Origin of the sequence: Psychrobacter fozii (genome assembly GCF_003217155.1) — a bacterium.
GTDB lineage: Bacteria > Pseudomonadota > Gammaproteobacteria > Pseudomonadales > Moraxellaceae > Psychrobacter > Psychrobacter fozii.
In genome coordinates this window covers 288,358-519,043 of sequence record NZ_QJSU01000001.1, presented here as the reverse complement: position 1 = coordinate 519,043, position 230,686 = coordinate 288,358, and the positions used below count along the sequence as shown (strand labels likewise).

192 protein-coding genes, 4 tRNA genes, 1 pseudogene and 1 riboswitch (2 of these 198 running past the window's edge) are annotated in these 230,686 nt (G+C 42.0%); of the genes and pseudogenes, 117 read left to right on the top strand and 80 right to left on the bottom strand.

Annotation, left to right across the window (positions count from 1 at the left end; translation table 11 throughout):
* The 8 genes from infB to pnp all read left to right on the top strand — a co-directional run.
* On the top strand, positions 1–2,293 hold the 3' portion of the coding sequence (gene infB, locus DFP82_RS02145) for a translation initiation factor IF-2 (protein ID WP_110922070.1). It extends 431 nt beyond the left edge of the window; 2,293 of the gene's 2,724 nt are visible here — the last part of the coding sequence; its start codon lies beyond the left edge, outside the window; its stop codon occupies positions 2,291–2,293.
* A 203-nt stretch (positions 2,294–2,496) separates the two neighbouring features.
* Positions 2,497–2,886, top strand: coding sequence for a ribosome-binding factor A (locus DFP82_RS02140; RefSeq protein WP_110922069.1), 390 nt, complete (start codon positions 2,497–2,499; stop codon positions 2,884–2,886).
* 9 nt (positions 2,887–2,895) lie between these two features.
* Positions 2,896–3,969 (top strand): tRNA pseudouridine(55) synthase TruB, encoded by a 1,074-nt coding sequence (truB, locus tag DFP82_RS02135; protein WP_110922068.1) that lies wholly within the window; start codon positions 2,896–2,898, stop codon positions 3,967–3,969.
* A gap of 406 nt (positions 3,970–4,375) precedes the next feature.
* Positions 4,376–4,900, top strand: coding sequence for a type 1 glutamine amidotransferase domain-containing protein (locus DFP82_RS02130; protein ID WP_110922067.1), 525 nt, complete (start codon positions 4,376–4,378; stop codon positions 4,898–4,900).
* A gap of 74 nt (positions 4,901–4,974) precedes the next feature.
* Complete coding sequence (locus DFP82_RS14660) at positions 4,975–5,136, top strand: hypothetical protein (RefSeq protein ID WP_181416216.1); 162 nt, start codon at positions 4,975–4,977, stop codon at positions 5,134–5,136.
* Positions 5,137–5,252: 116 nt separating this feature from the next.
* A complete protein-coding gene (locus tag DFP82_RS14655; protein ID WP_181416215.1) occupies positions 5,253–5,429 on the top strand; it encodes a hypothetical protein in 177 nt (58 codons plus the stop codon).
* Positions 5,430–5,829: 400 nt separating this feature from the next.
* Positions 5,830–6,096 (top strand): 30S ribosomal protein S15, encoded by a 267-nt coding sequence (gene rpsO / locus DFP82_RS02125; RefSeq protein ID WP_110922066.1) that lies wholly within the window; start codon positions 5,830–5,832, stop codon positions 6,094–6,096.
* A 723-nt stretch (positions 6,097–6,819) separates the two neighbouring features.
* Complete coding sequence (gene pnp / locus DFP82_RS02120) at positions 6,820–8,922, top strand: polyribonucleotide nucleotidyltransferase (RefSeq protein ID WP_110922065.1); 2,103 nt, start codon at positions 6,820–6,822, stop codon at positions 8,920–8,922.
* 232 nt (positions 8,923–9,154) lie between these two features.
* On the opposite strand, the gene DFP82_RS02115 is transcribed toward pnp, so the two are convergent.
* From DFP82_RS02115 to DFP82_RS02100, 4 genes are all read right to left on the bottom strand, one after another.
* On the bottom strand, positions 9,155–9,718 hold the full coding sequence (locus DFP82_RS02115) for a macro domain-containing protein (RefSeq protein ID WP_110922064.1): 564 nt from the start codon (positions 9,716–9,718) through the stop codon (positions 9,155–9,157).
* A gap of 28 nt (positions 9,719–9,746) precedes the next feature.
* A complete protein-coding gene (locus tag DFP82_RS02110; protein WP_110922063.1) occupies positions 9,747–10,247 on the bottom strand; it encodes a hypothetical protein in 501 nt (166 codons plus the stop codon).
* A gap of 120 nt (positions 10,248–10,367) precedes the next feature.
* Positions 10,368–10,625, bottom strand: coding sequence for a YheV family putative metal-binding protein (locus DFP82_RS02105; RefSeq protein ID WP_110922062.1), 258 nt, complete (start codon positions 10,623–10,625; stop codon positions 10,368–10,370).
* Positions 10,626–12,785 carry a M3 family metallopeptidase gene (locus tag DFP82_RS02100; protein WP_110922061.1) on the bottom strand — a complete coding sequence of 720 codons (2,160 nt, stop codon included), beginning with the start codon at positions 12,783–12,785 and terminating at the stop codon, positions 10,626–10,628.
* Positions 12,786–13,581: 796 nt separating this feature from the next.
* Between DFP82_RS02100 and DFP82_RS14650 the strand changes: the two genes are divergently transcribed.
* The 3 genes from DFP82_RS14650 to DFP82_RS02085 all read left to right on the top strand — a co-directional run bounded on the left by DFP82_RS14650 (position 13,582) and on the right by DFP82_RS02085 (position 16,779).
* Positions 13,582–14,694 (top strand): AOC03_06830 family ribosome hibernation factor, encoded by a 1,113-nt coding sequence (locus tag DFP82_RS14650; protein WP_181416214.1) that lies wholly within the window; start codon positions 13,582–13,584, stop codon positions 14,692–14,694.
* Positions 14,695–14,901: 207 nt separating this feature from the next.
* Complete coding sequence (locus DFP82_RS02090) at positions 14,902–15,660, top strand: endonuclease/exonuclease/phosphatase family protein (RefSeq protein ID WP_110922059.1); 759 nt, start codon at positions 14,902–14,904, stop codon at positions 15,658–15,660.
* A gap of 123 nt (positions 15,661–15,783) precedes the next feature.
* The gene (locus DFP82_RS02085; protein WP_110922058.1) at positions 15,784–16,779 is read left to right on the top strand and encodes an NADP-dependent oxidoreductase; all 996 of its coding nucleotides are present in this window, start codon (positions 15,784–15,786) and stop codon (positions 16,777–16,779) included.
* 24 nt (positions 16,780–16,803) lie between these two features.
* Here the strand turns inward: DFP82_RS02085 and DFP82_RS02080 are convergent, their stop codons facing one another.
* The 3 genes from DFP82_RS02080 to DFP82_RS02070 form a co-directional block, all read right to left on the bottom strand.
* Positions 16,804–17,421 carry an alpha-ketoglutarate-dependent dioxygenase AlkB family protein gene (locus DFP82_RS02080; protein ID WP_110922057.1) on the bottom strand — a complete coding sequence of 206 codons (618 nt, stop codon included), beginning with the start codon at positions 17,419–17,421 and terminating at the stop codon, positions 16,804–16,806.
* Positions 17,422–17,429: 8 nt separating this feature from the next.
* Positions 17,430–18,320 (bottom strand): alpha/beta fold hydrolase, encoded by an 891-nt coding sequence (locus DFP82_RS02075; protein WP_110922056.1) that lies wholly within the window; start codon positions 18,318–18,320, stop codon positions 17,430–17,432.
* 90 nt (positions 18,321–18,410) lie between these two features.
* The gene (locus DFP82_RS02070; protein ID WP_110922055.1) at positions 18,411–20,318 is read right to left on the bottom strand and encodes an ABC transporter ATP-binding protein; all 1,908 of its coding nucleotides are present in this window, start codon (positions 20,316–20,318) and stop codon (positions 18,411–18,413) included.
* Between the two features lie 349 nt (positions 20,319–20,667).
* On the opposite strand from DFP82_RS02070, the gene DFP82_RS02065 reads away from it, so the two are divergent.
* From DFP82_RS02065 to DFP82_RS02055, 3 genes are all read left to right on the top strand, one after another.
* Positions 20,668–21,516 carry an EamA/RhaT family transporter gene (locus DFP82_RS02065; protein WP_110922054.1) on the top strand — a complete coding sequence of 283 codons (849 nt, stop codon included), beginning with the start codon at positions 20,668–20,670 and terminating at the stop codon, positions 21,514–21,516.
* A gap of 182 nt (positions 21,517–21,698) precedes the next feature.
* Positions 21,699–22,589, top strand: a complete 891-nt coding sequence (locus DFP82_RS02060) for a fructose bisphosphate aldolase (RefSeq protein WP_110922053.1) — start codon at positions 21,699–21,701, stop codon at positions 22,587–22,589.
* Between the two features lie 186 nt (positions 22,590–22,775).
* Complete coding sequence (locus DFP82_RS02055; RefSeq protein WP_146221318.1) at positions 22,776–23,780, top strand: hypothetical protein; 1,005 nt, start codon at positions 22,776–22,778, stop codon at positions 23,778–23,780.
* A gap of 71 nt (positions 23,781–23,851) precedes the next feature.
* Here the strand turns inward: DFP82_RS02055 and thiC are convergent, their stop codons facing one another.
* Complete coding sequence (gene thiC / locus DFP82_RS02050; protein WP_245905598.1) at positions 23,852–25,948, bottom strand: phosphomethylpyrimidine synthase ThiC; 2,097 nt, start codon at positions 25,946–25,948, stop codon at positions 23,852–23,854.
* A 252-nt stretch (positions 25,949–26,200) separates the two neighbouring features.
* A riboswitch (TPP riboswitch) is annotated at positions 26,201–26,331 on the bottom strand.
* Positions 26,332–26,662: 331 nt separating this feature from the next.
* Here thiC and pstS point away from each other — a divergent pair.
* From pstS to phoU, 5 genes are all read left to right on the top strand, one after another.
* Complete coding sequence (pstS, locus tag DFP82_RS02045; RefSeq protein WP_110922051.1) at positions 26,663–27,820, top strand: phosphate ABC transporter substrate-binding protein PstS; 1,158 nt, start codon at positions 26,663–26,665, stop codon at positions 27,818–27,820.
* Between the two features lie 174 nt (positions 27,821–27,994).
* Complete coding sequence (gene pstC, locus DFP82_RS02040) at positions 27,995–28,948, top strand: phosphate ABC transporter permease subunit PstC (RefSeq protein WP_110922050.1); 954 nt, start codon at positions 27,995–27,997, stop codon at positions 28,946–28,948.
* A 99-nt stretch (positions 28,949–29,047) separates the two neighbouring features.
* Positions 29,048–29,962, top strand: coding sequence for a phosphate ABC transporter permease PstA (gene pstA, locus DFP82_RS02035; RefSeq protein ID WP_110922049.1), 915 nt, complete (start codon positions 29,048–29,050; stop codon positions 29,960–29,962).
* A 264-nt stretch (positions 29,963–30,226) separates the two neighbouring features.
* On the top strand, positions 30,227–30,985 hold the full coding sequence (gene pstB, locus DFP82_RS02030) for a phosphate ABC transporter ATP-binding protein PstB (protein ID WP_220034709.1): 759 nt from the start codon (positions 30,227–30,229) through the stop codon (positions 30,983–30,985).
* 118 nt (positions 30,986–31,103) lie between these two features.
* On the top strand, positions 31,104–31,895 hold the full coding sequence (gene phoU, locus DFP82_RS02025; RefSeq protein WP_110922047.1) for a phosphate signaling complex protein PhoU: 792 nt from the start codon (positions 31,104–31,106) through the stop codon (positions 31,893–31,895).
* Between the two features lie 98 nt (positions 31,896–31,993).
* Here phoU and DFP82_RS02020 read toward each other — a convergent pair whose 3' ends face one another.
* Together DFP82_RS02020 and argH are read right to left on the bottom strand one after the other, a co-directional pair.
* Positions 31,994–32,284 (bottom strand): oxidative damage protection protein, encoded by a 291-nt coding sequence (locus DFP82_RS02020; RefSeq protein ID WP_110922046.1) that lies wholly within the window; start codon positions 32,282–32,284, stop codon positions 31,994–31,996.
* A 140-nt stretch (positions 32,285–32,424) separates the two neighbouring features.
* The gene (gene argH, locus DFP82_RS02015) at positions 32,425–33,798 is read right to left on the bottom strand and encodes an argininosuccinate lyase (RefSeq protein ID WP_110922221.1); all 1,374 of its coding nucleotides are present in this window, start codon (positions 33,796–33,798) and stop codon (positions 32,425–32,427) included.
* Between the two features lie 206 nt (positions 33,799–34,004).
* On the opposite strand from argH, the gene DFP82_RS02010 reads away from it, so the two are divergent.
* The 6 genes from DFP82_RS02010 (at position 34,005) to DFP82_RS01985 (ending at position 40,020) form a co-directional block, all read left to right on the top strand.
* Positions 34,005–35,051, top strand: a complete 1,047-nt coding sequence (locus tag DFP82_RS02010; protein WP_245905596.1) for a histidine kinase — start codon at positions 34,005–34,007, stop codon at positions 35,049–35,051.
* Positions 35,052–35,379: 328 nt separating this feature from the next.
* On the top strand, positions 35,380–36,117 hold the full coding sequence (locus DFP82_RS02005) for a LytR/AlgR family response regulator transcription factor (RefSeq protein ID WP_110922044.1): 738 nt from the start codon (positions 35,380–35,382) through the stop codon (positions 36,115–36,117).
* Positions 36,118–36,383: 266 nt separating this feature from the next.
* Positions 36,384–37,418: a hydroxymethylbilane synthase gene (hemC, locus tag DFP82_RS02000; protein ID WP_110922043.1), complete on the top strand. Its 1,035-nt coding sequence runs from the start codon at positions 36,384–36,386 to the stop codon at positions 37,416–37,418.
* A 97-nt stretch (positions 37,419–37,515) separates the two neighbouring features.
* Positions 37,516–38,469 (top strand): uroporphyrinogen-III synthase, encoded by a 954-nt coding sequence (locus tag DFP82_RS01995; protein WP_110922042.1) that lies wholly within the window; start codon positions 37,516–37,518, stop codon positions 38,467–38,469.
* A 56-nt stretch (positions 38,470–38,525) separates the two neighbouring features.
* Positions 38,526–39,467: a hypothetical protein gene (locus tag DFP82_RS01990; protein WP_110922041.1), complete on the top strand. Its 942-nt coding sequence runs from the start codon at positions 38,526–38,528 to the stop codon at positions 39,465–39,467.
* Positions 39,468–39,528: 61 nt separating this feature from the next.
* Positions 39,529–40,020 (top strand): acyl-CoA thioesterase, encoded by a 492-nt coding sequence (locus tag DFP82_RS01985; RefSeq protein ID WP_110922040.1) that lies wholly within the window; start codon positions 39,529–39,531, stop codon positions 40,018–40,020.
* A 137-nt stretch (positions 40,021–40,157) separates the two neighbouring features.
* Here the strand turns inward: DFP82_RS01985 and ribBA are convergent, their stop codons facing one another.
* Together ribBA and DFP82_RS01975 are read right to left on the bottom strand one after the other, a co-directional pair.
* A complete protein-coding gene (ribBA, locus tag DFP82_RS01980; RefSeq protein WP_110922039.1) occupies positions 40,158–41,270 on the bottom strand; it encodes a bifunctional 3,4-dihydroxy-2-butanone-4-phosphate synthase/GTP cyclohydrolase II in 1,113 nt (370 codons plus the stop codon).
* 328 nt (positions 41,271–41,598) lie between these two features.
* Positions 41,599–42,888: a replication-associated recombination protein A gene (locus tag DFP82_RS01975; protein WP_110922038.1), complete on the bottom strand. Its 1,290-nt coding sequence runs from the start codon at positions 42,886–42,888 to the stop codon at positions 41,599–41,601.
* Between the two features lie 430 nt (positions 42,889–43,318).
* Here DFP82_RS01975 and DFP82_RS01970 point away from each other — a divergent pair, with 430 nt between their 5' ends.
* Both DFP82_RS01970 and DFP82_RS01965 read left to right on the top strand, forming a co-directional pair.
* Complete coding sequence (locus DFP82_RS01970) at positions 43,319–43,852, top strand: type IV secretion protein Rhs (RefSeq protein WP_110922037.1); 534 nt, start codon at positions 43,319–43,321, stop codon at positions 43,850–43,852.
* 265 nt (positions 43,853–44,117) lie between these two features.
* The gene (locus DFP82_RS01965) at positions 44,118–45,095 is read left to right on the top strand and encodes a hypothetical protein (protein ID WP_245905594.1); all 978 of its coding nucleotides are present in this window, start codon (positions 44,118–44,120) and stop codon (positions 45,093–45,095) included.
* An 86-nt stretch (positions 45,096–45,181) separates the two neighbouring features.
* Here the strand turns inward: DFP82_RS01965 and gltA are convergent, their stop codons facing one another.
* A complete protein-coding gene (gene gltA / locus DFP82_RS01960; protein WP_110922036.1) occupies positions 45,182–46,462 on the bottom strand; it encodes a citrate synthase in 1,281 nt (426 codons plus the stop codon).
* A gap of 1,069 nt (positions 46,463–47,531) precedes the next feature.
* Here gltA and sdhC point away from each other — a divergent pair.
* The 15 genes from sdhC (at position 47,532) to DFP82_RS01885 (ending at position 68,822) form a co-directional block, all read left to right on the top strand.
* Positions 47,532–47,918: a succinate dehydrogenase, cytochrome b556 subunit gene (gene sdhC / locus DFP82_RS01955; protein WP_110922035.1), complete on the top strand. Its 387-nt coding sequence runs from the start codon at positions 47,532–47,534 to the stop codon at positions 47,916–47,918.
* A 20-nt stretch (positions 47,919–47,938) separates the two neighbouring features.
* Positions 47,939–48,325 carry a succinate dehydrogenase, hydrophobic membrane anchor protein gene (sdhD, locus tag DFP82_RS01950; protein ID WP_227686587.1) on the top strand — a complete coding sequence of 129 codons (387 nt, stop codon included), beginning with the start codon at positions 47,939–47,941 and terminating at the stop codon, positions 48,323–48,325.
* Between the two features lie 352 nt (positions 48,326–48,677).
* Positions 48,678–50,528, top strand: coding sequence for a succinate dehydrogenase flavoprotein subunit (gene sdhA, locus DFP82_RS01945; RefSeq protein ID WP_110922034.1), 1,851 nt, complete (start codon positions 48,678–48,680; stop codon positions 50,526–50,528).
* 212 nt (positions 50,529–50,740) lie between these two features.
* Positions 50,741–51,451: a succinate dehydrogenase iron-sulfur subunit gene (locus DFP82_RS01940; protein ID WP_055123743.1), complete on the top strand. Its 711-nt coding sequence runs from the start codon at positions 50,741–50,743 to the stop codon at positions 51,449–51,451.
* A 786-nt stretch (positions 51,452–52,237) separates the two neighbouring features.
* Positions 52,238–55,123 (top strand): 2-oxoglutarate dehydrogenase E1 component, encoded by a 2,886-nt coding sequence (locus tag DFP82_RS01935; protein ID WP_110922033.1) that lies wholly within the window; start codon positions 52,238–52,240, stop codon positions 55,121–55,123.
* A gap of 153 nt (positions 55,124–55,276) precedes the next feature.
* Entirely contained in the window at positions 55,277–56,503 is a 1,227-nt protein-coding gene (gene odhB / locus DFP82_RS01930; RefSeq protein ID WP_110922032.1) for a 2-oxoglutarate dehydrogenase complex dihydrolipoyllysine-residue succinyltransferase, read from the top strand.
* 222 nt (positions 56,504–56,725) lie between these two features.
* Positions 56,726–58,180 carry a dihydrolipoyl dehydrogenase gene (gene lpdA / locus DFP82_RS01925; RefSeq protein WP_110922031.1) on the top strand — a complete coding sequence of 485 codons (1,455 nt, stop codon included), beginning with the start codon at positions 56,726–56,728 and terminating at the stop codon, positions 58,178–58,180.
* Between the two features lie 152 nt (positions 58,181–58,332).
* Positions 58,333–59,499: an ADP-forming succinate--CoA ligase subunit beta gene (gene sucC / locus DFP82_RS01920; protein ID WP_110922030.1), complete on the top strand. Its 1,167-nt coding sequence runs from the start codon at positions 58,333–58,335 to the stop codon at positions 59,497–59,499.
* Positions 59,500–59,648: 149 nt separating this feature from the next.
* A complete protein-coding gene (gene sucD, locus DFP82_RS01915) occupies positions 59,649–60,524 on the top strand; it encodes a succinate--CoA ligase subunit alpha (RefSeq protein WP_110922029.1) in 876 nt (291 codons plus the stop codon).
* A 266-nt stretch (positions 60,525–60,790) separates the two neighbouring features.
* On the top strand, positions 60,791–62,008 hold the full coding sequence (locus DFP82_RS01910; RefSeq protein WP_110922028.1) for a glycosyltransferase: 1,218 nt from the start codon (positions 60,791–60,793) through the stop codon (positions 62,006–62,008).
* Between the two features lie 8 nt (positions 62,009–62,016).
* Entirely contained in the window at positions 62,017–64,809 is a 2,793-nt protein-coding gene (locus DFP82_RS01905) for a glycosyltransferase (protein WP_110922027.1), read from the top strand.
* Positions 64,810–64,857: 48 nt separating this feature from the next.
* Positions 64,858–65,772, top strand: a complete 915-nt coding sequence (locus DFP82_RS01900; protein WP_110922026.1) for a Gfo/Idh/MocA family oxidoreductase — start codon at positions 64,858–64,860, stop codon at positions 65,770–65,772.
* 19 nt (positions 65,773–65,791) lie between these two features.
* A complete protein-coding gene (locus DFP82_RS01895; protein ID WP_110922025.1) occupies positions 65,792–66,355 on the top strand; it encodes a DapH/DapD/GlmU-related protein in 564 nt (187 codons plus the stop codon).
* Positions 66,345–67,469, top strand: a complete 1,125-nt coding sequence (locus DFP82_RS01890; protein ID WP_220034707.1) for a DegT/DnrJ/EryC1/StrS family aminotransferase — start codon at positions 66,345–66,347, stop codon at positions 67,467–67,469. Before DFP82_RS01895 ends, DFP82_RS01890 begins: the two co-directional genes overlap by 11 nt.
* 123 nt (positions 67,470–67,592) lie before the next feature.
* Positions 67,593–68,822, top strand: coding sequence for a glycosyltransferase family protein (locus DFP82_RS01885; RefSeq protein ID WP_110922024.1), 1,230 nt, complete (start codon positions 67,593–67,595; stop codon positions 68,820–68,822).
* 136 nt (positions 68,823–68,958) lie between these two features.
* On the opposite strand, the gene DFP82_RS01880 is transcribed toward DFP82_RS01885, so the two are convergent.
* Both DFP82_RS01880 and DFP82_RS01875 read right to left on the bottom strand, forming a co-directional pair.
* Entirely contained in the window at positions 68,959–70,218 is a 1,260-nt protein-coding gene (locus tag DFP82_RS01880; protein WP_110922023.1) for a nucleotide sugar dehydrogenase, read from the bottom strand.
* A 51-nt stretch (positions 70,219–70,269) separates the two neighbouring features.
* On the bottom strand, positions 70,270–71,256 hold the full coding sequence (locus tag DFP82_RS01875) for a capsular polysaccharide export protein, LipB/KpsS family (protein WP_110922022.1): 987 nt from the start codon (positions 71,254–71,256) through the stop codon (positions 70,270–70,272).
* A gap of 145 nt (positions 71,257–71,401) precedes the next feature.
* Here DFP82_RS01875 and galE point away from each other — a divergent pair, with 145 nt between their 5' ends.
* From galE to DFP82_RS01855, 4 genes are all read left to right on the top strand, one after another.
* The gene (gene galE / locus DFP82_RS01870) at positions 71,402–72,490 is read left to right on the top strand and encodes a UDP-glucose 4-epimerase GalE (protein ID WP_110922021.1); all 1,089 of its coding nucleotides are present in this window, start codon (positions 71,402–71,404) and stop codon (positions 72,488–72,490) included.
* Positions 72,491–72,570: 80 nt separating this feature from the next.
* Complete coding sequence (locus DFP82_RS01865) at positions 72,571–73,443, top strand: UTP--glucose-1-phosphate uridylyltransferase (RefSeq protein ID WP_110922020.1); 873 nt, start codon at positions 72,571–72,573, stop codon at positions 73,441–73,443.
* Positions 73,444–73,446: 3 nt separating this feature from the next.
* Complete coding sequence (gene pgi / locus DFP82_RS01860; protein WP_110922019.1) at positions 73,447–75,153, top strand: glucose-6-phosphate isomerase; 1,707 nt, start codon at positions 73,447–73,449, stop codon at positions 75,151–75,153.
* 79 nt (positions 75,154–75,232) lie between these two features.
* Entirely contained in the window at positions 75,233–76,579 is a 1,347-nt protein-coding gene (locus tag DFP82_RS01855) for a UDP-glucose/GDP-mannose dehydrogenase family protein (RefSeq protein ID WP_425450586.1), read from the top strand.
* A gap of 99 nt (positions 76,580–76,678) precedes the next feature.
* Here the strand turns inward: DFP82_RS01855 and DFP82_RS01850 are convergent, their stop codons facing one another.
* Entirely contained in the window at positions 76,679–78,166 is a 1,488-nt protein-coding gene (locus DFP82_RS01850; protein ID WP_110922017.1) for a phosphohexomutase domain-containing protein, read from the bottom strand.
* Positions 78,167–78,354: 188 nt separating this feature from the next.
* On the opposite strand from DFP82_RS01850, the gene mazG reads away from it, so the two are divergent.
* From mazG to yjgA, 8 genes are all read left to right on the top strand, one after another.
* The gene (mazG, locus tag DFP82_RS01845) at positions 78,355–79,236 is read left to right on the top strand and encodes a nucleoside triphosphate pyrophosphohydrolase (protein WP_110922016.1); all 882 of its coding nucleotides are present in this window, start codon (positions 78,355–78,357) and stop codon (positions 79,234–79,236) included.
* On the top strand, positions 79,220–79,594 hold the full coding sequence (locus DFP82_RS01840; protein WP_110922015.1) for a ComEA family DNA-binding protein: 375 nt from the start codon (positions 79,220–79,222) through the stop codon (positions 79,592–79,594). Before mazG ends, DFP82_RS01840 begins: the two co-directional genes overlap by 17 nt.
* 166 nt (positions 79,595–79,760) lie before the next feature.
* Positions 79,761–81,983, top strand: a complete 2,223-nt coding sequence (gene pcnB / locus DFP82_RS01835; protein ID WP_110922014.1) for a polynucleotide adenylyltransferase PcnB — start codon at positions 79,761–79,763, stop codon at positions 81,981–81,983.
* A 1-nt stretch (position 81,984) separates the two neighbouring features.
* On the top strand, positions 81,985–82,509 hold the full coding sequence (gene folK / locus DFP82_RS01830) for a 2-amino-4-hydroxy-6-hydroxymethyldihydropteridine diphosphokinase (protein WP_425450582.1): 525 nt from the start codon (positions 81,985–81,987) through the stop codon (positions 82,507–82,509).
* A gap of 92 nt (positions 82,510–82,601) precedes the next feature.
* On the top strand, positions 82,602–83,402 hold the full coding sequence (gene panB / locus DFP82_RS01825; protein ID WP_110922012.1) for a 3-methyl-2-oxobutanoate hydroxymethyltransferase: 801 nt from the start codon (positions 82,602–82,604) through the stop codon (positions 83,400–83,402).
* A 39-nt stretch (positions 83,403–83,441) separates the two neighbouring features.
* The gene (gene panC / locus DFP82_RS01820; protein ID WP_110922011.1) at positions 83,442–84,341 is read left to right on the top strand and encodes a pantoate--beta-alanine ligase; all 900 of its coding nucleotides are present in this window, start codon (positions 83,442–83,444) and stop codon (positions 84,339–84,341) included.
* A gap of 160 nt (positions 84,342–84,501) precedes the next feature.
* On the top strand, positions 84,502–85,467 hold the full coding sequence (gene rapZ, locus DFP82_RS01815; protein WP_110922010.1) for an RNase adapter RapZ: 966 nt from the start codon (positions 84,502–84,504) through the stop codon (positions 85,465–85,467).
* Between the two features lie 49 nt (positions 85,468–85,516).
* Entirely contained in the window at positions 85,517–86,029 is a 513-nt protein-coding gene (gene yjgA / locus DFP82_RS01810) for a ribosome biogenesis factor YjgA (protein ID WP_110922009.1), read from the top strand.
* A 195-nt stretch (positions 86,030–86,224) separates the two neighbouring features.
* Here yjgA and DFP82_RS01805 read toward each other — a convergent pair whose 3' ends face one another.
* Positions 86,225–86,848 carry a thiol:disulfide interchange protein DsbA/DsbL gene (locus DFP82_RS01805; protein WP_110922008.1) on the bottom strand — a complete coding sequence of 208 codons (624 nt, stop codon included), beginning with the start codon at positions 86,846–86,848 and terminating at the stop codon, positions 86,225–86,227.
* Between the two features lie 461 nt (positions 86,849–87,309).
* Between DFP82_RS01805 and ubiG the strand changes: the two genes are divergently transcribed.
* From ubiG to DFP82_RS01785, 4 genes are all read left to right on the top strand, one after another.
* The gene (gene ubiG / locus DFP82_RS01800; protein WP_110922007.1) at positions 87,310–88,137 is read left to right on the top strand and encodes a bifunctional 2-polyprenyl-6-hydroxyphenol methylase/3-demethylubiquinol 3-O-methyltransferase UbiG; all 828 of its coding nucleotides are present in this window, start codon (positions 87,310–87,312) and stop codon (positions 88,135–88,137) included.
* A gap of 77 nt (positions 88,138–88,214) precedes the next feature.
* The gene (locus DFP82_RS01795) at positions 88,215–88,925 is read left to right on the top strand and encodes an HAD family hydrolase (protein ID WP_110922006.1); all 711 of its coding nucleotides are present in this window, start codon (positions 88,215–88,217) and stop codon (positions 88,923–88,925) included.
* 146 nt (positions 88,926–89,071) lie between these two features.
* The gene (locus DFP82_RS01790) at positions 89,072–89,857 is read left to right on the top strand and encodes a YciK family oxidoreductase (RefSeq protein WP_110922217.1); all 786 of its coding nucleotides are present in this window, start codon (positions 89,072–89,074) and stop codon (positions 89,855–89,857) included.
* A gap of 173 nt (positions 89,858–90,030) precedes the next feature.
* A complete protein-coding gene (locus DFP82_RS01785; RefSeq protein WP_110922005.1) occupies positions 90,031–90,297 on the top strand; it encodes a DksA/TraR family C4-type zinc finger protein in 267 nt (88 codons plus the stop codon).
* A 61-nt stretch (positions 90,298–90,358) separates the two neighbouring features.
* Here DFP82_RS01785 and DFP82_RS01780 read toward each other — a convergent pair whose 3' ends face one another.
* A complete protein-coding gene (locus DFP82_RS01780) occupies positions 90,359–91,597 on the bottom strand; it encodes a CobW family GTP-binding protein (RefSeq protein ID WP_181416227.1) in 1,239 nt (412 codons plus the stop codon).
* A gap of 67 nt (positions 91,598–91,664) precedes the next feature.
* On the bottom strand, positions 91,665–92,423 hold the full coding sequence (gene ompR / locus DFP82_RS01775; RefSeq protein WP_110922003.1) for an osmolarity response regulator transcription factor OmpR: 759 nt from the start codon (positions 92,421–92,423) through the stop codon (positions 91,665–91,667).
* A 391-nt stretch (positions 92,424–92,814) separates the two neighbouring features.
* Here ompR and DFP82_RS01770 point away from each other — a divergent pair, with 391 nt between their 5' ends.
* Positions 92,815–95,352, top strand: a complete 2,538-nt coding sequence (locus tag DFP82_RS01770) for a Tex family protein (RefSeq protein ID WP_110922002.1) — start codon at positions 92,815–92,817, stop codon at positions 95,350–95,352.
* Between the two features lie 198 nt (positions 95,353–95,550).
* On the opposite strand, the gene DFP82_RS14980 is transcribed toward DFP82_RS01770, so the two are convergent.
* Positions 95,551–96,045, bottom strand: a complete 495-nt coding sequence (locus tag DFP82_RS14980) for a hypothetical protein (RefSeq protein ID WP_245905588.1) — start codon at positions 96,043–96,045, stop codon at positions 95,551–95,553.
* 613 nt (positions 96,046–96,658) lie between these two features.
* Positions 96,659–97,945, bottom strand: coding sequence for a saccharopine dehydrogenase family protein (locus DFP82_RS01760; RefSeq protein WP_110922000.1), 1,287 nt, complete (start codon positions 97,943–97,945; stop codon positions 96,659–96,661).
* 578 nt (positions 97,946–98,523) lie between these two features.
* On the opposite strand from DFP82_RS01760, the gene DFP82_RS01750 reads away from it, so the two are divergent.
* Positions 98,524–98,679: a DUF1328 domain-containing protein gene (locus tag DFP82_RS01750; RefSeq protein ID WP_082624527.1), complete on the top strand. Its 156-nt coding sequence runs from the start codon at positions 98,524–98,526 to the stop codon at positions 98,677–98,679.
* A 145-nt stretch (positions 98,680–98,824) separates the two neighbouring features.
* Here the strand turns inward: DFP82_RS01750 and DFP82_RS01745 are convergent, their stop codons facing one another.
* From DFP82_RS01745 to DFP82_RS01730, 4 genes are all read right to left on the bottom strand, one after another.
* Positions 98,825–99,118 (bottom strand): 4a-hydroxytetrahydrobiopterin dehydratase, encoded by a 294-nt coding sequence (locus DFP82_RS01745; protein ID WP_110921998.1) that lies wholly within the window; start codon positions 99,116–99,118, stop codon positions 98,825–98,827.
* Between the two features lie 248 nt (positions 99,119–99,366).
* The gene (locus DFP82_RS01740; protein WP_110921997.1) at positions 99,367–99,660 is read right to left on the bottom strand and encodes a GNAT family N-acetyltransferase; all 294 of its coding nucleotides are present in this window, start codon (positions 99,658–99,660) and stop codon (positions 99,367–99,369) included.
* A gap of 168 nt (positions 99,661–99,828) precedes the next feature.
* Positions 99,829–101,157 carry a fatty acid desaturase family protein gene (locus DFP82_RS01735; protein ID WP_110921996.1) on the bottom strand — a complete coding sequence of 443 codons (1,329 nt, stop codon included), beginning with the start codon at positions 101,155–101,157 and terminating at the stop codon, positions 99,829–99,831.
* A 102-nt stretch (positions 101,158–101,259) separates the two neighbouring features.
* Positions 101,260–102,525 carry a flavin reductase family protein gene (locus DFP82_RS01730; RefSeq protein ID WP_110921995.1) on the bottom strand — a complete coding sequence of 422 codons (1,266 nt, stop codon included), beginning with the start codon at positions 102,523–102,525 and terminating at the stop codon, positions 101,260–101,262.
* 479 nt (positions 102,526–103,004) lie between these two features.
* On the opposite strand from DFP82_RS01730, the gene ettA reads away from it, so the two are divergent.
* Together ettA and DFP82_RS01720 are read left to right on the top strand one after the other, a co-directional pair.
* Complete coding sequence (ettA, locus tag DFP82_RS01725; RefSeq protein ID WP_110921994.1) at positions 103,005–104,666, top strand: energy-dependent translational throttle protein EttA; 1,662 nt, start codon at positions 103,005–103,007, stop codon at positions 104,664–104,666.
* A 96-nt stretch (positions 104,667–104,762) separates the two neighbouring features.
* Positions 104,763–105,176 (top strand): hypothetical protein, encoded by a 414-nt coding sequence (locus DFP82_RS01720; RefSeq protein ID WP_110921993.1) that lies wholly within the window; start codon positions 104,763–104,765, stop codon positions 105,174–105,176.
* 152 nt (positions 105,177–105,328) lie between these two features.
* Here the strand turns inward: DFP82_RS01720 and plsB are convergent, their stop codons facing one another.
* Positions 105,329–108,112, bottom strand: coding sequence for a glycerol-3-phosphate 1-O-acyltransferase PlsB (gene plsB, locus DFP82_RS01715; RefSeq protein ID WP_110921992.1), 2,784 nt, complete (start codon positions 108,110–108,112; stop codon positions 105,329–105,331).
* 247 nt (positions 108,113–108,359) lie between these two features.
* Here plsB and ybaK point away from each other — a divergent pair, with 247 nt between their 5' ends.
* Together ybaK and DFP82_RS01705 are read left to right on the top strand one after the other, a co-directional pair.
* Entirely contained in the window at positions 108,360–108,848 is a 489-nt protein-coding gene (ybaK, locus tag DFP82_RS01710; RefSeq protein WP_110921991.1) for a Cys-tRNA(Pro) deacylase, read from the top strand.
* 102 nt (positions 108,849–108,950) lie between these two features.
* The gene (locus DFP82_RS01705) at positions 108,951–109,325 is read left to right on the top strand and encodes a 5-carboxymethyl-2-hydroxymuconate Delta-isomerase (RefSeq protein ID WP_110921990.1); all 375 of its coding nucleotides are present in this window, start codon (positions 108,951–108,953) and stop codon (positions 109,323–109,325) included.
* Between the two features lie 125 nt (positions 109,326–109,450).
* Here DFP82_RS01705 and DFP82_RS01700 read toward each other — a convergent pair whose 3' ends face one another.
* On the bottom strand, positions 109,451–111,271 hold the full coding sequence (locus DFP82_RS01700; RefSeq protein ID WP_110921989.1) for an acyl-CoA dehydrogenase C-terminal domain-containing protein: 1,821 nt from the start codon (positions 111,269–111,271) through the stop codon (positions 109,451–109,453).
* A gap of 410 nt (positions 111,272–111,681) precedes the next feature.
* On the opposite strand from DFP82_RS01700, the gene DFP82_RS01695 reads away from it, so the two are divergent.
* Positions 111,682–112,800: an FUSC family protein gene (locus DFP82_RS01695; RefSeq protein ID WP_110921988.1), complete on the top strand. Its 1,119-nt coding sequence runs from the start codon at positions 111,682–111,684 to the stop codon at positions 112,798–112,800.
* Positions 112,801–112,885: 85 nt separating this feature from the next.
* Here DFP82_RS01695 and aroE read toward each other — a convergent pair whose 3' ends face one another.
* On the bottom strand, positions 112,886–113,746 hold the full coding sequence (aroE, locus tag DFP82_RS01690) for a shikimate dehydrogenase (protein ID WP_110921987.1): 861 nt from the start codon (positions 113,744–113,746) through the stop codon (positions 112,886–112,888).
* Positions 113,747–114,226: 480 nt separating this feature from the next.
* Here aroE and DFP82_RS01685 point away from each other — a divergent pair, with 480 nt between their 5' ends.
* Together DFP82_RS01685 and DFP82_RS01680 are read left to right on the top strand one after the other, a co-directional pair.
* On the top strand, positions 114,227–114,895 hold the full coding sequence (locus DFP82_RS01685; protein WP_110921986.1) for a hypothetical protein: 669 nt from the start codon (positions 114,227–114,229) through the stop codon (positions 114,893–114,895).
* Positions 114,896–114,910: 15 nt separating this feature from the next.
* Complete coding sequence (locus tag DFP82_RS01680) at positions 114,911–115,894, top strand: aminotransferase class IV (RefSeq protein ID WP_110921985.1); 984 nt, start codon at positions 114,911–114,913, stop codon at positions 115,892–115,894.
* A gap of 28 nt (positions 115,895–115,922) precedes the next feature.
* On the opposite strand, the gene DFP82_RS01675 is transcribed toward DFP82_RS01680, so the two are convergent.
* Positions 115,923–116,117, bottom strand: coding sequence for a DpnD/PcfM family protein (locus DFP82_RS01675; RefSeq protein ID WP_110921984.1), 195 nt, complete (start codon positions 116,115–116,117; stop codon positions 115,923–115,925).
* Positions 116,118–116,271: 154 nt separating this feature from the next.
* Between DFP82_RS01675 and DFP82_RS01670 the strand changes: the two genes are divergently transcribed.
* On the top strand, positions 116,272–116,838 hold the full coding sequence (locus tag DFP82_RS01670; protein ID WP_110921983.1) for a hypothetical protein: 567 nt from the start codon (positions 116,272–116,274) through the stop codon (positions 116,836–116,838).
* Here the strand turns inward: DFP82_RS01670 and DFP82_RS01665 are convergent.
* Positions 116,830–117,594, bottom strand: a complete 765-nt coding sequence (locus tag DFP82_RS01665) for a DpnI domain-containing protein (protein ID WP_110921982.1) — start codon at positions 117,592–117,594, stop codon at positions 116,830–116,832. The two genes, DFP82_RS01670 and DFP82_RS01665, sit on opposite strands and share 9 nt — an antisense overlap.
* A gap of 170 nt (positions 117,595–117,764) precedes the next feature.
* Here DFP82_RS01665 and mltG point away from each other — a divergent pair, with 170 nt between their 5' ends.
* Entirely contained in the window at positions 117,765–119,045 is a 1,281-nt protein-coding gene (mltG, locus tag DFP82_RS01660) for an endolytic transglycosylase MltG (RefSeq protein WP_110921981.1), read from the top strand.
* Positions 119,046–119,133: 88 nt separating this feature from the next.
* On the top strand, positions 119,134–119,835 hold the full coding sequence (tmk, locus tag DFP82_RS01655) for a dTMP kinase (protein WP_110921980.1): 702 nt from the start codon (positions 119,134–119,136) through the stop codon (positions 119,833–119,835).
* Positions 119,836–120,036: 201 nt separating this feature from the next.
* Here tmk and DFP82_RS01650 read toward each other — a convergent pair whose 3' ends face one another.
* On the bottom strand, positions 120,037–122,358 hold the full coding sequence (locus DFP82_RS01650; RefSeq protein WP_245905585.1) for a cation:proton antiporter: 2,322 nt from the start codon (positions 122,356–122,358) through the stop codon (positions 120,037–120,039).
* A 998-nt stretch (positions 122,359–123,356) separates the two neighbouring features.
* Here DFP82_RS01650 and DFP82_RS01645 point away from each other — a divergent pair.
* From DFP82_RS01645 to DFP82_RS01610, 8 genes are all read left to right on the top strand, one after another.
* A complete protein-coding gene (locus DFP82_RS01645; RefSeq protein WP_425450585.1) occupies positions 123,357–124,772 on the top strand; it encodes a Do family serine endopeptidase in 1,416 nt (471 codons plus the stop codon).
* Positions 124,773–125,240: 468 nt separating this feature from the next.
* Entirely contained in the window at positions 125,241–126,428 is a 1,188-nt protein-coding gene (locus DFP82_RS01640) for a metallophosphoesterase family protein (protein WP_110921978.1), read from the top strand.
* Between the two features lie 520 nt (positions 126,429–126,948).
* On the top strand, positions 126,949–127,854 hold the full coding sequence (gene dapA / locus DFP82_RS01635; protein ID WP_110921977.1) for a 4-hydroxy-tetrahydrodipicolinate synthase: 906 nt from the start codon (positions 126,949–126,951) through the stop codon (positions 127,852–127,854).
* A 135-nt stretch (positions 127,855–127,989) separates the two neighbouring features.
* Positions 127,990–128,304 carry a hypothetical protein gene (locus tag DFP82_RS01630; protein WP_406947802.1) on the top strand — a complete coding sequence of 105 codons (315 nt, stop codon included), beginning with the start codon at positions 127,990–127,992 and terminating at the stop codon, positions 128,302–128,304.
* Between the two features lie 127 nt (positions 128,305–128,431).
* Positions 128,432–129,145: a phosphoribosylaminoimidazolesuccinocarboxamide synthase gene (gene purC, locus DFP82_RS01625; RefSeq protein WP_110921975.1), complete on the top strand. Its 714-nt coding sequence runs from the start codon at positions 128,432–128,434 to the stop codon at positions 129,143–129,145.
* A gap of 464 nt (positions 129,146–129,609) precedes the next feature.
* Complete coding sequence (locus DFP82_RS01620; protein ID WP_110921974.1) at positions 129,610–130,095, top strand: hypothetical protein; 486 nt, start codon at positions 129,610–129,612, stop codon at positions 130,093–130,095.
* Positions 130,096–130,679: 584 nt separating this feature from the next.
* Complete coding sequence (locus tag DFP82_RS01615; protein WP_110921973.1) at positions 130,680–131,312, top strand: DNA-3-methyladenine glycosylase; 633 nt, start codon at positions 130,680–130,682, stop codon at positions 131,310–131,312.
* Between the two features lie 69 nt (positions 131,313–131,381).
* Positions 131,382–131,693 carry a YqfO family protein gene (locus DFP82_RS01610; protein ID WP_110921972.1) on the top strand — a complete coding sequence of 104 codons (312 nt, stop codon included), beginning with the start codon at positions 131,382–131,384 and terminating at the stop codon, positions 131,691–131,693.
* 173 nt (positions 131,694–131,866) lie between these two features.
* On the opposite strand, the gene DFP82_RS01605 is transcribed toward DFP82_RS01610, so the two are convergent.
* Entirely contained in the window at positions 131,867–132,526 is a 660-nt protein-coding gene (locus DFP82_RS01605; RefSeq protein WP_110921971.1) for a hypothetical protein, read from the bottom strand.
* 355 nt (positions 132,527–132,881) lie between these two features.
* On the opposite strand from DFP82_RS01605, the gene DFP82_RS01600 reads away from it, so the two are divergent.
* Entirely contained in the window at positions 132,882–133,589 is a 708-nt protein-coding gene (locus DFP82_RS01600; protein ID WP_110921970.1) for a ZIP family metal transporter, read from the top strand.
* A 546-nt stretch (positions 133,590–134,135) separates the two neighbouring features.
* Here DFP82_RS01600 and DFP82_RS01595 read toward each other — a convergent pair.
* Positions 134,136–134,339, bottom strand: coding sequence for a CsbD family protein (locus DFP82_RS01595; RefSeq protein WP_110921969.1), 204 nt, complete (start codon positions 134,337–134,339; stop codon positions 134,136–134,138).
* Positions 134,340–134,759: 420 nt separating this feature from the next.
* The gene (locus DFP82_RS01590; RefSeq protein WP_110921968.1) at positions 134,760–136,007 is read right to left on the bottom strand and encodes an NADH:flavin oxidoreductase/NADH oxidase family protein; all 1,248 of its coding nucleotides are present in this window, start codon (positions 136,005–136,007) and stop codon (positions 134,760–134,762) included.
* Between the two features lie 221 nt (positions 136,008–136,228).
* Between DFP82_RS01590 and DFP82_RS01585 the strand changes: the two genes are divergently transcribed.
* Together DFP82_RS01585 and DFP82_RS01580 are read left to right on the top strand one after the other, a co-directional pair.
* Positions 136,229–136,927: a TetR/AcrR family transcriptional regulator gene (locus tag DFP82_RS01585; protein ID WP_110921967.1), complete on the top strand. Its 699-nt coding sequence runs from the start codon at positions 136,229–136,231 to the stop codon at positions 136,925–136,927.
* Positions 136,928–136,992: 65 nt separating this feature from the next.
* A complete protein-coding gene (locus tag DFP82_RS01580; protein ID WP_245905584.1) occupies positions 136,993–139,167 on the top strand; it encodes a molybdopterin oxidoreductase family protein in 2,175 nt (724 codons plus the stop codon).
* A 112-nt stretch (positions 139,168–139,279) separates the two neighbouring features.
* Here DFP82_RS01580 and DFP82_RS01575 read toward each other — a convergent pair whose 3' ends face one another.
* Complete coding sequence (locus tag DFP82_RS01575; RefSeq protein WP_110921966.1) at positions 139,280–140,605, bottom strand: D-amino acid dehydrogenase; 1,326 nt, start codon at positions 140,603–140,605, stop codon at positions 139,280–139,282.
* 76 nt (positions 140,606–140,681) lie between these two features.
* A complete protein-coding gene (ygfZ, locus tag DFP82_RS01570) occupies positions 140,682–141,434 on the bottom strand; it encodes a CAF17-like 4Fe-4S cluster assembly/insertion protein YgfZ (protein ID WP_110921965.1) in 753 nt (250 codons plus the stop codon).
* Positions 141,435–141,696: 262 nt separating this feature from the next.
* Between ygfZ and DFP82_RS01565 the strand changes: the two genes are divergently transcribed.
* A complete protein-coding gene (locus DFP82_RS01565; protein WP_110921964.1) occupies positions 141,697–142,050 on the top strand; it encodes a zinc ribbon domain-containing protein YjdM in 354 nt (117 codons plus the stop codon).
* Positions 142,051–142,157: 107 nt separating this feature from the next.
* On the top strand, positions 142,158–143,459 hold the full coding sequence (hemL, locus tag DFP82_RS01560) for a glutamate-1-semialdehyde 2,1-aminomutase (RefSeq protein WP_110921963.1): 1,302 nt from the start codon (positions 142,158–142,160) through the stop codon (positions 143,457–143,459).
* A 129-nt stretch (positions 143,460–143,588) separates the two neighbouring features.
* On the opposite strand, the gene DFP82_RS01555 is transcribed toward hemL, so the two are convergent.
* Positions 143,589–143,978: a lysozyme inhibitor LprI family protein gene (locus tag DFP82_RS01555; protein ID WP_181416210.1), complete on the bottom strand. Its 390-nt coding sequence runs from the start codon at positions 143,976–143,978 to the stop codon at positions 143,589–143,591.
* 291 nt (positions 143,979–144,269) lie between these two features.
* Between DFP82_RS01555 and DFP82_RS01550 the strand changes: the two genes are divergently transcribed.
* Entirely contained in the window at positions 144,270–146,048 is a 1,779-nt protein-coding gene (locus DFP82_RS01550) for an AMP-binding protein (protein ID WP_110921961.1), read from the top strand.
* A gap of 98 nt (positions 146,049–146,146) precedes the next feature.
* Here DFP82_RS01550 and DFP82_RS01545 read toward each other — a convergent pair whose 3' ends face one another.
* Positions 146,147–146,467: an Mpo1-like protein gene (locus tag DFP82_RS01545; RefSeq protein ID WP_245905614.1), complete on the bottom strand. Its 321-nt coding sequence runs from the start codon at positions 146,465–146,467 to the stop codon at positions 146,147–146,149.
* A gap of 522 nt (positions 146,468–146,989) precedes the next feature.
* Here DFP82_RS01545 and ppx point away from each other — a divergent pair.
* The 5 genes from ppx (at position 146,990) to DFP82_RS01520 (ending at position 153,008) form a co-directional block, all read left to right on the top strand.
* Positions 146,990–148,516 carry an exopolyphosphatase gene (ppx, locus tag DFP82_RS01540; protein ID WP_110921959.1) on the top strand — a complete coding sequence of 509 codons (1,527 nt, stop codon included), beginning with the start codon at positions 146,990–146,992 and terminating at the stop codon, positions 148,514–148,516.
* A 201-nt stretch (positions 148,517–148,717) separates the two neighbouring features.
* Positions 148,718–149,521: an acetyl-CoA carboxylase carboxyltransferase subunit alpha gene (locus DFP82_RS01535; RefSeq protein ID WP_110921958.1), complete on the top strand. Its 804-nt coding sequence runs from the start codon at positions 148,718–148,720 to the stop codon at positions 149,519–149,521.
* A 163-nt stretch (positions 149,522–149,684) separates the two neighbouring features.
* On the top strand, positions 149,685–151,289 hold the full coding sequence (gene tilS / locus DFP82_RS01530) for a tRNA lysidine(34) synthetase TilS (RefSeq protein ID WP_110921957.1): 1,605 nt from the start codon (positions 149,685–149,687) through the stop codon (positions 151,287–151,289).
* A 151-nt stretch (positions 151,290–151,440) separates the two neighbouring features.
* Entirely contained in the window at positions 151,441–152,274 is an 834-nt protein-coding gene (gene proC / locus DFP82_RS01525; RefSeq protein WP_110921956.1) for a pyrroline-5-carboxylate reductase, read from the top strand.
* A gap of 164 nt (positions 152,275–152,438) precedes the next feature.
* A complete protein-coding gene (locus DFP82_RS01520) occupies positions 152,439–153,008 on the top strand; it encodes a YggT family protein (RefSeq protein ID WP_110921955.1) in 570 nt (189 codons plus the stop codon).
* Between the two features lie 154 nt (positions 153,009–153,162).
* Here DFP82_RS01520 and DFP82_RS01515 read toward each other — a convergent pair whose 3' ends face one another.
* Complete coding sequence (locus DFP82_RS01515; protein WP_110921954.1) at positions 153,163–153,951, bottom strand: hydroxymethylpyrimidine/phosphomethylpyrimidine kinase; 789 nt, start codon at positions 153,949–153,951, stop codon at positions 153,163–153,165.
* 466 nt (positions 153,952–154,417) lie between these two features.
* On the opposite strand from DFP82_RS01515, the gene DFP82_RS01510 reads away from it, so the two are divergent.
* The 3 genes from DFP82_RS01510 to DFP82_RS01500 all read left to right on the top strand — a co-directional run bounded on the left by DFP82_RS01510 (position 154,418) and on the right by DFP82_RS01500 (position 155,648).
* A tRNA-Ser gene (locus DFP82_RS01510) sits at positions 154,418–154,507 on the top strand.
* Positions 154,508–154,683: 176 nt separating this feature from the next.
* Positions 154,684–154,760, top strand: a tRNA-Arg gene (locus tag DFP82_RS01505).
* Between the two features lie 216 nt (positions 154,761–154,976).
* Positions 154,977–155,648, top strand: a complete 672-nt coding sequence (locus DFP82_RS01500; RefSeq protein ID WP_110921953.1) for an RDD family protein — start codon at positions 154,977–154,979, stop codon at positions 155,646–155,648.
* Between the two features lie 60 nt (positions 155,649–155,708).
* On the opposite strand, the gene DFP82_RS01495 is transcribed toward DFP82_RS01500, so the two are convergent.
* From DFP82_RS01495 to DFP82_RS01460, 7 genes are all read right to left on the bottom strand, one after another.
* Positions 155,709–156,692 (bottom strand): calcium/sodium antiporter, encoded by a 984-nt coding sequence (locus DFP82_RS01495; protein ID WP_110921952.1) that lies wholly within the window; start codon positions 156,690–156,692, stop codon positions 155,709–155,711.
* Positions 156,693–156,901: 209 nt separating this feature from the next.
* On the bottom strand, positions 156,902–157,282 hold the full coding sequence (gene panD / locus DFP82_RS01490) for an aspartate 1-decarboxylase (RefSeq protein WP_025651868.1): 381 nt from the start codon (positions 157,280–157,282) through the stop codon (positions 156,902–156,904).
* 173 nt (positions 157,283–157,455) lie between these two features.
* The gene (gene pth / locus DFP82_RS01485; protein ID WP_110921951.1) at positions 157,456–158,037 is read right to left on the bottom strand and encodes an aminoacyl-tRNA hydrolase; all 582 of its coding nucleotides are present in this window, start codon (positions 158,035–158,037) and stop codon (positions 157,456–157,458) included.
* 208 nt (positions 158,038–158,245) lie between these two features.
* Positions 158,246–158,920, bottom strand: a complete 675-nt coding sequence (locus tag DFP82_RS01480; RefSeq protein ID WP_110921950.1) for a 50S ribosomal protein L25/general stress protein Ctc — start codon at positions 158,918–158,920, stop codon at positions 158,246–158,248.
* 380 nt (positions 158,921–159,300) lie between these two features.
* The gene (locus DFP82_RS01470) at positions 159,301–160,248 is read right to left on the bottom strand and encodes a ribose-phosphate pyrophosphokinase (RefSeq protein WP_110921948.1); all 948 of its coding nucleotides are present in this window, start codon (positions 160,246–160,248) and stop codon (positions 159,301–159,303) included.
* Positions 160,249–160,358: 110 nt separating this feature from the next.
* Positions 160,359–160,434, bottom strand: a tRNA-Gln gene (locus DFP82_RS01465).
* A 245-nt stretch (positions 160,435–160,679) separates the two neighbouring features.
* A tRNA-Gln gene (locus DFP82_RS01460) sits at positions 160,680–160,755 on the bottom strand.
* Positions 160,756–161,003: 248 nt separating this feature from the next.
* Between DFP82_RS01460 and DFP82_RS01455 the strand changes: the two genes are divergently transcribed.
* Complete coding sequence (locus DFP82_RS01455) at positions 161,004–161,849, top strand: tetratricopeptide repeat protein (protein WP_220034706.1); 846 nt, start codon at positions 161,004–161,006, stop codon at positions 161,847–161,849.
* A gap of 82 nt (positions 161,850–161,931) precedes the next feature.
* Here the strand turns inward: DFP82_RS01455 and ispE are convergent, their stop codons facing one another.
* From ispE to DFP82_RS01440, 3 genes are all read right to left on the bottom strand, one after another.
* A complete protein-coding gene (gene ispE, locus DFP82_RS01450; protein WP_110921947.1) occupies positions 161,932–162,894 on the bottom strand; it encodes a 4-(cytidine 5'-diphospho)-2-C-methyl-D-erythritol kinase in 963 nt (320 codons plus the stop codon).
* Positions 162,895–162,986: 92 nt separating this feature from the next.
* Entirely contained in the window at positions 162,987–163,607 is a 621-nt protein-coding gene (gene lolB / locus DFP82_RS01445; protein WP_110921946.1) for a lipoprotein insertase outer membrane protein LolB, read from the bottom strand.
* A 164-nt stretch (positions 163,608–163,771) separates the two neighbouring features.
* Entirely contained in the window at positions 163,772–165,724 is a 1,953-nt protein-coding gene (locus tag DFP82_RS01440; protein ID WP_110921945.1) for a tetratricopeptide repeat protein, read from the bottom strand.
* A gap of 776 nt (positions 165,725–166,500) precedes the next feature.
* On the opposite strand from DFP82_RS01440, the gene hemA reads away from it, so the two are divergent.
* The 4 genes from hemA (at position 166,501) to DFP82_RS01420 (ending at position 170,861) form a co-directional block, all read left to right on the top strand.
* Positions 166,501–167,922: a glutamyl-tRNA reductase gene (gene hemA / locus DFP82_RS01435; RefSeq protein WP_110922214.1), complete on the top strand. Its 1,422-nt coding sequence runs from the start codon at positions 166,501–166,503 to the stop codon at positions 167,920–167,922.
* A gap of 724 nt (positions 167,923–168,646) precedes the next feature.
* A complete protein-coding gene (locus DFP82_RS01430; protein WP_110921944.1) occupies positions 168,647–169,780 on the top strand; it encodes an aminotransferase class V-fold PLP-dependent enzyme in 1,134 nt (377 codons plus the stop codon).
* Between the two features lie 151 nt (positions 169,781–169,931).
* Positions 169,932–170,369, top strand: coding sequence for a YeeE/YedE family protein (locus tag DFP82_RS01425; protein WP_110921943.1), 438 nt, complete (start codon positions 169,932–169,934; stop codon positions 170,367–170,369).
* A gap of 72 nt (positions 170,370–170,441) precedes the next feature.
* Entirely contained in the window at positions 170,442–170,861 is a 420-nt protein-coding gene (locus tag DFP82_RS01420) for a DUF6691 family protein (RefSeq protein ID WP_110921942.1), read from the top strand.
* 93 nt (positions 170,862–170,954) lie between these two features.
* On the opposite strand, the gene DFP82_RS01415 is transcribed toward DFP82_RS01420, so the two are convergent.
* A complete protein-coding gene (locus tag DFP82_RS01415) occupies positions 170,955–172,619 on the bottom strand; it encodes an AMP-binding protein (protein ID WP_110921941.1) in 1,665 nt (554 codons plus the stop codon).
* A 363-nt stretch (positions 172,620–172,982) separates the two neighbouring features.
* Here DFP82_RS01415 and DFP82_RS01410 point away from each other — a divergent pair, with 363 nt between their 5' ends.
* Positions 172,983–175,118: an NADPH-dependent 2,4-dienoyl-CoA reductase gene (locus tag DFP82_RS01410; protein WP_110921940.1), complete on the top strand. Its 2,136-nt coding sequence runs from the start codon at positions 172,983–172,985 to the stop codon at positions 175,116–175,118.
* A gap of 90 nt (positions 175,119–175,208) precedes the next feature.
* On the opposite strand, the gene DFP82_RS01405 is transcribed toward DFP82_RS01410, so the two are convergent.
* Positions 175,209–176,171, bottom strand: coding sequence for a hypothetical protein (locus tag DFP82_RS01405; protein ID WP_110921939.1), 963 nt, complete (start codon positions 176,169–176,171; stop codon positions 175,209–175,211).
* A 254-nt stretch (positions 176,172–176,425) separates the two neighbouring features.
* The gene (locus tag DFP82_RS01400; protein WP_110921938.1) at positions 176,426–177,199 is read right to left on the bottom strand and encodes a lysozyme inhibitor LprI family protein; all 774 of its coding nucleotides are present in this window, start codon (positions 177,197–177,199) and stop codon (positions 176,426–176,428) included.
* Between the two features lie 129 nt (positions 177,200–177,328).
* Between DFP82_RS01400 and DFP82_RS01395 the strand changes: the two genes are divergently transcribed.
* Complete coding sequence (locus tag DFP82_RS01395) at positions 177,329–178,285, top strand: hypothetical protein (RefSeq protein WP_110921937.1); 957 nt, start codon at positions 177,329–177,331, stop codon at positions 178,283–178,285.
* Positions 178,286–178,317: 32 nt separating this feature from the next.
* Here DFP82_RS01395 and DFP82_RS01390 read toward each other — a convergent pair whose 3' ends face one another.
* From DFP82_RS01390 to DFP82_RS01355, 8 genes are all read right to left on the bottom strand, one after another.
* Positions 178,318–179,223: a tetratricopeptide repeat protein gene (locus tag DFP82_RS01390; protein WP_110921936.1), complete on the bottom strand. Its 906-nt coding sequence runs from the start codon at positions 179,221–179,223 to the stop codon at positions 178,318–178,320.
* 20 nt (positions 179,224–179,243) lie between these two features.
* The gene (locus DFP82_RS01385) at positions 179,244–179,789 is read right to left on the bottom strand and encodes a peptidase associated/transthyretin-like domain-containing protein (RefSeq protein WP_110921935.1); all 546 of its coding nucleotides are present in this window, start codon (positions 179,787–179,789) and stop codon (positions 179,244–179,246) included.
* Between the two features lie 48 nt (positions 179,790–179,837).
* Positions 179,838–180,407 (bottom strand): hypothetical protein, encoded by a 570-nt coding sequence (locus DFP82_RS01380; RefSeq protein ID WP_110921934.1) that lies wholly within the window; start codon positions 180,405–180,407, stop codon positions 179,838–179,840.
* Positions 180,394–180,945, bottom strand: a complete 552-nt coding sequence (locus tag DFP82_RS01375; RefSeq protein ID WP_110921933.1) for a peptidase associated/transthyretin-like domain-containing protein — start codon at positions 180,943–180,945, stop codon at positions 180,394–180,396. The genes DFP82_RS01380 and DFP82_RS01375 overlap by 14 nt, the downstream gene beginning before the upstream one ends.
* A 57-nt stretch (positions 180,946–181,002) precedes the next feature.
* A complete protein-coding gene (locus tag DFP82_RS01370; protein WP_110921932.1) occupies positions 181,003–181,683 on the bottom strand; it encodes a hypothetical protein in 681 nt (226 codons plus the stop codon).
* 70 nt (positions 181,684–181,753) lie between these two features.
* A complete protein-coding gene (locus tag DFP82_RS01365) occupies positions 181,754–182,266 on the bottom strand; it encodes a hypothetical protein (protein WP_110921931.1) in 513 nt (170 codons plus the stop codon).
* A 44-nt stretch (positions 182,267–182,310) separates the two neighbouring features.
* A complete protein-coding gene (locus tag DFP82_RS01360) occupies positions 182,311–182,919 on the bottom strand; it encodes a hypothetical protein (protein WP_110921930.1) in 609 nt (202 codons plus the stop codon).
* A gap of 1 nt (position 182,920) precedes the next feature.
* Entirely contained in the window at positions 182,921–183,448 is a 528-nt protein-coding gene (locus tag DFP82_RS01355; protein WP_110921929.1) for a PAAR domain-containing protein, read from the bottom strand.
* Positions 183,449–183,754: 306 nt separating this feature from the next.
* Between DFP82_RS01355 and DFP82_RS01350 the strand changes: the two genes are divergently transcribed.
* Complete coding sequence (locus tag DFP82_RS01350; protein ID WP_146221317.1) at positions 183,755–184,453, top strand: hypothetical protein; 699 nt, start codon at positions 183,755–183,757, stop codon at positions 184,451–184,453.
* A 37-nt stretch (positions 184,454–184,490) separates the two neighbouring features.
* Here DFP82_RS01350 and lplA read toward each other — a convergent pair whose 3' ends face one another.
* Positions 184,491–185,510, bottom strand: a complete 1,020-nt coding sequence (lplA, locus tag DFP82_RS01345; RefSeq protein WP_110921927.1) for a lipoate--protein ligase — start codon at positions 185,508–185,510, stop codon at positions 184,491–184,493.
* 490 nt (positions 185,511–186,000) lie between these two features.
* Here lplA and DFP82_RS01340 point away from each other — a divergent pair, with 490 nt between their 5' ends.
* The 3 genes from DFP82_RS01340 (at position 186,001) to DFP82_RS01330 (ending at position 190,573) form a co-directional block, all read left to right on the top strand.
* The gene (locus tag DFP82_RS01340) at positions 186,001–187,926 is read left to right on the top strand and encodes a DUF262 domain-containing protein (protein ID WP_110921926.1); all 1,926 of its coding nucleotides are present in this window, start codon (positions 186,001–186,003) and stop codon (positions 187,924–187,926) included.
* A 342-nt stretch (positions 187,927–188,268) separates the two neighbouring features.
* A complete protein-coding gene (gene trpB / locus DFP82_RS01335; protein WP_110921925.1) occupies positions 188,269–189,495 on the top strand; it encodes a tryptophan synthase subunit beta in 1,227 nt (408 codons plus the stop codon).
* A 181-nt stretch (positions 189,496–189,676) separates the two neighbouring features.
* Entirely contained in the window at positions 189,677–190,573 is an 897-nt protein-coding gene (locus DFP82_RS01330; protein ID WP_110921924.1) for a DMT family transporter, read from the top strand.
* A 32-nt stretch (positions 190,574–190,605) separates the two neighbouring features.
* Here DFP82_RS01330 and DFP82_RS01325 read toward each other — a convergent pair whose 3' ends face one another.
* Entirely contained in the window at positions 190,606–191,757 is a 1,152-nt protein-coding gene (locus tag DFP82_RS01325; protein WP_110921923.1) for a hypothetical protein, read from the bottom strand.
* Between the two features lie 87 nt (positions 191,758–191,844).
* Positions 191,845–193,257, bottom strand: a complete 1,413-nt coding sequence (locus DFP82_RS01320; protein ID WP_110921922.1) for a hypothetical protein — start codon at positions 193,255–193,257, stop codon at positions 191,845–191,847.
* 445 nt (positions 193,258–193,702) lie between these two features.
* Here DFP82_RS01320 and nemA point away from each other — a divergent pair, with 445 nt between their 5' ends.
* Positions 193,703–194,806 carry an alkene reductase gene (nemA, locus tag DFP82_RS01315; RefSeq protein WP_110921921.1) on the top strand — a complete coding sequence of 368 codons (1,104 nt, stop codon included), beginning with the start codon at positions 193,703–193,705 and terminating at the stop codon, positions 194,804–194,806.
* A 206-nt stretch (positions 194,807–195,012) separates the two neighbouring features.
* Here nemA and DFP82_RS01310 read toward each other — a convergent pair whose 3' ends face one another.
* Complete coding sequence (locus DFP82_RS01310; protein ID WP_110921920.1) at positions 195,013–195,996, bottom strand: pirin family protein; 984 nt, start codon at positions 195,994–195,996, stop codon at positions 195,013–195,015.
* Between the two features lie 375 nt (positions 195,997–196,371).
* The gene (locus DFP82_RS01305; protein WP_110921919.1) at positions 196,372–197,673 is read right to left on the bottom strand and encodes a BaiN/RdsA family NAD(P)/FAD-dependent oxidoreductase; all 1,302 of its coding nucleotides are present in this window, start codon (positions 197,671–197,673) and stop codon (positions 196,372–196,374) included.
* Positions 197,674–198,148: 475 nt separating this feature from the next.
* Here DFP82_RS01305 and acs point away from each other — a divergent pair, with 475 nt between their 5' ends.
* The 5 genes from acs (at position 198,149) to DFP82_RS01280 (ending at position 204,380) form a co-directional block, all read left to right on the top strand.
* Positions 198,149–200,110, top strand: coding sequence for an acetate--CoA ligase (gene acs, locus DFP82_RS01300; protein ID WP_110921918.1), 1,962 nt, complete (start codon positions 198,149–198,151; stop codon positions 200,108–200,110).
* Positions 200,111–200,322: 212 nt separating this feature from the next.
* On the top strand, positions 200,323–201,504 hold the full coding sequence (locus tag DFP82_RS01295) for an NAD(P)/FAD-dependent oxidoreductase (protein WP_110921917.1): 1,182 nt from the start codon (positions 200,323–200,325) through the stop codon (positions 201,502–201,504).
* Between the two features lie 270 nt (positions 201,505–201,774).
* Entirely contained in the window at positions 201,775–202,020 is a 246-nt protein-coding gene (locus tag DFP82_RS01290; protein ID WP_227687345.1) for a hypothetical protein, read from the top strand.
* A gap of 691 nt (positions 202,021–202,711) precedes the next feature.
* Positions 202,712–203,392: a CDP-diacylglycerol--glycerol-3-phosphate 3-phosphatidyltransferase gene (gene pgsA / locus DFP82_RS01285; protein WP_110922213.1), complete on the top strand. Its 681-nt coding sequence runs from the start codon at positions 202,712–202,714 to the stop codon at positions 203,390–203,392.
* 214 nt (positions 203,393–203,606) lie between these two features.
* A complete protein-coding gene (locus DFP82_RS01280) occupies positions 203,607–204,380 on the top strand; it encodes a hypothetical protein (RefSeq protein ID WP_110921915.1) in 774 nt (257 codons plus the stop codon).
* An 85-nt stretch (positions 204,381–204,465) separates the two neighbouring features.
* Here the strand turns inward: DFP82_RS01280 and DFP82_RS01275 are convergent, their stop codons facing one another.
* On the bottom strand, positions 204,466–204,960 hold the full coding sequence (locus DFP82_RS01275) for a pyridoxamine 5'-phosphate oxidase family protein (protein ID WP_110921914.1): 495 nt from the start codon (positions 204,958–204,960) through the stop codon (positions 204,466–204,468).
* A gap of 561 nt (positions 204,961–205,521) precedes the next feature.
* On the opposite strand from DFP82_RS01275, the gene purL reads away from it, so the two are divergent.
* A complete protein-coding gene (gene purL, locus DFP82_RS01270) occupies positions 205,522–209,520 on the top strand; it encodes a phosphoribosylformylglycinamidine synthase (protein WP_110921913.1) in 3,999 nt (1,332 codons plus the stop codon).
* Positions 209,521–209,735: 215 nt separating this feature from the next.
* Here purL and DFP82_RS01265 read toward each other — a convergent pair whose 3' ends face one another.
* On the bottom strand, positions 209,736–210,356 hold the full coding sequence (locus DFP82_RS01265; protein WP_110921912.1) for a glutathione S-transferase family protein: 621 nt from the start codon (positions 210,354–210,356) through the stop codon (positions 209,736–209,738).
* Positions 210,357–210,495: 139 nt separating this feature from the next.
* Between DFP82_RS01265 and DFP82_RS01260 the strand changes: the two are divergent.
* Positions 210,496–210,633: pseudogene (locus tag DFP82_RS01260) on the top strand (phosphoribosylformylglycinamidine synthase subunit PurQ); the annotation flags it as partial.
* Positions 210,634–210,724: 91 nt separating this feature from the next.
* Here the strand turns inward: DFP82_RS01260 and DFP82_RS01255 are convergent.
* Both DFP82_RS01255 and DFP82_RS01250 read right to left on the bottom strand, forming a co-directional pair.
* Positions 210,725–211,633: a hypothetical protein gene (locus DFP82_RS01255; RefSeq protein ID WP_110921910.1), complete on the bottom strand. Its 909-nt coding sequence runs from the start codon at positions 211,631–211,633 to the stop codon at positions 210,725–210,727.
* Positions 211,626–212,195, bottom strand: a complete 570-nt coding sequence (locus tag DFP82_RS01250) for a DUF6932 family protein (protein WP_110921909.1) — start codon at positions 212,193–212,195, stop codon at positions 211,626–211,628. Before DFP82_RS01250 ends, DFP82_RS01255 begins: the two co-directional genes overlap by 8 nt.
* A 277-nt stretch (positions 212,196–212,472) precedes the next feature.
* Between DFP82_RS01250 and DFP82_RS01245 the strand changes: the two genes are divergently transcribed.
* On the top strand, positions 212,473–212,871 hold the full coding sequence (locus DFP82_RS01245) for an ACT domain-containing protein (RefSeq protein ID WP_110921908.1): 399 nt from the start codon (positions 212,473–212,475) through the stop codon (positions 212,869–212,871).
* A gap of 275 nt (positions 212,872–213,146) precedes the next feature.
* Here DFP82_RS01245 and tdh read toward each other — a convergent pair whose 3' ends face one another.
* From tdh to DFP82_RS01195, 10 genes are all read right to left on the bottom strand, one after another.
* Entirely contained in the window at positions 213,147–214,172 is a 1,026-nt protein-coding gene (gene tdh, locus DFP82_RS01240) for an L-threonine 3-dehydrogenase (RefSeq protein WP_110921907.1), read from the bottom strand.
* Between the two features lie 63 nt (positions 214,173–214,235).
* A complete protein-coding gene (gene kbl, locus DFP82_RS01235) occupies positions 214,236–215,426 on the bottom strand; it encodes a glycine C-acetyltransferase (protein WP_110921906.1) in 1,191 nt (396 codons plus the stop codon).
* 292 nt (positions 215,427–215,718) lie between these two features.
* Entirely contained in the window at positions 215,719–216,465 is a 747-nt protein-coding gene (locus DFP82_RS01230) for a pyridoxine 5'-phosphate synthase (RefSeq protein ID WP_110921905.1), read from the bottom strand.
* Between the two features lie 50 nt (positions 216,466–216,515).
* Complete coding sequence (locus tag DFP82_RS01225) at positions 216,516–217,397, bottom strand: N-acetylmuramoyl-L-alanine amidase (RefSeq protein WP_110921904.1); 882 nt, start codon at positions 217,395–217,397, stop codon at positions 216,516–216,518.
* Positions 217,398–217,595: 198 nt separating this feature from the next.
* Positions 217,596–218,039 (bottom strand): hypothetical protein, encoded by a 444-nt coding sequence (locus DFP82_RS01220; RefSeq protein WP_110921903.1) that lies wholly within the window; start codon positions 218,037–218,039, stop codon positions 217,596–217,598.
* Positions 218,040–218,165: 126 nt separating this feature from the next.
* Positions 218,166–218,939: an MOSC domain-containing protein gene (locus tag DFP82_RS01215; RefSeq protein WP_110921902.1), complete on the bottom strand. Its 774-nt coding sequence runs from the start codon at positions 218,937–218,939 to the stop codon at positions 218,166–218,168.
* Positions 218,940–219,166: 227 nt separating this feature from the next.
* On the bottom strand, positions 219,167–219,580 hold the full coding sequence (rsfS, locus tag DFP82_RS01210; protein WP_110921901.1) for a ribosome silencing factor: 414 nt from the start codon (positions 219,578–219,580) through the stop codon (positions 219,167–219,169).
* Positions 219,581–219,721: 141 nt separating this feature from the next.
* Positions 219,722–220,645, bottom strand: a complete 924-nt coding sequence (locus DFP82_RS01205; protein ID WP_245905581.1) for a nicotinate-nicotinamide nucleotide adenylyltransferase — start codon at positions 220,643–220,645, stop codon at positions 219,722–219,724.
* A gap of 249 nt (positions 220,646–220,894) precedes the next feature.
* Complete coding sequence (gene pta / locus DFP82_RS01200; protein WP_110921899.1) at positions 220,895–223,042, bottom strand: phosphate acetyltransferase; 2,148 nt, start codon at positions 223,040–223,042, stop codon at positions 220,895–220,897.
* A gap of 187 nt (positions 223,043–223,229) precedes the next feature.
* Complete coding sequence (locus tag DFP82_RS01195) at positions 223,230–224,459, bottom strand: acetate/propionate family kinase (RefSeq protein WP_110921898.1); 1,230 nt, start codon at positions 224,457–224,459, stop codon at positions 223,230–223,232.
* A gap of 644 nt (positions 224,460–225,103) precedes the next feature.
* Here DFP82_RS01195 and lptM point away from each other — a divergent pair.
* The 4 genes from lptM to DFP82_RS01175 all read left to right on the top strand — a co-directional run bounded on the left by lptM (position 225,104) and on the right by DFP82_RS01175 (position 229,105).
* The gene (lptM, locus tag DFP82_RS01190) at positions 225,104–225,403 is read left to right on the top strand and encodes an LPS translocon maturation chaperone LptM (RefSeq protein ID WP_110921897.1); all 300 of its coding nucleotides are present in this window, start codon (positions 225,104–225,106) and stop codon (positions 225,401–225,403) included.
* A gap of 62 nt (positions 225,404–225,465) precedes the next feature.
* Positions 225,466–226,797, top strand: a complete 1,332-nt coding sequence (gene lysA, locus DFP82_RS01185; RefSeq protein ID WP_110921896.1) for a diaminopimelate decarboxylase — start codon at positions 225,466–225,468, stop codon at positions 226,795–226,797.
* Positions 226,798–227,126: 329 nt separating this feature from the next.
* A complete protein-coding gene (dapF, locus tag DFP82_RS01180; RefSeq protein WP_110921895.1) occupies positions 227,127–228,014 on the top strand; it encodes a diaminopimelate epimerase in 888 nt (295 codons plus the stop codon).
* A gap of 47 nt (positions 228,015–228,061) precedes the next feature.
* Entirely contained in the window at positions 228,062–229,105 is a 1,044-nt protein-coding gene (locus DFP82_RS01175) for a tyrosine recombinase XerC (RefSeq protein ID WP_110922212.1), read from the top strand.
* Between the two features lie 35 nt (positions 229,106–229,140).
* On the opposite strand, the gene DFP82_RS01170 is transcribed toward DFP82_RS01175, so the two are convergent.
* The gene (locus DFP82_RS01170; protein ID WP_110921894.1) at positions 229,141–230,037 is read right to left on the bottom strand and encodes a nitrilase-related carbon-nitrogen hydrolase; all 897 of its coding nucleotides are present in this window, start codon (positions 230,035–230,037) and stop codon (positions 229,141–229,143) included.
* Between the two features lie 314 nt (positions 230,038–230,351).
* Between DFP82_RS01170 and rpoN the strand changes: the two genes are divergently transcribed.
* On the top strand, positions 230,352–230,686 hold the 5' end (the start) of the coding sequence (gene rpoN, locus DFP82_RS01165; RefSeq protein ID WP_110921893.1) for an RNA polymerase factor sigma-54. Its footprint extends 1,330 nt past the window's final position; the window shows 335 of its 1,665 coding nt (coding positions 1–335); the start codon lies at positions 230,352–230,354; its stop codon lies off the right edge, out of view.

The following is a 230,686-nucleotide window of genomic DNA, read 5'->3' as shown; positions in this document are numbered from 1 at the left end:
GATGCGTGCAAGCTTAGGTTCTAGCAAAAAATCTGATGACAAGAACGACGATATTTCAACGTCAGTTGTTGTGAAAAAAGGTGGAAAAACGACTGTTGAAGTCAAGCCTAAAGAACAACCGAAGAAAAAAGTCGCTGCTACGAAACCAAAAGTTGAAACAGCAGTAGAGCGTAAAGCTCGTGAAGCACGTGAAAAAGAAGAAGCACGTTTACGTGAAATCGAAACAGAAACACGTCGTGTTCAAGCTGAAGAAGCGCAAAAGCGCACACTTGAGCAAATGCGTAAAATGGCTGGTAAATATACGGATCAGCCTGCTGCTGAAGTTCGTAAAGATGAGCCATTGGCTGAAGGTCTAGTCGGTGACGCATTAGAAGAGTCATTTGAAAAAGAACGTCGCGAAATCAAGCGCGGTGCAAGCAGCACTGGTGCTCGTGGTCGTCGTCGTAAAAATCAAGATGAGCGTGAGATCAAAAACCGTAAAAACGGTTTGCGCTCAACGCAAGCATCACAGCATAAATTTGAAAAACCTGTTGAAAAAATCGTTTATGACGTTGAGATCAGTGAGCAAATTACAGTAGCTGATCTTGCTCAACGTATGGCGGTTAAAGCTCGCGAAGTGACCAAACTGCTTATGAAAATGGGTGAGATGGCTCGTGAGTCAGACACTATTGATCAAGCGACAGCAAGTTTACTTGTTGAAGAAATGGGTCACAACCCAGTTCCAGTCAGTGATACTAAAGTTGAAGATGACTTACAGTATGCGGTTGATGAGCGTAGTAGCAACGTGCAAACGCGTCCACCAGTTGTAACCATCATGGGTCACGTCGACCATGGTAAGACGTCACTACTAGATAAAATTCGTGAAACGAAAGTTGCGAATGGTGAAGCTGGCGGTATTACACAGCATATCGGTGCTTACCATGTAAAAACCGAGCGCGGTGTTATTACTTTCCTTGACACACCAGGTCACGCAGCCTTTAGTGCAATGCGTTCACGTGGTGCTCAAGCGACTGATATTGTTGTACTTGTCGTTGCAGCTGACGATGGTATGATGCCACAAACGGCAGAAGCCATTGATCATGCACGTGCTGCTGGTACGCCGATTATTGTTGCTATCAACAAAATGGATAAGCCAGGCGCTGATCCTGACCGCGTTCTTAATGAATTGACGACGAAAGAAGTCGTATCAGAAGAATGGGGTGGTGATACACCAATGGCACGTATCTCAGCCAAAACAGGCGAAGGTATCGACAACTTGCTAGAGTTTATTAGCTTACAAGCTGAGCTAATGGAACTAGAAGCCCCTGTAGATGGCGCTGCACAGGGTGTCGTTATTGAATCAAGACTTGAAAAAGGTCGTGGTCCTGTTGTTAGTGTCCTAGTTAAAAAAGGTACATTGAAGCAAGGCGACTTGGTTCTAGCTGGTGAGCATTATGGTAAAGTCCGTGCGCTAACAGATGAGCATGGTCAACGTATCCAATCAGCTGGTCCTTCTATCCCTGTAGAGATTTTAGGTCTGCCTGAAACGCCAGCCGCTGGTAGTGAATTCTTAGTCGTCACTGATGAGAAAAAAGCTCGTGAAGTTGCTGACTTTAGAACCAACCGTGAGCGTGAACGTCAACTTGAACGTCAAAACGCCATGCGTCTTGAAAGTATGTTCGATCAGATGGAACAAGGCGATGTGTCATTCTTGAATATCGTATTGAAAACGGATGTTCGTGGTTCACTTGAAGCATTGCTTTCTGCACTAAATGAGTTGTCAACTGACGAAGTTAAAGTCAGAGTGATTAGCTCAGGCGTTGGTCCTATCTCTGAGTCTGACGTAACACTTGCAGAGTCTAGCGAAGCAGTATTACTAGGTTTCAACGTTCGTGCGGATGCTACTGCACGTCGTAAATCAGATTCTGCCAACATGGATATTCGCTACTATAGTGTCATCTATGGCTTGATCGACGATGTAAAATCAGCAATGAGTGGTATGTTGGCTCCTGAACATCGTGAGAAAATCCTTGGTGTTGCAGATGTTCGCGAAGTATTCCGCTCTAGTAAGTTCGGTGCAGCTGCTGGTTGTATGGTCGTTGAAGGTACAATCTATCGCAACAAGCCTATCCGCGTATTGCGCGCTGACCAAGTTATCTTTACTGGTCAATTGCAATCATTGCGTCGTTACAAAGAAGACGTCAATGAAGTACGTACTGGTATGGAATGTGGCCTAGCGGTACGTGGTTACGATGTCGAAGCTGGTGATAAGATCGAAGTCTTCGAAATCCAAGAGTTCGCACGTACTATCTAAAGTCGCTGTTCGATATAAAGGTCTCTAATAATGCAATACGCTTAATCCGCTGAGCATATTAGTATACCTTTCATATCTAGCTGTACTTAGGCCTAACAGGTACATCCTGCTAGGCCTTTTTTAACAAATATCAGCCCTTAAATGTATTAATAAGCAAATGGGCTAATCAATGAAAATAAGCCCTACCAAATTAAGGTAATAAAATGAACCAACGTTTACAACGCTTATCCGATCAAATTCAGCGTGAGCTTGCTGTTCTTATTCGTGATGAAGTTAATGACCCACGCTTGACTGGTTTTGTCACTATTTCTAGTGTCAAGGTTAGCCCGGATTTAGGGTATGCTGATGTCTATGTCACTATCATGGAGCCTGGGCTCAATGATGCGATGACCAAGACCAATCACGAAGAGAGCGTTACCGTACTGAACAAAGCAGCAGGTTTCTTACGTACTGAACTAAGCCACAGTCTAAAGACACGTACTACACCGCGCTTGCGTTTTCATTATGATGAAGTGACCGCTCGTGGTAATTACATGATGGATCTGATTAGCCAGGCTGTCACTAAGACAGAACAAAATGAGAATGACGAGTAAATCTATATTATGTCTACATCGCCCAAGCAAGCTGATAAAACAAAAGTCTCAGGAGTTATCTTAGTAGATAAACCCCAAGGTATGACCTCACAGCAAGTGGTGTCAAAGGTGAAATATCTGTTCAAATCACCGAGTCATGACAGCAAAAAAGCGGGACATACGGGTACGCTTGATCCAATGGCAACGGGTCTATTGCCGATTTGCATGGGTGAAGCAACGAAGTTCAGTCACTATCAGCTTGATGCTGACAAATCCTATGAAGCAGTTATTTTGCTTGGTGGTCAGACCGATACTGGCGATGCAGATGGCAAAATCGTTGAGCAAGCAGCTATTCCAACTTTCGGTACTGCACTATTAGAGCAAGTTGCTCAGCAATTTTCAGGCGCTCAGCAGCAGATACCTCCAATGTATTCTGCACTAAAAAAAGACGGTAAAAAACTCTATGAATATGCCCGTGCTGGTATAGAAGTAGAGCGAGCCTCTAGAGATATTGTGATTAAGGCGATTGATTTAAAAGCAATTGATCACGAGCAAATCCAATTGACAGTGACTTGTACTAAAGGTACGTATGTACGTGTTCTTGGTGAAGATATTGCTAAAGCACTAGGTACATTAGGTCATCTGACAGCATTACGACGTACGCAAGTGGGTGATTTCAACATTGATAATGCGATTGCCTTGCCGGATTTAGAAGCGCTAGCGTTGGATAGCCGACAAGAGCAACTGATGCCAGTGGATGCTTGTATCAATATTGACGCTGAAATGATATTGACGACTGAACAGTGTACTCGTATACATATGGGTCAACGTCTAAATGTGTTTGAGCAACTGACAGATGATATCAAAGCGTACATAGCAGGCAATATTGACAGCGAATCATTGGAAAATAACGAAGTAGCTGTTAATGTTAATCAGCAATTTATTTCTGAAACAGATGATAGCGAGCAGCTTACTGATACGAAGCCATTGAAGCATGAAATACCGGTGGATATTCGCTTGATAAACGAAGATGGTCAGTTTTTAGGTTTAGGTGCAGTCAGTCTGAATGGTCGATTACAGCCAAAAAAATTAATTCAGCGTTAGTTTTATTCTTGTTAAATAAGTCGCGATAAAGCCTTTTTGGCTTACTAACAGTTTACACTAATCACATATCCTCACATTTTATTGCAGGTTTCACCTATGGTGGAACCTGTTTTTTTTGTACATTAGATATGTCAGCTAGGGAAAGCCAGACGAAATAATTAATATAATAAAACGATAAAAACAAAAAGTAAGAAAAACAAAAATCAGGCTAATAAGAAAAACTCACAATAATAAAAAACTAGTATGGAATAGTTCTAACAAGGAAGGTTGTACGGCCCAAGGCTCGACACTTAATAAAAATAACTCGACGCTCAATAAAAATAAAAGGCACTAATAACAAGAAAAATAGGCAAATCAATAATAAATTTTCTTATATAAAATCACAAATATAAAGACAGGAAGTATTATGAAAACTATCGCTTTTTTACTACACAATAACTTCGAACAAGCAGAGTACGAAGAGGTTAATAACCAACTTAAAGACAAAGGTTATAAGACAGTTCTTATTACTACTAACGAAGATAAAGAAGTCCAAGCGATGAATCAAGAGGTCGATAAAGGTGATATTTTCACCGCTGACATCTTTGCAAGTGAGGCCAATGTTGCCGATTACGATGCGTTGGTGCTACCAGGTGGTACTGTAAATGCAGATACCATCCGAGGCAATAAAGAAGCTCATGGAATAATTAACGCTATCAATAATGCGAATAAGCCATTGGCTGTTATCTGTCATGCACCTTGGGCACTCATTAACACAGGTATTGCTAAGGGTAAAACATTGACTGCTTATCCTACGCTTCAGACAGATTTAGAGAATGCTGGCGCAAATTATGTAGATAAAACAGTACAAGTTGATGGCAATCTTATCACCTCGCGTAATCCAGACGATATAACCAATTTTGTTGATGCTATCGATAAAGCACTATCTTAGAATCTTTGCTATCTAATCGCCAAACAAGCATCAAAATACTTTAATCATTCATAACCATAACTAAGGAAAATATTATGTCAAATTCTAACCCAAACGATACTAAGCTTGAGCAACAACGTTCTGATGCAGCCACTGAAGCGCTCAAAGATCAGACTGAAAACAATCACTCAGCAGATACTGAAGCAGCTGCAGACCGTATTGCCGATAATGTAGAAAGTACGAAAGAAGGCAAATAATTTGTCCAATGTGTTTTCTAGAGTAGAGCTATACTAATATATTTATAGTTTACACGTTTCAGTATTAATGAGTGCAATCGCATTTAGTCCAAAAAAATAATAATTCAGGAGCTAATATGAGTAATTCACCGAACAATATGGACGAGCAAGAAAAAGAAATTGAGAAGCTTGCAGAAGAGATTAATCCTAGCGAACATAGTGCCCCAGATAGCTTAGCGGAAGTCACTACGGCGGCACCGCTCGGAGATGACGAACTTGGTGGTAATGCTACTGAGAGCGATATCAGAAAATAAATAGCGCTATCAGTTGACTCAGTTTGTAAATTACTAGAGTTTGTAAATGACTAGGCTTAATGTTTTCGATAGAAGCTGATTTAGCCGTAAAACTAATGTGAAAAACTGCTGCGAGTTCAGCAGTTTTTTGTTATAATCAGCGTCACATTTAAATTTAGTTTAGATGGGATATTGTATCGAGTAGACTATTCAAAACGGATGGCTATATTAGATACTGTCTCATAGCAGCTTAATATAAATGATCGTTATAACTAATTGAGCTTGTCGTACACTAGGTCAACTCTAGTAATGCAGGGTTGTCCTGAATGACGTGCAAGTTACTTTATTTACTATTCTACTGCTTTTAAAACGACTCAAATTCGAGTGTATTTTTAAGCTTTTAGCATTGCCGGAGATATTTATGCTAACTAATACTGATCGCGAACAAATCATTGCTCAATACCAACGTGGCGAAAGCGACACTGGTTCACCAGAAGTTCAAGTAGCTTTGTTAAGTGCTCGTATCAACGATCTACAGAACCATTTTAAAGCGCATAAAGCGGATCATCATAGCCGTCGCGGTCTTATCCGTATGGTTAACACCCGTCGTAAATTGCTTGATTACCTAAAAGGTAAAGATCTTGGTCGTTATACCACCCTTATTAGCCAGTTAGGTCTACGTCGTTAATCTAGCGACAACTGTGCGAGTGGCTGCCAAATTAAAAAGTGCCCGTATGTGGCATTACTTTAAAGGTTTTGCTAAGCCGCTTAGCACTTGCTCGCTAATATCGATAAAATAGATTTTCCTAAAAACGGTGTGGAATAGTTTCACGCCGTTTTTTTATGCTTATCAGTATGAGTTATTAAGAGTTGTTGTCTTAACTGATATAGCCATCTGAGAGTAAGTGATAAATAGCTGATTAGCGATAACATTGATGGTTTAATCAGAACTGAAGTGCGAACTGGCAGGATATGCTCCATTTTGCAATTCATTGGTCAATGACTATAAATCACTGTAAAATAATGCCTAGTAAGTTTTATCATATGGCTGCTAGTTATATAGCGATTATTTACAGAGTGATTGGCTGTAGCCTAGCCCCTATAAATATAAATACTTAAAGAACACAGAAAATATCATGTATGTTAGTTTTGATCACTGATGCCTTTTGTATGAAGGCCTTTGATGGTATTTATAGTACAACCGAATTTGAACGACCACATATACGTAAGCGTACGATGTCTATCATAGACATATATATGAGATAAATAGGTAGCGATATTGACCCTAATTGACATCACCCTACAACAGGAGCCTTGTCAATAAACGGCTATATACAAAGAATTTTAATGACAGATATCAGGTTTTTATAGCGCTGATATTATTTTTGTCAGTCAACATTAGGAATATTATATGACAATGTTTAACACTATTAAGCGTGAATTCCAATACGGTAACCAGCAAGTTGTTATCGAAACTGGTCGCGTAGCCCGTCAGGCAAACTCTATTTTAGTTCACATGGGCGGCGTTACCGTCCTAGTTGCTGCGGTCGTAAAATCTGAAGCCAAAGCAGGTCAAAGCTTCTTTCCGCTAACTGTAAACTATCAAGAAAAAATGTATGCAGCGGGTAAAATTCCAGGTGCTTATGGCAAACGTGAAGGCCGTGCAAGCGAGTTTGAAACATTAACTTCGCGCTTAATCGATCGTCCGATTCGTCCGCTATTTCCTGAAGGCTATGTTAACGAAATTCAGATCACTGCGACAGTCGTTTCATCAGATAAAACTCAGTCTGCTGATATCGCTGCACTAATCGGTGCTTCAGCGGCATTGGCTATTTCTGATGCGCCATTCAATGGTCCAGTTGCAGCGGCACGTGTTGGTTTTATCAATGGTGAATACGTACTGAACCCAACCATTGAGCAGCTCAAAGAGAGTGATCTTGATTTGGTTGTGGCTGGTACTAAGTCTGCAGTATTGATGGTTGAATCTGAAGCGGCAGAGCTTTCAGAAGATCAGATGCTAGGCGCGGTATTATACGGTCATCAACAGCAGCAAATTGTTATTGACAACATTGCGTCAATGGCTGAAGAAATCGGTACTGCTAAGCAACAGTATAGTGCCCCTGAACGCGATCAAGCGCTTACCAGCAGCATGAAAGAGCAGTTCGGTGAGCAAGTTGCAGACGCTTACACTACCACGGACAAGCAAGAACGTTACGCTAAGCTTGACGAAATCAAGCAGTCAATTATTGATGCGCTTGCTGGTGATGCTGAGTCAGAAAGTTATGCTGATACCGTAACTGAGCTTAAAGAAATCTATAACGACCTTAAGTATCGCACGGTTCGTGACAATATCTTGTCAGGTAAGCCACGTATCGATGGTCGTGATCTTGAGACCGTTCGCGCGCTTGATGTACAAGTTGGTGTATTGCCGTTCACTCATGGTTCAGCACTATTCACTCGTGGTGAGACGCAAGCATTGGTTACGACCACATTGGGTAACAGTCGCGACGTCAACATGATCGACTCGCTAGGTGGCACTATCCGTGACCATTTCATGCTGCATTACAACTTCCCGCATTTCTCAGTAGGTGAAACGGGCCGTGAAGGTATTCCAAAACGTCGTGAAATCGGTCATGGCCGTTTAGCACGTCGCGGTGTACAAGCAATGCTTCCAGATAGCGAACGCTTCCCATATGTTATCCGTGTGGTATCAGAGATTACTGAATCAAACGGTTCATCTTCTATGGCGTCTGTTTGTGGTGCAAGTTTGGCATTGATGGATGCAGGCGTACCATTAAAAGCACCAGTTGCTGGTATTGCGATGGGTCTGGTCAAAGAAGGCGAGCGTTTCGCTGTACTATCAGACATCTTAGGTGATGAAGATCATCTTGGCGATATGGACTTTAAAGTTGCTGGTTCTAAAGATGGTATTACTGCGCTGCAGATGGATATCAAAATCGAAGGTATTACGCCTGATATCATGGAGCAAGCGCTTAAGCAGGCTCATGCCGGTCGTATCCATATCCTAGATGCGATGAATAAAGTATTGCCAGAGAGCCGTACTGAAATCAATGCTCATGCGCCTAACTATGCGGTTATCGAAATCAATCCGGACAAAATCCGTGATGTAATCGGTAAAGGCGGCGCGATGATTCGTCAGTTAACTGAAGAAACTGGCGCAGTTATCGATATCGATGATGGTGGCACGATTCGTATCTTTGGTGAAAACAAAGCAGCGACTAAAGCAGCAATTGGTAAAATCGAAGCATTGACTGCTGAAGTTGAAGTTGGTAAAACTTACGAAGGTACAGTTGCCCGTATTGTTGACTTCGGTGCATTCGTTAACGTATTGCCAAACACTGATGGCCTAGTACATATCTCACAAATCGCAGAAGAGCGCGTAGAAAATGTATCAGATTACTTGAAAGAAGGTCAGATCGTTAAAGTCTTCGTTCAAGACGTTGATAACCGTGGTCGCATTAAGCTGACTATGAAAGGTATTGAGCAGAACTAATTTTTAACAATTGGTTTTGTTTAATTTAGTACAAAAAAACCGCTTTGAGCTACTCGTCATGAGTATTCAAGGCGGTTTTTTTATGGGCATTATATCTTAGATATATATAATATTGGACGAGGTTATGACGCTAAACGACTAGATATCAGCTCTACACTCACTGAGGCTTACCACTGCTAATAACGGTACTTTTTGGTGCTATATTGTCTTAACCATTTCGGCTTATTCCATTTTAAAATTCAATATTTCTAGGTACATGCACGTCGATACGTAAATTAGGCAGATCTTGTAGTTTCTCAATCAGTAACGGCAAAATATCCGTATCCCAATCTAAAGGAAGTGAGTTCATTGAACTTCGTGTTTCAGGATCGTTATTCCGTGCATTATTATGTATAAGCGGACGTGCAAGTATGGCAATTCTACGGATACCTTGATAGCGTATCAAAGGTATGAGCTGCTGCTGAAACTCAGTCAATGCTGCAATCAACCAACGCATACGTGCTGGATGGTAAGGATGGTCTGATATAACAAGATTGGCGATATAATTTGGTTGATTGCCATTACTGCTTATGCCAAGTCCAGCTTGCTCAAGTATGCATTTGTGAAGCAAGCAACTACCCACATTTAGACTACCATCACGGCACGCGCGATAGTAATGTTGATAATTATCAGGAAATAAAGTCTTAGATTTTGTGAGTACAGGATCTAGAAGAACACCTGCCGTATTGACGGGCAGAATAAGTAGTTGTGCGCTACTCGTGAGAATAGGGGCGTGGGTTAATTGTAGAGTCGCCATTGCCAGCCCCTTTATAATAAATATAAATTTATTTGACCTCAGTCTTAACAGTACCACTCGCTTCTAGTTGAGCTATCTGTTGTTCAACCAATGTAATTTGCTCTGCTTTCATGTCAGCCAACTGCTTATTCATAGCAAGTTGTTCGGCCAATAACTTCTCTTGCTCAACTAAGCGGTTGGTTTCGTCATTGAGACGATCGCTCTCTTCTTTGGCCAAACTGTCCGTTTCTGGTAAAGGCGCGCTCAAAATAGCATCGGGATCAAGCGATTGATTATTTGAAGATACAGGTACATCTGTATCTTCCAAATCGCTCGTCACACTATTAAGTGGCGTAGAAATAGACTCTGTCGCTTCAATTTGTTTTGTGACTGGTAGAGATGTGCTTGTATCAGACAAAGCACTTTTCCAAATCAAGTAACCAATAAATAGCATTGCTAATATCAATGCTAGCAACCATTTTTTCCAAGATTTAGTAGAACTTTCTTCTGATAGTTTAGTTGATAAAGGACGCATATTTTGGCTTTTCATATTGTAGTCGATTTATGTTAGAAATATAGATAGCCATACTATAGCAAACTCAAAATAAAAAGCCTATCTATTGATAGATAGGCCAGTAGTGATTAGGACTTGACGCGTAATATCAGATAATTAGGATTTGAACTTCACTGTACCACTTGTACCCGTGACCATTGCATCACGAGCCAGTTGATCCTCGAGATGGTTTTTGGCACTGATCGCATCAGGGTCAGGGCGATGCTCTGCGTGCCCACACAAAGTACACTCGATATATTCATCAGGTGCAGGAGTCACGATATTCACCTGCACGACCGCGTCTATCGCTTGGCACTTTGGGCAGCGAACGCCTGCTAAAAACCGGCGTTTAGGGCTTGATGATTGATAGCGCATTTAAACCGCCTCTTGAGTCGTTTGAGCATTGGCAGCGTTGATATTTTTAGAGCTATCAAAACCACTATGACGTAATAAAGCATCGATGCTGGCACTACGACCACGGAAGTTCTCAAAATTGGTTTTGGCTGGAAAACTGCCACCAACGGACAAGACAGACTCGCGGAAAGCTTTACCTGTGGCTGGGTTAAAAATGCCGTCTTCTTCAAACTTACTAAAGGCATCTGCGGATAACAGTTCTGCCCATTTATAAGAGTAATAGCCAGCCGCATAACCCCCTGCAAATATATGGCTAAAACCGTTGGCAAAGCGGTTGTAATCTGGCGTTTGCATGATAGAGATATCGTTGCGCACTGTGTTCAGAGTTGCTAAAACACCATCGTAATCAAGTGCTGGCGAATGTCCATGAATCAACAGGTCAAACAGAGCGAATTCGATTTGACGCAAGGTTTGCATGCCGCTTTGGAAGTTTTTGACAGCCAATAGAGCATCAAGTTTGTCTTTAGGCAACGGCTCTCCGGTCTCGACATGACTACTAATCAGTGCGATACCTTCCGCATCCCATGCCCAGTTTTCCATAAACTGGCTTGGTAGTTCAACTGCATCCCATTCGACGCCATTGACACCAGCGACATCACCGACAGTCACTTGGGTTAGTAAATGATGTAAGCCGTGACCGAACTCGTGGAATAAGGTCAATACTTCGTCATGAGTCAATAAGCTTGGCTTGCCCGCAAGTGCAGGCGTGAAATTGCCGACCATAAAGCAAACAGGCAGCTGTTGGTGATCTTGCTCGTCATAAGTATAACGCGACTGGAAACCACTCATCCAAGCACCGCCTCGCTTACCACTGCGTGCAAATAAATCGAAGTAGAAGCCGCCAAGTAAATGGTCGTCAGCATCAAATAACTGATAAAAACGCACATCTTCATGCCAGCGTGACACAGATTCACTTTTCTCTTGAACTTTTATGCCGTACAAGCGCTCAACAATGGCAAATAAACCATCAATCACTTTTGGTAATGGGAAGTAAGGTCGTATTTCTTCTTGTGACAAGCTAAATTCGCTTTGCTTTACTTTTTCAGCGATATAGGCGCTGTCCCATGACTGCAGGTCATCGATACTATGGTTCTTCGCGTATTTTTGTAGTTGTGCTAAGTCCTGCTTAGCAGTAGGCGTTGCTTGCTCTGCTAAGTCTCGTAAGAAGGCTTCAACTTCCGCTACGTTGTCAGCCATTTTGGTCGATAGTGAGACTTCTGCATAATTATCGAAACCTAGTAGTTTTGCTTTTTGCTCACGCAAGCTTAGAATTTGACTCATGATATCAGCATTGTTTAGCGACTCACCTTTGGCATTGGTATGCTTATCAAATTCAGATGCACGGGTAACGTAAGCACGGTACATAGTCTCACGCAAATCGCAATTATCAGCATGGGTCATGATAGCGAGATAGACAGGAATGTTTAAACTTGCCACATAATAAGGCGTTGGTAACGTCTCAATATCAGCTTGCGTGAGCACACCGCTGGCAAGCTGACGGACTTTGTATTGCTCACCTGCATCTGCCAATAATGCCAAACCACTTTCGGTCAAACCTGCTAACTGTTCTTCTTGTAAAGGCAGTGCAAATGCTTGTGTGGCATCTAAAACATGATCAGAGAATGTTGCCGATAAGGTAGATAGTTTGCTTTGAATGGCAGCAAATTTTTCTTGTTCAGCTTTAGGTAGTGCAACTCCTGATAACTCAAAGCTTCGTAGTGCAAGCTCAATGGCACGTGATCTCGCAGGCTCAAGCGTCGCAAAAAATGCTGTGTCATTCACGATCGTTTGATAACGATTAAATAGTGGCTGATGTTGTCCTACGCGAGTGCCATAAGCTGATAGTTTAGGCAGTAGTTCATGATGTACATGACGGATTTCATTATTACTCATCACACTATTCAGATGCGATAGGATACCCCAACTGCGATCTAGCGCGAGATTGATATGATCAAAAGTCATCACGTCTTCTAGGGCGGAAGTACTATTATCTATGGTATCTGTCATCGCATCTAAAAATGCATTGGCACTATCGATAGCATTGATAACTTGGGCTTGTAACATGCTCGGCGTAGCAGTGGCAAAATCGACAAGCCGTAAGTCTGAAGAAATAGATGTCATAAAGGTATCCGGTATTAGTGAATGAATTATTATTAAGTAAGTGTGATGTGATAAAAATATTAATTAACCAAAAATGTAGTGCGTTGAGTTTTTAGTATCTTGTGATTTCATATGTAAGTTATATAAAAGATGGGTTCGTTTGATAAAAATACAACCTGAGTAATCATAATATAGAGAGTAAAACAACGAAGTTAGCGACATACAGACTATATGGAACAAAAAAACTCAACGTCTATGGTGATAGAAATCTTTCTATTTACAAAGAACCATCATTTGATTGCAAATTAGCCGTATAGATAGGGTGACCTTACTGTTAGCATCGAAGTAATAGCACAAAAAAATAATCGTTAATGCGTTGATATCCAAGGTATTAAGATTCTATGTATTAAATATCGACTACATAAACTGATATGAAAGTATGTACGGACTCGGAAGAAAAGTAATAGAATACTAGGGCGTGTCCTCATTTTAAAAATGGTGATAAAAATGAGATGAATTGCCGTCAAACAAGGAAAATGGCGCAGATAATATCGAGATATTGACCAGCTATTTGACGCCGTTTGGCAAGATTTAGCCATTTTTAACCCATTTAGATAACTATCGATTGAATTGAGGACACGCCCTAATCAAAGAGGATATGATTAAATTTCCTGACACATAAAAGTAGGCATTTATAAGGCCTCGATTTTTTATCAGTTTTAAAAGCGTACATTGCATAAGTGGTTAGTTATTAATAACTGACACCTAGAAAATCTACAACGTTAAGAGTAAATGATAATAAAACAAGGAGCAATATATGAAAGCAACTCTCAAAAGCTTACGCGAGACCAATGCCAATCCTGCGGTCAGTATTTTTGTCAAGACTCATCGTGAGCATCCTGCCAATGATCAAGATCCAATCGCTCTAAAAAACCAATTAAAAGTAGTCGAAGAACGCTTAACCAATGAATACGACAAGCGCACAGCGACTACTATTCTAGATAATATTCATGCCAAAACGAAAGAGCTAAACCATAACTTAAATCTCGATACTTTAGCTATTTTTGCCAGTACTGAAGATGTGCAAGTGATTCGTATGCCGATTGATACCACTGAACGTGTCATGATTTCACATCGTTTTGCGACTCGAGATTTGGTACGTGATATGGCCAGTGCGGTTCATTATTATACGGTAGTGCTAACCCGTGATGGTGCACGTTTGATCGAAGCATCTAATGATCGAGTCATTAGAGAGTTAGGTAAAGACGATGATGTGCAAAACAATATGGACAATATCCCGTTCCCAATTGAAAATAATGGCCTGTATACAACAGGAGATGGCGGCACAGATCGCTCGTCGAACAATGAGAGCAGCTATTTAAAAGAGTTCTTTAACCAAGTAGATAAGAGTGTGCAAGAGCTATGGGGCGAACATAAAATGCCACTCGTGGTCGTGGGCGATGCCAAAAATATCGGCTATTATAAAGAAGTATGCGACCGTCCAGATAACATCATTGCCACAGTATCAAATGCAACCAACTTAGAAGATGGCCATGCCCAGCATATCATCGACAGTGTGCAAGAAGCAGTAGAAGGCTATCGTACGTCGCTACATCAAGCAGCCATGGGTGAGATTGATAAAGCTCGCGGTGCCAATATGTTACAAACCGATTTACAAGAAATTTATCGTAGTGCGTTCCAAGGGGTGGGTGAGACACTTTATGTGCGCCGCCGATATATCCAGTCTGCTAAAATTGATGAGCAAGCACAGACATTGAGTATCGTAGATGATGCTACCACCGAAGGTGTCACTGATGATGCAGTAGGCGAAATCATTGAGCATGTCATTCACAATGGTGGTAAAGCGGTATTCTTACCAGAAGAAATCATGGGTGCAGATCAACCGATTGCTTTGGTAACCCGTTACTGATTTGCTAAGACACTCCATCAATGAGAGTTATGTATGAATTAGCCATTGATGGCGGATAGGTATAACATGGAAGCATTGGTTCTATACGAATCAATGCTTTTTTATGTTGATGGTTTTTGACCTTTCTTTATTCAATATTTTTGCGATAAATTTTGAAGAAGCGCTATCAATCCTTACTTTATAAATACTAAGTCTATGACTAATAAAATGAAAACTACGACCTCTTTTGTTCTAACCAGCTATAACATTCATAAAGGCATGTCGCCATTAAATCGACAAGTCAAAATGCAAGGTATTGCCCAAGCACTTGACATCGTTGGTTCCGACATACTGTGTCTGCAAGAGGTACAAGGTCAAAACCTGAAGCGAAACCTGCAATACAATGAATATCCTGACCAATCACAGCATGAGTGGTTCGGTGAGTATTTACAGCTACAGAATAGCTATGGCAAAAACTCAGAGTACGAGAATGGTCATCATGGCAATGCCGTATTGAGCCGTTTTCCTTTAGACCCAAAACATAATGTGAATATTACTGTCAATAAGCTAGAGCAGCGCGGCGTGTTGCATTGCGAAGTACAGCCGATAGGTTGGGAGAGACCGGTTGTGGTGCTGTGCGCGCATTTGAACTTGTTTGAGCGTGATCGTATCAAGCAATACGAAGCCATTACTAACTATATATGTCATGAGATTGCTGATGATCAGCCCCTGATTTTGGCAGGTGATTTTAATGATTGGAAAAAAATGTCCTGCGATAAGCTGGCCACTAGTCTAGGGATGACGGAAGCCTTTAAACACTGCCATGGTAAGCTGTTGCCAACATTCCCAGCCAAATTACCTGTACTCAGTCTAGATCGCATTTATGTGCGTAATCTAAAGATAAAGGATGCGTGGGTACACAATGGTAAGCCTTGGTCGACGCTGTCGGATCATCTGCCAATCAGTGCAGAGTTGTCGCTGTTGTAAAATACATCTAAAACCGTTATAAAGTAGTTGTCAGTATTTTTTGAAATTAACGTTTTATTAAAACAATACCAATCAAAATAGTGGGTGCAAAAAACGCCCGATAATATATAAGGATATATAACGATGTCTAATAGCCAACTACCAACGACCCAACATGCTGTACTCATCAATGAGTTCGGTACACCTGAAGTGATGACTTACCAAGACAAAGTGGCTGTGCCTGTATTAGAAGATAACCAAGTATTGGTCAAAGTCGCTTATGCTGGTATCAACCCTGTCGATTATAAAACACGTCAAGGAAAAGGTTGGGGTGCTGCCGCCATTCAAAAAGAAAAATTCGATAATAATGAATCAGCTATTTTAGGTTTCGATGTATCAGGTGAGGTGGTCGATAGTAATAGCGAGCATTTCGGTATTGGCGATCAAGTTGCTGCGCTGACTTTCAATGGTGGTGGTTATGCTGAGTATGTCGCAGTCGACGCCCAACTCTTGGCAAAAGTACCAGAACCAGTGACATTGGAGCAAGCAGGTGCATTGCCTTGTATCGGACAGACGGCGATACAGTTTGTAGAATTTGCAGATATTAAAGATGGTGAGCATGTAGTGATCAATGCACCAGCGGGCGGTGTCGGTCACTTATTGATTCAGCTACTGATGAATAAAGTGGCTAAAAACAATATCAAAGTGACGGTAATTTGTTCACCAGAAAAATATGCCAAGCTTGGTGAGTTGATAGATGTATCTAAGCTGGCTGGCTGGATTGACTATACCAAAGACGAGGTATTTCCTGAGTTAAAAGCCGATGTGCTACTAGATTTAGTTGGCAATGAAGCAGGTGTGCGAGCGCTTGATGTCATGAAGTCTGAAGGTGATGTCTATGTATTACCAACGATTTGGGTTGATAAGCTTAAAGAAGCAGGCAGCCAAAAGAACTTAAATGTGGCGGGTTATAAGTCGCAGCGTAGTGGTGAGGACATGGCTCGAGTTTTACAGCTTGTTGCGGATGGTGCGTTGACGTTACGTATTCAGCAAACTTATCCATTGTCTGACGTGGTTGCGGCTCACCATGAGCTACAAAAAGGCGATGCTTTCGGCAAGATTGTTTTGAAAGTAAGCTAAGATACGCTCTAAACTATATTCAATCTAAGGCGATAGTATTTGTCGAAATGTTAGGCTAATACGTCCCGTTGCAACGGTTTTAGTTTTTGTAATGGTGTGCTTCCAGAATTTTTGTGTATCACCATGCATGACTACTAACTGACCTGACTCAAGATGAAGTTCAACTTTGTCTTGGGTTTTTTTATGCTTTAAAACAAACTTGCGTGTGGCACCAAGAGATAGTGAAGCGATAACTGGCTGAGCACCTAATTCCTTTTCATCATCTGCATGATAGCCCATACCATCAGTACCAGACGGATAATAATTGAGTAAACAAGAATTAAAAGTAGTATCGATGCCAATACTTGATAGCTGTTGCTCGATGTATTGTTTCACGTGAAACACAGAGTCTGTCCATGGAGTGGTGTGGCGTGATTGTCCAGAGTAGTGGTAAGTAGTATTGCTTTCGCCCATCCAAACGATTTGACGTGTGGTGATATGACTCTGTCCAAACAATGTCACGATATCAGATTGCCAAGGTAGCTCATTTAATAAGCGGTCGTACAAAGTATCGCAGTTCTCAGCCACAACACCGAAGTCGTTCACATTACCATTATAAGGCAATAGATTGTCAGTCGGTGCAGGGGAGAAGAGGTCAGTCATAAATACGCTTACTTGCTACTTTGATAGTTCTCGTTGATGATTTGAGCGCATAATTCAGGTGCTTCCATCGGCAACAGATGACCATATTCTGATAGGGATATTATGCGATTGTCCGGTACGAATTTGCGCCACTGCTTACGCACTTTATCATTGATAAACAAAGTAGGCTTGCCTGTAATCAGCGTATAAGGACATTTGAGCTGCTTGAGTGCGCTATCGATATGAGGGGCGCCAAAATAGTTAGCAAGCTCTTGCTCGGGTGCAAATATCAAGGTATAGCTGCTATCAGGATTTTTGATTAAGCTTTGTTCAGCGAATATCCGTAAGTGTGCATCGCTGATACGTCGATAGGCACGTTGCTCGCGCAAGTTCTCATAATAATCATCGATACTTGACCAGATAGTTTGTTTGGCTAGTGTGCTTTTAAACGGCTCACGGTTTAGCAGAAGCTTACGTGGCAAGAGGTTATATAATCTGGCTTGTCTTTTAGTAAAGGTCACAGGCTCTATTAAATATAGCTGTGAAAACAGTTCCGGGCGTTTGGCCGCGGCGATTGCAGTGGAAGTTGCTCCTTGAGAATGACCAATACCAACGACGGGCTTGTCTTGTGTTCTTTCTAAGAATTCAATAAGTATCTCGGCATCTTGCTCGCGCGTTAGACGACGACGTTGTGGTTTGTCATACCAGTAGCCGCGTAAGGCTAGGGATTGGATGTCAAAGTTAGTTGCCAAAGCACCTAGTAGTGGTAGGTAGGTACCAACAGTGAAGCTATTGCCACCATAAAAGTGTGCCGGTACACGTGAGGTAGTGTTTGATGGTACCGATGGTGCAAGCCGACTAAGATTATAGTAGCGCGCTTGTTTTCCACTAATATTAATACTTTTTGCAAATGCTTTCATAAGGTAAACACCTCCTTGTGTCTGATTTTTAATGAGAATTAACCACTTTTAGCCTATTAAGATGACTATTGAGTGAATTGAATACACGCCTTAGCTGTCTTCACCTAAGAAGCCACCACTTTGACGATGCCATAACCGTGCATAGACACCATGCAGAGCCAATAGCTCATCATGACTGCCTTGCTCAATGATTCGACCTTTATCCATGACGACCAGTCGATCAAGTGCAGCAATGGTAGAGAGACGATGAGCAATGGCAATGACTGTTTTGCCAGTCATAATGTCATTCAGGCTTTCGGTAATGGCAAACTCAATCTCAGAGTCAAGTGCACTGGTTGCTTCGTCCAATAGTAAAATCGGCGCGTTTTTTAGCATAACACGTGAGATGGCAATACGTTGACGTTGTCCGCCAGAGAGTTTGACACCACGTTCACCGACTTGGGTATCCAAACCAACATTGCCTTTGTCATCATATAAGTCTTTGATGAAGTCCCAAGCTTGGGCTTGTTTGGTAGCTGTAATTATTTCTTCGTCGGTTGCATCAGGGCGGCCGTAAGCGATGTTTTCACGGACGGTACGATGTAATAAAGACGTGTCTTGGGTGACCATGCCGATTTGTTGGCGTAGAGACTCCTGAGTAATCGCATCAATAGCTTGACCATCGATCAGAATTTTACCGCTATCAACATCAAAAAAGCGTAATAGTAAATTCACCAACGTTGATTTACCCGCCCCAGAGCGGCCAACTAAGCCTATCTTCTCACCTGGCGCGATGTCCAAATAAAAGTTATCGAGAAGCTTGATAGTAGAGGTTGCTGGTACTTTCGCTTCTTCTACATTTTGGCTTTCGATATTATCGGCATTGTTATTACTTTCATAGCTAAAATCTACGTCATCGAAGACGATACGACCTTTAGATACGTCTAAAGCGGGCGCGCTTGGCTGATCGACAATGGTTTGTGGGGCCGACAGTGTGCGCATGCCATCTTGTACCGTACCGATACTTTCAAATAAACTGGCAGTTTGCCACATAATCCAACGTGTCAGACCATTCAAACGTAGTGCCATCGCTGTCGCAGCCGCAAACGCGCCCACACCGACGTCTCCTTGCTGCCATAGATATAAACCAATACCAGCAGTACTACTGACCAAAATAACACTGATAAGATGAGTCGAGACTTCTAGATAACTGACCCAGCGCATCTGTGCATGGACAGTGCCTAAAAACTGCCCCATGGCATTTTTAGCATAACCTAGCTCACGGCGTGAATGACTAAATAGCTTGACGGTCATGATATTGGCATAAGCATCAGTAATGCGCCCCACCATCAACGCACGAGCATCTGCCTGAACAATGGCAGTGTGTTTTAATTTAGGAATAAAGTACCAAATGCTCAGGGTAACCAAGACAAACCAAATGATAAATGGAATTAATAGTAAGCTGTCTAGGTTGAATAAAATAATACCCGAGGTAATAAAGTAGACAGAGACATACATGAACATGTCGGTAACGGTCATCACGGTATCACGCACAGCCAGTGCCGTTTGCATGACTTTTGCAGAGACGCGTCCTGAAAATTCATCCTGATAAAACTGCATTGACTGCCCAAGCATACGCTGATGAAAACGCCAACGCATTTGCATCGGGAATACACCTTGCAGGGTCTGAAAATGAATGAACGATGATAAGGCAATCCATAATGGGCTGACTATCATAACTGCTAGCATCATCAGCAGCATATCGCCTTTTTCTAACCATAAATTCTGCGGTGTATACACGCCGAGCCAGTCGACGATATTACCAATCCAAGCAAATAGCATCGCTTCATAGATACCAATACCTGCTGACAAAAGCATGAATAGCAGTAGCCAACCGCGTAGACCTTTGGTACACACCCATAGGAATTTGAGCATGCCATCACGAGGTGAGGGTAGCGGCATAGGGGAATCAGGGAAAGCAGGCAGGCGAGTTTCAAAAAAGCGAAATAGAGTATTCATAGGTAGTCATAAAACATCAATAGCAGTACGCCAAAATCAACGATATCACCCGTTATTTTGAATCGTTACTTTAGTTATTAGGATTGCTCGCTATTTTAGCAAACTTCACAATTAGACCTGCATGCTAATTGTAATTTGAACGGTATAGGTCAATTAGTTATTAGGTCTTGTCCTCAATTCAATCGATAGCTACGCAAAAATATTTTGTTACATGTTATTATTCTACTCTTTTGGGCAGCTCAAATGTCATATGCAAACTTTCTGGTTTTTGAATTTGCTGTTTTTTTGAACTTTCTGCTTTTTTGAAAAGTCATCACGCAAAAATGGTCGTTTAACAAGGTAAAAGCTCATGGTGTACTTAACGATAGCGGTGTTTTGTAGCGTCGCTGTTTCAGTGTTATTAAAGATTTTACGGCAAAAAAATATAGACATCCGTCAGACCATCGTTGCTGGTTATCCAGTGGCTTGTTTATTAACTTGGCTTTTGCTAAAACCAGATATAAGCGGGATGAGTACCCTTGGTAGTGCATGGGGTGTGATTGGCGCTCTCGGTATAATGCTACCTGCCGTGTTCATTATCCTTGGGCGAACAATCGAAGCAGTGGGTATGGTCGCGACCGATGCAGCACAGCGTCTATCATTAATCATTCCTATCGTGGCCTCTTTCTTATTGTTTGGTGAGCTAATCACGGGTACGCATATATTGGGATTGGCGTTAGGATTTTTGGCGTTAGCAGCTTTGGTCTATCGTCCACAGCATGCTGAGATTAGTCAGCAGGCCAAACACACTCCCATTTGGTTGTTTGGCGTATGGGCTGGCTATGGCATCATTGATATCTTATTCAAGCAGGTTGCCAAACAAGGTACTGCTTTTCCACTTACGTTATTTGTCAGTTTTGGGTTGGCAGGTTTATTACTGCTGATTTATTTATTGGTTACTCGTGTGCGCTGGCAAGGAAATGCGATTGCGGCAGGATTGCTGCTGGGAACACTAAATATGGGTAATATCTATGCCTATGTACGGGCCCATCAAGTAATGCATGACTCTCCCAGTATCGTCTTTACTGGTATGAATGTTGGTGTTATCGCTGTCGCTACTTTGATTGGTGTTGGGATCTTTAAAGAGCATCTTAATCGTATTAATGTATTGGGCTTATTATTAGCGATTTGCTGCGTGGCGCTACTGTTTTTAGCATAAAAAGTTATTCTAAAGACGTGAGTATGGTGACGACTTTATGAAAGCGTTAACCGATCAGATATAGGCGTAAAGAGTGTCCTATGTTAAGGTTGTCTACAAACAGCAAGGCTGATATAAGTTGACAAAAAGCAGTTGGTTTTGTGACACTTGACCTCAATCAATAAAAATAGGATGCACTCTTAATGGAATACGAAAAACAATTACAACGTATAAAAACCAGTTCAGGTTTCATCGCAGCACTTGACCAAAGTGGCGGTAGCACACCGAAGGCGCTAGAAAACTATGGTGTCACAAGTGATGATTATGATAATGACGAAGCCATGTTCGACTTAGTACATGAGATGCGTGCTCGTATGATGACTTGCACCGCTTTTGATAATGAGCGTGTACTTGGCGCGATTTTATTCGAAGATACCATGGAGCGTGAGGTTAAGGGCAAATCAACGGCCAACTATCTGTGGGAAGATAAGAGTATTGTGCCATTTTTGAAGGTAGATAAAGGTCTGGCTGAGCAAATGAATGGCGTGCAAGTTATGAAGCCAATGCCGAACTTAGACCTATTATTAGACAAAGCAAAAAATTATCCCGTATTTGGTACTAAGATGCGCTCAGTCATCTATGAGCCAAATGTCGATGGTATTGAACTGGTTGTACAGCAGCAGTTTGATGTCGCAAAGCAAATTATTTCAAAAGGCTTGATGCCAATTGTTGAGCCTGAAGTAGATATTAATAGTAGCAAAAAGCATGAATGCGAAGTTATATTGAAGACCAGTATTTTGCATAATCTGGAGCGTTTGAACGATGAGCAGCAAGTCATGCTAAAACTGACATTGCCAGAGGAATCAGGTTTCTATCAAGAGCTGATCGATCATCCAAAAGTATTAAAAGTTGTGGCGTTGTCTGGCGGTTATAGCCGTAGTGATGCTTGTGATAAGCTTAAGCAAAACCCCGGTATGATTGCCAGTTTCTCGCGAGCCTTTACTGAAGGCTTGAGTAAGCAGCAAAGCGATGAAGAATTCACCAGTGTCATTGATGCGTCAATCAAAGAGATTTATGAGGCGTCGAAGGTTTAAAGTTAAAGATTGAAAGCGAATTTATAATCCCAGTAAATGTTATGTTTGCTGGGATTTTTTTATAGTTTTTATTATCAATAAAAAGTAAACTTGTGTTTATTTTTAATAAGGCTTGGAGATATTGTGTTTCGATTTACTATCATAGGGTTGTTATTGCTAAGTGCGAGCATGTTTAGCTATGCTAATATGGCATCACCCATCGATGATGGTACCTTTGCAAGCACGGCATATTCGAGCACAGATATTGATATTCTCTCTGAAACTATAGATATCAATATCAGTAAGGGTTTTCATAAAGCTGATTATGATATTGCTTACGAGATTTATAGCGATAAAGCAGAAGAACGAATACCGCTGATTTTTGAAGTGTTCGAAGAATATATGAGCGATGATTCATACGAAAGCTTTGTCATTAAAGTAGATGGTCAAACTGTACCAGTGCTGAAAAATTACGATTATGAAAGTGGTTCAACAGCACTGCCTTCCTATTATGATGCTGAAACGGATACGGCTATACCGTTTAATAGTAATGCTAAATACTTTGAAATAGACTTAAGTAAAGGTAACCATGTTATTACTGTTGACTATTCTGCTTATCCTACAATAGACCGTAGTAATTGGACCAATCAGTATATCTATAGCTATTCATTGAAACCTGCCAAAACTTGGAAAAGCTTTGGTGACCTGACCGTTAATCTAAAGATTGCTGACGAGTCGCAATACTTGAAGACTAATCTTGGGAAGCCGTTAAGTGGAGCGATACAAGTTGATTCGAAGTGGTTCTTTGATCATATTCCTAAGGATGTTCTAGAAATATCTTATCAACAGCCACCAAGTTCTTTGGCGCAATGGTTAATTGATTTAGATGGAAGAGTAGTGTTCTTAGTATCGATAATGTTATTTGGTTTTATTCATTATAGATCGTTGCGTTGGAGTCACGAAAGGCGTTCTAAAAAAGCGAAAACAATTCTTTGGTTGGGAGTATTAATTGTACCTTTTATAGCATTGATGATAGTTTTCTATAAAATTTACCTTATAGACTGGTTACTAGGCGAGAATGCTAGCAGGTATCATGGTTATATATTTTTGATTGTCGTCTTCGGCTATCCACTGGCTTTGCCTTTTTATCTAATCATTATGAAGTTATGCGATTCTTATTTGAAACGAATTTTCTACTATCCGCACAAGTAGGTATAAAAAAGCTTGAACCCATTGGTTGGATTCAAGCTTTTTAAGTTAATCAGTTTCTAGTAAGTAAAGCGCTACACCTCTTTATACAACTGACGTCCTTCACTATTATACTTTTCGGTCATTTCTGTCATACCTTTATGGATCTCATCCAAACTGGCCTCGCCAACTTGACGAACCAGCTCAGTATCCACTTCTTTAATCAGATGACCTGCATCAGTCAGATCACCCGTTTGCGGGGTTACCTTTTTATCCGCGGCAGCCTTATCCAAACCCGCTGCATATTCACGCACGTTTTGAGTGATTTTCATTGAGCAGAATTTAGGGCCACACATCGAGCAAAAGTGGGCAACTTTATGCGCGTCTTTTGGGAGGGTCTCATCATGGAACTCACGTGCCGTGTCAGGGTCAAGCGCCAGATTAAATTGATCGTCCCAGCGGAATTCAAAACGTGCTTTAGATAACGCATTATCACGAGATTGTGCACCTGGATGACCTTTGGCCAAATCAGCAGCATGGGCCGCAATTTTATAAGTGATGATGCCATCTTTGACGTCTTTCTTGTTCGGTAGACCCAAATGTTCTTTTGGCGTCACATAGCACAGCATCGCTGTACCAAACCAACCAATCATCGCAGCCCCGATTGCACTGGTGATATGGTCATAGCCCGGCGCGATATCTGTCGTTAATGGCCCCAAAGTATAAAATGGCGCGTCAGCACACAGCTCAAGTTGCAAATCCATATTTTCTTTAATACGGTTCATAGCCACGTGCCCAGGCCCTTCGACCATCACTTGCACATCATGCTCCCACGCCACTTTGGTCAGTTCACCCAAGGTTTTGAGCTCGCTAAATTGCGCTTCGTCATTGGCATCTTGCAAGCAACCAGGGCGCAGACCATCACCCAAACTAAAGGCGACATCATAGGCTTTCATAATTTCGCAGATGTCTTCGAAGTGCGTGTACAAAAAGCTCTCTTGTTGGTGCACCATGCACCACTGCGCCATGATAGAGCCGCCGCGAGACACAATGCCTGTTAGTCGTCCGGCAGTCATCGGTACATAATCCAACAGCACACCTGCGTGAATGGTGAAGTAATCGACGCCTTGTTCTGCTTGCTCAATAAGAGTGTCACGGAAGATTTCCCACGTGAGATCTTCTGCCACTCCATCGACTTTTTCTAATGCTTGATAAATTGGTACGGTGCCAATCGGTACTGGCGAGTTACGAATCAACCATTCACGGGTTTCGTGAATATGATTGCCAGTAGACAAATCCATAATGTTATCCGCACCCCAACGCGTAGCCCATGTCATTTTAGACACTTCTTCATCAATAGAAGAACCCAGCGCTGAATTACCGATATTGGCATTAATTTTCACCAAAAAATTGCGTCCGATAATCATCGGTTCAGATTCTGGATGGTTAATATTGTTTGGAATAATCGCGCGACCCGCTGCTACTTCGCTACGCACAAACTCAGGGGTGATAACGGTCGGCGTATTGGCACCAAAGTTCTCACCATCGTGCTGACGCATATCGGTCAGCGCATGCTGTTTTTGCGTTTCGCGAATGGCGATATATTCCATTTCTGGGGTAATGATACCGCGACGAGCATAATGCATTTGCGTGACATTTTGCCCTGCTTTGGCACGGCGTGGCTTATCGATATGAGCGAATCTAAGGTTGGCAGTACTGATATCGCGGGCGCGTGCCAGTCCGTATGAACTAGACAATCCGCTTAATTGTTCGGTATCCCCACGCTCAGCAATCCAGCCTTCACGTAGTTTCGGCAAGCCTTTTGTCAAATCAATATCGACGTTGGGATCGGTATAAACGCCTGATGTGTCATAAACATAAAATGGTGGGTTCTGCTCCCATTCACCTTCAGAAACGCCTTGCACAGGGGTAGGGTCAAGCGTTATCTCGCGCATCGGCACTTGAATATCGGGTCTTGAACCTTCGATATAGACTTTACGAGAGGCGGGCAAGATACGGTGCAAATCGCGAGCGTCTTCTTCGAATCGCGCATCACTTGCGGCACGGTGGGCAGGGGTTTTTAGCGCGTCTGCTTTTTTATCCGCTTTGCTGCCACTCGCATTGAGTGAGGCACTGGCTGGGATATGAGTTTGAGCGGCTTTTGTGTTCGGGGAGGTCTCTAAAATAGTCATATGCTGTCCTAGCGTGTTGGTTTTTGAATAAAATCAACACCGCCAGTATCTGCGGGGGTAGCATTTGTAATTTTGGCAAATTCAGTTCATGAGCATCATTCGCGACTAAAACTGAGTGATATAGTCGTGAGTGATACTCATCAAACGTTGGACGCAGCTTTGTATCAGTTTTCACTATTTAGTAGTACATCACGCACACTAAGATAGTAATGAAGATAAAAAGGCATTTCTGCACGTCCCTTGCTATAAATAACAAAGTGCTTAAGACTTCCCTGCGTCGGTACTAACCGCATCAGGTTCGGCGGGTGATCTCTCAGCGAATGTATTAGGGCATCTACTTTAATAAAGCGAGCCAATAATACACCGCACCCCGAGTCTGTCAGTGTTGTGAATCTTCTTCATACTAACAAAATTCTGCTATGAGGGCTAATGGTATTTGGTCATAGTTGTTCCATCTACACAGCAGATTTCAAATCTGTGATAAGCACAGAACATGAGCACCCTTCGATAAGCGCTCTTTAACTACTACTTAATAAATGCGCTGTAATAAGTAGGCACATCTTTATTCTTCTAAGACTTCTCAAATTGCACATTTATTACAGCAAATGAAAGATTCATAAGGTTGTCATTAAACTGTCATAAAAACTTGTCAAGATAGCACGCATGTCACAAACAATGCTTTTTTGTATCGTTGTTAAACTTTAGGAGTCTTACATGCGTTATTCGTTATTAGCAGTGGCCGTTAGTTGTACATTAGTGCTTACGGCATGTAATAAATCGACTGAAACGACAGAGTCAGCTGCTGATAGTAGCGCTGTCAGCACTGAGGCAACCACTCAGACAGTATCTTCTTCTACAACAGGTTTTAAATCTGCTGAGAATATCGCAATGAATATCACAGGTGCAGGCGCATCGTTCCCGCAGCCTATCTATGCCAAATGGTCTTATGACTATAATGGTGCGACTGGTGGTCAAGTCAACTATCAATCAATTGGTTCTTCTGGTGGTATCAAACAGATTCAATCAAAAACTGTCGATTTCGGCGCTTCTGATGCACCGATGACGCCTGAAGAGTTAGACGAAGCAGGCTTGATTCAGTTTCCAACCGTTATCGGTGGTGTCGTACCTATCGTAAACATCGACGGTGTTGAGCCTGGTCAATTACAGTTAGACGGTACAACATTAGCAGATATCTATTTGGGCAAAATTAGCAACTGGAATGATCCGGCTATCAAAGCAATGAACCCAGATTTGACATTACCTGATGCTGCTATTACTACCGTATTCCGCTCAGACGGTTCAGGTACGACTTTTAACTTCACTGATTATTTAGCAAAAGTGTCAACGGACTGGAAAGACAGTGTCGGCGTTGATAAGACTGTGAAATGGCCAACCTCTGCTACTGGTGCAGGCGGTAAAGGTAACGAAGGCGTATCAAGCTACGTAAACCGTATGAAAAATTCTATCGGTTACGTTGAGTATGCTTATGCCAAGCAAAACAAAATGTCACACACAGCGCTAAAAAATGCTGCGGGTAACTTCGTACAACCTTCTGCAGAAACCTTTGCAGCGGCTGGTGATATCGACTGGTCACAGCAAGAAGGCTTTTATAAAGTCATCACTAACTCTGAGACTGAGCAAGCATGGCCTATCGCTGCTGCGACCTTTATCTTAGTACACAAGCAACCAGAAAATCCTCAGCAAGTGGCTGGTGTGCTGAACTTCTTTGATTGGGCCTATACCCAAGGTGACGATGATGCCATGGCACTAGATTATGTTCCATTCTCTGATACAGCTGTTGCCTTATTCAAAGCCAAATGGAATGACGTAAAAGGCAGTGATGGACAACCAGTCTACAAGCCAGCTCAGTAACTGGTATCTGCTAAATAAGCTTTAGCACGTTACGAGTTACCCTCTCGAATAACTATTCTCCGGTAGTTATTTGAGAGGTTTTATCACAGTAAGTTTGAGCCTAAGCTTGCTGTGATAAAACCCAATAAAGATTTCTAATATTTTGACTCAACCCTATTCAATGCTGAGACACTTATGAATGATTTAAGGTCCCAATTGGCTAAACAAAAACGTTACGATTTTTTGTTTGTTAATGCAACCAAAGCTTTTGCCATTCTTGTCCTAATGTCTTTAGGTGGTATTTTAGTATCATTGATAGTCGGCGCATGGCCGAGCATTCAAGCATTTGGTTTGGGTTTTTATACCAGTAATAACTGGGATACAGTTGCCAATGAGTATGGTGCATTAGCGCCTATTTACGGCACGTTAGTGACATCGTTTATTGCTATCTTAATTGCGGTTCCAGTCAGCTTTGGTATTGCCATATTTTTAACTGAGATGTGCCCAAAGTTCTTAAAAAAGCCCCTTGGTATCGCTATTGAGCTATTGGCTGGTATCCCTTCTATCATTTACGGTATGTGGGGATTGTTTGTCTTTGCGCCTTTCTTTGGTGATCACATTCAGCCATGGTTCATTGAGCACATTGGCCCACTGCCTATCATCGGTAAACTATTTGCAGGTGCGCCAATGGGACTAGGTATGTTCACAGCATCCCTTGTACTTGCCATCATGATTATTCCGTTTATCGCAGCCACCATGCGTGATGTTTTTTCGGTTGTACCAGACCTGTTGAAAGAGTCGGCTTATGGAATGGGTGCGACCACTTGGGAAGTCATGTTCAAGATTATCCTGCCTTATACCAAAGCAGGTGTGGTAGGTGGCGTCATTTTGGGATTGGGTCGTGCATTGGGCGAGACGATGGCAGTCACTTTCTTGATTGGTAACGCCTTCAACATCAGTCCAAGTCTCTTTACGTCAGGCGTGACGATTACGTCAGCCTTGGCGAATGAATTTGCAGAAGCGTCGAGTGAGCTACATTTGGCTTCCTTACTACATCTGGGCTTAATCTTGTTTGTCATTACCTTCATCGTGCTATCGCTCGCTAAGCTGATGCTCATGAGTATGGATAAAAAAGCAGGTAATCGCTAGTTGCTAGATTGCCTTAGTTTGATTGAGTCAGTTCGAGTGAATCAATCAGTTAAGTGTCGATGGTTATTGGTATTGATAAAAATACGGGAAACACATTTTATGCCTTCTAACAATGCTACCAACGCAATCAATGCACCGTCACCGCTGAACACAGGTTTTGAAGGGCGTTATAACAGAAGCTTATATAATAAGCGCCGCTGGGCCAATAAAGTGGGTCTAGGGTTTGCTATGGCGGCGATGGTTTTCGGTTTATTTTGGCTGTTTTGGATTTTGCTTACGCTTTTAGTGGAAGGCTTTCAGGGCATAGTGCAACTGCCTATCTTTACTGCTGATACACCGCCACCGATGAGTGCTGGCGGGTTACGCAACGCGATTGTCGGTTCAGTCATGTTAGCGTTTTCAGGATTGTTTATCGGGGCACCTATCGGACTGATGACAGGTATTTATTTATCTGAGTTTTCTCAAGGTAGCATGCTTGGTAAAGTCACGCGATTCTTAAATGATATTTTGTTATCGGCACCGTCTATTGTCATTGGTCTGTTTATTTATGCGCTCATGGTAAAAGGTCAAAGTTTCTCTGGTTGGGCGGGCGCATTGGCATTGGCATTGATTGTCATCCCTGTGGTCGTGCGTACGACTGAGAATATGCTGAATCTGGTTCCTAATAGCATTCGTGAGGCAGCCTATGCATTGGGCACACCCAAGTGGAAGATGGTGACGCAAGTAACGATCAAGGCTGCTAGAGCCGGACTTACGACTGGGGTGTTATTGGCCTTTGCGAGAATCACAGGTGAGACGGCACCATTGCTATTTACCGCGCTGAACAACCAGTATTTCAGCACTGATATGGGTCAACCTCTTGCCAACTTACCAAATACGATCTACCAGTTTGCGATGAGTCCTTATGACAACTGGCATACTTTAGCGTGGGCAGCGGCGCTCCTTATTACTACTTCTGTCTTGGTACTCAATATTTTGGCGAGATTTATTGGTAGTAGAGGTCAGGTCAAATAAAGCCTGATGTCAGATGACACAGCACGAAGATACCAAGATACCAAGATACCAAGCATTTACTCACACTTATACGAAATCAATTAAGCTAGGTTGGATAATATTATGAATGATGTCGCAAGCAAAACACGCACCAAAAGCACGGTTGATACATTCAATACGACAACTGGCAATTTATTGAATCGATCCATGTCTACGAGCACACAAATGCAGCAACCCGATATTGCCAGCCTGACCAAACAAACCCTTCATGATCTCCCGCAAAATATGCCGCCGGCAAAAATGCAGATTCGTGATTTAAATTTTTATTATGGTGATTTCCAAGCACTAAAAAATATCAATATCGATATCCCTGATAAAAAAGTAACCGCTTTTATTGGTCCATCAGGTTGTGGCAAATCCACGCTATTACGTACCTTTAATCGTATGTACGACTTGTATCCAGGTATGCGTGCCGAAGGCAGTATCAACCTTGATGGCAATGATATATTGGGTAAAGACGTCGATGTGAATTTGCTACGCGCCCAAGTCGGCATGGTCTTTCAAAAACCAACCCCATTCCCAATGTCGATTTATGACAATGTGGCCTTTGGTGTACGCCTCTACGAAAAGTTAAGCAAGGCTGAGCTAGACAATCGCGTGGAATGGGCACTCAAGAAATCTGCATTATGGCCAGAAGTAAAAGACAAACTAAAGGCTTCTGGATTGTCTTTATCAGGCGGACAGCAGCAGCGCTTATGTATCGCACGAAGTGTCGCGACCAAGCCTGAAGTATTACTACTCGATGAGCCGACATCCGCGTTAGATCCTATCTCGACGGGTGCGATCGAAGATTTGATCGAAGACCTAAAAAATGACTATACCATTGCTATCGTCACTCACAACATGCAACAAGCGGCGCGGGTGTCAGACTATACGGTCTATATGTATTTAGGCGATATGATTGAGATGGGTGAGACTGATCAAGTATTTACTAAGCCTGTTCAAAAAGCGACAGAAGACTATATTACAGGTCGTTATGGCTAACACTGAGCATTAATAAGTGAAAAATGCTCGATACGTTTGATAAGGTTTTGTGAGCTAATTCATTTAACCTAAAAATCTCATCGCGTTACTAATATATGTATTTCAGGGAATACCTCTTATGCAAAGTGATAAGCATATCTCTAAAAGTTTTGACCAAGATCTTGACGAAGCCATTCGGTTGTTTCTATACATGGGTGATAGGGCCGCGGACCAAGTGGCCCAAGCCATTCATGCGCTCATCGATAAAAATGAGACGTTGGCACAAGAGGTCATCGATTTAGATTTTGAGATAAATCGAATGGAAGTAGAGTTGGATGAGCATATTTTGTTATTGGTCGCAAAACGCCAGCCTGCCGCCAGTGATTTACGTTTGGTCATGTCCATCAGTAAAGGCGTGGTTGATTTAGAACGTATTGGTGATGAAGCCGTAAAAATTGCCCAAATGGCAAATAAAATCGCCGCGCAAGGTAAATTGTCGTACGGCTACTCAGAAGTACAGCACCTAAGTAATCAAGTTCGCCTCATGCTCCATAATGCGTTAGAGGCTTTTAGTCAGTCGAATGCCGAGCAAGCATTTGAGGTCATGCGTAATGACAATGTGGTCAACGATGAGTATCAATCGGCTATTCGCGCACTAATGACCTATATTATGGAAGATTCACGCCATGTCTCAAAAGTAATCAATATTATGTGGGTCTTGCGTGCACTTGAGCGTATTGGCGATCATGCACAGAATGTCGCCGAGCTGGTGATTAACTATAGTAGTGGTCAAGATGTTCGTCATTCTGACTATGCACTGGTCGAAAAAGCCGTACAAGAAGCCAATGACCGCATGGCGGCGCGCCAAGTCAGTGTCACATCAGCCACAGTGTCAGATTCTGACAGTGCTTCATTAGATAATGATGAATAGTAAAAACTATTAAGTTGGTATTTGATTGTTAAAAAAACGCGCTATATGAAATAGCGCGTTTTTTGATGTTTGTTAAAAAGTAAGAAAAGAAAGAAGGACTAGCTTTCTGGTGTCCAACCCTGTGCACGTTCATAGTCTTCATTGTCTAAAAACTTATCACGTTGTTCGGTTAAGAACTTTTTGGCGGCAGGATCCATCATGCTTAAATGGTTTTCGTTGATCAGCATGGTTTGATGTTCGATCCATTCTTTCCACGCTTTGTCAGATACGGTTTCTTGCAGCTCTTGACCTTTCTTATTAGGAAAAGGCGGGTGTGGCATCTTTGGCAAATCTTGCTTATATTTACGGCAAAATACAGTATTGGCTTGAGGATTAAAAGTCTCAGTCATAAGGCGTTCCTTATTATGTATGGGTCTTTATAAATATATTTTAAATGACGTTACCTGCTTATGGTAACAAAAACACCCGCCTAAGTAGCGGGTGTTTTTCGATTATTAAATTAATAAACTACTTGGTTATAAAGTCGCTTTTAAGCAAAAGCTTTCAAACGAGCCCGACCATTGATTACGGCCTTTTTCACTTGATTCGGTGCAGTGCCACCTAAATGGTCACGGGCTGCTAATGAGCCTTCTAGCGTTAGATAATCAAAGACATCCTCACCGATAGCATTGCTAAACTGCTGTAGCTGTGCCAATGATAAATCACTCAAATCAACGCCTTCTTTGATACCCAAAGCAACGGCATTACCAACCACTTCATGGGCATCACGGAACGCAACACCTTGGCGTACCAGATAATCTGCAAGGTCAGTGGCAGTCGCGTAGCCTTTCATAGTGGCAGCACGCATGTTTTCTTTATTAGGCGTGATGTTAGGTAGCATATCACCAAAGGCCAATAAACAGCCGGTAAGGGTATCGACGCAATCAAAGAGTGGCTCTTTGTCTTCTTGATTGTCTTTGTTATAGGCCAGTGGCTGACTCTTCATCAGGCTAAGCAGGGTCATCAGTTGACCAAAGACACGTGCTGCTTTACCGCGTACCAATTCAGGTACATCAGGGTTTTTCTTCTGCGGCATGATAGATGAGCCAGTACAGAAGCGATCTGGAATCTGCACGAAGTTAAACTGTGCTGACATCCAAAGAATAATCTCTTCACTCATGCGTGACATGTGCATCATGAGAATAGACGCGGCAGAGGTAAACTCAATGGCAAAATCACGATCAGAAACTGCATCCAAAGAGTTCTGGCAGATACCTTCGAAACCAAGCAGTTCAGCAGTAATCGTACGATCGATTGGGAACGTTGTACCAGCTAGAGCCGCACTACCAAGTGGCATCTGATTAATACGGCGGCGCGCGTCGACCAAACGTTCAGTATCGCGATACAACATCTCAAACCATGCCATCACGTGATGGCCAAAGCTGACGGGCTGTGCCGTTTGCAAATGGGTAAAGCCTGGCATGATGGTATCGGTATGTTGATCAGCCAAATCCAGCAAGCCACTTTGCAAACGTACCAATAGGGCTATGATGTTATCCGTCTCTTCACGCAACCAAAGACGAATATCGGTAGCTACCTGATCGTTACGGCTACGACCAGTATGTAGTTTTTTACCAACCGCACCTATAATGTCAGTCAGACGTGATTCGACGTTCATGTGTACGTCTTCGAGCGCGATTGACCAGTTAAATTCACCGGCTTCAATCTCGCGCAACACTTGCTGCAGGCCATCGATGATAGTGGCCACTTCGTCAGCAGTCAGAATGTCACATTCTTTGAGCATGGTCGCATGAGCGATCGAGCCTTGAATATCGTGACGTGCAAAACGTTGGTCAAAGCCGACAGATGCGGTAAAGGCAGCAACGAAGCTGTCGGTTGCTTCACTAAAGCGACCGCCCCACATTTGCTGACCCTGACTGCTTGCAGGGCTGTTATTTGTTGTAGAGGCATCTGTGCTAGAATCAGAGACAGATGCAGTTACATTTGATTCGGGATTACTAAGGTTTGAAGAATTGGCGTTCATATCGGTACAAGACAAGTCAAGAGAATAAGAACTCGAGTATAGCAAAGGATGAGGTAGCCTTGCTAGCGGAGCGCTTAGAGTTTTTTATGCCCAAGCTCATGGATGTCATGAAAGTTTGGCAGTGGCTGTTGTATGTCTTTTTTTGGTCGATATTCGTAACGGTGACGCATCGTTACGAGATCGCCACTTGGGCAGATTTTTTGATGCAACTCTCGAGCAGGTTACTCCAAAATATTTTGAGCATCATGCCATCGCTGTATATCATTGACTATCTGCGCCATATCTTTAAAAGTATGAGCATCCCCAAAGTCACGGTATATGTAGTCAGCATACTAATGACTACCTATGCCATTTCAATGACGCTAATCAGTCTTATTATGATTAATATGGGTTGGGTTGAGTACAATCATCAGACGTTCATTCCAGATATATTAATTGATACCGTGAGTGCTGGTGGTTTTGCCTTGATATTTTTGCTGTATTTCTTACGCCGATATCGTGAGATGAATGCACTTAAGCAATCATTTGAACACAAACTAAGTGCCCAAAACGATATCATCAAAGCGCGTCTTTCCCCGCATTTTTTCTTTAATACCATTAACACACTTGTGTCCCTTATCGAATCCAACCCACCACGAGCGGCTGCCTTATTACAGAACGTTTCCGCATTATTCCGTGCCAGCTTTAATGGGGCGCGCGAGATTAGCTTCGAAGAAGAGATCGCTCTATGTGAGCATTATTTGGCGATTGAAGCTAGCCGTTTGGCAGATAAGCTTGAGGTGACATGGGATCTACCTGACGAAGATGTGATGTATGACATGGTTATCAATGCCTTAACCCTGCAGAGCATATTGGAACGAATGCTGCTAAATGTGGTTGAGATGACCACTGAAATTATTTGTATCAATATTAAAGTAACGTGGCAGCAGCATCAGGTTATGATTGTAATTGGTGTCGACCTTCCCAAAAGAACCTTAATCATTAATCATGATTTACGCCAAAACATGAGTTTTTATGTTCAAGCTGAGCGTTTACGTTCCTATTTCGGTCAAAGTGCTGATATTAAAAGCACAGTGACCAACACCCAAATTATTACTGTTATTGACTATCCGCTACAAGACGTCAGTCTATGATGATTTTTTCATTACTTATTTTTTATTTTTCTTATAAATAAATAACCGTGGCATACATATTGCATCGTATATCTATATTATTGTTTTACTTTGTATTTAGTAGTGATTAAGAATCATTATTATTGATGGTGAATAAATAAACATGAAAAACGAGATACAAAAAATAGCCTCGTATTAAATTTATTATTAGCCCTGATTTATCGGTTATTATAGAATTTTTTATTTGTGGTTTTATTAAATATTTTTATGCTAAGCGAATGGTAATGAGTGATAGTATGTTTGTAATGTCTATTGAAAGTATTAAGTTTGTCCAGGGATGGGAGTTTGCATGCGTATTGTAGTTTGTGATGATGAACCGCTAGCGCGTGAGCGTTTGGTCCGAATTGTACAAGAGTCAGGTCATCAAGTGGTCGCTCAAGCAACAACAGGTAAAGAAGCCATTATGGCTGTTAAAACGCAGCAGCCAGATATCATATTGTTAGATATCCGTATGCCTGAAATGGATGGTGTACGCTGTGCTCAAGAGCTTTCGCAACTTGATCACCCACCAGCGATTATATTTGTCACGGCTTATGATCATTATGCAATTGCTGCTTTAAAAGCCAATGCGATTGGCTACTTATTGAAGCCTGCTAATAAAGATGAACTAGTAGAAGCGCTGAATAAAGCTAAAAATCTAAATGCTGCTCAGTTGAATGAAATTCGTAAGCTAGAAGATCCCACCGCACGGCCAGTACGCGAACATATCGCTGCTCGTACTCACCGCGGCGTTGAGCTCATTAAGCTTAAAGATATTTACTATTTTACGGCTGATCAGAAGTACGTCAAAGTCCGCCATAAAGATGGCATTGTACTCATTGATGAAACGTTAAAAGAACTTGAGCAAGAGTTTGAAGATCGACTATTTCGCGTGCATCGTAACGCAATTATCAATCTCAGCTTTTTGGATTACTTAGAAACGTTAGATGCAGGGCAGTATCAGATACGTTTTAAAGGTATTGATGAGACGCTAGCCGTTAGTCGTCGCCACTTGCCAGCATTACGTGACAAAATTCAAAGTATGTAACTTAACACATGTAACTTACTGTTTTAATAGTGAAATAATCATCCCATATCATCAAACCCTTATTTATGCTTAAATAGGGGTATTTTTTTGCGTCAGTATTCACTATAACAGGTGTATAGCGCTCGTTTTCTGAGGCAAGTTTCCACATTGTTTAGTACGGGTGTCATACTACAAAGATATTATGCCGTACAGATACGAGCAGCACTGACAGCACAGCCCAACATTACAGCACCAACATAATAATACCGAACTTATTGAGGCCTTTTATGAGCAATTCGCAGCAAACTGCATTGACCACTTTAAACATCGCTACACGTCAGAGTCCTTTAGCACTATGGCAAGCTGAGCATATTCGTGCACGGCTATTAGAAATGTATCCTGAATTGACGATTAACTTGCTCAAAATTGTCACTAAGGGTGACAAGATACTAGACACACCGTTGGCCAAAATTGGTGGCAAAGGATTATTTGTCAAAGAGCTTGAGCAAGCGTTGTATGACAAGCAAGCGGATATTGCAGTCCATTCATTAAAAGATGTACCGATGCAGCTGCCTGAAGGATTGACGCTAGGTGTCTATTGTAAACGTGCTTCACCTACGGATGCTTTTGTTTCTAATACTTATAATAGTATTGATGAGTTGCCACAAGGTGCGGTGGTGGGAACGTCCAGCTTGCGCCGTCAGTGTCAGATCAAAGCCTATCGCTCAGACTTACAGATCAAGACTTTGCGCGGTAATGTTGGTACTCGTTTGGGTAAGCTAGACGCGGGCGAGTATGATGCGATTATTTTAGCGACCAGTGGCTTGCAGCGCATTGAGCTGGATGAGCGTATACGCGGTGAGCTTGAAATTGATGCTTGCTTACCTGCAGTTGGACAAGGTGCGCTAGCAATTGAATGCCGTGAAGGTGACGATGAAGTATTAAAGCTACTAGCACCGCTTAATGACGATAAAGCACGTATTCGTCTTATTGCAGAGCGCGCACTAAACCGTCATCTAGAGGGTGGTTGCCAAGTGCCGATTGCTGCCTATGCTGTCTTGCAAATGGCTAGTGAAACAGATGCCAATAACGATGATAATGGCGATAACGGTAATAACGACAATGGTAATGTGTTGTGGCTCCGTGGCCGAGTAGGTCAAGCTGATGGTAGCCAGTTATTAAAGGCAGAAAAGCGTGTCACATTAGTCGGTACGCAAGAAGAGCAAGAAATACAGGCCAATCAACTTGGTATTGATGTTGCTAAGCTCCTACTTGCCGATGGCGCTGGTGATATCTTATCAGCGATTTATCACCCTGAATAACACGTCAGTATCTTTATTAGCTTAGCCATAACGCCCTCACTGTAGATGTTGATGGGTGGTTAAGCCAACTTTATCAGTCTTTTGTCATGGTACATCTATGTCATCGTCAATTTACGCCAAATCTGTGCATAAAGGTCAGGCAACGGATGCTCATCTGTTGCTACCACAAGTCGTCATCAATACCCGCCCAGTAGAGCGGTCAGCACCACTGACTCAGCACTTACAAGCGGAGGGGTTGAGCGTGGTTGAGATGCCAATGTTGGCGCTACAGTCGCGCCCAACGACTAATGATGACATGATATTGATGCAGCAATGGCTAGCAGGGGCTTATAAGGCACTTGTTATCGTTAGCCCAACGGCGGCCGCTGCAGGTTTAGCTGTCTGGCAAATGCTGAAGCGTGAGAATCAAGTACGAGATGACGAAAATGATCAAGTAGATGCACCTGTAAAAGCACCAAGCCATATCATTGCTGTTGGTGAGGCGACGGCGGCTGTCTTAAGTAATAGACTTGCTCATGAGTTAGAGTATCAGGTGCGCCAGCCTGAAGTTGCCAATAATGAAGGTATGTTGGCGATGCCTGAGATCGAGAGTTTGCAGGCAGGTGATAAGCTGCTGGTATGGCGTGGACTTGGTGGTCGGCGATTATTGGTCGATGCATTACAGGCGCGTGGTGTCCATGTTGATAGCATTGCTTGGTACGAGCGAAAAATGCCTGTAGAGGCAAGCGTGCAATACGAGCAATGGCTACAAGGTTTTCTGACATCTTGTTCTGAGACGGATGTAGCTTTATCAGAGCAGCCAAAGCCAATCGTGGTGGTCAGTAGTGGTGCTGCTTTTGAGCATTGGGAAGCTGTTGTTAGTGCTGTGGCAGAGAAGCGCCTAGAACCAACTGCTGATACAGTTCTTCCACCACTTGAGCTAGCAGATTTTGCGTATGTGGTACTAGGCGAGCGCTTAGCTAATATGGTCGCAGAGCAGCAACTATATTATTGGCGTGTAGAAGACTTGGCGCCAGAAACTATCCTCGCTGCGATCAGATCTAAACATTAATTTTTTGCATTCTTTATTCTAACTATATTTAAATCTACCAATAACGGCGTTGCCTTATGTCAATTAATTCTGAATCGTTACCTAAGGAACCTTCGGCTGTTCAACAACGCCGGCAAGCAAATATGTTGTTGGTACGACTGCAATGGTTCGTTATTCTGTTGCTGGTTGCTGCGTTGTTTTGGCTTTATATTAGTCAACAGCGTTTTCAAAATAACGTCAATGATCGTTTGCAAAGCAATGAGCAAATCGCCAGTCGTCTTAATGAGATGGATGATCGCTTATTTTCGATGAGTCAACAGACGTTACCAAAGCCTAGTGCCACTGTTAGCAGTCAAGCTCAAAACCAGCTAGATTTATTACGTATTCAAATACAAGCCGCTGATAGGTTGTTGGCAGATAATAATGATAATGCTGCGATTGAGTTGCTGCGAGGATTACATTGGCAGCTCTCACAAAGTAGTAATGAAATTGCGCCAGCGCTAACTATCGTGATCAAACAAAGCTTGATGAAAGATATTGAGCGTCTACAAGCCAGAAGCTCGCAACCTAGCCCTTGGCAGCTACAAAACTTAGCCATCCAAAACATTCAAGATTTTTTGCACAGTCATGAGCGTGCGACTAGTACGGCGACTCCGACGAAAACCACCGATAATAATGCAGGTCTAACACGTAGACAGCTCGTGATTCATGAAGTCATCATGACATTGAATCTAGCAAATCAAGCCAGCAATATGCGTGAGCAAGATCAATTTATTAGCTATTTGACGCAAGCGCGAAAGCAATTGCAGAGTTTAGTCCCTCAAAATCTAGAGCCAAAAAATTCAGACAAGCAAACATCGGCAAGTACAAAAAAAGCGGTTAACGAGACCAATGTACAGACCAAATCATCACCTGCGAATATTCCAGAAGTTATAGATTGGTTAGATCGATTAATTGCCAATGCACCAAAACCAACACCGTTGTTAACGACACAGATTTTGGATCAACCAAAACGTTAATGTTCAACAGACCCTATTGTGCCAAAAATTTATTAATACAAAGAATAAGAGAAATGACATTATGGACAGTTTGAACCAAGAAGCACATTTGGCCTCTACTATCGCAGAAAACCATAATCCTGACGAACTATCTCATTATCCAGTGATTCATCATCAGCCTATTCATTGGGGCGAAATGGATGCCTTTAATCATTTAAACAATGTCGTTTATTATCGCTATGCTGAATCAGCGCGTATTGGGTATTTGCAGACATTAGGGATGTTTGATGGCAGCATGATCACCGTATTGGCTCAATCGAGCTGTCAGTATTTACGTCCTGTGATTTATCCAGATACTTTATTATTGGGTGTGCGTTGTCAGCGCTTGGGTAGGACCAGCATCGTAATAGAGTACAGTTACTACAGTACGGCACAACAGGCAGTCGTTGCGACGGCTGAGGCAGTTGTGGTGCGTCTAGATAGTAGTGGAAAGGATAAATTACCATGGACAATCGAGGAGCGTGAACGGTTATTAGCACTAGAGGCAAAATTTGGCCATACGCCTGAGTATTAAAACTCAAAGAATTATTTTATATAAGTGAATGAGTTGAAATAGTAAGTAAAATTATCAAACATAGAAAAGGCACGCTACCATTGGAGTAGCGTGCCTTTTTTATACTTTGTTTTTTGACTCAATAGTGCAAGCAGATATTAGTCTTGTTGCGGTGCTTGAACGAAATCGACCACGTTTAATTCAAAACCTGATAACGCATAAAACTTCATCGGTGATGACAATAAACGCATATCACGGACACCTAAGTGACGTAATATTTGTGCGCCAACACCAACGCTACGATACGGCTGTTGAGTGAGCGTTGATTGCGATTCATTGTCTGCGGCTTTATCTAACGCATCCCCTAAATCAACAGGTTGGTTACTACCAATCCAAACCAATACACCGCGATCCGAGGCACTAATTTCTTTTAATGCGGCTTGTACGCTCCAGCCACTACGGCCAGTCATGTCATTTTTAGCCGCAAACAAATCACGTAATGGATGGAAGCCATGAACACGTACCGTACTAACGCCTTCGCTGACATCGCCTTTGACTAACGCTAAATGGGTCTCATCAGCACCAAATTCACGGAAGCGATGCAAGGTGAACGTACCATGTTCAGTTTCAAAAGGATATGATTCTACTTCTTCTACTGTCTGTTCATTCGCAATACGATAGTTGATAAGATCAGCAATCGTACCTATTTTTAGATCATGCTCTTTAGCAAATATTTCTAGATCATCACGACGTGCCATCGTACCATCAGCATTGATGATTTCGACCAGCACAGATGCTGGCTCAAGGCCTGCTAGGCGTGATAAATCACAACCTGCTTCTGTGTGACCAGCGCGATGCAATACACCACCATCTTGCGCAATGATAGGAAAGATATGGCCAGGCTGTACAATATCTTCAGCTTTAGCAGTAGCAGAAACCGCTGCTTGAATAGTACGGGCGCGATCGGCAGCGGAAATACCAGTTGTAACGCCTTCAGCCGCTTCGATTGATACGGTAAAGTTGGTGCTGAATTTTGCTTCGTTGCGCTCAGACATCAGTGGTAAAGACAGCTGGTGCGCACGAGCTTGTGAGATAGTCAAACAGACTAAGCCACGCGCATGGGTAATCATAAAGTTAATATCTTCAGGGCGCACATGGGTCGCTGCCATGATGATATCACCTTCGTTTTCGCGGTCTTCATCATCCATCAAGACGACCATTTTACCAGCACGAATGTCTTCGATAATCTCAGGGATCGTATTTAAACTCATAGTAAATCTCAATATTTTATTATTTATAGATAGGTGTGATTTGGAATATAGAGCATTATCTGCCTATTGTAGCAGCAGATGATACAAAGCGCTGTTACGGTCAAGCAAAGCGCGCTATCAGTAATGTCATTCAATAAAAAGTGACGCACTTAATGGCTTGTATATATCATTATGAGGTCATTTTAACGCTTTTCATCGCAATGTGCTGTGTCATCTTCCCACTATATCGTTCAGTATGTCAAAAATAGTCATAAGTATTATCAATGACTGCTATCATTTGTGCATTAAAGCGTACATTAGATAATGAACTGAGCCGTGTCATGCATGGTTAGTCATTACTTGCTGCTTGGGTTTTTAGCCAGTCCATAAATTGTTTGCTATGCTGCTCTCGTTGATTGTCTGCAAACTCATAAAAGCGTGTGCCGATTAAATTTTCTGGTAAATAAGACTGCGGATAATAATGGTTGGGATAATCGTGCGGGTAGGCGTAACCTTGACCGTATCCCTGACTGCGCATCAGCTTGGTCACGCCATTACGTAGATGTAGCGGCACAGGAGAGGCATCTTTTTCTGCCAACGTCATCGCAGCATTGATCGCTTTATACGTGCTATTACTTTTGGCACTGGTCGCCAGATAAACCACCACTTGACCTAAAATTAGACGTGCCTCAGGCATACCAATGGATTGCACACTGCGTAGTGCTGCATCAGCAAGAAGTAAGGCATTAGGGTTGGCATTGCCGATATCTTCGCTGGCCAAAATGACCAAACGGCGTGCAATGAAGTCAGCAGGCTCGCCGCCTACCAGCATCCGAGCCATCCAATATAGTGCAGCATCAGGATCGGAGCCACGCACTGATTTTATCATTGCTGAGACGATATCGTAATGCTGCTCACCATCTTTATCGTAGCGGATCAGTGCAGTCTGTGCTACCCGACCGACCAATGCATCATCGACGATAATCGGTGATTGCTTAGCGTCAGCCGTTTGAATGGCAAGCTCTAATAAGTTTAGCGCCTTTCTAGCATCACCATGTGCCAGTTGGCTGATAATGTCTTTTGCTTGCAAGTCGACGGTTAATTTATTGAGTATATTGTCTTCCGACAGCGCTCGTTGTAGCACTGCGCCTATCTGCTCTGGTATCAGAGGTTCTAGACGATACACTTGGCAACGTGATAGTAGCGCATTATTGACACTAAATGAGGGGTTTTCGGTCGTGGCACCAATCAAAGTGATATCGCCAGACTCTACCGCGCCCAGTAGCGCATCCTGCTGTGCCTTATTAAATCGATGAATTTCATCAATGAAGACCACAGGTGATTCAAATGTCAGTGAATCCTTATTATCTAAGACTTCGCGTAACTGTTTAACCCCAGTATTCAACGCGGACAGCGCATGAAAGGGACGACCAACGGCATCTGCTAATAGCATCGCGATAGTCGTTTTGCCGATACCTGCTTCACCGTGCAGGATAATAGATGGCAGATGCCCTTGCTCTACCAAGCGGCGTAACGGTGCACCTGCGGCCAGTAAATGCTCTTGACCGATAATGGCATTGAGCGTGTTTGGGCGCATGCGCTGAGCAAGTGGAGTATCAGCATGAAAACTAGGTGGCATAGGGCTTCTCTATTATCAGTTTAAACAGCTATCAATTCGCGTGTCACAACAGTTATGGATAAGTTTTTATGGGTTCATCTAAACCGCTACACACCACACTATATTTATCATTTTTATTGAAGCTAAACATTTCTACCTGCTTGGCATGGTTTTCGCATTAATGAATATTAGACCTTAAATGAATATTAGATCTTAGCAATAAAAAAAGGCTAATTGAATCGACTATATTTGCTATGTGTCTACACGATAGGTTAACGCAATCTTATGTTAATGAAAGCTCGCTAAGTGTATCGCTTATGTCCCAACTACTTTGGTTTTCAGACTTTATCCCTATTAATGGTTCAGTCATATCGATGAGCAGTATCAATAAGCATGGCTCACTAAGCATAATTTATTAAAAGTGGTCTATCAAGCATAGGATATTACAGTGATGAAGTCTCGATCGATATTTAAGCGTTTTTTGAATCGATATTTATATCGCAGTGCACAGCAGCAATCACGCTTACTCACTGTGAGCGAGGTGACGCTAGCACGTTCAGTATTCGGTGACAGCATTGACCTTGATGGCGTTCAGCTTAAGACTGCTTGGTGGGTGCTAAAAAATTATGCCGTTAGCCCTAATGGCAATATTTACTTTAATCCTGCAGATTGGATTACAGATTTTAGCGATGCTCCTTTAGGCAAACAAAGCTGGCTGATACATGAGCTAACGCATGTATGGCAATTACAGCATGGATTGAAAGTCGTACGTGGTGCGGTTATCGATCGTCGTTATGATTATGTGATTGAGGTAGGAAAACCCTTTCTTAAGTATGGTATCGAGCAGCAAGCACGCATGGTACAGGATTACTTTATTAGCCATCAGCGCGGACAAGACTGCCAAGCTTTGGAGGCCTGCATTCCATTTTTGGTCACAAGCTCTATCGACGAAACAAAAAATACAGATAGCTCGTTCACAATTTAATTTTCTTATAGAGATAAATAGTGACTATAGCTGATTCAATTTAAAAGTAGTACAAGGCAACCGAGTGTAGATGTATGTTTAATACTTCAAATGAGGTTAAAGCAGTAATACTTTTATAGTGGAATGACTATATGATAAGAATTAGTATAAAGCATGCTTTATGCTTTACAAGGTCACGATAACTCTGAGAAAAGTAAAGTAGCAAAGGATTGCTACGGTAGCTATAGCTTTTAATATTTGTGCTTTAACAAGGATATTTACACTCATGTTTAAATTTTTGCCAGTAAAGCTCGCTCTGAGTGCCAGTCATAAAGCGAATAACCGTTTGGACCATGATAACTCTCTTAATGAGAGTGTTCAGCCACGGCGCTCGTCCTCAACACTGCTAGTGGCAACACTGACCGGCATAATTTTATTGACAGGTTGTCAGCAGCAGTCAGATACACAACCTGTCGTCGATGCCAGTCAGACCAGTGATCCAGAAAACGCTCAAGACAGTGAACCAATGGCACAAAGCGATGCGGCCGCTGCTCGTATAAAGCAGTTTCAGCCCATTTACGTCACACAGATGCAAGGGTTACAACGCCGCTTACAAGCAGAGTATGAATCACTGGAAGTTGCTGACACATCAGAAAATGCAGACTCGCTACTCAATACTAATATCAAGACCGATAATACTGACGATATCATTGATGGCAGCGACAAAAACGTAGCTGACCCTACTTCTTCAGTCATCGCATCTACTAATTCGGTAGATACTACTGCTGTAGATAGCGATGTTGAGGCTACGGCTGATATCAATACCAGTACAGAAGTGGGTGAGCGAGATTTAACTGTCTTAAAACGTATCAGTCTTGAACCACGTAAACCTACTATGATGACCGAAGATCAAATCATTGACAGCTATCAGCAAGCGATGGATGCCCTTTATCAGCCTGTGACGTCTCCACTTAATGCAGAAGATATCAATACTTTAATTAATATAGCGACATTGGCGCCACAGTTGTTTGAAAGCGCAGAAATTGCTGGGAGAGTCAGTGCCAAGAGTCCAGCGCTGGCACGGTTGATAATCCAACATCAAGTTTGGGAGCAAATAGAAGCCCAACAAGTCATTGATATGCAACAGATGAAAATTGATCAACAAAAAGAGTTTGAGTCGCTTATGTCTAAGTTTAACGAGACGATTGAAGGATACGATGAACAGATTGCCAAGTACGAGCAGACATTAGAATCGTTTAAATAAATATTTCTAGTAATCAAGACAATTTCTAAGCAATAAAAAATCCCGCACAATGGCGGGATTTTTTATTGAGAGAATATTATCTCTATCTATTTACGGTCTTCAACTTTAACAAAATCGCGATGCGACTCGCCAGTGTATAACTGACGTGGACGACCGATTTTGAACGGTGCACTGTGCATCTCTAACCAATGGCTGATCCAACCAGAAGTACGAGCTAGTGAGAAGATTACGGTAAACATTGACGTTGGGATACCGATGGCTTTTAAGATAATGCCAGAGTAAAAATCAACGTTTGGATATAGGTTACGCTCAACGAAGAACGGGTCTTCTAAAGCAATCTTTTCAAGCGCCATCGCCAACTCAAGCTTAGGATCGTTGATACCAAGTGCCGCAAGTACTTCGTCACAAGTTTCTTTCATGACTTGTGCGCGTGGGTCAAAGTTTTTGTAAACACGATGACCAAAGCCCATTAGCTTCACTTCACGGCTCTTCACTTTTTCCATGAATGCAGGTACGTTTTCAACTGAACCGATTTCGTCTAACATCTCAAGAACAGCTTCGTTCGCGCCGCCATGTGATGGACCCCAAAGGGCTGCGATACCAGCAGCGATACATGCATAAGGGTTTGCACCAGTAGAACCAGCCAAACGTACAGTAGACGTTGAAGCGTTTTGCTCATGGTCAGCATGCAAAGTAAAGATTTTGTCCATTGCGCGAGTGATGACGTCGTTGGTTTTATAATCAACATCAGCAGGCGTCGCAAACATCATGTACAAGAAGTTTTCTGCGTAGTTAAAGTCATTACGCGGATACATGAACGGCTCGCCTTGTGAGTATTTATAACTCATTGCAGCCAGTGTTGGCATCTTAGCGATTAGACGAATAGCAGTGATCTCACGATGCTCTTCATTGCTCACATCTAGATTTTCATGATAGAACGCTGATAACGCACCAACGACACCGACCATGATAGCCATCGGATGCGCGTCACGGCGGAAGCCTTCAAAAAACTTACGTAATTGGTCATGAACACCCGTATGTTTACGGATTTTTTCAAAGAAGTCTGCTTTTTGCTCAGCGTTTGGTAGGTCACCATGAATCAGTGCATAAGCAACTTCTAAGTATTCAGCGTTGTTTGCTAACTGATCGATAGGGTAGCCGCGGTGTAATAACTCGCCTTTGCCACCATCAATATAAGTAATCTTTGATTCAACAGGGGCTGTTACTTTAAAACCAGGGTCATAAGACCAAAAGCCTGAGTCTTGTAGAGCAGCAATATCGATAACTGGGCGCCCTAAAGTACCTTCGATGATAGGAAATTCGTACTCTTTACCATTTACGGTTAATTTGGCATTAGTGTCAGCCATAAATTGCTCTCCATTGTTTTAGCTTGTTAGAATAAAATTATTGCAGACGCATACCCTCGCGTCGTCGATTATTACAGGCACATACCCTTGCGCCATCATCAGTCAAATGCTCAAAATACATCTAACTCGTTTAATACGCAGAGTATATTAGCAGCAATTCCCTATGATTTGAAAAGACTTTTACTGTCAACACTGCCAATTAGTATGGTTTTGACGTGTTTATTCACTGTAATTTTTGTATCAAAATATGTCTGGTAAGCTATTTGTCTTTTAAACCGCTTCTTTATAGAAAGTAATGATTATCATTAACATTATAATATTAAAGTGTTTTTAGCAATATTATAAGTTTAACGGTTTAGTCATATTAACTATAAAACAGACAGAGTATGAACAAACGACCATTTGGTTTAGATTTATGGTTCGTTAGGGGTGGGTAATACTAATGAATTAATATTGCAAATAGCCAGCTTTTTGTTAATTAATCTCTAATAACCAATATTTAGGGGATAAATTTGTAATTAGCGCCCAGTCATTTTATAATTAGAGGGATTTAACTGGCACTAGCTTTGCGCATATTGAGCGATCATCTTAATGGAATAATCAGTGAAGCTTTGCTTTGCTCATATTTTGTTACGATTGGACGACCAGTTTATAGACCAAAACCTAGCTTATCGTTTGAATATTCTTGTTAACTGTTCTATTTTTAGATAGCCAACAGTGAAGTTCACCTTAATAAATTGATCGTATAGAGATGACACAATGGCGTTATCTTTTTTTGTTAATGGGAATCAGTAAAAATAGAATAGTTAATCGATTGACCCCATGCTTCGTACTTATTGTCATAACGTAAGTCGAAGGCTCGTTAATAAAAGGGTGTATCAGTTCAACGAGTCAGGTTCGACCGTCTATAATGATCGTATAAGACATATTCGCCTTTTAACTTTAGCGCAAATTAAACTACGTCAGCTAGCCCTTCCTTACTTTATTCGTCTCATGTGTTGCTCGTCGCTGTTGTATAGCATTTATACAAAGCGTGGATAGCAGATACAGGAGTATAACCGCAAAAAGGATGCCCGCTGTGAAAAGCAACCGACCTATTGATCTGCCTTTAAGCCAAGTGATTAGCGTTAATCGCTCACCGATTGCAATTGCCTCAATTTTGCATCGTATATCTGGCATTATTTTATTCTTACTTATTCCTGTCATGTTGTGGTTGTTACAGAATTCTTTGGCATCGCCTGAGAGTTTTGCAACCGTATTTGACAACGTACTCGTGCGCTTTTTGGCATGGATATTTGTTGCCGCGATCGCTTATCACTTTGTGATGGGCATCAAGCACTTATTTGCTGATATGGGCATGAACGAAGAGCTAAAATCTGGACGTGCCGCTTCTAAGGTCAGTTTTGTGATCGCAGCGATTCTAATTGTCGCGTCATTTGTATGGGTGATGTTCTAATGATTAAAAACGATTCAGGAATAAAAAGCGCTACTGGTCTGACCGGCTCAGGCTCACGTGATTGGATTATCCAGCGTATCAGCGCTGTTGTTTTAGCCGTTTATAGTGTGGTGTTGCTGGGTTTCTTTTTGACCCATGGCGACGTCACTTATCTTGAGTGGTCATCATTTATGACTAGCCTGCCTATGCGTTTATTTAGCTTAGTAGCAGTACTTGCGCTAGCAGGCCATGCTTGGGTTGGAATGTGGACAGTCTTTACTGACTATATTACTACTGGCAAACTAGGCTCAAGCGCAGCAGGTTTACGTTTAGTCCTACAGTCATTGATGATTATCGCTATTTTAGTATTTCTATTTTGGGGTATCATGATTTTTTGGGGTAGTGGCTTCAGTGTTGTTGCCGTTTAACCAATAATTTATACCTTTACTATCTATAAATAATAACGGATGCACTCAGCATCACTATTTGCTGCTGAATAACTCCAAAGCCGTCCGTTATAGCCGATAATAGTCATAGCATTGGGCAATTTCTGACTTGAGCAGTCATTTAAAGACAGCTGAGTCAAATTGAAAGTGAATGAAATTAGCCCAATATAACGATAGATATGCAAATTAAGTGGTTAAAGGTTGTTTGCGTCACCGTCTTAAATAATTGCGTTTAATGACCGAATAAATATGACATTTGGCCCTGCAATGAGATGACGCTTGATACAGCTTTTTTATTTAATTCTAAGCATTAACAGGCATTAGGAAAACCGTAATGGCAACTAGACAAGATAATACCATTAGTAATATTAAGACCCTAAACTACGATGCAGTCATCGTCGGTGGTGGCGGCTCAGGTATGCGTGCTTCACTACATTTGGCTGAAGCAGGTATGAAGGTTGCAGTCCTTACCAAAGTATTCCCAACGCGTTCGCACACGGTTGCGGCTCAGGGCGGTATCGGTGCAAGCTTGGGTAACATGAGTAACGATAACTGGCATTTTCACTTTTATGACACCGTTAAAGGGTCAGATTGGTTAGGTGATCAAGACGCTATCGAATATATGTGCCGTGAAGCGCCAAAAGTCGTCTATGAGCTTGAGCACATGGGCATGCCGTTTGACCGTAATGAAGACGGCACGATTTATCAGCGTCCGTTTGGTGGCCATACGTCTAACTATGGCGAAAAAGCCGTTCAACGTGCTTGTGCTGCTGCTGACCGTACAGGTCACGCATTGCTACATACGCTATATCAGAAAAACCTTGAGCAAGGTACTGAGTTCTTCATCGAGTGGATTGCACTTGACTTGATTAAAGATGAAGCTGGTAACATTAACGGTGTCATCGCACTTGAGCAAGAAACTGGTACTATTGCTGTATTCCAGTCACCGATTACTGTCCTAGCGACTGGTGGTGCAGGCCGTATCTTTGCGGCTTCCACCAATGCTTATATCAATACTGGTGACGGTATTGGTATGGCGGTACGTGCAGGTATTCCATTACAAGACATGGAATTCTGGCAGTTCCACCCAACGGGCGTGCATGGTGCAGGCGTACTATTGACCGAAGGTTGCCGTGGAGAAGGCGCTATCTTACGTAATAAAGATGGCGAAGCATTCATGGAGCGTTACGCGCCAACCGTAAAAGACTTGGCACCACGCGATCTAGTATCACGCTCTATGGACCAAGAAATCAAAGAAGGCCGTGGTTGTGGTCCTAATGCTGACCATATCGTGATGGATATGACGCATCTAGGTGTTGAAACCATTATGAAGCGTCTGCCATCAGTATTCGAGATTGGTAAAAACTTTGCCAACGTAGATATCACTAAAGAGCCTATTCCAGTTATCCCAACCATTCATTATATGATGGGCGGTATTCCAACCACTATTCATGGTCAAGTGGTGACACCTGATTTAGAAGCAGGTACGGACGAAGAAGGTCAATACACGCAAGGCAACGTCGTCAAAGGTCTTTATGCCATCGGCGAATGTGCTTGTGTCAGTGTTCATGGTGCCAATCGTCTAGGCACTAACTCACTACTTGATCTATTGGTATTTGGCCGTGCTGCTGGTAAGCATATCGTTGATGAATTCCATCATGCTGACCATAATTACAAGCCACTTGATCCTCGTGTACTTGATTACACTATGCGTCGTTTGGACAAGCTGCAACAGTCTACGGAAGGGTACAATGCTCAAGAAGTGGCTGACGAGATTCGCAGCACCATGCAATTACATGCCAGTGTATTCCGTACTCAAGCAATGATGGACGAAGGCGTTGAGAAAATTTTAGCGCTAGGCGACAAAATCGACCAAATTCATTTGGCTGATAAATCACAAGTCTTTAATACTGCGCGTATTGAAGCTTTTGAAGTTGCCAACTTGTACGAAGTGGCCAAAGCGACAATGATATCAGCGGCTATGCGCCATGAAAGCCGTGGTGCCCATAGTGTATCTGATTATGATCGTCCAGAAGATGATGAGCATGCACCAAATGGCCGCGATGACAAAAACTGGATGAAGCATACCTTATGGTATTCTGAAGGCAATAAAATTATTTATAAGCCAGTTCGCAAAGTTCCATTGACGGTTGATTATATCGAGCCAAAAGTTCGCGTCTATTAATCTTAGATGTTGCGCTTGATATACAGCAGCAGCGTTAATGTTTTATCCTTTATTAATTTATTAAAAAGGTGACCGCCAGCTACATGCACTTGCCAGCGCTAGCACACTATTAATCGGTATTTGATATCGTTTATCAGTACAGATTAATAGTTAGCGTCATCCTGTTGCAATCTTTGTATGCCCGCCATCACCTACGTGTGGAGTTTAGCATTATGAGCCGAGGTACTCGCACCATCGAAATCTATCGCTACGATCCTGATCTGGACGCAGCGCCACGCATGCAAACGTATACCATTGAGTTGTTAGACTCAGATCGTATGTTGCTTGACGTGTTATTACGCCTAAAAAAGGAAGATGAAACACTGACCTTCCGTCGCTCTTGCCGTGAAGGCATCTGTGGCTCTGATGGCATGAACATCAACGGCAAAAATGGTTTAGCATGTCTAATCAACATGAATACTTTGCCAGAAAAAGTAACGGTACGTCCGTTGCCTGGTCTTCCAGTTGTTCGTGATTTGGTCGTCGATATGAACCAATTCTACGAGCAATATGAAAAAGTACATCCGTACTTAATCAATGACCAACCAGCACCGCCAACAGAGCGTTTACAGTCGCCTGAACAGCGTGAGAAACTAAACGGTCTATACGAATGTATCCTATGTGCTTGCTGTTCAACCAGCTGCCCATCATTCTGGTGGAACCCTGATAAGTTCCTAGGTCCATCAGCATTACTGCATGCTTATCGCTTTGTCGCTGATAGCCGTGATGGTGATACTCAAGCACGTTTGGCTCGTTTAGATGATCCATTTAGCTTGTTCCGCTGCCGCGGTATTATGAACTGTGTGTCAGTTTGTCCAAAAGGCCTAAATCCAACCAAAGCAATTGGTCATCTGCGTAATATGTTGATTGACCAAGCAGGTTAATCGTTTATAATTGCATGGTTTTTTTGCAGATATAATACGAAAAACACCACCTAATATATTAGGTGGTGTTTTTTATGATTTAGACTCTGAGAGAGTTTGGTTTTTTCTTTAGATGCAAATAAGCTGTAGCGATGAGAAAAACGACTGACGATCAAAGGTAAGGCTGTGCTAACAATACGTTGGCCGTGTGTAAGAAAACATGATATATGCACAAGCAATCTATATAATTGGCAACAGTAAAAAGCATTCATCAAGAGATATTGGCTACGTTAAATGTTAGAATAGCGCATAGTTGTACTGGTAGGATGTTGTGATGAGTAAATATCAGTTAGCGATAGTTTGTGTTACTGGTAATATACCAACAAGATATCATATCGAGACAGAATAGGGTCAATATGCAGTACCTAAGGTGAGAATAGTTATTCATTACCTAAATACCTAGTATTGAACAAACAAACTATGGCCTAAAATACAGGCGTGCTACTCTATACAGCAGTGTATGTTTGGCTGAAAAGCTGTAATATGTTAGAAATAACAAGAAATTGTAGTGAAAATTATCAGTTAAAACGTTGATAGTTTAACGATAATTTTTTACCAATTAATTGGTTATGGCTAACAGTAGTATATATAAATTAATTTTGTGAAACGAGCCGGATAAGAAAACTGGACGTTCACAAATAATTGTATTGCTAATATAGATATTGCAGGTGACAGCACTTAACGTACGACAGATGACACAATAATAAGCACGATTCCATTCATTTATCTATCAAATAGACGATTATTATGAATAGTATAACTAAAGAAGCAAAAGGCTCAGGACATACAGAACTGGCCGCTGATAACGCCCAGTATATCGAAGCTCTTTATGAGCAATACCTGAATGACCCGAGTAGTGTTGATACCGAGTGGCAAACGTATTTTGTACAATACAAATCGCCAAATGATGCACCGCATAATGCCATTAAAGACCAGTTCTTATTGCTTGCCCGCAATCAGACTGCAGGCAAAAGTAGCGATCAAGCGACTAGCTCAGCGCCTAGTGCTTTAGTAGATGGTGGTAACCCAAAGAAAATGGGTGTACAGCAGCTGATTTCAGCCTATCGCCGCCGTGGTCATCGCCGTGCTAGTCTCGATCCGTTAAACCTTGAAGTACGTGCAGAAGTAGAAGATTTAACCCTCGCTTACCATAACCTTTCAGAAGCTGACCTTGATACCGTATTCCCTACCAATGATCTAAGTATCGCTAAAGATTCAGCACCTTTACGTGAAATCATTGAGATCATGGAACGTGTTTATTGCCGCCACATTGGTGTCGAATACATGCACGTAACCACCAGCGTAGAAAAACGCTGGATGGAAAAATATCTAGAAAGCAACTTAGGTCATATCAAATTTGATACAGAAAAACGTATCTCTATTCTTAAACGTCTTACAGCTGCTGAAGGCTTAGAAAAGTATCTAGCACGTAAATATACGGGTGTGAAGCGTTTCGGTCTAGAAGGTGGTGAAAGCTTTATTCCTGCTATCAATGAAATCATCCAACGTGCTGGCAGTTATGGCACCAAAGAGATGGTCATTGGTATGGCTCACCGTGGCCGCCTAAACCTGCTAGTAAACATCTTAGGTAAAAACCCTGCGGACTTGTTTGACGAGTTCGATGGTAAGGTACAGCCAGAAAAAGGCTCAGGTGATGTTAAATATCACAATGGTTTCTCATCTAATGTGATGACGCCAGGTGGCGAAGCTCATTTGGCTTTGGCCTTTAACCCGTCACATCTTGAAATCGTTGCGCCAGTATTGCAAGGTTCAGTACGTGCCCGTCAGGTGCGTCGTAATGACCAACCTCTTTTAGACAATAAAGGCGGTAATTCAGTACTACCAATCGTCATTCATGGCGATGCTGCTTTTGCTGGTCAGGGCGTGGTTCAAGAAACCTTCCAGATGTCACAAACCCGTGCTTATACCACTGGTGGTACCGTACATATCGTTATCAACAACCAAGTAGGCTTCACCACTAGCCGTCAAGAAGATGTTCGTTCAACTGAATATTGTACTGACGTGGCAAAAATGGTACATGCGCCTATCTTACACGTGAACGGTGATGATCCAGAGTCAGTCGTATTCGCAGCTCAATTGGCATTAGATTATCGTCATGAGTTTGAGAAAGACATCATTATTGATCTGTTCTGCTATCGTCGTAATGGTCATAATGAAGCTGATGAACCATCAGCGACGCAGCCACTTATGTATGCTGTCATCAAAAAGTTACCAACCACTCGTACGCTTTATGCACAGCAGCTTATCAAAGAAGGCATCCTGAATGCCGATCAAGAAAAGCAGTATGAAGATGAGTATCGTGAGTCTTTAGATCGTGGTGACTATGTTGCCAACTCATTGGTCAATGAGCCGAATGAGGGCTTATTCGTAGATTGGACTCCTTATTTGGGTCATGATTTGGTCGATGAGTGGGATACCAGCGTCGATATCGAAGTCCTAAAAGGTTACGGACGCCGTATGGCCGAAATGCCAGAAGGCTACAAGCTACAACGCCAAGTTCAAAAAGTAGTCGAGCAGCGCCTAGCTATGCAAACTGGCGAAGAGCCATTGAACTGGGGTGCGGCTGAGACATTGGCTTATGCTTCATTGGTCGATAACGATAAGGTATTGGTACGTATTACTGGTGAAGATGTAGGCCGTGGGACGTTCTCACATCGTCATAGTGAAATATACAATATCAATGACGGCAGCATGTATGTGCCATTGGCTCATATGAGTGAAGACCAAGCTCGTTTTGCTACTTATAACTCATTGCTATCAGAAGAAGCCGTTCTAGCCTTTGAATATGGTTATGCAACGACTGTCCCTAACGCATTGGTCGTTTGGGAAGCGCAGTTTGGTGATTTCGTCAACGGTGCACAGGTTGTTATTGATCAATTTATTTCAAGTGGCGAAACTAAGTGGCAGCGTGTTTGTGGTCTAACGATGCTGTTACCGCATGGCTTTGAAGGTCAAGGCCCTGAGCATTCATCTGCGCGTCTTGAACGTTTCTTACAGCTATGTGCTGAAGACAACATGCAAGTTATCACGCCGACGACTCCAGCACAGATTTATCATGCACTACGTCGTCAAGCGGTACGTCCTATTCGTAAGCCGTTGATCGTTATGTCACCGAAGAGCTTGCTACGTCATAAATTAGCAACTTCAAATCTGGAAGAGCTTGCAAATGGTAAGTTTGAAACCGTCATTTCAGAGATGGACGATCACAACGCAGACAAAGTGACTCGTATGGTGCTATGTGGCGGTAAGGTCTATTATGATTTGCTTGAACAGCGCCGTGCACTAGGTTTAGATCATGTAGCTATCGTTCGTATCGAACAGCTTTATCCGTTGCCAGAGCAGCGTTTGAAGGCTGAGATTGAAAAGTATAGCAACTTGGCTGAGATCGTATGGACGCAAGAAGAGCCACTTAACCAAGGCGCTTGGTATTACTTAGCACCGCATATGTACCGTATTGTCGTACCGCACCCAACCAAGGCGAAAGTCATGGAGCCGGTGGCACGTCCTGCTAGTGCAGCACCTGCAACAGGTTCACCAAAACTACACGCTCAACAGCAGCAAGCGTTAATCGCTGGCGGTCTTGGTATCAGTGTTGATGAGTTGTCTAAGTAACATATTATTGAATGCAAATGAATCAGGCGATAACAGTCAGTATGCTGTAATAAAATCTAGATAGTATTATCTAAGATCACTATCCAGGATGGCACTGACTGTTTATCACGACTTAATAACAAATATGAATATCCAAATCTAAGGAGTATATCGATGGCTGATATCAAAGCCCCCGTTTTTCCAGAATCGGTTGCCGACGGTACAATCGTTGAGTGGCATGTTACTGAAGGTCAGCAAGTTAACCGTGATGACCTATTGGCTGAAATCGAAACTGATAAAGTCGTATTAGAAGTTGTAGCGCCTGACAACGGTGTTGTGACCAAAATCGTCAAGCAAGTTGATGATACTGTTTTGTCTGATGAGCTTATCGCTCAATTTGAAGCAGGTGCAAGCGCTAGTGCAGATACTGCTACAGAAGCACCAGCAGAGCCAGCACAAGCAGCAGATGGCGGCGAGCCAGTACAAGCAGCTGCTAAAAGCGATAGCAATGATGCGGATCATAAAGATCAGAGCCCAGCAGTTCGCAAAGCAGCGAAAGAAAGCGGCGTAGATCCTAAAGAAGTTGAAGGCAGTGGTCGTGGCGGTCGTGTGACCAAAACTGACATGGCTAACCCAACACTAAAATCTGACAGCAGCATCAAATCTGACAGCGGTCGTCCAGTTGCTGAATCAACGGGTGAGCGTACTGAAAAACGTGTTCCAATGACGCGCCTACGTAAAACAGTAGCGAATCGTCTATTGTCAGCATCACAAGATACTGCGATGCTAACGACGTTCAACGAAGTGAATATGAAGCCGTTGATGGATATGCGTGCTAAGTATAAAGACCAGTTCGAGAAACGTCATGGCGTACGTTTGGGCTTTATGTCATTGTTCGTAAAAGCAGCAACAGAAGCACTCAAACGCTTCCCAGCTGTGAACGCTTCATTAGATGGCGACGATATCGTTTATCATGGTTATTATGATATCGGTGTTGCAGTCTCTTCAGATCGCGGCTTGGTTGTTCCAGTATTACGTGATACAGATCGCATGAGCATGGCTGATGTCGAAAGCCGTATTCGTGAGCTTGGTGGCCTTGCTCAAAAAGGTAAACTTGGTCTGAATGACATGACTGGCGGTACTTTCACTATCTCAAACGGTGGTGTATTCGGCTCATTGATGTCTACACCTATTTTGAACCCACCCCAAACTGCTATCCTCGGTATGCATGCTATCAACGACCGCCCAATGGCAGTTGATGGTAAAGTTGAAATCTTACCAATGATGTATCTAGCCCTATCTTATGATCATCGTATGATTGATGGTAAAGAAGCGGTACAGTTCTTAGTAACCATCAAAGAATTGGTTGAAGATCCAGCCATGCTTCTACTAGACCTATAAGCTTCTAAGCTTGTATTGGCAACCGCTGATACAAGCTTTTTAACTTTAGTCTAAGTAGTGGTATTAGCTGTTTATTAATAAATAAGAGTGTCTTGCTGACATGGTGTATTGACCATTAAGCAGAAGCATACTGAGTAAAAACATCGCTTATTTATTAACGAGATAATCCTCAGTTTAAATGATATTTACAATTAGAATGATAATTAAAAATAGGAACGTACTATGAAAGACAATTATGATTTAGTCGTCATCGGCGGCGGTCCTGGTGGTTATGAAGCCGCTATCCGTGCAGGTCAGTTAGGTATGAGCGTTGCTTGTATCGAAAAACGCGTCTATAAAGGTGAGCCAGCACTTGGCGGTACTTGCTTGAACGTTGGTTGTATCCCATCAAAAGCATTGCTTGATAGCTCACATCGTTATGAAGCGACTAAGCACGATCTTGCTGAGCATGGTATCAGCACTAGTGATGTAGCCATCGATATCGAAAAAATGATTGCTCGTAAAGAAGGCATCGTTAAGCAATTGACTGGTGGTGTTGCCGCTTTGCTAAAAGGCAATGGTGTTGATTGGCTGCAAGGCTGGGGCACATTGGTTGATGGTAAAGGCGCTGACAAGCAAATCAAATTCACTGCACTTGCAGATGAAAGCGAAACCACAATCACTGCAAAAAACGTTATCTTAGCAGCAGGTTCTGTTCCTATCGATATCCCTGTGGCTAAAACTGACGGCGACCGTATCGTTGACTCTACTGGTGCACTTGATTTCACTGAAGTCCCTAAGCGTCTAGGCGTTATCGGTGCTGGTGTTATCGGTCTTGAGCTTGGTTCAGTATGGCGTCGTTTAGGTGCTGAAGTGGTTGTCTATGAAGCGCTTCCAAGTTTCTTAGCAGCCGCTGATAAAGATATCGCAAAAGAAGCCGGTAAAATGCTGAAGAAGCAGGGTCTTGACATCCGTGTCGATACCAAAGTGACCAATGCTGAAGTTAAAGGCGATCAAGTGGTCGTTACTAGCGAGAGCAAAGGCGAATCAAGTGAAGAAAGCTTCGACAAACTTATCGTTTGTGTAGGCCGCCGTGCTTACTCTGAAAAATTGCTTGGCGATGATAGTGGTATCACATTGACTGAACGTGGTCTTATCGACGTAAACGATCAGTGTAAAACCAACCTTGATGGCGTCTATGCTATCGGTGACTTAGTCCGTGGCCCTATGCTTGCGCATAAAGCAATGGAAGAGGGCATGATGGCTGTTGAGCGCATTCATGGCGAAAAAGCTCAGGTTAATTATGATACTATCATCAACGTAATTTACACGCATCCAGAAATCGCATGGGTTGGTTTAACTGAGCAAGAAGCTGAAGCAGCTGGCTATGAAGTTAAAACTGGTTCATTCAACCTAGCAGCTAACGGCCGTGCACTTGCTCAAAGTGAAGCGGAAGGCTCTGTGAAAGTTGTTGCTGATGCCAAAACAGATCGCTTGTTAGGTATGCATGCTATCGCTGCTGGTGCTGGTGATATCGTCCATCAAGGTATGATCGCGATGGAATTTGTCTCTAGTATCGAAGATTTACAATTGATGACATTTGCGCATCCAACTATTTCAGAAGCTGTGCATGAAGCTGCTCTGTCTGCTGATGGCCGTGCTATTCACGCCATTCAGCGCAAAAAGCGTAAGAAATAAGTAGTTAGTTTGATAAGTACTGACTTATAACCTGACTGTAGTGTCGCTGTCACAGCTATCACTACAGTCACGAGTGCGCCAGACGGATGTCTAATATATATGCGCACTCATTTTCACTTTTTATTAATTGTAAAAAATAAAGGATACAATCAATGAATTTACATGAGTATCAAGCAAAAGAGCTGTTAAAAAGCTATGGTTTGCCGATTCAAGAAGGCATCATTGCCTATAGTGGCGACGAAGCTGCTGCTGCTTTTGATAAAACGCCAACTGACATTGCGGTTATTAAAGCGCAAGTACATGCTGGTGGTCGCGGTAAAGCTGGTGGTGTAAAGCTGGTTAAAACTCGTGAAGAAGCTAAGCAAGTAACTGAAGAGCTAATCGGTACCAATTTGGTTACTTTCCAAACTGACGCTGATGGTCAACCAGTTAACTTCGTATTGGTTGCAGAAGATATGTACCCAGTACAAACTGAGCTATATCTCGGTGCAGTCGTTGATCGTGCGACTCGTCGTGTGACTTTCATGGCATCAACCGAAGGTGGTGTTGATATCGAAGAAGTAGCAAACGAGACGCCAGAAAAAATCTTTAAAGTACATGTTGATCCTTTAGTTGGTCTAATGCCTTTTCAAGCGCGCGATGTTGCGTTCAAACTTGGTCTAGAAGGCAAGCAAATCAACCAGTTCGTTAAATTGATGACTGGTGCTTATAAAGCATTTGTTGAAAACGACTTTGCGCTAATGGAAATTAACCCGTTGGCTGTTCGTGAAAACGGCGAAATCGTTTGTGTTGATGGCAAAATCGGTATCGATTCAAACGCACTATATCGTCTGCCTAAAATTGCAGCCCTACAAGACAAAACTCAAGAAAACGAGCGTGAGCTTAAAGCTGCTGAGTTTGACCTGAACTATGTTGCCCTAGAAGGTAACATCGGTTGTATGGTTAACGGTGCTGGTCTTGCAATGGCAACGATGGACATCATCAAATTGTATGGCGGCAAACCTGCTAACTTCTTGGACGTTGGCGGCGGCGCAACTAAAGATCGCGTTGTTGAAGCGTTCAAGATCATTCTTGAAGACAGCAGCGTTGAAGGTGTTCTAATCAACATCTTCGGTGGTATCGTACGTTGTGACATGATTGCAGAAGCCATTATTGCTGCTGTTAAAGAAGTCGATGTACAAGTACCTGTGGTTGTACGTCTAGAAGGTAATAATGCTGAAAAAGGCTTACAAATTCTAGAAGAGTCTGGTCTTAAGCTGACTACAGCTCAAGGCCTAGCCGATGCCGCTCAAAAAATTGTCGATGCGGTTAAAGCCTAAGTCTTTAATGATTGGTATTTAGCAATAAATACCAAAGCATAGTAGTCAACGCGTGATAGTGGCTTTTATATAAAAATTTACCATGAACATTGAATAAAAATGGTGTTGAGAGTCGCTATTACAAGACAACCGAATACAAGGAATAAATAATGAGTGTATTAATCGATAAAGATACCAAAGTATTGGTACAAGGTTTCACTGGTAAAAATGGTACGTTCCACTCTGAGCAAGCGATCGAATACGGTACTAAAGTAGTCGGTGGCGTAACGCCAGGTAAAGGCGGTCAAACGCACCTAGGCCTACCAGTATTTAACACCATGGCAGAAGCCATGGAAGCGACTCAAGCTGACGCTTCTGTTATCTATGTACCTGCACCATTCGTACTAGATTCTATTGTTGAAGCAATCGATGCTGGCGTTAAGTTGATCGTAGTGATCACTGAAGGCGTACCGACTATCGATATGCTAAAAGCCAAACGCTATCTTGAAGAAGCGGGCGATGTGCGTCTAGTTGGTCCTAACTGCCCAGGTGTTATCACTCCGGGTCAGTGCAAAATCGGCATCATGCCAGGCCATATCCATCAACCAGGTAAAGTGGGCATCATCTCACGCTCTGGTACATTGACGTATGAAGCCGTAGCTCAGACAACTAAGCTTGGTTTTGGTCAGTCAACTTGTATCGGTATCGGTGGTGATCCTATCCCTGGTATGAACCAGATTGACGCATTGAAATTGTTCGAAGCAGATCCACAAACCGAAGCTATCATCCTAATCGGTGAGATCGGTGGTACTGCTGAAGAAGAAGCAGCTGCTTATATCAAAGACCATGTGACTAAACCAGTTGTTGGTTATATCGCTGGTGTTACTGCTCCAGAAGGCAAGCGTATGGGTCATGCTGGCGCTATCATTTCTGGTGGTCAAGGTACTGCTGAAGAGAAATTCAAAGCGTTTGAAGATGCTGGCATCGCGTATACGCGTGACCCATCTAAGCTTGGTGAGAAGCTAAAAGAAGTTACTGGTTGGTAATATAGACATAAGTCTATTAGGTAACTACCAAAACTACATTGAAAAAAAGTAAAGACACCCCTACAATGGGGTGTTTTTATTTGCCTTGAAAACTATATTCTAAGTATATAATTCTATTACAAAGTATGTATTTATGTTGATGTCTTAAGTGCTCATAAAATTAATTACACTCAAAGTTCATATGGAATATCTAGTGACAACACTTGCGAAGACCCACATAAGAACCCATTGCTCCCATAGTTTTCTGAATTGATAATGAGTATTAGATGATAAAAAAAAAGTTAGTTGTTGTACTAGTGTCTAATGACTGTGAATATGATAATCGGGTACAGAAAACTGTCAAAGCTTTATGCTTTAATGGATATACGGTTATATTAAACACCGTATACAAGAAGAAAAATATAAAACTATTATTTCTAGATGTAGAACAGTTTAGTATTGAAAGCAAGTTTTGGAACCCTAGTTTATCTACTGATAAATTACTTAAATTAATTCCTAAAAAAATAAAGAAAAAAGTAAAACCTAGTTTTTTAAAGTACTATCGTTATTTGAGCTATACTAATCTTTGGAAAAATGAAATATATCCTGAGTCGCTCGATGTAATCATTGCCAACGATTTAATTACACTTCCTGTAGGAGTTTTACTTAAAAAGAAGTATCCAAATTCTAAATTAGTTTATGACGCTCATGAGTATGAGCTACATAGGATGCCTCCTTTAACTAAATTGAATAAATTATTTGTCAGGGGATTAGAAGGTTTTTGTATAAAATACTGTGATGATATCATTACTTGTAGTCACTACATTGCTGATGAAATGCAGCAGATATATGGAACGGATCCGATCTCCTGTATTTATAATAGTCCAAGTATAGATACATTACCTGTTGGGAAAAATCGTTTAAGAGATGATTTGAAGCTTGGAAGTGATAGTATTGTACTATTGCATGTTGGCAAGCTCACTTATGGTAGAGGTATCGAAGTAATAGCTCACTATTTAAAAGATTTACCGAACGTACACTTAGTAAATCTTGGAGGATGGGATAATACTTTTAAGGCGAATATTGATAGTGTTATCGATGATTTAAATATCAAAAGTCAAATCCATTTTCTTGAGCCAGTTCCACCTAATAACGTGGTTGATTATATTAAGGGAGCAGATATTGGTATTGTTAGTATTGAAAGTATGACGAAATCGTATGAGTACTCTATGCCTAATAAACTTTTTGAAATGTCATTTGCTAAAATTCCCATAATGGTTAATAAAGATTTAAAATGTGCAGGTTTAGTTAAAGAATACAACCTTGGTTTTGATTTTGATATATATAGTTTTGATAGTTTTAAAGCAACAGTTGATTCAATTTTGAAAAATAAAGAAAGCTTTTACAACCAGAAATCTTTTAGTAAATTTTCTAAAATCTACTCGTTGAAAACCCAAGAAAGTAAATTAATAAATATTGTAAATACTCTGACATACCCTAAATAGGAATAATCATGAAGTTCAAATATCAAAGTAGTAAAGAATTAGAACCTTATCTAGAATTATCAGAAGTTATTGACTTAAACAATGATAAAAAAACTCATATCGTATTTCAGGTACTAAACGGTGTGGTAGGAGATAGTCGTGTCATTAAGGTTGCAGAAAGTGCACAAGAATTAGGCTACGAGGTTACTATACTAGGTATGTCTAGAACTAAAGATAATATTTATACAAGTATAAATAATATTAATGTGATTCTAGTTCAAAATCCTAAATTTAATCTTTTAAAAATGGATAAGTTTGAACGAGATCTAAATAAACGAGACTATCGTAGCTTTGTTAATCAATATTTTGAGTCATCTAAAAACTTATTAATAGAATTAAAGCCTGATATTTTACATACACATGATATGTATGGTATTGAAATCGGCTATTTAATGTGTAATTACTTAAGTATTAAAGGGTTTAATATACCTTGGATTCATGATATCCACGAATATGTATTAGGTCTTGATCATTTGCCAAAGAATATAATGAATTACTGCTCTGATTTCGAAGCAAAACGTATTCATGACCCAGATTACTTATTTACAGTATCAAATGCATTAGCAGATAAACTAGAAGAACACTATGAATTGAAAGAAAGACCTTTGATAATAAATAACTCACCTAGATTAGATAGCTTTAAAAATAATTATCAGCCTACTTTAAGAAAAAGTATTGGTTTAGATGACGAACAACTCTTAGGGATATACGTTGGGCGGATAGGAGTAAACCGCGGAATTCTAAATATCATCGAGGTTTTAGAACTTAATACTGATCTAAATATTGCGATTATAACCAACCAGGAAGATTCTTTTAGAGAAGAATGTATTCAATTAGCTAAAAATTTAAATGTTGATAATAGGTTATATTTTCATGAATATGTCGATAACTCTGAAGTATCTTCTTTTATACAAGATGCTGATTTTGGACTAAATCCTTTATTAAGTTATGGCAACTCTGAAGTGGCTATTCCAACTAAAGTTTCAGAGTACGTTCATGCGAACTTACCTATTGTGACCAGCTCTACGGCAGCAATGGTTGAGTTTATGGAAAAGTATCAGGTTGGTACTACTTTTGAGCCGGGCAATACTTCTGAACTTAGTAAAGCGATTAACGATTTAGTTGCAAACTATAAAACGTTTAGATCTAATATTACGGAAGACTTAAAATATAGATATTCATGGGACTTCGCTGAACACCAGCTCAAAGAAGTTTACGAAACAAGTCTTACAGCTTATAAAAATAGAGAGTTATTTGAATTAAAGCCTAAATATAAAATCGAAGATCTAAGAGTATTACATGGATTGTCAGGAGCAGCTAATCAGCCTTATACCATCACCCGTGGATTAAGAAATATAGGGTTTAAAGTTGCAGATAACACATGCTTTAGTAGCGGTAATAAAATGCACTATGGTAGAGATTTCGAATTATCGGAAGGTTCTCAGATTAGGAAGAATTTTTACTATTTAAACAGGTTATTACCAAAATATGATTTATTTCATTTTCATTTCAGATCCTTATACCGTATGCCTAATATGGAATTTCCAACAGGACTAGATCTTCTAGAGTTGAAAAGTGCAGGTAAACTAGTCGTTATGAGCTTTAGAGGAGGCGAGATTCGTCTACACTCTAAATTTAAAGAAATAAATAAATTCAATTATGTGGATGAAAATCCAAATCGAATTATCGAAAGCAATCCTGAAGAGTATCAAAAAAAGTTTATTGAGTATTGCAGAGCAGTCTGTGATCAAATAATTGTTTCTGATCCAGAAATGCTTACTTACGTGCCTGATGCTAAGATTGTACCAAGATCTATTAATTTAGAGCTTTTTCAACATAAGGCAGATAACTTTTCTTCTATTGAGGCATGGGAGGAAGAAGGTCCTCTTATAGTACATGTTCCTTCTAGAGAAGGGGTTAAAGGTAGTCATTATATCCAGAAAGCTTTAGAGGAACTAAGGCAAGAAGGACATAATTTTAGATTCGAATTTATTACAGATGTAGCGCATGATGAAGTGATTGAAATGTATTCAAAAGCAGATATTGTAATTGATCAGTTGAGAATAGGTTGGTATGGCGTTGCAAGTGTTGAAGCTATGGCTCTTGGGAAGTGTACGGTTGCCTATATTAGAGATGATATAGAGCATCACCTTACTCCTTTTAAAAAGCCTATAGTTAATGCTAATCCTGAAAATATTAAGGATGTCATGAAAGAGCTGATATATGACCGGAGTAAAGTAATTGAAAAAGGACGTATTGGGCGAAAGTTCGTAGAAGACTATCATTGTATGGATAAGGTAGCAGTGAAGTATAAAAATATTTATAAAGAAGCTTATCAAAACCGTAAATCTGTAGATCCTATATTATTAAATAAACATATTTTAAACATGTTAGAAGGTGAGCTTAAGAAAACAGGTTTACTGAAAAAAGAAAAGAGTAGATCCAAGGTATTGGATACTAGGATTGCTGAGCTTAGAAAACAAAATGCTGCTTTTCAGAAATCTTCGAAACAAATAGATAAAGAGAAAAATACTTTAAGAAATTCTAATATAGCTCTAGCAAAGAAAATCCGATTATATAAGGGTGATTCAGAAATATCCATTAAGGATGTGGATCTTCAGAGTAGCGAAGGAATGTCACATAGCTTAATTGATAAAGTACATTACTTTCTAAATGATGGTACAAGCAAAAAACAAATTTTTGATGCACCTATACGTAATGCGCCATTTAGAATAATGAAAAAACTAGGCATTAAAAAGTAAGTTATTCACATCTAATTTAATACATTTAACAAATAATAGAAGGTAATTATGAAAAGATTCGCAATGATTGGAGCTGCAGGCTATATAGCACCACGTCACATGAAAGCGATTAAAGAACTAGGCGGCACTTTAGTTGCGGCTTATGACAAATCTGATTCTGTAGGCGTGATTGATAGTATCTCGCCAGATTCCGAATTTTTTACTGAGTTTGAGCGTTTTTCTCATTATATATATCAGCTACAGAGAAATGAAACCACAAAGGTAGATTATATCTCCATATGCTCTCCCAACTATTTACACTTATCGCATATAACTCTTGCATTAAGAATGGGATGTGACGTCATATGCGAGAAGCCTTTAGTCTTGAAGAAAGCTGACCTTGAAGAAATACAATTGGTAGAGCAAGAAACTGGAAAGCGTCTTTATAATATTCTTCAGTTGCGTTTGCATGATGCTGTCATTTCTTTAAAGTCTCAAATCGATCAAGATTTACTAGAAAATCCTGATAAGCAGTATGATTGTGAGATACAGTATATTACGTCTCGTGGTAAATGGTATCAGGAAAGCTGGAAAGGTGATATGAGTAAGTCAGGCGGCATAGCGACTAACATCGGCGTGCATTTCTTTGATCTTCTATATCATTTATTTGGTGAGCCAATTCTTAATGAGAATTATTTTCAAGGTTCGCACTCTTCAAAAGGTAAGTTGAAATTTAAAAATGCGAATGTAAACTGGTTTCTATCAGTCAATTCAGAGGATTTACCTGAAGAAGTCAAAGGCAACCAACCAACTTTCCGCGCAATCAAGATTGGCGATGAGTTAGTAGAGTTCTCCAAAGGTTTCACTGATTTGCATACAATAAGTTATAAAGAAGTACTTGAAGGAAGAGGTTTTGGTGCACAAGAAGCCGTTTGTTGTATTGAAATGACAGAATCAATTAGAAATCAGTCATTGATTTCGTAGATAAGCTATAGGTATATTTATGAGAAATACAATTCATCCCTCTGCTGTTATTAATGAAAACGTTATATTAGGTGATAATGTATATATAGGCCCAAACTGCACTATTGGTTTCCCAGCTGAGTACAAAGAAGGGTTCGGAAAAAGTGTAGGTCATACTGTTAAGATCGAAGACAATGTCGTCCTTACAGGTAATGTTACTATAGATGCAGGCTCTCGTAGAGATACTGTGATTGGAGAAGGTAGCTTTTTAATGAAAGCTGCTTACATAGCCCATGATGTAGAAATTGGTAAACAATCTATAATCTCTGCGCATACTTGCTTAGGTGGACACGTAGAAGTCGGAGACTTCGTTAATATAGGCATGGGTGCTATTGTACATCCTAGACAGCGGATTGGTAGCCATACTATGATCGGTATGGGAACAGTAATAACGAAGAAAGCCAAAATCCTACCAGGCCGTATCTATGCAGGGAATCCATCTAAAGAAATAGGCATAAATAAGATAGGTTTAGAGCGTAATGGAATTAATGACTTAAAGCTTAGACAGCTAATCAATGACTTCGAGAATAGTAATGAAAATTAACTTTATAGATTTAGAGCGTCAACAGAAAGAAATCGAAAAAGAGGTCAATGAAGCTATATCTCGAGTATTAAAGACTGGTCAGTATATTATGGGTCAAGAGTGCTTGGATTTAGAGCAGCAATTATCTGAATACACAGGTAGAAAGTATTGTCTCTTATGTGCAAATGGTACGGATGCCATTCGTTTAGCATTGACAGCGCTTAAAATTAAGAAAGATGATTTAGTAATTACCACGGATTTTACATTTTTTGCAACTTCTGAAGTTATTGCAGAATTAGGTGCTATTCCTATATTTGTAGATATTGACGACACATACAATATTTGCCCTCTAGATTTAGAGAAAAAAATATTAACATTAAAGAATAGTAATAAAAATTTAGCTGGTATTCTTAGTGTTGATCTTTTTGGACTTCCGGCCAATCATAATGAAATTAATCGTTTGGCAAAAGAGCATGAGTTATGGCATGTTGAGGATGCTGCTCAAGGCTTTGGTGGTAAGATAGACAATAATAATGCCTGTAGTTTTGGAGACATAAGTACTACTAGCTTCTTTCCAGCCAAACCTTTAGGTTGTTACGGTGATGGAGGCGCTATATTTACCGATAATATAGAAATTGCAGAGCATATCAAGTCATTGCGAGTACACGGTAAAGGATCACACAAATATGAAAACGTGAATATTGGGTACAATAGTAGACTTGATACTATTCAGGCTGCCATTTTGCTCGAAAAGCTCAAAATATTTGACAAAGAAGTAGTTAAGAAGAATGAAGTAGCAGCTATGTATACCTCCGCTTTAGAAGGCACTAAAGGCGTTATAGTGCCCAAGATTCCGACAGGTTATACTAGCAGCTGGGCACAATATACTTTAAGAGTAGATAGAAGAGAAGAGTTAATGGCTTACCTGAAGAGTCAGGGCATTCCAACTACCATATATTATCCTAAAACAATGAGTCAGACTAAAGCTTTAGCCCCATTCTTGAAGTATCAAATTGGTGAATCGAAAAGTGCTATAAAATTTACTAATTCAGTACTGAGTCTTCCAATGCATGCTTATTTAACAGATGAGGAAGTTGGCTATATTTGTAGTAAGATATCAAGTTTTTATAATTAATAGTGACTAGAAGTCAGTCAGTTTTTCTAAAAAGGAGTTTGATAAGAGATATTTATTTTCAAACTCCTTATATTAAAATTTATAATTCAATAGGCTTCTAGAAGTACGATAGGTTATATATTAATGATAATTGAAAAAATAAATCTTCATGAGATTGCTCACCTCACTACAGAGGTACTTGAAGCTCCTATCGTTGAAGATTTTTTTAATTATTTTTCTAGCTTTGATCTAGAGCGTGTATTAATTGTCACGGATGAAGATGTGAAAACTGATATACGAGTGTTAAATCAGCTAAGAGCTTTGCAGAGAGCAACTAAAAATATTACTATCCTAAAGGTGAAGCCAGATAATAATTATACAGAGAGTCAAAAAAAGAATATTTTAGCAGCACTACATTTTAAGACCTTAAAAAATATTCTATATTTTCCATGGTTTCTCATATTAGTTATCATTCATCATCCCTCTTTAACTTTTAGAACTAAAGCAAAGCAAGGAGTATATAATGACCATAGTTATTTTCTAACAAAGAAAATTGATACTTCTGGTTATACTTGCGTAATTTGCAATAATCTAATATCTGTAAGTAGTATTGACTCTCATAGTGAAGTTGATTATGTATATGATATTCACGAACTTGAAGTCTTTAGAAACAGAAACAAAGCATCGATACAGAGAGCTTTTTATATCTATTTCAAAGAATTAGAAGAGCTACGTGAGCGGAAAAATATACTTACAATAAGTAGATATATTGCTGATACTCTTTATACTATGTATAATTTCAGAAATTCTAAAATAGAAGTTATCTACAACAAAAATTTTGTTAGTACAACTTTTCTTTCAGATTTCAATCATAGTAAGAATAAACATCTATTGATATACGTAGGAAATGTATCAATGGATCGTGGATTAGAAGATATCGTTAGACTTTCCTATAAATATGATATATTAGTACTCGCATGCAATTATAACGAAGAAGCTATACTGTATTTAGAGAAAAATAGTAATATGCATCGCCTGAATATTTTCAAAGGAATGGATTATCAATCTATATTACTAGAAAGTATCGGGCAGTATCAGTACCCCTTCTTTTTAATTTTGATAAACCCCACCCATCCTAGCTATAGATATGCATTACCTAACAAATTTTTCCAAGCCCAAGCTGTTGGATGTCCTATTATCGTATATGACAAAACTCATTTAGGCAGCATTGTAAAAAAGTATGGATGTGGTTTGATTTTTTCTAGTGTAACTCACATAGATTTCTTAGATAGTATAAATAATATAGAATATGCGATTATGAAAAAATCTATGAAGGTGAAAGTAGCTGAAGCTATAGAAAATAAGAATCTATAGTCTAGATTTGAATTTTTAATATAGTAAATTTACATTTTGTGAGAGACCAAAAATATGTTTAACTTTAAAAGCTATTCTATCAATAAGAAAGTAAGGATAGTTTTAACTATCTTACTTTCTTATCGATAGAGTGTACTTATAAACGCCAATCTGGATTTACTAGCGCACCTTTAACATCGATAACTACTTTAGGCTTAGTGCAAAATCCATCTATTCTGTCATCTTCACCAACAAATTCTGAATGATTGACAGCTACAATAACAGCGTCAAAACTATTCTCTTGAATATCTTTATAGTCGACATCATCAACATTTAGACTATTCCAGTCTTCTTCAGTAACCCAAGGATCAGAGTAGGTCATTTTCACACCATATTTCTCAAGTTCAGTACCAATATCCGTTACCTTAGTATTTCTCACGTCAGGACAGTTTTCTTTAAAGGTAACTCCTAAGAGTAAAATACGGGCATCTTTGATGTTTTTACCATATGAGATAAGCTTCTTGATGGTTTGTTCGGCAACGAACTTACTCATAGAGTTATTGATTGCACGAGAAGTCAAAATCAAGTTGGGATTTAATCCTAAAGACGATGCTTTGTGTGCCAAGTAATAAGGATCTACACCAATACAGTGTCCACCTACTAAGCCAGGCATAAGCTTGATGAAGTTCCATTTAGTTGCAGCAGCCTCTATGACTTCATGAGTATCGATACCAACTTCGTTGAAAATAAGAGCCAATTCGTTTATCAAAGCAATATTGACATCCCGCTGGGTATTTTCGATAACTTTAGATGCTTCTGCGACTTTTATAGAAGAAGCCTTAAATGTGCCAGCAGTAATTACTGAGCTATATAGCTCATCTACTATATCTGTATAGTAAGGGTTTGAACCTGAAGTGACTTTTAATATATTCTCTACTGTGCGCAGTTTGTCACCTGGATTAATACGTTCTGGAGAATAACCAACACCAAAATCTGTATTTAACTTTAAATTGGATTTTTCTAGCTCAGGAATACAAACTTCTTCTGTAGCGCCTGGATATACGGTTGATTCATAAATAATAATGTCATCTGGTTTAATGATTTTACTTAACATTTGTGAAGCTTTGATCAGCGGTGTTAAGTCAGGTAAGTTGTTATCGTCAATTGGGGTTGGAACAGTAATAATGAAGACGTTCGCTGCTGCTACTTCATTTGTGTCATCAGTAAAGGTCAGGCGAGAAGTGTTCTTTAAATACTCACTAGTTACTTCTCTTGTTTTATCAATATTATTGTGTAACTCATTAATTCGTGTTCTATTTATATCGAAACCTATAACGTCATATTTTTTTGCAAATGCACAGGCCAATGGCAAACCTACATAACCTAACCCTATAATTGCGATTTTTTTGGAATTCATTGAATAACCTTTTAATATGAATTAATTAACTAAATAATAATGCTGGGATATTTAAGCTGTAACTGTAATATTGCTCGCATAATAGCAGATATATAATCTCTGAGAAAGTGAAGGTATGTTTGATTTTGCATCACTATGACAAAGGTTTTCATAAAAAGGTCGTCCTAGTACGGTGACCTTCTTGCCTCTCAATAATGCTTCAAAGCCACCCAATGACGTAATCGTATAGACATGATCAACTGTCTCTAATGCATCGACTAGATGAATGGACTGGGTAAGGATTAGACAATCTAGCTCAGTAAGTGTGCTAACAATGTCAGGGTTGTCTAATGTCATCGGATGTGGTTTTACGATGATTTGTGCTTCAGGGTTTTCATCAATTGCCTTGTTGACCACATCAAGTAGCGTAATACCGATACCACCACCGTATTTCAATGAATCATCGTATGGTACTTGCCCAAGTACCAATATACGTTTGTTACTCTTGATACCGTATATAGGCACAACGTCCACATATGGCTGATGATTGTATTTGCTTACTCGATGTGTGACATAGTAGTCGAGCATTTCTTGGGCTAGTACCTCATTATAACTATCTTGCCCAAAGTCAAAATTAGCAATCAAGTCAGTCAAATCATTTGGACGAGTGGTATCGAAGTAGGGGGCTTGGCTGTCCATCACGATAGACAGCGGTGGTGTACCACTATCGTCATCAGGGCCTGAACGGATAAAACCATCTTCCAAAAAGAAAATATCTAAATTCTGCTCTCGTACATACTCTATAAAGTAATCAGGGGCTTTATAACCCCAAATATAGATAACAGGATTGACACGTTTGATAAAAGGTTTGAGCCATCGATTAAAATAGCATTTATCAAAATGCCTTTGTATCTGAATATGCGCTGACTCTAATACCCACTCACCGACCATATCTTTCCATGGCTGCATACCAACAACTAGCGCCAAACGCTGTTTTGAATGATAACAATGTTTATAATAGCCCGATAAAAGTGGCTGAATGTAGGTGTTGAATTTCATAATATGGTTAATAGCTTAGGATTATAGAGGGTGAGTAAGTAAACACTATTAAGGTATTTATGTTGGTAATGTTTTATAGTTCCCAGTATAGTTGCATTTATGAGCAAAGACGAATGACTAATTCATAAAGTAACGGGTCGATGTTATGAAAAATAAAATATTAGTTACTGGCGGTGCTGGATATATAGGCTCTCATACATGTATCGCATTGCATGAGGCAGGTTATGATATCGTTGTATACGATAACTTGTCTAATAGTAGCTATGAAGCGATCAACCGTGTTTCTACGCTTATTGGACAGCCTATTGAGTTTATCGAAGGTGATATACGAGATGCTGAATCACTCAAAAAAGTATTTGCTGCACATCATTTTTTTGGTGTGATTCACTTTGCTGGGTTAAAAGCGGTTGGAGAGTCAGTCGCCAAGCCACTCATGTATTATAACAATAATGTCAGTGGTACTATTACTCTACTAGAAGTCATGTCAGAGTATGATGTCAAAAACTTTGTTTTTTCATCCTCTGCTACTGTCTATGGTGACCCTGAAAGCCTACCTATCAATGAAGAATCACCACGCTCTTGTACCAATCCTTATGGTCAAAGCAAACTTGCCGTTGAGTATATCTTAGAAGACCTAGCCGTATCCGATGAAAGTTGGAACTTGATTTCTCTTAGATATTTTAATCCGGTAGGCGCACATTCATCGGGGAGAATTGGTGAAGACCCAAATGATATTCCCAATAATTTGATGCCTTATATCTCTCAAGTAGCAATTGGTAAAATTGAACAGCTCAGCATATTTGGCAATGATTATCCTACTGTAGATGGGACGGGTGTACGTGACTTTATTCATGTTACTGATTTGGCACAAGGTCATGTTGCCGCACTGAATTATTTAGAGCAACAAACAAGCCCAGAGAAAAGTTGTTTAGATACGGTCAGTACAAAGCAAACCAGTTCTAAATCTAGTTCAGTAGGGTTTTTACCCATTAACCTAGGAACAGGCAAAGGCACCTCTGTATTAGAATTGATATCTGCATTTTCTGACGTATCTGGACAGAGCATCCCTTATCAGTTTGCTGCTCGTCGTGCTGGTGACATTGCCAGTTGCTATGCGAGTGCTGATAAAGCGACATTGTTGTTAGGCTGGGAAGCCAAGCTACCTATCACCGACATGTGCCAAGATACATGGCGTTGGCAGAGTATGAATCCGAATGGCTATGATGCCTCTTAAATCGTATTGAGTTACAGCAGTACAATAATGCGTTATTATTGTCGCGTTTTCCCCCATCTTTTTAATATAGCTAATACATTATGAAAAAAATTACTCACGCTGTTATTCCCGTTGCAGGCTTTGGCACTCGTATGCTGCCATTGTCTAAATCTGTGCCAAAAGAGCTATTGCCGCTAGGTAATCGTCCTGCTATCCATTATGTGGTCGAAGAGGCAATCGCTGCCGGTATCAAGCATATTGTATTGGTTGGACATGCCCAAAAAAGTGCGATTGAAAACTACTTCGATATCAATGCTGAGTTAGACAGTCAACTACGTGCGAAAGGTAAAGATGACTTGGCGGATAGCTTAAACTGGCTACCAGAGGATGTGACAGTATCGATGATACGTCAGGGTAAGGCGTTAGGTTTGGGTCATGCGGTATTAGCGGCTCGACCCATCATCGGAGAGCACGATTTTGCCGTGTTGTTGCCTGATGTCGTGCTCGATCCTTTTACTGGCGATATGACGGCTGATAACTTAGCCTTTATGATGGATGCCTTTGCCGATGATAACCATTCACAAATATTGGTCGATAAAGTCGCTGATGAAGATGTGCATAAATACGGTATTGCTAAGCTGGGTGATACCAGTAATATTGATGAGCAATCAGACATTAACATTAGCTTTAAAGTGGCAGGGTTTGTAGAAAAGCCTAACTTAGCCGATGCGCCTTCGAAATTAGCAGTCGTTGGTCGTTATGTTTTTAGCAATAAAATATTTGATTATTTGGCTAACACTAAAGCCTCAGTCGGTGGTGAAATTCAGCTGACCGATGCCATTGATGCCTTGATAAGTGAGTACGGAGTGAATGTCACGACGATGCGTGGAAATAGCTATGATGCAGGCGATATGCGCTCATATATGCAGGCATTTATCTACTTTGCCGAGCAGCAATTAGCAGAAGATGAATAGCTGATGGCTAATATCAAAGAGGATGAAACCTATCACGGTATTTATCACAGTGCTCGCCGTTCTGAATACTGGCAGCAACTACAAACGCTTGCTAAGCAGCCATGGTCGCTTGCACAGCTGTTTGCACAGAATGACAGTCGTGCTGCACGCTTTAGCATGCAAGCTGGCGCGCTGTACATGGACTATAGCAAGCAATGTATTGATGAGCAGATACTGTCAACTCTATTTCAGCTAGCAGATAGCTGCGAATTATCGACACGTATTGACGCGCTTATGCAGGGCGCATTGGTGAATACCAGTGAAGAGCGTGCAGCGCTACACACGGCGCTACGTCTGCCAGAAAAAGCCACTTTACAAGTTGAAAATCAAAATATCGTTGCTGATGTACATCACAGTTTAGCGCAGGTAGCGAGACTATCTGAGCGGGTTCGTAGTGGTACATGGCGTGGTTTTTCAGGTAAGGCTATCACTGATGTGGTCAATATTGGCGTTGGTGGTTCTGATCTTGGACCACTCATGGCGACGACGGCGCTTGATGAATGGGCAGACACCGAGATTGAAGTACATTTCGTCTCCAACATGGATGGCACTCAGCTTGATAACTTGCTGAAACATCTAAATCCTGAGACGACGCTGTTTATTATCTCATCCAAATCCTTTGGTACTGTCGATACGTTATCCAATGCTAAGACTGCATTGTCATGGCTACTTGCCACTGCTAAGCTGCGTGCAGGCACCGAAGACAGTGTGTTACGTCGCCACTTTATTGGAATATCAGCCAATAGTGAAAAAATGAGTGCTTGGGGGATTCATCCTGAGCATCAGCTGCAGCTTTGGGAATGGGTCGGCGGCCGGTTTTCTTTATGGTCGGCGATTGGACTGGCGATTGCTATTCGTATTGGTATGTCTGGTTTCAAAGAGTTATTGGCTGGTGCTCACAGTATGGACGAGCACTTTGCGCGAGCTGATTTCTCGGAGAACCTACCAGTATTATTAGGGCTGCTTGCCGTTTGGAACAGTACCTTTTTACAGGTGAATGCTCACACCGTATTACCCTACGATGGTCGTCTCAGCTATTTACCAAGCTACTTGACTCAGTTAGAGATGGAAAGTAATGGTAAGTCCGTTACCCAGCATGGCGATCATATTGACTATGACACGTGTCCAATTCTATGGGGCGAGATTGGCTCTAATGCTCAGCATGCGTTTTATCAATTGCTACATCAAGGGACACAGCAAGTCTCTTGCGACTTTATTGCTTGCGTGCGGCGCTATAGTGGCGAAGTAAAAAACGCCTCATTACAACAGCAGCATGAACTGTCTTTAGCCAATTGTTTGGCACAAAGTCGGGTACTGGCGTTTGGCAATGCTGCTGTGGCAGATGCTTCTAGTAATAGCGAAGAGATTTCTGAAACTGCCACCAATGCCGATAAATATAAATACTACCGTGGCAATCAGCCATCAACCACGCTTTTGATCGACGAGCTGACGCCGCATAGTTTAGGAGCGCTGATTGCGCTTTATGAACATAAGGTCTACGTCATGGCCAGTATTTGGGATATCAACCCGTTTGATCAATGGGGCGTGGAGATGGGTAAGCAAATGGCAGAGTCCGTACATCAAGCGATGCAGCACACGCAGCAAGAATCTCAAGGTAGATTTGACACCTCTACTGACCAGCTGCTACAACGCATTAGACAGCTGTCTTAATGCTGCTGCCGATACATTAATAAAGTAAAAAGGTAAGCTTATGAGCGCTGATTCTATAAATGATAATACTCCCAAGTATATGAATATATCTAAACCACAAGGTACTGATAGCAATCAAGTTTGTGTGTTGGTTGGTCATAGTATTGAAGCCATTACCAGTGCCGTGGTGCTGGCAAGCTTAGGCCAGCGCGTCCATTTGTATGCAGATATGGATTTATTAACTCAGCAGATACAGCAATATGGTTTTGAGCATCATTTGCAAGCGCTGTGGCAGATGTATGAGCAGCAGCAGGTTATTACCAGCAAAGTATTGCCAGATAGTGCCGATACGTTAATCAAATGCTATGAGTCGGCAAGTCATGACGAAGTTGATAATCAAAGCACTGTGGCATTTTATTGGTTGTTTTTAGATAGCATCAAATTAGTATGGACAGAAGCCAGCTGGATTACAGCATTCAATCATAGCCATCAGCAGGTGCTACCTGTAGTTATGAGCGGTATTGAGCAGTTGGGGAAAGTCTCAGCACTGGCTCAGCAGTTACAGCGTGCTTGGGTGTACTACCTGCCATTTGTCTTTTTGCAAGACGGCGATGCCTATAGCTCAATGTTAAATCCTTCATTGTGGTTACTCGGTGAAAAAACCGCCAATAGTAGTCAACATCTAGAAGTGTTAAAACCTTTAATGCAGCACGCGCGTGCTGCCCATCACGCTGATATTGCGACGATAGAGTTTGCCCGTAGTAGTATCATGGCGATGCTCGCAACGCGAGTGAGCTTTATGAATGAGATGTCACGCTTAGCGGATAGTCAGCAGGTCGATATCAAGCAAGTCAGTCGTATTATGGGGTTGGATGATCGGGTTGGTAGCAGCTACTTACAAGCCGGCTGGGGCTTCGGTGGTAATACACTCCCGACTGAATTGTCTAAGCTACAGCAGTCAAGCCAAACGCACAGTTTGAATATGCCGCTGTTGCAGTCAGTCATGCACATCAACGAAGACCAAAAAGAGCTAATATTCCGTAAGTTCTGGCAGTATTTTGATGGCTTTATTGATAATAAAACTGTGATGGTTTGGGGTGGCAGCTATAAAGCAGGATCTGGACGTACTGCTGGCTCAGCTATTCATCCATTATTGGCTTTGTTGTGGTCTTATAATATTCGTACGATAGTCTATAGTGACAAAGCGCAGGCCGAACTTGCTGTGCTCTATGAGCAGCAACCTTTACTTGAGCTAATTGACACTCCTTACGTGCAACTTTGTAAGGCTCAGGCAATTTTTATCGTAAGTTGGTCGCCACGAGACCAGTTGGATATTGCTAAAGTTAATCAACAAGCTATGCCCGTATTTGATGCGCAAAATGCGTTGACGAGAATGCAAATTAATAGCCTAGTTGGTGACTATATGGGCATTGGTCGCACTAAGTAAGTTTCTTAAAAATATTTCTTAAGAAAAAGGCTCGCTAATAATGATTAGCGAGCCTTTTTTGATTTTTAACCAAAACTATCCTTATGAAATAGTAGGAATTTACGCTGGTACAGCACCTTGTGCCGCTAACCATTCCTTTATTTCTTGTATCTTAGTATCCAACAACTTTCTATCACCGCGACTTTCAATGTTTAATCTGATAAGCGGCTCAGTATTTGATGCCCGCAGATTAAAGCGCCACTCGCCAAAGTTAAGACTGAGGCCATCAAGCGTCGATTTAATTGGTTGCTTGTTACTGAATTTGGCTTCAATTGCACTAATAATCGTTGGCGCGTCGTGAGTGGTGAGGTGAAAGTTTAATTCGCCTGAGCTAGGATATGCTTGAATATAGCCTGTGACCAATTCTGATAAGGTTTTACCCGTGATGGACAATAGCTCAATGGTTAACAACCAAGGAATCATGCCGCTATCACAATAGAAAAAATCTCGGAAATAGTGATGGGCAGACATCTCACCACCGTATACCGCGCCAGAGTCACGCATGACTTGCTTAATGAATGAGTGTCCAGATTTACTGATGACGGCCTTACCATTGTGTTCTTTAATCACCGCTTCGGTATTATAGATTACTCGCGGATCGTAAACGATTGACTCACTCGGATATTTGTTCAAAAATGCTTGAGCGAGCATACCAACGATGTAGCTACCATCGATAAATTCGCCACCTTCATCGAATAAAAAGCAACGGTCAAAATCCCCATCAAAAGCAATGCCAAGATCAGCTTTATGTTCTAAAACAGCTTGCTGGGTAGCCACTCTATTGGCTTCAATCATAGGATTGGGAATACCGTTAGGAAAGCTGCCATCAGGGGCATGATGTAATTTAATGACTTCAATCGGTGCATCCACTTGTGCTAGCTTCTCAATTAATAAATCAACCACTGGCCCGGCGCTGCCATTGCCTGAGTTAATGACCAGCTTGAGTGGCTTTAGTTTATCAGTATCGATAAAGGTCATGACATGATCAACATAAGCTTTTTTATCGGTCAATAATTGTAATTTGCCTGATAGATTGTCAGTCGTGAATTTGCCAGACTCAGCAAGCGCCTGAATCTCTGCCAGCCCATCATCGGCACTGATCGGTTTTGAATGTTCCTTGACCAATTTCAAGCCATTATAATTGATAGGATTGTGACTGGCAGTGACTTCGATGCCACCCAATGCCTGATAATGACTGGTGGCAAAATATACTTCCTCAGTACCAGTCATACCCAAATCAATCACATCAACACCAGCATCAACAATACCTGCTATGGTAGCCTGTTTAAGCTGTTCACTAGAATGACGAATGTCGCTACCGATGACAATGGTAGGTTTTAGATTTGTCATATCATTGTCATGAGTCTCACTTACTGTACTATGACGTTGATATAAAATCTGCGCAAAGGCACGCCCAATACGGTAAGCAATCTCTTCATCCAGATTAACGCCAAGCTCACCACGTATATCGTAAGCTTTGAATGAGCTGATCGTAATAGGGTTGAATGCAGTTCTTGGCTGATAGCTAATGGTCGCAGAAGTAGACATAATGGTAAAAGTTCCTTGCGCGTGAGCAGTGGTAAAATAATAAAGTAGATAGCACAATTATAGGCCAATCAGGGTTCAATGATACACTAACCACTCAATGATGAATCAAACGCGCGCCAATAGTTATTGATTAACTTTATACTAAGCCACCGAATAAAATAACAAACAAAACGATAAGAGCCTCCCTTATGAATACTCCTGATAATAAAATCACAGTGCCTGTACCAGTACAAGGAACACCGGAAGCCACAGGCCAGCTTGATGATCTTTTAGCATTGATGGCGCGGCTGCGAGTTGATTGTCCATGGGATAAGAAGCAAAGCAATCATAGCCTCATTCCTTATGCCATCGAAGAGGCTTATGAGCTAGGCGAAGCGGTACAAAGCGATGATGATGAAGATATCAAAGGCGAGCTAGGCGATGTGCTACTGCAAGTTGTGTTTCATTGTCAGATGTATGCTGAGCAAGGGCGCTTTGATATGAGTGACGTTATTACTACTCTACAAGAAAAATTGATTCGTCGTCATCCGCATGTGTTTGAGGCCGAAACCCTAACAGACGATGCAGCGGTAAAAGTACGCTGGGATGAGATTAAAGCGGAGGAGCAGCACGCACGCGAGGCACGCGGTAAACCAAAGCGACGTCTGGATAATACCAAAGCGGGTAGTGCGCTTATGCAAGCACAAGATGTACAAAAGCAGGCCTCAAAATTGGGGTTTGATTGGGAAAGTATTGCAGGGGCAGTGGATAAGCTAGATGAAGAGGTTGCCGAGCTAAAAAGTGAATTGACGGATAAATCCAAAGAAGCTGCTAAATATGACATAAGCAAAGCCAATATCAGAGAAGTCGAAAAAGAACTGGGTGATTGTATGTTTGCCCTAGTCAATGTTGCACGCAAGTTAAACCTTGATGCAGAAACAGCAACGCTGACGTGTGTGCATAAATTTAAGTCACGTTTTGGTTATATTGAAACGCAATTAGATGCAGCTGGCAAGCGTTTGGAAGACAGCGACATAACAGAGATGGATGCATTATGGGAAGCGGCGAAACAACATGAACGCTCATCCTAAAATCTCGTTTGCTAGCGTAGCCAAGACTGCTATTTTAGGTTATGTTTTGGCTATTTTGATACTTAACGATGCTAATGCAGCGCCCTGTTTTGATAATCCTCAGCGTGCCTATGAGTACCTGTTATCACAAGAAAATGCCAAAAATCAAGCGCGTGATCAATATACCGTGAATATCAATCGTGCCAGCGAAGGTGAATTGGTTTCACTAAATGGTATTGGTAGTAGCAAAGCCCAAGCGATTATTTTATATCGTGAGATGTTTGGTAATTTTAAGACAATTGATGAATTAGCAAAGGTCAAAGGTATCGGTGCAAAAACCGTTGAGAAAAATCGAGGACGTTTAAGCGTACAAGATTAAGGGCATTATTTTGCTTTAATTAACCCCAATATTGACAAAATAGCACGTAAGTAAATGTCATAACACACCTACTGCGTCCAAAATTTGTTAAACTAGTGGGTACATCCGCCTGATAAACGCTGTGTTCATCAGGGGTGGTCAAAGAATACCGGCGAGGAGTAGATGCATGGCCGAGCGTGCCGCCAAGCAGTTAGAACTGAATAAATCTGAATTACCCAATTCCATTACTGAAGTAATTGCCACTTTAACCCGAGCTGGGTTTGACGCATATATCGTCGGTGGTGGTGTGCGTGACACCTTATTGGGTCTGCGTCCAAAAGACTTTGATGCGGTCACTGATGCTAAACCGCATGAAATCAAAGACGTCTTTGGTAAGCGCTGCCGTATTATCGGTCGTCGCTTCCAGTTGGCGCACGTGTATTCAGGCAGAGAACTGATTGAGGTTGCTACCTTCCGTGGTCCGCCAACGAGTGATGCCAATACCAATCAAGATGGCATGATTCTGCGTGATAATGTTTGGGGTGATATCAAACAGGATTTCTCTCGTCGTGATTTTTCTATCAACGCACTCTATTATCAACCGCTTAAAGGTGTGGTTCATGATTTTTGTGGTGCGCTTGAAGATATTGATAACAAAATCATTCGACTGCTTGGCCATGCGCCCGTTCGTATAGAAGAAGATCCAGTACGGTTATTACGTGCCTTACGTTTTAAGGCCAAGCTCGGTTTTGAATTTGACGAAGCATTGTCTGATCAGTTTCATGATGGTAATTGGGCGCTACTTGAGCAAATATCACCGCATCGCCTCTATGATGAAACGCAGAAGATGTTCACGGGTGGCTATTTAGTACCACTGCTGCCGTTATTGTTTGAATCAGGTGCGATTGACAGCTTAATTATTTATCCGCCGTCTGAGCCAAGTGCGCTAGTCAAACAAGTGGCTATCAATACGGACAAACGTATTGCAGCGGGAAAAAGTATCAATCCTGCGTTCTTTTATGCCGCGCTATTGTGGGAAAACTACCTCCATCAATTGGCAAAAGCTAAAAAACGTAATATGCCATTTGCTGAAGCACAAATGCACGCTGCTGGTAAAGTGATCGATCGTCAACGTATTAAGACCGCGATTCCTAAGTTTGCAGAGCAGTTTATCCGTGATATTTGGGTATTGCAGCCAAAACTTGCCGCCCCACGTAGCAAACAAATCGTCCAGCTCTCTGAGCATCCACGCTTCCGTGCGGGTTTTGACTTTTTATTATTGCGCGAGCAATGCGGTGATGCTGAGCATCCGTTGTCAGAGTCTACCAATGGTATGGGCGACTGGTGGCAAACGTATCAGACACTGTCTGAGCAAGACCAAGAGCAGGCTGTTGATGAGTTTGATGAGAATATTCGCCGTGGTGCCTACAAGCAGCAGGGACAGCGCGGTCGTGGACGCAATCGTCAAAAGGTAGAGTCAAACAGTGGTGATAACACAGTCTCTCATCAAAAAAATACCAAGCAAAGCAAAACTAGTAACAGTGCCGAGCAAGGTAGGAGTGAGCAGACAATGGTAAATGATGCGTCAAATATTCCAGCACGCCGTCGCCGCGCTGCCAGTCAATCAGCTCCTGCTAAGCAGTCTGGTAGCAACAAAAGCAATAGCCATGAGTTTCAGCAAGCAAAGCAAGACAGTAATGAGCTTGCCCAGTTACAGCAGTTATCTCTTGCCAATACTAGCAGCCAGACTGCAAATAAACGCCATCATTCTAAGCCTGCGCCGTTATTTGTTATAGAGCATGAGAAAGTCGTGCCGCCATTACAAAAGCAACTGTCAGGTAATGATAAGTCTAAACGTTCTAATGAACCTGTGCAGCAAAAAGCAGCAATTCAGAACACGTCGGCTAAGAAGGCGGAGCGAGTAGAAGGTACACGTCCGGCTCGTTCAAATAGTGTTCCATCATCTAGAGCTAAACCATTAGAGACTCAGCCTGTATCTACAACACATATTACTCGTTCGGTGGCCAGATCGCCTGCACTAGTAAGTATGAATAATGAGCCGATACCGCATAAGCGCCGTCGTCGTGAGCCTACTGTAGGCAGTGTAACGCCTCAGATAGCGGCTAATAACGAGCAAGCTACTGCTAAGTATGCGAAAAAAGTACCTAAGCCGGCAGTTCAGTCCGCTGATAAAGCAGATACTAAAGCCAAGAATCCGTCAGAGCATAAGCCTGTAGCGAAAGTTACAGCTCCTGCAAAAGCTAGAAAATCAGCAAAAGCGACAGAAAGTAAAGCTGCTAAAACCAGTCAAGTATCTCATAGCAAGGTTACTGCTAATAACGTGAGTGACAATAAGGGCCCTGTGCCAGCGAAGCGTCGCCGTCGTCAGCCAAGTATTGAAAATGCCTAATATGGATAACAATATGGATAGTGCTGGTTGGGTTACCTGCTATGTGGGCTTGGGTAGCAATCTCGCTAATGAGCTGGGCTCACCAGCAGAGCATTTGCAGCAAGCCATTGCAACGATGCGAGAGCATGAGCAGGTACGTGATGTTCAAGTATCCTCATTTTACGCATCAGCTCCTATGGGACCGCAAGATCAGCCTGATTTTGTCAATGCAGTGGCTGGTTTCGAGACGACGTTACCCGCGCTTGAACTGCTTGTATTTTGCCAGCAACTAGAAGCGCAAGCCATGCGTGCACGCATACGACACTGGGGTGAGCGTAGTCTCGATGTCGATATTTTATTGTATGGTGACGTGCACATCACAGAGCCACAATTAAGCGTACCGCATGCTGGATTGACTGAGCGCAATTTTGTACTGATACCGCTCCGAGAGTTGGCGCCAAACTTGATAATCAAAGGTATGCCGATCGGCGATTATCCACAGAGTGCAGATTGGACAGGTTTGAAGTTACTGGCAAACGACGCATGATTTTCAAATGTTAGAATAGTCGTCGTTAGCATTGTTAATGACTGATAAAAAATATTAATGAGTAGCTGCACAGCAGAATAATTGAGGGTCATATGACGACGTTATCTACTTTAAATAAATTTAAAAAAGAAGGTACTAAGTTCACTTGCTTGACGTGCTATGACTCTATGTTTGCACGGATGATGGACAAGGCAGAGATTGATACCATCTTAATCGGTGATAGTTTGGGCATGGTCGTGCAAGGTCATGACTCAACGCTGCCCGTGACGGTCGATGATATGGCTTATCATACAGCCAATATTGCCCGTAGTAACAGCCATGCACTCATTTTATCTGATCTGCCGTTTATGAGTTATGTGACACTGCCAGAAGCGATTGCTAATAGCCGTAAGCTGATGCAAGCGGGCGCGCACGTGATCAAAATTGAGGGCGGTAGTGAGCTCTGTGAGTTGGTCACGACATTAGCACAGGCAGGTACACCCACTTGTGTACATCTTGGTCTTACCCCGCAGTCGGTCAATGTATTTGGCGGCTACAAAATTCAGGGTCGCGGTGATGAAGCGGCGGACAAACTGCTTGCTGATGCCAAAGCAGTTGTCGCTGCAGGTGCTGCACTACTAGTATTAGAATGTGTGCCTGCTGAGCTTGCAAAAGCCGTTACTGAAGCCGTCGCAGTGCCAGTTATTGGAATTGGTGCTGGTGCAGACACTGACGGTCAAGTCCTTGTTATGCATGACATGTTAGGCATGGCTCACGGCCGTGTGCCGCGCTTTGTTCATGATTTTCTGACAGATGAGCGTAATACTGCGCACAGTATTGAAGGGGCATTTGCCCTTTATCAGCAGTCAGTGCGTGAAGGCAGCTTTCCTACTGAACAGCATCAATTCAATTAATAGTTAGTTTTACGATTATAGATAGAAGAATATTTAATCATGCCTATTATTCATCATCATATCTCAGCACTACGTGCCGCTTTACAGCCTTATCGTGGTCAAAAAAACGAGAATCAGAGCAGCCAACCACGTATTGCGTTAGTACCCACGATGGGCAACCTGCATGATGGCCACCTTAAATTAGTGAAGATTGCTAAGCAACATGCTGATATTGTAGTGGTTAGTATTTTTGTCAATCCTACCCAGTTTGGCGAAGGAGAGGATTTTGAGAGCTATCCTCGCACACTTGATGAGGATGTTGCAAAGCTAGCCACGGTTGATACAGACTATGTCTTTGCGCCTAGTATTGATGAGATGTACCCAGTATTACCGCCACCGACCTCCGTTCTTGCCGGTGCTATTACGACTCAATTGTGCGGTCAGTCGCGACCAGGACATTTTGATGGTGTTGGTATTGTCGTTTCTAAATTGTTTAATATCGTACAACCTGATATTGCTGTTTTTGGACAAAAAGACTATCAGCAATTAGCAATTATTAAGCAGTTGGTACGTGATTTAAGTTACCCCATTGATATTATCGGTGCATCTATTGTTCGTGCTGTTGATGGTTTGGCACTATCATCGCGTAACCAATACTTGAGCACTGCTGAGCGTCAAATAGCACCTGTATTACATCAAGCATTGCAGTATTTAGCAGAACGGTTAGAGACTGGCGAGCAGAGTCCGCAAGTCGTTCAGTCATTTCTAATAGAAACCCAACTGCGTATTACTGATGCTGGTTTCACGATTGATTATTTAGAAATAAAAACTGACACGCTAGACTCGGTCGTTAGTGAGACTGATATGTTTAATGTAGAAAATAAAAACTTGATTATTCTGGTTGCAGCTTGGCTAGGACGTGCGCGTTTATTGGACAATCAATTGGTGATAATAGGTTAGCTGCTGTTAGTTATAGTCGATTCAGTTTAAAAGAGAGTCAAGGCAACCGAGTGCAGATGTATATGTAATACTTCAAGCGAGGTTAACGCTGTCACTCTTTTATAGAGGATTGACTATACATGGCGATTTGTTAGGTGCAATGGACTAGGATGGATAGAGCATGGATATAAATCAAGGCGAAAACAACGATCAGTCTGAGCCGGTAGCACATAAAGCAACCTCTGATACACTTAGTATTCTCGTTGTATCGGGCCGTTCAGGATCAGGTAAAACTTCGGTATTGAATATCTTAGAAGATTTGGGATATTACTCTATCGATAATCTGCCACTGTCCTTGTTACCCGATGCAGCGCATAAATTGGTCAATGAAAGTGGTATTCATCGTATTGCGCTTGGTGTCGATATTCGCACGCCGCGTGCTGATTTATCTAACTTTGCACAAACACATGATCTGCTCAAAAAAACGTATGGCGCAAACGCTGTTCAAGTGCTCTATGTGACCGCACAAGAAAGCACATTGATAGCGCGTTTTAATGCAACTCGCCGGGTACATCCTTTGATGTCGCAGGATATTGATAGTGATAATGCAAAGCATATTGCTTTTAATTTACCAGCGGCTATTAAAAAAGAAGTTGAGCTATTAGAACCAATCGCGGGTCATGCCGATATTAGAATTGATACCAGCACGCTGAATATCCATCAATTAAAAGACAGTTTGCGCGAGCATACTGGTGTCGATAATCAGATAGTCATTAATTTGCTGTCTTTCGGTTTTAAATACGGTAGTCCTATTGATGCTGATTTTGTATTTGATGTGAGAATTTTACCAAATCCACATTGGAAACCTGAACTACGTATGTCGACAGGTTTAGATGCTGAAGTGGTTGCATTCTTTGCCGATTATCCAGAAGTCGCCGAGATGACCGATGATCTCGAAAAGTTCTTAACACGTTGGCTACCAGATTTTTTACACAATAACCGCCATACGGTGACAGTGGCAATTGGCTGTACTGGTGGTAAGCACCGTTCCGTATTTATTACCGATAATTTACAGCGTCGTCTGGCTGATGTTATGCCGAAAGGCGTAAAGGTGCTGGCTAAACATCGCGAAAAAAGTCGCTGGTAATAGTAGCGGACACTATTCATTTTATTATTTATTATTTTGGAAAGCTTTTATGATCGACTGGAAAGAACAGGATATGCGCGTCTCGCGCACAGAACTCAAAAAAGCCCATGAGCGCTTGCAGCAGTTATCGATACCGCTTGCGAGTTTGTCAAAAAAACAGCTAAAAGCCTTGCCTGCCAGTGATTATTTTATGGCAGAGCTGATGGCACTTGCCGATATTACTAGCGCCAATGCGCGTAATCGTCAGACCAAACGTGTTGGCAAGCTTATGATTGAAGAAAATCGCCATGAGCTGATCAAGGCACTATTTGATTCATACTTTCCTAAAGAGCAAGTTTCTAAGATAGAGAGCTGGTATGAGCGTCTAAATATCAATGATGAAGGTACGCTAAAGCAGTTCGTCAAACAATATAAAGCTTCCGAGCACCATAGTATGTATCAGCTATTGCTTTGGATTGAGTATGCTAAGCATACAAATGATGATGAGCTAATGTCAGAGTCAAAAGCAGATTTGGCGAGTTATATTCGTGAAGTGGCTATACTGTCACAGCTAAAAAAATAACGAACATATAAACTTGATAGTCAGGCTTAGTTTATAGAAACCACAGTTTATAGGCACACAGTGTTTATAGACCTACAGGCTAGCCAAAATGTTCAAACAGCAGTACTGAAACACAAAAAAGCCAATCATATAATGATTGGCTTTTTTGTATGGCTTAATTGATATATTCTTTATCTATAATAGATAGAAGCTATACTATTTTTTCTTTTCAGCACGAACTTTATTGACTAAAAAGTCAACGATCTTAGGTACAGTAGCGTCTTGACCACTGATAACATATTTACCTTGTACCACAACGGTTGGTACACCTGATACTTGATAGCGTTTGGCGCCAGCTTGTGAACGACCAATTTTTGTACCAACAGCGAATGAATTATAAAGGCTGTTGAATTTTTTCTCGTCAACACCTTGTGAACCATACCATTTGCTTATTGACTGTTGGTCAAACAGTTTTTTACCATCTTTGTGGATTGCATCAAACATGGCATCATGTGTTTTGCTTTCGAATCCTAATAACTGTGCTGCATAGAAACCACGAGCATTGGTTTCCCAAACAGGATTCATTGCTGCTGGCGTTTTGAAGAAGGCAACGTCTTTGTCTTTGTTCTTTGCCCACTTTTCCATATGTGGATTCAACACGTTACAATGCGGGCAACCGTACCAAAAAAACTCACGAACAATGATAGCATCACCGCTAATTTTTTCTGGATTGTCTAGCACGCGATAGTCTTTTCCAGCGACATAATCAGCGGCTTGTGCGCCTGTAGTGGCAAGACCAATAGCCATGGCTAGACCAGTCAGTGTGATGACACGTTTCATACTTTATCCTTGAGATGTAGAGATTTAGGGTGTGTTAGGAGGCTTCTATAGCAATAGTTTTGAGTGTATAAACGGTATAGCGTCGAGTATAATCTAACTATAATAGCGTATCGACTATGATAATGTAAAATGTGTGTACTTGTGAATCTGATTCTTAACCAATGGTTGTAAAGCTGTGAGCTATTATTTAAGGTATATTGCTTATTGTTCTAGACACTCATTATTATTAGTTTTTATGGCTTTTGATATTGTTTTTAGAGTTTGGTCGTCTGAATGGTATGCTGCTTGAGCTTATTACCAAGGGTGGCGGCCCAAATGATTCAAAGTGATGATTGGCTAGAGTTTGTTATCACACTTCACAATCGGTGACGATGTCCTCACAACAAAATTGCTGCTCGCATGCTAATATTAAACGCATAATTGCGTACTGTATATGATAATGACAATAAAGGAAAAACGCTATGAGTTCAGCTCTATCTTCCCAGCCTTCTTTGAATGAGCAAATGAATACCACCGTCAATGATACCCATGCTAATGCTATCAATGTCGATCCTAGCGAAGTTGAAAAGTTTAACAACTTGGCCAGTGAATGGTGGAGCAATACGGGCGCGTTTGCAACTTTGCATGAAATCAATCCATTGCGCTTAAATTGGATAGAAGAAAACGTTAAGCGCAGTTATCAAAGCCATGATTCTAGCAAATCAGCTGAGACTGGATTAGCGGGCAAAAAAGTGCTGGATGTCGGTTGTGGCGGCGGTATATTGTCAGAATCAATGGCGCGTCGTGGTGCTGATGTGACTGGTGTTGATCTGGGTACTGAAAATCTAAAAGCGGCAGCGTTACATGCAGAGCAGAGCGGCTTAGAGGATACTCTACGATATCAACATATCCCAGTAGAGAGCTTAGCGCAGACGCATGCAGGTCAGTTCGATGTGGTGAGTTGTATGGAAATGCTTGAGCATGTTCCTGACCCTAGTTCAATTGTGCAGGCTTGTTTTGATCTGCTAGCACCAGGCGGAGTTTGTGTGCTTTCGACTATTAACCGTAACCCCAAGTCATACTTGTTTGCCATTGTTGGAGCAGAATACGTACTACGCTTACTCGATCGTGGCACCCATGATTATGCCAAGTTTATTACCCCAGCCGAATTAGATAAAATGGCAGGCAATGCTGGATTTGTGCGTAAAGACATCATTGGGCTGCATTACAATCCATTGACCAAGCGTTATTGGCTGGCACAGAATGTCGATGTCAATTATATGATTGCTGTACAAAAACCAATGGCGTAAAAATCTGATACTGTGTTCGGTTGCTTTTGTGACATCATATTTTATTAATCTTGTTATTCACCTTGAGAGTATTTGCTATGGCCCAATTTGTAAAAGCAGTGTTGTTTGACCTCGATGGGACCTTAATTGATACTGCTGCTGACTTCGTCCGTATCATCGGTAAGATGAGCCTCGAAAATAACTGGCAAGCACCACCTGAGTCGGAGATACGTGAGCAGGTTTCTGCCGGTGCCTCAGCGATGGTACAGTTGATGTTACGACATAACGAGCAACTCGATGTCAGTGAAGAAACCTTGCTTGATTTTCGTCAGCAGTTTTTGGATGATTATGAGGCGGATATATGTGTCGATAGCTGTGTATTCGCTGAATTAGAGGAAGTGCTTACAGACCTCGAAGCCAAAAGAGTGCCATGGGGTATCGTTACCAACAAGCCGCGTTATTTGGCAGAGAAACTATTAAATACAATGCAGTTGGATGAACGCTGTGCTGTGTTGGTCTGTCCTGATGACGTGTCTCGCCCAAAACCTGATCCAGAACCTATGTATATGGCACTCGAAAAGCTAGGTATACCTCGTGGTGCAGCTGGCTGTGTGATTTATGTTGGCGATCATATACGCGATATCGAATCTGGTAATGCAGCTGGCATGCCGACGATTTTGGCAGCATATGGTTATATCCCGCCGCAAGATCAAAAAAACCTAAAGAAGTGGGGCGCAGACTATATTACCGAGACACCTGAGCAATTGAACAAATTGCTGCTGTCATCTGGTAAATTTGATTATTTATAAATTATTGAGCAAAGGTATGGATATAAGTGATATCCAATAAATGACTCTGAATCAGACAATGTAAGAAAATATCCCAACCTATTAAACGATAAGTAGTGAGCAATTACATGAGCGCAAATATTGACCAATCGGCTGACCAACAAGATATGAAAAACACCAAGCAACCTTTAACTCATGATGATATTCGTTGTTTTGTGCCATCTGATAACTGCTTAGATGGTAAGACTATTTTGGTGACGGGTGCTGGTGATGGTATTGGTCGAGTCGCTGCACTAACTTACGCTCGCTATGGTGCGACGGTGCTGCTGCTTGGACGTACCAGTAGCAAGCTGGAATATGTGTATGATGAGATAGAGAGCTTTGGTGGTAAGCAACCAGCCATGTTACCGATGAATCTAGAAGGAGCAACTTATGCTGAAATGCAGCAGCTTGAAGGATTGATTGGCAAAGAAGTCGGTAAACTGGATGGTATCTTGCACAATGCAGGTCTGCTTGGACAGCTGACGCCGCTTGAGATGTATGATGTTGATACCTTTGCTCAAGTGATGAAGGTTAACTTTACCTCGACGTTTATGCTCACCCAAGCGCTACTACCACTACTTAAAGATGCGGATAATGGCTCTATTGTCTTTACCTCTAGCACAGTTGGTACACATCCTCGTGCATTCTGGGGCGCTTATGCGCTCTCAAAGCAAGCCGTAGAGGGTATGAGTGATATCTTTACTCAGGAGACGCAGAGCACCACTAACTTGCGTTTTAACTGTGTCAATCCTGGCGGTACTCGTACCAACATGCGCGCCCATGCATACCCAGGCGAAAATCCTATGAGCCTAAAAACACCTGAAGATATCATGGCAGGCTATGTTTGTCTGATGAGTGATGACAGCATCGGTGTACGCGGGCAAGTAGTCGAGCTCCAACCAAAAGATTGATAGTGTGGTTTTCTGCTAGGGAATATCGTTATTTAGCACTTTTATACATGACTTGCACTTTTATACATGACTTGTGAACCTAGCAGTAGGTTGTAATCAGTTATAAATAACCCCATCTATCTGTTATTAAAGTGATTTGTAATATCTAATGATAATAAATAGGATGGAATATTATGGCAGGTGGTTGGTCAAGAGATGGTGCTGAGCACGAGCAAATGGATGCGACCGTTAATGATGCATTAGAACGGGCACGACGTTCGCTGCCAACGGGTGATAGTGCTGAGCTGTGTGATGAATGTGGCAATCCTATTCCAGAGGCAAGGCGTTTAGCTGTACCAGGTATCCAACATTGCGTAGGTTGTCAGACAGAACTTGAACAAGAGGCGAGAGCTGCCGAGTTGTTCAATCGTCGGGGTAGTAAAGACAGTCAACTACGCTAAAAAGTAAAAGGGCGGACATTGCTATTTTATATCGCAATGTCCGCCCTTTTTTTGTCTATTACTATAGAACCAATGCCATTAGCTCAGTATCGTATGCTTCCCAATCTATAGAAGAAGAAAGCGCTGTCTTATCTTTTTCTTCTGAACAATCGCTTTCTACCGCTGAATCGTTGTCATCATGACTAACTTCATCCAACTGCAAGATGATTTCCAATCGACTATCTACCTGAGGACTGACCGTGCTCGTGGTCAAGCTGTCAGGAGTAAAGTTAATCTGTAGCCAGCCGTCAGAGGTATGTACCACGCCTTTGATGCGTTGCCAACTTGGTAGCCTTAATAGCCAACTCTGTAATTCATCAGCTTTTAATACATAGTGTGCTGGCAGTCGCCATCCTGCCAATAGTATGTCTTGCTGCGTTTCATGATAGCGGTAAGGCTGCTCTGTATTGGTAATGTTCTCATCATCATTGTCTACTAGAGCGTTGGACGATGGGGAAGATAATGAAGCAGCTGATATAGCGCCAACCCGAGGTTGTAAGCCAATCACTGACTTGTTAGGGCGAGTGATATTTATCGTGCGTTGTTTTGAGATCGTCTGACTAGGCTTGGTCAGTTGAATGCTTAACTCTGATAGGCTTGATTTTGATAGATGGATATTGGATGAGTCACTCGTATCATGAGATAGCTGCTCAGATACTGTCCAAATGATATTTACCTGCGGATTTAATGTGATTACCCACGCTTGTAATGCCTGTTTTTCGCTATCGCTTAGTTGGATATAGCGGTTAATCACCAACACATCAGCATCGCGGACATGCGCTTGAAACCCATCATGATTGCGATATTTATCTTGTTGCCATTGCGCACCACTAAGTACGGTTATCACCGCTTGCATTTTCAGCGCTGTCTGCCAATGCGGAGCACCGAGTTGCATGATCAGCTCACGTGGATGAGCAAGCCCTGTCGGCTCAATGAGCAGGCGCTGTGGATGGTGCTCACTGAGTAGTCGGCTGATAGCTATCTGTAAAGGTAGCTGACTGGTACAGCAAATACAGCCACCGCTGACCTCACGAATCGCAATGTTTTTTTGCTCACTCGAGTTGTCTTGTGAGCTGGCTAGCAATGCACCATCAATACCAATACGACCAAATTCATTAATCAGTAATGCCCAGCGTTCATCAGCTGGTTTTGTAGCGAGGAGTTGGTTAATGACAGTGGTTTTGCCAGCACCCAAAAACCCTGTCACCAAGGTGCAGGGTATGTTTTGAAAGATAATAGGGTTTTTCACAGATATGCTCATCATATTGGCACGTGTTTGTGAACAACCAAACACGGCCTATATTAAAAGAAATGACATCAGCCAAAGGTTATTCACTCTTAATGGCTTCTACTTCAGCTTCGTCAGGGACGAATACATAGCCCACGCCCCAAACAGTTTGGATGTAACGTGCTTGAGAAGGGTTATCTTCGATCAAGCGACGTAAACGTGATACCTGTACATCGATAGAGCGCTCCATCGCACCCCATTCACGACCACGAGCAAGGTTCATCAGTTTGTCACGGGTCAATGGCTCACGTGGATGCTGTACTAAAGCTTTTAATACCGAAAACTCACCTGTTGTTAAGGTAACAACGTTGCCGTCACGTTTGAGCGTACGAGTCGATAGGTCTAATGTCCACGGCCCAAATTCAACCACTTCAAGCTGATGGCTAGGTGCACCAGGTAGCTCGCGGTTTTGGCGACGCAATACAGCTTTGATACGGGCCAATAGCTCTTTTGGATTAAATGGCTTAGGCAGATAATCATCAGCACCCGCTTCGAGTCCTGCAATGCGATCTGCATCGCCACCTTTAGCGGTCAACATAATGATAGGGATGTCGCCATTGTCTTCGCGTAGACGTTGGCAGATGCTAATACCGTCTTCGCCTGGTAGCATCAAATCTAGTACGACTAAAGAAAACAGTTCGCGCTGCATTAACTTGTCCATCTGACTACCATCATGAGCAGTACGAACGACAAAACCGTCGTCTTCCAGAAAGCGTTGTAACAACGAGCGCAGACGTGCATCGTCATCGACGACTAAAATACGCTGAGTCAAAGTATCGGGGCTGGTATTATCAGGCATACAGGCATCCTCTTATAAAAATTATTATTAGCAGAAAATATACATAACAACATGTGTAAAACACGTGTGAAAAATTATGAATAAAAACAGTATCATTATCTAATTACTGGTCAGAAGCAATATCTTCACATAATTGAAAACTATTGTTCAATGTATCAGAACATACCGATATTTTAGTTATTGATACTTTAGTGTATAAGATTGCACGACTAATTGCATCACTCATAAGGACAAATGCTGTATGCGTTTGTTTAACAAGGCGACAGAACCTATGATATTCGGCGATTTTTGATATAAAACACGCTATAAATAACGAAAAGATAAAAAGGATTTTTATTCATGCAGCTTTTGCTATAATGCAAAACTACATTTCTCAACGATTGATACGTATATGAGTAGCACTGATACCTTAACGCCATCTCAAACCTCGACAAATGCAAAGGTTTTGGATGCAACCACACACGCGAATATTCACGACAAGCTTGCTCGCGCGCTTGGCATTAAGACTGCTCAAGTCAATGCGTTTGTCAAACTTTACGATGAAGGCGCGACTGTTCCGTTTATTGCCCGTTACCGCAAAGAGAAGACTCAGGATCTTGATGATGCACAATTACGAGCGTTAGAGAAGTCTCTCAATTACGAGCGTGACATGGCCACCCGTCGCCTAAAAATTACTGAGCTGCTCAGCACGCAAGGTAATTTAACTGACGAGCTACAGGCACGTATCGATAATGCGACGTCTAAGCTTGAGTTGGAAGATATCTATCTACCATATCGTCCACGTCGCCGTTCACCTGCTGCTAAAGCACGTGCTGCTGGTCTCGATGTTGCTGCCCAAGCGGTGCTAACACAAGAGATTACCCCAACAGATGCGCTAGCGGACTATCAAGTACAGTCTAGCATTACCGATGATAGTGGTAATGAGATTGACGTTGATTTCAGCGATATCGAAAAGCAATTGGCTGGTGTACAAGCCATCATCGTTGATGAATGGACGCAAGCACTAGATTTGCTAGACAACTTGCGCAGTGGTTTTGCCAAGACGGCCAGTATCGTATCGAGCGTTGCTAGTGATGAAAAGCGTGAAGTCGGTGAAAAATTCAAAGATTACTTTGAGCACAGCGAAAGCCTAGCTCGTCTGCCTAATCATCGCCTATTAGCGATGCTACGTGGTCGCCAAGAAAACGTCTTGGGTCTGAAAATTGAAGGCGAAGACGCACCATTTATCGAAAAAGCTATTAGCCATTTCAATGTTGATGCTACGGCACCAGCCGCTCGCCGTGAGTTCTTAACAGAAGCGGCTAGCAGCCTATGGAAAGACAAATGGCGTCCGCATATTGAACATCGTTTATTGACTGAAAAACGTCTGACTGCTGAAGCAGATGCGATTGATGTATTTGCAAATAACCTGCAGCACTTGTTAATGTCAGCACCTGCCGGCCGCAAAGTTATTTTAGGTGTCGATCCTGGCATTCGCCATGGTGTCAAAATGTCGATTGTCGATGCTCAAGGCCATGTCATGCTAGATAGCGAAGACAAGCCTGTTGTTTCAACCGTTTATCCGTTTGCCCCTGATAATAAAATAGGTGAAGCCAAAAAAGTCATCGATGAATTGTTAAGCACTTATAACGTCGATCTAGTGGCTATCGGGAATGGTACGGCAAGTCGCGAAACAGATGCGATGATTAAAGAGATTTTGGCAGCCAATGCTGAGCTAAAAGCCAAAGCTGTTATCGTCAATGAGTCAGGCGCATCAGTCTACTCAGCCAGTGAGCTGGCCAGTGATGAGCTTGGCAATATGGACGTTTCTGTACGTGGTGCAGTATCTATCGCTCGTCGCTTGCAAGATCCGTTGTCAGAGCTCGTTAAAGTTGATCCAAAAGCCATTGGTGTGGGTCAATATCAGCATGACGTCAATCAGACTCAGCTAGCAGATAGTTTAGACAAAGTAACTCAAGATAGCGTAAACGCAGTTGGTGTCGATGTGAACACTGCTAGCCCTGCTATTTTGGCGCACATCGCTGGTCTCAATCGCAATGTCGCTCAACAAATCGTTACCTATCGTAAAGAGCACGGTGCCTTTGACAGTCGTGAGTCATTGAAAAACGTACCACGCTTGGGTGCTAAGACTTTTGAACAAGCAGCAGGCTTCTTGCGTATCCATGATGGTAGTAATCCACTTGATGCCACCGGTGTGCATCCAGAAAGCTATGCATTGGTCGATAGCTTACTGGCACAAACAGGCAAAGCCTTGCCAGAAATCATCGGTAATGATGGCATACTAAATACTATCGATACCACTGCAATTGCTGCTAATGATGATAATATCAGCATAAAAGCAATCTTAGACGAACTGGCTAAACCAGCACGTGATCCACGTCCTGAGTTTAAGACGGCTAACTTCCGTGATGATGTAAATAGCATCAAAGATTTAGAAGAAGGCATGCAGCTTGAAGGTGTCGTGACCAACGTGACTGCTTTCGGTTGTTTCGTCGATGTCGGTGTTCATCAAGACGGTTTGGTTCATATTTCACAGATGGCCAATGATTTCGTCGCTGATCCTATGAACCGTGTCAAGCCGGGTGATATCGTATCAGTACGTGTCATCTCTATTGATGAAAAGCGTGGTCGTATTGGTTTCAGTATGAAGCCTGAGTCTGAAAAACCAGCACGCTCAGCAGCAAAACCTACTGTTAAAGAAACTGGCTCTGATGAGAAAGTTAGTCGTCCTCGTAGCAATCGCCCAAATAGCAGCCGTCCAGCTGCTGACAAGCGACCAAACAAGCCACGTGGTGATCGTCAGGACAAAGGCAATGCTAGCCGTAATCATAGCAAAGCGTCAAGAGCTGAGAAAACTGAAGCGCCTAGCAAACTGGGTACCCTCGGTGCACTGTTGCAAGAAGCTGGTGTAACCAAAACTAAGAAATAGCCTAATGGGCAATTAAGTTTTATAAGACAAAAAAAGGCAGCCATTAGGCTGCCTTTCTTTGTCTATCATTTATGTCATTCGCAAAAATAAAGTATCTTAAGATTGGTTAGGTGAGTGGTCATTGATACTTCACCGCTGCCCTTTATTTTTGGAGGCACAACATGAGATTACGGCTTTACGTAATTCGATATTGCTTAACTATCTGATGATAGGTTGTTGCATATCTGGTTGTTGCATATCTGGTTGTTGCATATCTGGTTGTTGCATATCTGGTTGTTGCATATCTGGTTGTTGCATATCTGGTTGTTGCATATCTGGTTGTTGCATATCCGGTTGTTGCATGTCTGGTTGTTGCATGTCTGGCTGTTGCATGTCTGGTTGTTGCATGTCTGGTTGTTGCATGTCTGGTTGTTGCATGCCTGGTTGTTGCATACCTTCTACTTGCGTAGCCATGCCTGCATTGCTATTGGTTCGCGCAATAGAGATAGTTTGAGTTTCACTGATTTGAAACGGGCTGGATTCAGCAGAAGCGATCTCACCCTCTGCACTTTCAACGTTAGCTTGCATCGCGCTATCAGCAGCTGCTTTTTGCATGTCTACTGGTTTCATATTTGCAGGTGCTGCCATTGCCAAACTTGGAAGAGTCAGCGCTGCACCAATAAGTAGCGATAGAGGTAAAGTACGTTTTTGCATGGATTAATTCCTTGAATTACAAATTTAATGTGCCAGTTCAAAGTAGTCTTATTAAAAACTCTTAAACTAACCAGTGTTCAATATTATTTCGCACAACTTGTTCCGTATAACATAGAGCTGTTTATAATTTTAAATATATATATTTAGTATAGTTAACAAATAATATATAGGTAAAATAAAATCATGATAACCGCTACGTTGGCTATCATGATTGAGTAAGATGATATTATTAACTGACTATTGACCAGTCATAAACTCTGTAGAGAAGAATACCAATTAAGCTCACATTAATTCAGTAGTACATAAATTAATAGTCTCACAGCTTGATGTTTTCATGTGACATCGTGCAATGACTGTATTTTTGTTGTTGTAATGGAGCATGTATTGGTAGTTGCGATGTATTTTTCTCTTCCTTAAAATCGTTATGAAATCTCAATACTAAGAAACCGTACCTCGATATCAAGATACGGTTAGAAGAGTAATAAAAATTAAATTTCTTATTAGCTATCGTCGTTCAAAGAGAATTGGAAAGTAAGAAGGCTAAGTAAAATTGCTACAGCTGCTAATTTGAGCAAACTTCATGCTATATCTCTTTTATATAGGGTTAACGACATTAATGGTCGACGACTTCGAAGCTCAATCCTGCATGCTCTTCTAAGCGTGTAAGTAACTGATCACCCATCGCAGATGCTGGTGTCCAAAAACCACCGCCAACAGTCTCTTTACTGACATCTTGTGCCAAACACAGTGCCGCTTGAGCCAGCATGCGCGAGGTGCTGCCGTAGCCAGGATCTTTATCACCTGTAACTTTGGTATTAATCGTGTCTTTCTTAGCGGTCTGTCCAAAGAGACGAATATCAAAATAGCCGTTTTTCTGCTCTTCTTTAGACGGGCCAGAACCTGATTTGGGCAATACATGTTTGGATAATAACTCACGGCTCGGTGTAATCATCATGGCTGTGGCAAATCCAAACAAACCTGCGCTCAAGGCATAGCTTGATAGCTGACCCTGCACCCCATCTTTCATCCACATCGCTTCGTCATATTTGAAGCCACGACCATATTCATAGCCGAGCAGCTGATTGCTACGATGTACGATACGAGTATTGATACTTGCCATCACAAAAGGTGCAAGCCAACGCTTATGCTCACTATCGTATTCTGGCTTGCTGACATTATCTTGGCGCACGTTTGGCGCATCTGTATCATCGTTGAGTAAATAAGGGTTTGCTACCTGCTTACGACGTGACTTGTCTTTCCCGACTTCTTCAAAAATAGTCGCCATAGAGGCAATGGTACCGCCCGATAGACCACCTTTTGCCGCTTTTACACGCATATGAATTACATCGCAAGCTTCGCCAAAATTCTCTTCCGCTTTGGTTTGCGTAAAGTACACACCCAAGTCTGATGGAATAGAGTCAAATCCGCATGAGTTGACGATACGAGCACCGCTTTGTTTTGCCGCATCTTGATATTTATCCATCATGTCTTTGATAAAGATGGCTTCACCAGTGAGATCGACATAATCCGTACCATTAGTACTGCAAGATTTAATTAGAGGTTCACCATACTTGAGGTAGGGGCCAACGGTAGAGATGATGACTTGGGTTTGTTTGGTCATCTCATCGAGGCTCGCCGAATCATTACTGTTAGCAATAATGATATCTACCTTGCTTTCTAGCTCCGACTGTAGCTCATTCAGTTTTGCTTCGTCACGACCTGCTATGGCCCACGTCACGTTAGCACCACTGGCGTCTTTAGCATTGGACAAAAACTCTGTTAGATAATGTGCCGTAATTTTTCCAACGAAGCTGGTTGCACCGTATAGAACAACCGCGTAAGGACGGTTCTTACTAATGCTTTGTAGCGTGTTGTTTGAGGTTTCCGTATTGGTATCCATATTTATTATCCTTAATAGGTTATTGAATGAGTCACTTTAAAATGAATGGTTTCTTGATGAATGACTTAGCACAACCAAGACTAAGCCAAATTATCTATACGAGTGAAATATATATCTGACTATGGCTATCATGATTGGCATTTGTGTTTTGCAAAAAACGGTCATTGAGAGTAATGATGACGAATGAAAGGTATTTGCTACTTACTGTTTATAGCAGATTATATGATGAAAGTGGTAGTGGATAAAAAGCAACTCACTCTCTCTATACACAAGTCCTATAAAACTAGAGAAAAATGCCAGAAAGCTAAGATTTGCTACAAAGATTACATAACTTACCGATTTTATTACCAAAGTGAACGTTTTTTGAAGATGAATATTGCTAATCTAAAGTCGTAAGCAGTTATTACTAATACTAAAAATTTCACTAATACTAAAAACAAAAAAGGAGATGTCAGATATAACAGGACAAATATAGATAATAGCTATTGATTGTACTGGTCAGTATTTTCCAGTTTTAATTAATACTTATCTTATGAGTCTTATTTCTGATTTTTCAATAACTATTTAAGGAGAAGATTATGTTTCGTTGGGCTATTATTTTTGCTGTAATCGCATTGTTGGCAAGTTTCCTAGGTTTTGGCGGTGTCGCTGGACTGTCTGCTAATTTGGCATACATTTTCTTAGCTGTTGCTGTCATTTTATTCATCGTCGCGTTCGTAAGCCGCAAGATGTAATAATTAACCGTGGAATACTAAATAAAAATAAATCGTTAAACAAAAAAGTCCTCATATATGATGAGGACTTTTTTATGGCTAATTTTCTTTGAACTGTTTATTTAAATATCAAAGTATTCACATATCAAAAATTATTCACGTATCACTATAGGCGTTTGGGTTGGATAATATATTCCATACGTTTGGCCAGACGAATATCATGACTGGTAATGCCACCTGTATCATCAGTGGTGAGTCGCACTTCTACCACGTTATATGTATTACGCCACTCAGGATGATGCTCAAGTGCTTCAGCATAAAATGCCGCTTGATTCATAAAGCTCATGGCTTCAATAAAATCGCTAAAGTGATATGTTTTCACGATAGCATTACCATCACGCTGCCAGCCTGGCAAATCTTCTAGCTGCAAATCTACTTGTTTATCAGATAGACTACTCATATTAATAACCTTTATTGTTATGCTGACTTGGTTTATTAAAAATTATATTAGATGACATCTAATACGGTGCGACTAACGATACAGAATAAATGTAAAAGTGCCTTATCCTATAAATTATTATAAGACATAAATCGCTCCTGTATTTGTCATCTTGCCATATATTTAAAGATAAATATACGAGCGCAGACAACAAATAAAAAAGAAGGTAAGGCTAAGTTCTTGCTTAGAATATATTTGCTAGTATTGGATTACAGCAAGTCTTTATATTCCGGATGTTTATTGATGTATGACGATACAAATGAACATTGTGGCACCACTTTCTTATCATTCTCACGTGCATAATTGAGTGCGTGTTTGACCAATGTTGACCCGACACCGCGTCCGCCTAAAGCTTGCGGTACGATAGTGTGGTCGTAGATCAGTTTGCCATCACGCTCTTGATAGCTGATATAGCCAATGTGACCGTCGATAGCAGTCTCAAATCGTTTGGCTTCTATGTCGTGGCTAATTTTTATAGGTTGTTCAGCAGTTTGATTACTCATAGCTACTCTCCATTATTATTAAGTGTCTCTGTTATCAGATATCGTTTGTGTCTCTACTTCTAATTCTTATTATGCGTATTCTGTCATTTAATCTATAGCTCTTTACCGTAAGAGTAGATAGGGTAAATGTTAAGAATCATTGGAGTAATTGGCTATGTTGGCGATGTCCTACAAATAAAACAAAGCTTGGCGCATGACGGGGGGAAGATGCTTTCCTAACCCACGGATGACTGGAGCATCATCTTGTTCTTCTTTAGCAGCATGAGTCGATTCTGAGGCTTGCGACTGTAAATACGCCTGCCATTCCTCAGCGCTCGGCTTGCTAAAGTGACGTATACGACCGATGACCTGACGCAGCTGGCGACCAAAACGGCCAGTATTGTAGGGTAGGTTATACTTGCGGCATATCGCTTGTACTTTCGGTGATATGCGCACGTAGTGGTTGGCTGGCATATCAGGAAAGATATGATGCTCGATCTGATGTGATAAATTGCCCGTCAAAATATGGAATAACTTACTACCTTGGATATTGCTCGAGCCGAGAATTTGGCGTATATACCAGTCACCTTTACTTTCATTGGTATCAAGCTCAGTATAAATATGTGCTTGGTCTGTGAAATGCCCACAAAATATCACTGCCCATGTCCACAAATTGCGCGCCATGTTGGCAGTAATGTTACCGCTCAGGGTAGTCATCGTACTACGTCGACCTAACGCCAGCCCTGCTATCGTAGGAAATGCGATATGGTCTTTGCCGACTTGCCTTGCAATTTTGGCAAATAAACCACGAGATTTTGGTCGCATGATCTCTGTGAGCTGCGGCGAATCAGCATATTCATCAGCACTAATTTGAATATCATGAAAAGCGACTGCCCACTCAAACCCCAAGGCCAATACCATGGTACTGAATAGGTTATAGCGATCGCTTGGTGCCCAAGGCTGCTCGTCAGTCACGCGAATTAAGTGATAGCCGACGTCATGGTCACGGCCAACGATATTGGTAAACGTGTGATGCAAATAGTTGTGCGAATGTTGCCATAGTGGCGCAGGACAAACGATGTCCCAATCAAATTTTTGACTGTTGAGATACGGATGCTGCATCCAGTCATATTGCCCGTGCATGACGTTATGCCCAAGCTCCATATTATTCAAAATTTTACTGAAGCTCAGTAGAGAGGTGCCGAGTAGCCAAGTAGCGACCAGACTGCGTTTCGATGGCATACGCCCAGCCGCTGCGAGTAAACCACGAGATATAATCTCGCTATAGACCACGGTGGCATGTACACGTTGAATATAACGCGCATCGTCGCTACCCAATGAATCCATGACGCTTTGGTAGAGCGTGTTTAACTCATCGGCTAGCGCGTCACTTTGGTCTTTGGGTAATTGCGCACCCGTCAATGTTAGATAGAGCTTTTGTTTCGATTGTATATTCGTGTCTGTCGAAAATGTAGATACGGCAGACTGTGCAGTGAATATAGGCGGTAATAAACGCATAGAAATTCCTTAACTAAGGCTATTAATATCGAATGTCATAGGGTTGGTTTCATCAAGTGTCTAGACTTTATTGAACAATCTGACTCATGGTTTTTAATGATCTTAGATATCTAATACTACGTCCGTCATGGCAATATTGATACAGGTTTGAATCGATTCATAGCCATCGCTACTTATTTTTCCTGTCTCAATATTTTTGACCACGCCGCTGGCTTTGTTACAGCGACATAGCTGACAGATACCTTGCCTACAGCCATGACTCAGGGATATACCTGCTTGTTCAGCACCGATGAGTAACGTGGTATTGGTATTAAATTGTCGCTGTCGACCGCGCAAATAGACCGTTTGCGTTGCTATATCATCTTTCTCGTTGTCTGTATTATGACTATTGCCATTGATAGCAAGCTCATGTGACAGACTGCCAAAACGCTCGAATATAAGATTGTCGTGCAACGAGCGTTTGTCTTTCAGTGAGTCCATATCTAATGATGTAATTGCTTGAACAGCATCATATAGTCCGGCTAATAATGCTTGCGAGCCACAAACAAATACCCGAGTATCTGCCAATGGCAAACTAAGTGCTAACAAGCTTTCTGCACTTAAATGTCGCGTACCTGCCAAATAACTATCAGGGTCTTCTGTATTGATAAAGTGATAAGTAAAGTTTGGATAACTGTCTTTTAATTGCTGCCAGTGCTTTAAAAAAGGTGTCTCTGCCAGTGGCATGCGACTGTAATACAACAATGTGACCGTATGGCCTTGCGATAAGGCTTGTGTGATAAGACCTAGCATTGGAGTAATGCCGCTGCCTCCTGCTATAAACAGTAGCGATGAGGGTGCAGGAGGTAAGCGGTTAGCACTCTGTATATCAAGCTTTGCCTGTGCTAATGTGAAGTCGCCACTGGGCAAACTACTATCGAATATGGTGCCCAGTGGTGCTTGCTGTGTTAGATAGTTGGATACCAACCCTTGAGGTTTGATGGCAATGGTGATGATATTCGATTGTGACTGCTTGTTTTCACTATTTTCACTATTTTCACTATTTTCACTATTGTCGATATCCGATTGCAGATATAAGGGTTGTTTTGGTAAGCCTACTAACGAGTAATGGCGCTGATGGTAAAAGGCATCAATAATGGTCGTTAAATTGATATGTTGGCCACCATGCCAACCGCCGTCTGAAGCAAGTGCTTGCCGTTTAAAAGCATGATTGCCTTCGAACTGAACCGCAATCAAATCGTCATTGAGAGCCTGCCGTGCAATCAACCGTAATTTAGGGCGGGTCAACGACCAAAACGGATGCAAACGTGACCCAATAAAGTCAACAAACGCACGTTGTATAATTTCAGGGCGATAGCCAGTGGCCATAAACTCATTACCTTGTTTGATGCTTTTTGGAGATAAATATCATGTGTTTTATAATCAGGTCTAATGACTTAGGTTTAATACTTCAGGTCTAAGGCTTCAGGGTTAGATGTGTCGTACTGAGTGTATCTCAAATTAAATGACGTTACCTTATTAAGGTAAGCTAATATTCTAAAGGCTATTCATTAAGTTTTCGAAAGGTTTGATGCTATTTTTTGTGGTCTTTATAAAGCAGTAATGAGTCAAAATGTTAAACAAAGCGTTCTGATAATAGATTTCGTTGATGCTTTTAGGTAGAAAGCGTCATGCTAAATGCCAAAAGCGGCAAAACAACCGCTAAAACAATCTGTTGGCTTGCAGGGTATGCGCCACAATGCGATAATGGCTTATAATTTGTAACCCTGATTTTGAGGTGCGGCACACTTGGCATCATTGCCAAGTATGATTTGCTTGCCTCTTCTATGCAGTCTATCGGAGTGTTAATGGCTCAATATATCTACACGATGAACAACGTGTCAAAACTTGTTCCACCTAAGCGTGAAATTCTAAAAAATATTAACCTATCGTTTTTCCCAGGTGCCAAGATTGGTGTATTGGGTATCAATGGTTCAGGTAAATCGACCTTGCTACGTATCATGGCGGGCGTTGACACTGAGTTCAGTGGTGAAGCACGTGCACAAGCTGGTACCAAAGTCGGTTATTTGCCGCAGGAACCACAGCTTGATGATAGCAAAGACGTACGCGGTAACGTTGAAGACGGTATGCGTGAAGCGTTAGATGCACTGGCTCGTCTAGATGCGATCTATGCTGAATACGCTGAGCCTGATGCTGATTTTGATAAGCTTGCTGAAGAGCAAGGCAAGATGGAAGACATCATCCAATCGTGGGATGCACACAACTTAAACAATCAGCTAGAAAAAGCGGCCGATGCGCTACGTCTGCCACCATGGGATGCGGATGTTAGTAAGCTATCTGGTGGTGAAAAACGCCGTGTGGCACTATGCCGTCTACTATTGTCTCGCCCTGACATGCTATTACTTGACGAACCGACCAACCATTTGGACGCCGAGTCTGTTGCATGGTTAGAGCAGTTCTTGCAGAACTACAGTGGTACTATCGTTGCTATTACCCATGATCGCTATTTCTTGGATAATGTCGCCCAGTGGATTTTAGAGCTTGACCGTGGCCATGGCTATCCGTATGAAGGTAACTATACCGAGTGGCTAGAGCAAAAGAACACGCGTCTAGAGCAACAGAACAAGCAAGAAGAATCGTTTGCTAAAGCATTGAAAAAAGAGCTTGAGTGGATTCGTAAAAATCAAAAAGGCCAACAAGCCAAGTCTAAATCTCGTGTACAGCGTTTTGAAGAGTTGAACTCAACAGAGTTCCAACAGCGTAATGAGACGGCTGAAATTTACATTCCACCTGGTCCACGTTTGGGTAACAAGGTTATTGAGATCAACGACATCTCGAAATCATTTGGCGATCGTTTGCTTTATGAAAACCTAAGCTTTAACGTGCCAGCTGGTGCGATCGTTGGTATCATCGGTCCAAATGGTGCGGGTAAAACCACGCTATTTAACATGATTACCGAGCGCGATACGCCAGATACTGGTACCGTTGATTTGGGTGAAAGTGTCAAAGTTGCCTATGTCGGTCAGGTACGTGATCACTTAGATGATAGCAAAACCGTTTGGGAAGAAGTATCTGACGGTCTTGATATTATCACTGTTGGTGAATACACCACGCCAAGTCGTGCTTATATTGGTCGCTTTAACTTTAAAGGTTCAGACCAGCAAAAACGCGTTGGTCAGCTATCAGGTGGTGAGCGTAACCGCTTGCAACTGGCGAAGACGCTAAAGCAAGGCGCAAACGTACTATTACTCGATGAACCATCAAACGATTTGGATATCGAAACCTTACGTGCACTAGAGGATGCGATTCAAGTATTCCCAGGTACGGTAATGGTCGTATCGCATGATCGCTGGTTCCTTGATCGTATTGCCACTCACATTTTGGCATTCGAAGAAGAAGGTCCAGTTTGGTTCGACGGTAACTACTCTGAGTTTGAGACTTATCGCAAAAAGACAATGGGTGATGACGCCAGTCCTAAACGTGCGAAGTATAAGAAGATTACGAACTAGAGTGAATTCAATAAAAACCCATAGATAGTCCATTATGGTTGCACAAAAAAGGCATAACTTAGGTTATGCCTTTTTTTATTGTTTAAGAGATAAGTTATGGAAAAAACACTCGAAATACTAAGATTGTTGTCTATATTTGCAACGATAGTGTTACCTATCGTGATGGTCTATAAACATCAGTTTTCAAAAAAATCTCGTCTGGCTTCTTGGCAAATATTTTTTATTGGCATAGTTGTGGTTTGGTTGTTGGTTCAAATAGGTGTTTATTTTACCGATGCTTATCTACAAGCCAAGCTTGATGTTTTTGATTTAGATGGCAATGGTTTTTTTACGTCGGATGAAAGAAGTGAGGCACAGCATCAAGCTATGATGAGAGTGACGTCAGACACAGGTAGGGCATTTGCTCCTATTACTGGTGCCATATTTGCCTTTGGCTACATGTCGATACTTATCATATTTTTTAAGCTGGTAGGTTTTTTCACAAAAAAAGAGCCGAGCTCAAAAGCCTGACTCTTTTATGATAATCGCTAAACCCATTTACAATGCTTAACTGTTGCAGTTACAGCAAAAAAGAAGTGGTTAATAAAAAAGGGACTGAATGCAGTCCCTTACTATTATTAAAACTTCTATTTGATGAATGAGCTTTATCTTGTCATCAAAATCTAACGCTTTCGCCCAAATTTACGCTGCTTTTTATTACTAATCTCAGTAATGGCATGGTTGATTTCATTTTCATCTAAAGTAGCGACTTGCTGCAAAATTTGCATCATGTCAGGTGTTAGGACGTACTTAGCATGATGGGCAATGTCATTAATACGGTGATCAAATGTCAGTACACCAGTCTCTTCATCCTTTTGTAAATAATCAAGACGCGTCAGAGCACCAATGAAACTGGTGAATAAAGCACGGTCAAAGAAGTCAGGAATGTCGTCTGCATATAGCACAGATAATCGCTGACCAAGTAGATGACATAAATCTACGACTTCGTTTTCGGTCAAATTGCCTGAGCCTTGCTGAGCGAGTAGAGCGAGTGTCATAAAGTAACGCTCAAGACTCTGTCCAACTGGAGTCGCCAGTACTTGTAGCTGCTGATAGGACTTGCTATTTGATTCAGGAACGCTAAGTATGCCGTCGCCCAATTCAACGATCAGCCCATGAGAGAGTAGGCTATCCACTTTTTTATTGAGCGTATCTGCTAAGCCGTGTGCTGGATAATATAAGAATAGCTCACTTTGCAGGAACGGATACAGCTGCTCTGCAATACTATCTAGACGACTGCGTTTAATACGGCCATTGCGTGCAACTAGCGCTGACAAAAATGATAGCAGAATGAAGACATGCAAGATGTTATTACGGAAATAACTGAGTAAGGCAGCCTGCTTGCCGACAACCTGAATGATATCGCCTAGGATATGCGGTGTGCGCTCGATCAACTTGAGCTTAATACCGTAATCAATGATTTGCTGCGGGGTCATGTCCGTGATGACGGTATCATCTGAATAAGCAAGCTGCTTAGCCAAACCTTGATAAAGCTCGATTTGCTCTCGGCAGCTGTTTTCATCTAGTGCCGCTTTGGGCGCTGACAATAACACCAGTGATAACAGTGATACAGGTGTGACCACGGCAGCTTTATTAATATGCTGCATGATTTTTACACCGATATTGTCGACCATTGCACTGGCTTTGTCATCGAGTGGGGTATCGGTACGGTCCGAAGGTAAGCTGTCTACAGACACATCAAACTTTGTCATAAATTCAGTGAGATGTAGTGGCGTTCCAAAGCTCAAGTGTACGTTACCGAAGATACGCTCAATTTTGCGACCTACCTTGAGCAGACCAAGCAAAGATTCAGATTCTTTTGGCTTGCCTTTCAGCTCACCAACATACGTGCCACCTTCCATAATACGCTCGTAGCCGATGTAAGTAGGAATGAACACGACAGGTTTATTGGTTTTGCGCAATTGACTGTGTACTGTCATTGCAAGCATACCCATCTTAGGCGGTAGCAGACGACCTGAGCGTGAACGCCCACCCTCGATAAAGTATTCGATAGGCGTATTGCGTGTGATTAACGTGTGCATGTATTCACGTAATACAGAGGTGTATAGTGCGTTACCACGGAAACTACGACGGATAAAGAATGCCACGGCACCGCGTAGCATAGGGCCTAATACTGGCACATCAAGGTTATCACCCGCAGCGACATAAGGAATACTCAAACCACGTTTGTAGATGACATAAGATAGTAATAGGTAGTCAACGTGGCTACGATGGCACGGCACATAGATAATTTCGTAGTCGGTTGCTAGCTCTCGTACTCGTTCAAAATGGTGTACTTCTACGCCATCATACAACTGCGTCCACAACCACGTTAAGAAGCGGTCGAATACTCGAATGATAGGATAAGAGTAATCATTTACCATCTCATTGGCATAGCCTTTTGCTAAGCTTCGTGCCTCACGGGTAGTCGTACCTTTTTCTGCAGCTTCTGCTTCTATCGCATGCTTGATAGCGGGCGAATATACCAGTTTGTCTACCAAATTGCGTCTGTCCGATAAATCAGGGCCGAGCATGCTGGCACGTTGTTTGTCTAAATAAATCGAAAGCTGTTGCTGCAACATACGCACCAGTTCTCGATTGCTATCGGCAGTCGCCACCAACGCGTAATTTGGTGCATCGTCAGTATTTTCCTTTATAGAAGTACTTTTTATAGAGGCTTCTTTGACAGAGCTATCTTGTAGGTCAGTGGCTAGCGAATCAAAAATAGAAGGCCCTTCTACATCGCCTTTGAGGCTATTATCGATAAGGGTGCGCAAATCTTGTGGTGGATGAAACTGTACAAAGGTATCGCGTCCCATTACTCCGATATTAAATAACTGCTTGGTAATGCTTGGGTCTTCCCAGTTGTCAGTAGTTAGCAGCTTAAATAGCGAGTCTTCTTTTTCTGGCGCACGTCCCCATAGGATAGAGACAGGGACCAAACGCACTTTTAGCTCTGGATACTGCAATACAGCCGATACCAAGCGTGACAAGCGCGGTGATAATTGGCTGTCTTTGGCACCTGGATGATTTAAAAAGATAATAGCCGCATTTTCTTTAATATTATGCTCGGCATCGTGTACCCCGACCAATGCTGGCGGTAAATTGTGCTCTTGCGTCTGCAAATCGATCAAAATACTGTTGGAGCGGGAATAGTCTTGTAGGACATAAAATCTTAATGTCTGATCGTCAGCATCAAAATCAGGCAACTCACCTAATAGTTTAGGTTTGACAGCAACGTCGAGCATGTGACCCGATAACTTGCGATATAGCTGATTGATCGGAGCACCCGAATAGGACTTGGCGGCGATTGGATTGACGTCAGTATTGGAGCCGCTGTCAGTAGTGACCGGCGCTTTAAAAATCCGTTTTTTTAGGAACTTATTCTTTAAGAAACTGGGTATCATAATGGATATCAAAAGTAGTTAAATATATTGCGCTTATGATGCCATAAAAGCCATCAAAGCGATATATAGTGTCTGTATATACTACTAATATTCATACGGGCTGTTTACTATCTTGTGAGCTAGCTGCATACGGAATATGCTTAATCATTTGAAAAATAAGGTCTTTAGCATAATAATATTGTGGTATAAAATACGATAAATACTATTTTTCCTACTCAATCACTTCACTTAATGATATGAAAGTATTATGACTCCAGCAATCAATCTTGCCAAAAAACGTGGTCTTGACTACCAATTGCATGAATATACTCATGACAGTAATGCGGTTTCCTTTGGCTTAGAAGCTGCCGAAAAACTCGGTGTAGACGTCGCACAAGTTTTTAAAACTTTGGTAGTAGCGACCGAAGTTGGTACGCTCGCTGTTGCTATTTTGCCAGTAGACAAGACTTTAAACTTTAAAAAAATGGCCAAAGCTTTATCCTCTAATAAAATACTGCCCTGCAAAAAGGTACAAATGGCAGATCCAAAGCAAGTAGAGCGTAGTACAGGTTATGTACTGGGCGGAGTCAGCCCACTAGGACAGAAGAAACGCTTAGCGACTATCATAGATATCTCGGCTGAAGCGCATACAACGATATATGTGAGTGGCGGTCGCCGTGGTTTGGAGATTGAGCTACCACCTCTGCAATTGGCTACGGCTCTATCGGCACTTTTTAGTAACATTACTGATGATTAAAAAGCATTGTCGCTGATATCAAATAAGTTTATCCTTTTGAATGTTCAACAGACCCCAACCATTTAAGTCCTACCTTTACCCATACTCTATAAGGATATATTCATGCCACATTTAACCCTGCAAGTGACGCCTAATGTCAGTGTTCCTCACGAAGAATCATTGCTTAAGTCTTTGAATAAAGCGCTATGGGAAACCGGACATTTTGGTAAACCAACGGATATCAAAGCCCGCATCGTACCTCTTGAGACTTTTTTGGTAGGTGTTGAGGATGATGAACAAGCAAATGGCATGGTTTATGCGAATCTGAAAATGATGGCTGGTCGTGATATTGCGACTCGCAATCAACTTGCTGAGCTATTGATGACAACGATAGAAGATCAGCTAAGCGCAGAGCAGTCAGGGCGAGCAGCACTGCAAGTATGTGTGGAAGTGGAAGAGCTTAGTGCGGTATATCACAAAAAAATGCTAGGTAGCTAGAAACTGGCTATCGGTTAATTATTTTGAGTTTGAGAGCACTGATTTTCATCAACCACAAAAAAAGCGCCTATATTTAGGCGCTTTTTTGTGAGTCATCTATTAACTTTGTAATCTTAGTCTTAATTTTAATCTAGGAAAGCAAAGCTTTCGATTGGCATTGCCATCATGCTTTCGCTTGGTGCAACCATACCTTCGGCATGACCTGAAGTACGTGGTAACAGCTTATCAAAGTAGAATTCTGCCGTTTGGATTTTGGCTTTATAGAACTCTGGAGCTTCTACGCCGCCGTTTTTGAGTTTGTCATGAGCCACTGCTGCCATACGTGCCCAGTGGTAACCCATCATTACATAACCTGAGTACATTAAGAAATCGTCCGATGCTGCAGAGATGATTTCGCGGTCTTTACGTGCCATTAGCATCAAGCGTACTGTCAAAGTATTCCACTCAGCACATAGCTTGGTGAGTGCCCAAACAAATTTACGCATGTCTTTGTCTAAAGCATATTCACCACACCATTTCATGATGCTTGAAGTATAGTCACGAATGATTTTACCTTTTGACTGCAAAATCACTTTACGGCCTAATAAGTCTAACGCCTGAATACCAGTTGTGCCTTCATACATAGTGGCAATACGGGCATCGCGAGCAATCAGCTCCATACCCCATTCTTTGATATAGCCGTGGCCGCCGTAAATTTGCTGACCATGTTTGGCTGCTTCAATACCAAGCTCGGTTAAGAAGCCTTTTAGGATTGGCGTGTAGAAGCCAAGCTTGTCATCCCATTTTTCAAACTCTTCGTCATCACCATTAACGATGCCTTGAGCCATCTTGTCCGCATAGCGTGCTGAATGATAAATCATTGAGCGGCCGCCTTCGGCAAAGGCTTTTTGAGTCAATAGCATGCGGCGTACATCGGCATGATTGATGATGGCATCAGCCACTTTTTCAGGCTCTTTAGTACCTGATAGCGCACGCATAGAACGGCGATCTATTGCATAAGGTAGTGCGTTTTGGAATGACAGTTCAGTATGTGCTAGACCTTGGATACCAGTACCGATACGTGCCGTGTTCATAAAAGTGAACATAGCTTTTAGGCCTTTGTTCGGCTCACCAATCAGGTAACCGACTGCATCATCAAAGTTTAGGACACACGTTGCTGATGAGTTGATACCCATTTTGTGTTCAATAGAACCACAAGTGACGCCATTACGCTCGCCAATCTCGCCTTCTGCATTTGGCAAGAATTTTGGTACGATAAATAGTGAGATACCACGAGTACCTTCTGGTGCATTTGGTAGACGTGCTAGTACAATATGCACGATGTTTTCTGTTAAATCATGCTCACCGCTTGAGATAAAGATTTTGGTGCCGCCAAGCTTATAAGTGCCGTCTTCTTGGGGAATGGCTTTAGATTTAACCTGACCCAAATCGGTACCGCATTGCGGCTCAGTCAAGCACATGGTGCCCGCCCAAGAACCTTCGATTAGTTTATGCAAGTAGGTCTCTTTTTGCTCATCAGTACCGTACTGCAATATGGTATTGATACAACCTGTTGATAGACCAGGGTACATTGCCCATGGCCAGTTAGCCGTACCAATCATTTCAGCTTTAATTAGGTTTAACGAGGTTGGTAAGTTCATACCGCCGTATTCTTCTGGGTAAGAAATACCTTGCCAACCGCCTTCTACAAACTGGTCATAGGCATCTTTAAAACCTTTAGGCGTAGTCACCACACCATTGTCAAAATGACAGCCTTCTGCATCAGCCGGTTGATAAAGGGGGGCAAGCACGTTTTCGGCAAAGTCAGCCATACCTTGCAAAATCATATCGATTGTTTCAGGGTCAGCATTTTCGCCATTGTCCAAATCTTTATAATGCGTTTGAAAGTCAAAAACATCATTTATCAAAAACTTGATATCACGTAAAGGCGCTTTGTAAGTTAACATAGTTGCTCTCTTTAATTTGTTGGTGTCGATTTATAGGTGAGATATGCGTTAAATATAAGTGTGTTTAGAAATGGGTTGGTTAAGGCGGTTTCTTCGATGCTTTTATTAGCCGATATGTTCTATTTGATAACGTGCAGTGGTGTATAATTTTTCTTATTATAAATCTTTCTTGGCAACAAATACATATTGTATAAATAATATTCATGAGTATTCTGTTAATTAATAAAAATTATTTATAATTAATAGTTTTTTGCTATGAATTAATCGTCATGTATCTGCTGAAAACTTAGATTCCTTATACTTCTAGGTAAGCTTAGCTTTTTATAAAAGTCATTCATAGAATATCATCACATACTTATTAACCGCCATTGTGTTAATAACGTTACGTTATTTCGTAAGGACAGGGTTTCATGGTTGTATCCAAACCAATGTTGTCGCTTAAGCGACGGGTTGCTACCCTCAAAACTTTTATTATAAATCTGATCAGTAATGAGCTTACGCATTTAACAGCAGTCAACAGAAGCCTTCGACCGTGGCATATTCCACTTTTTTCTGCGACCACCATCAGCTTTCCTGTTTTTGTCAGCGCTTATTTTGATGCGTTATCCGCAGGCATCATCAGCTCGTTAGGCGCAATGGTGATTCTGAATTTACCCTTAGTTGGTAAGCTACCATATCGCTTGGTCACTGTGATGGCTTGGGGATTCAGTATGTCGCTATGCTTTGCACTTGGAGTGATAACGCAGCAGATTCCTATTTTAAGATTGCCTATATTTACTTTGATGGCATTTGGTATCATTATTTTCGGCCGCTATTATCAACAGCCGCCACCGGGAGGGCTGTTTATTATGATGGCAGGTGCAGTGGCATTATTTATGCCTATTCCGCTTGCTCAACTGCCACATACCGTTGGCCTTATCATGCTTGGTAGTGCATTCGCAGTGCTGATGTCATTGCCATACTCTCTATTTTTATTGCTGACACGTGAGTGTAAACCTGCGCCTATCTACACTTATCAGGCTGATACTATTAGTGAAAGTGTGATTGTGGCAGGGTTTGTGAGTTTGTCACTAATCGTTGCAATGACCCTAAATATATCTAATCCTTATTGGGCGGCAGTTAGCTGTTTTATTATTATTCAAGGGATACATCTGCGTACAATATGGATTAAGCAGGTACATCGTTTGCTTGGGACATTGGTGGGTGCAGGGCTGGCCAGTTGGATGCTGTCTTGGAGTCTACCGATATGGGGAGTCGCTATTGCAGTATTGGTTATGATTTTATGTATTGAATCCTTGGTTGACCGTCATTATGGCTTAGCCGTGATATTTATCACACCACTGACCATATTTATTGCAGAATATGGTAGCGGCTTACCGCATACGTATCAACAAGTAACCTACGTACGCTTGGTTGATACCGCTATCGGCTGTATGGTGGCTCTGGCTGGCGGCGTGGTGATGCACTCTACCAATTTACGTGTGCCATTACGGCGTATGGAAAGCTGGCTACTGACACGTTTTGGATAAAAGCTAGATAAGAACTCGATAAGAAAAAGGCGTATAAATTCAATTTATACGCCTTTTTTTACTGGTATAGCCTGTGTCTTTTATCTTAACGACCACTTAAGGTATTTGTGGCTTGCGTCACATCAACGGTATGACCCGTCCAACGCTCAAAGCTTAAGGCCGCTTGTCCAATCAACATGCCGTAACCTTCGGATGTTTGCGTGTCACGTGCCGCAAAATGCTGTAAGAATGGTAGCGTACGACCGTACATCATGTCGTAAGCGTAGTGGCAGTTTAAGTCATTATCCAGTGGCAAGGTATCGCCTGACAGACCGATAGAAGTGGCATTAATAATGATATCAAACTGTCCGGTCAATTCACTGGTCGCACAAGTCTCAATACTGTGTTTATCGATAGTCTCACTCGCGGTACTCAGCTCATCTACTAAATTGGTCGCCTTGCTCAGTGTACGATTGGCAATGGTTAGCGCCCCGATACCTGCTTGAATCAATGGCAATATCACGCCTCGCGCCGCACCGCCTGCACCAATGAGTGCCACACGCGCACCTTTTAATGGCCAGCCTAAGCTCGTGATATGATTGACGAGACCTTGACCATCAGTATTGTCACCATAGAGTGCATCAGCGATTGGCGTACCACTCTCTAATAGTGCTGTATTCAGCAGTAGCGTATTGACTGCGCCTGCGACTTTGGCATGCTCAGACAGACCGCCACGCGCCACGCAGCAGTCATAAGCGATTTGCTTAAAGGGAACCGTCACGTTCGCACCGATGCCGCCACCATTAAAAAACGCTTCGACCACTGCGGTAAAACTGGCAGCATCGTCAGGGCAGTACTGGCGCTGATATCTGATATCAATAGCTGCTTGCTCTGCAAATAGCGCATGGATTTCAGGGGATTTACTGTGGGCAATAGGATTGCCAATAACGATAAAATGCTGAGTCATATATGGTCCGCGAGCTATAAAAGGCAAAAAAGCGTTAATAAAAAAGTCGTTGAAGCGCTATTATCATAAGGGATAACGTGATGTTTGACAAACCGAGGCTTTCGTGAATAAATGCTTGAATAGATAGCATTTTTTTATGCGTTAGGTATTTAACAAATATGTACTCTCTAGGAGTGTTATCCGTAACGTAAAGGGTAGTCAAGTATCAAGCAGTTGGGTAAACTATATGACACGCCCTATATAGTCATTCCACTATAAAAGTATGACAGCGTTAACCTCGCTTGAAGTATCACATATACATCTAGACTCGTTTGCCTTGTACTACTTTTAAATTGAATCGACTATAGTGGTTATTACATTATAAAAAATTGACTTTGAAAACCGTGAAGTCATAAAAAAACATTATTCATTAGCAGCGGCATATTTGCTTGCGCGCTAATATTCTTTTGAGATCAATCTGAAAGTGTGAGTAAATTGCCCATGTGGAATAATAGCCTACAGACCTTTTTGGCCAGCACGATAATGGCAGTTGGTGTGTCGTTGAGTGGCTGTAATAGCAACACAGATGATGACCAAAGCGTCGATGCAGGAGCCAGCGAGCAAGTAGTCGCTGAGACTACTTCAGCAGATGATAGCGCTGCAACGAATACTGAGGTAGAAGCTGGAAAGGCCCAGCAACGCACACAAGTAAAGTATGACGTCTCGGCATGGGGCAACGAAAGCGTAAACTCAATCAACGTCGGTGACTTGGAAGGTATCCAGTCGACCTTTGGTAAGGTTTTGAGCACTGATGAAAACAGCTTGGACTATGCCAGTAATCCAGCAGCCAAGTATCGTTTTATGGATACTGAAGCGCCTTATTTAGACATCATTGATTCTGAAAAGTATCTTGAGCTTGGTTGGTATTTTGCGAATCCTACCGACTCTGATGAAGAGAAAGAACTGAGTCAAAATCATGCCAAAAAGGCCTATCAGCTCGCGCGCAAATTGATGGGTGATGAGGGCGGTAACCTTGTAGCTGATATGCTCAATGTACAAATCATCAAAAACAAAACCATCGGTGGTCAGAAAGTAGAACTGGCAAAATGTGAGTTCTATAGTTGTATGTTGGTCATCAATAAAGCAGATGCTCAAACAGACAAGAGCTAAATAAGGCAAGTGTCGATGCCACATTCAATAGCCAATGTCATACCGCCAAGTGGCTGGATATGTCTAGATTCATCAGGCAATACGATAGAGCCATCAAAGGCCACCATATCGTTGGACAATCGTGGACTGGCCTATGGTGATGGGTTCTTTACCACTATGGGTGTCATCGATGGTCAGATATTGTGGCTAGATTATCATCATCAGCGTCTTGTCTCTCATAGCAAGGCATTGCATATTGAGCTAGACAGCCGTTCACTACTGGCTACATTACAAACGTATGCTAAGCAATTGCAGCAAGGTATGCTCAAGCTGATTGTCACGCGTAGCATGCAAGACATCCGTGGTTATGGCTATACGCCAAGCGCGTCCGGTAGTGCGTGTGACATTTGGCTGAAATCCTCTGCAATGACTGTCGCGACCGCTGAGCCACTATGTCTACCTGATGGTCGTTCAATTCCTATACAGCCTAGTAGTGCTGCTATTTGCTTATCTTCGCAGCTCTCCTGCTTACCACCGCCGCTTGCGGGACTCAAAAGCCTCAATCGTCTGGATAATGTGCTGGCGAGTGGTGAGTTACAAGGTATCAAAGCTCAAATATCAAAATCCAATACGGAACAGAGCATCGGCGAGGGTCTGTTACGTGATATGAGTGGGCAGTGGGTTGAAGGTACGATGAGCAACGTGTTTTATCAATTGTCAGAATCACCATACGCAGCATCAGAAAAACTATCTACGCTTCCACCTCATCGAGGTAATGCAAATTATCTGATCACTGGTCAATGGTACACGCCCTCTATGACCCAATCGGGTGTCGCTGGCGTTATGCGGCAAGTGATTATCGATGCTTTATCAAGTACGGAATATCCAATCGTGATAAGGCCGCTACAAGATGAAGATTTACCGCAATTAACGCAGGTTTTCTTTTGCAATGCATTACGTGGCATCATGCCAATGAGCCGTTTGACGTTGCTGTCAGGTATGGTTGTGGGGTTTGAATAACTGTCACATATCAGCCAAATAAAACAATCTACTCTCTCCCAAAAATATTAAATTTAGTATCGATAAAATCATCGGGATATAAAATGATGTCTTCGTTTCGATATATTTCTCGCGCTTTTAGTAGGGCAGTTTCACTATTTTCTGCAACCACTTCTACAAGAGCACTCATCGTCTCGACAATCTCTATTTGAAATTTTTGTGCTGCTTTCTCATCTTTTTTCATCGTATTCACTTTCATTTCTCACAAATAACTTCAGTCATCAATGCCAACTAGATTAGCAAAAGTACTCAAAAGAAGTGATCGTCTTTTGTTACGTGGACTTGTGTCTTAAAGCAAATCGATCAATGATCCTATTTTTAAAAAAGGATAAAATCGCATGCGCTCAGTCTATGAAGAAACTAGAATTCCACTACAAATTCGTCGCTTGATGGTTTTTGATGAAATTTGCAAACTGGCTAAAAGTAAGCCTGATGAAATTGTGCATTTATCACCTTATACCCAATTATCATTTGGTGTGATGTATTTACTAGACTTTAAAAGATTTGTCGCCTTCGGTGGTATGTTCGAGTATGCGTACACGCGAGAGGAGGTTATTGAGCAGCGTATTTCTGTCATTCCTAATGATGAGCTAGTGATGTGTTCACTGACAGTCAACTTAAAAGCTTTTAACAAGCCTGCTCGCAATGCAGTTGGGCTTTTATTGCAGTGGAATGATTATGTGAAAAATAGAATGCATGCTTACGTTGATTATCGTGAAGAGCATTTTTTCAAAATTAATGACGAGATTGATTGGAATTACCCAGCGCATAAGTTTCATCAGCGCCTTGTTGCCACTGCAAGATTACCGCTATGGGATGATAGAGATGAGCTAATTGCCGATGTATACCGTGATAGAAAAGGAAAGCCGAGACCTGAGCGCTACAATGAGAAGCGATTAGTATAACTTTCGATAGTGACCACGGCTCACAAATTCAATAATGCCTCTATCACGTAATATTTGTAGTTGCTGACGGATTTTATCTGGAATGTGATTATTCTCAGGGTGTTTGCATTTTAACTCGTCAGCAAAACCATAAACTTGCTTTAGCGAAAAATTAGTATCAAGTCTATCGATACACTGCCAGATGTCTAATGTCCAACCACGAGAATCGACAGACTGTTTTCGTAAAAACAAGGTTTTTTTAAATTGTTGGCTGACCTCTTCGCGTGGTATGACTTGCTGATTTTTGACCAAAAATACTTTGCCTGATTCTGGTACTTGGCGCAAGTCAATATTACAGCCGACCCAACCTGCGCGTTTGGCAGTCGCTGATAACGGCTTACGTTTGATAATAATATCCGGCTTAAAGAACTGCTTAGGAATAATCAAAAAGTTATTGACGGTATATTCTTTTGAGTATGTCAGGAAGAAAAAATTGGGATTGTCTGCATTATTGATGCGTTCAATCATCGTCTTATAAGCACCATCATTGATGATATGACTTAATTTAGATTTTTTACTTTTTAGCTCATACTGCTCACTACAGTGTGAGCAATAAAAATCCGCAACAGGTTTGCCGTTCGTAAATTCTGATAATGGTTGAGCATTACAGTTAGGGCAGTAGCTATTGGTTGCGACCCAGTTTTCACTTAATACCCGAATTATTTGACTAGGTGATTTATAGTTTTTGGCAAGACTTTGATTAAAATGTAGGTTCATAAGATATTTTCATTATTGATAGATAAGCTGAGAATACTGAAAAAAGCGCCTGAGTATTAAGCCATATAAATGAGCATCAATAGCAAGATAATTCATAAGCTAAGCAAATACCATTGAAAATCGCACGGTTCAGTGCTAAATTCTAGCAAACATCTGCCTCGCGAGTTGCCATGAGCACACCTACACCTGAAACGCCTCCTGAACGTCCTAATAATGAGCCATCTAATAAAAAAGATAGCAGCGTTGAGGAGCGTGTCGATACCACACTACCGGACTCGCAGCCGGTAGTGGATAAGGTGGAGGATAAGCCCGCGACCAATGTCTCACTGATCAGCGGAGAGAGTAAGCCGCGCCAATATAGAGTGGATAATCAATCGTTCTTTATGCAGCGTGGTTATCAGGTGTTGCTCGTGCTTGGGCTGATTGCTGCTTTTTTCTTAGTGATGGTCTATCAGACATTGTTTGGACGTATCGAACAGCCAGCAAAGAAAGTCACGATTGAGCAGGGTCAGACTTACTATGGTCTATTGCCGCAGTGGCAACAGCAGATTCCGCTGTTTTCTGCCAGCGTGGCCAAGCTTTATATCAAGTCGCAAGTCGATGCGCCATTACATTCGGGCATTTACCAGCTACCAGAAAATCCCACGATTGCCGAAGCGTTGCAAGTACTAGCACAAGGTGCAAAAGCGGCGATGGTAAAGGTACAAATTATCGAGGGTAAAACCTCTAAAGACCTATATCAGACACTACGTGATAATGATGGCATCAAAAAAGAAGTACTGACTGCTGATAGCGACAACGCCAGTATCGCCAAAGCGTTGGAGTTAGATGGCATCTTGCCAGCGTCGGTTATCAATGACAGTGATCCTATCGTCAATCACAATCTTGAAGGGTGGTTTGCCCCTGATACTTATTATTATGGTGAAGATACTACTGATAAGCAGGTATTGACAGATTTGTACAAGCGTCAGCAGCAAGCGTTGACCGAAGCGTGGGAAGGCCGTGCGCCCAACTTGCCTTATAGCACGCCTTATGAAGCGTTGGTGATGGCGTCTATTATCGAAAAAGAAACCAGTGTGGCAGAAGAGCGTCCGTTGGTGTCGGCGGTATTTAGAAACCGTCTGAATCAAGGCATGCGCATGCAAACCGATCCGACCATTATCTACGGTATGGGCAGCCGCTATGATGGCAATATTCGTCGCAAAGATATCAATGAAAAGACCTCTTATAACACCTATCAAATTGATGGCTTGCCACCAACGCCAATCGCACTACCATCAGCTGCTTCTATCGAGGCAACTCTGCATCCTGCAGACAGCGAAGCATTATATTTTGTCGCGACTGGTACAGGTGGACACAAATTCACCAATAGCTTAGCTGCGCACAATCAAGCGGTAAAAGACTATCTAAAAGTCATGCGCGAAAAGAAAGCACAAGCAGCATCACAGTAAATTAGTCCGTCTCTTTCTTAAAACCTATCATTTACTGAGCGTTATGCAATTATCTACATAACGCTCATCAATGACATAAGGTCATATCATGTCAGCACCTATGCAAGACCATTTATCTCAAACAACCTCATCCAAAGAAACCCATGACACCATGCCCAATCAAGGACGTTTTATCAGTTTTGAAGGCACCGAAGGCGTGGGGAAAACCACCGCAATTGAACAGTTATGCTTACGACTAGAGGACAGTGGCATCCAGTATCTGCGAACCCGTGAGCCAGGTGGCAGTCCATTTGCAGAGCGTTTACGAGAGATACTATTAGATCCTACGACTGATATTAATGATGATACCGAGCTGTTGCTACTATTCGCCGCCCGCTGTGATCACCTACAGCAAGTGATTATACCCGCGCTACAAGGTGGCACATGGGTGATATGTGACCGTTTTACTGATTCAACCATTGCGTATCAAGGCTTTGGTCGTGCACATGGGGATGAGGCAGTACGAGCCAAGATTGATGCGCTCATCGAGCAGTTTGTGCCACAGCTGCCTGAGCTAACATTGTGGTTGGACTTACCAGTATTAGAAGGTATGGCACGCGCTAATAAGCGTAGTGCTGCAGATCGTTTTGAGCAACAAGCGACCGAGTTTTTTACGTGGGTACATAAAGGTTTCGGTGCACTTGCCACCCAGTATCCTGAGCGCATCCAGCGTATTGATGCGTCAGGCACTGCCGATGAAGTGGGTGCGCGTATATGGTCAACGGTACAAGATAAGTTAGATATTAAATAGCTGTTTTCATAGTGAAATTCTGATCTGCTAGATTTTGATTATTTATTATAGTAGATATTTTTGTCAAAATCACCGCCATAAAAAGCCCCAACATTACGTTGGGGCTTTTGTGTTTTTTAAACCATTAATATAGTAGGTAAATAGCCACTCAAAAAGTGATCATCATTATTTATTTACTGGCTATTTTCTAGCTATTTACTCTTATTTCTCTTTATTATTTACTTCGTTATCTACCTTGCTTTCTAAGCTCGTTGGCTTGGTATCATTAGCAGTTTCGATGTCAGCACTTTTGGCATTGTCTTGACCAGAGTCAGGTAAGCGATTTGGATCAAGCGCGCCTTTTTTGGTCTTGGGTGCACTACCATTACCGTTAGCATTGCTATTGCTAGATGCCTTAGTTTTGGAGACAGCAGTTGAATTCGCTGACATCACCCCTTTATTAGCAGACTCATCTTTTGGTTCGACAGTTTTGTCAGTAGTCGTTGCTGGCGATGTTGAAGAGTCTTTAGACTCAGCATTATTACTTGAATTACCTAATGAGTCACTAGCGGTGTTTTGCTCAGTGCTTTTCTGCTCAGCGCCTTTTTCTTTGTCGCTATCCGTCGCTTGCTCGGCTGCATCAGCACTTTCATCGCTCAGCTCTTTCTCTTTACGCTTTTCCGGTGCTTTTGAGCTAGATTCAAAGTTGGCATCTGCCGCCATACGTGCTTGCTCTTGCTTCGGTGTCACATCTACTGGCTTTGGCTGTACTTCATCCTCTACCACTAGTGAGATAAGCTTACGATCGCGTGGTACGATGCCATCGAACTTATCGGTAATGACGTGTAACTTGCCTTCCTTGTCTATGGTATAGAGCGGGACAAATTGCTTGTTATCCGCTTTATATTGTTCAAAGGTATAGCTATCAGTGATGTTAGTAATTTTGATACGCGCCTTTTTCGACAGCATGCTGGCAAGCTTGGTATAAGTTGCATCTTTGCCAAATAGCCACTGCGATTGAAAGCTCGACTGCTTGTCTTCACGTTCGCTTCTGGCTTTTTCATCGCTGAATTTGAGACGATATAATTTGCGCTCACCAAATTCATGACGATAATGAATCTCGGACAACGTGTTCATTTCCTTGTCCATACTCATGGCAAACAAACGCCCAATACCGATAAGATCAAGGTGATGATCGGCATGGTCAGAGATGGGGTTACCAAAATAAGTACGCAAACCACTCATGCGTGCACGGGCAATATTGGTATAGTTATTGTGCGCAACAATGACATCAAAGCCTTGGTCTTTTAAAGACGTGGCTATCAATAATGCGATGGGGTTTGAACCGACGATAAGAATACCGTTGGTCTCAGGCTCACGGACACCAAGCAAGTTGCCGACCACTTTTGAGCCTAAGCCCTGAATCATAACCGTACCAATAATGACCATAAATACTAATGGTACGAGCAGCTCAACACCTTGAATATCATACTCTTGCAAGCGAATCGCAAACAGTGATGAAATGGCCGCAGCGACGATACCACGTGGTCCAATCCAACTAATCATCAGCTTTTCATTGGTCTTGAGGTTTGAGCCGATAGCCGATGCCCAAACAGACAGTGGACGCGCCACAAACATAACGATAGCGAGTAGCACTAAGCCTGCAAAGCCCACACTCATTAAGCTTGCCAGTTCTACACGTGCAGCGAGAATAATAAAGAGCACAGAAATTAGTAGAATAGTTAAAGATTCGTTGAACTCTAGAATGGTTTCACGTGGGAATTTTGGCCAGTTTGCCAATGCCACACCCAATACAGTAACGGTCAATAGACCGGACTCGTGCTCTAAATGGTTGGATATTGAGAACAGAACCAAGACAAAGGCAAGAGTAAAGACATTGCGTAAAAACTCAGGAATCATATGGCGGCGCATGAGAAACGCCAGTACCCAAGCGCCCGCCATACCCATTGCAGTCGCCAATACAACGATTTTAGCAAACAGTAGAATGCTACTGGCTTCGCCGCCAGAGATAATATATTCATAGACCAATACCACCGCAATGGCGCCGATTGGATCAATGATGATACCTTCCCATTTTAGGATGTTAGATATCGTCTTATTCGGGCGCACACTACGCAGTAGCGGCATAATGACCGTTGGGCCAGTCACGCAAACCAGCGCACCGAATAGCAAGGCGATCAGTGGATCGACATCAAATAGTAGATAGGTCGATAACGCGACGATAGCGATGGTAATCAGTACGCCAACCGATACCAGCATTTGCACAACAGTACCGTGTTGTTTAATCTCATCGAACTCCAAGGTCAGCGAGCCTTCAAAGAGAATAATCGCCACACCCAAAGAGATGAAGGGGAACATCAGCTCCCCCAATACCAAGTCGGGATCGAAGATACCCAGTACAGGACCTACGATAATACCAATCAGTAATAAAAATAAAATGGACGGTTGCTTTAAATACCAAGCCAACCATTGGGCGGCGATGCCAATCCCAACCACGCCAGATAATAATAGGGCGGTATCCATAAATTGATCCTTTTATAATCTTGTCATATTTTATATCTATCAATCGCTCTTTAGCACCTATCTATAGAGGCACGTTTTACAAAAGCTGAGCGACAACAATGGCCAAGTGACAATAATGGTTAAGTGACAACAATGACAACCATCATGAATCATAACGTGAGCCAGATATGATATATATACTATAAAGTAATAGAGACAAACGCATTCCTAGACAAATAATGCCCATCCCAAGAAATACAATTAGCAGTGTCAACATTGCTTGTGCTACTGGCTTGGCTTACGAGCGGTAGTACCTGCACTTGTTTTACTGCTATTCAAATTTTTAGAAATGGTATAAGCGTCTCTAGACATGCAAAAGATGAAAAATAAGGGTGATGATAGCCAATTCTATAAATATATAGTCCGTAATAATAATGGCTATTAACCTACGTTTTTTATAAAGTTATTAGGCTTGCCATCATAACATGATTTTATTTCATACCTACTAAGGCTGAGCTTACCACGACACAGTTTATCCACTATGACACTGCCACATCGTCAACTATATAAAGGTATTGCTTGTACTCGGCTGTCTTGTATCGATATTATAGTGGGTTGATTATAGTATTGAGCAACCACAACAGGGTATAGAACCATTATGAAATAACCAATCCTTGGGTTATCCTGAATTACTGAAATGATAGCAAAATAACGTGATGGTTTATCATACAGTAGCGGCATTTATCGTGCATGTAGCTTGTATCGTGAATTCACTATGAAAGAGTTGCAGCAACGGTTGCCATGCAAAGGCAATAAAATATAGATATAGATATAGCATGCAGACAAGCTAAAAAATATTAAGATGGCTTAAGCTAAAGTCACATTTTTTACCTGTCTTATAATGGCTCTAGAGAATAACCAGAACCAATTTATTAACATTGACAATAATAACAATCATGATCACTCATATGGAGGATGGTATGCGTACAGATATGTTTACAGCACAATCTAAATTGAATATGCAGCATTGGTTACAGCGTAGTGCGTTGGCGCTTGCTGTCAGTACATCTATGGTCGTTGGTATGACTGCCACGACTATGACCAGTGCTCAAGCGGCGATCAGCACTGCAGACTTCTCTGACTTGGTACAACAAGTCACTCCCGCAGTGGCCCGTGTGAACGTCACAAAAACGATTAGTGAAGCTGAGCTTGCCAAGGCTCAGACAGCTGAGCTGCTACGTCAGTTTTTTGGCGATCGTCTAAGTATCCCTGAACAGGCTACCATGCCCGCGATTGAGCATGCTTATGGCACAGCTTTTTTTGTCAGCTCTGATGGCTACATGCTGACCAACCATCATGTGGTGGAAGGCGCAGATAAAATCACGGTCACGCTCAATGATAGAACCGAGCTAGATGCGGTCTTAATCGGTAGTGATGAGCGCTCAGATGTTGCAGTGTTGAAAGTCGTGGGTAATAAATTCCCACCTCTCCCTATCGGTGACTCGAATGCGCTGAGAGTAGGGGAGCCTGTATTAGCGATTGGTTCACCATTTGGTTTTGATTACTCGGCATCCGCTGGTATCGTCAGTGCCAAGTCGCGCAGTTTTTCGCGTGAGACCAGTGTGCCATTTATTCAAACAGATGTGGCACTGAACCCCGGTAACTCAGGTGGTCCACTGTTTAACCAGCGCGGTGAAGTTATTGGTATCAACTCGCGTATTTTTAGCGGTACTGGTGGTTATATGGGGCTGTCGTTCTCGATACCGATTGACGCGGCAATGGATATCTATCAGCAGCTAAAAACAGATGGCGAAGTGGTGCGTGCTTATTTAGGTATTTATCCTCAAGATATCGATCGTAATCTAGCTGAGGCTTATAAGCTGTCTCGCCCGCAAGGTGCTTTATTGACACGTGTGTCACCAGACTCACCAGCACAAAAGGCTGGTCTAAAACCTGGTGATATTATTTTGCAATATAACAATGTGCAGATTATGCAGGCCTCAGATTTATTGAATCTGCTAAATCGAGCTAAGCCAAGTGATGCATTCCGTGCGCAGATTCAGCGTAATGGTAAGCAGATGATGGTCAGTGGCCAGCTTGCATATGCACCCGATGATGTAAGAGCTCAAGGCGGTGATCAACAGAATGACGATGTACAGCTGGGCTTACGTCTACGTAACTTGACTGTTGATGAGCAAGCTGAAATCGCCGTGGATCATAAAACAGGCATTTTGGTGACGACAGTTGACCCTACTGGGCTTGCTGCACGTTCAGGTATATTAGCAGGAGATGTAATTACCAATTTTCATCAAAAACCAATTAAGGAAGTGACTGACTTTTCAGATGCTATTTCATCGCTGCCTGAAAAAGGCGTGGTGACGATGGAAGTCATCCGTCAAGGTATCCCTGCGATTATCGGGTTACGGATTGAGTAGTCAGTAGGGTAGCGATAATCAATTCCTTATAAAAGAGAGATCAAGTGCATTTTGCTTGAAGTCGCTTATATACAGCGATACTTGGTTGTCTTGGCTCTCTTTTAAATTGAATGACCGATGCGAGAGATAGTATTAAAAACTGTATGAGTAAACAAATTGTGACAGTGAGCGTCGATAATTGTACTTGTCTATCGTAGAGGCTGACCTCTATAATGGCTGATTTTTTATCCCATGATTGAAAGTGTGTCTTTAGCGAAATAGAAGACTATTTCGATAGATAATCATTTTGATGGGTTAAACGCTCCATATTATGGTTGTTATTACAATCGAAGCGCGCCCTTATAAACTATTACAACCTATGATAAACGTACGCATGGAGTGATTTATTTAGCAGGCCATGCGCTCTAATATAGGATTGACTATAAGCTGTTTGATAGGCTCATACCGTTACACGACCATCAGGTAATTATGACTGACCATGTTTTATATATACTAGGTATCTCTACGTCAGCAGCATTGCTAGCGTACATCGTACTGTGGTCAATATTACAAACGTTCAATGCTAATCCTACCAAGCGATTTTTGCGTATCTGGGTGAAACTGGTACTCTATTACGCAGCCTATACCATGCCCGTTTGGATCGTATTAATGGTGATAGGTTGGTCACAGAATATGCTACCCGTATTGGCAGCGTTGTCCGTACCATCATTGCTGATAGCTATATTCGCAATGGGAATGTACTTTTATACTGTAGTGGTGCAGCCTAATTGTTTACGAGTAGAGCATCATGCTGTTGATTTAAATTTAGCAAAGCCACTTACTGTCGCTGTGCTAGCTGACTTACGCATTGGGATATATAGCGGTAAGCCGCGCCATATTCGTAAGCTTGTTGCCACTATCAATGCTTTGTCAGCGGATGCCGTATTGATTACAGGTGACTGGCTGTATTATCCAAGTGCAGATTTGGTTGGGCAGCTCATGCTGTTCAAAGCGGTCAATAAACCTGTCTATACGGTGATGAGTACGTCGGATCTGTGCTATCAATCGATTAATACGACCAAGCAAGGTCAGCCACTGTTGGAAGATACGTTGGCCAGCACTTTTGATGTACTTGATATCAGTTATATCGGTCAGCAGTGTACCTCGTTGCCGCTTAAGACTATGGATATCGGCGCGGTGAATAGCCGACCATTGAACCAAGATATTCTTAGACAGCAAGATAGTGATGCCAACTCAGTGGTCGCAGCGCTCTGCGGCTGGCAAGATATCCCTCAGAGACTCGCTGATATTGATGACTCAAACACGGCTGCAAAAGTAGCGCTTGGTGCTGAAATCGCCAATGCTATCAACCCTGTTATTATTTTGGCTTCACGGTTTGATAGTCTCAGCGACTTGCCCAAATCTTTACAGCCGCGACCGTTATTGATTACGGGTGCTGCGAAAGCCACTCAAGAGAACAGTTGGTGGGCACAAAAAACCCAAGACGTGCAACAGAGCGATGAGCAATCGACTTTGTCAAATAACAGTCGGTTGGGTAAGCAGCGAGGTTTATATCAACATGCCAGTGCGCAGATATTCGTCAGTAGCGGTATAGGCACACGAGGGCTGCCTTTTCGGTTGTATCGCCCCACTATCGATGTGTTGACAATTCGTTAATATGTGCCAAAATTCTTATAAGTGCTCATCCATTGCGCTAAACTGAATGTTAAGTAATAATGTCAGTATTGATGTGCTTTTTTGAGCATTATCTGGGCATTATGGGACAAGAGAGGCGACGTGTTATTTGCTGCATAATAACCATATTGACCGTCAATTGATTGATAGCGGTCAAATTAAAATATGCTACACTAGCAGGCGTTTTTATTATTTAATTTTTATTGCTGAATAAGCCTTATCAGTCATTGGCAAAAGCAACGTCAATACGGATTTGAGCACATCATTATTTATGTGGCGGCTGCTTTTGCAGTAGAAAAATGTTTATTTTAGAAAGATACTTATTTTAAAAGTATATTTTTTAGAAAGTTACTTAGCACTACCATCAGGCAAGACATTGCTAATTGCGTTTATGGCTGCACATAATATTATGTGCAGCCATAAGCATGAGAATTGGCTCTTGCAAACGACCTATCATGTGACAGCTTTGACAAAAGCTAGGATAATACAGTAAGGCACGGTTATGAGCACAGCATACGACGAGATCAAAACCCGACTACAAGGCTCAATGGTAGCTTTGGTAACGCCCATGCATCCTGACGGCAAGGTTGATTATAAACGTTTGGCAGATCTCATAGATTGGCAGATTGAACAAGGCACCCATTGCTTAGTTGCTGTCGGTACCACTGGTGAGTCAGCGACACTGTCTATGCAAGAGCATAGCGATGTGATTCGCTACTTTGTACAGCATGTCAAAGGTCGTGTACCGGTCATTGCTGGTACAGGCGCTAACAATACAATGGAAGCCATCAAGCTGACTCAAGATGCAGCCGATGCTGGTGCAGACTGCGCATTGCTCGTAGCACCTTACTATAATAAACCACCTCAAGAAGGTTTGTTCCAACATTATAAAGCCATCGCTGAAGCGGTAAATATTCCGCAGATGCTTTATAACGTACCAGGACGCACAGTCGTTGATATCGCCCAAAATACCGTTGAGCGTTTATGTGATATTGACAATATTGTGGCCATTAAAGATGCGACCGGCTCTGTCAGCCGCGGTGAGCAATTGATTAAAGCCGTTGGTGATAGAATGGTTGTATTGTCAGGTGATGACGGCACTGCGCTTGAATTGATGAAATTCGGCGGTAAAGGCAACATCTCAGTAACGGCCAACGTCGCACCGAAAGCGATGAGCGAGACGTTTACGGCTGCGCTCCGTGGTGATTTTGATGCTGCTAATAAAGTACATGATATCGTTAAACACTTACATCGTGACTTATTCATCGAATCAAGCCCTATCCCAGCTAAGTACGCCTTACATAAAATGGGCATAATCGATAAGGGCATTCGTCTGCCATTGGTTTGGCTAGCGGAGCAACATCATGCGACTATTGATGAAGCATTGGTTCGTGCTAACTTAATATAGATTCGTTTGAATTTGCTATAAAATTGAGCGCTATAAATGCTAAGTCAGTCACTGATGATAGGCTTAGCAATATCTATATGACCTCATACACACGATAAGCCAAATAAGCAATCATTGCTAACTCAGAGAGATAATATGATGAACAGCTCATCAAAGACCACAAAAATATTCCCTGCGATGCTGACCTTGATACTAGGAAGTACGCTAGTATTGAGCGGCTGCCAAGCGACTAAAAACTTACTTGGTAAGCGTGACAACGGTAGCTTAGAGTATCAGCAAAGCAAAAAGCTTGCGCCAATAGAGCTGCCAGCTGCTACAGAAACAGCACCTTTCGTACCCTTATACGCCACACCTGACGCAGGTGCAAATACGCTAAAACTAGCGAACGAATCTGGTAGCCAGTATAAATTACCACAGCCTCAGCGTGCTGTAAGCGGTCTTCCGAATTAAAACTATTTCCCTATTTTTACCGTTGGTTTTTTATACTTGTTAATTTAACTATTAATACCGTCATATAAAAACTAGCGGTAGCTGCGCGTTTTTACCACATAAGCTTGAACGAACAGGAACTCTCATAATGCAAAAGCAACAACTGCTGTATAAAGGTAAAGCCAAATCCGTCTATGAAACAGAAGACAATGATCTTTTGATTTTACATTTCCGTGATGATACATCAGCGCTTGATGGTAAGCGTATCGAACAGTTAGCACGCAAAGGCGTGGTCAACAACCGTTTCAATGCTTTTATTATGCAAAAGCTGGCTGATGCTGGCATCGAAACGCATTTTGAAAAGCAATTGTCTGAAGACGAAGTGTTGGTCAAACGTCTAGATATGATTCCGGTTGAGTGTGTCGTACGTAACTTTGCTGCTGGTAGCTTGGTTCGTCGTTTGGGTTTAGAAGAAGGCCAAGCATTGACGCCGCCTACTTATGAGCTATTTTATAAAGACGATGCGCTTGGTGATCCAATGGTCAATGAGTCACTATCTGTATCTCTTGGTTGGGCAACTGAAGCACAATTAGCAAGAATGGAAGAGCTGACTCATCAAGTGAATGATGTATTAAAAGCATTGTTTGATGCAGGCGATTTGATACTGGTTGATTTCAAGCTAGAGTTTGGTGTGTTCCATGACCGCATCGTTTTAGGTGATGAGTTCTCACCAGATGGCTGCCGTATTTGGGATAAAATCACCAAGAAAAAATTGGATAAAGATCGTTTCCGCCAGTCACTAGGTGATGTTATTGAAGCTTATGAAGAAGTGGCTAACCGCATTGGTGTACCATTAAGCTAAGCGATTAAGTTTCATAACATACAATAAAAGACTGAGCCATGTGCTCAGTTTTTTTATGGCATCATATTAATGTGTGTACCGTAGTGAGGACTTGAGTCTTCATATCTAGGCTATATACGCTAGTAAATACATCTATTAAAATAATGACAGTGTACTTCGTGGTGTACATGCAGTAATTATTATACATGGCTCATATCCAAGAAGTACTATGAAAAAGAGTCTTAAATGATTATTGCAGCCCCATGGATAATGATGAACTACTATATTACTTACAGAGATATTTAGACAGACCAGTCAATAACAGAATAAGCTATTTAAAATTTACCACGTGATTTGCTATGATATAGCACACTTTAAACCTTTGATTCTTCAAAGTTGAATATTGTCAGTAAAGGTATGACATTACTAAAATTTAGTTTCCTCTAGCTTTAAACGATAAGTTATTACGGTAATGGTGCGAATATATGAGTAACCGAAAGTATAACAAACGACTAGCAGCTTATGAATTAAAGTTGGAACCTATCATTGAGACAATACGAATTGAACGTGAAATAGAGCGAAAAAAACTCGCTTTAAAAAGTAATAGTCGAGCACTAAAAAATAGTGAACGATACATGCTGTCACAGGGATGTGATGAAAAGGATAAAACTGAGCTATCGGATGAGCTCAATACTATGTTGATGACAACTGCTAGTAGATCCTTTACTCAAAAAGACTATGAGGAAGGTATTCTTACTATTGGAAATAGAGAGACTAGTATGGATAACTTAATTAGAAGTTTAGCAATCCAGCGTTTGCAAGAAAATGGGATTGAGCAGCCAGTTCCTGAATACCCTTTTTCAATTCGGTATCCAATGCTCAGTTTGATTATAACGACGGGGGGCTTTATGGTGTTTCTACTAATTTTATCTTATTTTATCTTGCCATCGTTGTATGAACACTTTCTTTAATTATAAGTTTAGCTAATTAACTATTATTGATATATATAGTTTTGATCAACATTTAGATATCAAGTCTAGTATACCCCAACGGAACCAGTATATTTCGTCCTTCAAGCCTATTAACAGATACTTAAAACAGACTGGTGTAATGGAACCACTCAAAACAGACTGCGATTTTCATCTGTTTATCAATAATACTTAATGACGAAACCCTCTTTATCCATAAGTATTGATGCTTACCACGCACTATTAATATTGGCCTTTCGAACACAGCTTTATAGCTTAACTCGTATAAAAAATCAAACATAGCGTAAACATTGTCCTCAATACCTTATCTTACTTTTATGCTAATTTACTAGGGCGTGTCCTCATTTTAAAAATGGTGATAAAAATGAGATAAATCGCAGTCAAACAAGAAAAATAGCGCAGATAATATCGAGATATTAGTCAGCTATTTGACGCCGTTTGGCAAGATTTAGCCATTTTTAACCCATTTAGATGACTATCGATTGAATTGAGGACACGCCCTAATACTTGTTTATTAGTATTTGGTCATGTCAATTAGATGATAAAAATAAGAAAAGGTTTCGCTAATGTCTACTGCCTCGTCAACTGTTTTAGCACCTGACTGGTTTACGCGTCCAACTTGTGTAGTCGCTGCTGACTTGGTTGGCAAAGTGCTCTGTAGAAAATTGATAGATACCGATGACACGGTGAAAGTACTGCGAATGCGTATCTCAGAGACCGAAGCCTATATCGGTGAAAGTGATCCTGCTTGTCATTCGCATGCAGGCACACGAACCTCACGTACTGAAATTATGTATGAGCAAGGCGGTGTGTTCTATGTCTATTTGACCTACGGCGTACATCATATGCTTAACTTAATCAGTGGTGCTGCAGAGTCGCCGGAGTCGGTGTTGATACGGGCTGGGTTTTTGACAGAGGATAGTGATCGTCTATTTGATGAGCAGTTGCTTAGCTCAGACAAACAGCTTAGCCATCCTAAGCAGTTTGCTGGCCCTGGGAAGCTAACCAAGCGATTGCAAATTGATCGTGATTTATATGGCAAGGTGATTGGCCCAGCGTCAGCCGTTTGGATAGAGGATGATGGGTGTCAGTCTCCAATATCGCTGCGCCCACGTATTGGTATTGACTATGCAGGTGAAGCGAAAGACTGGTTATTACGTTATGTTTGGACTGACCATGCTTCTTTATCCAAAAAATAGTATCGCCTGCAGATTGGACAGTTTATCTTTAATGTATTTCATGAGATTAATGTAGAAAGGATGGATGATATGTATAAGCTCACGGTTTTTATCCCAGAATCTGCTCTAGATCAGGTGAAGTCTGCGTTGTTTGTCGCCGGTGCAGGTACCATTGGTAATTATGAGCAATGCTGTTGGCAGGTAAAGGGAACAGGACAGTTTATGCCATTATCAGGTAGTACACCGCACATCGGTACACATGATAGCTTAGAAATGGTCGATGAATGGCGAGTTGAAATGGTCGTTGCTGAAGCGGTCATTGAAACTGTTATCGCTGCGTTAAAAGAGGCGCATCCATATGAGACACCAGCTTACGATATGATAAAGGTCTTAGATTTTTAGTACTGGGGTTGAGGACACGCTTTGGTTATACATAATAAAGCGAAAAAAAGGGCCAAATATACCAAGGGCTGGTTTATTTGACCGTAGGCATCAAGAGGTTAGTGATGCCAAAACTTTATACTCGTATCTATACTATAAGATACGAATGTTGTGAATAGTAGTGGTGTTGAAACCTAGTCTTTCTTCACCTTAATGACATTTAGATTGGGATAGCCAAGTAGTATTTCATAATCCTGTGAGCCACGTCTTGCTTCGATTTCAAACACACCGCGATTGTTCTTTTCTTCAAGCTCAATATCTTTTATACGGTAACCCATCGCGCTAACTTTTCTGATGGCTTGTTGTTTGATGGCTGGGTAGCGGGATTCTCTTGTAATATTGTCTTCGATATCATCGTTTTTATGATGCTTACTGTTTTTATGCTTACCATTGTTTTTATATTTGTCTTTTTTATCATGGTCTTTTTCGTATCTGTCATTTTTTCCAGTAGATGACCATGATTTCTTGTCTGAGCTGATAAGCCTCAGGTTAGGATATGTATACTTAAGTTCATAGGCTTGTTTACCTTTAGTGGCATAAGCCGTAAGTATCTGATTGCCTCGATAATTGCTAGCTTGAATGTCTCTGACATCATAACCTTTGCGACGTAAGTCTTGACGTAGCTGCTGACTAACGCGGTTGACGTTATTGTTACTTGTATTGCTATCACGGTACACAGGGCGATTGTCATAAGGGGAGGCAATAGTGGTACAGCCGACTATCGTGCCCAACAAAGCAACTGCAAGCCCTGATGAAAGAATCGTCTTTATGGTGGAGCGTTGTAGTGTTCTCATAATGAATCTTCCTATTGTTTGGTATAGCACAGCGACTGTGTATTTTTAACTATGTATTCTTAACTTGGTATGCTTAATTTAATAGATTTGACATCTAATATATTGGTATTCACTACTATACTGGTGAAAATATCTTGCCTAGCAACGGTCTTTTGATAATCCAACTAATGATGAAATATTTACTTACATTATCAATCATAAGGTATAAAGCTTGGTGTTAGATGTCATTTACGTTAAGAAGTTGTAAATGAACAAACGAGTCATGCGTTAGACATAGTCTCCAAGACAAGCCGTTGAGCAACATAATACAAAGAGATTCAACTAATAAAATACTCAATTAATAATAAGGAAAAAAATGCCACTCAAACTTATTTTGTTTTCAGGATTTGCAGGTGCAACGGTATTTATAGGTGGACTACTGGCCAATATGTTTGACCATCATATTAAAGACAGTCCGGTTAAGGCGCAGCTGGTTCATACATTAATGTCTTTTGGTGCAGGTATTATTTTGTCTGCGCTGGCATTGGTATTAGTACCCAAAGGTATGGATGAGTTAGGTGTTTGGGGCGTGATGGGATCGTTTTCATTTGGCGCTATCTTGTTTATGTTGATAGACCGAAAGCTAGCATCGTCAGGCAGTCAGCAGGCAACGTTGTTAGCGATGATGATGGATTTTGTGCCAGAGTCTATTGCTTTGGGTGCTGTCTTTGCTATCGAACCACAAATGGCATTGTTGTTGGCTATTTTCATTGGTTTGCAAAATCTGCCTGAATCTTTTAACTCGTTTCGTAACTTAGTGCGCAGCGGTTTTAGTGTGCGAAAGACATTGACCATATTTTTTGGTTTAAGTTTTTTTGGTGTCATCTCAGCACTTATTGGGCATTTTTTATTGAGTCAACATCCCAATATCACTGCACACCTAATGACGTTTGCGAGTGGTGGCATTCTTTATTTATTGATTCAAGACATCATTCCTGAAAGTAAATTAGACAATAATTATCTGACGTCACTGGGTGCCTCCCTAGGATTTTTGGTCGGCGTGGTCGGTGAAATGGTCATTTAGCCATGCAAAAGCAAGACAAGTTGGCTCATTATTAAAATGCTTGTAAGCATATGCTTACACTCAATGACGCTTATGCGACTTAACATCAGGTTAGGAATTGGGCATTATAGTCACACGGCATTAGGAAATGTGACTCAAGGATTGAGTTGACCGCATTAAGGATAATGACTGACTTATTAGCATCAGGATGATAATAATGAGTGAGGTAAGGACACATAACCTTTGCTGATAGCAGCAGTTAATGCTGTAGACGTAGTAAATAGGGCAGGATGCCCAGTATCACAATATGCTGAAGACTATGCAAGGATGTATAGGAAACAGTCGTGATAGGTAACATGGATAGTTAACAATAAAACCGCATAACAATTAATTGCTATGCGGTTTTATCGTGTCTGGGTGTTGAGAAACTTTATTAAGCTGAAGGACGAATGATTTTTTATCTGTCCGCTTGTCCTTAATATATTTATCTACCTCTACAGAAGTCATTAGCCAATAAAAAGCCGCATAGATTCTATGCGGCTTTTTGTTTTTTATCATTAAAATAAATTAGTATTTATTTTCGCGGCGCCAATCATCTACTTCGCGCTCGGCGTCGTCTTTAGCATGGCCATAACGCTCTTGTACACGGCCAACCAACTTGTCACGGCTGCCTTCAATATGCGTTAAATCGTCATCAGTTAGTTCAGCCCATTTTTGCTTTACTGAGCCTTTTAGCTGATTCCATTCACCTTTTAGCGTATGTTCATTCATTGTTGTTTTCCTTGTTTTATTGGAACGTGCTTGAGTAAGTCTTATTTTTTAACTGGTCTTATTATTGATTGTTTTTATAATTATTTGATCACCAAAGCAGTTATTTTTTATTGTTATTGACTGCCTTGTGGTAATAAATATAATCAGTTTTGACAATGGTGTCTGTACATCCAATGTTTATAGTGTTGCTTAATTATAATGAATGGCATAGGTCTGTTACCTATACCATCATTGTGTCAAAATCGGGCTCACTTGTGTTTGCAATACGTAGTAGCCACCAAGCATATTTTTATAAAATTATGATTTCAAAGCCGTTTAAATTTATAAAGTTGTTATATTGAGCGCTTAATAAGCATAAAAATATAAATAGCAATGCACCTACAATGCGTTAAATCATACGAATAACTTTTAACTTTGATATTACTGTGTGGGATTTTTAAGGGTAGCCAAATATGTGTGATAGCGTTTGGTCAGCTTTTTTAATCGAATGCGATCAGCAATGAGTGAGAATATCGGTGAAGCATCGGGTTTAGGTAGCTTGCCTTTACCCATACGCTGCAGTTGGCGCTTGATCACTGCCATAGTAGCAACAGCGCTCAAGGTTTTATCACGCCATTGCACAACTGGATTATGAGCGCTAATGGTTTCATCTTTTTTCCAATCATTGGGTAACGAAGGGTTCATGGCGAGAGCGGTGCCCATACCAACGATATCAATCCCTTGCGCGAGTACATTTTCTGCAACGGCCAAGCGTCTAACGCCACCTGTGGTCATCACTGGCATGGTAGCTACTTGCGCAATCTCTTTTGCAAAGTCTAAAAAATAGGCTTCTCGTTGTAGCGTTCTGCCATCTGCCGTATTACCCTGCATAGCAGGGCTTTCGTAACTACCACCAGACAGCTCAACCAAATCTACCGCCAACTCAGTCATGGCTAAAATAACCACTTTTGCATCGTCTGCATCAAACCCACCACGTTGAAAATCTGCTGAATTTATTTTGACCCCAATGGCAAAATTGGATGACACTTCAGCACGAACCGCTTTAATAACGGTAATCAATAGTCGCATACGGTTCTCAATTGAGCCGCCATATTCATCTTGGCGTTTATTGGTCAATGGTGATAAAAATTGAGAAATGAGATAACCATGGGCAGCATGAATTTGGACACCATCAAATCCCGCCTGTTCGGCTCTGACTGCTGTGTCTACAAAACGTTGAATGAGCTGTTCAATATCTTGCAGCGTCATGGCTCGAGGTTGGCTAAATAAACCAGAGTGCTTACCCAAGTCGATGGCCACATCAGAAGGCGACAACACATCCCCGCCCATTGCAGCATATACTTGACGGCCAGGGTGGTTTATCTGCATCCAAACGTGTGTTTTGTTTTGTCTGGCAGCCTGTGCCCATGCTGTAAAAGGGGCTATATCACTATCTTTGTCTAATACAACTCCACCAGGCCCAGTCATTGCGCGACCATCGACCATGACATTACCTGTAATCAATAATCCTGTACCGCCATTGGCCCATCGCTTATACAGACGTAACAGAGCTGGGCTCGGAATCTGCCCTGTGTCCGCCATGTTTTCTTCCATAGCAGCTTTTGCCAAGCGGTTAGGAAGGGTGGCGCCACAAGGTAATGTGAAAGGGGGAAAAACAGATGATGTCATGATGGCAACCTAAAAATTTTATTTTGTGAAGCACGAGTTCTACTATGGGTTTCACTATAGACTTATGGTTTAAATGACTATAACCTTATAGTTGAAATAATAGCTATCGGCGTTTGGCCGTCATCATCACATTTTTTCGGCGCAATAGCACTCAAGGTAAATTACTGGTGTGTCGATTTAATTATTTATCGAGCAAGTAAATAAAGAAGGATGCTTTTTCATTGACTGTACTAGCGCAATATTCAGATGTACCAACAGAATCTAAACGCGAGATGGCGAAAGCCAAAACGCGCCGTGCATTATTGAAAAGTGCATTGAGGCTGTACAGTTTAGAGGGCGCTCAGGGCATGAGCATGAATAAAGTGGCCAAAGGTGCTGGTATTGCGCAGCCAAGTTTTTACAATCATTTTGAGAGTCTAGAGGCGCTACAGAATGAGTTGAGCGCTCAGCTAAAAGACAACTATCTGTCACCCATGCGCATGGCGTGGGTCGATATGCTTAAAGATTATGATGTATTAAGTAAAGCGCAGTTTAATGAGCGCTGTCAGCAATGCCTGATGATGATTTTTGATTCGGCCTTTCAAAACATTGCACTGTTTCAGCATTTGTTAGAGGATCGCCCACGGTTTACTGCCAATATAGAAAACCAGTCTTCGTTAAACAACGGATTGGGCAATTTAGTCATCGAGATACAAGAAGAGTGGACAGAGATATTTATTCAAGGATTGCAGCTATCCAATCGTTCTTGTGAACGCAGCGCTGTCAATCTTTGTGTTGATATTGCTGCTGCACAAGTACATGAGCTCATATTAGGCTGTCATCAGCAGCGCTACTCAAGGCAGCAAGCGATTGATACGTTAAGCAGCAGCTTTGATGCACTGTTCGCCAATTTTTTGCACGGAAGCAATAGTAGTGAATAACGATAATAAGCGACAACTATTATCGTAAAAACTAGGATTAATCAAAAACAACAGGGAGAGTTATTATGGCCACAACCATGGCTACACCAACGTTAGGCGAAGCGCAAACGCATTTTAGAACTTGTACATTGTGCGAGGCGATGTGTGGTGTTGAGATAAAACACGACGGCGAAAAAGTCTTGTCGATTAAAGGCGATAAAAACGACCCTTTTTCTCAAGGTTATATTTGTCCGAAAGCAACGGCTTTACAGGATCTACATGAAGATCCAGATCGTTTGCGTCAGCCAGTAGAGAGAACGGCCGACGGCTGGAAAACCATCAGTTGGCCAGAAGCATTGGATAAAGTGGCCGCTGGTATTCAGTCTATTCAGCAGAAATACGGTCAAAATGCGTTCGGGGTGTATTTAGGTAATCCTAATGTGCATAACATGGGTGGCATGTTGACCATTAAACAGCTACTTACCAGCTTAAAAACGCGCAGTCGATTTTCTGCCACTTCTATTGATCAACTGCCACATCATATCGTCAGTATGCATCTATTCGGTCACATGCTACGGATTCCTGTGCCTGATGTGAATCACACGCAATATATGCTCATTATCGGTGGCAATCCGCTGGCCTCTAACGGCAGTATTATGACCGCACCAAACATGCGCCAAAAACTAAAAGACATCAAAGCCCGTGACGGCAAAGTGGTGGTGATTGACCCAAGGCGCACAGAAACCGCCGACATCGCCAGCGAACATCACTTTATTCGTCCTGCGACAGACGTGTTGCTATTACTTGCCATGCTGAATGAAATCTATGCGCAAGGCTATGCTAAATTAGATAGCAAAGTCGCTGCATTGGCACCTGAGATTGACCGACTTGCTTTGTTTGCCAAAGAGTACACGGCTGAATCTGTAGCAGACATTACTGGTATTACCGCTGCTGAAATCAAACGTATTGTGAAAGAGTTCTGCGAAGCAGAAAGCTCAGTCTGCTACGGCCGAATGGGTATTTCGGTGCAAGAGTTTGGCCTACTGAGTCAGTACCTGTCTATGGTCATTAATATCGTCACAGGACGCTTAGACGAAGTGGGCGGGCTGATGTTCCCCAACCCTGCAATGGACGTTGTGAACAGCTCAGGCCCAGGCTATTTGGGTAAACGCCACAGCCGCGTGAGCAACTTGCCTGATTTTAATGGCGAGTATCCTGTGGTCGCCATGGCAGATGAGATGTTGGTCGAAGGTGAGGGTCAATTAAAAGGATTCGTCACCGTTGCGGGTAACCCTGTGCTCAGTACCCCAAATGGTGAAAAGCTAGACGAAGCGCTGTCAAAACTCGAGTTTATGGTGTCACTTGATTACTTTGTGACCGAGACCAGTCGTCATGCCAATATTATCTTGCCGCCTGTATCGCCACTAGAGCGTGACCATTACGATGTGACGTTTAATGGATTTGCGGTGCACAATGTTGCCAAATACTCGCCAGCCTTGTTTGAGAGATCAGAAGAAACTAGACATGATTGGGAAATTTATTTAGAGCTGGCAGACCGTTTGGATAAAGATGCGCCAGAAGCAACACAAAAAGAGCGTGCAGCGATAAAAGCATTTGGGCCAAAATTTGTTTTAGAGCAGGGTCTAAAGTATGGGCCTTATAAAGAAGTCACACTAGATGTGCTCATGGGAAACCCGCATGGTATCGATTTAGGGCCATTGCACAGTATGTTGCCAGACGCTATCAAGCATGCAGACAAGCAGATTCATCTTCATGTCGATTTTTATCAAGCAGATTTGGCACGGGTTAGAGAGATGGTACAGCAGTATAACGATGATGAGATTTTACTCATTGGCCGTCGTCATGTGCGTAGCAACAACTCATGGTTGCACAACAGCCATCGATTGGTAAAAGGAAAATCTCGTTGTACATTGATGCTGCATCCTGACACAGCGGCGCAGCATGGTATCGCTGATGGTCAATCTGTAAAAGTCACCTCACGAATCAGCAGTGTGATCATTGCAGCAGAAGTGACCGACGAGCTGATGCCAGGCGTGGTGAGTATTCCGCATGGCTTTGGTCACGGCCGTAAAGGGGTTAAGCAAAAAATCGCCCAAGCAAACGCAGGGGTTAGCGTTAACGATTTGACTGATGACACATTGATTGATCGGTTAAGTGGCAACGCGGCAGTTAACGGTGTGCCGGTACGGTTGGAAGCGCTTGAATCAGCAACAGATGACGCATTGGCTACGGCATCATAAACCTTGATGGATAGCGTAATCATTTAAGCACTGTCCTAAAATAAAAAGAAGGCGCTTACATATAGTAAGCGCCTTCTTTTTTGCATGAAACTTTAACATATTGCTTATATGATCAAGCGCTCATACCGACAAAGTCAAAATCAACGTTGGGCGTTTCACCTTGGATTAACAGACTAATGGCTTTTGCAGAGCCACAAGAATGAGTCCAACCCAGCGTACCATGCCCAGTATTTAGCCATAGGTTGTCAAAAGTGGCTGAGGCATTATGACTACCGTGTTTGACTTGACCGCAGTGTGCACGACCAATCAAAGGCACATTTGAGGGCGTCATCGGGCGAAGTCCTGTCCAGTATTCTACCGAGTTTGCAATAATTCCTTTTGGGAACAACTGCTGTACACGCCGAGTAATCGCTTCACAGCGAGTGGTATTTAAGTCTAAGTTATAGCCATTAAATTCTGCGGTGCCAGCCACACGTAATTTATCACCCAATCGTGAGGTGACCAGCTTAAACTCATCATCAATCAAGCTAACAAAAGGCGCTAAATGCGGCGCTCGTGGGTTGACGGTATAAGTAGCCGAATAGCCTTTTGCCGGAAATATTGGTGCGTGTATGCCCAAAGGTTTTAGTAATGACACGCTATAGCTACCAAGCGCCAATACATAAGTATCTGCAGTAAAGGTTTGGGCATTTTTACCTGCTGGGCGAATGGTGATACTGTGCACGTGTGGGCGCGCAGAGTCTGTATCGGTATTGAGTGCCAAAATTTCAGTATCATATAAAAACTGTACGCCAGCATCGATGCAGCGCTGCGCCAAGCGCTTGGTAAATAGATGGGCATTGCCAGATTCATCACGACTGGTATAGGTTGCCCCAGTCAGCTTATGAGCAATTGGGTAAAGCGCTGGCTCTAAATTGACCGCATTATTAATATCAATCACGTAGCGCTCACAACCGAGGGCCTGCATACGTTCGGTTGGTTCGATGGCGGCATCAAACTCTGCCTGATTGGTATAAAAATGCATGATACCGCGTGTTTGCTGCTCGTAATTAATACCGATATCTGCACGCAGCCGCTGCAAAGCGTCTCTAGAATACAGACCCAGACGTACCATTTGTACGAGATTGGCATCGGCTCTATCGGCGCGGCATTCTTGTAGAAACTGCATCGCCCATTTGAGCTGCGCTTTATCCGCACGCAAGCGATACAGTAGTGGGGCATCTTCTTTGAACAACCATTTGAGCGCCTTCATTGGAGTCGCAGGATTGGCCCATGGCGTGGCATGCGATACCGATATTTGACCACCATTTGCAAACGATGTTTGCATGCCTGCGGCGGGTTCGCGCTCAATCACAGTCACATCATAGCCTGCTTGACGAAGATACCATGCTGTGGTCACACCGACCACGCCTGCTCCAAGTACTGCAACATGTGTCATAGGATTCTCTACTGTGATTGTCTAATGGCTGGAGAGCGATGGGTTAAACTTTTAACACCTTGTATCAGGCAAGTTTTTATTTGGCGCGGGCCACATCAGCTTGTAGGGCGGCTGGTAAGTCCAATATGCTCAAATCGCTTTCTGCCAACTGTTCAGGACGCGCCACGACCAAAGCAATAAAGCCGTCATCATTTTTCATCGCATTGACCACTTGGATTTTATCAAGTTTGTCACCTGCGCTTGGTGCTTCACCGGTGCCTTGTACATAGTGTAAAAATGCTTTGGGTGCTGATTTGAAGTAAATACGAGCGATGACTTCTTGACCCAAATAGCAGCCTTTGTCGTAATCCATACCGCCGCGCTGATGCAGACGCAGCTCTTGCGGTTGGAACTCGCCTTGAGTGGCGGCTACAATCCAATAGTTACCAGTGGCAATACTGCATTGCATCCAAGCTTGTGTATCCTCAGTCGTATTATGATCGTCTTTATGACTAAAAGTCGGTACATTATCAAGGACACAAGGATAAATTGGCGTCGGCGCGCTGGTTTCAAATTTAGAAAATGCACCATATTTTTTAAGGTGGGCTTGTAGAGCATCCGCGCAGTCAGCACTAATGACCACATCATATTGTTTTTCTGCTTGCTTCTTAATCCAAATACCAAATTCAATACGGCCTTTCAAGTTACCAATGGCAGCAGCTTGATAGCTGAGGCCGAGCTTGGTAACATCACAAGTCAGTTGTCCTTGCAAGAACTTTTCGGCGTCCTCGCCTTGAATGGTTAATTGGGCAAACTTTGGTAATATCGATGCATTTGAAATTTGAGTCATTATTATTATCCTTTTAATGTCAGTTTATTCATTAAAGATATAGGGTCTGTTGATAAACGTGCATGCACATAAAACTAAATGAGGCTAAGAAGAGTACCACAAAAAACCCTGTCATAAAAAACGTCATCACTAAGTGGTAACTTAAGCATTAAATTGGGCTCAGCACCCAGTTTTCAACCGTACAAATTGGTTAAAAATGATCAGTTACGGTACAATGTTGGCTCTAGTAAAAACCTAATCTGTCATGGCTGCCGAGGAAATAATGAGCTTACCAAATTGTCCTAAATGTGATGCTGAATATACGTATGAAGATGGTGCGTTACTGGTATGTCCAATGTGTGCTCATGAGTGGACGGCGGCTGAGACCGATGCTGCGCAAGCTGAAGAGCAAGATGCAGTTATTCGTGATGCTGTCGGCAACGAGCTACAAGACGGTGATGCGGTGACTGTGATCAAAGACCTAAAAGTCAAAGGCTCTTCAATCGTGATTAAAGTCGGGACGAAAGCGAAAAGCATTCGCCTGTTGCCAGATGCTACTGACGGTCATGATATCGACTGCAAACTTGACGGCTACGGGCCAATGAAGCTCAAATCTTCTGTTGTCAAAAAAGCCTAGCGCTCCAAACGTGCTTGAAAAATTGGATAATAAACAAATATAAAATAGAAGTTTAGTCAAAAAATACAGAAGTTATAAAACATAGAACCTATGAGTAGAGAATAACTATGAGTACTAAAAACGAACAGCTCTTTGCACAAGCCAGCAAACATATCCCAGGTGGCGTTAACTCGCCAGTCCGCGCCTTTGCTGGAGTCGGCGGTACACCTATCTTTATGCATCGTGCCAATGGTAGCAAGATTTATGACACCGAAGACAATGCTTATATTGATTATGTTGGCTCGTGGGGCCCAATGATTTTGGGTCATGCGCATCCAAAAGTCATTGATGCGGTTAAAAAAGCCGCTGATGATGGTTTAAGCTTTGGTACGCCTACACCGTTCGAGACGACAGTTGCTGATAAGATTTGCGAAATCGTGCCTAGCGTGGAGATGATTCGTATGACCAGCTCAGGTACAGAAGCGACCATGAGCGCGATTCGCTTGGCGCGTGGTTATACCCAGCGTGACAAAATCGTTAAATTTGAAGGCTGCTATCATGGCCATTCAGACAGTCTGCTAGTAAAAGCAGGTTCGGGCATGCTTGATATTGGTGAGCCAACGTCAAAAGGCGTGCCTGCTGATTTTGCCAAGCATACGATTACGATTCCTTATAATGATCCGCAAGCGATTAAAGATTGTTTTGAGAAATGGGGCGAAGAAGTTGCTTGCGTTATCTTGGAGCCAATCGCTGGTAATATGAACATGGTCATTCCAACACAAGAATTCCATGATACGTTGCGTGCCGAGTGTACGGCCAATGGCGCAGTATTAATCTTTGACGAAGTCATGACGGGCTTTCGCGTCGGCCTTGGTGGTGCACAGGCACACTTCGGCATCGACCCTGATTTAACTTGCTTTGGTAAAATCATCGGTGCAGGTCTGCCAGTAGGCGCTTTCGGCGGTAAAAAAGAAGTCATGTCTTGCATCGCGCCACTTGGCGGTGTCTATCAGGCTGGCACGTTATCAGGCAACCCGCTAGCAATGCGCGCTGGTATTGCGATGTTTGAAGACTTAACGGTAGACGGCTTTTATGACGAATTAGCAGCGAAAGTTGATCGTTTAGTAGACGGTTTCCAAGCGGCGGCTGACAAGCATGGTATCAACCTGCGTACCAATAAATTGGGCGGCATGTTTGGTATGTTCTTCGTCAGAGACAATGCGACCACTGTGCCTCAGAACTTTGATGACGTGACAGAGTGTGATATGACGGTATTTAATACTTTCTTTCATGGCATGCTAGATCGTGGTATTTACTTGGCACCGTCAGCTTATGAAGCAGGATTTATGTCTATCAAGCATAGCGATGAAGACATTGATATTTCTATCAAAGCGGCTGATGAGATATTTGCTGAAATGGCCAGTGCTTAATTTGCTCTGATTCAAAGTCATAAGTGACATTAATCAAGGCAATCAAAGCAATAAAAAACCAGTACCTTAATAGGTGCTGGTTTTTTTATGGCCGTCTATTTTTTATTGCCATTTATTTTCTACAGTCATCTATTTATTTTTAATGTTCTTAATATCGGCATCTAATTGCACACGTCGTTGTTGTGTATAAGCGGTCAAACAACCATTGAGCACCATTGGATAAACACTACCGCCACGAACCGAACTGGCAGAAAACTGGCAAGCTTTGTCTCTAAAATCAATCCATGCCAATTGCACCGTTTTTAATTGTTTTTTCTCAGAGCTGTTGAGTAAGCGCTGAAAATCACGATAAGATTGGTTTAGCTTTTGGTCTTCTACGGCCAACTTAGCTGCAGCGCATTTATTCATATCTGTTTGAGTATAGGCATTGTCGCAGGTATTTGCTGCAGACGCTTGAGCACTGACAAATAGTCCTGTTGACAGTAAAGCAAGACAGCCTACTTTTTTAACATGGCTCATGATAATCATATAATCTCGTTACTTGTGTGAAATAGCATTTAGCATAGCATGGCTATATTCCGGATATATCTCGAATTTATAAGGGGTTTAGTAAATGTGTGTCTGTGATTGCAGCTACATTTTAAGCTAGTCGAGCCAAGTTTTTGTTCTATATACTGGTCATAAAAGTCGATACATATGGCCCAAAAAATACTGCGAATAACAGACCTGATAAAGTGACTCAGCCGCTTAAAAAATCGTTATTAGAGTGTGCTATGCTGAGAAAAACATACTCAGCAAGGACGCTAACTCATGACTACCAGCACCAATGATATGCCTAGCAGTAATACGCCACCGTTATGGCAAGCCTCGTATGAGAAACATGGACTAAGAAATAATTTAGATGTGTTAGAGAGCAAGCATAATCTGCTAGATTTATTGCAACCGAAGATAGATCAACATAGTGATTCTGTGGCTTTTAGTATGGGGCCCGCTACGCTTACCTTTGCACAATTGGATATTGCCAGTCGCCGCTTTGCTGCTTTTTTACAAGCAAAAGGAATCAACAAGGGCGATCGTGTCGCGGTACAACTACCCAATATATTGCAGTATGCAGTCGTGCTGCTTGGCTGTTTGCGCTCAGGCACCGTACTGGTGAATGTCAATCCGATGTACACTCATTATGAGCTAGCACATCAGCTGACAGATGCTCAAGCCAGTGTGTTGATTGTCCTTGATGGAATGACAGCCGCTTTCGATCAATTAGACGATGCAGTGAAATCGCAGCTATCACTGGTGGTACATTGTTCTGTCAATCCGAATGCTGAACCTACTGATAACGATATTGCCTTACTTACCCAACTTAAAGCCTCAGCTGATACTACTCGTCAATTCAACCAAACCAACCAAACCACAGCCGATAATGCTGCAAACGATAATGCTACAAACGATAATGCTACAAACGATATCTCAGAGCAGGCTATAAGCTTTGCGCATATTATAAATACATACCACGCTGAGCAGTGTCAGGCTGTGACGATTACTCGCGATGATTTGGCATTACTACAATATACAGGCGGCACGACTGGTAAGCCAAAAGGCGCCATGCTGACACATTATAATGTCATGGCTAATATCTGTCAGTGTTATGCGATGTTTGGCAAGGCGATTGAAGCAGGTCGTAGCGAGCAGATCAAGATACTGAATCCTTTGCCGCTTTATCATATCTTTTCATTTACCGTTTGCGGTTTGCTCGGTATATATGGTGGCTGGGAAGATATATTGGTTACCAATCCACGTGATATCGATGGCTTAGTTAATACCATCGAGCAGCATCGTCCGCATGTTATTCCTTCTGTGAATACCTTGTTTATTGGTATGCTCAACCATCCAAAATTTCCTGGCCTTGATTTTAGTCGATTGGCCTTATCTATTGGTGGTGGCACCGCCATCATCAAGGCGGTATCCGATCAGTGGCAACAAGTGACGGGCATGATGATTCATGAAGGTTATGGAATGTCTGAGACCGCACCGGTTATCTCGTTCAATCCGCCAGGGATTACGACTTTTAATGGTAGCGTTGGTCTGCCGTTAGCAATGATGAATATCAAAATCATTGATGAAAATGGATCTTCATGTGCGATTGGAACACCTGGAGAAGTCGGCATCAAAGGACCACAAGTGATGCAAGGTTATTGGCAGAAAGACAATACAGATACCTTTACTGAGGATGGCTATTTTAAATCTGGCGATATTGGCGTCATGGATAGTGATGGTTTTTTGACACTCGTGGATCGTAAAAAAGACATGATATTGGTCTCAGGATTTAACGTTTATCCTAATGAAGTAGAAGCTGCATTAACTGAACATCCAAAAGTGCTAGAAGTGACTGTCATTGGTGTCGAAGACAAACACAGCGGTGAAGTGCCCAAAGCCTTTGTGGTAAAAAAAGACCCAAGTTTAACGGCTGATGAACTGGCAGCTTTTGCTATTGAGCGTTTGACTGGCTATAAGCGTCCGCAGTCTTATGTGTTTATTGATGAGTTGCCTAAAACGGCAGTCGGTAAAATATTACGTAAATCTTTGCGATAAATAAAGACTTCATTTCACTGATGAAAACGAATAAAAAACGGGGCTGCTATTTTAAGCAGCCCCGTTTTTTAATGCGTGTGTTATATGATGATTGAATCTTATCGCGCTTTATCAAACTTGCGATCTTTCAAGCTCAAGTTGCCGCGCACCACATCGCCATACATTCGGAAGTCGCTAGCAAAGCTTTTTAACGGAAATTTAAAAGAGGCGGGTTTGTTTTTTTCAAAGAAGAAATGACCCACCCACGCACAAGCATATCCTGCGGCAATACCTTTGAGTAATGGTTTGGGAGAACGGGTTTTGACAGACTTGGCCAATCCTAACAAACCAAAACTACTACCTGCGAAGTGCAAGCGACGGCAAGCCATGTTTTGATGTTCATCCAAATAGAAATCATAAAATTTCTGATCAGCTGGCATATTGGTTTTGAGCACTTCTTTTTTGATCACCTCTTTCTTGGCATTGCTATTGATCTGCGTATCAGCAGTTTGAGTCATGCTCTGTGTAGCAGTATTATTCATTTTTTAGCTTCCTTGCTAGTGGTGTCGTGTATGCCATATAAATTAAGGCAAACTTTAACATTGGTGAGTAAATGTCTTTCTATTTAGATGCTGATTATAGGTGATAGCCTATTTATAAGCTGACACCAAGTCACTGTTATTTATTATAATATTGGTGGCTTTCAATGTAGCAAACCCATATTATTAACACAAGCAATAGATGCTGAGTGTGCCTCGTTTACTGTACATATGGTGTCATGACGCGTGCGCTGTGGTTTTGTGCCGCTTGCGAGTGTTTAGCATAAATGCTTTAATGGCAAAAATAGCGTCTATTCGTGTCGATAGTGCTATCTTGTGTACTCAGAATTTTTGTACAGATTATTTACCTGATTTTTAATAAGTATTCTTTTTCCCTTATCTAACATGGTAACGACTTCCCCTATGCCTATTGACTACCTTACGAATCCACCGCTTGCTGATGACGAAATGATGGCAGCCATTGATATTGGCTCCAACAGCTTTCACCTAGCCATTGCGCGTCTCGATCATGGTGAGGTGCGAAAAGTAGTGTCTATGTCTGAAAAGGTGCAGCTGGCCGCCGGATTAGATGAAAATAAAATCTTAAGTGCGGCCGCTGAAAAGCGTGGTCTTGATTGTTTGAGTCGGTTCGTGGCGCGCTTGGACTCAGTGCCTCCAGAGCGTATTCGTGTGGTTGCGACCAATGCGTTGCGCCAAGCCAAAAATGCAAACGACTTTATTGCACGTGCCAATAAGATTTTGCCCAAGCCTATTGAAATTATTGCAGGGCGCGAAGAAGCTCGACTGATCTATCTGGGTGTCTCGCACACCAATGCCAGTAGCGATAAACGCTTGGTGATGGATATCGGTGGTGGTTCGACAGAGTTTATTATTGGTCAAGAGTTCGATCCACTATTGACTGAGAGCCTACAGATGGGTTGTGTGGCTTTTACGCAAAAATACTTTTCTGACGGATTGATTACTAAAGAAGCTTTTAATAATGCTATCTCAGGCGCACGCAAAGAAGTACTCGCAATCAACGGCCGTTATCAAAAGACTGGCTGGAGTAGTGTGGTTGGCTCTAGTGGTACGATCAAAGCGGTGCGTAATGTCCTTGTTTCAAAAGGCTGGGCCGATGAGCAAGAACGCATCACTTATAAAGGTGTCAAAAAACTAGAGAAGTTACTGCTAAAGATTGGCAACGTTGATGATATTGACTTAGAAGGTGTAAAAGAGCACCGTAAAGCAGTATTCCCAGCGGGTGTTGCCGTATTGCGTGCGGTGATGAAGGTACTGAGCATTGAAACCATTGCTTATTCAGATGGTGCGCTACGCGAAGGGGTTATGTATGACATGCTCGGGCGTTTTGCTAGTGAAGATGTGCGTGACCGCAGTGTATTGGCACTGATTAAGCGTTATTCAGGCGATAAGAAACAAGCCAAGCAAGTGGTCAAGACCAGCCGTCATTTGTTTGAACAGGTCATGGATAAGCTTGCGCTCAGTAGCGATGATGGTGACTTGCTCAGACGGGCAGCCTTCTTGCATGAGATAGGGCTCGCAATCAGTCATAGCAGCTATCATAAGCACAGTGCATACCTGCTCGAATATTCAGATATTCCAGGATTTTCGCAAGTCGACCAAAAACGTATGGCGCAGTTGATGCTCAATCATCGCCGTAAGCTCAAGGCTGATATGCTTGAGCAGACGTGCACTATCGGTGGTGATCAGCTCGTTTATCTCTGCCTACTATTACGTCTGGCAGTGTTGGCACATCATAGCCGCAGCGATTATGAGTTACCAGAATTAGAATTAAAGGTCATGGATGATAACTGTTGGCAAATCACCGTTATTGATAGCAGTGAACACTATGCTTTCTTATTGTCTGATCTCCTGACGGAAGCGGATCAATTTGCCAAGTGGGGCGTGAAGCTGAGCGTGGTTGAAGCTTAGCGCTTATAGAAATTACGGTTGTAATTATTAAGCTAAAGATTCGCGTAACAAAAGCTGCTCTGTCGGTAATGTTATGCGATTTAAGATGTGCTACTATAGCTTCTATTGAGTTTACAACTGTACTTTCATTATCTACAAACCCATTATCTACAAACCGATAACGACGCTATTGTTAAATATAATTATTAAAGGGAAAGGTCTATGAGCACTGTCTGGGATAGTGTGCAGCTTGCACGACACGCCAAGCGTCCATTATTTATGGACTATGTTAATCAACTGTTTACCGAATTTGATGAGTTGCATGGCGACCGTGCTTTTGCCGATGACAAAGCCATACTTGGTGGCTTGGCTCGTTTTGACGGTATGCCAGTAATGGTAATTGGTCAACATCGTGGTCGCAGTACTCGCGAGCGTATTGCTCATAACTTTGGTATGGCCAATCCTGAAGGTTATCGCAAAGTGATTCGTTTGGTCAAAATGGCTGAGCGTTTTAATATTCCTGTGATGACCTTTGTGGATACCCAAGGCGCATATCCTGGTATCGGTGCTGAAGAACGTGGTCAAGCACAAGCCATTGCAGAAAGTATTGCGGTGTTCTCTAGCCTAAAAGTCCCTATCATTGTCACCATTATCGGTGAAGGTGGTTCAGGTGGTGCATTAGCCATTGGCGTGGGTGATAAAGTAAACATGCTGCAAAACAGTATTTACTCAGTCATCTCTCCTGAAGGTTGTGCGTCCATCTTATGGAAAACCGCTGAAAAAGCACAAGATGCTAGTGAAGCATTGAAATTAAACGCCATTAACCTATATCAAATGGGCTTAATTGATGCTGTTATTGAAGAAGGCGAAGGTGCTCACGTGCAACCTCAGCCAGTCATGACTGCACTAAAAGCACTCATTGCTGAACAGTTAGATGAACTTAAAGACTTAGATGCGCATGATCGTTGCGAGCTACGTTATGAAAAGCTAAAAACGTTTAACTCTGAAGTGATGTTGCCTGCTTAGTAATCTAATACTGTACCAACCTAATATTAAACATCACGAATACGTGGCTTTTAATATTAGATGTTGAGCTTAGTGCTAAAATAAAAACGTGTCATTTAATGGCGCGTTTTTTTGTGGCTGTTAGTATATAAAGCACCTAACGTAACTAAAAATAAGGCTGACTATGACCAGCAGTGCAATACTTTCTTACTCTATTGAGCCAGTCGCTGAATTACCCGCTGACGATAAGCTAGCTGCAGCATTATTGAGCAGTTTGGCTGAGTATGATGAACAGCTGCATGGGCGACGAATTTGGCTAGCATGTAGTGGTGGGCGTGATTCACTGGCATTAGCAGCGTTATGTGTGCAGCTCTATCGACAAGGTAAATTACCATTTTTACCGCAGCTCTTACATGTAAATCACGGCTTACAAGCAGACAGTAGCGCTTGGGCAGCCCATGTCGCTGATTGGGCAGCGGCTCAAAAAATACCGTGTTATATATTACGTGCGCAAGTGAACGGTCATGATGAACAAGCAGCACGGCAAGCTCGCTATGAGGTAATGCGCGCACATATCAATCAAGGTGATGTTTTGCTATTGGGCCATCATGCTGACGACCAAGCAGAGACCGTATTGATGCGATTGATTCAAGGTGCTGGTGTGAATGGTCTATCGGGCATGCAGCCGTGGCGCGTACAGAGACAAGGTGGGCAGCACAATATACTATGGCGGCCTTGGCTAACTATTCAGCGTGCCCGTATTAGTGCCTATGCTCAGCGTCTACAGCTGCCGTATATTGACGATCCCACCAATGACACAGGCGATAACGTGCGTAGTGGATTACGCCGTGACATCATGCCGGTATTGGCGTCATACAATCCCAATGTTATTGATAATATTGCTCGTAGCGCACAGCTACTGAGTGAAGCTCAGGCAAGTGTGAGTGCACAAGCTGCTACAGATTTGCAGCAGATAGCGGTTGCTTCATTACAGTTACCATCTGCACAGCAAGTCCTAAATATTGATGATCTGCACAAGCTACCACTGTATCGCCAACGTCAATTATTACATTATTGGCTAGGTCAAGATGAGCCATTACCACCAGCTAAGCAGCTCGTCGATGATGTGCTACTTCTAAGTCAACGTGATGACCACGACCATCAAACGGAATTCTTTTGGCAAGGTCGTAAGCAGTCCTATACTATCCGTCGTTATCGGCAGCAGCTTTATCGTCTAAGCAATAAGTGGCTGACTTGGCTACAATTGTCGCTTATCGAACAGGCGGAAATGCTACCTCAACCTTTTTCACCTGAGTTTAATGCAGCTGACGAACAACCTATCTTGACTACCTTACGTAGTGACGATAATTTCATTTGGCAGGTGCAGGTTTTGGCAAATGTAGTGGCGAGATTATTAGACCATGACCAACACGAAGCATTGCTAAAATCATCAAGAACAGCAATGTTAAAGATAGCACCGTTGGGTCGCAAGCAGCGTGTACAAACAGCACTAGCGTCACGCCCACAGTCTGGCAAAAAGCTTTACCAAACTTTGGGTATCCCCTCATGGTTACGTGATAGCTTAGTAGTAATCAGTGTGGATTTTATAGATGAGAAAATGACCGAAAATGAAAGTCCGATAGCGTTGCCTATTTTTTTGCTGTCACCTTTTGATCGTTGGGTATTAAGCGTTGATAATCTGAAAACTGACACTCCCAGTCATCAGCTCACTGACCTTATCAAAAGCAATCTAAGTCCCGAAAAAGATGCAAAAAATAGGACAGATTGATTGTAATTTATTAGATACTTCTAAGTTTAGTGGCACTGTGGTTGCCATGAATTTATCAAACGATGCTAGTAGCAGTATGGTAAACTAAATGTCATTTTGTATATGCATATGTTAGTTTGAATAACTTTGAATTTTTGTGTAGGAGACAAGTATGTCAGTATTAGATAATAAAAAAATCAGCTTTATCGGCGGCGGAAATATGGCTCAGGCCTTGATTAGCGGGCTAGTGAGCTCTGGCGTCAATCCTGAGCTTATTACCGTATCAGCACCTAGCAAAGAGACACGTGATCAGTATGACAAGCAGCAAATGAACACGGTTGATGCCAGTGAAAACCCTAAAGCTGCTGTGATTGGTGCTGACATCGTCGTACTGGCTGTTAAGCCACAAGTAATGAGACAGGTTGTTGGTGAGTTTGCTGACGCTCTAGACAATCAGCTGGTAATTTCAGTAGCAGCAGGTCTGTCGACGGATCTGTTGTCTGACATGTTGGGTGGCTATAGCAACATCGTACGCGCAATGCCAAATACACCTTCGATGATTCAAATGGGTGCAACTGGTCTATATGGTACGGATGCTATTTCAGCTGAACAAAAGCAGTTAGCAACTGCAGTCGTAGAAGCCTCAGGCTTGGTCATATGGGTTGATGATGAAGCGCATATGCATGCAGTTACGGCTGTGTCAGGCTCAGCACCTGCTTATATGTTTTACTTCATCGAGTCGATGGTTGATGGAGCCGTTGCTTTAGGTTTAGACAAAGAAAAAGCCTCAGCGCTAGCGATGCAAACCATGTTAGGTGCTGCGAAAATGGCGATGAACAGTGATGATACGCCTGCTGAATTGCGTCGTAAAGTCACCTCGCCAAAAGGTACTACTCAAGCCGCAGTAGAGTCTATGCAAGCCAATGAAATCGGCCGTCAAATCAGCGAAGCGATGAAAGCCTGCTCTGATCGCAGCCAAGCGCTTAGTGAAGAGATGAGTAAATAGTTAGAAAAACCCAAAATACGATTGCCGGTGTCCAGATGATTGTAATCTATAAATTGTCGTATTGACACCGTATCCAATTTATAGAGGGTCGACTACAATAAGTATCTGATAATGACATTCGTCATCCTAGAACCTGTTAATAACGTCACATTGAGTAGCACTTCATGAACAACATGTTATTTCAAATCTTTGATTTGGTCACCACCTTTGCGATGATGTTGGTGTTTATTCGTTTTATGCTGCAGTTTGCAGGTATGGATGCGAGCAATCCAATGATAGCCCCTGCTTATAAAGCGACCCATATTGTCGATGTTTTTGGACGTATTTTTCCAACGGTTGGTCAAGGTCGTATCAGTATTGCAGCGATTGTACTGATGTTTTTGATTCGTCTGATTGATATCTCTGGAAAGGCAGCACTGACTCATAAAGGCATTGCACCTGTACCGTTATTTTTCACTGGTACTGTCAGTTTGATTTTAGATTTTTTGCGTATGTGTCGCTACTTGGTTATTGGTTCAATTATCGTCAGCTGGATTGTCGTGTTTACGCAATCTCAGCATCCGATTATTGGCATCATTATGAATCTTGCAGAGCCAATTTTGGAGCCATTCCGCCGTATCACACCAAACATGGGTATGCTTGATTTATCACCGATGATAGCCTTTGTTGCTTTTATTCTGCTAGAAATGTTTATTGGCGGTTTGGCAGCGAGCTTCTTGCCGATGTTAGGCTAAGTTAAATTTCTTAAGCTAAAAAGTTACATTGCCAGAAATTAAAAAGTGACATTATTAGAAATACCACACAAAAGAGGCGCTCTATAAGACATAGAGCGCCTTTTTTTGTCACTGATAAAAGTCATCGGTATATAAAGGTGTCAGCAAGTTAAAATCAAATAAAACGATTGGGTATCAGTTGGGCGCGAGCATTATCAGGGTGCGGCGCATCAGCAGCACGCAGCGTTCTAGTGATCCAACTATCCGCTGCCTTGACTGCATCAACAAGTAAATCTCCCATTGCTAAACGTCCAGCGATAAAGCTAGCCAGTGAGCAGCCTGAGCCATGAAATTCGCCTTCTAGGCGCGGCAAAATGCTTTGATGTACCATTTCACCTTTTATATATAGATACTGCTCAATATCACCGCTATCAAAATCATGTGACGTTTTTACCAATATAGCATGAGTACCTTGAGCACATAGCTTCTGCGCGCCGATATGCAAGTCCTGCTCACCGCTTAATGCACGAAGCTCGTGCGTATTCGGTGTGATTAGAGTGGCGTAGGGGAGAAGCGCTTTAAATGCCGTTACTAAGGTTTGTTCATCGCCTAGACTGCCACCGCTATTGGCAACCAATACTGGGTCTAATACAAACGGTGTCTCAGCAGCGATAACTTGCTCAGCAAACAACTGGGTCAACATCGCAATATTATCAGTCGTACCAAGCATACCTGATTTGATAACGCTAACAGGCAGATCATCGAGCACTGCTGTCGCTTGGTCTTTTACCAAGTTCGCGGCACAAGCCTCAAAGCCAAATACTTGTTGCGAGTTTTGTACGGTGATGGCAGTACAGGCAATGGCGGCATGAGCACCTGCTTGGCCAACGGCTTCAATATCGGCTTGCAATCCAGCACCACCGGAGGGATCCAATCCTGAAAAGCAAAGAACCACTGGTCGCATAACACTTCCTTTGATATATTTTAAAATGAATAATAAATACTATAGCCATCCACTGCTGAAAAAGCCATAGTAGGTGAGAGATTGTATCGTTGAGTTCAAATAATTTCGATACAAGGAAACCGAGTGCAAGTTATACATTAGTGTGCTTAGCAAGGATGACGATGTAGCGGATTGATATGGATTGGACTATATATTGAAAATTAATGCATCGATCAAATATACCGATAAATAGTAATTAACCGCACATTGATTGGCTTAGACCTCATTCTTGCTAGTTTTTAGAGATACTTTACTCGTTAAAAAAGGCATAAGACGATATAAACAAATAAATATCATAAAAATTGCATTAAATAGTTAGACAATGCTTGCAATTCTTTTTGGTTTTGCTATAATCATCGCCCACGGGATAAGACGTATTATCAGCAATAATACTATTTTTTAGAACTTAAAAAGTCTTACGTCGTTTGGTGAAGTGGGTGAGTGGCTGAAACCAGTTCCCTGCTAAGGAACCATACGTTTGCGCGTATCGAGGGTTCGAATCCCTCCTTCACCTCCATTTATAGTGTTGTTTTTAGAGTAACATCGCAAAAATTAGTTGTTGGTTTTTATAAGTTAAAAATTAATTATATTTTAATGAATAAAGATGTTGACACAAGCGATATTATCTATATAATGACCAACCTAATTTACTGTAATTGTTATTAACAACGCAGTGGATGATGTGCAAAATACGCGCCTGTAGCTCAGTTGGATAGAGCACTTGGCTACGAACTAAGGGGTCGGGAGTTCGAATCTCTCCAGGCGCACCATTTGCATACTAGCTTATTATATAAGCTAAAGAAGTACCTAAAATAATCGCCTGTCTTATGACAATTTGGCGGTTTTTTTATGTCTGTTACTTTTGTCTTAATACTTCCTGCCTTGATTACATGCATGACCAGATAGCATCTGAGGATAATGTACGATACAACCGTGAATTACGGTACAATGGAGCCATTATTCACTGCTTGCTATGAGCTTGTACCATGTCAAAAAGTTTATCTAAACGCATATCCAAAGCAACTACCAAATCAAAGCCTCAACGTAATGCTCCTATGCAGCAAACACCTGATGAAGAGCCAACGATCGCTAAGCCCACTACACGTGTGGTGGCGGTACTCTACGATGGCATGTTGATTTTGGCATTATTGTTTCTAGTGGGAACGATACTGACCGTAATTGGCACATTGCTGACCATGAATACAGGTACAGACTCTTCTCAAGCACAGTCCTTGCCTACTTGGTACCAGAACGTCATTATGACGCCGTCATTTGTACTGACGCTAGTGGCGTTCTATGGATTGTTTTGGCGTCGTGGTGGGCAGACACTGGGTATGCAAACTTGGCGATTAAAAACCGTGAATAACTCAGGTCACTTATTGACATGGGGACAGTCATTTAAGCGTATTTTGGCGGCATGTTTGATGCCATTGCTGTTTGGTATTATTGGTAGCTTAATCGGTGGATCACGTGCGATATTATTGACCAGCGCCTTATTAGGTTGGGTTTTTAATTACGCTTTTTGTTTGTTTAATCGTCGCGGCTTAGCAGTGCAAGATATGTTATCTAATACCATAACCCTAAAAATGCCAAAAGTCGCACACGAAGGGTTATGGCGTGGTTTTAGAAACCGCAAGCAGTCGCAAAATAAACCGTAATATTTATAGCTACGTGCTACGTGCTATGTACTGGTACGTGCGAGCAATCACGTCAACACTTTATAAGTTGACGGTTTGAATCAGCCATCCGGTATAGCCCACAAAAAATAGCATTAACATGGCACCAGAGGTCCGTCCAAATGATCGATTGGTGACAAAAGCAAATCCACAAAGTACCACCAGTAATACCGTAATCAGGCCCATGGCCATCACGTCACGTGAAAAAATCACTGGGTTTACGGTGATAGGGGCAATGACGGTTGCCAAGCCAACCACGGCAAGGGTATTAAAAATATTAGAACCAATAATATTGCCCAGCGCCATGTCATGTTCACCTTTACGAGCAGCAGATAAGCTAGAGACCAGCTCAGGTAATGAGGTGCCAACTGCAACAATCGTCAATCCAATGATCAACTCACTTAATCCCCAAAATGTTGCGACTTCAACTGCGCCCCAAACAATGGCTCTTGAACTGGCAACCAACATTAACATGCCCAAAAACAAACTGCCCAAGCCTCTTATTACACTCGGCTCTTCGTGGTTTGTACTCGCATTATCATCTGTTATGACATCTTCATCATGTTCATGATTGCCTTCTCGAATGCTCAATACGATTTGAGTGGCCAATACCAATACCAATAGTACCAATAGCACAATACCATCCGCTTGGCTGAGTGAGCCGTCACGCAGCTGCCATGCTGCAACAGCCGTAATCATCAGTAAGATAGGCAAGTCACGCTTGACGATGGCCTTACGGATGATAATAGGGCTTATTATTACGGTTGCACCCAGTACCAACGCAATATTAATAATATTAGAGCCATAAGCGTTACCGAGTGCCAACTCAGGGCTGTCTTCTAACGCTGCTAGTACCGATACCACCATCTCAGGTGCTGACGTACCAATACCCAGAATAAGCACACCAATCAAAAAACTGGGTACTCGAAACTTTTGTGCCAATGCTGTCGCGCCATCGATAAAAACATCAGCGCTCCAAACTAAAATTGCTAGACCAATCAAAATTGCAATGACTGCCAACCACATTTAGATAACTCCTTCGTTAGGGATAAAAATAGATATTGGGTTTTGAATACGCTTACATCATATAAAAATGGCATAAAAAAAAGCTGAATCACAATCTGGATTCAGCTTCGATATAAGTACAAGTATTTTAATGGGATTTTGACAACTACAGCAACTGTATGATTAGGTATTTACTCATACTTTATGTAACAAGCTTTTTAGTGATTTTCTTAAGCCACTTGTACAGGAATGATGTTTGCTGTGTCTTTCACGGTGTTGTCTTCATTACAGTAGACCAGTTTTGGCTGATAAGTTTCTGCTTCAACCTCATCAAAATGAGCATAGGCACAAATAATCACGATATCGCCCAAATCGGCCATATGAGCAGCAGCACCATTCAATGAGATAATGCCTGAACCTGCTTCAGCACGAATCGCATAAGTGCGAAACCGTTTGCCATTGGTAACGTTATAGATATCGATAGATTCATTTTCGCGCAGACCTGCAAGGTCTAATAAATCGCCATCAATACCGCAAGAGCCTTCATAGTGAAGCTCTGCATGTGTGACGCGGGCACGGTGCAATTTGCATTTAAGCATATTAAGTAGCATGGATTGCTTCCTTAGCGTGATGAAAGTAATAAGTTAATGGGGGCAAATCTACCTAAAAAAAGGCAGTATTACCCAAACCCGTAGCTGAATGAACAGTTGTAGGTAAGTTGTTGATTAACTGGGCAGAATTGGGATCAAAATACATCTGCCAGAATAGGCGGTATCATACCGTGTTATTCGGGTAGTTTGAAACCGTTTATCTGAGAACGCGCGCGTTCAATATCGCCATCTAGCAGTAATGGTAATGCTTCAAAAGCAGCAGTTAAGGCGCTGTCGATACCAATTTGCTCATCAGGAGAGGCTTTTGAAAGGACATGTCCACTAACTTTAGACTTATGACCAGGATGACCAATACCCACGCGTAGACGATGAAAATCGCTACCAATATGCGGCGTAATATCACGCAAGCCATTGTGACCACCGTGGCCACCACCTGTTTTTAATTTAATGCTGCCAGCAGGAATATCGAGCTCGTCATGAGCAATGAGCAACTGATCATTATCAATGCCATAAAAATTCACCATTGGCACAACCGACTCACCAGACTTATTCATAAAAGTGAGAGGCATCAATAAGCGCACATCATGCCCATGAATTTGCCCACGTCCTGTGACACCATGGAATTTTTTGTCAGGGCTCAGGTCAATATTGAACTGCTGGGCCAAATGATGGACGAACCAAAATCCTGCATTATGACGCGTAAACATATACTGCTGACCAGGATTACCAAGACCGACAATAAGCTTTATGGCCATAAAAACATCCTGCTTGAGTTTAATAAATGAGTGGTAAGGCTTGGGTATCAAAGTGTCGAATTATAGACGTATCGAATAAAAAATATTACTTTTATACCCAAACCGTACTTACAAAAACAGCAGGAGATATTCATCACCTGCTGTTTTTTTGACTAAGCGCACCAGTAACTATATAACAAACAATAGATCGCTATATAGAGTTTGGTTATTACTCGCCGTCTTTCTTGTCTTCAGACTGTTCAGTAGCAGGTACTTCAGCTGCGTCAACTTCTTCAGCATCTGCATCAACTTCTTCAACTGTCGGTGGTAGCATGTTAGCGATAGTACGGTCATGGCCGTCTTCTAGCTCAAGCTCGTTGATAACAACGCCTTCAGGAAGTTTGATGTCTGATAAACGAAGCAAATCACCGATTTCCATACCAGATACGTCTATTTCTAGATACTCAGGTAGTAGTGATGGAATGCAAGAGATTTCGATATCAGATACTAGCGTTGACAAAACACCAGCTTTTGCTGTGCCTGGCGCTTCTTCTTTACCAGCAAAATGAACAGGAACGTTCATAGTGATTTTTTGACCTTTCACAACGCGCTGGAAATCAGCATGCATTGGGAAGCCTTTAGCTGGATGGCGTTGCAAATCTTTGATAACTGCTTGATGCTCTACGCCGTCAACATTGATGGTCAAGATGTGTGAGAAGAACGCTTCAAATTCAAGCGATTTTACCAACTCGTTGATTTTGATAGAGATAGAGGTAGGCTCTTCGTTGCCACCATAGATAATAGCAGGAACTAGATTCTGCTTACGTAGGCGGCGGCTCGCACCTTTACCTTGTTGTTCAGCAGAACGATCAACTGCGTTTAGCTCAAAATGGTTAATGCTCATGGATGTAATCCTATAAAAAGAATGATGAAGTGTCTGGTCATAAAAAAGTGGATTTGCGACCAATCCACTAATACGTGATGATAGCTAAGTATTATTAGTGATAGTTACTATCAAAAACTCTACGCTTAGCCATTTGCTTGTCATAACGATTTTTATGATAGTTATTATCATGGTCGTCGTTACTCACAGCATGATCAGCACTTTCGATAATGCCAACCTGATTGAATAAAACAAACGGGCGGCACAGGCGCGCATTATACGTGATTTTGTAGTAATAATAAAGACCTACGAAAAAGGGCTGTGTAAAATTATTAAGCAAAAAATAGCGCCAAGTAATGAAACTTGACGCTATTTTTATAACGAGCACTACTGCTTAAATGTTAGCCATCAAACATTGCACTAATAGATTCTTCGTTATTAATACGGCGTAGACTTTCAGCCAGCATTGGCGCGATGCTTACTTGGCGAATTTTGCTACATGCTTTTGCCGCATCAGACAATGGAATCGTATCAGTCACAACCAGCTCATCTAACGCAGATTCGCTGATGTTTTTCAATGCATTACCAGATAGAACAGGGTGAGTGATGTAAGCTAACACGCGACGTGCACCGTTTGCTTTCAATGCTTCAGCGGCTTTACATAATGTACCTGCAGTATCAACCATATCATCAACAATCACACAATCACGGTCACGAACGTCGCCGATGATGTGCATTACTTGTGATTCGTTGGCACGAGCACGGCGCTTATCAATAATTGCCATGTCGGTATCACCCAACTGCTTGGCCATGGCGCGTGCACGCACAACACCACCAACATCAGGTGAAACAACCATGATGTTGTCATAATCTTGTTTTTGTAGGTCGTTCAATAGCACAGGCGTGCCGTAGATGTTGTCTACAGGAATATCGAAGAAGCCTTGAATTTGATCTGAGTGCAAATCAACCGTCATTACACGGTCAATACTGACGATGTTTAGCATATCAGCGACGACTTTAGCAGAGATAGGTACACGAGCTGAGCGTGGACGACGATCTTGACGAGCATAACCAAAATAAGGCATGACAGCCGTGATGCGACCAGCACTAGAGCGACGCAAGGCGTCAGCCATCATCATGATTTCCATCAAGTTGTCATTGGTCGGTGCACAAGTAGGCTGCATGATAAACACGTCTTTACCGCGCACGTGCTCTTTGATTTCCACGGCAATTTCGCCATCAGAAAAACGCGTGATGTCAGCTTTACCAAGAGGTATGTGAAGATGATCGGCTACGGTTTTTGCTAATTCTGGGTGGGCATTGCCCGTAAAAATCGCCAAATAAGGCATGACAGAAGTCCTATTGATTGACTCAAGCAGAGACCGCTAAGCAGTGTCAAACTGCTCAAATTCAGAAAAGAGTGGTGAAAAGTTTTGATGAATACTATTACAGTAAAAAATGGCAGGGGTAGCTGGACTCGAACCAACGGATGTCAGGATCAAAACCTGATGCCTTACCAACTTGGCTATACCCCTGTAATGTCTAGGCTGTGTACGTCCGATTTCTAGCAGTAACTTTTAATAATTGTTACTTCTAGAATGGCGTTACGACCTTTCAGTTATCTACAAAACGGATGAACCGTTTGATATCTAACTTTTCCCTAGCGGCGTTCATTGCGAACTATACCGAAACTGGGATGGCGTTGTCAATGGTAATACCATAAGTGACGATTTATAATTCACTTATAATGTATACATATCAAACACTTCGAACTTAAAAATGGCAGGGGTAGCTGGACTCGAACCAACGGATGTCAGGATCAAAACCTGATGCCTTACCAACTTGGCTATACCCCTATTGAGGCGACCTATTATAAGTAAATTTTCAGATTTTGCAAGTCATTTGCGCCTTTTTATGGCTTTTATTCGTAATGAGTTGATGTTTAGGTGAGTTTGGTAGTTCTATGGTGAAAATGTTGACCGTAATTATTTAAAGGTAGTTGGGGTGTCGGTTGATTTTACTGTGCGACATGGGTAAGCCAACAGTAGTTTTAATTTATATCTATATATGAGGACTATAGCTATAATAAATTCTGTTAGAACTTATGTTTACAGATGATTTTATGGCTACAATATCAATTTTTATACTGGGTGTAGTTGCTTTTCTTTTATTTGCAGCAATGCTGTGGTATTTTTTTAAAACCATTGGTGTGATTTGGAGATATAACTCTTTACTCGCAGTTACGGCAGTATTATTCAGCCCTATTGTTCAGGTTGTTTTTTATTTTATGCCTAAAGATGAATTTGATAAACATGAAGTAGAGTTGTTTAAGAAATACTTTTTATCGATTGGATTAGTTTCCTTATTAGGAGTTTTCGCGGCTGTAGTTATACCAGATATCAGCTCTCAGAAAAATTTTAGTGTTTATGAGATAGAGAACTTGGATTTTGACGAGGTTGAAAGTTTAGCCAACCAAGGAAATTCATCGGCTCAAGCCCATCTTGGATCAATGTACGATATAGGTGAAGATGTACCTAAAGATTATAATAAGGCTGCTTATTGGTATGAAAAGGCAGCCGAACAGGAAGAAGCTATAGCTCAAATAGGTCTTGCGATGAAGTATTCTAGTGGTGAAGGTGTTCGTCAAGATAGTACAAAAGCAGCTGAGTTATTTGAGAAAGCAGCTGAACAAGGATTTAGCGATGCTCAACATAATATTGGTGTAATGTACAGTGAGGGCGTGGGTGTTCGTCAAAACTATAATACAGCATTTAAATGGCATGAAAAAGCTGCTAATCAAGGATTGGATGAGTCAATGCTTAGCCTTGCATGGATGTATTATAAAGGTGAGGGTGTTCGTCAAGATAATGCACAAGCAAAAGAGTGGTATGGAAAAGCTTGCGATAATGGAAACCAGATGGGCTGTGATAATTACAGATCAAAAAACTAACAAAAGATCCTATAAAAAATACTTACAGCTTGGGCGATGCGTACAGTCCTTACTCTAACCAAATGTATTAAAGCTTGACCAGCTATAAACTCCCAACCACGTATCCTGCACAAGGCGCACCTTCAACCCATTTTGCCAAAAGCGCTTTGTCAGTAGTCACGCTTGCATCCAAAGGCAAGAACACTGCGCTACCAGAGCCAGTCATTCGTGCTGTACCCATCGCTTGCTGCTCTAACCCTTCTAAATAACGTAAAGCCTCTTTAACAGCAGGTGCGAGACTCGTCACCACAGGCGTAAAAACATTGTGATAGGGCGTAATAAGAGTCTGCAAATAATCATTGGACTGGTTTTTAATGGTTTCAATCGATAGGGGAGCGATATTCCGCTGTAGTTTCGGATGCGCGAACAGCTTTGCGGTATTCACATGAGCATCAGGTGTCAACATTAAATATTGATGTTCTGGTAAATCAATGGCGGTCAGTTCCTCACCAATACCCATCGCAATCGCATCTTGCCCAAAGATAAATATGGGCACATCAGCGCCCACTTTTGCACCGATTTTTATAAGCTCGTCACGAGTAAAGCCAAGCTGCCAAATCTCATTTAATACCAATACGGTGGTGGCAGCATTAGAGGAGCCACCACCCAATCCTGCGCCCATTGGTAAATGTTTATCTAAAGTGATATTCACTGATGCTAACTGCTTAGGTAGCTTGTCTGACTGTATGACTGATGCTAGCAACGCGCGTGCCGCTTTAAAGATTAAATTGTCTTCTACGCTAGCAGTAATAGCCTCTGCGCCAGCCAATATCAGTAGCTGATGACAAAGCTTATTAGCATCTGATTTACCATCATCCATATAAATTACGGCATCATCGGTCACCGAAAAATGTAAATAATCGCCCCAATCAAGCAAGCGAAAGACCGTTTGCAAATTGTGATACCCATCAGCGCGCTTACCCGTAATATGCAAAAACAAATTAATCTTTGCAGGTGATAAGCGCATGATAGTAGAGGCAGACGATGCGGCGATATTTTTAATCATAATGTACAGTCATAAATTTTTCAGCCGTAAATGGCTAGCTTAGTAAGCAATGGTGGCTTTATGAATAATTGCTCTAAATAGTGAGTGATGGGTTAGTGATTGATTGTCATCACAACCTTGTTGCCTTGAGGTTGCACAGCGCTGATTTTACTCGGTAGCTTATCAGTGCCCTTATATGTGAAGCTAGCAGTCCATTCACCGTTAACTGAGCTGATTAAGCGCTTTTGGGCATCCATTTCTGGTGCACTATCTGAAGGTGCTGGGCGACCAGATATCCAGTAAGGCATTTGTGAAATTGGAGCTTGCCAACCAGTTGCTTTTTTCAATAAAGTCTCAGGATCGTTGGCTGTCAATGACCCTGTTTTTTCACTGACTAGCGTGGCGGTTTGACCATCATATTCGATATTGGTTTTGCCGATACCTAGCGCGCCAATCAGTTCGATAGCAAAGCGGTCGTCTTGTTGTCCCCACGCATAAAAGGCACTACCACCTTGGGCTTCTGCCGTATCATTAGCGGGTGTAGTAACACCAATCTTTCCAGTGATATTAAAGCTCTCAAGCTTTTGCGGTTGTTCTTGTATAGTCGTAGTAGGTTGGTTGGTAGCACTCGCTGTTTTTAGTGACTGGCAACCAGACGTTATCACGAGCGCTGCTGCCATGGCCGTGAATAGAGTGACTTTGTTAAGCTTATAAGAAGTGGTTACTGCTGACATGATGTTTCCCCAATAATGAACAAATTTACAAAGATATTAGCTTAAGTGTTATTTGTTACTCAGTTATGCGTGGCTGTTAGCTTCTTATAAGTGCCTTGTAATTAAGTGCTCTGTAATCGTAGAACTGCTTTGCTTACTATCAAGATATTTTATTGACCTTGTCTTTAATACAGCTGTATGCGGTCATTGATATTATGCTGTCCGAATGAAAAGCGTTTCTGCAAGTCTGTGAGTAGTGTCTCGACTCTTTCATTATTGCCTAAGCCTTGATACGCACGCAGCAGTAAAGCACCTGAACGTAGCGTAGGCAACACGTCATAAGGTGTCTGTAGGTAGTCGATCACTTGCTGGTAGTTTTTGTTAGCCAGCGCATTGCTTGCTAGGATATTGAGTGCTTGTAGATGTAGCTCATTATCGTAACGTGGGTCATCATAGTGAATTTTAATGATAGCTGTTGCAAGCGCGAGGCCTTGCTCAGAGCTGCGTTCGTTGGCCAGTAGTAGTTGTGCATAACTGAGCTTATAAGACAGATTGCTAGGATCTAAGGCCTGCAAATGGTTGAGCAGTGGCCGTTTTACGATATAGTCTTCTTTGTCATCGAGGAGCTGGGCACGTGCAAACAAGAGCATTTCACTATCCGGATAATTACGCGTAGCTTTCGTTAATAGACTCAGTGCTTCGTCAGGTTTGTTTTGCTGCCATAAGATATCGGCTTGCATCACAAACGTGTCAGGTGCAAATACTTCAAAGTCTTTGCGCAGCTTTTCTAAGACTGACATTGCCGCCTTGGTATTGTTATTGAGTAATTCAAATGCGACGACTTTTCTACGAGCTTCTAGCACCAAGTCTTCTTGCATAACGCCATTGAGATAGGTTTTGGCTTGTTCAAATTTCTGCTGGCGCTCGGCACTGATACCGAGGTAGTAATAAGCCTGATTAAGATAAGCGGGTGTCTTTGCCAGCATATTGAGTAACTGATCGGCATTATCATATTTTTCGATATCCAAGCTCACTAATGCTGCTAGCAAGGTAATCTCGGCATCATCATTAAAATGCTTATGTGCTTTTAGTAATAACTCCCACGCTTCTTGGCTTTGCTTTAAATCCAACAAATAGCGGATTTCATACAAGTACAGGTTCTTACTGTCTGGATTACGCAGTCGTGCTTGGCTGACATAATTGATCACTGTCTCAGCAGTAACGATTTTGCGCAATATATCAGCCTTTAGGGTAATAAAGGGCACATAGTCTGGTTGGCGTTCTAAAGCACGGTTGATATGGATAATGGCATTTTCAGGCTCATTAAACTGGTAAAGCAGGCCTGCTTTTAATACGGACAATGAAGCATTTTGCTCGCTATCTAGCGGCTGTAGCGCGGCAAGTAATTCGCGCTTATCTTCATCATCGTTTGGATAGATACCGATAAGGATTTCGCTTAGGTCTGCTCTAGGGTCGTAACGCAAGATACGATTCAATGTCTCGCCAGCTAGCAAGTAGTCGTGTGCTCGTAGCGCCAAATGCGCCACATAAAACCAAGCAGGCACGTGATCGGGGTTTTGGTCTTGCCATGTTTTGGCAAACTGTAATGAATCCTCGACCCGTTCGTTACGCAAAGATAAACTAAGCGCGCGCTCAAAGACTGCCGTTGCATCCTCTTTAAAAGATTGCTGCTTGTAGATAGTAATCGCGCGTCTTTTGTCATCACGATCCGCTGCAAATTCTGCATCTAGCAGCGCATATAAACTGGGCTCTTCGAGCTCAGATTGCCATAAGCTCGCTGGGGCTAGGCCGTCAATATTGGCAACCTTTCCTGTGGGCTGTATGCTTGTACGAATGGTTGTTGTAGTATGGCTCGTCGCGTGGTTATTTGATGCATCGTTGCTGTGTGAACTGTCATCTGCGATAGTTGCTGATACGTTGGGTTCGTTTGTCTGTAATGGGATATCAGAAGGGTTTGCGTATACAGAAGAAGATCCTAGGCACAGACAAACAGCCAACGATAATGTTAGCTTATAGTGTTGCCATAGACGTTCAATAATGTCATGCCATAAAGCATGAAGGTTAGATTGGGCGTCATGCGCAAGTTTTGATCGAAGTAATGACCCGAAAAAAATCATAGATAACCGTATTTGCCCATTATTTATCTATATTGATAAATAGGGCGTGTTTGATATTCGATCATGGCACTGATAGCAACTATTTTTTAGACAGTTCGACGTTAAAAATAGTAAGTTTAGCAATCAGCGGTGCCTATTTGTGAATATCAAACATGCCCTAAGCTATGTTTTAATTATTTTAAACTAAATGTTGGTAACGAGTACCTATAACAAACATTATAAGAGTAGATAGCTGGTATAAACAATAGTGACCGTGTTACTCAGATAGTGACATTAACCATTCTATAGTCAAGTCCATATAAATCCGCTACATCGTCATCCTCGCTAAGCATACTAATGTATAACTTGCACTCGGTTTCCTTGTATCGAAATTATATTGAACCGACTATATTAATAGCTATTCGGGAAAGCATAGTCCTCTAACCATTTATGCCGATAATTTATAATCAATATTGGTCGGAATATTATGAAAATATAACAAGTTAATGCAAAGTAAGCGAATGATTTGTGACAGTTTTTAAACGTTTGCTCAAATTCAAACATTGGATTTACCAATCGTATGAGCAGTTGATTTGTGACACGCGTGCCCAGATACAAGCAGCCAGTTACAAGCATATAGGTATCATCGGTAGGCGAGTGTTAATTAAAGCTAGCAATAATGATATAATAAGCGGTTTTCAGATTATTTCTTTTAACACTGTCGTCCCAAACTGTCTTTTAAAAATAATAAGATAGAGCGGTTGGCAGATGAGCATCATTTTTATGGTCTATCAATAATGAGATTAGTGGTCATTGGGGTCAATCACAAAACTGCACCAGTCGCTCTACGAGAGCGCTTGGCGCTAGTCGGTGACGATGTGAATGTCGCGCTCAAACAGTTGGAAGCGTTCACAGATGGCAGTGTGATTGTCTCTACCTGTAACCGGACTGAGATTTATGCCCTAGTGCCACAAAGCTTAGCATCGCAAATCTCAGTACCACACACCTCAGCATCGCCAGATTCACAGTTGTCAGAATCCCAAACGGCTGAGTCTACTGGGCAGGAAGTGGCTAGTAATGACTTTAGCAGCAGTAGTAAACTCTCCTCTGCCGCTATCAGTGCTCACATTGTCAAAATCAAAAGCTGGCTGGCCACATTCAAGCAGCTGTCACTTTCTGAGATTGACTCGTACCTCTATGTGCATCGTGATACGCATGCTTTGACCCATTGGCTCAGAGTCGCTGCAGGGCTAGACTCTATGATATTGGGCGAGCCGCAGATACTCGGTCAAATCAAGCGCTCGGTACACCTTTCACAAGAGCAAAAAGTGTTGAGTAATCAGCTTGGCTGGGTCGTTGATCAAGTGTTTGCGGCTGCCAAGCGTGTGCGTAATGAGACCAAAGTTGGTGCACAAGCGGTATCGCTCAGCTTTGCAGCGGCGAAATTAGTCACTCAAATATTTGATGATTTACCCAGTCGTACATTGTTGGTCGTAGCAGCAGGTGAGATGAACCGATTGGTCGCGACGCACATTGCTGGGCTTGGGGTCGGGCGGGTCATCATTTGTAATCGTAATCCTGAACGAGCAGAGGCATTAGCGGCTGAGCTGCGCAATCCCAATCGCCGTGTAGAAGTCAGAACGTTGCAAGAGCTGCCACAGGTGTTGGCAGAAGCTGATATTGTCAGTAGCTGTAGTGGTAGCATGGATTTATTGATTGATAAAACCATGACTTTGCAGGCGCTCAAGCGTCGGCGCTATCAGCCAATGCTGATGATTGACTTGGCTGTACCGCGCGATATTGACTCGACCATTAGCCGTATAGATGATATCTATCTGTATTCTGTCGATGATTTACAACACGTGATTGCTGGTAACATCGAACAGCGCAGGCAAGCAGCGGTAGATGCGGAGCTACTGGTCAGCCAACTGGTCGTTGAGATGGATCGTCGTTATCAAGTGCGCCAAGTCGGTAAAGACATTGAGCAGTATCGTGCACGTACTCAGGAGCAAGTAGACAAACTACTGCATGACTCTATCGCTCAGTTACAGCAAAGTGATGCCAGTCCTGAAGATATCCTCACTGAGCTGTCACGACGTCTGACCCAGAAACTCACACATGCACCATCGAAGCTGATGCGCAAGGCTGCCCGTGAAGGTGACAGTGAACTATTAGACTTTGTGGTAGCAGGCTTGCAAGAGTCACATCGCGGCCGTTAATAGTCGCCATTCATTGATCAAAAAACCGTAAATTCGCCAGTGCACGCATTGCGCGAACATATCGTTGTCAACCTGCATTATCAGTGCTAATATCGAGCTGTCATAAGCATATTAAGCGATGATAATCTGTCGGGATACGCTAGCCATTATTCTATAAACGCCTTAGCTCATTTATGCTGGCTCAGTATCTATTCATGTCACGCATCATCCGCGACCATTGTAATGAGTCTACCACTGCGTAGCATTTATATCAGTGCATATGTTTTGTACGATTTCGTCCCAAGTTAATAAAATCAATGCATGCAAGACACAATCATCAACGGCAATAGCACTAGGATAAAGCGCTATATCGTCAACCCTGCGTCGTACTCTCGATTATTACTCGATATTATATCCAAATGAATATTAGCTATAGTAGCCTCTAGCGACAGTGCTATTTCACTATAAAAGTATTACTGCTTTAACCTCACTTGAAGTATTAAACATACATCTACACTTGGTTGCCTTGTACTACTTTTAAATTGAAACAACTATAGTCTCTAGCAATAGTGCTATCTCACTATAAATAGTATTTGGCTAGGTTGGCATTTAGATTTTTGCACTTAGATTCTAGTATCCGGACTCTAATATCCGGACTCTAGTATCGGGATTTTAGTGTCTGGAGCTTGCTGTAGCCACAGCTTAAGAATTATTAAATCATCTAACAATAAACTAGGAGCGCCCCATGACTGCATTACGTCAAGATATTGATCCAAACGGCTTATTAGAATACTCAGTGGTCTATACTGACCGCGCCCTCAATCACATGTCGAAAGTCTTTCAACAAGTGATGAATGACCTATCTAGCGACCTAAAATCAGTCTATAACGCTGATGCAGTCGTGATTGTACCGGGTGCTGGTACCTATGGTATGGAAGCGGTGGCGCGTCAATTGGCAAACGATGAAGATTGCCTCATTATTCGTAATGGTTGGTTTAGCTATCGTTGGTCGCAAATCCTAGAAAAAGGCAAAATTGCCAAATCGACTACGGTCTTGACTGCTCATCGTGAAGAGGGCGATTCTCCAAAGCCATTTTCACCTGTCGATATCGATGAGGCAGTTGCAAAAATTAAAGCAGAAAAACCAGCAGTCGTATTTGCTCCGCATGTTGAAACCTCATCAGGAATCATTCTGTCAGCGGACTACATTAAAGCCTTGAGCGCTGCCGTGCATAGCGTTGGTGGTTTATTGGTTATTGACTGTATCGCATCAGGTTGTGTTTGGTTAGACATGAAAGATTTGGGAATTGATGTCCTTATCAGTGCGCCGCAAAAGGGTTGGAGCAGTACGCCGTGTGCTGGTCTGGTCATGCTCAGCGATGCTGCTATCCAAAAAGTAGACAGTACAGAATCTGACAGCTTTAGCTTGGATTTGAAGCAGTGGTTAAACATCATGCGTGCCTATGAGAATGGCGGTCACGCTTATCATGCGACTATGCCAACGGACAGCTTACGCCAGTTCCGCGATACCATTCTGGAGGCTAAAAAAATCGGCTTCGATACATTGTGTGATGCACAATGGGAGCTGGGCAACCGCATCCGTCAGGTCTTTGCTGATAAAGGTATCGAGAGCGTGGCAGCCAAAGGCTTTGAAGCACCAGGTGTCGTCGTGGCTTATACCGATCGTGATGACATGCATAAAGGCAGTGCCTTTGCAGAAGCGGGTATGCAAATCGCTTCTGGTGTCCCTCTGAAAGTTGGTGAGCCGGATAACTTTAAGACCTTCCGTTTGGGTCTATTTGGTCTAGATAAATTGACTGATGTTGATGGTGCAGTCACACGTTTTGAGTCAGCACTTGATGAAGTGTTGGCTAAATAGTATTTAGCACACGCCTTAGCTAAAAGAATACTGAGCCTGTTTGATATGGGGTCAGTATTTTTTTACCCTTTTATTATATTTTATAATATAATGTGTTTTTATAAATTAATACTTAAGCACGTATTTAATAAACTTAATTGGGTAGTCCGTTATGAGTATACAAATAGACTGGCAGGCCTTTACACCAATCTCCTTAGCGGGCGGCCTAATGCTAGGTGTGGCGACCATTATACTGCTACTTGGTGTTGGGCGTGTTGCGGGTATTAGTGGCATCTTTTCAAGCCTACTGAAGCCCACGCGTGTTGAGATGTGGCAGATATTGTTCATCGTGGGTCTAGTAGTCTCGCCAGTACTATACAGTTTTGGAAGACCGTTACCCGATATAGATATTAGTACTTCTCTACCATTGTTAATTGGTGCGGGATTATTGGTCGGTTTTGGGACGCGTTTGGGATCGGGCTGTACCAGTGGTCACGGCATCTGTGGCAATGCACGCTTGTCTCCACGCTCGATGGCAGCGACGGCGACCTTTATGCTCTTTGGTATTGTGACGGTGTATTTTGGTCGGCATGTTTTAGGTTTGATTTAAAGAATCGTGCCAATACGGCGTTGAGTACTATTTATAGCAGCTTGAATTAACATATTAGGTGTGAGAAAAAACATGCTAAAAAATATAATTGGATTGCTAGCAGGGTTACTATTTGGCTTTGGACTGCTGATATCTGGTATGACTGATCCTGTGAAAGTGCAAGGTTTTTTGGATATCTTTGGTGCATGGGATATTTCCCTCGCATTGGTCATGGGTGGTGGATTAATCGTGGCAATCGTTGGTGTGCAATTGGCCAAGCGTCAGCAGACGAGCTGGATTGGCACATTAATCGAGATGCCAAACAAAACCGTTATCAATAAAAAACTCCTTATCGGCGCGATGCTGTTCGGTATTGGTTGGGGTTTGGTGGGTATTTGTCCAGGGCCAGGAATCGTACTGCTCGGAACAGGACAATGGCAAGCGTATGTATTCATCCCTGCCATGATAGTTGGCATGCTGATTTATCAATGGTTAGAGCCAAAACTTAGTTAGAGCGCTCAAAAAAGGGTCAGCCTAATATGATTAAGCTGACCCTTTTTATAAAAGATATTTTACTTATAAGACATGTTTTACACTTTCAAAAGCCTATTTCGCACTGACCGTGACTTTTGGGGTTTCGTGTGCCAATGATTTGGCCGCTTGTCGCAGCTCAAATTTCTGAACTTTGCCCGTACTGGTCTTTGGTATTTCAGCAAAGATAATATATTTGGGTACTTTAAAACCCGCTAAATGCTGCTTGCAATGCGCCATCACGGTATCGTGCTGCAAGGTGCTATCAGCATGAATTTCGATAAAGGCAACAGGCACTTCGCCCCATTTTTCATGTGGTGCAGCGACCACGGCGCAGCTTTGAATCTCAGGCATTTTATATAGGATGTTTTCCACCTCGATACTAGAGATATTTTCACCACCTGAGATGATGATATCTTTAAGCCTGTCCATGATTTTAATATAACCATCAGGGTATTTGACGCCCAAATCACCCGTGCGAAACCAGCCATTGGCAAAGGCCGCTTCGGTGGCTTTACGACTTTTGAGATAGCCCTTCATCACCATATTACCGCGTAGTGCCAACTCGCCCATCTCTTCACCATCGGCCGCGACAGGTTCAGTCGTGCCTTGTTTAAACACCTCAAACCCAGTCATCAGGTGCGAAGTCACACCCTGTCGTGATTTCTTTTGCGCACGTACAGTGACATCCAGCTCATCCCATTCTGCTTGCTCGGCACAGAGCGTCACTGGTCCATATACTTCAGTGAGACCATAGACATGAGAGATGTGGAATCCCATGGCTTCCATTGCGGCTAGCATGGTTTCAGATGGTGGCGCACCAGCGACCCAACCATTTACTTCGTGGGTAATCGCCTCTTTATATTCAGACTTACCACCTGCAATCATATTGTGTACCACAGGAGCTGAGCAATAATGGCTGACTTTGTACTTAGCAATTAGTTGTAAAATCAAATCCGCATCAATATTACGTAAGCAGACGTTGATACCGGCACGCTCAGCGATGGTCCATGGAAAGCACCAACCGTTACAGTGAAATAACGGCAGCGTCCAGAGATACATAGGATGCTTCGGTAGGTCCCAATCTAGGATATTGGACACAGCATTGAGCGTGGCACCGCGATGGTGGTAGACCACACCTTTGGGTTTGCCTGTGGTGCCAGAGGTATAATTCAGTGCAATCGCATCCCATTCGTCTGATGGTTTTTCCCAGTTATCCAAACTGTCTGAACTGGCAACCAATTCCTCATAGCTCATTTGTCCAAATCTATCGACTTTGAGAGCCGCATCTGTTGCATGAATAACAATTAGGTTGGGAAAGGTTTCATCGATAATCTCGGCATATTCAGCAAACTCACTGTCCAAAACCAGAACTTTGGCTTCTGAATGTTGTAGACAAAAGGTGAGGGCGTTGATATCGAGTCGGGTATTCAATGTACAGAGTACACCACCTGACATCGGCACACCAAAGGCACATTCAATCATCGCTGGCGTGTTCGGCATCATCACTGCCACGGTATCGTTTTTATCAATGCCCAGTTTGCGTAGCCCATCGGCTAACTGCCTGCAACGATTATAGGTTTGTTGCCACGTTTGGGTGAAGTTATTATATTTTAGGTCGTCATAAATGATGGCAGTCTTGTCAGGGTAAACCTGCGCACTGCGAATGATAAAATCAATGGGGGTAAGCGGTTGATGGTTGGCTGCATTTTTGCCAAGACCAGTATGGAAGTCTGTCATTGTGATAATCCTTTATCATATATTTGAGATTTTCTGAGGTAATACCTTAGTCGATCGACTTTATCAGGGCATGTCATCAATTGGAAGTATTTGTATTTTTACCCTTATAATCTAATCGATTAATCCAGTCGATGCTACGTCTTAATACCTAATTATTATAGACATTCGTCATTGATAATTGGACTGGTTTTGTCGTGTTTGTTTAACCGCATACTAGGAAGTCAGCTATTAAGCAGAGCCATTTGGTATGGTAATGAATAAACGTCCACTCATCAGTCGTTTGTCTGCGTAGCTGATGATAATAGCGGTGTGGTACGATACCAGTAACGTTAAACCCCGCAAGCTATTCATAAGGAAAATGATATGACCGCCAGCCGCACTGCCGCGCCGATTGAAACTGCCACTACCAATGAACATTACCCGCATTTATTTGAGCCACTTGATTTGGGTTTTACTACGCTCAAAAACCGTCTGGTGATGGGCTCTATGCATACGGGTCTTGAAGATCGTTTTTATAATTACGGTAAGCTGGCGGCGTATTTTGCAGAGCGAGCCAAAGGCGGCGTGGCAATGATGATCACTGGTGGTATCTCGCCCAATCGTGAAGGTTGGTTGTTGCCTGCTGGCGGAACGATGAATACCAAAGCTGACGTCATCAACCACCAGCGCGTTACTCGTGCTGTGCATAAACATGACAGCAAAATCATCATGCAGATATTGCACAGTGGTCGCTATGGCTATCACCCTTTTGCCGTATCCTCTAGCCCAATCAAATCCCCAATCTCACCATTCAAACCACGCAAGATGAGCATCAAAAATATCGAGAAAACGGTAAAAGACTATGCTCGTTCAGCCAAACTTGCCAAGCAAGCAGGCTATGACGGTGTCGAAATCATGGGCTCTGAAGGTTATCTACTCAATCAGTTTTTATCGAGCCATGTGAATAAGCGTAAAGACATTTATGGTGGTGATATTCACGCTCGTATGAAATTCGCTGTTGATGTGGTTAGAGCCGTTCGCGAGGCGACTGGTGAAGACTTCATTATTCTATTCCGCTTATCTGTTATCGATTTGGTCAAAGACGGTAACGCCATGGATGAAGTCATTACCGTGGCAAAAGCGCTAGAAGAAGCGGGCGTAACCATCATGAATACGGGCATTGGCTGGCATGAAGCGCGTGTTCCGACGATCGTGACCAGTGTGCCACGTGCAGCCTTTGTGGATTTCACCGCTGAAATCAAAAAGCACATTAGTATCCCAATGATGGCGGCCAACCGTATCAACATGCCAGAAACAGCAGAAGAAATCGTCGCGACTGGTCAAGCAGATATGATTCAGATGGCACGTCCATTCTTGGCTGATGCGCACTGGGTCAATAAAGCCAAAAACGGCCAGACAGACCGTATCAATACTTGTATCGCCTGTAACCAAGCGTGTCTCGACCATACCTTTGAAAACAAACGCTCGACTTGTTTGGTCAATCCACAAGCATGCTACGAGACTGAACTGGTCTATAAGAAAGCGAAAAAGCCTAAAAAAGTCGCTGTCATCGGTGGCGGTGTCGCTGGTATGTCAGCCGCTCATGTGGCTGCCCTACGTGGTCATGATGTCACCTTGTTTGAAGCCAAAGACGTGTTGGGCGGTCAGTTTAACTACGCCAAAGTCATCCCTGGTAAAGAAGAATTCTTTGAGACCGTTCGCTACTATATCAATGAGCTTGAGCACTTGGGTGTCAACGTAAAACTGAACACCAAGGTCGATAAAGACATGCTTGAAAAAGCCAAGTTCCATCATGTCATCGTCGCCACTGGCGTCGTACCTAGAAGCCTAGAAGGTAAGCTCGAAGGTGCTGATTTACCGCAAGTGATCAGCTATGCTGAACTGCTCTCTGGTGAAAAAGCTGTGGGCAACACAGTGGCAGTCATCGGTGCGGGCGGTATTGGCTTCGATGTCAGTGAATACTTGACCGCTAATCATGGTCAGTCGCTTGATGAGATCGGCCCTGATGGACTAAAAGATCCAAGCTATCGTCCTGAGCCGCAGTCAATCAGCGAATGGCGCGAGGAGTGGGGCGTGACCAACGATACCGACTATCAAAGTGAAGGTGGCCTGGTCAGACCGCACACAATCAAACCAATTCGCCAAGTCTACCTCATGCAGCGTAGCAAAGGTCGTCTGGGCAGTGGTCTAAACAAAACCTCAGGCTGGGTACATCGTGCGCATATCAAATCTCACGGCGTCATCCAAGTCGCTGGCGTGCAGTATGACAAAATCACTAATGAAGGTATTTGGGTCACTAACAGTCAAGGTCAAAGCCAGCTATTACGTGTCGATAGCGTTGTGGTCTGTGCTGGTCAAGAGTCAGTCGTTGAGCTAATGCCAAACGTTGGTGATGCACCAGACGCGCAATATCACTTAATCGGTGGCGCAAAACTGGCCGCTGAATTGGATGCCAAACGTGCGATTCGTGATGGGGCTGAGGTTGCGGCAGGGATTTAATAGTCAAACATAAAGTATTTATGGGGCGGCAGGAATATTATTTCCTGCCGTTTTTTGGTTTTTCGCTGAAATGCTCGTCGTAATTATATTCTATTCAAAACTTTCTATGTTGTAACCAAATGCTAGAAGGTATTGCAGTTCCATTTTTTCAAAATTTTGAATAGCAGAGTTATTATGTTTTAAGAGTTGATCAAAGAAATTATTTCTACATACTTTATATTTTTGCTTATATGATCTTTCACGGCATCTAAAATTACTTTCAAATTTTATGTTCTCAATAAAATCAAGAATAAAAGCTTTGAATATTGCACTATTTGAAAAAACATCTGAATCCATTGAACTTATTTTAAATTTAAATTCTATTAGGTAATTGTCATATGTGTCTGTCATTGAACTACCGATGACCTCAAAACTAGTAATTTGCATATAATGTAAATTATCAATTTTTATAAGGCTCTTTACACCTACAAGTCTACCCTCGCCTCCAGTATTATTTACTTCTATGGAAACGATGATCTCCGTCAATGTGTAAGAATTTTTTTCGAAAGGCAATAATTCTATAGATTGTTGCAAAAGATCAATTTCGTTTGAAATTTGATTTTCTATGTGTAGGACATTAACCACGAAAGTATGTATTTGGAAAAGGTTGAAAATTGGTATTTTTGCTTTTGCCTCTAATAAGTACAAATTAAACTGTTCTTCACTAATTTTGAGTTGAGATTTTAGTGCTTCTGATTGCTCTTTGAGCGCTTTTTCAGAACCTTGCTGAGCTTTGATAGATTCTTTTAGCTCAAATCGCTGTAGTCTAAGCTCCTTACTTTGTATAAGGTAAGCTTCTATAAACCCATAGAAAGCTAATATAGAAAATATGCCTGACAAAAATGCACCGATATCGCCAAGGGATAGTGAGCGTACTGTATTATCAGGAGAAAAATTTAGCCAAGCAGAAAAAATGATTCCACAAATTACAAGCCATCCTATAGCAATAAATTTAGCTCTTTTTGGTATTTTTATTTTTAATTCCCCATCTATTAAATCTCTATCATTCAACATTATTATTTGCCTTAAGATATTTTTCTCATAATTAAAAATATTAAGAATAAAATTATTGGCTCAAACAAGCTCCAAAAACTATCTCCCAAAACTCATTATCTATGCGATGCTAAATCTTATCAATGATTCTCAATCGTACGCACTAATCACGCTATTAAAAAGGATTTTATAATGGTAGTGTTAAAAAAATATTTAAGTGAATGGTGCTACCTATTTATGCATCTTCAGCAATGTTTATTTTTTAATGAGAAAAACTAATCGACCTCACGCTTTAACACAGTACCGTCAAAATACCCTCGCATACCACAATGCAGTCTTCTATATTGATCATCCATATCTCTTAATAATAATTGAGTCTTGCCTTTATAAAGTGCTGGATAAAAACGCAGCTCAGCCGTTTTATCTGGCTGATCATCGTTGACGACCCAGTGATTTTCTGACCATATGGCTTTACTCTCTCCCAAATCGCAGGTATGAGCATTGGTAAAAATCAAAACGCCATCGATAATAGAAAGATAAGGTTTATTAGCGACACTATGAATCGATACCGTATTTTTTGCCTCTCCCGTATCTTCCCAGCGCTGAGTACCTGAATTATATATTGAGATTTGAGAGGTTTGAGAAAACTTACCAAAGGCACTTTTACTCGGTAAATCAGAAGGACTTAACTCATCTGAAAAATTCCAAGCCACACCGTAATTGCTTTGCTCTTCGATATACTCTTTATACTCACGGATAAGACATTCTTCACTTTTACAGGTATTACGCTGAAACGTAAGCCATGTGCGTTGATTAGCAATGAACCTATCTTTAAAAGCTTTGCTGTCTTCATAGTCAGGAGCAGCGCCAAGATTGATTTTATATTTCTTCGCCATTGCGTCATCAAGCTTAGAAAGCTCAGGACTGTCACAGACGGTTTTTTCTACCCAAGTAGCAGCCTTGTTGCAATCAAAACTTGCTGAATTGGCATAAGTGGAGAGTAGGCAAGTGCCTAAAATGCTTACTGTGGCTAAGGCGAGTTTTTTCATAGGGTTCTCATTGCTAGAGGATGTTTTTATAAATGGCTTAATATCTAATCTAGAGACTTCCTAACAGCTTTCTTATTAATAAACATAAGTGTATCATTATGGATATTTAATATCTTAAAGCAGACATTTATGAGAAAAAACGAATTTCTATTCGGTGATGTGACATTCAAATGGGGTGATAAGTTATCTGATATAGAAGCTCAGCTTCCTGAAAAAGAGATAGTAAATCGCTCTTATGAAGAAAGCTATATGCCTAAAATAGTAACTATAAGACTAGCTAAGTTTTGGTCTCTCAACATTGCTCACTGTCATTTTAGTGCAGCAGATAATGACCGATTGATTGATTCAATATGGATCAATATCCCAGCACAACTATTTAATAGGCAACAAGTTATTAAAAAACTTATAGCGTATTTAGGACCGGGGTCAAACTATTCCTCTGATAGCCATTACTATAGCGATAATGTAGTAGAGCATTGTGAATGGGAGTTTGATAACTGTGTCATTGGCGTTAGCATGTATGGCGGTGTACGAGAGGAAGATAACGAAAAAATTATTGGCTCTCTGTCTATATCGTTAAGTGATATAGATCTTTTAGATTTATTGTACTCAAAGCCCATACGTGAGTTGGAGTCTGAAATGGCTGATCAGGTTGATATTAGTACTATTGAGTCTTTTCAGACAAAGCAAGCACAAAGTATGCCTCGGTCAAGAGAAAGAGAGGAGTTCCCAAACCATCCTGCTGCTTTCGTCATCCGAGCATTCGATGGATTGTACAAAGATGCACTGTTTCAAACACCATTAGCGGTCCAATCAGTCATCACGCAGTCTGAAGTTTGTACGTGGCAATCTACGATAGGTGACTATTATTTATCGAACTACTGGCAAACGGTACAATTGAAGAGTGACATGTCATCTAAGTGGACCAATCTATTACCTACTAAGTCTGCTGGCGTCTGCTATGTTTCGATAGGAGGTCTGCTGATCGTTGATGAAGATAGTAGACCCGAGACCAAGATATTTGTGAAACATATCGAAAAAATAATTAAGTCTAAGATGGAGTATCACGAAGCATATGACTGTTAGGTTACCTAAGATAGTGTTTCGTTAATTACTATCTATTCACTCAAGCTATCTTCAATGTCACCTAATGTGAGACCAGTTTCTTGGGTACTATATATAGTAATACCAGTATCGTCGATTTTATCATTCATGACCAATCTACCAATGCGATTGCTAGCTTCTTGATTGCCTTGATCGGCAGCCTTTTTATACCATTCAAAAGCTGTGTCATAGTCTTGAGTTACACCGTTGCCGTTTTGGTAGAGACCACCAATAGCAAGTTGTGCCAAATCTAGATTTTGCTCAGCAGCTTTGGTATACCACTTCAAAGATTCATCATAGTCCTGTGACACACTGTAGCCGTTCTCGTAGAGGCCACCGATATTAAATTGCGCTAAAGCTATATTTTGCTCGGCGGCTTTTTGATACCATTTCAAAGCTTCATCATAGTCCTGAGTCACGCCTTTACCAAAATAATAAAGCGTGCCAATATTATTTTGAGCATCAAAAGATCCATTACCAGCGGCTAAGAGATACCACTCCATGGCTTTTTCATGGTTTTGGTTAACACCAATTCCATTGTCGTACATAATACCGAGACCATATTGAGCGTTGGCATCTTCTTGGTTTGCAGCTTCTTGAAACAGTTTCAGTGTTTTTTGGTAGTTTTGTTCAACAGCAATACCATCATAATACATAACGCCTAAATAGTGTTTAGCAGGGGCATAGCCTTGATCAGCGGCTTTTTGAAACAGTTCAAAAGCTTTGGCATCATCTTCAGGGACCGAGTCACCTTCGTAGTAGGCTAGTCCGAGTTTATATATTTCAGCAGGGGTGTTTTTATTGGAGAGTAGCTCTGTATTTGAAGACTCCGCTGAACAAGCAGAAGTTATCAAACTATTAGATAGCACTGTCGCTAGTAGTAAAGACTGAATTAAAGGTATGATTCTTTTTTGATACATCGAAACTCCGGTAGGAAATACTATCTAATTGGCTGATTCGGGCTCACTTGCTCATACGTTTTACCCTCTGGTACGGGTATACAATCGACTTCTTTTTGCGATTCAGTAGGCTTGCAAAAATTTAAAGTTGAATAGTAAGTTCTATAATCTCTTTCTTGACCAAGTGGTACTGGCATAAGATAAATTTGACCCATATTCACGTAACTTTTCTCAGTATATGGCTTAGGTATAGAAGCCAATCCTCCATTTGCATACGACTTGATCTCATAGCCCGGCTTACTTATTGAAAAGCTTGTGTGTCCTATAGACATAACTTCTCTATGATTTGGGTATTTCACTGTATATTCATAAGTAACTGGTGGTACAGTGAAGCGCCCTTGTGCACCTGTAAAGGCAAAAGCATTTCCACCTATTACTGTCTTTACATTTGCAATCGGTTGATTGGTTTTCTTATCAATCACCTGACCTGTAATTTGCGGCGTAGCATAGATCACCTTTTTTTGACAGCCAGTTAAACTGGCTAATGAGAGTACGAATACAGTTAAATAAAGCGTTCTATTTTGCATTCAAAGCCTTTTTATTTTGACACTAATCACTAAAGCCAACTACTTTATTTATTCAATAGGTCGATTCGGACTCACTTGCTCATACGTTTTACCTTCTGGTACGGGTATACAATCAATTTCTTTTTGAGACTCGGTAGGTTTGCAGTATCTCATCATCTCAGTATATTGATATACCCTATCATAGACATGCTCACCTTCTGCTAGTGGCGTGAGGTATACACTACCCATATTTATTGACACTGGTGTATTAATATCCAAAGCTGGCGTAGGTAAAGCCATACCATCGACATTAACTAATCGGCGTTGATATCCCTCACTTTCAATCATGATGTCAGCGTATTCATAAATGAATTGCAGCTGTTCTTTATTCCGCCTTTTATTCATATCATCTGAGACGACCATAGGTGGCAAGGCAAACTTGCCTGTGCTGTCAGAAGTCGTTTGATGTTCATCCGTTAAGTAAATACTTACATCAGTAACAGGTTGCTGAGTGACACTATCTAGTAATTGGCCTGAAAGTGCTGGGGTGACGTAGTAATCAGTAGGCTCTGGTATCAAGCAAGCGCTTAATGGGATAGTTAGTACACTGGTAAAGACAAATAGTTTATAAGGCTTCATTTGTAACTCCATCTGGTAGTGGCATACAATTGACGTCTTTTTGAGAGTCATTAGGCTGACAAAATGTCATGTCATCAATGTACTCATCTTCAATATCGTTCATGTCCACACCCTCTGGTAGCGGCTCTAAAAACACCTTGCCCAAATGAATATGATACGGAACTTCTGAGGTATATTTAACTTCTAGTTTCTTGATACCAGATTTGTTGTAACTTATACCTTTATAGCCTTCTTTGCCTATAGAGAAGCTTCCGCTAGATGCTTCATTTAATGAACGCACGTCATAATCCGATGTAGTATATGAAAACTTGAAGGCAGGTAATTTAAAATGTCCATTGATATCAGTTTGAGTTTGATGAATACTATTTTCATAGATTGAGACATTACTCAAAGGTTGGTTGGTTATGTTATCCAAGACTTGCCCCGTAATGATTGGGGATGCATAGCCATGGATGTCCTGCCCTGCTGAGCAGCTTAAAAGACACAAAGAAACAAATGTACCGATAATTAAACCGCTCGACTTGCTAAATATACTCATAAACGTGCTGCCTTCTTATAGGGTAGTGGCATGCAATTGACGTTTTTTTGAGATTGATCAACCAATACATGGTGCCAAAATAGATACGTCAGCTGACTCAGTCTCAAAGTCAAGTTTCTCGTTTAGACATTCTATTTTTTTGACTAACTGTTGCTCTTCTTCCTTGCTTAAGCTCTGCTCTTCTCTGTAATCTGTTTTAGGATAACGATTAAAACCTAGCGCCACACCATAGGTGGATAGAACAATATTTCTAACAGAGCTTCGCTTCCTCTGGGTAACACGCCCTTGTTCATTTAAGCAAAGTTCGCGGTCGCAAATAGTGTCGAAGTTATTCACAATATGAAGTATCTGTGCATCCCCTGCTTTCACTAATAGCTTAGGCGAGGGGTAGTGAATAGATCCTGCGCTATATCTATACCAAGCTCCACCATAGTTTCCTTCGGCAAGCTTAATGTCCCCGTATTTTTCAAGATTGAGTAAAGATTGGTAGTTTCTTGCTTTTTCATCAGCACTTATGGGTTCCTCCCATTTATCAATCACATGACGTAGAACAGCTTCAATATCTCTATGTTCGTCGACTATTTGGTCTTTTTCTTTTATTGTTTGCTTATTACTTATTTTTGAGCTGTTAAGGTTTTCAGTAGAAGCAGTATTGGTCTTATCATGATTAGGATCATTACTAGACATGCAAGATGTAAGTAGAAGTAAGGTCAACAGAGTGAAAGCTTTTTTTTGCATCAGGTTATACCTTTCTAATTATTAGCTTGCCTACGTATCGCCTATCAGTCTGCCGATGGAAGGATAGTTGTCACTCAGGTGTATAAGGATAGTTAAACTCTTTTTGAAAACTTATAAAATGGTCTTCCTTATCGTCTAAACCTCCAATTGAAACTATTAATAATTGCCTATCTAACTTAGAATAAGTAATTTGTTCTAAATTAGGATTATTAGAGTTTAAACATATTTTTTGCCCATCTCTCAAACTGAAATAATTTTTATTCTTGGGTTTAATCTGTATTTTGACATGATCACTTATTTCAGCATTCGGATCCAATATAGCAAGCTCTTCCATTTTAATATAATTAAAAATTATAGGATTTTCCATAACGACGGCAGAACTGAATATTGGCATAAAACATAAATCACCTTTGCTATTTTTCGATATATCAATACTTCCTTCGATAGGAGGGCTATGCGTAGGATAGTCTTGGAAACATCCAAGAAGACTAGTTGTTGATAGCACGAATATTATTTTAAGTATATTGAATATATGAGATTTATTTATATGTATTTTTTTGTTTTCTTGAGTGAACAAATACATTATAAAATATCCTATTTATTATTAATGAAGTTAATATTTTTTTATTACTTTTTGATTATTTCATCTACAACTATTATATAGTGAGTTAAATATGCTTCACTACGATTAGTAGCTCTTATGGAATTTCTAAGTTCAATATGTAGTCCATTTTTCAGTGCCCAATAATCCGCAACAATAGATGCTTGCTGTTCAATTCCATAATCTAGTAAGGTTTTTGTTTGGTCAAGTTCATACTTATACGCGCCATGCCCTAACCCTAATTTTTGACTTGGATATTCTATAAATATCTGTTCACTTACGGCTCGTAAAACTACCATTTGCCCATTTTGATGCTGCCAAACATGAGTCATTTCGTGTATAAAAAAATGCTTACTAGTATCTGAAGCTAAAGAAAAATCTTTTTTATGCACCTTAGGAGCAAAATATATACTACCATTAGGTGCTATTGCCATAGTGTCCTTTTGTTTAGACCATAATTTTCTGTTATAAATACGAACGGTTTTAAAATCTATGTTGTTACCAAACATTTCTTTAATAAGACTTTCTTCACCAGAAGTTAGCTTTCTTCCAGCATCCACTTCAATACACTTATGATCACTGTTATTTTTTTCAGTAAGATGACGATTACCACAATCAATTTCTTTTCTTGACATATTACTCTTCCTCATCAAATAGTATCTTAATACTCACTTCCGCTGGATAATCTGCTCCAATGGCTTCAGTGAACCCTTCTTCATCAGTCGTACCTTCAACCGATTTACCGTCATAATCTAAACGGTAGTTGATATAGGCTAGTGGAAATTGACTATGTTGATCCAGTAATTGAAATCTATCATCATAAATATCTTCATCTATGTTGTTAAGCAAGCTTTTTGAGTCCGACTTTGCAGACTGCAATGGTTCAATATTGCCCACATCAAAACCCGACTCCGAAAAAGCTTGTTGACTAGCAATCAGTTTTGAGCCGCAGCTGGTCATATCACCTGCACGGGCAACAGGCGCACCATCTACTATATAGGACGGATCACCAGTGATAATTGTCACGACCTTTTTGCACTTCTTACAGACGACTTTGTCCCCTTTGCGAGCGACAGGAATACCATTATGAGTGGTTTGCGGTGAGCCAGTGATTACCGTACCGCCATGCGTCGTCTTTGCGCCGACAGTGATATAGGCTGCCATAGTGCTACCTCTTTGTAATTTGTAAAATCTGATACATTATGTTTGATTTGTCATGGATAGTTCATTATGACGGGTCTTTTATCACTAGCCACTATACTTGATTGACTAAACAATATTCAACTTAAATTCATTATCAGTTATGATGACCGCGTATGTTTTCTTTACCTACTATCACTTCTGACATAGCGAAACTGACGCATGAATTCTGCTCAAAGATCCGTTACATTCTCTACCATTATAAATATCTTAAAAAAGCGGCCTATTGCTATATTTTTTGCAGTTATATTCGCCTTTTTTGCCTTACTAATGGCGACTATTTTTACCCTAGTATTTTCTTTGACTGGCAATGATATGCCAAAAGTAGACTATGAGTTAATTGATGCCCAAGGTATAGAAACCACTGCCGAGATTAGCAATATCGAAACCGATTATACGGTCACAGTAAATGGCCTGCATCCAACAGTGATTTCATATCAATATATAGAAGATGGTCAAGCAATTGAGTCTGAATATAAAGTGCTCGAAGAGGTCAAGATAGAGGCGTTGGCGGCCGGTGACGATATAACGATTAAATCTCTCAATGGTCAGTCGGCTATCAAAAACATCAAGCCTTATCACTTCCCTACGACTTTGTTTTTCCTTGCTCCTATACCTTTTTTGCTATTCGGATTGCCATTTTTACTCTATATAATAGTAAGGACTAGCAAAGAGCTTAAGCTCTATAAATATGGGCAAGTAAAATCAGCAAGGATTGTATCTATCATGCCAAAATACACGATCCCCTTTGTCAGTATTGGGCAAGGCGTCAAGGTGCATTATGAGTATGAGACTGGAGATGGCAATAAGATTGTCGGCGAGTCGGTGACCAGTGATTTCTCAATCATCAGTGATAAAAGAACAGGCGATACTATTCTGATATTTGTCGAGCCTGACAACGAATATAAGTCATGTGTCGTGCCTAAGCTCGATGCGCTTAAAAATAATTGGCATATTAATTTTGAATAGTATAAAGGCAGGCAAGGAGAAGGGAAGGGCGGTTTTTCTAACCTTCCATCTCGCTAGTCAACCACTCAGATACGTCATTCACTTGCGCTGCCAATTCAGGTTGCGCTGTGCCTAGTTCATCGAGCTTAGTTTTTACGTCACTGCGGTTATATTTACTATCAGTCAGAATCTCTTTTAACAGATCAATCAACTCAACATTTAGCGCATCAGAGAAGATAACGACTTCACGAATCACCGCTTGCTTTACATCAAGGTGCAAATCGATAATGCCCCAATCAAAGCGTGTCTCAATATGATGGGTAAACTCAGGTGTCTTGCCAAAGCGCCAATCCCAATCTGCCATTTGCTGATAGTACTTATTCAAACTAGGCTGCTTAGATAGACTGGCTTCATCTAACGCTTCTACTGGCGCAGTGTCGCCATAATCTTTGTCGCGATAGTATTCACAAAACGCCTCGATAATCGCATCAGACAGCGTGTCATGATTGATGTCTTTATTAAACTCAACCAAGTTAGCCACACGAGCACGCACGGATTTGATGCCTTTGGCTTTTAGCTTGAGTGGGTGCGGATTGAGGTAGTCACCCAGCTTTTGCATATTGGCATTCACTAATAATGTCCCATGATGAAAGCTGCGATCTGCTGCATGTTTAAAGGCACTGCCTGAGATTTTCTTATCACCCACTTGCATGTCATTACGACCAGATAAGTCAGCATTTATGCCTAATTTTTTCAGCGCATTGATGATAATGGTAAAGTTCGCTGCTTGGTCGTAGTCATCTTTGGGTGATAAAAAAGTAAAGTTGGTATTGCCCAAATCATGAAACACCGCACCGCCGCCACTTTGACGCCGTGCCAAAAACACATCGTCAGCTTCCATTTTATCAATTTTGCATTCCACCCATGGATTCTGCGAGCGTCCGATGACCACGGTCTCAGAATTACGCCATAGAAACAGCGTGTGCGAGTCGGGATTGAGGGTATTAAATATCCAGTCCTCGGTCGCGAGGTTAAACCAAGGGTTGGTCACGGCAGATTTTAAGATGCGTAGTTTCATTGTTTATCCTTTTGAGTAGAAGGTTATTTATTAGGTTTTATGAGTTGGCTTTTATATATAGGTATAACCATTCTTACCGATGCGAGGGATGAGTTCAATAGGTTAGTGGCGGTGTTACATAATGTTTAAAGATTTGAATGCTGAGAAGGGACGATATATTTTTATTCTAGTTCAAGTAAGTAGTTTGAATGCTTCTTGAAACGTGGTCATATGCGAGACCTAATACTTATGAAGGTGAATTTGTAACCCCGTTTATTCATTGCTCTCATATCAGGCTGAAGTAGCTCCTTAGGTTACGTATTTATATTTTCAATTGAACTTGTAACAGAAGTTTAATTTGGTATAAATTTTGCATTAGTGTAACTTACAGATTTATATCAATGTAGAGAATGATTTAAACCTTCATCAATAGTATTACTTGAGTTCAAGCGAAAATATTTAGAGCTATTAAACTATTTTGATGTATTTTCAATTAATAAAAAGGAATAAAATGCAAACTCAAACGCTAGATAGCTTATTTCAGAATAAAATATTTCGTATACCTGATTATCAAAGAGGGTATGCTTGGAGTGAGCATCAAATAAAAGATTTTTGGGAAGATATCCTACAGCTTCATAAAGAGCGTATGCACTATACAGGAGTTATTACTCTAGAACCTCTAGAGAAAAAAGAATGTGAAAAGTGGGTAGAAGATATTTGGTTAGTTAAGAATAGAGGTTTTAAACCTTACTATGTCGTAGATGGCCAACAAAGATTGACTACAGCGTTAATATTGATACAGACGATTCTACAATCAGTACCTAAAGAGTCTAGCTTAAATTTTTCTTCAATTTCAAATATCGAAGAAAAATTTATTATTACTCAACACAAAACTGAAAATGAGCTATTTCAAAGTTATATATTTGGATATGAAAAAGATAACCCAAGTGATGAGTATTTAAGAACTAAAATATTTAATAGATATTCCACTTCTAACAATCATGAATTAACTCTTTATACTAAAAATTTATATAGAGCTAAAAAGTTTTTTTTAGGTGAGCTGGCTAAGCTAGATCATAGTGATATTGAGAATATTTTCACTAAGTTAACTCAGAAAATGAAGTACAGCATTTATGAAATTGAAGATGATATAGATATTAATGTTGCATTCGAAACAATGAATAATAGAGGGAAGCCATTAACTACTTTAGAAAAACTTAAAAATAGACTTATCTACCTAACAACTTTATTCTCTAATCAGAATGATAATGGTAGTTTGCGTGAAGATATAAATAATGTATGGAAGACTATTTATGAGTATTTAGGAAAAAATCAAGATCGTCCTTTAAATGAAGATCAGTTTTTACGTAACCATTGGATAATGTATTACAATTACTCACGTAACAAAAAGAATGCATATATAGATTTTTTATTAGATGATGCATTTACTTCAAGAAGAATTTTGAAAGATAAAGAAAATCCTTTGAAAAGAGAAGAGATAGTTGAATATATCTATAACCTTCAAGAGTCAATAAAGTATTGGTTCTATATTCATAATCCAACAATGCCATCAAAAACTGTTAAGGTAACGAGCGAGCAATCTAAAATTCTAGAAAGACTCAATAATATAGGATTTAAAGCTTTTAAGCCTTTAATACTATCAGCTTATACATCTAATCAAGAAGCTAATAAGATTGCTAACCTTCTTACTGAAATAGAGCGCTACAATTTTTGTGCATTTTCTCTGAGTAGACGTCGTGCTAATACGGGTGATACAGAGTTTTACAGAAATGCCAGTGAGCTTCTTTCAGAAAATAAAAGCATTGACTCGGTTATTAGTAATGTCAGAAATTGGTCTAATGATTACTTTAGTAAAGAAAAATTTCTATCTTATATTCAAGATAAATACGACCTTCACCATAAAGAAGGATTCTATCGCTGGGACGATATCAGATATTTTTTATATGAATATGAACAATATCTCAAAGATAAAAGTAAAACTAATGATAAGAAATTATCTTGGGATGATCTTAATACGCGTAAGGCAGATTACATAAGTGTAGAACATATTTACCCTCAGACTGATACTGAACCTTACTGGCAAGAACGGTTTAGTTTTTTCAACTTTCATCAGAGAAACTGTCTAACTCATTCTTTAGGTAATCTATTAGCTTTATCGCGTCAAAAAAACTCTTCTTTGCAAAATATAGGTTTTGATGAGAAAAGCAAAAGAAATAGCAGTTTTAATAACTCAGTAGAATATTCAAATGGATCATTTTCGGAAATAAATGTATCTAAATATAGCGAGTGGACTTCTAACGAAATATTGGATAGAGGTATGAATATGTTAAGGTTTATGGAGGAACGATGGTCTATAGAATTAGGTGATGATAACTTCAAAAGGAAATTACTTCATTTAGAGTTTTTGCATGAATAGGTGGATATATATTAATGGGTTTATTAAGAGTTTTTTATCTCAAGTAAAATAAGATAAGAAACTCTTATCAAAGTTATTCTCTATCTAACTAATATTTATAAGCTACAAGGAACCGCACAAAATATCCTTTTCGTATAGTCGATATACTGTATTCCTCAAGACCAATGCTAAATATCTTATAAACGGCACAAGTGGTCAGCCTGTGCTCAATTAATTTCATAGCACTACTTGACCTTGTTAAGAAGTTGTCTTAGAATTTGTTTCAATGTACTAGAACGTAAATACAACAATTCTATAATTAAGAACTCATCAATAAGTGACTAAACATAACAAGGTCTAAAAATGACAACAGAAATTACAGCAGCTGGTTACGGATTACATCAATCAATCCTGCCCAACGATGATGGCTTATATGGGGAGTTCGGTGGCAAAATTGGCCATCCTGAGCTGGCTAAAGCCATGGCGGAAATCGAAACAGGCTTTCGTAAGATTATTAAAGATGATGGTTTTATCGCTGAGATGAAGCGCCTGCGTGAGACGTATGTGGGTCGTCCAAGTCCTATATATCATGCGCAGCGTTTAAGCGAACATTGCGGCGGCGCGCAAATTTACTTTAAGCGTGAAGACCTAAACCATACGGGCGCGCATAAAATTAATCACTGCTTGGGTGAGGTATTATTAGCCAAGAAATTAGGCAAAACCAAAGTCATTGCTGAAACTGGTGCGGGGCAACACGGTGTGGCACTAGCAACAGCGGCTGCGCTGATGGGTTTGGAGTGCGAGATTCATATGGGTGTCGTCGATATTGAAAAGGAGCATCCCAATGTCAGCCGCATGAGAATTTTAGGAGCCAATATCGTTCCTGTATCACGCGGGGCAGGGACATTAAAGGAAGCAGTGGATAGCGCTTTTGAGACGTATCTGAATGAGCTTGATACCAGTATGTTTGCCATTGGCTCAGCATTAGGGCCTGCACCCTATCCAGAAATGGTGAGCTATTTTCAGTCTGTTGTCGGGCATGAGGCACGTGCGCAATTCATAGCAACGACAGGTCAGTTGCCCAATAAAGTGGTTGCTTGTATTGGTGGTGGTTCCAATGCTATCGGTATGTTCAGCGGATTTTTTGATGATGCAGGTGTGGAAAAAATAGGCGTAGAACCAGCAGGAGAGGGTTTAGATACGCCCAATCATGCAGCGACCATGTCGTTAGGGGTCAAAGGTGAGATTCATGGTTTTAAATGCTATGTACTGCTTGATGAGAAAGGTGAGCCAGCCCCCGTGCATTCGATTGCGTCTGGTTTGGACTATCCTGGCGTTGGCCCGCAGCATTCACATTTACGAGATTTAAAATTGGCAACTTATGAGTCAGCCACAGATGCAGAGTGTCTAGAGGCGTTTATGGCATTGTCTCGGCTTGAAGGTATTATTCCAGCTTTGGAGTCTGCACATGCCACTGCCTATGCGATGAAAATTGCTAAGACTATGTCAGCGGATGAGACCATTTTGGTTAATTTATCAGGGCGCGGTGATAAAGATATTGATTTCATTTTAGATAAAGTAAATTTATAAACAAAAGTGAGTGATGAGTATAGAAAAATAATCCCTTTTAAGCGATTAAAAAGTTATCATCGTGGTATTTTTTTACGATATAACTTTTTACGACTGAGACCTTTTATAACGGTACATTTATCATAAATGACCATTTCTTATAAATAGAGAACAGCCGTCCCATGTTTGATAGGATTGTTCCATGACTAACCGCGACCTCATTATTTTCATCACACTGTCCTTTATGTGGTCGCTGTCTTTTATATTTTATCGCGTGGGTGTGCCAGAGTTTGGCTCTTTGACCTTTGCCAGTTTACGGGTCATATTTGCTGGGTTGGTCATGCTGATCTTTGTATTAATTAGCAAGAAAAACAGAGAAGGCATCCGCGAAAATTGGAAAGTGTTAGCGCTTGTTGGATTATTCTCCGCTGCCGTGCCATTTATGCTGTTTTCTTTTTCTGCACGTTCGGTAAATGCGGGTGTCTTGGCAGTGCTCAATGCTTCTGTACCGATGCTGAGTGGATTTATCGCCAGTACGTTCTTTAAAGATAGGCTGTCAAAAAAGCAAATTTTGGGCCTCATTATTGGTGTTATCGGTGTGGTAATTTTGATGAGTGAGAGTTTGTTTGGTGGGCAGAATGCGACGTCGGGTTCGAGTCTGTTACCGATGGGTTATGGGTTATTGGCCTGTGTTGGTTATGCGCTAGGGGCGAACATTACTAGGAATTACTTGAATGATGTCTCTCCAGTGGCGATTACCGCAGGGTCACTCATTATTGCCAGTGTGATTATGCTGCCGGTTGCAATATATGAGTTCCCTTATGGCAAGAGTATCAGTGCCCAGGCTTGGGTTTCTGTTATCTGTATTGGTGTGTTTTCTACCGCCATTGCGCTGATTTTTATGAATCAATTAATCAAAAGTATCGGCCCTATGAGAGCGACGAGTATTACGCTAGTGATTCCAATTTTTGCGATTATTTTGGGCTATTTATTACTGGGTGAGGCGTTGGATACACCTGCCATTATCGGTTCGGTGGTGATATTGTTTGGGACGTATTTGTCTTTAGAGTTGTCTGTTACTAGGATGATAAAGTCGTAAGTTACTCATGAAATAATGTATGTGTTTTGGCTTCATTGAGCATTATCATCTACACAAATAATGCCATTCAAACAATTTCTATTTTGAGTGACGGTCCATGGCGATGATAGGTCTAATGCTTTATGCAATTGATAGGGTGTGATATTTCGCTCGTCTATTTCACGACCGTTTTCATCTTTGTCAGGTATAGGGTATCGCTTAAGACGTTCGGTATCCGACTGATCCATAAATATTAAAAAGTTTTGCACATTTTTAGCCAGTTTACTATTAGAGCGTTGAGTCAGCTGCACCATCAGTTGTTCATTGTCTGAGTCATAGAATTCGCGCATTTCCTCATCTGTCCATTGGGTATTCTCTGACCCAAAAAACAGTAGATAACGATACATATTGAATAACACGTTAGCATCGTTATAAAAGATACTCTGTGGATAATGGTGCATGAAATCTTCCCAGAAGACGGTACGCTCTACCAACTCCTCAAACGAAAAAGCTATCGCTGCATCAAACCAAAATATTCCTTGGTTGTCCTGAGCCATTCGCTGGACGAAGGCCGCTTGATCCTCTGGTAGATAGGGAGTGAAGATATCTGCCATGGCCGTTAAGTCGTGATGAAACTCATAATTCCCTTCACCCAAATATCGCACACTGACGTCAGATCTACTCATGATTAAACTAACCAAATATCGAACATGAGGGTTCACTGCTTTTAATTGTGTCACCGAAACCTTTTTACCTTGTTCAACACTACTCATCAAGTCATAAAATGCGCTGTCGTCTATAACGCTATCAACATTCAGAAAACGGGTATACATCTCCTGATACTCTGCTAGCCATTGCAATATTTCAGCGTTATTGGCCACTGGTAAGCAAGCGGTTAACTGGTGCTGAACCGCATGAATGTCTTCGATTTCATTTTTATTATTGATAGCATTTATCGTGTCATTAAGCTTGCTACAAATGAGCTGCTCTTTTAATGTATCTTCCGATAATTTTACCAAGGCTTTAGTGAGTTCTTTCGGCGTCTTTGCTTCTGCGAGAGGCTTTGTGCTTTGAGGGGTCGTTGATTGTGCTTCTGATGCGGTCGCTTTATCAGAAGAAGGTTGGCAAGCGGTAAGAACAAACGCTAAGCTTGAACCTATGATGAGTGGTAGTCTTTTGTTTTGGATAAGTGATAACAACTTCATTTTTTATTTCTATAACCGTAGCAGGAAAGAGTGAGTAGGACAGCCCCAACAGTCTAACAGACCCTAATAAAACAGCCAGCTTGTATTTTATTTTAGGGCAAGCTCACAGTCTTCTAAACTCTCATAAACGTTTTTGTATACCTCTCTGTCGCTATAAATATCAATATTTGGGTTCTGGTGCCAATCAATGCTGAGGTTACATTCAAACTGCGAATACGCTTTTAGATTTGAAGGTTTGCAGCTTGACGCTTGCTCGATAGATTCAGTGTCGAGTTCCCAAACTTGCAAGTCGCCTTCAAGCTGCATCGCTCCCTGCATAGCAGAAGGGCAGGCATAAGCGAAATCTGATGAGACGTCTAGGCTATCAAGGTCTATCTGGTCAGTGCAAGAAATACCATTTAGGCAATCTCTATCATGCCGCACATCCCAAGGAGAGGGTATTTGTAATACTTGGTGTAATTGATAACGCACTTTGGACCAATCATGTATTTCATAACCATCTTCATCTGTGCTAGGTACAGGATATTTAGTCTGTCGTTCGCTATCGGGTAACGCCAAGAATCCAAGAAAGAGCTGAGCATTTTTGGCTAACATACTGTTGGGACGTCTGGCTAAATCAAGCATTATTTTTTTATAATTAGGTTCCATAAACCGATGGATAGCGTCATCTGTCCATTGTGTATTGTCTGCGCCATAGAAAAGCACATAGCGATATAAGTTCAATAAAATCTTGGCATCTTTCACAGCATAGCCATTTGGGTATTGCTGTATATAATCTTCCCAAAATGTAGCACGTTCGACCAATTCCTGAAAGGTGGTAGTCACTGATGCATCCATCCAAAAACTCTCTTGATTGTCCTTTGCCATACGTTGGATAAATGCTGCTTGGTCATTCCGTAGATAAGGCGCAAATATGTTTACCATCGCTAGCATATCATGATCAAACGAAAACCAACCTTCCCCTAAGTCACGAAATCTCACATCGGCACCACTTTGTATTAGCCCAATTAAGTATTGTGCACGTGGGCTCAATGTCCTTAACTGCTCTGATGTTGCGTTTTCTTCATAATATAAGTCATAAACAACGCTGTTAAAATTTTCATAGGCGCTTTCAAGATTTTCAGCGTCTGTATCAATATCATCTACTAAAAACCGTTTATACATTGACTCATAACTGCTCAATAATTCCATTACTTCAGCATTACTGGCCGTCGGTAAGCAAGCATCGAGTTGCTTTTGAATGGCGTAAATATCTTCAATCTTGCTAGTACCATCCACTGTTTGCATTGCCTGATTGAGCTGTACACAGGTTTTCGCATCTACACCTAAGCTCTTTTTACTAGGCTCAGGATTTTCTAAAGCCATTGGTATTCTTGATTCTTCAACAGCTTGTGCTTGGGGTAACGGGGTATTCGAGGTTGGCTGGCATGCAGTGACAGTAACAGTGATAACGAGCAGCAGGCTTGAACCTATGATGAATGACACTTGATTTTTTTGCACAGACTGTATCCTCTTAACATGCTATAGACTATGAATATGCATAGTTTAAAATAAGTTCTAATAGACGAATAATAAAACTATTGTTTGCTTATGGTGATCTTACCCTTTAATAGGCTGTCGAGATAGTAGGTATCATTCTTTATTAAATAAATATAAAGCAGTGTTTCTGTTTGTAAAGTTTACTTGAATAATAATGGACACTCCCTATAAAGATAACGGTCGTTCAATATGCGTCTTTGCTTAGCAAATTGGCAACGATATATTCTATTGACCCAGTACTATTGATTCAATGGCTCGCAATTTTTCACAGTTCTAAGCCAGTTATTTGTGAGGGCTTTAATGAATAGTTGAGAACTCTAATGAATAGTCGAGCACTTTAATTAATAGTAATGAACCTCATAATAAAGTACACCAACTTATAACGACAAACATAATAAGGCATAACATGGCACACGATAATTTATTTGAATCTGTAAAAATGGGCACGCAAACGCTAAAAAACCGCATCATTATGGCACCGTTAACACGCCTGCGTTCAGTAGAGCCTGGTGATGTACCGACTGTACTTGCTAGCGAGTATTATTCACAGCGTGCTAGCTCAGGGCTTGTGATCACTGAAGCAACGCAGGTTTCTTTTCAAGCGAAAGGCTATGCAGGTGCACCTGGCGTTCATACCCAAGAGCAAATCACCGCATGGAAAGCCATCGTTGATAATGTCCATGCCAAAGGTGGCAAGATTGTGGTACAGCTATGGCATACCGGTCTGGTCTCGCATGAGAGCGTACAGCCGGATGGCAAAGCACCAATCTCTGCCTCTGATGTCCATGTCGGTATACGCACCTCGTTGCGTGATAGCAATAACCAAGCTATCCGCGTTGAAGCAACGACACCACGCCCAGCCACACTTGATGAAATCAAGCAAGTCATCGCTGACTTTGCACAAGCGACCAAAAATGCTAAAGAAGCGGGCTTTGATGGGGTTGAGATTCATGGTGCTCATGGTTATCTATTGCATCAGTTCTGGGTTGAGCAAACCAACCAACGTGAAGATGAATACGGTGGTAGCCGTGAGAACCGTGCACGTCTAACATTAGATGTTATCGACGCCTGTGTGGCTGCTTGGGATGCTGATCACGTTAGTATCCGTATCTCACCGCTTGGAACATTTAACAATGTAGAAGCTGGCTATAATGAAGATGAGAATATCTGGATGATTGAGCAGATTAACAAGCGTGGCTTGATGTATCTACATCTGTCAGAGCCTGATTGGGCTGGTGGTACTCCTTATAGTGATGGATTCCGTCAACGTGTCCGTGCTGCTTTTGATAACTTGATTATCGCTGCTGGTGGTTATACTGCCGAAAAAGCAGAGAAAAATGTGAAAGCAGGTTATATCGATGCCGTCGCTTTTGGTCGCGATTATATTGCCAACCCTGATTTGGCCGAGCGTATTCGTGAAGGTGCTGCGCTAAATGAGCAGCATCCTGATAGCTTTTATGGTGGCGGTGCTGAAGGTTACACCGACTATCCGTTTTTAAACCAAGCGTAATATATAGTCGGTGAAATACTAAACGGCTACGGCGTTACCCTCCTTAGATGTACTACTTGTACAATCTGCAGTCGGCTGCCTTGTATCCACTTTAGAGTTCTTTGACTATAGATAGTTCTATATAACTGACAATCGAAAGCCACCAGACGATTATCGTTTGGTGGCTTTTTTTGTGCATTGCGATATGTATATTTCAACTACTTGAGTTACTTAATAAAATTACCCGTCTGATAATCTCGAAACGTTTGGCGCAGCTCTTCTTGCGTGTTCATGACAAAAGGTCCATAACCTGCCACTGGCTCACCAATAGGCTCACCGCTGAATAACAAAAGTTTGATAGGATTTAGTGTCGGTTCTTCAGTGGTGGTAATAGAGCAGTGTAGCTCAATGATGTCAGTATCAGGTGCGTGCTCATCTTGAATATCAGCACGATGTTGCGTGGGTGCCTCAAACTGAATCAGATTGCCTGCACTCACAGGCGTATCATTGACCAGTAGTTCGCCTTCTTGTACTAGCAGTAAGGTATTGTGCGTGTTGGGTATTTGCAGTGTCGTTGAACCAGAGGCATACAGCTCGATATTCCAGACATTAATGGGCGTAAAGGTACTGGCTGAACCTGTTACTCCTTGCCATTCGCCAGCGATGATAGCGGCTTTGCCAATAGTGGCTTGATTGCTACCGTCACTGTCGTCGCTGTTATCTATCAAGTCAACGAGAGGTATCTCCGCCCGTTTGATGCTTTGGTATTTTGGATGGGTTAGTTTGTCTGCGCTCGGTAGATTGACCCACATTTGCACCATACTAAAGACGCCACCACGCTGCCCAAACGCTGCTGAATGGAACTCCTCATGCATGATGCCGCGTCCTGCCGTCATCCATTGCACATCACCTTCTAGAATATCACCGCATCCACCAGTCGAGTCTGCATGGCTGATTTCGCCCGAATAAGCGATGGTGACCGTCTCAAAACCTTTGTGTGGATGCTTACCGATGCCATGCGGTTCCGTTTGGTAATTGGGGTTTGGCTCAAAGGTGGTCGGTTCGCCATAATCGAATAACAGAAATGGATCAGTATGCTCATAGTTAAAGTCGGGGTTTTCTTCGAGATGGTTAATGAAGGTTTTTACATAAAAGCCATCACCGACCCAATGCGGTGCCTTTTTACTATGAACGTTCTCAATCGGACGCATGTATCCCCCCATAAGATGAGATGTATAGTCAATCCTCTATAAATTGGATGCGGTGTCAGTCTCGCTGAGTCTACTACTTGTAGCACTTTCGCTCGGCTTCCTTGTATTCAAATTATATTGAACCAACTATATTATTCTAATTTTTATTGTTGCTTTTCAAGCGTGAACACTAAGTTGCTTCACTTTTGTCGTACTTCTTATTCTAGCAGTTATCAAACCTTTATTGAGCTAAAAAATCAACTTAAGTAGTATAAAAAATTAAACGTAGATAGTTATAGCGTGTTCAGCGTGCTCTAAAAACACGCCCTAATACCTGATCAAAATCATTGGGCACGACTGACTTTTAAATAGATTAATGGCTAAAAAGATTGGTTGTTAGACAATCTCGCCACTGACAAAACCGCTTGCCCACGCCCACTGGAAATTATAACCACCCAGCCAGCCTGTGACATCAAGCACCTCACCGATAAAGTACAGACCCTCTTGCAAATTACTCTGCATGGTTTTTGAGGATACTTCGTCAGTTTTGACACCGCCGCGCGTGACTTCAGCGGTACGATAGCCCTCGGTACCAGACGGTTTAAGTTGCCAACCATTTAGACTCGCACCAAGCTCTGCCAAACGCTCGTCTTTAATATTAGCAAGCTCGGTATCTTTTATATCTTCCCACAGGTGAGTCTGCAGCGCAGTCAGGAGCTTTTTGGGTAAGGCATTGTCAGTATAGTCAGCGAGCACCGTACGAATCAGCTGCTTGGAGTGTGATTTTTTATGAGTCAATAAGAGCGCTGTCGTATCTGTCTCAGGTAGCAGATTAATGCTGATGGTTTCACCCGTATGCCAATAGTTGGATAGCTGCAGCATAGAAGGACCGGACAGTCCACGATGGGTGAACAGCAGCGGTAATTTAAAGGAAATACGCTCATTACTGGCAATGACTGGCAAGCTAATGCCTGACAATGCTCGAATCAGTTCACCTGTTTTATCAGTGAACGTAAAAGGTACGAGACTGGCATCAGTCGGTATGAGTGTATGCCCAAACTGCTGAGCCAGCTCGTAACCCAAGCCGCTAGCACCCATCGTTGGGATGGATAATCCGCCCGTGGCGACCACTAACGACTCGCAGCAGTAGCCTGTTTGTGCCAGCTTGGTTTGATTTGCTGCTTCTTTTCTCTCTTGCTTTTCTTTTTTGCTCAGCTGCTTGGTCGTTAGTAATTGAAAACGAGCACTTTTATCATTTTCGACAGTTTGAACGCTTTCAATTTGAGCATTCAATTTTACTTGCACGCCTGCTGCTGCACACTCATCAAGGAGCATGCTCAAGATATCTTGTGCAGAATCATCGCAAAACAGCTGACCGTGCTCACGCTCATGGTAAGGAATTTTATGCGCTTCAACCATAGCGATAAACTCCCAACTGGGATAACGGCTGAGGGCTGATTTGCAGAAATGCTGATTGGCACCAAGGAAATGCTCAGGCTCGACGAAGTAATTGGTAAAGTTGCAGCGGCCACCGCCTGACATGAGGATTTTTTTGCCTGCTTTATTGGCATGATCCAATACCAGTACGCGGCGACCACGGCGACCCGCAGTGAGCGCACAGTATAACCCTGACGCGCCAGCACCGATAATAATGACATCGTAGTGGGCGTATTGCGATGTATTGCGTTGATTGCTCATTGTGGTCTCATAAAATGATAGAGCCTGTCCACTATAAAACCGCTACAGGTATCAACCTCGCTCACTATCCAACCGTATCGTGGGCACTCAGTTTGTTGTATCGATAATAGGGTGAATTGACTATAGATATAAAATAGTAAAAATAAAGCCGATTGCTTATATTTAATAAAGTCGTGCTTGAAAAGAGTCAGTCGCTCTTAGCGTTCGCTTTAGAGTAGCTATTGTCCATATTTTATTTAAGGTTACAAGGATTAAATAGCTTATTGCCCTGTCTATAAATTTTATCATGCGTGACCAATTATACAGCTGTACAGTGATATTGTTATGAATGGCAGTTGATGCCTTGCAACCATCCGGCTTATTTGTCAAACTAACCTTACGTGTCACGCATTATGGAAGATGGCTCTTATTACCTGTACAGACGGTCGTTATTGACGATTGGTACAGGTCATAATAATTAAAAAGGATGACTATTATGACTCAGAAATCATTTCCCCTTGCAGCCGAGTTCATCGCTGCTGCCAATACGACAGCCGAACAATACCGCACCGACTACCAGCAGTCTATCGAATCCCCTGAGTCTCATGATGCCTTTTGGGCGAAGCGTGCCGAGCTGATTGATTGGATAAAAAAACCTACCAAAATCAGCGACGTTAATTATGATTTAAAGGATTTTCGAATCAAGTGGTTCGAAGATGGCGAGCTGAATATTTCTGTCAATTGCCTAGACCGACACCTACAAAACAACCCTTACAAACCAGCGATTATTTGGGAAGGCGATCATCCTTCCTTACATAAGATTATCTCCTTTAAAGAGCTGCACGAATCGGTCTGCCGTTTGGGCAACGCAATGCGTAAGCTTGGGGTCAAAAAAGGCGATCGCGTCACTTTATACATGCCGATGATACCGGAAGCGATGGTAGCGATGCTGGCATGTACGCGTATCGGTGCCGTGCACTCAGTGGTGTTCGGTGGTTTTTCTGCTGAGAGCTTGGGCAACCGTTTGATAGACAGTCGCTCGAAACTGGTTATCACTGCTGATGAAGGTTTACGTGGTAATAAACGTACACCGCTCAAGGCGAATGTCGATCGTGCACTCGATATCGATGGCACTGACAGCGTGACCAACGTCATCGTCGTCCACCGTACTGGCAACTCTGTACCGATGAGTGGTCGCCGCGACCTTTGGTATCATAGTTTAGTAGACGGTGAATCGCAGTATTGCGAGCCTGAAGTGATGAATGCCGAAGACCCGCTGTTTTTACTCTACACATCTGGCTCGACTGGTAAGCCTAAAGGCGTGTTGCATACGACTGGCGGCTATATCACTTATGCGCTCTCTACGTTTCGAGATGTTTTCGATATTAAAGATGACGATGTCTACTGGTGTACAGCTGATGTGGGCTGGATTACAGGTCATACTTACTCAACTTATGCACCGCTCGCCAATGGGACGACGACAGTGATGTTCGAGGGTGTACCAGAATATCCAACATGGGCACGCATCGGACATATTATTGATAAGCACAATGTGACGGTCTTATATACCGCGCCGACTGCGATTCGAGCGATGATGAAGGAGGGAGCCGCCTTTGTCCGTGAGTCTAATCGTTCTAGCCTGCGCTTGCTCGGAACCGTAGGGGAGCCAATCAATCCCGAAGCATGGGATTGGTACTACCATATCGTCGGTGACAGTAAGTGTCCAATCGTCGATACGTGGTGGCAGACGGAGACAGGCGGTATTCTAATGGCTCCGATACCAGGCGCAGTTGCACTTAAGCCCGGTGCAGCGATGAATCCTCTATACGGTATAAAACCCGAAATCGTCGATAGAGATGACACTATATTAGAAGGCTCTGCCGAAGGTAACTTACTAATTAATAGTAGCTGGCCGGGACAAATGCGGACGATTTATAATGACCATGAGCGCTTTTTAGAGACTTATTTTAGCGATTATCCAGGCTATTATTTCACTGGTGATGGGGCACAGCGCGACGAGGACGGACATTACTGGATTACGGGGCGTGTCGATGATGTGCTCAATGTGGCAGGACATCGTCTGGGTACAGCCGAGATTGAAAGTGCCGTGGTCGCACATCCTGCCACGGCTGAGGCTGCTATCGTCGGTATGCCACATGAGATTCGAGGGACGGGTATTTGCGCCTTTATCATTCTAAAGTCAGGCGAAAAAGAGACAGCGTCACTGAAGGCTGAGCTGAATCGACACGTGCGCTCTGAGATTGGCCCCATTGCCAATTTGGATACGATTCATATCGTCAATGTACTACCAAAAACGCGCTCAGGTAAAATCATGCGCCGTATCTTGCGTAATCTAGCGGCAGGACAGTATGTTGGTTTGGGCGACTTATCCACCCTTGCAGACAGTTCTGTGATTAATCAATTGGTTGAGGTAGTCAAAGCTGAGCGTGGAGAATAGTCACAGCTATATCCTCGTTAGGCAATCAAAGAAAAGCCATGTTATAGAAATAGCATGGCTTTTTTACGTAGACGATATTGATATGAGTAGGTTTTAAAGGTTCAATGCTATTTAAAAGTTGAATACTATTTAAAATTGTATCGACTAAAACAAACCGTTATTTTTATAAATACTATTTTCTGACCACATATTCTATAAGGCTTATTGTCATTATGACTCATCATCCTTTAAACTGTACTGATACTACTTCACCTAAAATCGCTATCATCGGCGGTGGTCTGACAGGACTATTTACCGCCACATTATTAGAGCGTGCTTTTAGCCAAGGTAATGATAAAACACCAGTCCCTAATATTACGATTTTTGAAAAGTCTCGCAGTGTTGGACGTTTAGCCACTCGTTATCGTACCGACAGTCAAACGGGTAAAAACTGGCAATGGGCATTTGGCGCACAGTTTTTTACGGCTAAAACAGCCAGTTTTCGGCAGTTCATTGCGCCTTGGCTAGAGACAGGTTTACTGCAACCATGGTGTGCACAAGTGGTTAACCTAACGCCCGCAAACGATAGTATTGAGTCATCTGATATCCAAAGCAAAGAGCAATGGAATACCACGCAAGCACGCTATATCAGTACGCCCAAAATGACCAGCTGGGGACGAAAGTTAGCTGATGAATTGCAGCACACCACTATGAAATTTAAAACCCGCGTTGCACCGTTGGCTCAATATGACAGCTCTATAGCAGAAAAGGTTGATAAAAAAACGGAGCTATTTGACGATGCTGGCGCAAGCTTAGGTCACTTTGACTGGGTGGTTTGTACGGCCCCTAATGGTCAGGTGGTAGATTTAATGACAGATAGTGGGTTTAGTCAGAAAAACAAAATCACCGAGCCACAGATGCAGGCTTGTTATACGCTGATGTTGGGGTGGAATGATATTGCCACATTACCGAAAGCGCTAAGTAAAGATGTTCAACCAGAATGGGATGTCGCTTATCTGAGTGATTCTATTCTCGATAGGATATTTATCGAGCATCAAAAGCCTGCTCATGATGATCTGCTACCTAGTATTACCATTCATGCCAACAATCATTGGTCAGAGCAGCATGTCGATGATGATATTGAGACCGTCCAATCACAATTGCTACAAGCTGCACAGCAAGCATTGAGTTGGAATGAGGAAAGCGCACCTAGCCAAATAGACAGTCATCGCTGGCGTTATGCTGCAACGGTGGTTAATAACAAAAGCGACAAAGATGCGTCAGGCATTTTATTCGATGAGAGGCATCAGTGGATTGTCAGTGGTGACTGGTGTGGCCAGGGCAATATCGAAAGCTGCTATCAAATGGCACAACAGACAGTCGAGGCTATCTATAATATTCATAAAGTTGTCTGATGGGAGATGAGTCGTTCATTATCCCGTAGGGTCTGATCAATGATGAAATGTATCTGAAATGTTAACAAACTAATTCAAACCGATTCTACAAAAGTAGAAGAGTAATCAATGATGTGTAAAGTCGAGAGAGATTGATTTACATATAAATAATCAATATTTGTGTATTAAATATCGACTTTAAGTTACAAATAACACTATTAAAATCTCTAATAAACCGATATATTTGCTTTTCGTAATATATTAAATAGTATGAAGCTAGAGGTGGATAAAGTGCTGATAGGAAGTGATTTAACTCGCGTGATGCTCGAAAATGGTTGTCAGGAGATATGGTGTGCGGTAGATGATAATAGCGATGAAGATGCTATGAGAGATCAAATCGAGAATGATTTTACAGCGAGAATCGTATCTTATGATGATGAGAAATTCTACTGTACCGCAGGTATAGCATGGTTATGTGCTGTTCCAATCAAAGTGTTGCCAATGACTTTGAGTGATGTGAAGTTCGAAATGTCATAATTTATATTGTATTAGCTCAACAGGTTTACAATCTGTATCAAAAACCCACCGCTGAGTGGGTTTTTTAATTTAAAGCAGGAAATGCTTTCATAGGATTTTAACAACCAAAATGCTCAGGTGGGTATAAAAGGGCATTGTAGTAGCATAAATGGTGAAATATTTATTGATGAATAAATGTAGACAAAAAAGAGCCCACAAAGGAGGAACTGTGGGCTGAGGAAACTGAGCGTGTAGTAATAACTATGATGACTACAAGGGCAGTGATTGGGCGTTGTTGTTATTATAAGTAACTCTACTATCAGTCTCTAAAATTAGAGTGGTAGTGGTTAATTCAATAGGTAGATGTAGTTACTTACCTATTTAAGTGTACAAGTGTTTTATTGGAATAGCTATCATAGCGTAAACAGCCACGGTTTGGCTGTTTTGGTTACATGATATTACGTTTAAAAAGACATTTAGAGGAGGTATTTGATAGAACATATACGTTAGTATAATGTCGAATAAACATGAATGATTTTGTGATTTTATGCGCATTACTAATAAATAATGTTAATACTTCATAGTTATATGATGATTACGGATGGATTTTAATATAATTGGTAACTTAGTAGCTAAAGAGATGGCATGACGACTTGCCCGAAAAATGCTAAGCTATCCGCCATTATTATGTCTATATGAAACTGGGTTTGCCATGACTGAGAATACGCATTTGCATACGCAGGAGCCATCAAGTACGCAAAATACTAAGAGTATTTTTAACTTGCCCAACAACTTGACTATTGCGCGAATATTAATGATTCCGCTATTTGTCGCCATTGCTTATTGGCCACCTTCTATGGGAATCGGCATGCCAGCCATCTCAGATAATGTGATTGCGCGGGTAGGCATGAGTGAGTTCAGCGATAGCTTGGTACGGCATTTATTATTGACGGGCGTTTTTATTATCGCTGCGATTACCGATTGGCTAGATGGCTACTTTGCGCGTAAGCTCAATGTGATGTCAGCCTTTGGGCGATTTTTGGATCCCGTCGCTGATAAGCTGATGGTCGCGGTAGCGCTTATCATCTTAGTACAGTGGCACCCTAATATCATAATGGCGATAGCAGCGATTGTCATTATCTCGCGTGAGATTGCGGTATCCGCACTGCGTGAATGGATGGCAGAGCTAGGCAAGAGTACCAGCGTGGCAGTATCTTATGTCGGCAAGTTAAAAACGACGTTTCAGATGGTGGCAATTACGGTGCTTCTTCTAAACTGGGAGTCGCTTGAAACCATTGGCTATGTGTTGATGGTTGCAGCTGTTGTTCTGACATTATGGTCGATGATGATTTATCTAAGAGCCGCTTGGCCATATCTCAAGCAGAGTGGTTAAGCCATATTATTGATTGTAGTATCATAAAATTTAGATAAAACGCCAGTCGCATTAGCCACTGGCGTTTTTTATTGTCTAGTATTCCCCTACTGGGCGGTAGATTTATTTTACTCTTTGATTGTATGTATTGTTGATATATACTCAAAATTAGTAAACAAAATACAAGAGAATTGGCCGAATTATGATAAGAGGTCATTCAAATAAGGAAATAGGTATGGCATTACATAAGAAACAGTCAGTCGCTGCCGTTATGTTAGTTGCATTGCTGACAGGGTGCTCTTCAGGCTCAAATATGCAAGAGCAATTCACTTCAGCTATTCAGCAAGAAAAGTCTATCCAAACAGACTCTAGTGCAGATCGTTCTACTCAGGATGCTGCTGAATCGGAACGCTTGGGGACCAAATGGGGAGATGATGTTAACTCAGAGGTCACTACTGTTGATTTGCGCCGTACCAATCCTGAGCCTATTGAGCAGATGCAGGTTCGTTATGCAGACAAATCCTATACTGGCCGAGCCGTCAATAGCATGTCATTATTGGCTGGCAAGGTTGATTTTTCGATGGAAACAGATACGGGTGCACTATCACTTTATCGGGACTCGGGCAACTACTATGTCCAAGGTCAAGCAGGTCAGGCATACCGCTTGGTGTATCATAATAACAGCGCCAATACTTATGAGATCGTCGCTAGTGTCGATGGCATAAATGTCCTCAATGGCAGTGCTGCCAGTCGTTATGACAGCGGATATGTATTGGAACCAAATGACGATTTGGTGATTGAAGGTTTCCGCAAGAGCCAAAGCTCAGTGGCATCCTTTATTTTTAGCAAGCCAGAGAGTGCCTATGCTGCCAATACCAGCTCGGGCTCTATCAATAATACGGGTGTAATCGGTACGGCAGTTTATGGGCTGTATGATCCTACTAAGCCGAAACCTCAACAGCCGCAAGCTTATCCGGCAGACAATGGTTATGCGAAACCACCGCAGTAATATATATCAATAGATAACGCATAAAAAAACGCCAGTCGCATTAGCCACTGGCGTTTTTGTTTTTACTGCTTATAAATCAGATAATTTATAGCGTCACTGAGTTATTTTCGCCTAGATTGGTCGCTTTCTTACCGTCCATGACGGCAGCAGTAGTCATCTTAAACATGTTAACCACTGAGCTACCGCTGAGCCAATATTCTGCACCGTGTGGTACGACTTTAATCAACTGGATATTCTTATCTTCTTTACCTTGCTCATAGAAGGCATTGTAAATTGGCGACCACAGCTCATCAAGCTTCTCTTGGTCTTCGACCAATTCTGCCTTACCGTTGATAGAGACATAATTCTTAGCATCTTGGCTGACGTAAGCCAAGTTTACTTGTGGGTTTTTTTCGATATCTTTGACCGTCTCAGTGGTCTTATCACCGATGAACCAAATTTCTTTTGCGCCAATGCTGGTTTCACTGGTAGTCATTGGGCAAGCATGTAGATGGTCTTCATGAGTGCGAGTGGTCATCATGGCAAATTTAATGTCTTTTACCAGTTCTTGCACTTTATCGATATGGTCTTGTCTACTCATAGTAAATTTCCTTTTCTTTATAGTATTTGATTAATAGTTATGAAGTTTTTGTTAGGTAGATTTTTATTTATTACTTTTTAGCTTTTTGATAATTCGTACTTAGAATACCGATAACTAGTGGTCTATTTATATAGGTTGCCAGTAATACGATGTGAGAGTTTGTAAGGAGTATAAGGGTTAAGTAAAAATTATGACGTTATACTCATTTCACTATAAAAGTGTTACTGCGTTAACTTCGCTTGAGGTATTTAATGTACATCTACATTCAGTTGCCTTGTACTGCTTTTAAATTGAATCGAATGTATGCGCCCACCCAAGTTTGCTGCTTTGAAAAAACGGTATGTAATATGATTTCTAAGATAGAAGCCTAAAGAGTAGATCAGGGAGAAGGTTAAAGGGAAGAACAAGGCAATTATTTGCTAACCGTTTGCGAGTTCAATAAATGCGCTTTTCGGCAATTTATCTTGGTTTAGACCTGCTTATTACAGGGCTTCTTGTTATAATACGCAGACCATTTACTTAGCATGGCAGAGATGCCTTGATCTTACGGATTATGCCTTTATGATGACCATCGCCGGACAACCGTTTCTTACCGATTTTCAGACGCAGCAACTCATCAGTCAGTTTCAGCAAAAAACCGAGCTCAATGTCAGTCAAATAAGTACCCAACAAGTGTATGTGCTATCACGCAAGCTCGAAGGTGATGAGTATAAAAAAGCGCTAGACTTACTTGCTGTCGATAGTAGCAATGTCCTTGCCGACCCACAGGCCAATCAATTACAAGTTATCGTTGGTCCACGTTTTGGCACGATTTCGCCATGGGCAAGTAAAGCGACTGATATTTTTAATAACTGTGAAATTGAGATCAACCGTGTTGAGCGCGTCGTTGTTTATACCCTAACAATCGATGGTGAAGCAGGCGAAAGACTACCAGTAGACGCTGAGCAATTATTGTTTGACCGTATGACCCAGAGCTTGGTCTATGATTTGAATGATTTGAACAAATTGTTTGATGCCGAGCAGCCAGCATCATTGAATCATATTGATGTCATCGGACAAGGTCAGTCAGCATTAGAGTCTGCCAATACCCAGTTTGGTTTTGCATTATCAAGTGAAGACATTGATTATTTGATGAATGCTTATGTCAATGAGCTAAAGCGTAATCCAACTGACGTTGAGCTGATGATGTTTGCACAGGCAAACTCAGAGCATTGCCGTCATAAGATTTTTAACGCTGAGTGGACAGTTGATGGCGAAGTACAGCCAAAGTCACTGTTCCAAATGATTAAGAATACTTACCAGTCGAATCCACAAGGTATCTTGTCTGCCTATAAAGACAACGCTGCGGTGATGGCAGGGTCTGAGGGTATGCGTTTCTACCCGATTCCAACTGACGCGATGGACGCAAACTCTGCCCATCCTTACGACTTCCATCAAGAAGCAATCGACATTCTGATGAAAGTCGAAACGCATAACCATCCAACGGCTATCGCCCCGTATGCGGGTGCAGCGACAGGTGCTGGTGGTGAGATTCGTGATGAAGGCGCAACAGGTCGTGGTGGTAAGCCAAAAGCAGGTCTGACAGGATTTCATGTATCACACCTACATATCCCAGAGCTTGCTGAGAAGTGGGAGCAGTCAGGTCAATTGAGTACTCAGGCTTATGGCACACCAGATCGTATGGCAACCAGTCTTGAGATTATGACTGAAGCACCACTGGGTTCAGCCAACTTCTCAAACGAGTTTGGTCGTCCTAATCTATGCGGTTATTTCCGCAGCTTCCAGCTTGATACATCAGCGGCAAAAGATGGCAGCGAGATGCGCGGCTATCACAAGCCAATCATGCTGGCAGGTGGTTACGGCAATATCAAACGCAACCTCATTGAAAAAAACGCCATTCAACAAGGTGATTTGTTAATCGTCCTTGGTGGCCCTGCCATGCAGATTGGTCTGGGCGGTGGTGCGGCGTCTTCAGTTGATAGTGGTTCACTTGATGAAGGCTTAGACTTTGCCTCAGTTCAGCGTGACAATGCTGAGATGGAGCGTCGTTGCCAAGAAGTGATGGATCGCTGCTGGGCACTAGCCGGTAATGACGTTGATGCGAGCAATAATGGCAAAGACGGCAACCCTATCGTGTCATTACATGATGTGGGCGCTGGCGGTATCTCTAATGCAATGCCAGAGTTGGTCAATGACCACGAGATGGGCGCGGTACTAAACCTGCGTAAAATCCCATCGTTAGAAGCTGGCATGTCGCCAATGGCCATCTGGTCAAACGAAGCGCAAGAGCGTTATGTCCTCGCGATTCGCCCAGAAAGCGAAGCCCAATTCGATGCGATCTGTGCGCGTGAGCGTTGCCCGTATGCCATCTTGGGAACAGCCACGGATGTGCGTCAATTGGTTGTTAATGACGAGTTGCTAGAAGACCAACCTGTCGATATGCCGATGCAAGTATTGCTAGGTGGCACGCCGAAGATGAAGCGTAGCTTTGAGCGTCATGACACCAGCTTACCTGCATTAGATTTAAATGAAGTCAATTTAGCTGAGTCTATCAAAGACGTCTTGCGTCACCCAACCGTCGCTAGCAAATCATTCTTGATCAGCATTGGTGACCGTTCTATCACTGGTATGGTCGTGCGTGATCAGTATGTGGGTCGCTATCAAGTGCCTGTATCGGATTGTGCTGTGACAGCATCAGGCTTGATTGCGCTAGATGGTCAGGTGATGAGCGGCGAAGCCATGAGTATCGGTGAGCGTACACCAGTTGCCTTAATCAGTCCACAAGCCTCAGCACGCCTTGCAATTGGTGAAGCGATTACCAACATCGCTGGTGCGCGTATTGCTCAGTTGTCTGATATTACGATGTCAGCGAACTGGATGGCTGCCTGTGGTGATGATGCGGAAGATGCAGCATTGTTTGACGCGGTATATACAGTCGGCGAAGAGCTGTGCCCAGCACTAGGTATCGCGATTCCAGTCGGTAAAGATTCGCTATCGATGCGTGCCAACTGGACTGACAGCAGTGAAGCAGGTGAGACGGATAAATCAGTCGTATCACCAATGAGCCTAGTGATTACCGCCTTTGCTCCTGTGGTTGATGTGGCAAAAACGCTAACCCCTGAGCTAATCAATGGCGATAGCGCGTTTTACCGTATTGATTTGTCTAAAGGCAAGCTACGTCTAGGCGGTTCAATCCTTGCGCAAACGCTGAGTCAATTGGGTAACGATTGCCCAGATTTAGCACAGCCAAGCGACTTGGTCGACTTCTTTAACTTTGTCCAAGCGGGTAACGCGCAAGGCGTCATCAGCGCCTATCACGATATCGGTGATGGTGGTCTGCTGGCAACTATCGCAGAGATGCAGTTCACTAGCCGTCAAGGCATCAAACTGTCATTGACGGACGATAACTTACTCGGTCAACTGTTCAGTGAAGAGTTGGGTGCAGTCATCCAAGTATTGCCAGAAAACGTCGCTGCTCTAATGCAATTGGCAGAAGAGTTTAACGTTGTTGATATGCTGAGCCTCGTTGGTCAAAGCTCTGAAGAAGATAGCCTGCTTATCCAAACGCCAACGCTTATGGGTGATGACACCTTACGCTTCAGCCGTACTGAATTGCAGCAAGCATGGACGCAGGTCAGTTATCAAATCGCGCGTCGCCGTGATAATCCAGCGTGCGTACAGCAAGAGTATGACTTGATTGCTGATACGAGCCATAAAGGCCTAATCGCTGCGCCAAACTTTGATTTGAATCAAAAAGTTGAAGAACCATATTTAGCCAGTCGTGAGAATAAACCAAGAGTCGCTATCTTGCGTGAGCAAGGCGTCAATGGTCAGACAGAGATGGCAGCAGGCTTTACCCAAGCTGGCTTTGAAGCAGTTGACGTTCACATGAGCGATCTATTGAATGGCCGCATCAATCTACGTGACTTCGACGGTCTGGTCGCTTGTGGTGGCTTTAGTTATGGTGACGTACTGGGCGCTGGCTCAGGTTGGGCGAACTCTATCTTGTTCCATGATGAGCTACGCATGCAGTTTGTCCGCTTCTTTGCCCGTCCTGATACCTTCTCATTAGGTGTCTGTAACGGTTGTCAGATGATGGCTCAGTTAAAAGACCTCATCCCAGGTGCAGATAACTTCCCACGCTTCATCGCCAACCAATCGGCACGTTTTGAAGCGCGTACGGTCAATGTGAAAATCGAGCGTACCAAGTCTATCCTGTTCAAAGGCATGCAAGACAGCATCTTGCCTATCGCTGTGGCGCATGGTGAAGGCTATGCCACACTAGACAACAACGAAATCGAAGGTATGGCAAAACACGGTCAGCTTGCGATGCGTTATGTCGATAGCCAAGGTCATCCAACTGAGACGTATCCGCTCAACCCAAACGGTTCTGTCGGCGGTGTCACGGGTCTGTGTAGCACTGATGGTCGCGTCACTATCATGATGCCGCATCCTGAGCGCAACCTAAAAGCCTATAACCACAGCTGGAAACCAGAAGAGTGGGACGAGGACGGCGCGTGGATGCGTATGTTCCGCAATGCCCGAGCTTGGTTGCGCTAGTCGCAAACCTAGATGCTTGATTAGCTTCGTCAAACTTGCTGAACCTACGACATCTAGTGCTTGCGCATGTTTTTCTCGCTACTCAAACCTCTAGCAGTTGCTTATAGTTTTAGATAGCTATTTTTTAAGATAAAAAGGTGGGCTTCGGCTCACCTTTTTTGTGTTTGACGTTCGGATGTTTAAGAAGCAGGAGAGCTGATCCCCAAGGTGGCTATTTATGGCCTCACAAAATTGGGCAGTAATTCGATACGTTTAAGCCAATTGAGTAAGTTTTTATAAGGCAATAACTCCAGCCCACCTTCCTCTGCATTATGCGTATACGCATATAAGCTAATATCCGCAAGACTCACATCATCTCCTAATATGTAGGCTTTATTTTGAAGATGTTCGTTCAAATAACTAAGAATGTCTTTTGACTTCTCAAACTTCTGCTGATATTCGGCCAGTCTACTGGGCATCATATCCTGGAATTTTTTAATAAAACGCACAGAGGCTATGTTAGGTCGAACCTCAGTTTGTTCATAGAGTAACCATTGCCACATTTCTGCGTACTTTATGGCAGCGTTTGGAATAAGTGATGAGCCATCCGCCAAATATCTGATGATCGCATTCGACTCTAATATTTTGGTAGGTTTGCAACCAATAGATGAGTCGTCAGGTTCGATTAATAAAACGGGTACTTGACCTAGTGGATTGATTTGTAAGAATGCCTCTTGTCGGCTTTCTTGTGTCAATATATCGACCTCAACCCACTGGTAATCAATGTTTAATAATGCGCAAGTTAGGCGCGTTTTATAGCTATTTCCGGATATTTTATTACCGTATAAGGTGTACATGGCTTATCCTTGTTATAACAATCAAGTGGTAATATATCTATCATCAGCATTGAATGCTAGGGTTAAGTACATTTAGGAGTTAAGCCATGTCAGGAATCACAGATCTCAATGAGCTATTGAGTTCGATGCAGCCCGCACTGATGGTCGTGTGACGATTATGATGCCACATCCTGAGCGTAACCTAAAAGCCTACAATCATAGCTGGAAACCAGAAGAGTGGGATGAGGACGGTGCGTGGATACGTATGTTCCGTAACGCTTGTGCTTGGTTTAGATAGGCTAAGCTAAGTTAGCTTAAAGTATTATTTTAGATGTAAAAAAAGGTGGGCGTAATGCTCACCTTTTTTGTGTATGTACCTAAAGTATTTGTTAACTCTCTCTTATGTCCTTTAGTGTATACTTAGGCTTAGCTTGACCAACCTGAATAACACAGAATTTCACAGAAACATATTTGTGTAAATATTCGCGATTTATAACATCTGGATCTGAAAAAGAATTATCAATCTTTCCTCTTATTAAAGTTTGGTTAGAATTTTCTATGAACTCGAAATTTCTAGAGTGGGGTAAAATTCCTACGAATTCACCACTATACTCTTCTTCATATTCATTAATGTTTTCATCTGAAAATCTACTAATGAGTTTATCTAGAGTTTCTTTTGAATCGATTCTTACTAGGTTCTGGTTATACTCAATTGCAAATAAAGCCTCACTGCGAAGCATAAGATCAAGAAAATCATATACTTTACGAACAGCTCTAGGATGAATATCTTCTATTACATCGCTAATTTGTTCATCTGTACCATCAATACCATAACTTAATAATTTTTGAATATCGTCGATAGCTTCTTCAGTCCCGTTTCTTTCTGCGAGCAAATCTTGATTAGGTTCTGGTAATTCTAGTTCGAAGCCAAATGAGCCTGTTGCAGTGCCAGTAATTAACAGTTGGTTTTGTTCTTTGTTTGGTATAGGGCCACAAGAACTTAAATTATTATTTAGACTAGCTACTACACTTGCAATCATATCATTTAAACAATCAAGAGCTTTGCCAGAAAATTCTGCTGTAATACCGTGACTTCTATCAACTGGTTTGCCTCTAAATGTAAAAGTGGTCGTTTTAACTAATCTACGAGTATCAATTCTTTGAATATTTTCTTGTACACTTTGAAGACGAGACTCTAGACTTATTCTATCAACGATAGCATAAGAGGGCGTTTTTTCAATTAGACTTTCAAGTGTACTTTTTTCAGCAAGCAACTTGTTGTAATCGCTTTCACGCATGATTAGACTCTGTATTTAAACTAGTAAGATATTCAGCAGCTCTTTTGTCATCTTCAGGAGATAAAGTCATTTGAAAAAAACCTTTCCAAAGATTAGTTTCTTTTTGGTGTGACCACATGCTATACCAGTAAGTACAACGCTCAATTGAGTCTGCATTGAACTCCGCATCCATATCTACCCAATAACAATCGACCCTGTATTGAGTCTTTGCCTGTGGAGCACTGAATAAAGGTAAATTTTGACTAACCCAATCTTCAAAATTGGGTACAGTGTTGCATAAATTAGAGAAAGTGACTACATCAATATCGTTTGGAGCGCGTCCAGCCAATACCTCTACATTCTCAACAAAACTACCGTTTATCCATTGAAAACCTGTTGTAATACCAGCAGAGTAGAGCGCTTGCCTGTATTCTAAGAATCCTATCAATATATCTATTCGTTGAGCTGAAAGAGCAAAATCTTTCACAAATTGAATAATATTGACTAAATATGGAGAACGATTGGTGCTATGTCCTGCTTCACCAACAGCAACTGGCGGTACAACTCCTTGTATATTCCACATTCTATATCTCTTTAAATGTTCTGAACAATTCTTGAGTGCTCTAAAAGAATAACTATATAAATTAATTATAGACTAAATTCCACATTTATACTGTATATATATAAATTGTAATTTATTTTTGAAATAGTTTAGCAAGGTGTTTCTTGAGTAGTTATTAGCTATATATCTAATACTCTATACCTCCTACTCAACGCCTACAATCTGCACCCATTTTCCCTTTCGGTTACTGGGGACGAAAAGCAGATGAGAGTCACAAAATATATCTAGGAGCGAAAAAATGTCAGGTATCACAGATATAAACGAACTGCTCAGTTCGATGCAGCCAGCACTGATTGATGAGTTATTTGTTTTTTGTACCGTGAAAGGTCAACTGGCGGAATACGTAAACTTAGCGCCAATAGCGACGTTTGTAGAGACAGAAGGGCTGACTCTGGTTTTGACAAAAGACAAAGCTGACGAGGCAGGTTTACAGTACGAAGGCGTATTTCGGCAAATCATTCTAACGGTGCATTCAAGCCTAGAAGCGGTAGGTCTAACCGCAGCCGTGTCAACCCAACTGACCTCAAAAGGTATTAGCGCCAATGTGATCGCTGCCTATTATCACGACCATATATTTGTATCGGAGGATAAGGCGGAGCAGGCGCTATCTGCGTTAAAAGAGCTGAGTAATATATAACATTTTTAAGAATGATAAGGTAAATAGTAAAAGAGAAGGTATGAGACAATACATAGCTTTCGTAACTAAAGTAGTTAAAAAAACCTCTAAAAATGAAAGCTAATATGTTTTTACCGAACTATGTATATTCCAAAATTTTTTAGCATTAGCAATCAACTCATGAACCTTAGCACTTCTTAACATCAAAAAAAACGGCACTGAAATCAGTACCGTTTTATCAGTCGTGATAATTTAAACCCTAACCACGAGTTCTCAAATACTGACGCACTACGTTATCAATCCCAGCTTAAAATTACCTTACCGCATTGCCCACTTTCCATGATATCAAAGCCTTCTTGAAAGTCATCAATGTGCATGCGATGGGTAATGATTGGCGACAGATCAATACCGCTAATCAGCATTTGCTCCATCTGATACCACGTCTCCCACATCTCACGGCCATAAATACCTTTTAGGGTTAACGCCTTAAAAATAATCTTGCTCCAATCCACCGTGGTGGTGTTAGGCAAAATGCCTAAGAGCGCAATTTTAGAGCCGTTATACATATTACTAATCATCGAGTCAAAGGCCTGAGGCGAGCCTGACATCTCAAGCCCAATATCAAAGCCGTGCATTTTTAACTCAGCAATGGCGCCTTCGATGGTTTCACCTTTGGCTGGGTTGATGGTCATCGTCGCGCCCATCTTTTTGGCAAGCGCTAAGCGATAATCACTGATATCGCTGACCACGATATTACGTGCCCCTGCGAAGCGGCAAATCGCTGTCGCCATAGAACCAATCAGCCCTGCGCCCGTAATCAGCACATCTTCACCAAGGACAGGGAATGAAAGGGCAGTATGCGTGGCATTACCAAAGGGGTCCATAATGGCTGCCATCTCATCGCTGATACGCTCATCGAGTTTGATGACATTATCGGCAGGTATCACCAAATATTCGGCAAATGCGCCGTCGCGATCAACGCCCACACCTATGGTGTTTTCGCACACATGTAGCTTACCACGGCGGCAGTTACGGCAATGCCCGCAAGCGATATGGCCTTCGCCTGTGACTCGATCACCCACTTCAAAGTGCTTTACACCATCGCCCATTTCACTAATGATACCGACGTATTCGTGTCCGATGATCATCGGCGTCTTGATGGTTCTTTCTGACCATTCATCCCACTTATAAATGTGCAAATCTGTCCCACAAATGGCGGTTTTTTTAATTTTAATTTTAACGTCATTGATGCCAACCGTAGGTTCTGGCATGTCTTGCATCCAGATGCCTTTTTTGGCATGGGCTTTAACCAGTGCTTTCATACTTTTCTCTTATTTAACGGTGTTGTACTTAATGGTTGAATCTAGGTAAATATCGAGCGACGCTTAATCAATCACCTTCATTTGCTTGGCGACTTTGATAAAGGCGGCGATACACTTGTCTAGCTGCTCGCGAGTATGGGCGGCAGAGAGCTGGACACGGATGCGAGCCTCGTCTTTGGGTACGACAGGGTAAAAGAAGCCAATCACATAAATGCCCTCGCTAAGCAGTTCATCTGCCATTTGCTGGGAGACATTGGCGTCATAGAGCATCACAGCACAAATGGCCGATTCGGTAGGCTTGATATCGAAGCCCGCGTCTTGCATTTGCTTCACAAAATAGGCGGTATTTTCATGCAATTTATCTTGTAGGGTATTGTCTTGCGACAGCATTTCAAACGCTTTTACCCCAGCCGCCGCCACCATGGGAGGAATGGAGTTTGAAAACAGATACGGGCGTGAGCGTTGACGCAACATCTCTATGATTTCTTTTTTACCTGTCGTAAAGCCGCCAATAGCACCGCCAAACGCCTTGCCTAAAGTACCCGTGATCAGCTCAATATCACCACGTAGATCAAACAATTCAGTCACACCGCCACCCGTGCGACCGACCACGCCTGCTGAATGCGACTCGTCAATCATCACCATGGCATCATATTTTTGTGCCAACGCATAAATCTCATCCATTGGCGCCACATTACCATCCATTGAAAACACACCATCGGTCACAATCAAACGAAAACGCTGTGCTTGCGCCGCTTGTAATTGCGTTTCTAAATCTTGCATATCCGCATTGGCATAGCGATAACGAGCCGCTTTACACAGGCGCACACCGTCGATGATTGAGGCATGATTTAACGAATCAGAAATAATGGCATCTTCGCTGGTCAGTAATGGCTCAAAGGCACCGCCATTGGCATCGAAACAGGCCGCATAAAGAATCGTATCTTCGGTATTAAAAAACTTAGAAATTGACGCTTCTAATTGCTTATGCAAATCTTGCGTACCACAAATAAAACGCACCGATGACATACCATAACCTGAGTTTTCGATGGCTTGGATAGCCGCCTTTTTAATCTCAGGGTGGTCAGACAGTCCAAGGTAATTATTGGCACAGAAGTTAAGCATCTCACGGCCATCGGCGATCTTGATGAGCGCATCTTGCGGAGAGGTGATAACGCGCTCGGTTTTATACAATCCCGCTGCACGTATATCACTGATTTCTTGTTGTAAGTGTTTCTGAAAGTCTTGATACATAAAGATTCCTTTTTTAATATTATTGGCGTTTGCTGAGGGTCTGTTGGATGTTCAACAGACCCTAATAGTGTAGATATTAATACTGCTGATAGAACCAAACTATTTGCTTATTAGGGCGTGTCTTCATTTCAAAAATGGTGATAAAAATGAGATAAATTGCCGTCAAACAAGGAAAATAGCGCAGATAATATCGGGATATTAACCAGCTATTTGACGATGTTTGGCAAGATTTAGCTATTTTTAGCCCATTTAGAGGACTATCGAGTGAATTGAAGACACGCCCTAGTATGGACTACCCACAAATCGCCAAATACTGACGTACGACATTATCCATGCCTTGCTCTAGCGACTCAATCGTAAAGGCATGACCAATTGACACCTCAGCGATATCACTAAGCGCGAGCAGATCAGCCAAATTTTCCAAATTCAAATCATGACCCGCATTGACGCGGATACCGTTTTGATTGGCTAGGTTGATACAATCGCTAAAGCGTTGCTTGACCTCATCGAAATCAATATTGTCATCGCTCTTACCATTACTGTAAGCGCGCGCCCATTCTTCGGTATACATCTCGATCGTCTGTACATCACTCTCGATGACCGCTTTGATTTGTTCGATATCAGGGTCGATGAACACCGCACAGCGCGTACCGAACGCTTGCAGTTCTTTGCTCAATGTTGATAAAAACTCATGATGGGTGATGATATCAAAGCCATGATCAGAGGTCAGCTGATCGTCACTGTCTGGCACGAGCGTACATTGATGTGGTTTTACCTCACGGATAATCTTTAAAAACTGCTCATTCGGATTACCTTCGATATTGAACTCAATCTCTGGATAGTCCTTTAAGAATGCACTGATATCATAGACATCTTGGTATCTGATATGACGCTCATCGGGTCTTGGGTGTACGGTAAAGCCTTTGACACCTAGATCAATCAGCTTCTTCACAAAATACAACAGATTAGGGTAGTCAGTACCGCGAGAGTTACGGATCAAAGCCAACTTATTCAAATTTACGCTAAACAATGTGCTCATAATATTTCCTTTCTCATTGTTGTTATGGATAGATTTTTGGTTATTAATGGCTAATAAAAATCGTTGGTATCAGCATATTTCTTATTCAATGCCTTTAAAATAGCATAAGTCTCTAAATCTACTTCGCCCGTTGGATTCAGAGGTCGAAAGTGCAGCTGAAAGGCATAGATGACATCACGACTGGCTTTGTCCCATTCGTCACTATTATTTATCTGATAGCCATAATCACGAAACTGCTGCTTGATCTCAGGTATCGTGGCCGCTGCAAATGCTTCTATATCCATAAAAGCAAACTTATCAGCGTCATCATACCAAGCACCGATGCCATATTGCTTATACAACTGCTGCCAAGGGAACTTGGCACCGGGGTCTATCTTACGTGAGGGTGCCATATCAGAATGACCGATGATATTCTTTGGTGAGATGTCATATCTTGCCGTGATATCTTGCACCAGCTCCGCGACTTTTTTAATCTGTAACTCGTCAAAAGCCACATAATGCTCATAAGGATGATACGCCAGCTTGCCGTCTTTTAGGGCATTTTGATACTCAGGTGCAATTCCTGCATTGACGATTTCTATACCGATAGAAGTATCGTTCAAAATGGTTCTACCTGCAAAACCGCCATCACCCGCATGCCAAGCGCGTTCATTTTCTGGTACTAAATTATAAATTTTATTATCGTCATTATCTAACACTAGATAGTGAGCGCTGACCTTGCCTGTGGTCAGTGTTTTGATGGATCTGTCATTGTCTGAGACCGTATAGTGCAAGACGATGGTTTTGATGCGTTCGCTTTTGCCAGTGGCTTGATAGGTTTTACTATCCACGATGTAGCTCTTGGTGGTCGCTACTGGAGAGGTAGTGGTCACGCAGCCTGATAAAAACATCATGCCAAGAACAGTAGTAAGAAAGACGGTATTTTTTATCATATTATGTTTTGCTTAGAATAAATGATTTCATACATTTTAGTATCAGCCATTATGATAGCGAGAGTGTGACATTAAATCATAGTGGATTTTTGAATCGATAATATCTGCTACAAAAAATCCGCTAGGACTATAATCCGAGCGGAAACCATGATAAATCATTTTAAGTAGTTTGAGTGATGTGCTAAATGAAAAAAGTAATCAATGCACGTCGGAGTATCTTCTTCTGAGAGTACCATCCGCACCTTGCGATCCATCTCTGCTATACCAAGCAAAGCTTGCCGTATTAGCACCAGTCTTAGTAATGACCGTATCACCATTATCGACACATGGGCCATAGGTTATCTTTTCCCTGAACTCCATCTTATCGGCAGTTGCATTCAACAGCGTCAATACTCCACCACATTGCAATGATGGATAGTCAATTTTATATTGACCGCCGACTATTGCAAGCTTGATAGTCCAACTTTCCTCAATGTCGTATTGGTAACCTTGACCCTCCCATATACCTTGAAAGCTATTGGTAGCTGATGAGGCCTGTAGATTTGAGTTCACCTTAACCTTAGCAGTGTCGGACATCGCGATTTGGCTACAAGCGCTTAATGCCAAGATGGGGATGGTCAGTAATAGTTTTCTATTAAACACTGATGGCTCCATAATAATGTTTGCGTTATATATAAATAATAATGAAACCCCTAGCAGTTGTATATCAATAATATTTTGTCATCATTCATAAAATGAAAGCTTGGCCGTATTTATCAGGGTCAGGTTTTAAGTTTTTTGAATCTTCTTAGCCAAGACCTTTTTCCAACTCTCTTCCAAACACTCAATCGCGAGCCATGGCTCGATCACATCAGCATTGTATTTCTCTTTAGAGTTGGCCAGTTGCCACAGTGTCTCAAGTGTTGCAAACGGATAGGGGCGTTCTATCAAGTAAACTGGTAAACCTGCATCAATCAGACCGTCACGTACGACTTGGAAATACCAGCCAGAGATACCTTGTTTGCTTACCCATGCTGCGATATTTGGCACTTTGGTAAACTGTCCGATTTGATCGTTAATCTTGTAGCAGGGGCGTCGCGGTTGAACGATACGTAGCTGAACGCAATCGCCATCATTACTATTGTCTTGACCGTTCTCAAAATGTCCACCATATTGAAAAACATCACCAATGCAAACCGTAGACTCAGTCATTTCCGGTAGGCCATTGACAGATTCGGTCGTAAGGTTTTCGCCCAATGTACCGACGCGTACCTTTAGGCCAAACTCTGTATTGATTCTCTCATAAGTCGCAGGCGCCAGTTGATGCACGGCTTTTAGCGGGCCGCCATGATGTTTACGATCGGCTTGCTCATCAGTGATCAAACCCATGAAATTGACCGCGACAGGCGCTTTGATTGGCGCTTTGTCAATGGCACTCAGTTGCTCACGGGTGAATGGCATAGATTTGCCAGCGCGGACGCAGGTTAAGTTGGCGATATGTAGTGGCAGGTCTTGGTTAAAATCTGGCTTGCTTTGTGCCGTTGCTGGTAGCGTAGATATCATCGGTTCTGTGCTCATAAGCCGCTCTGATGGTTGGTTGTTTTTTGAGGCAGTAATGCTGTCTGGTTGCTGATATCTTAGCGTAATCTTGAACCATTTTCAGAATATTTATCAGTGCGTGTACTAGACACAGAACCGCTTATTTTTACATAAAAAAAAGACCAGAATAATCATCTGGTCTTTTTGGTGGTACGTTTTTCAATGTTGAACAGATATCGTAATCAACAGTCTTATTTGTTTTTGTTACGACGACCCGCAGTTTTCTTTTCACGTGGCACAGCGACCAGCTCAGCCAACTGCTCAGGTGATGACCATAGGCCTTCTAAGTCATAGAACTCACGTGCTTGTGGCGTCATCATGTGGACGACAACTGCGCCCAAATCGATTAACGTCCAATCAGAGTCGATACCGCCTTCACGGCCAAGTGGCATAAAGCCAGCTTGCTTGGCTTCAGCGCCGACACTGTCAGCCATCGCGCGTACGTGGCGCTTAGACGTACCATCAGCGATGATGATGCGTTCTGTTACGTCAGTCAAATCTTCTACATTCATCACGGTGATGTTTTTTGCTTTCATGTCGTCTAGAGCAGTTTCAACAACGGCTAAGCATTCTTTTAAGCGTTCTTCGGTCATGGTGTTGGTCATAAATTTTGATCTCTTGAATCGTAAATATTAAAAATAAAAAGGTAAATCGTCAATTTGCATGCGTTGGCATTGTCGAATGAACTAGATGTCGCCCGTCACATATACAGACAGGATAGGCAAAGTGACAAAGATAAGGCGATTTTAACGGAATTGAGCAGCAGAATATAGCTGATGGGCGATAATATATTGATAAACAGCAGGATTTAGCCATTTAGCTAATGGATTAAGTTCAGTATTGCACATGATATCATTTATTGGTTGCAAAGATGCGATTTGCATTTCGGCAGTGTGCTTTATATTTAATGCGTGAGAGATTTGCTGAAGTTTTTGACGTACTTGCGTGCTGGATACGGCTGTCACAGGGCGCGGGTCTATATAAATGTGACCTTGATAGTTATTTTTTAGAGCGCTTTTATTTACCAGTACTTGAGCGTTGGCCATTATCAATTCAGTCGTTGAGTCGATTACCAAACATTGCAGCTCCGCGGGTAGTTGTGACTGCAATTCAGTCACGTCTTGCGTTATAAAGCTTTCGTCCACGAGTTTCGGCATATCTTCAGCGAGATTATGATTATTAATATTGGTTTTAATATCAGCATCAGCATCCGACACGCTATCACGATTGAAAATCCACAGATTGACGTAGTCAGTCAGCCCAAGTCCTTCTTTCCATTTGCTCAAACTCAGCGCACTGTCCATGCCGATGATGAATATCAAACTGTCATGCGGATAGCGCTGCCGTAACGCACGTACGCTATCGATCGTATAGACAGGTGGCGCTTGCCACAGTTCAAGCTCATCTATCTTTATCGGTGTATTGATTGTCGCCAGTTTTAACATAGCCAAACGATGCTTGGGATCGGTGCTTTGTTGTTTAAAAGGTGAGCGAGCATTGGGCAATAGTGAAACATGCAACTCATAATTTAGCTGCTTCGCCATCGGCAATAAATGCTGATAAACGTACATGGCTATTTGCAAATGACCTTTATGCACAGGATCAAATGAACCACCAAGATAAGCACGGATGGCAGGCGCAGGATGTTGAGTCTGTTTATGGTTAGTCATATTAAGCATAAATTGTCGGTCATATTAGGTATAAATAACGAGGTCAAATGGCTGGTAAGAAAAACGTGATGGTGGATTCAAAAGAAACGATAGCGCTATTGTAGTGGGCAGGTCAGCTTCTGTCATTAAAACGGTAATAAAAAGCCGACCATCATAGTGACAGTCGGCTTAGTTATATATTGCTAATCACCAAAATTTTAATCAGCAAATTTCTCATCAATAAACAGTGTGACGATTAAATCAAATTTTTTAAATCAAATCGCTATGCGCCTGAATAGCAGTCAGCGCGATGGTGTAGACAATATCGTCAACCAATGCACCACGAGATAAATCGTTTACTGGCTTATTCAAACCTTGTAGCATCGGCCCAACACTGATGACATTGGCACTACGCTGTACGGCTTTATACGTGGTGTTACCCGTATTTAGATCTGGAAAGATAAAGACGTTGGCTTGTCCGGCAACGGGTGAGTCAGGCGCTTTTTGTTTACCGACACTCATGACCGATGCAGCGTCATACTGTAATGGGCCATCAACGGCAAGTGTTGGTTCACGTTCACGAACGATTTGGGTCGCGCGGATGACTTTTTCAACATCTGCGCCTGTACCTGATGAGCCAGTAGAGTAGCTGATCATTGCTACTTTTGGTTCGATACCAAATGCTGCTGCAGACTGGGCAGATTGGATAGCGATTTCAGCCAGCTCTTCCGCCGTTGGGTCAGGGTTGATGGCGCAATCACCATACACCACGACTTGCTCAGGTAGCAGCATAAAGAAGATAGAAGATACCAATGAGTACTGCGGTGCCGTTTTAATTAACTGGAATGCTGGGCGTACGGTGTTGGCAGTCGTGTGCACAGCACCTGAGACCAATCCATCCACTTCACCCATCTGTAGCATGATAGTACCTAAGAATACGGTGTCTTCAAGCTGTTCAGCAGCGACCAATTCGGTCGTTTTGCCTTTACGACGTTCAACGACCGCAGCGATATACTTGCTCATATCAAGCGTGTCAGGATCCATAATCTCAATGCCTTCTGGCAAGATTAAATCGCGATTTTTGGCAACTTGTTCCACTTCGCTGCGTTTTGCGAGCAGTACGCAATCAGCGATACCACGGCTTTGACAGATACAGGCAGCTTCTACCGTACGTGGCTCAGCACCTTCTGGCAATACGATGCGTTTCTTAGCTGCTTGTGCTTTTTTGACCACTTGATGACGGAAGGCGGCAGGCGATAGGCGCGGCTGATGGTCATGGCTAAAGTATTCTTTAATCCAGCTTAGATTTAAGTGCGCGGCCACATAGCGTGTGACTTCTTGTGCACGCTCAATATCATCGTTTGGAATCTCAGCACTCATGTGCATCAAGCTCTGTACGGTCTCAAAGCTATCCGTTTCAACACTCATGACAGGAATACCTGTTTTGAGTGCAGATTGCCATAGCTCAGCGACAGTTGCATTTGGTGAGACGCCACCAGTCAGTACTAGACCTGCTAACGGGATACCGTTAATACAGGCCAATGCGGCGGCGAGTAATAAGTCATCACGATCGCCAGGTACGACGATGAGCGTACCACGTTTGAATACTTCATCAACGCGCGCGACTGAACGAGCTGTCAAACTAATATGATTGATACGGCGTGTCTTTGCTTCACCGACATTTAACCAAGTAGCATCTAGCTCTGCGGCGATATCCCACGTACGTGGCACTGACAATGAATCGCTAAAAGGTACCACGCCGATTAGGCGGAATCGATCGGTATCAAAATGTGGCGACAGACGTTGCACTTCTTGCATGAACCCAGCATCCAAGCTGACCATGGCTTCGCCCGGTGCTACAGGCTGAGTGTCAAAAGTATTTGGCACATCATGCACACGCATCAAGATGCAGCCTAAAGTACGCTCATGCGCGATACCGCCAAATTCACGAGCATGCACATCCAGCTTATCGGCTAAATGAGCTGGGTTTTTGGTATCGACTGTACTCACAAAGATGATTTTGGCATCTAAAGCGTGGGCAATAGCGCGGTTAATTTGTGATGCATAAGAGGCTTCAGTAGTGGGTACTAAACCTTCACAAATCACGACGTCTTGGTCATCACCGATGCTATGGAAGTTTTCGATCACTTCTTCCATCAATTCATCAAGATTGCCATCACCAATCATACGCTCAACGCGCTGACGGTTGATAGATTTAGGCGGTGTCAGACCGAATGCATGCATGGTTAATGCGCTTGAGCTGTCTAGGCTGTTTTGCTTATCGAGCGTATCATCTTGCAAAAATGGCTTCATAAAACCGGCTTTGACGCCGTTATAATCGAGCGCACGAATGAGACCTAGCGCTGCTGATGTCAGGCCGATACCGCGACTAATAGGTACAAGTAAAATGGTTTGCATAGCATATCCTACTATTTATTTTATTATATCCGTGAGAGAGGTGTTGCTGAATGGCTAAAATGATGGCTGCTGCTTTCGCTTGTAGTGATTGGTCAGTAGAGCCGTTACTTAAAGGCTTATGTCATATAAAAATATTTATACGACATAAGCCCCTAAATAAGCATCACTGTAATAGTCGAGCTATTTTCTATTGTAGACCCAATGCTTGGCGGGTTTCTTTAGCGATCTGGCATTCTTCATCAGTTGGGACAACCCACAGCTCGATGCTACTACCTTCGTCTTGGAAGCTGCCTTCTGCACCGCCGACTAAATCATCATTCTTTTCAGCATCAAACTGGATACCGAAGTGGCGCATAACATCTAAGATGCGAGCACGTGTGGTTGCTGAGTTTTCACCAATACCACCAGTAAAGACGATACCAGTAAAGTCAGGTAGCGCACAGCTTAGACTGGCTAGGTATTTACCGACACGATAGCAGAACATTTCGATGGCGAGTTGAGCGTCTTTATGGCCTTCATTCGCTGCTTGTTCGATCGTACGCAAGTCATTCGACAGACCTGAGATACCCAATAAGCCACTTTCACTATTAAGCATAGTATCGATTTCTTCTAGGCTCATACCCAGTTTACGCTTGAGATGAATGTGCAAGCTAGGATCGACGTCACCACTACGCGTACCCATCATTAGGCCTTCAAGCGGGGTCAGACCCATGCTCGTATCCAAGCTTTCACCGTTATAGACGGCAGTCGCTGAGCAACCATTGCCTAGATGAGCGGTCAGCCAACCATGTGGACCTTTAGCATCTGTAATTTCGCTGGCACGCTCTGAGACATAAGCATGTGAGGTGCCATGGAAGCCGTAGCGACGGATTTTTTCTTCTTCGTATAGTGCTTTTGGAATTGGATAGCGGTAAGCAACTGGTGGCATCGTTTGGTGAAATGCAGTATCAAAAACGACCACTTGTGGGATGTCAGGATAAATGGCTTCAACCGCTTCAATACCTAATGCATTAGCAGGGTTGTGTAGAGGTGCTAGGATTTTTAAGCGTTTTACTTCATCAAGTACATGTTGGTCAACACGGACGGCTTTTGAGTACTCACGACCGCCGTGAACCACACGATGTCCTACAGCGACAAAATGATATTGCTCAAGTAGTGCTAGGATTTTTTGAAGCGCTAACTCATGACGACCACCAGGGATGGTAATCTCAAGTTTTTCGCCGTTTAAAGTAGTATGTTTGATACGAGCGGTATCAAGCCCCAAGTTTTCGGCAAGACCGGTAATACGAGTGGATTCGTCTTCGCTGATTAGCGCATATTTGATAGAAGATGAACCACAGTTGAGAACCAAAGTAGGGTTGATAAGTTTTGATCTGCCGGTATTACGATCATTAAAGATGGGGGTGCTATCGCTCATGCTCTATCCTTAGATTATGTTTTTTGACAAGGGGTGAATCATAGCGGATTAATTTCCGCCGAACAAACAAAAATCAGCAGACCTTTCATAAAAATGAAATAAGCGATATCACGCTTACAGGTCTACCAATAAATCCCTACTCGTCACTTTGTTTGGTTGCTTCTAGCAATCCATCAAAGCGATATTTTCGGAGTATAATGTAACACAATTAGTATCTTATACCACAGTAACTATAAGGTTTAAGATTGAACATCGTCAAGCATTGTTACACCTGTGCACCGAATATAGCCATCAAATAGCAAGTGCTATAAAGGCAAGATTGCCCGCAATAAAAATTGTAAGAAAGTTTTTCAAAATGTGTTTAACCGTGTTTTGCACCATAAAACTGTGTTTTACACACAACAATTGCCATATGAATTGTGTCGATTTCTCAAAATTTACCAAATAATACGTATCAATTATTATCGCCACAAGCTGTATTTATAAATCATAAAGTTAGCAAAATTATTGGTCAATCACCCTCAAGAGGCTTACTGCTTTCCTGATACAATGCTATGCTTACATAGATTATAATATTTTGAATATTTCAGTCGTAAACGTCCTGTTTTCAATCATATTCACACTGCTGCAAGGTTATTTGCCCTATGCTTACTATACGCCGTGTTTCAAACACTGAGTGCAATTCTCATTTATCTATTAACGCCAGTCGCCGTGCTGTTTCTGCATTGATTATCGGTAGTGCGGTCATGTTAGGGTTAACGGGCTGCGGGCAAAAGGGCGACCTCTATCTAGCCGATTCCAACAGCTCAAAGGCGGCAGGGTCAGAGATGCTGTCTAATGCTGGAGAGTCAAACAATGCAGCATCGGCAAGTAATGATGAACAGAACGCTCGCTATTTAGAGCAAGTACTATCAGACGTGAACGAAGATCCTAACGATTATTAATCGTATAAGAGCATCAATAATTCCGAATAAATTTACCTGATTTGACGAGAGACATAACCACAATGACTACAGTAACGACCCAAACAGAACAAGGGCTATATATCAACCCTGAAGCCTTAACTGCTCATTTGCCTGCGCTGAATTATCGCAACGATGCTTTACATATGGAGCAGGTCAGTATAACTGAGTTGGTCGATTGCTATGATACGCCGTGCTATGTCTACTCAAAGCAGGCGATATTGGATGTTTATCAGGCTTATACCGATAGCTTTGCCAGTCTAAAGCATCAGGTCTGCTATGCCGTTAAAGCCAACTCTAATCTTGCGGTGCTTGGCGTGTTGGCTCAGGCGGGTGCAGGGTTTGATATTGTCTCACGTGGTGAGTTGATGCGAGTATTGGCTGCAGGTGGCGACGCTGCACGCGTTGTATTCTCAGGTGTTGGCAAAACTTATGGCGATATCGAGTATGCACTTACCCAAGGTATCGGCTGCTTTAACGTTGAGTCTATTAGCGAGCTGGCTTTAATTAATGAAGTGGCACAGCAACTCGATAAATCAGCACCGATATCTCTACGAGTTAACCCTAATGTCGATGCCAAGACTCATCCCTACATCTCAACCGGTTTAAAAGACAATAAGTTCGGTATCACGCACGAAGACGCTGTCGCTGTTTATGAGCAAGCAGCCGCATTGTCGCATATTGATATCGTCGGTATTGATTGTCATATTGGCTCACAATTGACGGAAGTAGAGCCATTCGTTGCTGCATTAGACAAAGTAATTGAGTTGATACATACCCTTCGTGAAAAAGGTATTGAGCTGCGTCATATGGATTTGGGTGGTGGCTTAGGGGTGCGTTATATCGATGAGACGCCTGTGTCTATGGACGAGTTTGCTGCTGCATTATTACCAAAACTAAGCGAGCTTGGATTAACGGTATTCTTTGAACCGGGCCGCAGTATCGTTGCCAATGCGGGCGTACTATTAACGCGTGTCGACGTGTTAAAGCCTACTGAACACAAGAATTTCGCTATCGTCGATGCGGCAATGAACGACTTGATTCGCCCTGCACTGTATCAAGCAGAAATGGCCGTGATTCCAAGTGTATTACCTAGCAAAGGTATTGATACGGATGGTACGCAACCATGGGATATCGTTGGTGCAATTTGTGAGACGGGAGATTTCTTAGCAAAAGGTCGCTTGTTAGCATTGGAAGTGGGAGATACATTGGCCATCACTGGTGCCGGTGCTTATGGCTTTACCATGAGTAGCAACTATAATTCGCGTCCACGTGCTAGCGAAGTGATGGTGTCTGGTAACCATCATCAGTTGATTCGTCCGCGTGAAACGATTGAATCATTATATGAAAATGAAACATTGTGGCAGGCGCAGTAAGGCGATTAAAGACGAGCCAAAACGGTCGCAGGATTTGATGATTGAAGAGAACCCATTGTGATAATGACAATGGGTTTTTTTATGACTGGATTTTGAGGAAGTTGTTTTTTAATTAAAGCTGTCTCTTAGTTGAAGGCATGCCTTTAGTAGAAAGCAATACCATTCATAAAAATTAGAGTAGCAAGGAAAACGAGTGCAAGTACTACTCACCGTAGACTAAACAAATTTGACACCGCTAATCGTATTTTTTGGGATTGGTATTATTATGATTGTATCTGACAGCGTGCTAAGATAAGCCATACATAAAAATAGGATAGGATATCAAGGGTATGCTAATAGAATTTACTAAGATGCATGGTCTGGGCAATGATTTTATGGTCATCGATTTGGTGACTCAGCGCTTAGAATTAACCAAGGATTTGGTACAGTTATTGGGTGATCGTCATTTGGGTATTGGTTTTGACCAGTTGCTCGTGGTTGAGCCACCTATGCGTCCGGATGTCGACTTTAGCTATCGTATTTTTAATACCGATGGCACAGAAGTCGAGCAGTGCGGTAACGGTGCGCGTTGCTTCGCTCGCTTCGTACAGGCACGCAAACTGTCATTTAAACAGCGCCTACGTGTTGAGACGGCAAGTGGGATTATCACGCTGACTACAGACCGTTATGGCTGGGTAGAAGTCGATATGGGCAAACCTAAGTTCGAGCCGGACGAGATCCCATTTAGTCCAAGAGCCACCACCAAAATCCAAAACGCCTACCATTTGGATGTTAATGGAACACCCGTGCAGCTCTATGTCGCCAATATGGGCAATCCACATGCAGTTATCAAAGTCGATAATGTGCTCGATGCTGAAGTTGAAACCTTGGGTAAAGCCATTGAATCGCATCCTGCGTTTCCAGATCGCGTCAATGTCGGTTTTATGCAGGTGATGAATCAACGTCATATTCGTCTACGGGTATTCGAGCGCGGCGTTGGTGAGACTCAAGCCTGTGGTACGGGTGCATGTGCTGCAGTGGCAGTTGGCATACGTGAAGGCTGGTTGGATGAAGGTGAAGAAGTGCGCGCGCAGCTGTATGGCGGTAGTATGATTATTAAATGGCAGCCGGGTTATTCAGTCATGATGACAGGTCCAACGGCCTTTGTTTATGAAGGCGTGTTTAGCCCAGACGGACTAATGGCGCAAGCGGGTATCAAGCCTAATTCTGAGGGCTAAACTCGGATGGCGAATGGGTAAATGCTATGGTCATCTCTAATAGTGCTATGTCCAATAAAAAAGGTCAGATAGAGCCAGCATCGGGTTCAGAAGTACAATCAGTAGCGTGGCTGTCAGACACACTGGCAGCCACTATAGAGTCGGACACAGCGTTACGTGAGCTGTTAGCACCAGTGCATCGTTGGTTAAATACTTTATCGGTACGTAATCACTCGCCGCATACCCTAACGGCTTATTTTGCTGGCTTGAACCAACTGGCGCTATTTATACGTGGCAAACGGCTGACATGGACGCGTTGTGATAAGCGTCAATTAGCCCAGCATATTGGTCAGCGCATTGATGAAGATAAGCTTGCACTTGCCAGCGTCCAGCAAGAGCTGTCAGCGATTCGTCATTTTTATGGATGGCTGATTGAGGAGGGGCTAGCACGTATCAATCCTACCACTGGCTACCAGCTTAAGCGTAGTCCTAGACCCTTACCGTCTATCGCAGACGTGGATTTGCTCACTCAATTGCTTGACCAAGAGATTCCTGATACGCCTGAGCAAGCGCGCTTATGGTTACGGGATAAAGCTATGTTTGAATTGCTCTACAGTAGCGGCTTGCGTGTGGGTGAGCTGGTCGCGTTGGATATGGCGGATGTAGACCTAGCAGACTTACGCGTACGTGTAACAGGTAAAGGCAATAAAACGCGTCTAGTACCGTTAGGGATAAAAGCAGCAGAAGCGATTACGCGCTATCTACCGCATCGTAATCTATGGGTAGAGCAAATGGACATGGCATTGTTTATCAGTGAAAAACTGGGTACGCGCTTATCAACACGGGCAGTGCAGCAACGTCTAAAAGTTGCCGCTACTCGTGCTGGTATCTCGCAAAATATGTATCCACATTTATTGAGGCATTGCTTTGCATCACACATGCTGTCAGGTAGCGGTGACTTGCGCGCTGTACAAGAAATGTTGGGTCATAGTGATATCAGTACCACGCAAATTTATACCCATGTCGATTTTGCCAAATTGACTCAAGTCTATGATCGTGCCCACCCGCGAGCAACTCATGCTCAACGCGACGATGACTCAAATCAAAAATAAGGTGTGTCGAATATTCAACATACCCTAATCATACTTTACGCTAAACGATGACAGTCAAAGAGAGGCATTTTTTGGCGTCCTTGCTGTTGGGCGTGCTGATCTAATGATGCCAATACCATGGCGTAGTGCTTGCTGTCTTCTGGATCAGTAGCTTCATTCAATACACTATCATCGTAATGGTTGATAACTGTACCATCATAAGCGGTAATCGCCGTATGTCCCCACGTCTGACGTATATCATTATTCTTGTAAGTATGGTCGCCACCTTGTGCCGCCCCAATGACCATACACTGGCTGTCCAACGCACGTGCCTGTAGCAACAGCGACCAATGCGCTTGCCCTGTTAGGTAAGTAAATGCTGACGGGGCGCTTAATAGGTCTGCACCTGCTTGACGTAGACGCTGTGCCAATGCAGGGAAGCGCAAATCAAAGCAAACCATCATGCCTAATTGATAGACCGTATCATTTGCTTCGAGGGGAGCAACTACAGTTTGTGTTCCTGGCTCAAAAGTTGCCGCTTCATTATAGCTGCCGTGCTTATCCGCCACAGTGGCTGTGAACAGATGAATCTTGTCATAACGTGCCACTCGCGAGCCATCAGGTGCAAACAACTGACTGACTTGGCGTAGTCTGCCATCAGGGACGATAATGCCGTCAGGTCGATAAGGGCAGGGTAGCGAGCCTGCTAGTACGTAGACACCATAAGTGCTGGCATAGTCTGCTATCGTCGCTGATAGATCATCAAAGCGCTCTGCAGTGGCAAACTGCTCACCCATGCTACAGCAGTTCTCTGGTAATACGACAAGCTGAGCTCCTTGCGCACTTGCATCAATAATGGCAGTTTTTATAGTAGCTAAGTTTTGCTCAATATTTTGTTGGCTGTTCATTTGAATGGCGGCAGTGGTCAATTGATTATTCTGTTTACTATTCATAGTTGCAGTCTCAGTTAATTTTTAAGTTAGTTCAGTTTAACTATTTTTCAGTCGTGTATTCATGACTTTTCTTATAAGAATCATATGATGGTAAGCAAATTTTTGATATTAATTATTTAGCGGTTAATGCTGAAATGCTAATATTTATAGGCTTTAATGAGAAAAGCGTAACAATTGTATCTGGCTAGAGTGTAAATTATCATAGCAAAATTGCGCCAAAAAATGCTATCGTCATGTCCTAATAACGTTAAACCACTGGTTTGACCAAAAATATTTGTAGAATATTATCACTACCGGAGTGTAATAAGCCGCCCATGAGTATGTCGTTCGGATTGGCGACCACGCTAAGCACCTCACAGAAACTGACCCCGCAGATGCAGCAAGCCATTAAATTGCTGCAGCTCTCTAGTCTTGAGCTCGCGCAAGAGGTTCAGATCAAGCTGGATAGTAATCCACTGCTTGAACGTATCGAAGATGATGACGATGAATACGAGCATAGCAATGACGATATCACAGACGAGCTGAGCGACTCACTCACATTGGATAGCTGGAATCAAAGTACTGGCACTGAGTCATTTACTACCAAATCTGACAGCAACACGACTACCTCTGACTATGATAATGAACTTAGTGATAGCTTTGATAAACT

Coding starts and splice junctions, on each gene's coding strand:
- DFP82_RS01370 (WP_110921932.1), bottom strand. CDS start 181,683: ATGCAAAAAAAAGCTTTCACTCTGTTGACCTTACTTCTACTTACATCT.
- lptM (WP_110921897.1), top strand. CDS start 225,104: ATGCTTACTATACGCCGTGTTTCAAACACTGAGTGCAATTCTCATTTA.
- DFP82_RS01745 (WP_110921998.1), bottom strand. CDS start 99,118: ATGAGTAGTCTATCTGATAAACAAGTAGATTTGCAGCTAGAAGATTTG.
- DFP82_RS01965 (WP_245905594.1), top strand. CDS start 44,118: ATGTTTAAATTTTTGCCAGTAAAGCTCGCTCTGAGTGCCAGTCATAAA.
- DFP82_RS01850 (WP_110922017.1), bottom strand. CDS start 78,166: ATGTCTACTTCTGCGACCATTAGCTATCAGCCAAGAACTGCATTCAAC.
- ribBA (WP_110922039.1), bottom strand. CDS start 41,270: ATGAGTTTAAATACGATCCCTGAGATTATCGAAGACATTCGTGCTGGT.
- DFP82_RS01425 (WP_110921943.1), top strand. CDS start 169,932: ATGAGTATACAAATAGACTGGCAGGCCTTTACACCAATCTCCTTAGCG.
- DFP82_RS01665 (WP_110921982.1), bottom strand. CDS start 117,594: ATGAACCTACATTTTAATCAAAGTCTTGCCAAAAACTATAAATCACCT.
- rapZ (WP_110922010.1), top strand. CDS start 84,502: ATGGATATAAATCAAGGCGAAAACAACGATCAGTCTGAGCCGGTAGCA.
- DFP82_RS01600 (WP_110921970.1), top strand. CDS start 132,882: ATGCCACTCAAACTTATTTTGTTTTCAGGATTTGCAGGTGCAACGGTA.
- DFP82_RS01770 (WP_110922002.1), top strand. CDS start 92,815: ATGAGTAGCACTGATACCTTAACGCCATCTCAAACCTCGACAAATGCA.
- lplA (WP_110921927.1), bottom strand. CDS start 185,510: ATGAAACTACGCATCTTAAAATCTGCCGTGACCAACCCTTGGTTTAAC.
- DFP82_RS01395 (WP_110921937.1), top strand. CDS start 177,329: ATGAGAAAAAACGAATTTCTATTCGGTGATGTGACATTCAAATGGGGT.
- pstA (WP_110922049.1), top strand. CDS start 29,048: ATGCCTTCTAACAATGCTACCAACGCAATCAATGCACCGTCACCGCTG.
- DFP82_RS01550 (WP_110921961.1), top strand. CDS start 144,270: ATGACTACCAGCACCAATGATATGCCTAGCAGTAATACGCCACCGTTA.
- DFP82_RS02090 (WP_110922059.1), top strand. CDS start 14,902: ATGAAAACTACGACCTCTTTTGTTCTAACCAGCTATAACATTCATAAA.
- DFP82_RS01495 (WP_110921952.1), bottom strand. CDS start 156,692: ATGTGGTTGGCAGTCATTGCAATTTTGATTGGTCTAGCAATTTTAGTT.
- DFP82_RS01985 (WP_110922040.1), top strand. CDS start 39,529: ATGGACAGTTTGAACCAAGAAGCACATTTGGCCTCTACTATCGCAGAA.
- pstB (WP_220034709.1), top strand. CDS start 30,227: ATGCCGCCGGCAAAAATGCAGATTCGTGATTTAAATTTTTATTATGGT.
- ubiG (WP_110922007.1), top strand. CDS start 87,310: ATGAGTTCAGCTCTATCTTCCCAGCCTTCTTTGAATGAGCAAATGAAT.
- folK (WP_425450582.1), top strand. CDS start 81,985: ATGGATAACAATATGGATAGTGCTGGTTGGGTTACCTGCTATGTGGGC.
- kbl (WP_110921906.1), bottom strand. CDS start 215,426: ATGTATCAAGACTTTCAGAAACACTTACAACAAGAAATCAGTGATATA.
- DFP82_RS02100 (WP_110922061.1), bottom strand. CDS start 12,785: ATGACATCTATTTCTTCAGACTTACGGCTTGTCGATTTTGCCACTGCT.
- DFP82_RS01990 (WP_110922041.1), top strand. CDS start 38,526: ATGTCAATTAATTCTGAATCGTTACCTAAGGAACCTTCGGCTGTTCAA.
- tilS (WP_110921957.1), top strand. CDS start 149,685: ATGACCAGCAGTGCAATACTTTCTTACTCTATTGAGCCAGTCGCTGAA.
- DFP82_RS02085 (WP_110922058.1), top strand. CDS start 15,784: ATGTCTAATAGCCAACTACCAACGACCCAACATGCTGTACTCATCAAT.
- DFP82_RS01935 (WP_110922033.1), top strand. CDS start 52,238: ATGAATAGTATAACTAAAGAAGCAAAAGGCTCAGGACATACAGAACTG.
- DFP82_RS01680 (WP_110921985.1), top strand. CDS start 114,911: ATGCCACATTCAATAGCCAATGTCATACCGCCAAGTGGCTGGATATGT.
- DFP82_RS01455 (WP_220034706.1), top strand. CDS start 161,004: ATGTTTACAGATGATTTTATGGCTACAATATCAATTTTTATACTGGGT.
- mltG (WP_110921981.1), top strand. CDS start 117,765: ATGAGCACACCTACACCTGAAACGCCTCCTGAACGTCCTAATAATGAG.
- DFP82_RS01470 (WP_110921948.1), bottom strand. CDS start 160,248: ATGCCTTATTTGGCGATTTTTACGGGCAATGCCCACCCAGAATTAGCA.
- pta (WP_110921899.1), bottom strand. CDS start 223,042: ATGCAAACCATTTTACTTGTACCTATTAGTCGCGGTATCGGCCTGACA.
- DFP82_RS01995 (WP_110922042.1), top strand. CDS start 37,516: ATGTCATCGTCAATTTACGCCAAATCTGTGCATAAAGGTCAGGCAACG.
- DFP82_RS01910 (WP_110922028.1), top strand. CDS start 60,791: ATGATAAAAAAAAAGTTAGTTGTTGTACTAGTGTCTAATGACTGTGAA.
- sucC (WP_110922030.1), top strand. CDS start 58,333: ATGAATTTACATGAGTATCAAGCAAAAGAGCTGTTAAAAAGCTATGGT.
- DFP82_RS14980 (WP_245905588.1), bottom strand. CDS start 96,045: ATGCAAAAACGTACTTTACCTCTATCGCTACTTATTGGTGCAGCGCTG.
- DFP82_RS01295 (WP_110921917.1), top strand. CDS start 200,323: ATGACTCATCATCCTTTAAACTGTACTGATACTACTTCACCTAAAATC.
- DFP82_RS01855 (WP_425450586.1), top strand. CDS start 75,233: ATGAATATATCTAAACCACAAGGTACTGATAGCAATCAAGTTTGTGTG.
- DFP82_RS01580 (WP_245905584.1), top strand. CDS start 136,993: ATGGCCACAACCATGGCTACACCAACGTTAGGCGAAGCGCAAACGCAT.
- panC (WP_110922011.1), top strand. CDS start 83,442: ATGCCTATTATTCATCATCATATCTCAGCACTACGTGCCGCTTTACAG.
- DFP82_RS01565 (WP_110921964.1), top strand. CDS start 141,697: ATGAGCTTACCAAATTGTCCTAAATGTGATGCTGAATATACGTATGAA.
- DFP82_RS01415 (WP_110921941.1), bottom strand. CDS start 172,619: ATGACAGACTTCCATACTGGTCTTGGCAAAAATGCAGCCAACCATCAA.
- DFP82_RS01205 (WP_245905581.1), bottom strand. CDS start 220,645: ATGACTAACCATAAACAGACTCAACATCCTGCGCCTGCCATCCGTGCT.
- rsfS (WP_110921901.1), bottom strand. CDS start 219,580: ATGACCAACACCATGACCGAAGAACGCTTAAAAGAATGCTTAGCCGTT.
- DFP82_RS02070 (WP_110922055.1), bottom strand. CDS start 20,318: ATGAATACTCTATTTCGCTTTTTTGAAACTCGCCTGCCTGCTTTCCCT.
- DFP82_RS01610 (WP_110921972.1), top strand. CDS start 131,382: ATGTATAAGCTCACGGTTTTTATCCCAGAATCTGCTCTAGATCAGGTG.
- lysA (WP_110921896.1), top strand. CDS start 225,466: ATGACTACAGTAACGACCCAAACAGAACAAGGGCTATATATCAACCCT.
- DFP82_RS14660 (WP_181416216.1), top strand. CDS start 4,975: ATGTCAAATTCTAACCCAAACGATACTAAGCTTGAGCAACAACGTTCT.
- DFP82_RS01575 (WP_110921966.1), bottom strand. CDS start 140,605: ATGACACATGTTGCAGTACTTGGAGCAGGCGTGGTCGGTGTGACCACA.
- trpB (WP_110921925.1), top strand. CDS start 188,269: ATGACAACAGAAATTACAGCAGCTGGTTACGGATTACATCAATCAATC.
- DFP82_RS02010 (WP_245905596.1), top strand. CDS start 34,005: ATGCCCAAGCTCATGGATGTCATGAAAGTTTGGCAGTGGCTGTTGTAT.
- DFP82_RS01365 (WP_110921931.1), bottom strand. CDS start 182,266: ATGTATTTGTTCACTCAAGAAAACAAAAAAATACATATAAATAAATCT.
- DFP82_RS01385 (WP_110921935.1), bottom strand. CDS start 179,789: ATGCAAAATAGAACGCTTTATTTAACTGTATTCGTACTCTCATTAGCC.
- panB (WP_110922012.1), top strand. CDS start 82,602: ATGACGACGTTATCTACTTTAAATAAATTTAAAAAAGAAGGTACTAAG.
- DFP82_RS01805 (WP_110922008.1), bottom strand. CDS start 86,848: ATGAAACGTGTCATCACACTGACTGGTCTAGCCATGGCTATTGGTCTT.
- DFP82_RS01310 (WP_110921920.1), bottom strand. CDS start 195,996: ATGCGTCCGATTGAGAACGTTCATAGTAAAAAGGCACCGCATTGGGTC.
- DFP82_RS01605 (WP_110921971.1), bottom strand. CDS start 132,526: ATGAGAACACTACAACGCTCCACCATAAAGACGATTCTTTCATCAGGG.
- tdh (WP_110921907.1), bottom strand. CDS start 214,172: ATGAAAGCACTGGTTAAAGCCCATGCCAAAAAAGGCATCTGGATGCAA.
- DFP82_RS01590 (WP_110921968.1), bottom strand. CDS start 136,007: ATGACATCATCTGTTTTTCCCCCTTTCACATTACCTTGTGGCGCCACC.
- DFP82_RS01175 (WP_110922212.1), top strand. CDS start 228,062: ATGTCCAATAAAAAAGGTCAGATAGAGCCAGCATCGGGTTCAGAAGTA.
- DFP82_RS01355 (WP_110921929.1), bottom strand. CDS start 183,448: ATGGCAGCCTATATCACTGTCGGCGCAAAGACGACGCATGGCGGTACG.
- proC (WP_110921956.1), top strand. CDS start 151,441: ATGTCAGTATTAGATAATAAAAAAATCAGCTTTATCGGCGGCGGAAAT.
- DFP82_RS01390 (WP_110921936.1), bottom strand. CDS start 179,223: ATGTATCAAAAAAGAATCATACCTTTAATTCAGTCTTTACTACTAGCG.
- DFP82_RS01890 (WP_220034707.1), top strand. CDS start 66,345: ATGAAAATTAACTTTATAGATTTAGAGCGTCAACAGAAAGAAATCGAA.
- ybaK (WP_110921991.1), top strand. CDS start 108,360: ATGACTCCAGCAATCAATCTTGCCAAAAAACGTGGTCTTGACTACCAA.
- DFP82_RS01195 (WP_110921898.1), bottom strand. CDS start 224,459: ATGAGCGATAGCACCCCCATCTTTAATGATCGTAATACCGGCAGATCA.
- DFP82_RS01250 (WP_110921909.1), bottom strand. CDS start 212,195: ATGTGGAATATACAAGGAGTTGTACCGCCAGTTGCTGTTGGTGAAGCA.
- DFP82_RS02105 (WP_110922062.1), bottom strand. CDS start 10,625: ATGCGCTATCAATCATCAAGCCCTAAACGCCGGTTTTTAGCAGGCGTT.
- DFP82_RS01970 (WP_110922037.1), top strand. CDS start 43,319: ATGAAGTCTCGATCGATATTTAAGCGTTTTTTGAATCGATATTTATAT.
- DFP82_RS01440 (WP_110921945.1), bottom strand. CDS start 165,724: ATGATTTTTTTCGGGTCATTACTTCGATCAAAACTTGCGCATGACGCC.
- DFP82_RS01515 (WP_110921954.1), bottom strand. CDS start 153,951: ATGCGACCAGTGGTTCTTTGCTTTTCAGGATTGGATCCCTCCGGTGGT.
- hemL (WP_110921963.1), top strand. CDS start 142,158: ATGAGTACTAAAAACGAACAGCTCTTTGCACAAGCCAGCAAACATATC.
- DFP82_RS01880 (WP_110922023.1), bottom strand. CDS start 70,218: ATGAATTCCAAAAAAATCGCAATTATAGGGTTAGGTTATGTAGGTTTG.
- sdhA (WP_110922034.1), top strand. CDS start 48,678: ATGGCAACTAGACAAGATAATACCATTAGTAATATTAAGACCCTAAAC.
- DFP82_RS02130 (WP_110922067.1), top strand. CDS start 4,376: ATGAAAACTATCGCTTTTTTACTACACAATAACTTCGAACAAGCAGAG.
- yjgA (WP_110922009.1), top strand. CDS start 85,517: ATGATCGACTGGAAAGAACAGGATATGCGCGTCTCGCGCACAGAACTC.
- DFP82_RS02020 (WP_110922046.1), bottom strand. CDS start 32,284: ATGACTGAGACTTTTAATCCTCAAGCCAATACTGTATTTTGCCGTAAA.
- ppx (WP_110921959.1), top strand. CDS start 146,990: ATGCCTATTGACTACCTTACGAATCCACCGCTTGCTGATGACGAAATG.
- gltA (WP_110922036.1), bottom strand. CDS start 46,462: ATGGCTGACACTAATGCCAAATTAACCGTAAATGGTAAAGAGTACGAA.
- DFP82_RS01905 (WP_110922027.1), top strand. CDS start 62,017: ATGAAGTTCAAATATCAAAGTAGTAAAGAATTAGAACCTTATCTAGAA.
- galE (WP_110922021.1), top strand. CDS start 71,402: ATGAAAAATAAAATATTAGTTACTGGCGGTGCTGGATATATAGGCTCT.
- pgsA (WP_110922213.1), top strand. CDS start 202,712: ATGACTGAGAATACGCATTTGCATACGCAGGAGCCATCAAGTACGCAA.
- DFP82_RS01430 (WP_110921944.1), top strand. CDS start 168,647: ATGACTGCATTACGTCAAGATATTGATCCAAACGGCTTATTAGAATAC.
- argH (WP_110922221.1), bottom strand. CDS start 33,798: ATGTGGGGCGGTCGCTTTAGTGAAGCAACCGACAGCTTCGTTGCTGCC.
- DFP82_RS01975 (WP_110922038.1), bottom strand. CDS start 42,888: ATGCCACCTAGTTTTCATGCTGATACTCCACTTGCTCAGCGCATGCGC.
- DFP82_RS01865 (WP_110922020.1), top strand. CDS start 72,571: ATGAAAAAAATTACTCACGCTGTTATTCCCGTTGCAGGCTTTGGCACT.
- phoU (WP_110922047.1), top strand. CDS start 31,104: ATGCAAAGTGATAAGCATATCTCTAAAAGTTTTGACCAAGATCTTGAC.
- DFP82_RS01375 (WP_110921933.1), bottom strand. CDS start 180,945: ATGAGTATATTTAGCAAGTCGAGCGGTTTAATTATCGGTACATTTGTT.
- DFP82_RS02080 (WP_110922057.1), bottom strand. CDS start 17,421: ATGACTGACCTCTTCTCCCCTGCACCGACTGACAATCTATTGCCTTAT.
- lpdA (WP_110922031.1), top strand. CDS start 56,726: ATGAAAGACAATTATGATTTAGTCGTCATCGGCGGCGGTCCTGGTGGT.
- DFP82_RS01650 (WP_245905585.1), bottom strand. CDS start 122,358: ATGGATACCGCCCTATTATTATCTGGCGTGGTTGGGATTGGCATCGCC.
- DFP82_RS01480 (WP_110921950.1), bottom strand. CDS start 158,920: ATGAGCATTAACCATTTTGAGCTAAACGCAGTTGATCGTTCTGCTGAA.
- DFP82_RS01330 (WP_110921924.1), top strand. CDS start 189,677: ATGACTAACCGCGACCTCATTATTTTCATCACACTGTCCTTTATGTGG.
- DFP82_RS02055 (WP_146221318.1), top strand. CDS start 22,776: ATGGCATCACCCATCGATGATGGTACCTTTGCAAGCACGGCATATTCG.
- mazG (WP_110922016.1), top strand. CDS start 78,355: ATGAATACTCCTGATAATAAAATCACAGTGCCTGTACCAGTACAAGGA.
- DFP82_RS01380 (WP_110921934.1), bottom strand. CDS start 180,407: ATGAAGCCTTATAAACTATTTGTCTTTACCAGTGTACTAACTATCCCA.
- pnp (WP_110922065.1), top strand. CDS start 6,820: ATGACAATGTTTAACACTATTAAGCGTGAATTCCAATACGGTAACCAG.
- DFP82_RS01640 (WP_110921978.1), top strand. CDS start 125,241: ATGACTGACCATGTTTTATATATACTAGGTATCTCTACGTCAGCAGCA.
- sucD (WP_110922029.1), top strand. CDS start 59,649: ATGAGTGTATTAATCGATAAAGATACCAAAGTATTGGTACAAGGTTTC.
- dapA (WP_110921977.1), top strand. CDS start 126,949: ATGAGCACAGCATACGACGAGATCAAAACCCGACTACAAGGCTCAATG.
- pgi (WP_110922019.1), top strand. CDS start 73,447: ATGGCTAATATCAAAGAGGATGAAACCTATCACGGTATTTATCACAGT.
- DFP82_RS01255 (WP_110921910.1), bottom strand. CDS start 211,633: ATGCGTGAAAGCGATTACAACAAGTTGCTTGCTGAAAAAAGTACACTT.
- DFP82_RS01795 (WP_110922006.1), top strand. CDS start 88,215: ATGGCCCAATTTGTAAAAGCAGTGTTGTTTGACCTCGATGGGACCTTA.
- hemA (WP_110922214.1), top strand. CDS start 166,501: ATGAGATTAGTGGTCATTGGGGTCAATCACAAAACTGCACCAGTCGCT.
- DFP82_RS14655 (WP_181416215.1), top strand. CDS start 5,253: ATGAGTAATTCACCGAACAATATGGACGAGCAAGAAAAAGAAATTGAG.
- DFP82_RS01900 (WP_110922026.1), top strand. CDS start 64,858: ATGAAAAGATTCGCAATGATTGGAGCTGCAGGCTATATAGCACCACGT.
- DFP82_RS01885 (WP_110922024.1), top strand. CDS start 67,593: ATGATAATTGAAAAAATAAATCTTCATGAGATTGCTCACCTCACTACA.
- DFP82_RS01730 (WP_110921995.1), bottom strand. CDS start 102,525: ATGGCCACTGGCTATCGCCCTGAAATTATACAACGTGCGTTTGTTGAC.
- pstC (WP_110922050.1), top strand. CDS start 27,995: ATGAATGATTTAAGGTCCCAATTGGCTAAACAAAAACGTTACGATTTT.
- DFP82_RS01405 (WP_110921939.1), bottom strand. CDS start 176,171: ATGTTGAATGATAGAGATTTAATAGATGGGGAATTAAAAATAAAAATA.
- DFP82_RS01700 (WP_110921989.1), bottom strand. CDS start 111,271: ATGTTAACTTACAAAGCGCCTTTACGTGATATCAAGTTTTTGATAAAT.
- panD (WP_025651868.1), bottom strand. CDS start 157,282: ATGCTACTTAATATGCTTAAATGCAAATTGCACCGTGCCCGCGTCACA.
- rpsO (WP_110922066.1), top strand. CDS start 5,830: ATGCTAACTAATACTGATCGCGAACAAATCATTGCTCAATACCAACGT.
- nemA (WP_110921921.1), top strand. CDS start 193,703: ATGGCACACGATAATTTATTTGAATCTGTAAAAATGGGCACGCAAACG.
- DFP82_RS01340 (WP_110921926.1), top strand. CDS start 186,001: ATGCAAACTCAAACGCTAGATAGCTTATTTCAGAATAAAATATTTCGT.
- thiC (WP_245905598.1), bottom strand. CDS start 25,948: ATGACTATTTTAGAGACCTCCCCGAACACAAAAGCCGCTCAAACTCAT.
- DFP82_RS01630 (WP_406947802.1), top strand. CDS start 127,990: ATGATGAACAGCTCATCAAAGACCACAAAAATATTCCCTGCGATGCTG.
- purC (WP_110921975.1), top strand. CDS start 128,432: ATGCAAAAGCAACAACTGCTGTATAAAGGTAAAGCCAAATCCGTCTAT.
- DFP82_RS01280 (WP_110921915.1), top strand. CDS start 203,607: ATGGCATTACATAAGAAACAGTCAGTCGCTGCCGTTATGTTAGTTGCA.
- DFP82_RS01595 (WP_110921969.1), bottom strand. CDS start 134,339: ATGAATGAACATACGCTAAAAGGTGAATGGAATCAGCTAAAAGGCTCA.
- DFP82_RS01520 (WP_110921955.1), top strand. CDS start 152,439: ATGAACAACATGTTATTTCAAATCTTTGATTTGGTCACCACCTTTGCG.
- DFP82_RS01790 (WP_110922217.1), top strand. CDS start 89,072: ATGAAAAACACCAAGCAACCTTTAACTCATGATGATATTCGTTGTTTT.
- DFP82_RS02005 (WP_110922044.1), top strand. CDS start 35,380: ATGCGTATTGTAGTTTGTGATGATGAACCGCTAGCGCGTGAGCGTTTG.
- ygfZ (WP_110921965.1), bottom strand. CDS start 141,434: ATGACTCAAATTTCAAATGCATCGATATTACCAAAGTTTGCCCAATTA.
- DFP82_RS01545 (WP_245905614.1), bottom strand. CDS start 146,467: ATGCCAGCTGATCAGAAATTTTATGATTTCTATTTGGATGAACATCAA.
- hemC (WP_110922043.1), top strand. CDS start 36,384: ATGAGCAATTCGCAGCAAACTGCATTGACCACTTTAAACATCGCTACA.
- pstS (WP_110922051.1), top strand. CDS start 26,663: ATGCGTTATTCGTTATTAGCAGTGGCCGTTAGTTGTACATTAGTGCTT.
- DFP82_RS01615 (WP_110921973.1), top strand. CDS start 130,680: ATGTCTACTGCCTCGTCAACTGTTTTAGCACCTGACTGGTTTACGCGT.
- ettA (WP_110921994.1), top strand. CDS start 103,005: ATGGCTCAATATATCTACACGATGAACAACGTGTCAAAACTTGTTCCA.
- DFP82_RS02110 (WP_110922063.1), bottom strand. CDS start 10,247: ATGAAAAGCCAAAATATGCGTCCTTTATCAACTAAACTATCAGAAGAA.
- dapF (WP_110921895.1), top strand. CDS start 227,127: ATGCTAATAGAATTTACTAAGATGCATGGTCTGGGCAATGATTTTATG.
- sdhC (WP_110922035.1), top strand. CDS start 47,532: ATGCCCGCTGTGAAAAGCAACCGACCTATTGATCTGCCTTTAAGCCAA.
- DFP82_RS01265 (WP_110921912.1), bottom strand. CDS start 210,356: ATGTACACCTTATACGGTAATAAAATATCCGGAAATAGCTATAAAACG.
- DFP82_RS01410 (WP_110921940.1), top strand. CDS start 172,983: ATGACCGCCAGCCGCACTGCCGCGCCGATTGAAACTGCCACTACCAAT.
- DFP82_RS01420 (WP_110921942.1), top strand. CDS start 170,442: ATGCTAAAAAATATAATTGGATTGCTAGCAGGGTTACTATTTGGCTTT.
- DFP82_RS01695 (WP_110921988.1), top strand. CDS start 111,682: ATGGTTGTATCCAAACCAATGTTGTCGCTTAAGCGACGGGTTGCTACC.
- DFP82_RS01750 (WP_082624527.1), top strand. CDS start 98,524: ATGTTTCGTTGGGCTATTATTTTTGCTGTAATCGCATTGTTGGCAAGT.
- DFP82_RS01720 (WP_110921993.1), top strand. CDS start 104,763: ATGGAAAAAACACTCGAAATACTAAGATTGTTGTCTATATTTGCAACG.
- DFP82_RS01840 (WP_110922015.1), top strand. CDS start 79,220: ATGAACGCTCATCCTAAAATCTCGTTTGCTAGCGTAGCCAAGACTGCT.
- acs (WP_110921918.1), top strand. CDS start 198,149: ATGACTCAGAAATCATTTCCCCTTGCAGCCGAGTTCATCGCTGCTGCC.
- DFP82_RS01215 (WP_110921902.1), bottom strand. CDS start 218,939: ATGATATCTACGCTACCAGCAACGGCACAAAGCAAGCCAGATTTTAAC.
- odhB (WP_110922032.1), top strand. CDS start 55,277: ATGGCTGATATCAAAGCCCCCGTTTTTCCAGAATCGGTTGCCGACGGT.
- DFP82_RS01780 (WP_181416227.1), bottom strand. CDS start 91,597: ATGAGCATATCTGTGAAAAACCCTATTATCTTTCAAAACATACCCTGC.
- DFP82_RS01535 (WP_110921958.1), top strand. CDS start 148,718: ATGAGCACTGTCTGGGATAGTGTGCAGCTTGCACGACACGCCAAGCGT.
- DFP82_RS01740 (WP_110921997.1), bottom strand. CDS start 99,660: ATGAGTAATCAAACTGCTGAACAACCTATAAAAATTAGCCACGACATA.
- DFP82_RS01500 (WP_110921953.1), top strand. CDS start 154,977: ATGTCAAAAAGTTTATCTAAACGCATATCCAAAGCAACTACCAAATCA.
- ispE (WP_110921947.1), bottom strand. CDS start 162,894: ATGATTAAAAATATCGCCGCATCGTCTGCCTCTACTATCATGCGCTTA.
- aroE (WP_110921987.1), bottom strand. CDS start 113,746: ATGACTCAGCATTTTATCGTTATTGGCAATCCTATTGCCCACAGTAAA.
- DFP82_RS02115 (WP_110922064.1), bottom strand. CDS start 9,718: ATGGCGACTCTACAATTAACCCACGCCCCTATTCTCACGAGTAGCGCA.
- pcnB (WP_110922014.1), top strand. CDS start 79,761: ATGGCCGAGCGTGCCGCCAAGCAGTTAGAACTGAATAAATCTGAATTA.
- DFP82_RS01940 (WP_055123743.1), top strand. CDS start 50,741: ATGAGCCGAGGTACTCGCACCATCGAAATCTATCGCTACGATCCTGAT.
- DFP82_RS01225 (WP_110921904.1), bottom strand. CDS start 217,397: ATGATAAAAAATACCGTCTTTCTTACTACTGTTCTTGGCATGATGTTT.
- DFP82_RS01245 (WP_110921908.1), top strand. CDS start 212,473: ATGTCAGGTATCACAGATATAAACGAACTGCTCAGTTCGATGCAGCCA.
- DFP82_RS01620 (WP_110921974.1), top strand. CDS start 129,610: ATGAGTAACCGAAAGTATAACAAACGACTAGCAGCTTATGAATTAAAG.
- DFP82_RS02075 (WP_110922056.1), bottom strand. CDS start 18,320: ATGAAAGCATTTGCAAAAAGTATTAATATTAGTGGAAAACAAGCGCGC.
- DFP82_RS01785 (WP_110922005.1), top strand. CDS start 90,031: ATGGCAGGTGGTTGGTCAAGAGATGGTGCTGAGCACGAGCAAATGGAT.
- DFP82_RS01305 (WP_110921919.1), bottom strand. CDS start 197,673: ATGAGCAATCAACGCAATACATCGCAATACGCCCACTACGATGTCATT.
- DFP82_RS02140 (WP_110922069.1), top strand. CDS start 2,497: ATGAACCAACGTTTACAACGCTTATCCGATCAAATTCAGCGTGAGCTT.
- DFP82_RS01400 (WP_110921938.1), bottom strand. CDS start 177,199: ATGAAAAAACTCGCCTTAGCCACAGTAAGCATTTTAGGCACTTGCCTA.
- ompR (WP_110922003.1), bottom strand. CDS start 92,423: ATGCCTGATAATACCAGCCCCGATACTTTGACTCAGCGTATTTTAGTC.
- DFP82_RS14650 (WP_181416214.1), top strand. CDS start 13,582: ATGAAAGCAACTCTCAAAAGCTTACGCGAGACCAATGCCAATCCTGCG.
- DFP82_RS01760 (WP_110922000.1), bottom strand. CDS start 97,945: ATGGATACCAATACGGAAACCTCAAACAACACGCTACAAAGCATTAGT.
- DFP82_RS01360 (WP_110921930.1), bottom strand. CDS start 182,919: ATGTCAAGAAAAGAAATTGATTGTGGTAATCGTCATCTTACTGAAAAA.
- truB (WP_110922068.1), top strand. CDS start 2,896: ATGTCTACATCGCCCAAGCAAGCTGATAAAACAAAAGTCTCAGGAGTT.
- DFP82_RS01645 (WP_425450585.1), top strand. CDS start 123,357: ATGCAGCATTGGTTACAGCGTAGTGCGTTGGCGCTTGCTGTCAGTACA.
- DFP82_RS01895 (WP_110922025.1), top strand. CDS start 65,792: ATGAGAAATACAATTCATCCCTCTGCTGTTATTAATGAAAACGTTATA.
- DFP82_RS01670 (WP_110921983.1), top strand. CDS start 116,272: ATGCGCTCAGTCTATGAAGAAACTAGAATTCCACTACAAATTCGTCGC.
- DFP82_RS01685 (WP_110921986.1), top strand. CDS start 114,227: ATGTGGAATAATAGCCTACAGACCTTTTTGGCCAGCACGATAATGGCA.
- DFP82_RS02065 (WP_110922054.1), top strand. CDS start 20,668: ATGGTGTACTTAACGATAGCGGTGTTTTGTAGCGTCGCTGTTTCAGTG.
- DFP82_RS01350 (WP_146221317.1), top strand. CDS start 183,755: ATGGCGACTATTTTTACCCTAGTATTTTCTTTGACTGGCAATGATATG.
- DFP82_RS02060 (WP_110922053.1), top strand. CDS start 21,699: ATGGAATACGAAAAACAATTACAACGTATAAAAACCAGTTCAGGTTTC.
- DFP82_RS01555 (WP_181416210.1), bottom strand. CDS start 143,978: ATGAGCCATGTTAAAAAAGTAGGCTGTCTTGCTTTACTGTCAACAGGA.
- purL (WP_110921913.1), top strand. CDS start 205,522: ATGATGACCATCGCCGGACAACCGTTTCTTACCGATTTTCAGACGCAG.
- plsB (WP_110921992.1), bottom strand. CDS start 108,112: ATGATACCCAGTTTCTTAAAGAATAAGTTCCTAAAAAAACGGATTTTT.
- DFP82_RS01675 (WP_110921984.1), bottom strand. CDS start 116,117: ATGAAAAAAGATGAGAAAGCAGCACAAAAATTTCAAATAGAGATTGTC.
- DFP82_RS01705 (WP_110921990.1), top strand. CDS start 108,951: ATGCCACATTTAACCCTGCAAGTGACGCCTAATGTCAGTGTTCCTCAC.
- DFP82_RS01325 (WP_110921923.1), bottom strand. CDS start 191,757: ATGAAGTTGTTATCACTTATCCAAAACAAAAGACTACCACTCATCATA.
- DFP82_RS01170 (WP_110921894.1), bottom strand. CDS start 230,037: ATGAATAGTAAACAGAATAATCAATTGACCACTGCCGCCATTCAAATG.
- pth (WP_110921951.1), bottom strand. CDS start 158,037: ATGGCCATAAAGCTTATTGTCGGTCTTGGTAATCCTGGTCAGCAGTAT.
- DFP82_RS01875 (WP_110922022.1), bottom strand. CDS start 71,256: ATGAAATTCAACACCTACATTCAGCCACTTTTATCGGGCTATTATAAA.
- DFP82_RS01275 (WP_110921914.1), bottom strand. CDS start 204,960: ATGAGTAGACAAGACCATATCGATAAAGTGCAAGAACTGGTAAAAGAC.
- DFP82_RS01230 (WP_110921905.1), bottom strand. CDS start 216,465: ATGAGCACATTGTTTAGCGTAAATTTGAATAAGTTGGCTTTGATCCGT.
- DFP82_RS01735 (WP_110921996.1), bottom strand. CDS start 101,157: ATGCGTTTATTACCGCCTATATTCACTGCACAGTCTGCCGTATCTACA.
- lolB (WP_110921946.1), bottom strand. CDS start 163,607: ATGTCAGCAGTAACCACTTCTTATAAGCTTAACAAAGTCACTCTATTC.
- tmk (WP_110921980.1), top strand. CDS start 119,134: ATGTCAGCACCTATGCAAGACCATTTATCTCAAACAACCTCATCCAAA.